Annotated in this window: 204 protein-coding genes, 1 tRNA gene, 2 pseudogenes and 4 riboswitches (1 of these 211 only partly in view); of the genes and pseudogenes, 131 read left to right on the top strand and 76 right to left on the bottom strand. The window is 63.9% G+C overall.

The annotated features are described in order from the left end of the window. Positions 1 to 1,274, top strand: the 3' portion of a protein-coding gene (gshA, locus tag FVF58_RS11680; RefSeq protein WP_149670059.1) for a glutamate--cysteine ligase. 343 nt of this gene lie to the left of the window's left edge; the window shows 1,274 of its 1,617 coding nt (coding positions 344-1,617); its start codon lies off the left edge, out of view; the stop codon is at positions 1,272 to 1,274. Between the two features lie 209 nt (positions 1,275 to 1,483). Beyond that, on the top strand, positions 1,484 to 1,993 hold the full coding sequence (locus FVF58_RS11675) for a hypothetical protein (protein WP_149670058.1): 510 nt from the start codon (positions 1,484 to 1,486) through the stop codon (positions 1,991 to 1,993). A gap of 76 nt (positions 1,994 to 2,069) precedes the next feature. On the opposite strand, the gene FVF58_RS11670 is transcribed toward FVF58_RS11675, so the two are convergent. Together FVF58_RS11670 and FVF58_RS11665 are read right to left on the bottom strand one after the other, a co-directional pair. Then, complete coding sequence (locus FVF58_RS11670; protein WP_149670057.1) at positions 2,070 to 3,632, bottom strand: DHA2 family efflux MFS transporter permease subunit; 1,563 nt, start codon at positions 3,630 to 3,632, stop codon at positions 2,070 to 2,072. Between the two features lie 137 nt (positions 3,633 to 3,769). Further along, complete coding sequence (locus FVF58_RS11665) at positions 3,770 to 4,312, bottom strand: MarR family winged helix-turn-helix transcriptional regulator (protein ID WP_149670056.1); 543 nt, start codon at positions 4,310 to 4,312, stop codon at positions 3,770 to 3,772. Positions 4,313 to 4,556: 244 nt separating this feature from the next. Here FVF58_RS11665 and FVF58_RS11660 point away from each other — a divergent pair, with 244 nt between their 5' ends. After that, complete coding sequence (locus tag FVF58_RS11660) at positions 4,557 to 4,916, top strand: hypothetical protein (protein ID WP_149670055.1); 360 nt, start codon at positions 4,557 to 4,559, stop codon at positions 4,914 to 4,916. A 206-nt stretch (positions 4,917 to 5,122) separates the two neighbouring features. Beyond that, positions 5,123 to 6,697: an efflux transporter outer membrane subunit gene (locus FVF58_RS11655; protein WP_149670054.1), complete on the top strand. Its 1,575-nt coding sequence runs from the start codon at positions 5,123 to 5,125 to the stop codon at positions 6,695 to 6,697. 100 nt (positions 6,698 to 6,797) lie between these two features. On the opposite strand, the gene FVF58_RS11650 is transcribed toward FVF58_RS11655, so the two are convergent. The 8 genes from FVF58_RS11650 to gspG all read right to left on the bottom strand — a co-directional run bounded on the left by FVF58_RS11650 (position 6,798) and on the right by gspG (position 13,014). Next, complete coding sequence (locus FVF58_RS11650) at positions 6,798 to 7,577, bottom strand: type II secretion system protein N (protein ID WP_149670053.1); 780 nt, start codon at positions 7,575 to 7,577, stop codon at positions 6,798 to 6,800. A gap of 22 nt (positions 7,578 to 7,599) precedes the next feature. After that, entirely contained in the window at positions 7,600 to 8,103 is a 504-nt protein-coding gene (locus FVF58_RS11645) for a type II secretion system protein M (protein ID WP_149670052.1), read from the bottom strand. Next, positions 8,100 to 9,512, bottom strand: coding sequence for a type II secretion system protein GspL (gene gspL, locus FVF58_RS11640; protein WP_149670051.1), 1,413 nt, complete (start codon positions 9,510 to 9,512; stop codon positions 8,100 to 8,102). The genes FVF58_RS11645 and gspL overlap by 4 nt, the downstream gene beginning before the upstream one ends. A 28-nt stretch (positions 9,513 to 9,540) precedes the next feature. Next, positions 9,541 to 10,758: a type II secretion system minor pseudopilin GspK gene (gspK, locus tag FVF58_RS11635; protein WP_149670050.1), complete on the bottom strand. Its 1,218-nt coding sequence runs from the start codon at positions 10,756 to 10,758 to the stop codon at positions 9,541 to 9,543. Position 10,759: 1 nt separating this feature from the next. After that, positions 10,760 to 11,437 carry a PulJ/GspJ family protein gene (locus FVF58_RS11630; protein WP_149670049.1) on the bottom strand — a complete coding sequence of 226 codons (678 nt, stop codon included), beginning with the start codon at positions 11,435 to 11,437 and terminating at the stop codon, positions 10,760 to 10,762. Then, the gene (gene gspI, locus FVF58_RS11625; protein WP_149670048.1) at positions 11,415 to 11,843 is read right to left on the bottom strand and encodes a type II secretion system minor pseudopilin GspI; all 429 of its coding nucleotides are present in this window, start codon (positions 11,841 to 11,843) and stop codon (positions 11,415 to 11,417) included. The genes FVF58_RS11630 and gspI overlap by 23 nt, the downstream gene beginning before the upstream one ends. A gap of 1 nt (position 11,844) precedes the next feature. Next, the gene (locus FVF58_RS11620; protein ID WP_149670047.1) at positions 11,845 to 12,402 is read right to left on the bottom strand and encodes a GspH/FimT family pseudopilin; all 558 of its coding nucleotides are present in this window, start codon (positions 12,400 to 12,402) and stop codon (positions 11,845 to 11,847) included. A 147-nt stretch (positions 12,403 to 12,549) separates the two neighbouring features. Continuing rightward, entirely contained in the window at positions 12,550 to 13,014 is a 465-nt protein-coding gene (gene gspG / locus FVF58_RS11615) for a type II secretion system major pseudopilin GspG (RefSeq protein WP_149670046.1), read from the bottom strand. 158 nt (positions 13,015 to 13,172) lie between these two features. Between gspG and FVF58_RS11610 the strand changes: the two genes are divergently transcribed. Further along, complete coding sequence (locus FVF58_RS11610; protein ID WP_149670045.1) at positions 13,173 to 13,586, top strand: general secretion pathway protein GspC; 414 nt, start codon at positions 13,173 to 13,175, stop codon at positions 13,584 to 13,586. 123 nt (positions 13,587 to 13,709) lie between these two features. Here the strand turns inward: FVF58_RS11610 and gspF are convergent, their stop codons facing one another. Genes gspF through gspD form a run of 3 tightly spaced genes read right to left on the bottom strand, consistent with a single transcriptional unit; the run spans position 13,710 to position 18,797 of the window. Then, positions 13,710 to 14,927: a type II secretion system inner membrane protein GspF gene (gspF, locus tag FVF58_RS11605; RefSeq protein WP_149670044.1), complete on the bottom strand. Its 1,218-nt coding sequence runs from the start codon at positions 14,925 to 14,927 to the stop codon at positions 13,710 to 13,712. Between the two features lie 4 nt (positions 14,928 to 14,931). Further along, a complete protein-coding gene (gspE, locus tag FVF58_RS11600) occupies positions 14,932 to 16,449 on the bottom strand; it encodes a type II secretion system ATPase GspE (protein WP_149670043.1) in 1,518 nt (505 codons plus the stop codon). Then, positions 16,446 to 18,797: a type II secretion system secretin GspD gene (gene gspD / locus FVF58_RS11595; RefSeq protein WP_149670042.1), complete on the bottom strand. Its 2,352-nt coding sequence runs from the start codon at positions 18,795 to 18,797 to the stop codon at positions 16,446 to 16,448. Before gspD ends, gspE begins: the two co-directional genes overlap by 4 nt. A gap of 515 nt (positions 18,798 to 19,312) precedes the next feature. On the opposite strand from gspD, the gene FVF58_RS11590 reads away from it, so the two are divergent. Next, positions 19,313 to 19,759, top strand: coding sequence for a lytic transglycosylase domain-containing protein (locus FVF58_RS11590; protein ID WP_149670041.1), 447 nt, complete (start codon positions 19,313 to 19,315; stop codon positions 19,757 to 19,759). Positions 19,760 to 20,112: 353 nt separating this feature from the next. Beyond that, positions 20,113 to 21,438, top strand: a complete 1,326-nt coding sequence (locus FVF58_RS11585) for a GTP-binding protein (RefSeq protein WP_149670040.1) — start codon at positions 20,113 to 20,115, stop codon at positions 21,436 to 21,438. Positions 21,439 to 21,564: 126 nt separating this feature from the next. On the opposite strand, the gene FVF58_RS11580 is transcribed toward FVF58_RS11585, so the two are convergent. Further along, a complete protein-coding gene (locus tag FVF58_RS11580) occupies positions 21,565 to 21,843 on the bottom strand; it encodes an HU family DNA-binding protein (RefSeq protein WP_006050811.1) in 279 nt (92 codons plus the stop codon). Between the two features lie 414 nt (positions 21,844 to 22,257). Between FVF58_RS11580 and mnmC the strand changes: the two genes are divergently transcribed. From mnmC to FVF58_RS11545, 7 genes are all read left to right on the top strand, one after another. Further along, complete coding sequence (mnmC, locus tag FVF58_RS11575; protein ID WP_149670039.1) at positions 22,258 to 24,225, top strand: bifunctional tRNA (5-methylaminomethyl-2-thiouridine)(34)-methyltransferase MnmC2/FAD-dependent 5-carboxymethylaminomethyl-2-thiouridine(34) oxidoreductase MnmC1; 1,968 nt, start codon at positions 22,258 to 22,260, stop codon at positions 24,223 to 24,225. An 843-nt stretch (positions 24,226 to 25,068) separates the two neighbouring features. Continuing rightward, complete coding sequence (locus FVF58_RS11570; RefSeq protein WP_149670038.1) at positions 25,069 to 26,274, top strand: cation:proton antiporter; 1,206 nt, start codon at positions 25,069 to 25,071, stop codon at positions 26,272 to 26,274. Between the two features lie 113 nt (positions 26,275 to 26,387). Then, positions 26,388 to 27,503 (top strand): YbdK family carboxylate-amine ligase, encoded by a 1,116-nt coding sequence (locus tag FVF58_RS11565; protein ID WP_149670037.1) that lies wholly within the window; start codon positions 26,388 to 26,390, stop codon positions 27,501 to 27,503. A 535-nt stretch (positions 27,504 to 28,038) separates the two neighbouring features. After that, the gene (locus FVF58_RS11560) at positions 28,039 to 28,677 is read left to right on the top strand and encodes a MarR family winged helix-turn-helix transcriptional regulator (RefSeq protein ID WP_149670036.1); all 639 of its coding nucleotides are present in this window, start codon (positions 28,039 to 28,041) and stop codon (positions 28,675 to 28,677) included. A 131-nt stretch (positions 28,678 to 28,808) separates the two neighbouring features. Next, entirely contained in the window at positions 28,809 to 29,522 is a 714-nt protein-coding gene (locus FVF58_RS11555) for a glutamine amidotransferase (RefSeq protein WP_149670035.1), read from the top strand. Positions 29,523 to 29,595: 73 nt separating this feature from the next. Then, complete coding sequence (locus FVF58_RS11550; protein ID WP_149670034.1) at positions 29,596 to 30,708, top strand: NADH:flavin oxidoreductase/NADH oxidase; 1,113 nt, start codon at positions 29,596 to 29,598, stop codon at positions 30,706 to 30,708. 220 nt (positions 30,709 to 30,928) lie between these two features. Beyond that, positions 30,929 to 31,432 (top strand): SET domain-containing protein, encoded by a 504-nt coding sequence (locus tag FVF58_RS11545; RefSeq protein ID WP_149670033.1) that lies wholly within the window; start codon positions 30,929 to 30,931, stop codon positions 31,430 to 31,432. A 64-nt stretch (positions 31,433 to 31,496) separates the two neighbouring features. Here FVF58_RS11545 and FVF58_RS11540 read toward each other — a convergent pair whose 3' ends face one another. Next, entirely contained in the window at positions 31,497 to 33,002 is a 1,506-nt protein-coding gene (locus FVF58_RS11540) for a sensor histidine kinase (protein ID WP_149670032.1), read from the bottom strand. Between the two features lie 134 nt (positions 33,003 to 33,136). Beyond that, positions 33,137 to 33,823: a response regulator gene (locus FVF58_RS11535; RefSeq protein WP_013090980.1), complete on the bottom strand. Its 687-nt coding sequence runs from the start codon at positions 33,821 to 33,823 to the stop codon at positions 33,137 to 33,139. A gap of 161 nt (positions 33,824 to 33,984) precedes the next feature. Between FVF58_RS11535 and FVF58_RS11530 the strand changes: the two genes are divergently transcribed. Further along, complete coding sequence (locus FVF58_RS11530) at positions 33,985 to 34,209, top strand: DUF3717 domain-containing protein (protein WP_149670031.1); 225 nt, start codon at positions 33,985 to 33,987, stop codon at positions 34,207 to 34,209. 105 nt (positions 34,210 to 34,314) lie between these two features. Here the strand turns inward: FVF58_RS11530 and FVF58_RS11525 are convergent, their stop codons facing one another. Both FVF58_RS11525 and phhA read right to left on the bottom strand, forming a co-directional pair. After that, positions 34,315 to 34,605, bottom strand: coding sequence for a 4a-hydroxytetrahydrobiopterin dehydratase (locus FVF58_RS11525; protein ID WP_149670030.1), 291 nt, complete (start codon positions 34,603 to 34,605; stop codon positions 34,315 to 34,317). 118 nt (positions 34,606 to 34,723) lie between these two features. Further along, on the bottom strand, positions 34,724 to 35,623 hold the full coding sequence (phhA, locus tag FVF58_RS11520) for a phenylalanine 4-monooxygenase (protein ID WP_223191143.1): 900 nt from the start codon (positions 35,621 to 35,623) through the stop codon (positions 34,724 to 34,726). Between the two features lie 148 nt (positions 35,624 to 35,771). Between phhA and FVF58_RS11515 the strand changes: the two genes are divergently transcribed. Next, on the top strand, positions 35,772 to 36,263 hold the full coding sequence (locus FVF58_RS11515) for an Lrp/AsnC family transcriptional regulator (protein ID WP_149670028.1): 492 nt from the start codon (positions 35,772 to 35,774) through the stop codon (positions 36,261 to 36,263). 75 nt (positions 36,264 to 36,338) lie between these two features. Here FVF58_RS11515 and FVF58_RS11510 read toward each other — a convergent pair whose 3' ends face one another. Together FVF58_RS11510 and FVF58_RS11505 are read right to left on the bottom strand one after the other, a co-directional pair. Beyond that, positions 36,339 to 36,875, bottom strand: a complete 537-nt coding sequence (locus FVF58_RS11510; RefSeq protein ID WP_149670027.1) for a class IV adenylate cyclase — start codon at positions 36,873 to 36,875, stop codon at positions 36,339 to 36,341. Positions 36,876 to 37,220: 345 nt separating this feature from the next. Further along, positions 37,221 to 38,120, bottom strand: a complete 900-nt coding sequence (locus tag FVF58_RS11505; protein ID WP_149670026.1) for a LysR family transcriptional regulator — start codon at positions 38,118 to 38,120, stop codon at positions 37,221 to 37,223. Between the two features lie 142 nt (positions 38,121 to 38,262). Between FVF58_RS11505 and FVF58_RS11500 the strand changes: the two genes are divergently transcribed. The 26 genes from FVF58_RS11500 to FVF58_RS11375 all read left to right on the top strand — a co-directional run bounded on the left by FVF58_RS11500 (position 38,263) and on the right by FVF58_RS11375 (position 69,002). Beyond that, positions 38,263 to 39,801, top strand: coding sequence for a CoA-acylating methylmalonate-semialdehyde dehydrogenase (locus FVF58_RS11500; protein ID WP_149670025.1), 1,539 nt, complete (start codon positions 38,263 to 38,265; stop codon positions 39,799 to 39,801). A 94-nt stretch (positions 39,802 to 39,895) separates the two neighbouring features. Beyond that, positions 39,896 to 41,611 carry a GMC family oxidoreductase gene (locus FVF58_RS11495; protein WP_149670024.1) on the top strand — a complete coding sequence of 572 codons (1,716 nt, stop codon included), beginning with the start codon at positions 39,896 to 39,898 and terminating at the stop codon, positions 41,609 to 41,611. Positions 41,612 to 41,926: 315 nt separating this feature from the next. Beyond that, on the top strand, positions 41,927 to 42,706 hold the full coding sequence (locus FVF58_RS11490; RefSeq protein ID WP_149670023.1) for an ABC transporter ATP-binding protein: 780 nt from the start codon (positions 41,927 to 41,929) through the stop codon (positions 42,704 to 42,706). After that, on the top strand, positions 42,703 to 43,461 hold the full coding sequence (locus tag FVF58_RS11485) for an ABC transporter ATP-binding protein (protein WP_149670022.1): 759 nt from the start codon (positions 42,703 to 42,705) through the stop codon (positions 43,459 to 43,461). Before FVF58_RS11490 ends, FVF58_RS11485 begins: the two co-directional genes overlap by 4 nt. Positions 43,462 to 43,514: 53 nt before the next feature. Continuing rightward, on the top strand, positions 43,515 to 44,729 hold the full coding sequence (locus FVF58_RS11480) for an ABC transporter substrate-binding protein (RefSeq protein WP_149670021.1): 1,215 nt from the start codon (positions 43,515 to 43,517) through the stop codon (positions 44,727 to 44,729). Between the two features lie 204 nt (positions 44,730 to 44,933). Then, positions 44,934 to 45,818 (top strand): branched-chain amino acid ABC transporter permease, encoded by an 885-nt coding sequence (locus FVF58_RS11475; RefSeq protein WP_149670020.1) that lies wholly within the window; start codon positions 44,934 to 44,936, stop codon positions 45,816 to 45,818. Further along, on the top strand, positions 45,818 to 46,789 hold the full coding sequence (locus tag FVF58_RS11470; RefSeq protein ID WP_188130792.1) for a branched-chain amino acid ABC transporter permease: 972 nt from the start codon (positions 45,818 to 45,820) through the stop codon (positions 46,787 to 46,789). The genes FVF58_RS11475 and FVF58_RS11470 overlap by 1 nt, the downstream gene beginning before the upstream one ends. 533 nt (positions 46,790 to 47,322) lie before the next feature. After that, positions 47,323 to 48,489 carry an ABC transporter substrate-binding protein gene (locus tag FVF58_RS11465; protein ID WP_149670018.1) on the top strand — a complete coding sequence of 389 codons (1,167 nt, stop codon included), beginning with the start codon at positions 47,323 to 47,325 and terminating at the stop codon, positions 48,487 to 48,489. A gap of 414 nt (positions 48,490 to 48,903) precedes the next feature. After that, positions 48,904 to 50,064, top strand: a complete 1,161-nt coding sequence (locus FVF58_RS11460; protein WP_149670017.1) for an ABC transporter substrate-binding protein — start codon at positions 48,904 to 48,906, stop codon at positions 50,062 to 50,064. 207 nt (positions 50,065 to 50,271) lie between these two features. Next, positions 50,272 to 51,327, top strand: coding sequence for a branched-chain amino acid ABC transporter permease (locus tag FVF58_RS11455; protein WP_149670016.1), 1,056 nt, complete (start codon positions 50,272 to 50,274; stop codon positions 51,325 to 51,327). A gap of 4 nt (positions 51,328 to 51,331) precedes the next feature. After that, the gene (locus tag FVF58_RS11450) at positions 51,332 to 53,116 is read left to right on the top strand and encodes a branched-chain amino acid ABC transporter ATP-binding protein/permease (protein ID WP_149670015.1); all 1,785 of its coding nucleotides are present in this window, start codon (positions 51,332 to 51,334) and stop codon (positions 53,114 to 53,116) included. Between the two features lie 11 nt (positions 53,117 to 53,127). Beyond that, positions 53,128 to 53,880 (top strand): ABC transporter ATP-binding protein, encoded by a 753-nt coding sequence (locus tag FVF58_RS11445; RefSeq protein ID WP_188130791.1) that lies wholly within the window; start codon positions 53,128 to 53,130, stop codon positions 53,878 to 53,880. Positions 53,881 to 54,055: 175 nt separating this feature from the next. Then, entirely contained in the window at positions 54,056 to 56,014 is a 1,959-nt protein-coding gene (gene mnmG, locus FVF58_RS11440) for a tRNA uridine-5-carboxymethylaminomethyl(34) synthesis enzyme MnmG (protein ID WP_149670013.1), read from the top strand. Then, positions 56,011 to 56,694 carry a 16S rRNA (guanine(527)-N(7))-methyltransferase RsmG gene (gene rsmG, locus FVF58_RS11435; protein WP_149670012.1) on the top strand — a complete coding sequence of 228 codons (684 nt, stop codon included), beginning with the start codon at positions 56,011 to 56,013 and terminating at the stop codon, positions 56,692 to 56,694. Before mnmG ends, rsmG begins: the two co-directional genes overlap by 4 nt. 85 nt (positions 56,695 to 56,779) lie before the next feature. Then, positions 56,780 to 57,571 (top strand): ParA family protein, encoded by a 792-nt coding sequence (locus FVF58_RS11430; protein WP_149670011.1) that lies wholly within the window; start codon positions 56,780 to 56,782, stop codon positions 57,569 to 57,571. Positions 57,572 to 57,589: 18 nt separating this feature from the next. Then, positions 57,590 to 58,477 (top strand): ParB/RepB/Spo0J family partition protein, encoded by an 888-nt coding sequence (locus tag FVF58_RS11425; RefSeq protein WP_149670010.1) that lies wholly within the window; start codon positions 57,590 to 57,592, stop codon positions 58,475 to 58,477. An 879-nt stretch (positions 58,478 to 59,356) separates the two neighbouring features. Further along, complete coding sequence (locus FVF58_RS11420; RefSeq protein WP_149670009.1) at positions 59,357 to 59,899, top strand: ATP synthase subunit I; 543 nt, start codon at positions 59,357 to 59,359, stop codon at positions 59,897 to 59,899. Between the two features lie 164 nt (positions 59,900 to 60,063). Next, on the top strand, positions 60,064 to 60,915 hold the full coding sequence (atpB, locus tag FVF58_RS11415; protein WP_149670008.1) for a F0F1 ATP synthase subunit A: 852 nt from the start codon (positions 60,064 to 60,066) through the stop codon (positions 60,913 to 60,915). A gap of 81 nt (positions 60,916 to 60,996) precedes the next feature. Beyond that, complete coding sequence (atpE, locus tag FVF58_RS11410) at positions 60,997 to 61,266, top strand: F0F1 ATP synthase subunit C (protein ID WP_007180033.1); 270 nt, start codon at positions 60,997 to 60,999, stop codon at positions 61,264 to 61,266. Positions 61,267 to 61,404: 138 nt separating this feature from the next. Continuing rightward, positions 61,405 to 61,875: a F0F1 ATP synthase subunit B gene (locus FVF58_RS11405; protein ID WP_042327177.1), complete on the top strand. Its 471-nt coding sequence runs from the start codon at positions 61,405 to 61,407 to the stop codon at positions 61,873 to 61,875. 2 nt (positions 61,876 to 61,877) lie between these two features. Further along, positions 61,878 to 62,417 (top strand): F0F1 ATP synthase subunit delta, encoded by a 540-nt coding sequence (locus tag FVF58_RS11400; protein WP_149670007.1) that lies wholly within the window; start codon positions 61,878 to 61,880, stop codon positions 62,415 to 62,417. A 58-nt stretch (positions 62,418 to 62,475) separates the two neighbouring features. Further along, the gene (gene atpA / locus FVF58_RS11395; protein WP_149670006.1) at positions 62,476 to 64,017 is read left to right on the top strand and encodes a F0F1 ATP synthase subunit alpha; all 1,542 of its coding nucleotides are present in this window, start codon (positions 62,476 to 62,478) and stop codon (positions 64,015 to 64,017) included. Between the two features lie 91 nt (positions 64,018 to 64,108). Then, entirely contained in the window at positions 64,109 to 64,993 is an 885-nt protein-coding gene (gene atpG / locus FVF58_RS11390; RefSeq protein ID WP_149670005.1) for a F0F1 ATP synthase subunit gamma, read from the top strand. 115 nt (positions 64,994 to 65,108) lie between these two features. Then, the gene (gene atpD / locus FVF58_RS11385) at positions 65,109 to 66,503 is read left to right on the top strand and encodes a F0F1 ATP synthase subunit beta (protein WP_149670004.1); all 1,395 of its coding nucleotides are present in this window, start codon (positions 65,109 to 65,111) and stop codon (positions 66,501 to 66,503) included. Between the two features lie 112 nt (positions 66,504 to 66,615). Continuing rightward, positions 66,616 to 67,041, top strand: a complete 426-nt coding sequence (locus tag FVF58_RS11380; RefSeq protein WP_149670003.1) for a F0F1 ATP synthase subunit epsilon — start codon at positions 66,616 to 66,618, stop codon at positions 67,039 to 67,041. 230 nt (positions 67,042 to 67,271) lie between these two features. Next, on the top strand, positions 67,272 to 69,002 hold the full coding sequence (locus tag FVF58_RS11375) for an AMP-binding protein (protein WP_149670002.1): 1,731 nt from the start codon (positions 67,272 to 67,274) through the stop codon (positions 69,000 to 69,002). A gap of 873 nt (positions 69,003 to 69,875) precedes the next feature. On the opposite strand, the gene FVF58_RS11370 is transcribed toward FVF58_RS11375, so the two are convergent. Beyond that, positions 69,876 to 70,664, bottom strand: coding sequence for a transporter substrate-binding domain-containing protein (locus tag FVF58_RS11370; protein WP_149670001.1), 789 nt, complete (start codon positions 70,662 to 70,664; stop codon positions 69,876 to 69,878). Between the two features lie 221 nt (positions 70,665 to 70,885). On the opposite strand from FVF58_RS11370, the gene hemE reads away from it, so the two are divergent. From hemE to FVF58_RS54140, 4 genes are all read left to right on the top strand, one after another. Further along, the gene (gene hemE / locus FVF58_RS11365; RefSeq protein WP_149670000.1) at positions 70,886 to 71,986 is read left to right on the top strand and encodes a uroporphyrinogen decarboxylase; all 1,101 of its coding nucleotides are present in this window, start codon (positions 70,886 to 70,888) and stop codon (positions 71,984 to 71,986) included. Positions 71,987 to 72,451: 465 nt separating this feature from the next. After that, positions 72,452 to 74,698 carry a primosomal protein N' gene (locus FVF58_RS11360; RefSeq protein ID WP_149669999.1) on the top strand — a complete coding sequence of 749 codons (2,247 nt, stop codon included), beginning with the start codon at positions 72,452 to 72,454 and terminating at the stop codon, positions 74,696 to 74,698. Positions 74,699 to 74,868: 170 nt separating this feature from the next. Beyond that, a complete protein-coding gene (locus FVF58_RS11355) occupies positions 74,869 to 76,290 on the top strand; it encodes a YeiH family protein (protein WP_149669998.1) in 1,422 nt (473 codons plus the stop codon). Between the two features lie 113 nt (positions 76,291 to 76,403). Then, on the top strand, positions 76,404 to 76,535 hold the full coding sequence (locus tag FVF58_RS54140; protein ID WP_281291178.1) for a hypothetical protein: 132 nt from the start codon (positions 76,404 to 76,406) through the stop codon (positions 76,533 to 76,535). Positions 76,536 to 76,655: 120 nt separating this feature from the next. Here the strand turns inward: FVF58_RS54140 and FVF58_RS51370 are convergent, their stop codons facing one another. Next, positions 76,656 to 76,826, bottom strand: a complete 171-nt coding sequence (locus FVF58_RS51370; protein WP_188130790.1) for a hypothetical protein — start codon at positions 76,824 to 76,826, stop codon at positions 76,656 to 76,658. A gap of 311 nt (positions 76,827 to 77,137) precedes the next feature. Between FVF58_RS51370 and putA the strand changes: the two genes are divergently transcribed. Both putA and FVF58_RS11340 read left to right on the top strand, forming a co-directional pair. Then, positions 77,138 to 81,067: a trifunctional transcriptional regulator/proline dehydrogenase/L-glutamate gamma-semialdehyde dehydrogenase gene (gene putA, locus FVF58_RS11345; protein ID WP_149669997.1), complete on the top strand. Its 3,930-nt coding sequence runs from the start codon at positions 77,138 to 77,140 to the stop codon at positions 81,065 to 81,067. 87 nt (positions 81,068 to 81,154) lie between these two features. Continuing rightward, positions 81,155 to 82,303: a branched-chain amino acid ABC transporter substrate-binding protein gene (locus FVF58_RS11340; RefSeq protein ID WP_149669996.1), complete on the top strand. Its 1,149-nt coding sequence runs from the start codon at positions 81,155 to 81,157 to the stop codon at positions 82,301 to 82,303. Positions 82,304 to 82,415: 112 nt separating this feature from the next. Here the strand turns inward: FVF58_RS11340 and FVF58_RS11335 are convergent, their stop codons facing one another. The 8 genes from FVF58_RS11335 to FVF58_RS11300 form a co-directional block, all read right to left on the bottom strand. Further along, positions 82,416 to 84,134 (bottom strand): thiamine pyrophosphate-binding protein, encoded by a 1,719-nt coding sequence (locus FVF58_RS11335; protein ID WP_149669995.1) that lies wholly within the window; start codon positions 84,132 to 84,134, stop codon positions 82,416 to 82,418. 224 nt (positions 84,135 to 84,358) lie between these two features. Then, positions 84,359 to 85,747, bottom strand: coding sequence for an L-serine ammonia-lyase (locus FVF58_RS11330; protein WP_149669994.1), 1,389 nt, complete (start codon positions 85,745 to 85,747; stop codon positions 84,359 to 84,361). A 26-nt stretch (positions 85,748 to 85,773) separates the two neighbouring features. Beyond that, positions 85,774 to 86,904, bottom strand: coding sequence for an alginate lyase family protein (locus FVF58_RS11325; RefSeq protein WP_149669993.1), 1,131 nt, complete (start codon positions 86,902 to 86,904; stop codon positions 85,774 to 85,776). 136 nt (positions 86,905 to 87,040) lie between these two features. After that, a complete protein-coding gene (gene gcvP, locus FVF58_RS11320; RefSeq protein WP_149669992.1) occupies positions 87,041 to 89,977 on the bottom strand; it encodes an aminomethyl-transferring glycine dehydrogenase in 2,937 nt (978 codons plus the stop codon). A gap of 68 nt (positions 89,978 to 90,045) precedes the next feature. Next, positions 90,046 to 90,426: a glycine cleavage system protein GcvH gene (gcvH, locus tag FVF58_RS11315; protein WP_149669991.1), complete on the bottom strand. Its 381-nt coding sequence runs from the start codon at positions 90,424 to 90,426 to the stop codon at positions 90,046 to 90,048. Between the two features lie 59 nt (positions 90,427 to 90,485). Next, positions 90,486 to 91,604: a glycine cleavage system aminomethyltransferase GcvT gene (gene gcvT, locus FVF58_RS11310; protein ID WP_149669990.1), complete on the bottom strand. Its 1,119-nt coding sequence runs from the start codon at positions 91,602 to 91,604 to the stop codon at positions 90,486 to 90,488. Between the two features lie 80 nt (positions 91,605 to 91,684). Further along, positions 91,685 to 91,839, bottom strand: a riboswitch (glycine riboswitch). A gap of 35 nt (positions 91,840 to 91,874) precedes the next feature. Continuing rightward, positions 91,875 to 91,975: riboswitch (glycine riboswitch) on the bottom strand. Positions 91,976 to 92,127: 152 nt separating this feature from the next. After that, the gene (locus FVF58_RS11305) at positions 92,128 to 92,478 is read right to left on the bottom strand and encodes a YdgH/BhsA/McbA family protein (RefSeq protein ID WP_149669989.1); all 351 of its coding nucleotides are present in this window, start codon (positions 92,476 to 92,478) and stop codon (positions 92,128 to 92,130) included. 191 nt (positions 92,479 to 92,669) lie between these two features. Further along, entirely contained in the window at positions 92,670 to 93,719 is a 1,050-nt protein-coding gene (locus FVF58_RS11300) for an oxidoreductase (RefSeq protein WP_149669988.1), read from the bottom strand. A gap of 338 nt (positions 93,720 to 94,057) precedes the next feature. Between FVF58_RS11300 and FVF58_RS11295 the strand changes: the two genes are divergently transcribed. Both FVF58_RS11295 and FVF58_RS11290 read left to right on the top strand, forming a co-directional pair. Then, the gene (locus FVF58_RS11295; protein WP_149670168.1) at positions 94,058 to 96,148 is read left to right on the top strand and encodes a UvrD-helicase domain-containing protein; all 2,091 of its coding nucleotides are present in this window, start codon (positions 94,058 to 94,060) and stop codon (positions 96,146 to 96,148) included. Positions 96,149 to 96,261: 113 nt separating this feature from the next. Then, complete coding sequence (locus tag FVF58_RS11290) at positions 96,262 to 96,849, top strand: hypothetical protein (RefSeq protein WP_149669987.1); 588 nt, start codon at positions 96,262 to 96,264, stop codon at positions 96,847 to 96,849. A 100-nt stretch (positions 96,850 to 96,949) separates the two neighbouring features. Here FVF58_RS11290 and FVF58_RS11285 read toward each other — a convergent pair whose 3' ends face one another. Then, on the bottom strand, positions 96,950 to 97,864 hold the full coding sequence (locus FVF58_RS11285; protein WP_149669986.1) for a c-type cytochrome: 915 nt from the start codon (positions 97,862 to 97,864) through the stop codon (positions 96,950 to 96,952). 274 nt (positions 97,865 to 98,138) lie between these two features. On the opposite strand from FVF58_RS11285, the gene FVF58_RS11280 reads away from it, so the two are divergent. Beyond that, positions 98,139 to 98,214: transfer RNA gene (locus tag FVF58_RS11280), tRNA-Arg, on the top strand. 104 nt (positions 98,215 to 98,318) lie between these two features. Here FVF58_RS11280 and FVF58_RS11275 read toward each other — a convergent pair. The 3 genes from FVF58_RS11275 to FVF58_RS11265 all read right to left on the bottom strand — a co-directional run bounded on the left by FVF58_RS11275 (position 98,319) and on the right by FVF58_RS11265 (position 104,490). Beyond that, positions 98,319 to 101,057, bottom strand: a complete 2,739-nt coding sequence (locus FVF58_RS11275) for an O-linked N-acetylglucosamine transferase family protein (RefSeq protein WP_188130789.1) — start codon at positions 101,055 to 101,057, stop codon at positions 98,319 to 98,321. Positions 101,058 to 101,279: 222 nt separating this feature from the next. Continuing rightward, entirely contained in the window at positions 101,280 to 103,898 is a 2,619-nt protein-coding gene (locus tag FVF58_RS11270) for a beta strand repeat-containing protein (RefSeq protein WP_149669984.1), read from the bottom strand. Positions 103,899 to 104,166: 268 nt separating this feature from the next. Continuing rightward, positions 104,167 to 104,490, bottom strand: coding sequence for a hypothetical protein (locus FVF58_RS11265; RefSeq protein WP_149669983.1), 324 nt, complete (start codon positions 104,488 to 104,490; stop codon positions 104,167 to 104,169). A 275-nt stretch (positions 104,491 to 104,765) separates the two neighbouring features. After that, a riboswitch (yybP-ykoY riboswitch) is annotated at positions 104,766 to 104,937 on the top strand. A 118-nt stretch (positions 104,938 to 105,055) separates the two neighbouring features. On the opposite strand from FVF58_RS11265, the gene FVF58_RS11260 reads away from it, so the two are divergent. The 6 genes from FVF58_RS11260 (at position 105,056) to rpsU (ending at position 111,644) form a co-directional block, all read left to right on the top strand. Continuing rightward, positions 105,056 to 106,066, top strand: a complete 1,011-nt coding sequence (locus FVF58_RS11260) for a sodium:calcium antiporter (protein WP_149669982.1) — start codon at positions 105,056 to 105,058, stop codon at positions 106,064 to 106,066. Positions 106,067 to 106,378: 312 nt separating this feature from the next. Further along, a complete protein-coding gene (locus tag FVF58_RS11255; protein ID WP_149669981.1) occupies positions 106,379 to 107,812 on the top strand; it encodes a flagellin in 1,434 nt (477 codons plus the stop codon). A 143-nt stretch (positions 107,813 to 107,955) separates the two neighbouring features. Further along, positions 107,956 to 109,554, top strand: a complete 1,599-nt coding sequence (gene fliD, locus FVF58_RS11250; protein ID WP_149669980.1) for a flagellar filament capping protein FliD — start codon at positions 107,956 to 107,958, stop codon at positions 109,552 to 109,554. A 20-nt stretch (positions 109,555 to 109,574) separates the two neighbouring features. After that, the gene (gene fliT, locus FVF58_RS11245; RefSeq protein ID WP_149669979.1) at positions 109,575 to 109,874 is read left to right on the top strand and encodes a flagellar protein FliT; all 300 of its coding nucleotides are present in this window, start codon (positions 109,575 to 109,577) and stop codon (positions 109,872 to 109,874) included. Positions 109,875 to 110,128: 254 nt separating this feature from the next. Further along, positions 110,129 to 111,070, top strand: a complete 942-nt coding sequence (locus FVF58_RS11240) for an aldo/keto reductase (RefSeq protein WP_149669978.1) — start codon at positions 110,129 to 110,131, stop codon at positions 111,068 to 111,070. Positions 111,071 to 111,431: 361 nt separating this feature from the next. Next, complete coding sequence (rpsU, locus tag FVF58_RS11235) at positions 111,432 to 111,644, top strand: 30S ribosomal protein S21 (RefSeq protein WP_006050883.1); 213 nt, start codon at positions 111,432 to 111,434, stop codon at positions 111,642 to 111,644. A 230-nt stretch (positions 111,645 to 111,874) separates the two neighbouring features. Here rpsU and FVF58_RS11230 read toward each other — a convergent pair whose 3' ends face one another. Next, positions 111,875 to 112,300 (bottom strand): hypothetical protein, encoded by a 426-nt coding sequence (locus FVF58_RS11230; RefSeq protein WP_149669977.1) that lies wholly within the window; start codon positions 112,298 to 112,300, stop codon positions 111,875 to 111,877. 434 nt (positions 112,301 to 112,734) lie between these two features. Then, the gene (locus tag FVF58_RS11225) at positions 112,735 to 113,331 is read right to left on the bottom strand and encodes a DNA-3-methyladenine glycosylase I (RefSeq protein ID WP_149669976.1); all 597 of its coding nucleotides are present in this window, start codon (positions 113,329 to 113,331) and stop codon (positions 112,735 to 112,737) included. Positions 113,332 to 113,477: 146 nt separating this feature from the next. Here FVF58_RS11225 and FVF58_RS11220 point away from each other — a divergent pair, with 146 nt between their 5' ends. After that, the gene (locus tag FVF58_RS11220) at positions 113,478 to 114,359 is read left to right on the top strand and encodes a glucosamine kinase nucleotide-binding domain-containing protein (protein ID WP_149669975.1); all 882 of its coding nucleotides are present in this window, start codon (positions 113,478 to 113,480) and stop codon (positions 114,357 to 114,359) included. A gap of 101 nt (positions 114,360 to 114,460) precedes the next feature. Then, entirely contained in the window at positions 114,461 to 115,282 is an 822-nt protein-coding gene (locus FVF58_RS11215; RefSeq protein ID WP_149669974.1) for a Cof-type HAD-IIB family hydrolase, read from the top strand. A gap of 171 nt (positions 115,283 to 115,453) precedes the next feature. On the opposite strand, the gene FVF58_RS11210 is transcribed toward FVF58_RS11215, so the two are convergent. From FVF58_RS11210 to aqpZ, 3 genes and pseudogenes are all read right to left on the bottom strand, one after another. Next, positions 115,454 to 115,750: a PXPV repeat protein gene (locus FVF58_RS11210; protein WP_149669973.1), complete on the bottom strand. Its 297-nt coding sequence runs from the start codon at positions 115,748 to 115,750 to the stop codon at positions 115,454 to 115,456. Positions 115,751 to 116,035: 285 nt separating this feature from the next. Next, positions 116,036 to 116,731, bottom strand: a complete 696-nt coding sequence (locus FVF58_RS11205; protein ID WP_149669972.1) for a histidine phosphatase family protein — start codon at positions 116,729 to 116,731, stop codon at positions 116,036 to 116,038. 171 nt (positions 116,732 to 116,902) lie between these two features. Next, positions 116,903 to 117,640, bottom strand: a pseudogene (gene aqpZ, locus FVF58_RS11200) (aquaporin Z); the annotation flags it as partial. Positions 117,641 to 117,932: 292 nt separating this feature from the next. On the opposite strand from aqpZ, the gene FVF58_RS11195 reads away from it, so the two are divergent. Continuing rightward, positions 117,933 to 118,235, top strand: coding sequence for an H-NS histone family protein (locus tag FVF58_RS11195; protein WP_042327140.1), 303 nt, complete (start codon positions 117,933 to 117,935; stop codon positions 118,233 to 118,235). Between the two features lie 293 nt (positions 118,236 to 118,528). On the opposite strand, the gene FVF58_RS11190 is transcribed toward FVF58_RS11195, so the two are convergent. Beyond that, positions 118,529 to 119,593 carry a glycosyltransferase family 4 protein gene (locus tag FVF58_RS11190; protein WP_149669970.1) on the bottom strand — a complete coding sequence of 355 codons (1,065 nt, stop codon included), beginning with the start codon at positions 119,591 to 119,593 and terminating at the stop codon, positions 118,529 to 118,531. A 730-nt stretch (positions 119,594 to 120,323) separates the two neighbouring features. On the opposite strand from FVF58_RS11190, the gene flhD reads away from it, so the two are divergent. The 20 genes from flhD to FVF58_RS11090 all read left to right on the top strand — a co-directional run bounded on the left by flhD (position 120,324) and on the right by FVF58_RS11090 (position 142,734). After that, a complete protein-coding gene (gene flhD, locus FVF58_RS11185) occupies positions 120,324 to 120,644 on the top strand; it encodes a flagellar transcriptional regulator FlhD (RefSeq protein ID WP_006050893.1) in 321 nt (106 codons plus the stop codon). A gap of 51 nt (positions 120,645 to 120,695) precedes the next feature. After that, the gene (gene flhC, locus FVF58_RS11180; RefSeq protein WP_149669969.1) at positions 120,696 to 121,256 is read left to right on the top strand and encodes a flagellar transcriptional regulator FlhC; all 561 of its coding nucleotides are present in this window, start codon (positions 120,696 to 120,698) and stop codon (positions 121,254 to 121,256) included. A 277-nt stretch (positions 121,257 to 121,533) separates the two neighbouring features. Then, positions 121,534 to 122,394 carry a flagellar motor stator protein MotA gene (gene motA, locus FVF58_RS11175; protein ID WP_149669968.1) on the top strand — a complete coding sequence of 287 codons (861 nt, stop codon included), beginning with the start codon at positions 121,534 to 121,536 and terminating at the stop codon, positions 122,392 to 122,394. A 25-nt stretch (positions 122,395 to 122,419) separates the two neighbouring features. Next, a complete protein-coding gene (gene motB, locus FVF58_RS11170; protein WP_149669967.1) occupies positions 122,420 to 123,427 on the top strand; it encodes a flagellar motor protein MotB in 1,008 nt (335 codons plus the stop codon). Positions 123,428 to 123,511: 84 nt separating this feature from the next. Continuing rightward, positions 123,512 to 123,889, top strand: a complete 378-nt coding sequence (locus FVF58_RS11165) for a response regulator (protein WP_149669966.1) — start codon at positions 123,512 to 123,514, stop codon at positions 123,887 to 123,889. A gap of 88 nt (positions 123,890 to 123,977) precedes the next feature. Beyond that, positions 123,978 to 126,296 carry a chemotaxis protein CheA gene (cheA, locus tag FVF58_RS11160; RefSeq protein WP_149669965.1) on the top strand — a complete coding sequence of 773 codons (2,319 nt, stop codon included), beginning with the start codon at positions 123,978 to 123,980 and terminating at the stop codon, positions 126,294 to 126,296. A gap of 78 nt (positions 126,297 to 126,374) precedes the next feature. Then, the gene (locus FVF58_RS11155; protein ID WP_149669964.1) at positions 126,375 to 126,911 is read left to right on the top strand and encodes a chemotaxis protein CheW; all 537 of its coding nucleotides are present in this window, start codon (positions 126,375 to 126,377) and stop codon (positions 126,909 to 126,911) included. A 61-nt stretch (positions 126,912 to 126,972) separates the two neighbouring features. Continuing rightward, positions 126,973 to 128,877 carry a methyl-accepting chemotaxis protein gene (locus tag FVF58_RS11150; RefSeq protein ID WP_149669963.1) on the top strand — a complete coding sequence of 635 codons (1,905 nt, stop codon included), beginning with the start codon at positions 126,973 to 126,975 and terminating at the stop codon, positions 128,875 to 128,877. Positions 128,878 to 129,081: 204 nt separating this feature from the next. After that, positions 129,082 to 130,101 carry a CheR family methyltransferase gene (locus FVF58_RS11145; protein WP_149669962.1) on the top strand — a complete coding sequence of 340 codons (1,020 nt, stop codon included), beginning with the start codon at positions 129,082 to 129,084 and terminating at the stop codon, positions 130,099 to 130,101. Then, positions 130,098 to 130,811 carry a chemoreceptor glutamine deamidase CheD gene (cheD, locus tag FVF58_RS11140; protein WP_149669961.1) on the top strand — a complete coding sequence of 238 codons (714 nt, stop codon included), beginning with the start codon at positions 130,098 to 130,100 and terminating at the stop codon, positions 130,809 to 130,811. Before FVF58_RS11145 ends, cheD begins: the two co-directional genes overlap by 4 nt. A gap of 5 nt (positions 130,812 to 130,816) precedes the next feature. Continuing rightward, the gene (locus tag FVF58_RS11135; protein ID WP_188130788.1) at positions 130,817 to 131,905 is read left to right on the top strand and encodes a protein-glutamate methylesterase/protein-glutamine glutaminase; all 1,089 of its coding nucleotides are present in this window, start codon (positions 130,817 to 130,819) and stop codon (positions 131,903 to 131,905) included. Between the two features lie 61 nt (positions 131,906 to 131,966). Further along, entirely contained in the window at positions 131,967 to 132,362 is a 396-nt protein-coding gene (cheY, locus tag FVF58_RS11130; RefSeq protein WP_074281865.1) for a chemotaxis response regulator CheY, read from the top strand. A gap of 1 nt (position 132,363) precedes the next feature. Beyond that, complete coding sequence (gene cheZ, locus FVF58_RS11125) at positions 132,364 to 133,074, top strand: protein phosphatase CheZ (RefSeq protein ID WP_149669959.1); 711 nt, start codon at positions 132,364 to 132,366, stop codon at positions 133,072 to 133,074. 334 nt (positions 133,075 to 133,408) lie between these two features. Continuing rightward, positions 133,409 to 133,954: a DUF2844 domain-containing protein gene (locus FVF58_RS11120; RefSeq protein WP_149669958.1), complete on the top strand. Its 546-nt coding sequence runs from the start codon at positions 133,409 to 133,411 to the stop codon at positions 133,952 to 133,954. 14 nt (positions 133,955 to 133,968) lie between these two features. Continuing rightward, positions 133,969 to 135,270 (top strand): DUF3443 domain-containing protein, encoded by a 1,302-nt coding sequence (locus tag FVF58_RS11115; RefSeq protein ID WP_149669957.1) that lies wholly within the window; start codon positions 133,969 to 133,971, stop codon positions 135,268 to 135,270. Between the two features lie 186 nt (positions 135,271 to 135,456). Continuing rightward, complete coding sequence (gene flhB / locus FVF58_RS11110) at positions 135,457 to 136,677, top strand: flagellar biosynthesis protein FlhB (protein ID WP_149669956.1); 1,221 nt, start codon at positions 135,457 to 135,459, stop codon at positions 136,675 to 136,677. Beyond that, the gene (gene flhA / locus FVF58_RS11105; protein WP_149669955.1) at positions 136,674 to 138,776 is read left to right on the top strand and encodes a flagellar biosynthesis protein FlhA; all 2,103 of its coding nucleotides are present in this window, start codon (positions 136,674 to 136,676) and stop codon (positions 138,774 to 138,776) included. Before flhB ends, flhA begins: the two co-directional genes overlap by 4 nt. A 364-nt stretch (positions 138,777 to 139,140) precedes the next feature. After that, positions 139,141 to 141,108, top strand: coding sequence for a flagellar biosynthesis GTPase FlhF (gene flhF / locus FVF58_RS11100; RefSeq protein ID WP_149669954.1), 1,968 nt, complete (start codon positions 139,141 to 139,143; stop codon positions 141,106 to 141,108). Continuing rightward, complete coding sequence (locus FVF58_RS11095) at positions 141,101 to 141,970, top strand: MinD/ParA family ATP-binding protein (RefSeq protein ID WP_149669953.1); 870 nt, start codon at positions 141,101 to 141,103, stop codon at positions 141,968 to 141,970. Before flhF ends, FVF58_RS11095 begins: the two co-directional genes overlap by 8 nt. A gap of 29 nt (positions 141,971 to 141,999) precedes the next feature. After that, the gene (locus FVF58_RS11090) at positions 142,000 to 142,734 is read left to right on the top strand and encodes an RNA polymerase sigma factor FliA (protein ID WP_149669952.1); all 735 of its coding nucleotides are present in this window, start codon (positions 142,000 to 142,002) and stop codon (positions 142,732 to 142,734) included. Positions 142,735 to 142,782: 48 nt separating this feature from the next. Here the strand turns inward: FVF58_RS11090 and FVF58_RS11085 are convergent, their stop codons facing one another. The 5 genes from FVF58_RS11085 to flgA form a co-directional block, all read right to left on the bottom strand. Continuing rightward, the gene (locus FVF58_RS11085) at positions 142,783 to 143,190 is read right to left on the bottom strand and encodes a type II toxin-antitoxin system HicB family antitoxin (protein WP_149669951.1); all 408 of its coding nucleotides are present in this window, start codon (positions 143,188 to 143,190) and stop codon (positions 142,783 to 142,785) included. Continuing rightward, positions 143,187 to 143,369: a type II toxin-antitoxin system HicA family toxin gene (locus tag FVF58_RS11080; protein WP_149669950.1), complete on the bottom strand. Its 183-nt coding sequence runs from the start codon at positions 143,367 to 143,369 to the stop codon at positions 143,187 to 143,189. The genes FVF58_RS11085 and FVF58_RS11080 overlap by 4 nt, the downstream gene beginning before the upstream one ends. A 335-nt stretch (positions 143,370 to 143,704) precedes the next feature. Further along, a complete protein-coding gene (locus FVF58_RS11075; protein WP_149669949.1) occupies positions 143,705 to 144,151 on the bottom strand; it encodes a flagella synthesis protein FlgN in 447 nt (148 codons plus the stop codon). Positions 144,152 to 144,245: 94 nt separating this feature from the next. Continuing rightward, complete coding sequence (flgM, locus tag FVF58_RS11070) at positions 144,246 to 144,599, bottom strand: flagellar biosynthesis anti-sigma factor FlgM (RefSeq protein ID WP_149669948.1); 354 nt, start codon at positions 144,597 to 144,599, stop codon at positions 144,246 to 144,248. A gap of 174 nt (positions 144,600 to 144,773) precedes the next feature. Next, positions 144,774 to 146,243, bottom strand: a complete 1,470-nt coding sequence (gene flgA, locus FVF58_RS11065; RefSeq protein ID WP_149669947.1) for a flagellar basal body P-ring formation chaperone FlgA — start codon at positions 146,241 to 146,243, stop codon at positions 144,774 to 144,776. A gap of 217 nt (positions 146,244 to 146,460) precedes the next feature. On the opposite strand from flgA, the gene flgB reads away from it, so the two are divergent. The 12 genes from flgB (at position 146,461) to flgL (ending at position 159,248) form a co-directional block, all read left to right on the top strand. Further along, complete coding sequence (gene flgB, locus FVF58_RS11060; protein ID WP_149669946.1) at positions 146,461 to 146,958, top strand: flagellar basal body rod protein FlgB; 498 nt, start codon at positions 146,461 to 146,463, stop codon at positions 146,956 to 146,958. Between the two features lie 117 nt (positions 146,959 to 147,075). Then, positions 147,076 to 147,501 carry a flagellar basal body rod protein FlgC gene (flgC, locus tag FVF58_RS11055; protein ID WP_149669945.1) on the top strand — a complete coding sequence of 142 codons (426 nt, stop codon included), beginning with the start codon at positions 147,076 to 147,078 and terminating at the stop codon, positions 147,499 to 147,501. A gap of 10 nt (positions 147,502 to 147,511) precedes the next feature. Continuing rightward, positions 147,512 to 148,225 carry a flagellar hook assembly protein FlgD gene (locus FVF58_RS11050; protein ID WP_149669944.1) on the top strand — a complete coding sequence of 238 codons (714 nt, stop codon included), beginning with the start codon at positions 147,512 to 147,514 and terminating at the stop codon, positions 148,223 to 148,225. 43 nt (positions 148,226 to 148,268) lie between these two features. Beyond that, the gene (locus FVF58_RS11045) at positions 148,269 to 149,801 is read left to right on the top strand and encodes a flagellar hook protein FlgE (RefSeq protein ID WP_149669943.1); all 1,533 of its coding nucleotides are present in this window, start codon (positions 148,269 to 148,271) and stop codon (positions 149,799 to 149,801) included. A gap of 17 nt (positions 149,802 to 149,818) precedes the next feature. Continuing rightward, positions 149,819 to 150,577 carry a flagellar basal-body rod protein FlgF gene (gene flgF, locus FVF58_RS11040; protein WP_149669942.1) on the top strand — a complete coding sequence of 253 codons (759 nt, stop codon included), beginning with the start codon at positions 149,819 to 149,821 and terminating at the stop codon, positions 150,575 to 150,577. A gap of 236 nt (positions 150,578 to 150,813) precedes the next feature. Beyond that, positions 150,814 to 151,602 (top strand): flagellar basal-body rod protein FlgG, encoded by a 789-nt coding sequence (gene flgG / locus FVF58_RS11035; protein ID WP_149669941.1) that lies wholly within the window; start codon positions 150,814 to 150,816, stop codon positions 151,600 to 151,602. A 29-nt stretch (positions 151,603 to 151,631) separates the two neighbouring features. Further along, the gene (gene flgH, locus FVF58_RS11030; RefSeq protein WP_149669940.1) at positions 151,632 to 152,330 is read left to right on the top strand and encodes a flagellar basal body L-ring protein FlgH; all 699 of its coding nucleotides are present in this window, start codon (positions 151,632 to 151,634) and stop codon (positions 152,328 to 152,330) included. A gap of 2 nt (positions 152,331 to 152,332) precedes the next feature. Further along, positions 152,333 to 153,553 (top strand): flagellar basal body P-ring protein FlgI, encoded by a 1,221-nt coding sequence (locus tag FVF58_RS11025; RefSeq protein WP_246217025.1) that lies wholly within the window; start codon positions 152,333 to 152,335, stop codon positions 153,551 to 153,553. Positions 153,554 to 153,565: 12 nt separating this feature from the next. Continuing rightward, a complete protein-coding gene (gene flgJ, locus FVF58_RS11020) occupies positions 153,566 to 154,555 on the top strand; it encodes a flagellar assembly peptidoglycan hydrolase FlgJ (protein ID WP_149669939.1) in 990 nt (329 codons plus the stop codon). Positions 154,556 to 154,941: 386 nt separating this feature from the next. Further along, entirely contained in the window at positions 154,942 to 155,715 is a 774-nt protein-coding gene (locus tag FVF58_RS11015; protein ID WP_149669938.1) for a flagellar brake protein, read from the top strand. A gap of 303 nt (positions 155,716 to 156,018) precedes the next feature. Beyond that, positions 156,019 to 158,010, top strand: coding sequence for a flagellar hook-associated protein FlgK (gene flgK / locus FVF58_RS11010; RefSeq protein ID WP_149669937.1), 1,992 nt, complete (start codon positions 156,019 to 156,021; stop codon positions 158,008 to 158,010). Between the two features lie 11 nt (positions 158,011 to 158,021). Next, on the top strand, positions 158,022 to 159,248 hold the full coding sequence (gene flgL / locus FVF58_RS11005; protein ID WP_149669936.1) for a flagellar hook-associated protein FlgL: 1,227 nt from the start codon (positions 158,022 to 158,024) through the stop codon (positions 159,246 to 159,248). Positions 159,249 to 159,393: 145 nt separating this feature from the next. Here flgL and fliR read toward each other — a convergent pair whose 3' ends face one another. From fliR to fliF, 13 genes are all read right to left on the bottom strand, one after another. Next, positions 159,394 to 160,176 (bottom strand): flagellar biosynthetic protein FliR, encoded by a 783-nt coding sequence (gene fliR, locus FVF58_RS11000; protein WP_149669935.1) that lies wholly within the window; start codon positions 160,174 to 160,176, stop codon positions 159,394 to 159,396. Positions 160,177 to 160,204: 28 nt separating this feature from the next. Then, positions 160,205 to 160,474 (bottom strand): flagellar biosynthesis protein FliQ, encoded by a 270-nt coding sequence (gene fliQ, locus FVF58_RS10995; RefSeq protein WP_149669934.1) that lies wholly within the window; start codon positions 160,472 to 160,474, stop codon positions 160,205 to 160,207. 45 nt (positions 160,475 to 160,519) lie between these two features. Beyond that, positions 160,520 to 161,368 carry a flagellar type III secretion system pore protein FliP gene (gene fliP, locus FVF58_RS10990; RefSeq protein WP_188130787.1) on the bottom strand — a complete coding sequence of 283 codons (849 nt, stop codon included), beginning with the start codon at positions 161,366 to 161,368 and terminating at the stop codon, positions 160,520 to 160,522. Then, positions 161,368 to 161,964 carry a flagellar biosynthetic protein FliO gene (gene fliO / locus FVF58_RS10985; RefSeq protein ID WP_149669933.1) on the bottom strand — a complete coding sequence of 199 codons (597 nt, stop codon included), beginning with the start codon at positions 161,962 to 161,964 and terminating at the stop codon, positions 161,368 to 161,370. Before fliO ends, fliP begins: the two co-directional genes overlap by 1 nt. Further along, a complete protein-coding gene (gene fliN, locus FVF58_RS10980; protein WP_149669932.1) occupies positions 161,961 to 162,404 on the bottom strand; it encodes a flagellar motor switch protein FliN in 444 nt (147 codons plus the stop codon). Before fliN ends, fliO begins: the two co-directional genes overlap by 4 nt. Then, entirely contained in the window at positions 162,397 to 163,395 is a 999-nt protein-coding gene (gene fliM / locus FVF58_RS10975) for a flagellar motor switch protein FliM (protein WP_149669931.1), read from the bottom strand. The genes fliN and fliM overlap by 8 nt, the downstream gene beginning before the upstream one ends. Positions 163,396 to 163,448: 53 nt before the next feature. Next, a complete protein-coding gene (fliL, locus tag FVF58_RS10970) occupies positions 163,449 to 163,949 on the bottom strand; it encodes a flagellar basal body-associated protein FliL (RefSeq protein WP_149669930.1) in 501 nt (166 codons plus the stop codon). Positions 163,950 to 164,498: 549 nt separating this feature from the next. Then, positions 164,499 to 166,010 carry a flagellar hook-length control protein FliK gene (locus tag FVF58_RS10960; RefSeq protein ID WP_149669928.1) on the bottom strand — a complete coding sequence of 504 codons (1,512 nt, stop codon included), beginning with the start codon at positions 166,008 to 166,010 and terminating at the stop codon, positions 164,499 to 164,501. A 61-nt stretch (positions 166,011 to 166,071) separates the two neighbouring features. Continuing rightward, on the bottom strand, positions 166,072 to 166,521 hold the full coding sequence (gene fliJ / locus FVF58_RS10955) for a flagellar export protein FliJ (protein ID WP_149669927.1): 450 nt from the start codon (positions 166,519 to 166,521) through the stop codon (positions 166,072 to 166,074). A gap of 11 nt (positions 166,522 to 166,532) precedes the next feature. Next, positions 166,533 to 168,185 (bottom strand): flagellar protein export ATPase FliI, encoded by a 1,653-nt coding sequence (gene fliI / locus FVF58_RS10950; protein WP_149669926.1) that lies wholly within the window; start codon positions 168,183 to 168,185, stop codon positions 166,533 to 166,535. Then, positions 168,179 to 168,865 (bottom strand): flagellar assembly protein FliH, encoded by a 687-nt coding sequence (gene fliH / locus FVF58_RS10945; RefSeq protein WP_188130786.1) that lies wholly within the window; start codon positions 168,863 to 168,865, stop codon positions 168,179 to 168,181. Before fliH ends, fliI begins: the two co-directional genes overlap by 7 nt. Continuing rightward, a complete protein-coding gene (gene fliG, locus FVF58_RS10940; RefSeq protein ID WP_149669924.1) occupies positions 168,852 to 169,847 on the bottom strand; it encodes a flagellar motor switch protein FliG in 996 nt (331 codons plus the stop codon). Before fliG ends, fliH begins: the two co-directional genes overlap by 14 nt. Next, positions 169,837 to 171,624, bottom strand: a complete 1,788-nt coding sequence (fliF, locus tag FVF58_RS10935) for a flagellar basal-body MS-ring/collar protein FliF (protein WP_149669923.1) — start codon at positions 171,622 to 171,624, stop codon at positions 169,837 to 169,839. Before fliF ends, fliG begins: the two co-directional genes overlap by 11 nt. Before the next feature lie 250 nt (positions 171,625 to 171,874). Here fliF and fliE point away from each other — a divergent pair, with 250 nt between their 5' ends. The 5 genes from fliE to FVF58_RS10910 all read left to right on the top strand — a co-directional run bounded on the left by fliE (position 171,875) and on the right by FVF58_RS10910 (position 175,231). Next, on the top strand, positions 171,875 to 172,213 hold the full coding sequence (gene fliE / locus FVF58_RS10930) for a flagellar hook-basal body complex protein FliE (RefSeq protein WP_149669922.1): 339 nt from the start codon (positions 171,875 to 171,877) through the stop codon (positions 172,211 to 172,213). A 324-nt stretch (positions 172,214 to 172,537) separates the two neighbouring features. Then, the gene (gene fliS / locus FVF58_RS10925; RefSeq protein ID WP_149669921.1) at positions 172,538 to 172,972 is read left to right on the top strand and encodes a flagellar export chaperone FliS; all 435 of its coding nucleotides are present in this window, start codon (positions 172,538 to 172,540) and stop codon (positions 172,970 to 172,972) included. Further along, positions 172,969 to 173,295 carry a flagellar protein FliT gene (locus FVF58_RS10920; RefSeq protein ID WP_149669920.1) on the top strand — a complete coding sequence of 109 codons (327 nt, stop codon included), beginning with the start codon at positions 172,969 to 172,971 and terminating at the stop codon, positions 173,293 to 173,295. The genes fliS and FVF58_RS10920 overlap by 4 nt, the downstream gene beginning before the upstream one ends. Positions 173,296 to 173,417: 122 nt before the next feature. Continuing rightward, a complete protein-coding gene (gene fliK / locus FVF58_RS10915; protein WP_149669919.1) occupies positions 173,418 to 174,872 on the top strand; it encodes a flagellar hook-length control protein FliK in 1,455 nt (484 codons plus the stop codon). Next, complete coding sequence (locus FVF58_RS10910) at positions 174,872 to 175,231, top strand: EscU/YscU/HrcU family type III secretion system export apparatus switch protein (protein ID WP_149669918.1); 360 nt, start codon at positions 174,872 to 174,874, stop codon at positions 175,229 to 175,231. The genes fliK and FVF58_RS10910 overlap by 1 nt, the downstream gene beginning before the upstream one ends. 42 nt (positions 175,232 to 175,273) lie before the next feature. Here the strand turns inward: FVF58_RS10910 and FVF58_RS10905 are convergent, their stop codons facing one another. After that, entirely contained in the window at positions 175,274 to 176,692 is a 1,419-nt protein-coding gene (locus FVF58_RS10905; protein WP_149669917.1) for a coniferyl aldehyde dehydrogenase, read from the bottom strand. A gap of 96 nt (positions 176,693 to 176,788) precedes the next feature. Beyond that, positions 176,789 to 178,483 carry an isovaleryl-CoA dehydrogenase gene (locus FVF58_RS10900; protein WP_149669916.1) on the bottom strand — a complete coding sequence of 565 codons (1,695 nt, stop codon included), beginning with the start codon at positions 178,481 to 178,483 and terminating at the stop codon, positions 176,789 to 176,791. A gap of 318 nt (positions 178,484 to 178,801) precedes the next feature. On the opposite strand from FVF58_RS10900, the gene FVF58_RS10895 reads away from it, so the two are divergent. Then, a complete protein-coding gene (locus FVF58_RS10895; protein ID WP_246217024.1) occupies positions 178,802 to 180,475 on the top strand; it encodes a GMC family oxidoreductase in 1,674 nt (557 codons plus the stop codon). A 30-nt stretch (positions 180,476 to 180,505) separates the two neighbouring features. On the opposite strand, the gene FVF58_RS10890 is transcribed toward FVF58_RS10895, so the two are convergent. Further along, complete coding sequence (locus FVF58_RS10890) at positions 180,506 to 181,507, bottom strand: LysR family transcriptional regulator (RefSeq protein ID WP_246217023.1); 1,002 nt, start codon at positions 181,505 to 181,507, stop codon at positions 180,506 to 180,508. A gap of 113 nt (positions 181,508 to 181,620) precedes the next feature. Here FVF58_RS10890 and FVF58_RS10885 point away from each other — a divergent pair, with 113 nt between their 5' ends. The 6 genes and pseudogenes from FVF58_RS10885 (at position 181,621) to metF (ending at position 186,772) form a co-directional block, all read left to right on the top strand. Then, complete coding sequence (locus FVF58_RS10885) at positions 181,621 to 182,079, top strand: CidA/LrgA family protein (protein ID WP_149669915.1); 459 nt, start codon at positions 181,621 to 181,623, stop codon at positions 182,077 to 182,079. Positions 182,080 to 182,120: 41 nt separating this feature from the next. Continuing rightward, on the top strand, positions 182,121 to 182,843 hold the full coding sequence (locus FVF58_RS10880) for an LrgB family protein (protein WP_149669914.1): 723 nt from the start codon (positions 182,121 to 182,123) through the stop codon (positions 182,841 to 182,843). A gap of 147 nt (positions 182,844 to 182,990) precedes the next feature. Beyond that, positions 182,991 to 183,753: pseudogene (locus FVF58_RS10875) on the top strand (glycosyltransferase family 2 protein). Positions 183,754 to 183,846: 93 nt separating this feature from the next. Next, positions 183,847 to 183,983, top strand: a riboswitch (S-adenosyl-L-homocysteine riboswitch). 33 nt (positions 183,984 to 184,016) lie between these two features. Then, positions 184,017 to 185,438 carry an adenosylhomocysteinase gene (ahcY, locus tag FVF58_RS10870; RefSeq protein ID WP_149669913.1) on the top strand — a complete coding sequence of 474 codons (1,422 nt, stop codon included), beginning with the start codon at positions 184,017 to 184,019 and terminating at the stop codon, positions 185,436 to 185,438. Between the two features lie 138 nt (positions 185,439 to 185,576). Beyond that, positions 185,577 to 185,930: a phage holin family protein gene (locus tag FVF58_RS10865; protein ID WP_054040830.1), complete on the top strand. Its 354-nt coding sequence runs from the start codon at positions 185,577 to 185,579 to the stop codon at positions 185,928 to 185,930. 11 nt (positions 185,931 to 185,941) lie between these two features. Further along, positions 185,942 to 186,772 carry a methylenetetrahydrofolate reductase [NAD(P)H] gene (gene metF, locus FVF58_RS10860; protein WP_149669912.1) on the top strand — a complete coding sequence of 277 codons (831 nt, stop codon included), beginning with the start codon at positions 185,942 to 185,944 and terminating at the stop codon, positions 186,770 to 186,772. A 74-nt stretch (positions 186,773 to 186,846) separates the two neighbouring features. Here the strand turns inward: metF and FVF58_RS10855 are convergent, their stop codons facing one another. Beyond that, complete coding sequence (locus tag FVF58_RS10855; RefSeq protein WP_149669911.1) at positions 186,847 to 187,479, bottom strand: class I SAM-dependent methyltransferase; 633 nt, start codon at positions 187,477 to 187,479, stop codon at positions 186,847 to 186,849. Between the two features lie 175 nt (positions 187,480 to 187,654). Here FVF58_RS10855 and FVF58_RS10850 point away from each other — a divergent pair, with 175 nt between their 5' ends. The 7 genes from FVF58_RS10850 (at position 187,655) to FVF58_RS10820 (ending at position 196,366) form a co-directional block, all read left to right on the top strand. Further along, positions 187,655 to 189,298 (top strand): ABC transporter substrate-binding protein, encoded by a 1,644-nt coding sequence (locus FVF58_RS10850; RefSeq protein WP_149669910.1) that lies wholly within the window; start codon positions 187,655 to 187,657, stop codon positions 189,296 to 189,298. Positions 189,299 to 189,494: 196 nt separating this feature from the next. After that, positions 189,495 to 191,123 carry an ABC transporter substrate-binding protein gene (locus FVF58_RS10845; protein ID WP_149669909.1) on the top strand — a complete coding sequence of 543 codons (1,629 nt, stop codon included), beginning with the start codon at positions 189,495 to 189,497 and terminating at the stop codon, positions 191,121 to 191,123. A gap of 138 nt (positions 191,124 to 191,261) precedes the next feature. Next, positions 191,262 to 192,272: an ABC transporter permease subunit gene (locus tag FVF58_RS10840; protein ID WP_149669908.1), complete on the top strand. Its 1,011-nt coding sequence runs from the start codon at positions 191,262 to 191,264 to the stop codon at positions 192,270 to 192,272. A gap of 7 nt (positions 192,273 to 192,279) precedes the next feature. Next, on the top strand, positions 192,280 to 193,197 hold the full coding sequence (locus tag FVF58_RS10835; RefSeq protein ID WP_149669907.1) for an ABC transporter permease subunit: 918 nt from the start codon (positions 192,280 to 192,282) through the stop codon (positions 193,195 to 193,197). Position 193,198: 1 nt separating this feature from the next. Then, the gene (locus FVF58_RS10830) at positions 193,199 to 194,206 is read left to right on the top strand and encodes an ABC transporter ATP-binding protein (RefSeq protein WP_149669906.1); all 1,008 of its coding nucleotides are present in this window, start codon (positions 193,199 to 193,201) and stop codon (positions 194,204 to 194,206) included. After that, positions 194,203 to 195,222, top strand: a complete 1,020-nt coding sequence (locus FVF58_RS10825) for a peptide ABC transporter ATP-binding protein (RefSeq protein ID WP_149669905.1) — start codon at positions 194,203 to 194,205, stop codon at positions 195,220 to 195,222. Before FVF58_RS10830 ends, FVF58_RS10825 begins: the two co-directional genes overlap by 4 nt. Continuing rightward, positions 195,215 to 196,366, top strand: coding sequence for a TraB/GumN family protein (locus FVF58_RS10820; RefSeq protein ID WP_149669904.1), 1,152 nt, complete (start codon positions 195,215 to 195,217; stop codon positions 196,364 to 196,366). Before FVF58_RS10825 ends, FVF58_RS10820 begins: the two co-directional genes overlap by 8 nt. Before the next feature lie 2 nt (positions 196,367 to 196,368). Here FVF58_RS10820 and FVF58_RS10815 read toward each other — a convergent pair whose 3' ends face one another. The 6 genes from FVF58_RS10815 to pxpB form a co-directional block, all read right to left on the bottom strand. Next, a complete protein-coding gene (locus tag FVF58_RS10815) occupies positions 196,369 to 198,171 on the bottom strand; it encodes a tetratricopeptide repeat protein (protein ID WP_149669903.1) in 1,803 nt (600 codons plus the stop codon). A 213-nt stretch (positions 198,172 to 198,384) separates the two neighbouring features. Further along, positions 198,385 to 199,341, bottom strand: coding sequence for a DUF979 domain-containing protein (locus FVF58_RS10810; protein ID WP_149669902.1), 957 nt, complete (start codon positions 199,339 to 199,341; stop codon positions 198,385 to 198,387). Then, positions 199,338 to 200,072, bottom strand: coding sequence for a DUF969 domain-containing protein (locus tag FVF58_RS10805; protein WP_149669901.1), 735 nt, complete (start codon positions 200,070 to 200,072; stop codon positions 199,338 to 199,340). The genes FVF58_RS10810 and FVF58_RS10805 overlap by 4 nt, the downstream gene beginning before the upstream one ends. A 300-nt stretch (positions 200,073 to 200,372) precedes the next feature. Then, a complete protein-coding gene (gene pxpA, locus FVF58_RS10800; protein WP_149669900.1) occupies positions 200,373 to 201,125 on the bottom strand; it encodes a 5-oxoprolinase subunit PxpA in 753 nt (250 codons plus the stop codon). Between the two features lie 20 nt (positions 201,126 to 201,145). Beyond that, the gene (locus FVF58_RS10795; RefSeq protein WP_149669899.1) at positions 201,146 to 202,198 is read right to left on the bottom strand and encodes a 5-oxoprolinase subunit C family protein; all 1,053 of its coding nucleotides are present in this window, start codon (positions 202,196 to 202,198) and stop codon (positions 201,146 to 201,148) included. After that, positions 202,195 to 202,848, bottom strand: coding sequence for a 5-oxoprolinase subunit PxpB (gene pxpB / locus FVF58_RS10790; protein WP_149669898.1), 654 nt, complete (start codon positions 202,846 to 202,848; stop codon positions 202,195 to 202,197). The genes FVF58_RS10795 and pxpB overlap by 4 nt, the downstream gene beginning before the upstream one ends. A 215-nt stretch (positions 202,849 to 203,063) precedes the next feature. Here pxpB and FVF58_RS10785 point away from each other — a divergent pair, with 215 nt between their 5' ends. After that, on the top strand, positions 203,064 to 203,576 hold the full coding sequence (locus FVF58_RS10785; protein ID WP_149669897.1) for a winged helix DNA-binding protein: 513 nt from the start codon (positions 203,064 to 203,066) through the stop codon (positions 203,574 to 203,576). A 70-nt stretch (positions 203,577 to 203,646) separates the two neighbouring features. On the opposite strand, the gene FVF58_RS10780 is transcribed toward FVF58_RS10785, so the two are convergent. Beyond that, positions 203,647 to 204,246, bottom strand: a complete 600-nt coding sequence (locus tag FVF58_RS10780) for a 5-formyltetrahydrofolate cyclo-ligase (RefSeq protein ID WP_149669896.1) — start codon at positions 204,244 to 204,246, stop codon at positions 203,647 to 203,649. Between the two features lie 20 nt (positions 204,247 to 204,266). Here FVF58_RS10780 and FVF58_RS10775 point away from each other — a divergent pair, with 20 nt between their 5' ends. The 4 genes from FVF58_RS10775 (at position 204,267) to FVF58_RS10760 (ending at position 209,183) form a co-directional block, all read left to right on the top strand. Continuing rightward, positions 204,267 to 206,234 (top strand): lytic transglycosylase domain-containing protein, encoded by a 1,968-nt coding sequence (locus FVF58_RS10775; RefSeq protein WP_149669895.1) that lies wholly within the window; start codon positions 204,267 to 204,269, stop codon positions 206,232 to 206,234. An 82-nt stretch (positions 206,235 to 206,316) separates the two neighbouring features. Next, positions 206,317 to 207,270 carry a complex I NDUFA9 subunit family protein gene (locus FVF58_RS10770; protein ID WP_149669894.1) on the top strand — a complete coding sequence of 318 codons (954 nt, stop codon included), beginning with the start codon at positions 206,317 to 206,319 and terminating at the stop codon, positions 207,268 to 207,270. Between the two features lie 30 nt (positions 207,271 to 207,300). Beyond that, positions 207,301 to 207,954, top strand: coding sequence for a glutathione S-transferase family protein (locus tag FVF58_RS10765; protein WP_149669893.1), 654 nt, complete (start codon positions 207,301 to 207,303; stop codon positions 207,952 to 207,954). Further along, entirely contained in the window at positions 207,951 to 209,183 is a 1,233-nt protein-coding gene (locus FVF58_RS10760) for a multifunctional CCA addition/repair protein (RefSeq protein ID WP_149669892.1), read from the top strand. Before FVF58_RS10765 ends, FVF58_RS10760 begins: the two co-directional genes overlap by 4 nt. 72 nt (positions 209,184 to 209,255) lie before the next feature. On the opposite strand, the gene FVF58_RS10755 is transcribed toward FVF58_RS10760, so the two are convergent. Together FVF58_RS10755 and FVF58_RS10750 are read right to left on the bottom strand one after the other, a co-directional pair. Beyond that, positions 209,256 to 209,450, bottom strand: coding sequence for a DUF2905 domain-containing protein (locus tag FVF58_RS10755; RefSeq protein ID WP_149669891.1), 195 nt, complete (start codon positions 209,448 to 209,450; stop codon positions 209,256 to 209,258). A 31-nt stretch (positions 209,451 to 209,481) separates the two neighbouring features. Further along, the gene (locus tag FVF58_RS10750) at positions 209,482 to 210,672 is read right to left on the bottom strand and encodes a class I SAM-dependent methyltransferase (RefSeq protein ID WP_149669890.1); all 1,191 of its coding nucleotides are present in this window, start codon (positions 210,670 to 210,672) and stop codon (positions 209,482 to 209,484) included. Between the two features lie 13 nt (positions 210,673 to 210,685). On the opposite strand from FVF58_RS10750, the gene FVF58_RS10745 reads away from it, so the two are divergent. The 5 genes from FVF58_RS10745 (at position 210,686) to glmS (ending at position 216,378) form a co-directional block, all read left to right on the top strand. Continuing rightward, positions 210,686 to 211,504, top strand: a complete 819-nt coding sequence (locus FVF58_RS10745) for an SDR family oxidoreductase (RefSeq protein WP_149669889.1) — start codon at positions 210,686 to 210,688, stop codon at positions 211,502 to 211,504. 88 nt (positions 211,505 to 211,592) lie between these two features. Next, positions 211,593 to 211,988 carry a dihydroneopterin aldolase gene (locus FVF58_RS10740; protein WP_149669888.1) on the top strand — a complete coding sequence of 132 codons (396 nt, stop codon included), beginning with the start codon at positions 211,593 to 211,595 and terminating at the stop codon, positions 211,986 to 211,988. Between the two features lie 3 nt (positions 211,989 to 211,991). Further along, complete coding sequence (gene ttcA / locus FVF58_RS10735; protein WP_149669887.1) at positions 211,992 to 213,011, top strand: tRNA 2-thiocytidine(32) synthetase TtcA; 1,020 nt, start codon at positions 211,992 to 211,994, stop codon at positions 213,009 to 213,011. A 127-nt stretch (positions 213,012 to 213,138) separates the two neighbouring features. Further along, a complete protein-coding gene (gene glmU / locus FVF58_RS10730; protein WP_149669886.1) occupies positions 213,139 to 214,500 on the top strand; it encodes a bifunctional UDP-N-acetylglucosamine diphosphorylase/glucosamine-1-phosphate N-acetyltransferase GlmU in 1,362 nt (453 codons plus the stop codon). A 60-nt stretch (positions 214,501 to 214,560) separates the two neighbouring features. Then, positions 214,561 to 216,378: a glutamine--fructose-6-phosphate transaminase (isomerizing) gene (glmS, locus tag FVF58_RS10725; protein ID WP_149669885.1), complete on the top strand. Its 1,818-nt coding sequence runs from the start codon at positions 214,561 to 214,563 to the stop codon at positions 216,376 to 216,378. Positions 216,379 to 216,531: 153 nt separating this feature from the next. Here the strand turns inward: glmS and FVF58_RS10720 are convergent, their stop codons facing one another. Together FVF58_RS10720 and FVF58_RS10715 are read right to left on the bottom strand one after the other, a co-directional pair. After that, positions 216,532 to 217,098 (bottom strand): copper-binding protein, encoded by a 567-nt coding sequence (locus FVF58_RS10720; RefSeq protein ID WP_246217022.1) that lies wholly within the window; start codon positions 217,096 to 217,098, stop codon positions 216,532 to 216,534. 116 nt (positions 217,099 to 217,214) lie between these two features. Next, positions 217,215 to 217,475, bottom strand: coding sequence for a DUF6723 family protein (locus FVF58_RS10715; RefSeq protein ID WP_149669884.1), 261 nt, complete (start codon positions 217,473 to 217,475; stop codon positions 217,215 to 217,217). A gap of 306 nt (positions 217,476 to 217,781) precedes the next feature. Here FVF58_RS10715 and FVF58_RS10710 point away from each other — a divergent pair, with 306 nt between their 5' ends. The 6 genes from FVF58_RS10710 to FVF58_RS10685 all read left to right on the top strand — a co-directional run bounded on the left by FVF58_RS10710 (position 217,782) and on the right by FVF58_RS10685 (position 222,953). Continuing rightward, on the top strand, positions 217,782 to 219,008 hold the full coding sequence (locus tag FVF58_RS10710) for an alkaline phosphatase family protein (RefSeq protein WP_149669883.1): 1,227 nt from the start codon (positions 217,782 to 217,784) through the stop codon (positions 219,006 to 219,008). Positions 219,009 to 219,017: 9 nt separating this feature from the next. Beyond that, positions 219,018 to 220,289 carry a cytochrome-c peroxidase gene (locus FVF58_RS10705; protein ID WP_149669882.1) on the top strand — a complete coding sequence of 424 codons (1,272 nt, stop codon included), beginning with the start codon at positions 219,018 to 219,020 and terminating at the stop codon, positions 220,287 to 220,289. Positions 220,290 to 220,403: 114 nt separating this feature from the next. Further along, a complete protein-coding gene (locus FVF58_RS10700; RefSeq protein ID WP_149669881.1) occupies positions 220,404 to 221,042 on the top strand; it encodes a lytic transglycosylase domain-containing protein in 639 nt (212 codons plus the stop codon). 173 nt (positions 221,043 to 221,215) lie between these two features. Beyond that, positions 221,216 to 221,905 carry a DUF2242 domain-containing protein gene (locus tag FVF58_RS10695; RefSeq protein WP_149669880.1) on the top strand — a complete coding sequence of 230 codons (690 nt, stop codon included), beginning with the start codon at positions 221,216 to 221,218 and terminating at the stop codon, positions 221,903 to 221,905. 379 nt (positions 221,906 to 222,284) lie between these two features. Beyond that, on the top strand, positions 222,285 to 222,596 hold the full coding sequence (locus tag FVF58_RS51365) for a hypothetical protein (RefSeq protein WP_188130785.1): 312 nt from the start codon (positions 222,285 to 222,287) through the stop codon (positions 222,594 to 222,596). A gap of 84 nt (positions 222,597 to 222,680) precedes the next feature. Then, positions 222,681 to 222,953, top strand: a complete 273-nt coding sequence (locus FVF58_RS10685; protein WP_149669878.1) for a hypothetical protein — start codon at positions 222,681 to 222,683, stop codon at positions 222,951 to 222,953. 74 nt (positions 222,954 to 223,027) lie between these two features. On the opposite strand, the gene FVF58_RS10680 is transcribed toward FVF58_RS10685, so the two are convergent. Continuing rightward, positions 223,028 to 223,957, bottom strand: coding sequence for a DMT family transporter (locus FVF58_RS10680; RefSeq protein ID WP_149669877.1), 930 nt, complete (start codon positions 223,955 to 223,957; stop codon positions 223,028 to 223,030). Between the two features lie 341 nt (positions 223,958 to 224,298). On the opposite strand from FVF58_RS10680, the gene FVF58_RS10675 reads away from it, so the two are divergent. Both FVF58_RS10675 and FVF58_RS10670 read left to right on the top strand, forming a co-directional pair. Then, positions 224,299 to 225,051, top strand: coding sequence for an IclR family transcriptional regulator domain-containing protein (locus FVF58_RS10675; RefSeq protein ID WP_149669876.1), 753 nt, complete (start codon positions 224,299 to 224,301; stop codon positions 225,049 to 225,051). Positions 225,052 to 225,275: 224 nt separating this feature from the next. Next, positions 225,276 to 225,491 (top strand): hypothetical protein, encoded by a 216-nt coding sequence (locus FVF58_RS10670; RefSeq protein ID WP_149669875.1) that lies wholly within the window; start codon positions 225,276 to 225,278, stop codon positions 225,489 to 225,491. A 159-nt stretch (positions 225,492 to 225,650) separates the two neighbouring features. Here FVF58_RS10670 and FVF58_RS10665 read toward each other — a convergent pair whose 3' ends face one another. Next, on the bottom strand, positions 225,651 to 225,929 hold the full coding sequence (locus FVF58_RS10665) for a hypothetical protein (RefSeq protein ID WP_149669874.1): 279 nt from the start codon (positions 225,927 to 225,929) through the stop codon (positions 225,651 to 225,653). A gap of 76 nt (positions 225,930 to 226,005) precedes the next feature. Continuing rightward, positions 226,006 to 226,761 carry a Mut7-C RNAse domain-containing protein gene (locus tag FVF58_RS10660; protein ID WP_149669873.1) on the bottom strand — a complete coding sequence of 252 codons (756 nt, stop codon included), beginning with the start codon at positions 226,759 to 226,761 and terminating at the stop codon, positions 226,006 to 226,008. Between the two features lie 94 nt (positions 226,762 to 226,855). On the opposite strand from FVF58_RS10660, the gene FVF58_RS10655 reads away from it, so the two are divergent. Together FVF58_RS10655 and FVF58_RS10650 are read left to right on the top strand one after the other, a co-directional pair. Continuing rightward, positions 226,856 to 227,725 carry an NAD(P)-dependent oxidoreductase gene (locus FVF58_RS10655; RefSeq protein ID WP_149669872.1) on the top strand — a complete coding sequence of 290 codons (870 nt, stop codon included), beginning with the start codon at positions 226,856 to 226,858 and terminating at the stop codon, positions 227,723 to 227,725. Positions 227,726 to 227,835: 110 nt separating this feature from the next. Next, entirely contained in the window at positions 227,836 to 228,471 is a 636-nt protein-coding gene (locus FVF58_RS10650; protein WP_149669871.1) for a LysE family translocator, read from the top strand. Positions 228,472 to 228,774 lie beyond the last annotated feature (303 nt).

Here is a 228,774-nt window from a genome sequence, read left to right as displayed (position 1 = left end):
CCGGCCTGCTGCCCGACACCGACGACGGCATTCCGATCGCGCATTACGGCAGTTCGAACATCGGCAAGCTGAAGTACGTGTACCGCATCGGCCTCGCGCTGCGTTACGGCCGCACGATGCAGTGCATCGCGGGCATCCACTACAACTATTCGCTGAACGAAGAAGTGTGGCGGCTCCTGCATGCCGATCAGCAGTCCACCGCGAACGCCGTCGATTTTCAGTCCGACCGCTACCTGGCGCTGATTCGCAATTTCCGCCGCACCAACTGGCTGCTGATGTATCTATTCGGCGCGTCGCCGGCGCTGGATCGCCGTTTTCTCCGCGATCGCAAACACACGCTCGAAACATTCGACGCCGACACGCTGTACCGTCCGTATGCGACCAGCCTGCGCATGAGCGATCTCGGCTATTCGAACACCACCGCGCAAGCCGCGCTGCATGCCGACTACGACACGCTGCCGGGCTACCTCGACGCACTCGCAAAAGCCGTGAGCCAGCCGTATCCGGCCTACGAGCAGATCGGCACGCAACGCGACGGCGAGTGGGTACAGATCAACACCAACGTGCTGCAAATCGAAAACGAGTTTTACTCGACGATTCGTCCGAAGCGCGTCACGCATCCGGGTGAGCGTCCGCTGCATGCGCTCGCCGCGCGCGGCGTGCAATACGTCGAAGTGCGCTGCATGGACATCGATCCGTTCGAGCCGAGCGGCATTTCGCTGGAAACCTCGCGTTTTCTCGATGCATACCTGCTGGTCTGCGCACTCGACGACAGCGCACCGTTGCCGCCTGACGCGTACGCCGAGGCCAATCGGAACTTCGGTCGCGTCACGATGGAAGGTCGCAAGCCCGGCCTCGAACTGACGCGCGACGGCAGCCCGGTTGCGATGATGGATTGGGCCGGCGAACTGATGAGCAAGATCGACGCAGCGGCTGCCGCGCTCGACGCGTTGCGGGGCGGTGATGAACACGCGCGCGCCGTTGCAGTTCAACGCGCGAAGCTCGCGGACGTGTCGCTGACGCCGTCGGCGCGTGTGCTGCAGACCATGCGCGAGAAGCAACAGAGCTTCCTCGCGTTTGGTCTCGAGCAAAGCGAGGCGCACGCCGCGTATTTCCGTTCGCGTCCGCTCGACGCCGCGCAGGCTCAGGCGTTCACCGAACTCGCCACGCAGTCGCTCGCCGAGCAGTCCAAACTCGAACGCGAGGAAGTCGGTTCGTTCGACGCGTTTGTCGCGGCTTATCGCGCGTACACGTTGAATCGCTTCAGCGTCTGAACGGCGAGCGCGCCGATGTGACGAAAGAGCGGCCTTCATGGCCGCTTTTTTCTTGTTCACAGGTAACGTCTACGTCGCGCGCTGTGCCACTGCGAACAGGATCGGCAAATTCTCCGCGCGTTCCGACGATTCTTTGATGCAGATGAAACACCACATCAGCGCCGCGGTCCAAACTGACATGACACGCTCCCTGCAAAGGAGGTATCAACGTGATAAGCAAAGGTCTGTTGGCCGCGCTGTGTTTGGGTTTCGTGGCGGCGGGGTGTTCGACGCAAGGGCAGGTCGATCCGGACGTCATGCAGATCGCGACAAAACCGTTGACGTGTTCGAACAAAGCGGAATGCGATGTCTGGTGGCAACGTGCTCAAACGTGGGTGGCAAGCCATTCCACCTACAAGATCGAAGCCGCGACCGACTCGCTGATTCAGACCGCCGGCCCGGATGGCGGCAAGCGCGCGCTGGCGTATCAGATCACGCGCACCGTGAACCCTGACGGCACGGCAACCATCGGCTTTGCCGCGCATTGCGACGGTGCGCTGGGCTGCAAACCGAATCCTTGGGAAGCGGGCGCCGACTTCAAGCAATACGTGCGCGGCAAGGCGGCGAGCGCAACGCAAAGTGGTGTGAAACCCTCTCAGCCGCCGCCCACGGCAATGCATCCCGATGCTACGCAAGGACAATCCATCCCGGCCACGAATGGCGAAGCAATAACGCAGTAGTACAAAGCTCAGACGCGTGCGGCGATGCAAACGCATTACGCCGGCGCGTCTCTTCTCGAAGCATCGAGATAAGACCTCAATGCCCTAACGAAGGCCCCGCACCCTTGCGCGGCTTGGTGATCCAGACCAGGACCGCAAGCACGAGAAACGCCGCGCAGGAAATGCGGAAGAAGTCGTTGGTGGCCATCATGTAAGCTTGAGCGGTCACCACCTGGTTCAACTGCGCGGTAGCGCCGTCGCCGGAAAGCCCGATGCCCGACAGCGCATTGGTATAGGCATTCGTGTTCGCCGAATACACATTCACCGAATCGGCCAGCATCGCGTGATGGTAGATCGTGTCGTTCTCCCAGAACGTCGTGCTGATCGCCGTGCCGATCGCCCCCGACAAAGTACGGAAGAAGTTGGACAAGCCGGACGCGCTGGCGAGCCGCTCGTCCGGCACGCTGGACAGCGTGATGGTCGTCATCGGCACGAAGAAGCAGGCCACGCCGATCCCTTGCACGAGGCGCGGCCAGATCACGTGATTGAACGGCACGTCGAGCGTAAACGTCGAGTTCCAGAACGACACGAACGCGAACACGATGAACGCGAAACTCGCCACCATGCGCAGGTTCAGCCGGTGCATGTTCTTGCCTATCATCGGGGACAAGAACAGCGCGAGCAGCCCGACCGGCGCGGTGGCCAGGCCGGCGAGTCCGGCGGTGTAGCCCATCACGGTTTGCAGCCACAACGGGAAGATCACCACCGACCCGAAGAAGGCCATGAAGCCGAACGAAATGATCAGCACGCCGAGCGCGAAGTTGCGGTCCTTGAACAGCGAAAGATCGACGACCGGTTCCTTCTCTGTCATCTCCCACACCAGCAGGAACGCGATCGACACCACCGCGATCACCGCCAGCGACACGATGAACGTCGAGTTGAACCAGTCGCGGTCCTTGCCGAGGTCGAGCATCATCTGCAGACACGACACGCCGATCACGAGCAGCGCGAGGCCGACGGCGTCGATACGCTGCCGGGTGGTCTTGGTCTCGCGGCCGCGCAGCAGCAGGAACGCGCACACCGCCGAGAACAGCCCGATCGGCACGTTGATGTAGAAGATCCACGGCCACGTGAAGTTATCGGTGATGTAGCCGCCCATCACGGGCCCGAAAATCGGCGCGCAAATCACGGTCATCGCCCAGAGGCCCAGCGCGAGCCCGCGCTTCTCAATCGGATACGAGCGCATCAGGATGGTCTGCGAGAGCGGCACCATGGGTCCGGATACGAGCCCCTGCACGAGCCGGAACGCGATCAGCGACTCGAAGTTGTGCGCGAAGCCGCACAGCGCCGATGCAAGCGTGAAGAGCAGCACAGACAACGTGAAAAGCCGCACCTCGCCGACGCGTCGCGCAAGCCAGCCCGTCAGCGGCACGGCGATCGCCGAAGCCACCGAATACGACGAGATGACCCAGGTGCCCTGGCTGGTCGCGACGCCGAGACTGCCGGAAATGGTCGGCACCGCGACGTTCGCAATCGAGGTGTCGAGGACTTCCATGAAAGTGCCGAGCGCGAGTCCGACGGTGAGCAAGGCCAGCGCACCGCCTTTGAGCGGAGCGGGCTCGGCAGCGGGCAGGGCAGCGGCGGAAGCCGTGGCGTCCATGTGTTCTTCTCCTCAGCCGGGGAAAGCTTGTCACGGCAGCTTTATCGCGCCGTGCGTGGCGCGTGCTTATATGCCGGAACACCCTCTGCCCAGACAGACATTTTTAGACAATGGCGCTTTTGAATCGCGCCGTTGGATTACTCGTCGCCCAGTTTTTGCGGCGATTCTTCGGATGACTCTTGCGCGGATTCCGCTGGTGGCCCGCATTCGCAGGCCGCACCGGCTCCATCGCCCAAGCCGTTCGCGATGAAGCGGCCGAGCAGTTCAATCAGCGTTGCATGGTCTTCGGCGGAGAAGCCGCGCAGTTGCTCGTTCAGCACCGCCGCACCCAGACCGGGCAATTGCCGCGCGGCTTCGTGGCCTTGCGGCGTCAACTCGAGTTTCACCATCCGGCGATCGGCATCGCTGCGCGTGCGCACCACAAAGCCTTTCTTTTCAAGGCGATCGAGCAGGCGCGTCATCGAGCCGCTGTCGTACGACATCGCGCGCGACAGTTCGAACGGCGTGCTGGCGCGCCGCGACGACAGCATCAGGATCACGCCGATCTGTTGCGCGGTCAGCCCGAGCGGTTTGACCGCGCGGTCCGTCCGCTCGACCAGCACGTTCCGCGCTTTCGTCAGGTAGTAGCCGAGACTCGACATGAGTTGAGTCTCGTCCGCCCGATAGGGACCATCAGTCATTGTGTTTCCAGGACATCGGCAGGCAGACCGCAGTTTAGCTGCCTAAGCAGTGAAGTCAAATCGCGTGATGCGAAGGGCGGAAAAACAACACCGCCGTTGCTAGCCGGCCAAAGTATCTTGAAATTTAATTGCATAGTCAATATTATTTCAGGCAACGAGTTACGCGCGACCCGCGCCACCCGAGACCATGTTCTGACCGATTGCCCGCACGCCGCAACCGCGCCGTGCGACCAAGGATTCCCCGATGCTGTACCTCAAAAACACGCTTGGCGGCCTGAGCCGCTCCTTGACCGATTCCGCGTTGAATAGCTTTCAGGGCCGTCACCGCTGGTGGAAACTGGCTTTGTTCGCCGGGCTGTTCGTGCTGCCTGGTGGATCGGTGGGCGTCGCGATTCTGGCGTGGGTTGAGCATCGGCGGGACAAGGGCAGCAAGGCGGCGGGCGACGAACGGCCTGCCGCGCCCATCCTGATCGACAGCGTCACGTCAGCAGCCATCAGTGCCGCGACTCCCGCAAACGCGTGCCAGGCGCGCGGCGACGCTGCGTGCCGGGCGGCGGCCGGAAAGCTCGCCCGCAAAACCACGTCGACGGAATCACGGGCTTAACGGTTTCCCGCTTCGGCGCACCGGCCCGTAACAGCGCGTAACCATCGCGACACCCTCAGTAACACACCTGCGCGCATCCCCGCATTACCCTTTCAGTTTCCCGCGTCCAAGCGGGCTCATACGCTAACATTCCGGCAGACCAAGATCTCGCCCGGCCGACGCTGACGCCATCAGCCGCGACGTGGCGCCCAGAAGGAATTCATTGCATGCAGTCTGATCGAATCGCGCGCGCGCGGCCGCTTGCGCCGCGCGTCCTGACCATCGCGGTAACGGCGGCCTTCGCCGCGCTGCTGGCCGGTTGCGTCGTAGGCCCTGACTACAAGCGGCCCGCCACCGAGATCCCCACGTCATTCAAGGAAGCCGCCCCCGGCTGGAAAGTCGCCGAACCGGCCGATCAGCACGATCGCGGCGACTGGTGGACCATTTACGAAGACCCGCAGCTCAACGCGCTCGAAGACAAGCTGAACGCCGCCAATCAGACCATCGCCCAGTTCGCCGCCACATACCGGCAGGCGCGCGCGCTGGTCGGCGAAGCGCGTGCGGCGTATTTCCCGACCATCGGCGCATCGGCGGGCGCGACGCGCTCCGGCAACGGCACGGCCTCGGGCGGCAACTCGACTACCGCAACCAGCCGCTCCGGCATCGGCAACAGCTTTAACGTGCAGCTCGATGCAAGCTGGGAGCCCGACCTGTGGGGTTCGGTGACCCGCACGGTCAACGCGCAGAAAGCCGGCCAGCAGGGCGCGGCCGCCGATCTCGCGAACGCGCGGCTATCCGCCCAGGCCACGCTGGCGCAAACCTATTTCGCGCTGCGCGCGCTCGACTCCACCCAGAAGTTGCTCGACGAAACCGTCGAGGCTTATCAGCGCTCTCTGCAACTCACGCAAAACCAGTATGCGGCGGGTGTCGCCGCGCGCTCGGACGTGATTCAGGCGCAAACGCAGTTGCAATCGGCGCAGGCGGCCGCGATCGATAACGGCATTCAGCGCGCCCTGGACGAGCACGCGATCGCGGTGCTGGTCGGCGTGCCGGCCTCCGTCTTTTCGCTCCCACCGATGCCGCTCACCGCCACGCCGCCTGCCGTGCCCGCGCAGATGCCGTCCGCGCTGCTCGAACGGCGTCCGGATATCGCGTCGGCGGAACGCAAGGCTGCCGCGGCGAACGAGCAGATCGGCGTGGCGATCGCCGCGTTCTTCCCGTCGCTGACGCTGTCGGCCACCGGCGGCTTCGAAAATTCGGTGTTCTCGCAACTGCTGACCGCGCCGTCGCGCTTCTGGACGGTCGGCCCGCAACTCGCGGCCACGCTGTTCGACGCTGGTCTGCGCAAGGCGCAGACCGACGCTGCCCGCGCCACCTACGACGCGGATGTCGCCACCTATCGCCTGACAGTGCTGGCCGCGTTCCAGGACGTCGAGGACAACCTCGCGTCACTGCGCATTCTCGAAAAAGAAATCGTCGTGCAGCGGCAAGCGGTCGATTCGGCCCGTCAGGCGCTCGCCATCGTCACGAACGAGTACAAGGCGGGCACGGTCGGTTTCGTCAACGTGCTGACCGCGCAGACCACGGCGTTCATCGCCGAGCAGAAGCTCGAGAGCATCGCGGGACAGCGGATGGTGTCGTCGGTGGGTCTCGTGAAGGCACTCGGCGGCGGCTGGGACGCGTCGCAGATGAATCGCGAAACAGGCGATGTCGCCGCGCCCGCGCCGTTGCCGGCCGCGTCAGCGGTGCCGCCGGTCGCGCAAAGCGGCGCCGCGCCGCAACAGCAGGTTCAGAGCAAGTAAGCGGCACGCCACGGCTCGTTGGCGTGAAGCAAAAGAGGCATGGCCGCGAAATGCGGCCATGCCTCTTTTTTATCGTGTCAACGTATCCGGAACCGCGTCATCAATGCGCGAAGTTCAGCGTCACCGTGCCCGGCCCGCTCGGCCGGCCCAACAGATTCAACAGTCCCGCGAGGTTGTCACTCGCCTCGGGCGTCGCACTCGCGGTGCCATGAAACGACGTTGAAGCGCTCGACATGGTGCCGCTGCCGTTCAGCAGCAGCGGACCCTTGAGCGTCGTCAGATCGAGCGTGGACGACGAGCCCTGCGCCTGGAACGTCACCCGATACGAGCCGAGCGGCTTCACCAGCGAGACCCGCGAACTGACATCGTTCAGCGTCACGGTCAATTGCCCGAACGCCTCCCGGTTGAAGCTGCGCCAGTCCGACCAGGACAATTGCACATTGCCCTGCAGATCGAGCGTATTGAACGGCGCGCCCAGCCCGCTCAGCAGCGAAGCCGGCACCGCGAGCGTGCCTGGCGTGACGGTCGCGCTGCGCGGGGTGGCGTCGACCGTGATCGGATCGGGCATCGCCTCGCTGTGCCGCATGATCATGCGCACGCGGCCGGTGAAGAGCGGCCAGAATCCCGTGCGCCATTCGATCCGCCCGGGCAGCAGCGTCGCCGCGCTCATGTCGGAGCCGGCCGCCAGCATCAGCGTGGCCGAGCCGTGCCAGAGCGAGCCGGCCGGATCGACGAGATTGACGTGACCGCCCGTTTGCCGCGCGAACTGCGGCGTGAGCCAGGCGGCCGGCGCCATCGCGAGCATCACCACCGCGGAGGACAACACCCCGACCACCAGCCAGGGCAGCGCGACGCGCACGCGCCGCATCCAGTAACTCATGCGAAACCCCGTGACGACGCGCTCATTTCACGGTCGATGGCTGCAACGACGCGGTCAGATCCACCTGGCCGTCTTCCTTGAGCGCGGTGACATGTGCTTCGACGATCTGCACCTTGAACTGCTTGCGCGCATCGTCGACCCAGGCCGTCCACGCCGGGAACGACGCGTTCTTCATCTGGATCTGCACCGCATTGCCGATCACCTGCACCTGCGTCGCGGCGAGGCCATGATCGTTGAGCGACGCGGTGAGGGCGTCCTTCAGTGCGCCGCCGGTCGGCGCGACACCTTGCGCGGCCGCCGACAGCGAACGCGCCTCGTTCGCCTGCGCGGTCATCTGCGCAAGCTGCCGTTGCAGGCTGGGCAGCGATTCACGCAGATGCGCGCGGCCCTCCTGCGCCGGCGCCCACAGCACCGACCACGCGACCACCACGGCGAGCACGCCGCCGCCCCACGTCAGCAGGTTTTTTTCGCGCTCGGTGCGCTGGTCCCAGAAGCCGGCCCATGTTTGAGCGAGTTCAGCTTTCATTGTCCGTTCCTGATGGTCCACTTGCCGGTATTGCTGTCGATCGCGCCGTTCAGTCCGTTGCGCGCGAGGCGCTTCGCAAAGTCGGGGTCGATCTTGGTCTCGGGTTTGAATGTCACCTCGAGGCGCCGGTCGTGATAGTCGAGCCCGGCGATGCCGTTGACCGGCACCGGCGCGAGCGAACGCGCGAGGCCGTCGGCAAGCGACAGGAAATCATCCGGCGACAGTTCGCCCGCCGCCACCCGCAACTGCTGCAACTGGCGCGACATCTGGTCGGGCGCATCGAGCACGACCGTCGTTTTGGGGAAGGTGTCGAGCAGCAGGTGGGTCATGTCCTTGTTGATCGCGTCGCGTTGGCGCGCGAGCATCAGCCACTGCACGTTCGCGCCGACAATCGCGATCACCAGCGCGCTGACTGCCAGCAGCACCGGCAGACGCAGACGCCGCATCGTCGCGCGGTCGAGCCGCCAGGGCTGCGACGCGAACTCGAACTGGCACAGGTCGAAGCGGCATTCCAGCGCGCGCCGCGCGAGCTGCTCGAACGGCAGCGGACTCGCGCCGTGGACATGCGCCGCCAGCCGCGCCGGACTCGTCGCGGCGAGGCTCGGCTCGTTGCCCGGCGCTTCGGTCAGCATGTACAGCGACACCGGCGCCGCGCCGGCGAGCGCGCCGAGCGTGCCGTTCACCGCATTGGCCGGCACCGCCAGCCCTTCGCCTTGCACGCCGCGCGCAATCGCCAGTTCGACGCGCGGCACGCCGCTTTCGACTGCGCCTTCCAGCAGCATCGCGGGCGCGGTCTGCACCACCGCGCCGAGCACGACGGCCACCATCGGCACCACGGCGGCGATGTCCGGCGCCACCACGGGCCCAGCGCCCGGCAGCGCAGTCGTGACGCTGGCCGGGCCCGCCGTGGCCGGTTCGCCCGCGTTGACCAGTTCCGCGACTTCGGCGGGCGTATCGCGCGGCGCGGCGGCCTGCGGCAGGCAACGCGTGACCGGCACCGCGCGCAGGCTGCGGTGACCGGCCGTCGTGAACGCTTCGCAGACGAAGCGGAACCAGCCGCGATCGATGATCGCCAGCAACTGCCGACCGCCCGCGAGCGGTTGCGGATCGACCGCGATGTGGCAGGTTTGCGGGTCCTGGATCAGCTGATCCTCGACGATATTGGGCAGCGCCTGACGCAGCTTCGGACCGCGCAGCGGCGGCAGCGTGGTCGGCATCATTAGCAGGTCACGCGCGGCGACCATCAGCACGGTCGTCGACGCTCGCGGCAGCAGTGCGAGCGCGGAGCGGCCGGCGCGCTGGGTGCGGCCCGACTTGTCGAGCAGCACGAACGGCAGCTCCGGCAGTTGCCATTCCTGCGATGGCACCGCCGGATCACGCGGCGGCAGTAGGACGATCAGCGTGCTCAAAGGCCACTCTCTCTGGGAATTGCGTTGTTCATAGTTGGTCTTGTACCCGCACGATACGCGTAGTGTGAGTCATCGCGTCGCGATAGACGAGGGTCGTGCGGTCCACTTCGGCGCGTTCGTGCTGCACGCGGCCGTGGATCAAAAAGTAGCTCGAGTTGACGTCCATCTGGCTCGGATCGATCGAGACTGATTGCACGCCGGCGCCGCGCAACGCGAGCTCCACGTCGCCGACATTGTGGAAAAACACCGTCTTCCGGCTCGCGACGAAACCCTGCGCAGCCGACTGGCTCATGCCCGGCACGACCGCCGCGATCACTTCGGCCGACGCCGTGTTCATGTTCACCGCCGTAACGGTCGGCAGCACGGTGACGAAGGGGCGCAAGCGCGCGACCATCTCCGGCGTGTAGCCCTGAATGTCGAGCAGCGAGTCGACGCTGGTCATTTGCAGCGGCACGCCCGCTCCGTTGTCTTCGTCGTCTGCGAGACCGGGCTTGTCGGTGAAGTTGCTGCCGGTGGCGCCACCCTCGACGGTCGGTGAGGGCGCACTGCTGATGGTGCTGGTGTTGGACGTGACGGTCTGGAAGCGGGTCGCCGATTGCAAGAGGCTTTTGCGCAACTGCACGGCAGTGGTTTTCGCGAGTTGGCTGTTCACGCCGAGCGACACGAGCAGACGCTGATACGCGCCGATCTGTTCGAGGTTCAGTTGCATCACGCCGGGCGTGGGGCTCGACACCAGATTGCGTAGATTGAATTTCGCCTGCGCGTCTTCGATCGACCCGGACAGGTAGGTTGCGCCACCCTGCTCGGCTCTGACCTCGCCGATCTGGCCGAGGAAATCGGACAGGCGAGTCTTCGCAATCGGCACGCCCCACAGTCCGCCTAAGTATGTGATGCCGGCCGACGTATCGCCTTCGGAGCGCAGGATCAGACGCGTCCAGTCCAGCGCGCCGCGTGCGACCCAGTGCGCCTGCGAGAGCAGCCGCTGGTTTTCGATCCGGCGAATCTGGACCTGCTGGCGCCACAGCATGCCCGACACCAGGATCGCCGAGAGCGCGACGACGAGCAGCGCGCTGATGATGGCCGCACCTTCCTGTTGTGCGTGAGACGCCCGGCGTGGCGCCGGTTGGCCGCGCACGCGGAAGCGAGTTGCACAAGGGGCAGGCGTGTTCGCATGCGCACCTATGCGCGCCTCGCCAGCCAGCGAAGAAGATGAAGCCCGTCGCACAGACAACCAGGAGAACCTCATTTCATTCTCCGATCAGAAAAACGCGCGTGACGGGCCGCGCCAGCGAGCGTGCTCCGACGCTCACTTCCAGCCCCGTCACCGAGCGCGGCAGCGGCCCATTGCCGAGCCCCGGCACCTTCAGGTTATTGTTGGCTTCGGTAATCGCGCTCTGCACGTCATTCATCTGCGTGGTCCAGCCGACTCTCGGCACGTAAAGCCGCGCGGAGATCGCACCGACGCCGCCCATCAACGGCACCGCAGACCATCCTTCGCCTTCGCTGCCGCTCAGCGCGCGCCGCAAATCGCCGGCATTGCCGAGTGGCGGCGACGCGTAACGGGTCACGCGTCCATCGGACACCTGGTAACGCACCACCTGCAGACGCGGCGCCGTGCCCGGCAAGGTCATCTGACGCACGATCTGCAACGTGCTGCCCGACACCGAAATCGCCGCCTGCCCCGATTCGTCGTCGGACGCGGCCTGGCGAGCGTCGATCCGCATCTGGTCGAACAATTGCGCAAAGACGCGTTCGTCTTCCATCGCGTTCGTGATGGTCGTGCGGCCGCGGATGATCTGGTCGAGCCCGCGCCACGACAGCACGGCGATCACCGCCATGATCGCGATCGCGACCAGCAGTTCGATCAGCGTGAAGCCGCGCGCGCCCGATCGGCGGCGGCGCTCAGAGCGAGCGGTTGTTTTCATTCGCGACCACCGTGACCATCTGGGCGAGATTGCCGGAACGCCCAGGCATCGTCACCATCACTTCCACACGCCGGAACACCGGATTCGGCGTCGCCGTCACATGCTCGGTGCAGATCAACTGCAAATTGCCTTGCGAACAATCGAAGCTCGTGTCGCCGACGTTCGGCCACGCATGCGTCAGACGCAATTGCGCGAGCGCGTTGTCCGCGCTCCAGCCCGCCAGCAAACGCCGGTGCAAATCGGCTTCGCCGCTCGCGAGACTGCCGACCGCGCGCAACGACGCCGCCAGCGCCACCGCGATGATCGCCAGCGCCACCAGCACTTCGATCATCGTGAAGCCGCGCTGCGCACGCTCGACACTGCCGCGCGCCGTCCTGCTCGAGCTACTGCTACTGCAACCACGCATCTCAGTGCACCTCATAGCGGCCATTGCCGGTGCCGACGATCGTCGCGCGCCCGGCCGCCGAAAACAGCGTGACCTGGACCGGCACGTCGATCGCTTCGGTGCCGAACACGACGCGGCTGGGTTGCGAATCCGAGCCCGGGTAGCTGATCGTCACGCCGGTCACGCCGCCTTCCCACTGACGCGGCCCGAGCAGGTCGTCGCGCAGCGGACGCCAGCCGTCTTCAGTACGCTGGTCGAAACGAAAGCCGCCTTCGAGCGGTTGCCATGCGATGGGCCGCGCGCGCACCTGCGCTTCGTCGCCGGCCGATTCGAACAGTAGCGCGAGACGCTGCGCTTCCTCGTTCAGATCGGTGCGGGGATTGCGCGTCATCGTCAGCGCGGTCAGCGACACCAGCAGGCCCGCGATGACGAGCACCACCATCATTTCGAGCAGCGTGAAACCGACTGCGCGGCGCGGGCCACGCGGCTCACGCGAGCGACGCGCGCCGGCCCACCCCGCGCGCGACGGCGAAGCCGTACACGGAGTGTCCACACGGGACTTGCAAGCGGACATACGCATAGTGCCGGCCACCAACGATCAACTAAAAATCAAACGACGATGCATCGATAAACATGCGCGCTTCATCAGACAGCAGGGCGAACAGCGAAGCGCTCACGCGCATGACGATGAGGTTGCTCAAGTTGCCCACGTGACGCCCAGCGGCGTCTATTGCCACGAGCCGACATCGGAATCATTGCCTTCGCCGCCCGCCTTGCCGTCCGCGCCGTAGCTGAACACGTCGATCTCGCCATGCACACCCGGATTCAGAAACTGGTAGGCATTGCCCCACGGATCGTTCGGCAGACGCTCGAGGTAGCCGCCGTCCTTCCAGTTGTTCGGCACCGGATCGGTCGCCGGCTTTTCGATCAGCGCGCGCAGGCCTTGCTCCTGAGTCGGATAGCGGCCGTTGTCGAGACGGTAGAGCTTGAGCGCCTGCATCACCGTGCCGATGTCCTGCTTGGCGGCGACACGGCGCGCTTCGTCCGGGCGGCTCATGATTTTCGGCACGATCAACGCGGCCAGAATGCCCAGAATCGCAATCACGACCATGATTTCGATCAGCGTGAAACCACGCTGACGACGGCTGCGCGAACCCGCGATGTCAGTACGGCGAGTGATCGACAGTTGCATAAGTTCCTACCTCTTTTCAGATGAATTTTCGACTGGGCGGGATTCGCTGGTCAGCTATCAGGCCGCTATTGAACACGCCCGGCCGGTCATTTTAATGTCATGGTGTTGATGGGTTTCAACACAACTCAATTTTCACAATAGTCCGTACAATGATGCGCATGAACACCATCCAAATTCGCCTTCTGTCGCTCGCACTGTTCGCCGTGTTCTGTGCGACGCTGACTTACTGGGTCATCATGCTCACCACCATGTCCGGTGCGCCGTTGCCCGCCGCCGCCGCGCACGCGCAAGTCTCGACCGACCAGGCGGCGACGCTGTTCGGCGGCCAGCTCACGCGCAATATCAACCAGGACGTGCATCTGTTCGGCATCCTCGCGCTGCATGAAGGCGCCGCGGCGATCGTCAGCGTGGGCGGCGAACCGCCGCATGCGGTGTCGCTCGGCAGCACGCTGATGCAAGGCACCAAACTCTCCGAAGTCCGCGCCCGCTCGATCATCATCGATCGCAACGGAACGCACTCCGAAGTCTTCTTGCCCGCTAACGCGGGCGGTCCCACGATCTACGTCCGCTAAAGTCGACGCGCGCAGCGCGCGCGTTGCTGCTTCAACCGCTTCGAACGCGTTAGCCGTCTTAACCGATTGCGCGGCCGTCGCAGCCGTCACGCACACACCGCGCAATCCGCCCGTTCCCCCGCGTTACTGCACGAGGTTGTTCAACTCGATGATCGGCAGCATCACCGCCAGCACGATCACCAGCACCACGCCCCCCATCGCCAGAATCAGCAGTGGCTCCAGCAGGCTCGTCAGGAACATCGTGCGGCGCTCCAGTTCGCGCGCTTCACCGTCGGCCGCGCGGTCGAGCATGGTCGTCACGTCGCCGGTCGCTTCGCCCGAACGGATCAGGTGCACCAGCACCGGCGGAAACGTCTTCGTATTGCCGAGCGCGCGCGACAGCGACGTGCCTTCGCGCACCCGCACGATCGCGTCGTCGATGTTCTCGCGCATCGCGTTGTTGCTGAGCGTTTCGGCGGCGGCTTGCAGCGCGCGCAGAATCGGCACGCCCGCCGCCGTCAGAATGCCGAGCGTGCTGGCAAAGCGCACGGTGTTGTAGCCGCGCACGAGTTTGCCGAGCAGCGGCGCGGTCAGCAGCCAGCGGTCGAACGCGAGGCGCGGACCGGTTTGCTTCAGCACCGAGCGCACCAGATACACCAGCACGGACACGCCGATCAGCATGGCCCACCACCAGTTCCGCACGAAGCCGGACAGCGCCATCATCATCACGGTGAGGATGGGCAGTTGCTGCTTGGTGCTGGCGAACACGTTCACCACTTGCGGCACCACGTAGCTCAACAGAAACGTGACAATGCCGAACGCGATGAGCGTCACGACGGCCGGGTACGTGAACGCGAGCACGATCTTCTGCTTCAGCGCGTTGCGTTGTTCGATGTAGTCGGCGAGCCGCGACAGCACCAGACCGAGCTTGCCGGTGTGTTCGCCGGCGGCCACCAGCGCGCGGTAGATTTCAGGGAAGTCTTTCGGATGCTGCGTCAGCGCATTGGCGAGCGAGTGGCCGCCGAGCACTTCCGCGCGAATCGACGCCATCAGCTCGCGGATGTAGTCGCGCTCCGACTGTTCGGTGAGCACCGCGAGCGCTTCGTCGAGCGGCAAGCCGGCAATCAGCAGACTGGCCAGCTGACGCGTCAGGATCGCCTGTTCGCGCTGCGACAAACGCCGCCCCAACGACAAGCGCTGATTGCGCTCGCCGCGCGTGCGCGACGCGGCCGGTTCCACGACGAGCGGTGTGAGTCCCTGCGAGCGCAGGTTGGTGCGCGCGCCGCGCGCGCTGTCCGCGTCGAGCACACCCTTTTGGGCCTTACCCGACGCGTCGATCGCTTCGAAACGAAATGCCGGCATGCGCTTATGCTCCGCCCGTCACGCGAATGACTTCTTCAAGCGACGTCAGCCCGGACGCGAGCCAACGGTCCGCATCTTCGCGCAACGTGCGCATGCCTTGCTCGCGGCCGGCCGCGAGAATATCCGCGTCGGCCGCATTGCGGTGGACCTGCGCGCGGATCGTGTCGTCGATCAGCAGCAGTTCGTACACGCCGCGCCGTCCCGCATATCCGGAATGGCCGCAGCGATCGCAGCCGACCGGATGCCAGCGCACGCTGCCGTCTGCTTCGGTGCGCTCTTCGCGGCATACCGTGCACAGCCGCCGCACGAGCCGCTGCGCCAGCACGCCGAGCAACGACGACGCCAGCAGATACGGTTCGACGCCCATGTCGGTCAAACGCGTGACCGCCGAAGCCGCGTCGTTCGTGTGCAGCGTCGCCAGCACGAGGTGGCCGGTCAGCGACGCCTGCACCGCGATCTGCGCGGTTTCGAGGTCGCGGATTTCACCAATCATGATGACGTCCGGATCCTGCCGCAGAATCGAGCGCAACGCGCGTGCGAAGGTCATGCCGATCCGCTCGTTGACCTGTGTCTGGCCGATGCCCGAAAGGTCGTATTCGATCGGGTCTTCGACCGTCATGATGTTGGTGGTGGCCGTTTCGAGCCGCGACATCGCCGCATACAGCGTGGTCGTCTTACCCGAGCCGGTCGGGCCGGTCACCAGCACGATGCCGTGCGGCTTGCCGATCAGCTTATCGAATTTGCCGAGTGTGTCCGGCCCCATGCCGAGCGCTTCGAGGTTCAGGCGCGACGCGTCTTTCTCCAGCAGACGCAGCACCGCGCGTTCACCGTGGCCGGTCGGCAGCGTCGACACGCGTACGTCGACCGGACGGCCGCCGACGCGCAACGTGATGCGGCCGTCCTGCGGCAGACGCTTTTCAGCGATATCGAGCTGCGCCATGATCTTGATCCGCGAGATCAGCGCGCCGTGCAGCGCCTTCTTCGGCCGCACCACGTCGCGCAGCGTGCCGTCGACGCGGAAGCGCACCACCGACGCATTCTCGAACGGTTCGATGTGAATATCCGACGCCTGCTCGCGCGCCGCTTGCGTGAGCAGCGCGTTGATCATGCGGATGATCGGCGCGTCGTCTTCGGATTCGAGCAGATCCTCGACTTCGGGGATGTCCTGCATCAGACGCGACAGGTCGACTTCGCCTTCCACTTCGCCGACCACTTGCGCGGCGCTGCCGTCGTGGCGCGCATACGCCTGGTTGATCGCCTGCGCGAGTTCGTCGGCGGACAGCCGCACGACCGACACCGCGCCGAAGTTACGCGCGACTTCGGCGAGCGCGGCATCGCTGGTGCGCTCGCTGATCCACACTTCGAGGCTGTCCGGGTGCTGATGCGCGACCAGAATCTGGCCGCTGCGGGCAAAACCGTAGGGCACGAGCCGCGCGGCGAGCGGCGAGGGCGCGGCGCGCTCATCGCCGGCGGCGTCGCCGCCCTGAGCGCGATGCGCTGTTTGCGCGGGCGCCTGCGTCACGGACGCGCTCCCGGTGACATCGTGGTCGGCTCCGCGCCGCTCGCCGGATACGGAGCGACGGTGGCCGGCTGCGGCGCCATCTGCGACACGGGCTGCTGGGCCGGTTGAGGCACCGGTTGCGGCACGGCCTGCGGCACCTGTTGCGGCGCCATCTGCTGACGGCGCATCTGGTTCAGATCGAACAGGTTCATTGCGGGCGTACCACCCTGGCTCGGGCCGAGCGGCATCGGCGGCACCACCGGATCGTCCTTGTCCCTCATCACGTTGTTGTCCGAGCGATACGCGCCCTGCACGCCCTGGATGTAGTCGTAGCGGTTCGACGTGACGGCCTGCGCCGTATCGCGGTCGCTGATGATCACCGGGCGCAGGAACACCATCAGGTTGGTCTTGTCGCGCGTCTTCTGTTCGGAGCGGAACAGCTGGCCGAGCCACGGGATGTCGCCCAGCAGCGGCACCTTGCTGTTGCTGACCTGGTAGTTGTCCTGCATCAAGCCGCCCAGCACGATGATCTCGCCGTTGTCGGCGAGCACCGTCGACTGGATCGAGCGCTTGGTGAACTGCGGACCTGCCGGATTGGTCGTCGCGTTGGTCGTGCCGTTCACGATCGCCGAGTCTTCCGTGTAGAGCTGCAGCTTGAGAATCCCGCCGTCGGTGATCTGCGGCTTCACGTGCAGCGTCAGACCCACGTCGACGCGGTCGAAAGTGTTGAACGCCGCGCTCGCGGTGCCGCTCGTCAGGTTCGAATACGAGCCCGTCTGGATCGGCACGTTCGTACCGACGACGATCTTCGCTTCCTCGTTGTCGAGCGTAATCAGGTTAGGCGTGGACAGCACGTTCGCGTCGGCGGTCTGCGACAGCGCCTGCAGCAGCGCGCCGAGCCCCTGCACGCCGAAAATGTTGTGAATCCAGCCGACGTTCAGGCCTTGCTGGAGATTCGAGGCGCCGAGCGCCGTGGCGAGGCCGCCCGTGCTGCCCGCAGCGGCAGCCGCCGCGGTCAAATTGATAATGCTGTTGCCCGTACCGGCCGCCAGGTTGGTACCGGCAAACAAGTTACTGTTCGCGACCTGCCACTGAATGCCGAGATTGCCACTCGTGTTCGAGTTCAACTCGACAATCAGCGCCTCGATATATACCTGCGGGCGCCGCGCGTCGAGCTGGTCGATCACCGCGCGCAGATTGCGGTACACCGGCTCGGCCGCCGTGATGATCAGCGAGTTGGTGGCGGCGTCCGCCTGGATCATGCCGCCGGGCTGGTTGTCGTCGCTCTTTCCCTTGTCGCCGCCGAGCAGATCGCCAGAACCGGCGGCGCCGCTGCTCGAGCCATAGCCACTGCCGCCGCCCATCGGCGACGACATCGAGCTGCTGCTCAGTCCACCCGACGGCAGCGGCGGCGTACCGGACGTGCCCGTCGAGCTGCCGCCCGACTGACTGCCGCCGCTCTGGTTGAACGAATTCGCCTCGCTCGCGCCCGACGAGCCGGTGTCGCCGCCTTTGCCCATCATCCCGCGCAAGGTCTTCGCAAGCTTCGTCGCGTCCGCGTTGCGCAGCGGGACGACGTGCATGTTGCCGGGCATCGTGGTCGGCGTGTCGAGCTGCTTCGCGAGTTCCTTCGCAGCAGCGAGACGGGCTGCGTTGGACGCGCGGATCATCAGCGAGTTGGTGCGCGGGTCGGCGGTGATGAACACCTTCAGCGTCGCGTCAGTGCTGCCGATCGCGCCGGGGTCGAGCATCTTGGTCAGCTGCGTGGCGATGTCGATCGCGTTCGCGTTCTTCAGCGCCACGACGGAGACCGACTGGCCCGCCGCCGTATCCACGCCCGCGATGATCTGCGCGATGCGCCGCACGTTATCGGCGTAGTCGGTGACGACGATCGTATTGTTGGCCGGGTAGGCCGCCACGGTATTGTTCGGCGAGATCAGCGGACGCAGCACCGGCAGCAGGTTATTCGCCGATTCGTTCTTCAGCACGAATACTTGCGTCACCACCTGGTCGCCGCGCGCGACCGGCGCATTGCCGACATAAGTTGGCACACCTTGCAGCTTGGCGTCGGCTTCCGGCACGACCTTCAACACTCCGTGGTCCTGCACCAGCGCGAAACCCTGCATGCGCAAAGCCGATTGCAAGGTCTTCAGCGCCTGGTCCTCGGGCACCGCATTTTCCGACACGAGGTTCAACTGTCCCTTCACACGCGGGTCGACGATGATCGTTTTGCCGGTGGCCGCGCCGATCGCCTTGGCGACCTGGTCGATATCGGCGTTGACGAAGTTGAGTGTCACCTGTGCCTGTGCTGTCTGCGCGGTGATCAACCCAGCCACCAGCAGCGCCGTTGCAACGCGACGCAAAGCCATACAATTTCTTCTCATGGAATGTGATATCGATGCCGACAGCCATTGCTGCCGACGGTCATGCAGTGCGGACACAGGGGCAAGTCGCCGCCCTGTCAGTCTGCGGGCCAGTTTCGCGGGCGTATGCGGCCCCGAATACCAGCCATCCGATGTCCGAAAAAAATGAACAGTAACAGCTTTTCATGTCGGATTTGTCACAAAACAGACGGGTCTATGCGATTTCCTCTATCGTCCGCGCAATTGTTATTCAACTGAAAGCTCAAGTGGTGTCCGAAGCCAGCCGGACCGGCGCTTCGGTTTCTGCCGACTTATGTCGGTTAGCCAACTTGACGCGGGTCGGACTGCCGGTATCATACGAGCCGTTCGAGCCACCGTTTAGGGTTTGCTGAGGCGGGTTTTCCCCGATGTCAGACAAACGCCCGGCCAGCATGCCCTCGCGGCTGTCAACGGCTGAAATCTGGCCGAATGATCGCCTTACCAACCCTTACTCTTGCGTTTTTACGTAGTCGTCTTGACCGATGAATCGAGCCTTCGTTACCGTCGCCGCGGGACTTGCTCTGCTGATAGCAGCAGGGTCTGCACGCGCCGATTGCTTCGACGAGGCGGCCAAGTATCAGAAGGTCAACCCATTGATTCTGCGCGCCATTGCATGGCAGGAATCACACAACCGGCCGGACGCCACGCACAAGAACGCCAACGGTTCGATCGACTACGGCGTGATGCAGATCAACTCGATCCATCTGCCTACGCTCGCCCAGTACGGTATCTCGCAAGGCACGCTGATGGAGCCGTGCAAGAACGTCTATATCGCGGCATGGCATCTGCGCCGCCAGATGAACAAGTACGGCAACACATGGCAGGCGGTGGGAGCTTACCATTCTGAAACGCCGGCCTTGCGCGATAAATATGCGCAGCAGATTGTAGCAGTTTTGCGCAAGTGGAATCTGATGCCGGCCGCGCGCTGAGCGGGGCGCTTTTTTTTGCGGGCTTGAGTTAGGGTGTCTGGCCTGCCGCTTGCAGCTCGTCTATTGTTCCGTTTTGGGTTCACTCATTGGCCGAATTTCTGGCCGCTTTCCACGCGTATTTCAAGATCTGCGGGTTCGCACTCGTAGGCGTTTTAGCGCGCGCATTTGCGTTGCGTTCCGGCTTCGAGGCACGCTGCCCGTAGACCTTCCGATCCGGTCTCGCAAGTGAGCGCCGCCCGTTTTGATGCACAATGCGGCTTCGTGCTGCCGCCTGGCTCGAACGTCACCAGGTCGCGCCGTCATGCGACCCAAGCCCGGCACGCCTTCCAAACCTCTTGCTTTTCCGTACCGCGATGAACCAGCCGCTATTGCCCGTCACCGTGCTCTCCGGTTTTCTGGGCGCCGGCAAGACCACGCTCCTGAACCACATCCTCGCGAATCGCGCCGGTTTGCGCGTGGCAGTGATCGTCAACAACCTGGCCGCCCTCGACATCGATGCGTCTCTCGTGCGCGATGCCGCCGAGCTGTCGCCTGTTGAAGAGCAGGTCGTCGAACTGTCGAACGGCTGCATCTGCTGCACGCTGCGCGATGACCTACTGAGCCAGATCAAACGTCTCGCCGGCGCAAGGCGTTTCGATGCGATTGTCATCGAATCGAGCGGCGTCGCCGAGCCGCTGGCAATTGCCGAGACCTTCACCTTCGTCGACGATGAAGAGACCTCACTGTCCGACGTCGCGCGGCTCGATACGATGGTGACTGTGATCGATGCGTTCAACTTCCTGCGCGACTACGGTTCGGCCGACGCGCTTGCCGAACGCGGCATCGCCGTGAACGACGAAGACGACCGCACCATCGTCGAACTGCTGATCGAGCAGGTTGAGTTCTGCGACGTCCTGGTGGTAAACAAGGCCGACCTCGTCAGCGACGACGAACTCACGCGCCTGCAACGCATCCTCGGGCAGCTCAATCCGCGCGCGGTGCAAGTGGTCAGCCGGCTCGGCGACGTACCGCTCGCGCAAGTGCTGAACACCGGGCGTTTCGATTTCGACGAGGCGTCGAGCGCGCCAGGCTGGCTCGCGGCGCTCAATCATGAGCACGAGCACGGCCATGCGCATCACGGCAAAGCGGACGAATTCGGCATCGGCAATTTCATTTACCGGGCACGCCGGCCGTTTCATCCGGAACGGCTGTGGGCGCTGTTGCACCAGGAGTGGAAGGGCGTGCTGCGCAGCAAGGGCTTCTTCTGGCTCGCCACGCGCAACGATATCGCCGGTTCGCTGTCGCAAGCGGGCGGTGCTTGCCGGCACGGTCCGGCGGGGATGTGGTGGGCTGCCCAGGATCGCAGCGAATGGCCGGATGCCGACGACGAGTTGGCCGCCGAAATCGCCGACGACTGGTACGGCGATCCGGATGATTTGAGCATCGGCGACCGTCGCCAGGAGCTGGTGCTGATCGGCGTCGGTATCGACCCGGCGGTCTGGAAAGCGAAGTTCGACGCGTGCCTATTGAGCGACGACGAATACGCGCAGGGGCCGCAGGCATGGCAGCAGCTCACCGATCCGTTCCCCGCTTGGGACTTCGACGACGATGATCACGACCATCACGACCATCACGGCCATGATCACCACCACCATCACGATCACGACGGTCAAGGCCATGGCGGCCACCGTCACGACTAGCAGCGACAGCGCACCGTCAACCCCTTGACGAAGCCGCGACACTCGTCGCGGCTCATCCATACGCAAAACCCGCAGACGAAAAAAAACCCGCCGTTGGCGGGTGTCAACTGCTTGGCAGTAGTCTGCCTAGCGCTTGTTGACTGCGTCCTTGAACGCCTTGCCTGCCGTGAACTTGACGGTCTTGGCGGCCGGGATCTTGATAGTCTCGCCCGTCTTCGGGTTACGACCCGTGCGCGCCGCGCGCTTGCCCGAACCAAAACTACCGAAGCCGATCAACTGGACCGCATCGCCCTTCGACACAGACTTCTTGATCACTTCAAGCAACGTGTCCAGCGTTTCACCGGTTTGAGCCTTGCTGGCGCCCGTCTGTCCTGCGACGGCGTCGATCAGTTCCTGTTTGTTCATTAAGGTTCCTTTCTGAGTTTAGGTTGATACGAACAGCGCGAACGCGCCGATTATACGTGCGCGGGCCGCGCGGTCGAGTAGCTGCGGCGCCGGACCCCCTCCGGAGCTGTGGCACCGGACAGGCGCCTGTCCATCGGCCGTGCCGCCGCTCGGTTCGCGGCGCTTGCTATGATAGCGCAGCGCAAACCCAATCAGGACAAGGGTTTCGAAGATTTAGACGGTTCTGGGCCGATATCGCGAGGAAATCGCAATTTTGCTGCCCGGCGACCCTCAATCGAGGGCTGAAACCCAGTAGGGACGGGGCTTGGCGTTGGTTTTTGCCAACGTTAGGCGCGTCTTTTTCGCCGTCCGGCGAGCTGCGCGCGCTGGCGGTAACGTTCGACCCGCTCTTTCGAGCGTCCATTTCCGACGCGCATGACCGATCCGCTGATCCCCGCTGTGCTCGCCTTTCGCGACAACGGCACGCCGTTTTCACCGCTTTACGACGACATCTATCACAGCGCCGTCGGCGGTCTTGAACAGGCTCGCTACGTTTTTCTGCGCGGCAATGCGCTGCCCGAACGATGGCGGGACCGCCGCACTTTCACCGTGCTCGAAACCGGCTTCGGCATGGGTATTAACTTTCTGGTGACGTGGGCTGAGTGGCGCGCCGATCCGTCGCGCTGCGAGCGGCTGCATTTCGTTTCGACCGAGAAGCATCCGTTTACCGTCGCCGATTTACGCAGCGTCTATGCAGCCACACTGTCCGATCCGGCGATTGCGGCGCTGGGCGAAACGCTCGCGAGCGCGTGGCCGGTGCTCGTGCCCGGCACGCACCGTCTCGAATTCGAAGATGGGCGCGTCGTTCTCACGCTGGTGCTGGCCGACGCGGTCCACAGCTTGCCGGCCTTGAGACTGCGCGCCGACGCGTTCTATCTCGACGGTTTCGCGCCGGCGAGGAACCCCGAACTGTGGACCCCAGCGATTTTCAAAGCACTCGCGCGGCTGGCGGGCGAGGGCGCCACGTTCGCCACCTACAGCAGCGCCGGCGACATCAAACGCGCGTTGACTCAATGCGGTTTCGAATACCGCAAGGTCGAGGGCTTCGGCTGGAAACGGGCGATGCTGGTCGGCCACTTCGCACCGCGCTGGCGCGTGCGCCGCTATGAGCCGCCCGCGCCGCTCGCGCTCGAAGAACGGCATGCGGTGGTGATCGGCGCCGGGCTCGCCGGCTGCGCGGCGATCGAACGGCTCACCGCGCGCGGTTGGCGCGTCACGTCGCTGGAACGGCATGCGTCGGTCGCGCAGGACGCCTCGGGCAATCCGGCCGGCGTATTCCATCCGATGATTTCGCGCGACGACAGTGTGGCCTCGCGCGTCACGCGCGCGGGTTTTCTCTATGCGCTCAGGCGCTGGGCGGCACTCGAACGGCTCGGTCATCGGCCTTCGCGCGGCGGGCAGGGCTTGCTGCAAATCGCGGCCGATGACGACGAAGCCCGCGCGATCAGCGACGCGATCGCCGCGTTCCGCTATCCGTCTGACTATGTGACGCCCGTCTCGGCGGCCGACGCGCAAACGCTCGCCGGCACGCCGCTCGCGCGTGGCGGCTGGTTCTTTCCACAGGGCGGCTGGATCGACCCGGCTTCGCTGTGCGCCGCCCAGTTTGCCGCGGCGGGCGGCCTGCTCGAGCGCCGCTTCGGCGTGGAAGTCGGGCGGCTCGCACGATCCGGCGATCAGTGGATCGTATTCGACACATCAGGCCAGGTCGTCGCGCGCGCGCCGGTCGTGATTGTCGCGAGTGCTCACGATGCTGCACGCATCGCGGGCTTGCAGCATGCGCCGACTCGCAGCATCCGTGGCCAGTTGACATTGCTGCCGGCGGGCACGGCGCCGGCGCTTGCGTTGCCGGTCATCGGTGACGGTTATGCGGTGCCGCTTGCAAACGGCGTCACGCTAGCTGGCGCCACCTATGAACTCGACGACCCCGACACGTCGCTTCGCGCGGACGGTCATCTGGAAAACATCGAGCGCGTCGCGCAGATGCTGCCGGCGTTTTCAAGCGTAGTCGATACGACGGGCTCGACGGGACTCGCTGGACGCGTCGCGTTCCGCTGCGTCACGAGCGACCGCATGCCGATGATCGGCCAACTCGCCGACGAAGCCCAGGCAGCGCGCGACGCGCAGCGCCTGCGTGGCGCGTGGCCGCTCGACCTGCCGCGCAGCGAGGGCTTGTACAGTGCGTTCGCGTATGGGTCCCGCGGACTGGTGTGGGCCACGCTCGGCGCCGACCTGATTGCGTCGCAAATAGAAGGCGAGCCGTGGCCGCTCGAACGCGATCTGGCGGAAGACATCGATCCTGCGCGTTTCCTGCTGCGCGCATTGCGGCAAGGAACTGTAAGTTAACCGCGGGTGTTAACCGGTATACGGGGCGACGGGGTTATCCACCGAAACTTGTGGATAACCGCGCGGTTAACCGGCGCAAGTCGTGTGGAACCGTTGTGGACGTAAACGGGGTAACTTTGCCGCCGCCGAAAATCGCCAAAAGTTGCCCTCGTATACGCGCCGCTCCCGCACATGCTGTGCATCCGGTTATGCCGTCGGCAAGCCAATGATTCGTTTCGGTAAACAGCAGTTATCCACAGAAACCGAGGCACCTTGTTAACTGTTACTACGTATACATACAGTAAACCTGTAAACAGCAAGGCCGAGGCTGACGCCGTGCTCATCGGCTAGCCCGAACCTTCTTCAAAACCGGCGCAATTCTTTTCCGGCAATGTCCCGAAAAGCACACGTGCAGCGGTCAATCTGCTCGTTCGCCGCGATCGGATCCTGGGATATAAAGGTCGCTTTTTCCTCACGTGCGGAAGATAACGTACGTTTTTACCGTTTTGCCTGCATGATGGTGTCTTTTCGGTCAAGGCTGAAAAAGCTATGGCACAATCGCCGTTCTTTTCCGCGTCGTGCGTCGCCATCGGCAGCGCACGTAGCAACGGAACGGCGCCGGTCAATCAGAATCTGATTCAACGTCGACGGCGTTCTTTCACCGTCCCAGTTGCTACAGCCGCATCCTCGAATGTGCCGGGTTCCACGCGGCTGCGGTGCATTCAGATCATCCGATCACAAAAATCTCGCAACGCAGACCACGCGAAGCGATTGCGACAGTGAGCGTCCGACGCGCCCACTTGCTCGCCGGCGTTTGCGCCGGTTCGTATCGTCTGCGGTTGCTGCAAAGGAGAATCCATCACGATGAATTCGGCGTTTTCATTTTTTCCAGCCTGGCCGCTCTCACCCGACGCCATCTTTTGGGCTGGTCTCGCGTTGCTCGCCGCCGGTCTATGCGGTGAGCTGTGCTATCGCGCATGGCGTTTGCCACGCATTTCCGGGTATGCGGTCATTGGTCTGATTGCTGGCGCGGCCGGCTTCGGCGTGATCGATGCGGATTCCGCGAACGCCGCGCGGCCGTTGCTCGATGTCGCGCTCGGTTTACTGTTATTCGAACTCGGCAGCCGGCTCGATTTGCGCTGGATTCGCCGCAATCCGTGGCTGATCCTGTCGAGCGTGGCCGAAGCCACGCTAACTTTCGCGTTCGTGCTGCCTGTGTTGCTGTTCCTGAACGTGCCGCTGATGGTGGCGACAGTGCTCGCCGCGATTGCGATGGCGACTTCGCCCGCGATGGTGATCCAGCTCAAAACAGAATTGCGCGCGGAAGGGCAGGTGACCCAGCGTCTGCTGACCTTGACCGCGCTGAACAGCATGTATGCGGTGGTGATTGAAAAGCTGGTGTCGAGCTGGTTGCATCAAGAGGTATACGGCAACGTTTTCGCGACCATTCTGCAACCGCTTTATCTGCTGATCGGCTCGCTCGTGCTCGCGTATCTGCTCGCGCGCACCTGCACGTTCTTCTATCGCCGTCTGAACATGCAGGACGAGCATTCGTTTGTCGCGTTGTTCGGCCTCGTGCTGCTGGCGATCGCGGTCGCGCATCTGTTCAAGCTGTCGACCATTCTCGCGTTGCTGGCCGCCGGTATCATCGTGAAAAATCATGAGGCGCGGCCGCAACTGTGGCCGCAGCATTTCGGCACGGCGGGCTGGTTGCTGACCGTGATTCTGTTCGTGCTGACGCTGACTTCGTTCGAGTGGAAACACATTGCGCTCGGCGGAGTCGCGGCGCTGGGTCTGATTGTTGCGCGTCTGGTCGCGAAACTGGTCGGCGTGATGGCGTTTGCCAAGCCGAGCGGCCTGAACTGGAAGCAGGGGATGGCGCTCGGTTTGTCGTTATCGCCGATGTCAGCGCTCGCTTATCTGCTGGTCGACGACACCTACAATCTCTATCCGAATTTCGACCCGCAATTGCGCGCTATCGTGATGTGTTCGATTTTCGTGCTGCAGATTCTCGGGCCGTGGCTCGTCTATCGCAGCCTCGCGCTGGTGGCCGAGCGGCGCGAAGAGTAGGCGGTCAGCGCACGCCGCTCGCTCCAGGTGCGCCACGCTTCATTCAGTTCATCCGACTCAAAAAACGGCCGGGCATGTGACAACTGCCCTGCCGACCTGACTCAGGGGACGTTATGTCACTCGAACCCTTCATCGATTCGAAACCGTTCACGTTCGGGGTCGAACTCGAAATGCAGATCGTGAATACGCACGATTATGATCTGACCAAAGCCGGTACGGATCTGCTGCGTCTCATCAAGGACGAAAAGATTCCCGGCAACATCACGCCGGAAATCACCGAAAGCATGATCGAGTTGTCGACCGACATTTGCACGACACACGAGCAGGCCGTCACCGACTTGCGCAAGATTCGCGACACGCTGGTGTCGGCGGCCGATCACCTGAACGTCGGCTTGTGCGGCGGCGGCACGCACGCATTCCAGCAATGGAGCGAGCGGCAGATCGTCGATACGCCGCGCTTTCAGTATATTTCCGAGCTATACGGCTATCTTGCGAAGCAGTTCACGGTGTTCGGCCAGCACGTACACATCGGTTGCCCGAATCCGGACAGCGCGCTCTATCTGCTGCATTCGATGTCGCGCTTCATTCCGCATTTCATCGCGCTGTCCGCGTCGTCGCCGTTCGTGCAGGGCGTCGACACCGGTTTTCATTCGGCACGACTGAATTCCGTGTTCGCGTTTCCGTTGTCGGGCCGCGCGCCGTTCGTGCTGACGTGGGACAGCTTCGAGGAATACTTCTCGAAGATGGTCCAGACCGGCGTGGTCAACAGCATGAAGGACTTTTACTGGGACATCCGGCCGAAGCCGGGTTTCGGCACGATCGAAGTTCGCGTGATGGACACGCCGTTTTCGGTGGACCGCGCCGCGGCGATTGCGTGCTACATCCAGACGCTGGCCCGGCACCTGTTGCTGGACAAGCCGATCACGCCCAAGGAAGACGACTATCTCGTCTACACGTTCAATCGCTTCGAAGCATGCCGATTCGGTCTGGCCGGCACCTGCATCAATCCGCAAACGGGCGAACGCAAGACGATTTCCGAGGACATCCTCGAAACGCTCCAACTGATCGCGCCGCATGCCGAGGCGCTGGGGTCGGGCAACGCGCTTGCCGAAATCGGGGCGATTGCTCGCGGGCAGATGAACGATGCGACGTGGCTGCGCAGTGTTTTCGCGCAGGAAAAGTCCTTGCACGAAGCTGTACGGCAGCAGTGTCTGCAGTGGCGAGCCTAGTCGTGGACGGCGTTGCATAGGTGAAACCTTGAGGAAACCCGCTTCGAGCGGGTTTTTTTTCGTAATGAAAATTTCCAGGTCGCAGGCCTTCAGGTTTTTCTAAAGTTTACGTATACAAAGGTAGTAGTTAACAAGCATTGCATCAGCCTGTGGACAACTGAATAATTCCCTGCAAAGTCAACATGCTGCGTAAACTACAATCAGACTGGCTAGCGGGGCGCCGGAAGCGGTAAACGAGAATAGGTTCGAGACCGCCCGGCACGGTCTGAATGCTTATCAAGAGTCGCTGCACACGCTGTCCACTTGTTTTACCGTGGTTATCCACAGAGCGCGTTGGATAAGTTAGCTGTACGATTTGCCGCTCTCGCATAGAATGTCGTTTTCACCGGCTTGGGCTTGCAAGGCGGTAAATTTTTGAGATAGTAGAAACGGTTTCGTCCGCGGTTGACGAAGCTACCCCACACAGGCTACGGGCGAGGTCGGCAAGCAGTTCACCGGCATCGCGCGAATGCTGTCAATAAACGAATCGAAGACTATGAGCGAAGGCGTATACGGAGAACAGGCGACGGGACGAGTGACCCACAGCCTATTGCGATTGAGCACGGCGATGCGAAGCCAGGCCTGGGAATGGGCTGAAGGCGCGGGCCTCACGCCGACTCAGGGCGAAATCCTGGTCTTGTTGATGCAGCGTAAGGGCCCAATGCGCCTTGGCGAAATCGCCCGTGAAACGGCCTTGACCGCCGCGACCACCAGCGACGCGGTCAGCACGCTCGAGAGCAAAGGCCTGGTCGAAAAGCGCCGTGCGCTGGACGACGGCCGCGCCCTCGCGGTCCGCCTGACGGCGCGTGGCCGCACGGCTGCGAAGCGCGCGGCGCAATGGCCGGACTTTCTGGCCAAGGCAGTCGGCGCGTTGCGCGACGACGAGCAGGCCGTCTTCTATCGCACGTTGCTCAAGACCGTGCATCAGCTCGAAGCACAAGGCAACATTCCGCCGCACCGCATGTGCCTGAGCTGCACGCACTTCGAGCCGAGCAAGAATCCGAAGAAGACGCCGCATCACTGCGCGTTGCTCGACATGAACATGTCGGACACGGATCTGCGTCTGGATTGCTCGGTGCACGAAACCGCCGACGTCGCCACCCAGAAGAAGACCTGGAAGATCTTCGCCCAGTAAGGCGGCCTCTTTCGGGACAATCCGCTACACTGCCCGGGCCGGCTTCGACGGGCGGCCTGGGCCGCCGCCGGCGAACTGGCCGGCGCCGCGTAGCGGCAAGTCTTTAGTCAACCTGAAGATGGGGCAGGGCGATGAATCGCGAAGTACTGGCCGTTCGTCATGTGCACTTCGAGGATCTGGGCAGTCTTGAGATGGTGCTCGGCGAGCGCGGGTGCCCGGTCCGCTATCTCGATGTGGGCTTTGCCCGTGTCAACGCGCCGAACCCGCTCACCGCGTCGCTGATGGTGGTGCTCGGCGGCCCGATCTGCGCAACCGACGACGCGCTTTACCCAACCCTCGTGCCGCTGCTGTCGCTGATCGAGAAACGCATTGCAGCTGGTTTGCCGACGCTCGGTATCTGCCTGGGCGCGCAATTGATCGCGCGTGTACTCGGCGCGCGGGTCTATCCTTCAGGCCATACGGAAATCGGTTGGACGCCGCTTGCCTTGACCGATGCCGGCCGCGCTTCGCCGCTGCGTCATCTGGACGGCGCGCATACGTCGATGATGCATTGGCACGGTGACACATTCGATTTGCCCGACAACGCGACGCGCCTCGCGTCGACGCCAGCCTGCGAGAACCAGGCGTTCGCCTGGGGCAATCATGTGCTGGGCTTGCAATGTCATCCTGAGATTCGCACCGACCGGTTCGAGCCCTGGCTGATCGGCAATGCGGGCGAGCTTGCCATGCAGGGTATCGACGCGCGCCGGTTGCGCGCCGAGACCGCGCAATTCGGTCCCGCACTCGAAGCCGCCGCACGCCGGATGTTTGGCGAATGGCTCGATCAGGTCGAGGCCCGCTGCTGACCCGGTGGTTCATGCAGTAAACCGCCCGCGGTGCTATGCTCAATCGCTCTCGGGCTTCTACTGGGCGTAATCCATGAGCGCGCTTTTTTCTCCGCTCACGCTGCGTAGCGTGACGCTTCCCAATCGTATCGTCGTGTCCCCGATGTGCCAGTATTCCGCCGAACGTGGCGAGGCGACGGCGTGGCACATGATCCACCTCGGCAGTCTCGCGTTGTCAGGCGCCGGCATGTTGTTCATCGAGGCGACGTCGGTCGAGCCGGATGGCCGCATCACGCCGGGGGATCTCGGTCTGTGGGACGACGTCACCGAAGCCGCGCTCGTGCCGGTGCTGGCCGCGATCCGCAAACATTCTCATATCAACGTGACGATGCAGTTGGCGCACGCAGGGCGCAAGGCGTCGAGCCATGTGCCGTGGGAAGGAGGCCAGCTGATTCCCGTATCGCAAGGCGGCTGGCTGCCGCATGCGCCGTCCGCGTTGCCGCACAAGGCTGGCGAAGAGCCGCCTCTCGCGCTCGATTTGGCCGGACTGAACCGCATTCGCGAAGCGTTCGCAGCATCGGCGCGGCGCGCGGCGCGCCTCGGCATCGACGCATTGGAAGTGCACGCGGCGCATGGTTATCTGCTGCATCAATTCCTCTCGCCAATCGCCAATCAACGCGACGACGACTACGGCGGTTCGCTCGAAAACCGCATGCGCTTTCCGCTCGAGATCTTCGACATCGTGCGCGCCGCATTCCCAGCCGACAAGCCGGTCGGGGTGCGGGTCTCCGCGACCGACTGGGTCGAAGGCGGCTGGTCGCTCGACGACACGATTGCCTTCGCGCACGAATTGGAAAAGCGCGGTTGCGACTGGATCGACGTCTCGTCGGGTGGCGTGTCGCCGTTGCAAAAGATTCCGCTGGAGCCGGGCTACCAGATTCCGTTCGCGAAGGCGGTCAAGCACGCCACGGGTCTCACGACTATCGGCGTCGGCCTGATCACCGACCCGCTGCACGCCGAGCAACTGATCGAAGCGGGCGACGCCGATCTGATCGCACTGGCTCGCGCGTTGCTGTACAACCCGCGTTGGCCGTGGCACGCAGCAGCGCAACTGGGCGCGACGGTCGAAGCGCCGCCGCAGTATTGGCGTTCGCAACCGCGCGAACAGAAAGCGCTGTTTGGCGATATTTCGTTTGGACAACGGTAAAGCCAGCCACGCGCGTTGTGCAACGTGTCTTTTTGACGGTTGAACGAAGCTGTCTTGAACGTGTAGGATGCCGGATGTGGCGCGTGAGCGTCGCAAGTCGACGCGGCGCTCGCAGGGCGCCGCGTTTGCTATCCGCTTCAGAAAACGAGCAGCGCGTCAGACGCGGGCGTCTCAGGCGGCTGCCGGACTTCATCCCCAGTTCTTCACAAGGATTCATTCAATGAGTTCACGCAGGATCGCCGTGCGTCGTTCGGGTGTGCACGGCAAAGGCGTGTTTGCCCTCGAACCGATTGCGGCCGGCGAGCGGCTAATCGAATACAAGGGCGAACGGATCTCTTGGAAAGAAGCATTGCGCCGTCATCCGCACAATCCGGCCGAACCGAATCACACGTTCTATTTTGCACTCGACAGCGGCAAGGTGATCGACGGCAAAGTGGACGGCAACAGCGCGCGCTGGATCAATCATTCTTGCGCGCCGAACTGCGAAGCGGAAGAAATCGACGGTCACGTGTACGTGCACGCGCTGCGCGACATTGCAGAAGGCGAGGAGATCTTTTACGACTACGGCCTCGTGATCGACGCGCGTCAGACCAAGAAGCTCAAGAAGGAATACGAATGCCGCTGCGGCGCGCGCAAGTGCCGTGGCACGATGCTGGCTCCGCCGGAGAGAGAGAAGGGCGCGGGCAAATCCGTCAAGGCGGCAAAGAAGGCGAAGAAGAAATGAACCACGGGCTGCGCGAGCCGCTCACGTCAGTGAACTCGCCGCAGCCCGTTGAGCAGCTAGACAGTCACATGTCCACCGGCGCCGAGTGCGCCGATTTTTTTGCCGGCCGGGATGGTTCGGCAGTCGGCGGGTTGCTCTGAACGTCGATCGGCACGAGCGGAATACGCACGATGAAACGTGCGCCGCCTTCGGGCGCATCTTCGTAATGCACGCTGCCGTGATGCAGGACCATGATGTCGTGGACGATCGCGAGACCGAGACCGGCGCCGGTATCCACACCTGCTTCGCTCTGGCCGTCGCCGCGGAAGAAGCGCTTGAACAGGTCCGTTTGCTGTGCGTGCGGCACGCCGGGCCCATTGTCTTCGACCACGATCTCGGCCATGCGCAGTTCGTCGATCACTGTTTGTGAAACCGTCACCGTGATGCGGCCGCCATCGAGGCGCGAAGGCGGCACATACTTGAGCGCGTTATCCAGCAGATTGGCGAGCACTTCGTGCAGCAGCACCGGATTGCCGCGCGCGATCAACGGATGATCGTTGGATGGATCGTCGAGGCGCTGGAAGCCGAGGTCGACATGGAACGTCAACGCGCGCGGCACCCACTCCGCGCCGGTATCGAACGCGAGCGCAGACATATCCACGTTGACGAAGCGGGCCGCCTGTTCGCTCGGCTCCGCGCGCGCCAGCGACAGCAGTTGATTCGACAGCCGCACAGCGCGGTCGGCCGCAGCGCGCAGTTCCCGCACGGCGGTCAGCGTTTGCTGCGGATCGCGCGCGACGGCCGCCTGCTCCGCGTGCAACTTCACAGCCGTCAGCGGCGTGCGCAACTGATGCGCGGCGTCGGCGATGAACTTGCGCTGCCCGTCAAGCGCGGTTTTCAGGCGATCGAGCAACGCGTTCAGCGCGCCCGTCAGCGGACGGATTTCCACCGGCACATAGGTTTCGTCTACTGGTTCGAGCGAGGTATGGGTCTGCCGGTTAAGCGAATCCGCAAGATCGGTCAGCGGATTGAGCTGCTGATTCACAACACGCCACACGATCACCCAACCCGCGAGCAGCAGCAACAGCAGCGGCATCATGATCGCGATCAGAAACTCGGCGGCAATGCGAAACCGGTGATGCACCGGCTGACCCACTTCGACGACGATCGGATTGCCGGTCGGCTGATCGACGCGCACCTGCGCGACACGCACCGTCACGCCTTCATGCTGCGTTTCGAACACGTACGCGTAGTGCATGCGGCGCACGCTGGTGCCTTGCAACGGCAGGTTGTGGTCGCCGGCGATTTCGGTCTCGCCGTTGCTGATCCGGTAGACGAGCTGTTCGACCGGATCGGAGAACATGGCTTGAGCTAGCGGCGGCACGGTGATCGGCGCGTCCGGGCCGGCAATCTGGATCTGTTTGGAGATGGCCGTGGCGAGGTCGGCGAGCGAGCGGTCGACGACGTGCTGCGTGTACTGCCACGCCAGCCAGTAAGCGATCAGGCCGCTCATCAGAGCGAGCAGCGAAAGGGGTGCAGCGAGGCGCCGCAGCAGCGTGCGGCGCAGACTATTGGCGGCCGGCTGGGGCATGATCGAACGCGCGGGAAAAAGGCAACGGCGCGGGGCGCCGTGAAATGCGCCGGATGCCGGCGAACTGCGCATCGAGTGCGCGGCGCCGGCCCGGCGCCGTCAGGCCGCGACGAAGTCCGCGGCCTTCACGACGATTATGCGGCTTGGCGGATTTCCTGCAACAGGTAACCAAAGCCGCGCACCGTGACGATTTCGACACGGCAGTTCTCGAGCTTTTTCCGCACCCGGTGCACGTAGACTTCGATCGCGGTGTCGCCGAGATCGCCGCCGAAATGCGTCAGGTGGTCTTGCAGTTGCGCCTTGCTGACCACTCGGCCGTGACGCAGCAGCAGCATTTCGAGTACCGCGAATTCACGCGGCGACAGTTCGAGCGGCTTGTCGTCGTTGAAGATGCGGCGATCGACGCCCGACAGACGCACACCGCCGAGCGACACTTCCGGACGCGGCATGTCGCCGTGCGGACCGCTGCGGCGCATCACTGCGCGGATGCGCGCTTCGAGTTCGGCGGGTTCGAACGGCTTCAGCATGTAGTCGTCGGCGCCGGAATTCAGGCCCTGAACGCGGTCGTTCAATTCGTCGCGCGCGGTGAGAATGATCACCGGCGTGTGGCGATTGCTTTGACGGAAGCGCGAGAGCAGCGTCATGCCGTCGATGCCGGGCAGCCCCAGGTCGAGAATCACCAGCTCGTGACGGTTTTGCGTAAGGGCCTGTTCGGCGAAAATGCCGTCGTGGACCATGTCGACGGTGAAGCCGGCTTGTTCGAGACTGCTTTGGATGCCGCGTGCGATGGGGCGGTCATCTTCGATCAGAAGGAGTCGCATGGATTTCGCTCAAGTACAATGGGTTTAGGCGTTTGGGCAAGCGGTTCGCCGGAGCGCCTGCTGCACACACAGCGTGCGGCGTGGCCGTGCCGGACGGCGGGTACGTGCCACGAAGCAGCCACCGAGCCGCCTTGAAGCGCCCTCCGAGCGATCACGAAGTCATGTCCGAAATATCCATTCACGAACTGGAAGCCGCGATCAACTTCTGGCGCGCCCGCTCACCTTCGAGCGGCGACGAACTCGTTCTGTGCAAGGAGGCAAGCGCGCTCTCCAAGCCGTATGCGCTGCTGATTGTACAGCGTCAGCAGACGCTATCACCGGATCGTTTGGACGAGACGGCGAGGCAAGCCTGGGAATCTTACGTGCGCCTTAATAATAGCCTGTAGAACTGAAGGTTTGCGCGAACGATTGCCTGCATTGCCCTTTCATTGAGGGGCGATTGTGCAGCGCACATGAGATAAACGTGCGCGGAACGCAATGGATTTTTTGTATTACGCCGTAATACTGTCGATGAACGAGGCCAGTCTAATGTCGCGCTCGGTTACGCCATCGGCCTCGTGCGTGGACAGCGTAATCTCCACTCTGTTGTAAACGTTGAACCATTCTGGGTGGTGATCCATTTCCTGCGCCTTGATCGCCACGCGCGTCATGAAGCCGAATGCTTCGTTGAAATCGGCGAACTGGAACGCGCGCTGGATCGCGTCGCGGTCCGTTACGGCTTGCCAGCCGTTCAGTTGGGCGACCTGTTTGGCGCGCTCTTCGGAAGTCAGTTTCTGAATCATTGCGTTACCTCGTCGATCGATACAGGCGCGCCAGTGGCGTGCGCCGTCACTATTTTTTCACGGATGACGCGAGCCCGCTGCCGGGGCTGCTGCGCTACTGTGGTCGGCGTTTTCGTCCTCAGACGTCGCCGTCGTTTTGCCAGCCTTCCCGCGAACCGCGCGTGATGACGCAATCGCTGTCGACCACATCGCCAGCCATGAACGCGGGTTCGGCGGCGAGCCGCGTCAGCAGCGGCGCGAAATCGGTCTGCGCGACGCTGAACAGCTGCGCGAAGTCGTCGATCACGAAGTAGGTTTTCTGGAACGTGTCGATGCGGTAACGCGTGCGCATCACGCGTTCAAGGTTGAAGCCGAGCCGGTTCGGCGCCGCGCTTTGCTGGCTGTACAGCGTTTCGCCCTTGCTCGACACGATGCCCGCGCCGTAGATCTTCACGCCGTTCGGACTCGCGTCGTCGCGGATCAGGCCGAACTCGACTGTGTACCAATAAAGTCGCGCGAGCAGCGGCAGCGCGCCAGCGTCGTTGGCTGCGAGCGCGGCGCGGCCGTACGCGTGCATGTAATCGGCGAACACCGGGTTGATCAGCAACGGGACGTGACCGAACAGGTCGTGAAAGCAGTCGGGCTCCTGCAGATAATCGAGCTGGTCCGGGCGGCGCATCCACCACGTGACGGGAAAGCGCCGGTTCGCGAGATGCTCGAAGAACACGTGGTCCGGCACGAGGCCCGGTACTGCAACGATTTGCCAGCCGGTGGCCGGCGTCAGCTTCGCGTTGACTTCATTGAACGAAGGCACGCGGTCGGCCGGCATGCCGATGCTTTCGATACCCGCCAGAAACTCGTCGCAGACGCGACCCTCGAGCAGCGCGGTCTGACGTGCGTAAAGCTGTTGCCAGACCGCGTGATCGACCGCGCCGTATCGTTCGATCGGTTGGTCGATGGTGAAATCGACGCGGGTTTGGAGGCCGGCGTCGAATTGCTCTTTGAGCCGGGCGGTATTGGCGGTGCTGGCGGTGGACATGGGATGCTGCGCTCTGCGGTGCTTGCAAGTGGAATGGATGATGCAAGTGTAGAGCGGCAAGCGCGCGGGAGGGGCGCAATAATGGCGTTGTATGGCAGTCGTATGCAATAATCGTGCATCAGATAGCCATTCAATGCGGACCATCGACATGTTGGAACTCGATCACTTCGATCTCGCGCTGCTGGACGTGCTGCAGCGCTTCGGCCGGGCCACCCATCAGCAACTGGCCGAGCAGGTGCCGCTGTCGCCGTCGCAGATCGGACGGCGCTTGCAGCGGCTGGAACAGGTAGGCGTGGTGGACGGTTATCGTGTCGTGCTGCGCCCGGAAAAGCTCGGGCTCGGCGTCACCGCTTTTACGAGTTTGAAGTTAAAGCACCATGGCGATTCGATCATCGAGCAATTCCAGCAACAGATCGATGTGTTGCCCGAAGTGCTCGAGTGTCATGCGGTGGTGGGCGATGCCGATTACCTGCTGCGCATCGTCGCGCCCGATCTGAACTATCTGTCGACCTTCGTAATGAAGAAGCTGATGCGCGTGCCTGGCGTGGATAGCGTGCGCTCGAACATCGTACTCACCACGTTCAAGCGCAATGGGCCGTTGCCGCTCGGCCACCTCTCGCCGGGGGCGGCCGCCGGCTGAGGCGGCCATGTGGGTCGTGATCGTAATTGCGATCGTGGCTGCGTGAGCGTCGGCGCAGCCGGCGTGGCGGGAAATTTAGGCCACGAGCTTCGGCTCGCTTTCCGGACTGAGCAGATCGACGTAGGCCACCGCGACCAGATCTGATTCCTCAACCCCGAGGCGCTTGAACATCGCGTGGGCTTCGGCGTGGCCGCCTGCTTCGTCGTCGTCTTGAGCGAGCACCACTTCGAGTTCGACAAAGTCGCCCAGACCGTCGACCCGGTCCAGGTGAATCCGCGTGCGCCCGGTCAGATACACATGCCGTTCCTTGCTGACGATGCCGCGCGTGGTCAGCGCCGTGGCGAGCAGGGCATGCATCGCTTCGGGATTGGTCACCGGGCTGCGCGTGTAGTACGACGCCTTCGGGCCGTCGCGGTCGTCGCGCTGGTAGAAGATCAGTTCGGCAGGCGTGCCGTCGTCGAACTGGCGCAGTTTCAGACGGCCGCGCGGCACGTCGTAGAAAAAGTCCTGCTGGCGAAAGATCAACGGTGCGTCCGGCGCGAGCTGCGCCGCGCGCTCGCGCAGTTGCTCGAAATGCTGAGCGCGGGCTTTGATTTCGATGTTGCGTGCCATGTCAGGCTCCTGTCGAAGGATGGAGTGATCGGCAGCGTCCGGTCATGCCGGGGCGAAGCTGCCGGGAAGGACAGAGTCAAAGCGGAACAGAAAGCGATGCGGGGCCGGCTTGTCAGCGCGAATCGCCAATCTAACAAAAACCGCGTGATGGCGTCGTTGCGGGTGCAGGGGTGCGTGCGGGGATTGCGAAAGGGCTCGCTATGGCGGCTAACGAATGCCCGGCTGCAAGCGGTTACCATCAAGATCGCGTCGCGCATGTTTGGCATTAGCGCGGCTCATATCGCAGCGGCGCCCACGCTGCCCGCAGTGCCTGAAACGCTCGCGGGCTTGCGCTCATGTCCGCGTTCAGGTCGCCCATTGCTGTTCGATCAGCTTCAACGCCGCGGCAATGGCCGGTTCGTCCTTGCGTTCTTCAAGCGTGACGAAACTGAGCTGAGTTGGCACCGTGATCCCCTCGACGATGGTCAGCGCGTGTGCATGCGCTTCGGCGATCGCAGTGGCGTCGCGCGCGAGCGTCAGGCCGACGCCCGATTTCACCAGATCGAGCATCGACGGCTCCTGATCCACTTCGGCGACCTTGACCGGTTTCACGCCGGCTTCGTCGAAACAGCGCGACAACAGCCGGTTGTGCGCGGACGCGGGCGGCGTCCAGATCCACGGCAATGCGGCGAGCGAACGCCAGTCGCGCGCACCTTTGACGCGATCTTTCCAGCCAGCCGGCGCCAGCACGCGATACTGGAAGTGGGTGAGGGTGACCGCGTGGAAGATGGCGCCGTCGCGCGTATCGTCATCGGACGGCAGGCCGATGTAATAGCCGACATCCAGCTCGCCCGCGCGAATCTGCGCCAGCACCCAGCCCGACATACCGTGCCGTAAGGCCGTTTCGATGTGTGGCCAGGTCTCGACCAGCTGTTTGAGAAAGCCGCCCAGACGCAGAAACGCCGGGTCGAGAATCGTGCCGATCCGCAAGCGTCCGCGCACCTCGTGACGCAGCGACTGCGCGGCTCGCTGCACATCGGCCGCCGCGCCCAGCGCGCGTTCGGCGTGGGGCAGCAGCGCCTGGCCGTCGCGCGTGAGCGAGAGCCCATGCGAAGTCCGCGTAAACAGCGTCACGCCGAGCGTCTCCTGCAAATGCTTGATTTGCAGGCTGACGGCGGGTTGGGTCAGGTGTAGGTGCACCGCAGCACGCGTGAGGTTGCCCTCCCGCGCGACGGTGACGAAAGCTCGGAGCAGAATCAGGTCCATAGTCTGATATTAGCGCGGCTTATAGCGCAGTTGAGCATTACTCATTGGATTTGTCGCCTCGAAGCGCTTTACGCTGGGCGTTCATCACGCCAGCAGCGAGCCTTGCGCGCCTAGCGGTGGACTTCACAGGAAGAGGACGGACATGAGCGAGACACTTCAGAACGAGAGCCTGCGCAGCGCGACCAGCGCACGTGCGCTAACCCATTTCATCAATGGCAAGATTCTCGATGGCACGAGCGGGCGCTTTGGCGACGTCTTCAATCCGGCGCTCGGCAGCGTGAGCGCACGCGTGCCGCTGGCGAGTGTCGCCGAGGTGGACGCGGCGGTCGCCGCCGCCCGGGCCGCTTTTCCCGCATGGAGCGAAACCGCGCCGCTCAAGCGGGCGCGCGTGCTGTTCAAGTTCAAGGAATTGCTCGACCGTCACCACGACGAACTGGCGGAACTGATCACGCGCGAGCACGGCAAGGTGTTCTCGGACGCGAAGGGCGAGGTGATGCGCGGCATCGAGATCGTCGAGTTCGCGTGCGGCATTCCGAATCTGTTGAAGACCGACTTCACCGATCAGATCGGCGGCGGCATCGACAACTGGAATCTGCGCCAGCCGCTCGGCGTGGTCGCCGGCATTACGCCTTTCAACTTCCCGATGATGGTGCCGTGCTGGATGTTCCCCGTCGCGATCGCGTGCGGCAATACGTTCGTTTTGAAGCCGTCGGAGCGCGATCCGTCTGCGTCGAACCGGCTCGCCGAATTGCTGAAGGAAGCGGGCTTGCCCGACGGCGTGTTCAACGTCGTGCACGGCGACAAGGTGGCGGTCGACGCGCTGCTCGTGCATCCCGAAGTGAGCGCGTTGTCGTTTGTCGGTTCGACGCCGATCGCCGAGTACATCTACACGGAAGGCACGAAGCACGGCAAGCGCGTGCAGGCGCTGGGCGGGGCGAAGAATCATCTGGTGGTGATGCCGGACGCCGATCTCGATCAGGCCGTCGATGCGCTGATCGGCGCCGCATACGGTTCGGCGGGCGAGCGGTGCATGGCGATTTCAGTGGCGGTCGCGGTAGGACATATCGCCGATGAACTGATCGAACGGCTGACACCACGCGTGCAGAGTTTGAAGATCCTCAACGGCATGGAGTCCGCGGCCGAGATGGGCCCGTTGGTCACGGCGACGCATCGCGAGAAAGTGGTCGGGTATATCGACGCCGGTATCGCGGCAGGCGCGAAGCTGGTGGTCGATGGACGCGGTCATCAGGTCGCCGGTCACGAGAAGGGTTTCTTTCTCGGCGGCACACTGTTCGATGACGTGTCGACCGACATGAAGATCTACCGCGAAGAGATTTTTGGACCGGTGTTGTGCGTCGTGCGTGTGCCGGATTTCGCGTCGGCTGTCGAACTCATCAACGCTAACCAGCTCGCCAACGGGGTGTCGTTGTTCACGTCCGACGGCGGCGTTGCGCGGGCTTTTTCGCGACAGATCGAGATCGGCATGGTGGGGATCAACGTGCCGATTCCGGTGCCGATGGCGTGGCACTCGTTCGGCGGATGGAAGAAGTCGTTATTCGGCGACCATCACGCGTATGGCGAGGAAGGTGTGCGGTTCTACACGCGCTACAAGAGCATCATGCAGCGCTGGCCCGACAGCATCGCGAAGGGCGCCGAATTCACGATGCCGGTCGCCAAATAGTCCGGTTCGGTTGCCGCGCAGAAAATAAATAGGCAGAGCGCCGCGGCCGCACGGAACCATGCGGCTCGCGGAAAAAAGCTTAGGAGACTGAAGCATGAGCCAAACCGAAAGCACACCGGTGGCCGAGCGTCGGCTGGAAGGCGAATTCGACTACATCATTGTCGGCGCGGGCACGGCGGGTTGCGTGCTCGCCAACCGGCTGACCGAAGATCCGGACGTCCACGTGCTGCTGCTGGAAGCAGGTGGCAAAGACGATTACCACTGGATTCACGTGCCGGTCGGCTACCTGTATTGCATCGGCAATCCGCGTACGGACTGGCTCTATAAGACGCAGCCTGAAGCGGGGCTCAACGGACGCGCGCTGTCGTATCCACGCGGCCGCGTGTTGGGCGGCAGTTCTTCGATCAACGGCATGATCTATATGCGCGGCCAGCGCGAGGATTACGACGAATGGGCCCGTGTAACCAACGATCCATCGTGGTCATGGAACGCGGTGCTGCCGGTCTTCAAACGCAGCGAAGACCATCACGCCGGCGCGAACGAATCGCACGGCGCGGGTGGCCCGTGGCGCGTCGAAAAACAACGGCTGAAATGGAAGATTCTCGAAGAGTTTTCGAAAGCTGCGCAGCAGAACGGCATCCCCGCTACGGATGACTTCAATCGCGGCGACAACACCGGCGTCGGCTACTTCGACGTCAATCAGAAACGCGGGATTCGCTGGAATGCGTCGAAAGCGTTCTTGCGCCCCGCACTCAAGCGTCCGAATCTGACGGTCATCACCGGCGCGCACACGCAGCGCGTCGTGTTCGAAGGACGCCGCTGCAGCGGTGTCGAATATCGCGGCGACAACGTCGACTATCTCGCCAAAGCCCGCTGCGAAGTCATCCTCAGTTCGGGGGCGGTCAACTCGCCGCAACTGCTCGAATTGTCCGGTATCGGCAACGGCACACGGCTGCAAAATCTGGGTATCGAGGTCGTCGAGGATCTGCGTGGCGTCGGCGAAAATCTGCAAGACCATTTGCAGTTGCGCATGGCTTATAAAGTCGATGGCGTGCGCACGCTCAATACGGCTTCCGCGCATTGGTGGGGCAAGCTGATGATCGGCGTGCAATACGCGCTGTTGCAAAGCGGCCCGATGTCGATGTCGCCGTCGCAACTCGGTGCGTTCGCCAAGTCCGATCCCGACGATCGCTCGCTCACGCGTCCGGACCTCGAATATCACGTGCAACCGCTCTCGCTCGATCGCTTCGGCGAACCGCTGCACCGGTTCAATGCGTTCACGGCGTCGGTGTGTCAGTTGCGTCCTACTTCGCGCGGCAGCATCCACATCGGGTCGGCTGACGCGTCGGCGCCACCGTTGATCGCACCGAACTATCTGTCCACCGATTACGACCGGCACGTCGCCGCCAACGCGTTGCGTCTTACTCGCCGCATCGCCATGGCACCGGCGCTCGCGCGCTATCGGCCGCAAGAGATTCTGCCGGGCATTCAGTATCAATCTGAAGAAGAACTGCAACAGGCCGCGGGCCTCGTCGGCACGACCATCTTTCATCCGGTCGGTACGTGCCGCATGGGCATGACCAACGACCCGGCTGCGGTGGTCGACAATCGGCTACGAGTTATCGGAGTCGACGGGCTGCGCGTGGTTGACGCGTCCGTGATGCCAAACATCACGTCGGGTAACACCAACTCGCCAACGCTGATGATCGCCGAGCGTGCGAGCGACATGATCCGTGAAGATCGCCGTGCGCGCGTGAGCGGCAGCGTCGCTGCGCAGACCAGCGCGGCCCCTTCCATGTCCGCTGTGTGACAGAAAAGCGGAAGGGCACGTAGGCACGAAGGCAGACAGCCAGCCGCGTGAGACACCGTCCATGTTTTACCGAATGGGTGCCTCGCGCGCGTCCATCGAGCCTGGACAGACATGATCCACTAAGTGCAAATCCCAATGAATGCGCTGCATCATTGGGGTGACAATGGCAGCCATGCTGCGTGCCGCGCCATGGATCACCGTCCGGATTGGTGCAGCACGCAAACGAGCGGCCAGGGGTGCCGCCGTCAATAAAGTCGCGCGGAGCTTCGCGCGAAAAGATCGTAATGCTTCGCCTTACTCCGTATGGAAGGGAACATGATTCTCGGCGATACGATTCTCGAAACGCGCGGACTGACCCGTGAGTTCAAAGGCTTCATCGCCGTGAGCGGTGTGAACCTGCGCGTGCGCCGTGGCTCGATCCACGCGCTGATCGGGCCCAATGGGGCAGGCAAGACCACCTGCTTCAATCTGCTCACCAAGTTTCTCGAACCGACTGCGGGTCAGATCGTGTTCAACGGCGTCGACATCACGAACGAACGGCCGGCGCAGATTGCGCGTCGCGGCATCATCCGTTCGTTTCAGATCTCCGCTGTATTTCCGCATCTGACAGCATTGCAGAACGTGCGCATCGGCTTGCAACGTTCGCTCGGCACCGCGTTTCACTTCTGGAAGAGCGAGCGCACGCTGCGCCAACTCGACGACCGCGCAATGGACCTGCTCACCCAGGTCGGATTGACCGATTTCGCGGATGTGCTGACGGTCGAACTTTCATATGGCCGCAAACGCGCGCTTGAAATTGCTACCACGCTCGCGATGGAACCGGAGCTGATGCTGCTCGACGAGCCGACGCAAGGCATGGGCCACGAAGACGTCGACCGCGTGACGGCGCTGATCAAAAAAGTATCGAGCGGTCGCACGATTCTGATGGTCGAGCACAACATGAACGTGATCGCGGGCATCTCCGACACGATCACCGTGCTGCAACGAGGCGAAGTGCTCGCCGAAGGCAGCTACGCCGAAGTGTCGAAGAATCCCCTCGTGATGCAAGCCTACATGGGCAGCGCCGACGCAGCGCTCGCCGGAGCCCACGCATGAATACGATTGTCGAGGGCGAAGGCCTCGAAGTGAGCGGTACGAGCGGCGGCGCACCCGCGCTGGAGATCGCGGGCCTGCAGGCCTGGTACGGGGAATCCCACATTCTGCATGGCGTCGATCTGACCGTGAACCGCGGCGAAGTGGTCACGCTGCTCGGCCGCAACGGCGCGGGGCGTACCACCACGCTGCGCGCGATCATGGGCCTGACGGGGCGGCGCACCGGCTCGATCCGCATCGGCGGACGCGAAACGATCAACCTGCCCACGCATCGCATCGCGCATTGCGGCATCGGTTATTGCCCGGAAGAGCGCGGAATTTTTTCGAGCCTCTCGTGTGAGGAAAATCTGCTGCTGCCGCCGCCCATCGGCGACAAGGCGCACATGATGTCGCTCGAGGAAATCTATTCGATGTTTCCGAATCTGCAAGAGCGCCGCGCGAGTCAAGGCACGCGGCTCTCGGGCGGCGAGCAGCAGATGCTGGCGGTCGCGCGGATTCTGCGCACCGGCGCGAGCTTGCTGCTGCTCGACGAAATCTCGGAAGGACTGGCGCCGGTGATCGTGCAGGCGCTCGCCCGCATGATCATCACGCTGAAGGCCCGCGGCTACACGGTCGTGATGGTCGAACAGAATTTCCGCTTTGCCGCGCCGCTTGCCGACCGCTTCTACGTCATGGAGCACGGCACGATCGTCGAGCACTTCGAGGCGAACGAACTCGAAGCCAAGATGCCGGTCCTGCACGACTTACTGGGCGTCTAAACCCGCGCCCGATTGCCTCTGATAATCACAAGCGAAGAAACCAGGAGACACGAATGAAAAAGAACCCACTCGCGCGGCTTGCCTCACTTTGTTTCGCGGTTGCGGCGGGGGCCGCGATCACGATGGGCAGCGCGCAAGCGGCCGACGATGCGGTGAAGATCGGCTTCATCACCGATCTTTCGGGGCTGTATGCGGATATCGACGGCCCGGGCGGCCTCGAAGCGATCCGCATGGCGATCGCCGATTTCGGCGGCAAGGTCAACGGTAAGCCGGTCACGCTGGTCTACGCGGATCACCAGAACAAGGCGGACATCGCGGCGTCGCGCGCACGCGAATGGTTCGACCGTGACGGCGTCGACATGCTGGTCGGCGGCACGAACTCGGCGACGGGTTTGGCGATGAATACGGTGGCGGGCGAAAAGCACAAGGTCTACATCAGCATCGGCGCAGGCGCGGACACGCTGACCAATGAGCAGTGCACCCCGTACACGATCCACTATGCGTACGACACGACCGCGCTCGCCAAAGGCACCGGTTCGGCGGTGACCAAGCAGGGCGGCAAGACGTGGTACTTCCTGACGGCTGACTATGCGTTCGGCAAGGCGCTCGAAAAGAACACCTCGGACGTGGTGAAAGCGAACGGTGGCCAGGTGCTGGGCGTGGTGCGTCATCCGCTATCCGCGTCCGACTTCTCGTCGTTCCTGCTGCAGGCGCAGTCGTCGAAGGCGCAGATTCTGGGCCTCGCCAACGCCGGCGGCGACACGATCAACTCGATCAAGGCCGCCAAGGAATTCGGCATCAACAAGACGATGAAGATTGCCGCGCTGCTGGTGTTCATCAACGATATCCACAGCCTGGGTCTGGAGACCACGCAAGGCCTCGTGTTGACGGACAGCTGGTACTGGAACAAGGACGCCGACACGCGCAAATGGGCGCAGCGCTATTTCGAAAAGACCAAGAAGATGCCGTCGAGCCTGCAAGCCGCGGACTATTCGGCGACCATGAACTACCTGAAAGCCGTGCAGGCGGTCGGCTCGACCGACGCCGACAAGGTGATGGCGCAGCTGAAGAAGACCAAGATCGACGACTTCTATGCGAAGGGCTACATCCGTCAGGACGGCAGCATGATCCACGACATGTATCTGATGCAGGTGAAGACACCGGCCGAATCCAAAGAGCCGTGGGACTACTACAAGATCACGGCGACGATCCCGGGCGAGCAGGCGTTCACGACCAAGGCGGAAACGCGTTGCGCACTGTGGAAATAAGCGCGGGTTGAGGGTTTCTCGAGGGCGTCTGGCTGTCGATGCGTCGCCGCACAGGTTGGCAATTGTGCGGCGCCGGCCGGCAGGCGGACGGCAAACGTTTTCAGATGCCGCGCGCGAAGGGCGTCGTTGCTGCCTGTCGCGCGCCGGCCGGGTCGTGCGTGAACGATCTCACCTTGGCAATGGCTTCAGGGGTTAAGGGCTTCAATGGATATCTTTGGCGTTCCGCTTCCGGCAATGCTGAGCCAGCTGCTGCTGGGGCTCGTGAACGGCTCGTTCTACGCGATTCTGAGTCTCGGGCTGGCGGTGATCTTCGGCTTGCTCAACGTGATCAACTTCGCGCACGGCGCGTTGTTCATGCTCGGTGCAATGCTCGCGTGGATGGGGCTGTCGTATTTCGGCCTGCCATATTGGGTGATGCTGGTATTGGCGCCGCTGATCGTGGGGCTGTTCGGCATCGCGATCGAACGCTCGATGCTGCGCTGGCTGTACAAGCTCGATCACCTGTATGGGCTGCTGCTGACCTTCGGGCTGACGCTCGTCGTCGAAGGCGTGTTCCGCTCGATCTACGGTTCGTCCGGCCAGCCGTATGACGTGCCGTCGGCGCTGTCCGGCGCGACCAATCTGGGCTTCATGTTCCTGCCGAATTATCGCGCCTGGGTGGTCGTCGCATCGCTGGTGGTGTGCTTCGCGACGTGGTTCGTGATCGAGAAGACGCGCCTCGGCGCTTATCTGCGCGCGGGCACCGAGAATCCGAAACTGGTCGAAGCGTTCGGCGTCAACGTGCCGCTGATGATCACGCTGACCTACGGCTTCGGCGTCGCCCTGGCGGCGTTTGCCGGCGTGCTGGCCGCACCGGTCATTCAGGTCTCGCCGCTGATGGGCCAGCCGATGATCATCACCGTGTTCGCGGTGGTCGTGATCGGCGGGATGGGTTCGATCATGGGCTCGATTCTCACCGGCCTCATGCTCGGCGTAATCGAAGGGCTGACACGCGTGTTTTATCCGGAAGCTTCGGCGACCGTCGTCTTCGTGATCATGGCGCTCGTGTTGCTGGTGCGGCCGGCAGGTCTCTTCGGCAAGGAAAAATGATGCAGAGAAAAGTGCTCTACGGTCTGCTGCTGATCGCGCTCATTGCGGTGCCCGTGCTCGGTATCTATCCGCTCTTCGTGATGAAGGTGCTGTGCTTCGCGCTGTTCGCGGCGGCATTCAATCTGTTGATCGGCTATACCGGCTTGCTGTCGTTCGGTCACGCGATGTTCCTCGCATCGGCCGGCTATGTCACCGGCTATGCGATCCAGACGCTTGGCTTTTCGCCGGAACTCGGCGTGATTGCCGGCACCGCGGTGGCAACCTTGCTGGGGCTGGTCGTCGGGTTCTTCGCGATTCGCCGCCAGGGGATCTACTTCGCGATGGTGACGCTGGCGCTCGCGCAAATGGTCTACTTCGTGTTCCTGCAGGCGCCGTTCACGCACGGTGAGGACGGCCTGCAAGGCGTGCCGCGCGGCAAGCTGTTCGGGTTGCTGGATCTGTCGTCGGATGTGGCGTTGTACTTTGTCGTGCTGGCAGTGATGGTGTTGGCGTTCCTGCTGATCGTGCGGATCGTGCATTCGCCGTTCGGGCAGGTGCTGGTTGCGATCAAGGAAAACGAGCCGCGTGCGGTATCGCTTGGCTACGACACGGATCGCTTCAAACTGCTCGCATTCATTCTGTCGGCGGGACTTGCCGGGCTCGCGGGCTCGCTCAAGGTGCTGGTGCAGGGCTTCGAGACGTTGGGCGACGCGTACTGGACCATGTCCGGTCTGGTGATCCTGATGACGCTCGTCGGCGGCATGGGCACGCTGTTCGGACCTTTGCTGGGCGCTGCGTTGATCGTCGCGCTGGAAGACCGGCTCGGCGATATCGGCGGGGCGCTCGCGGCGACGACAGGCATCGACTGGTTTCGCTCGCTGGGCGAGTCGGTGACGATCGTGACGGGCGTGATCTTCATTGCTTGCGTGCTGGCGTTCCGGCGCGGCATCGTCGGCGAGATCGTCGCGCGGGTGCGGCCGCTGCGGGCTTGACCCCTTGGCGACGCGCAATGATCTGCATAATTGATTCGGCGTCCGATATAATTCGCAGCATTTTGAAGGCGGCTGCTCAAGTGAATGACGGCATCCGGGACGTAGCAACAGCCGCCGGTAAAAGCGTCCAGAACGCGCCCCATTTCGGTGTCGCACTGCACCACTAGGGTAATTGCTAGTTGTAGTCAGGGGGGTGCTCGTTTAATCTTCATGCAGTTCTGATGCACCACGAATTTTGCAGGTGGAGAACGAGGAGACAATGAGGCACTCAGTGCCCAGACGAAAGCGCTGTTGGATTGATATCCAACAGCGCTTTTTATTTGTACTTTCATAAAGCGTCAATCCCTCCTTTCGCTAATTCGGCCGCTTTTTTTTATTCACGGACCGCTCACGATCCGGCTCGGCTCAACCCTGCAAATTGCTTGCGGCGCGGGGCTTTCGTCCGCTAAACTCTTTATTCACCGACCACTGGGTTGGTATTTAAATCCGCGGATTTAAATTCAATTGAATAACGGGGTAGATAGAGGAGCGGGATGAAGTCGGCATTGCGTTGGATTAGCGCGGCACTGGTCGCCACCGGAGTATCCGCAACATGGAGCGGTCATGCATTCGCGGACGTGAAAATCGGCGTCACGGTGTCGGCAACGGGGCCGGCCGCATCGCTTGGCATTCCGGAAAAGAACACGATCGCGCTGCTGCCTAAAGAAGTGGCGGGCCAGAAAATCGACTATATCGTGCTCGACGATGCCACCGACTCGACCCAGGCGGTCAAGAACGTCCGCAAGCTCACTAGCGAAGACCACGTTGACGCGTTGATCGGCTCGACCGTGGTGCCGAACTCGCTCGCTATGATCGACGTCGCCGCCGAAAGCACCACGCCGATGATCTCGATGGCTGCCGCGGCGAGCATCGTCGAGCCGATGGACGCGAAGCGCGCATGGGTCTTCAAGACGCCGCAAAACGACATCCTGATGGCCACCGCGATCGCACAGCACATGGCCAATCATGGCGTGAAGACGGTCGCGTTCATCGGCTTTTCGGACGCATACGGCGAGAGCTGGTTCAAGGAATTCGGCAAGGCCGCCGATCTCGCGAAGATCAAGATCGTCGCGAACGAACGCTTCGCGCGCAACGACGCATCGGTCACGGGCCAGGTGCTGAAGATGATGTCGCAGAACCCGGATGCGGTGCTGATCGCGGGTGCGGGCACGCCGGCCGCGTTGCCGCAGAAAACGCTCAAGGAGCGTGGCTTCAAGGGCAAGTACTATCAGACGCACGGCGTCGCGAATAACGACTTCCTGCGCGTGTGCGGCAAGGATTGCGAAGGCACTTATTTGCCGGCTGGCCCGCTGCTGGTTGCCGATCAACTGCCCGATTCGAATCCGGTGAAGAAGACCGCGCTCGCGTACAAGCATGCGTACGAAACCGCGTACGGCGCGGGCTCGGTGTCGACCTTCGGCGGTCACGCATGGGACGCCGGCTTGCTGTTGCAACGCGCGATTCCGCTCGCGCTGAAGAAGGGCCAGCCGGGCACACCCGCGTTCCGTGACGCGCTGCGTGCAGCATTGGAAAACACTAAAGACATGCCCGCGTCGCACGGCATCTTCAACATGAGCGCGAACGACCATGCTGGCCTCGACCAGCGGGCGCGCGTGATGGTGGAGATCATCGGCGGCAAGTGGAAGCTGTCCGGCGACTGAGCGAAGGCGAAGCGATACGGGACCTCATCGAAAAAGACGCGTGCAGTTGACGCGTCTTTTTTATTGCCCGCATCACGTGAAAAAGTGTGGTTTCGTCGCTTCAGGACAAACCCGCATTTGATTTGCGGTCTATTGACCGTCAATGATGCAAAACGCAATACTACTAACATGTTAGTGGTTTGCTGGCCTGAGTTTGCAGCGGCGAAGTAGGGCCACTCATGCCACTCGTCGTGGGAAATCGCAGCAGTTGCAGAAGTGGTGAGCAGGGGAGTGGCATCCAACAAAACGGCGAAGGTCTTTGCGTCGAGCAGGGAAAACCATGCTTGGCATGCCTGAACCCTTATAACTAGATTCGGACACCCGGCCCGTAAGCCGGATCATAGATACGCGTTTCAAAGCGTTTGGAGACTCGCAATGAAGAACACTAGGCAATGGGTACGCACCGGCATCGCAATGGCGTTGATGTGCGGTGCGGGCGCGGCGTTCGCGCAGGTGAAAATCGGCGTGACGTTGTCGACGACGGGACCCGCTGCATCGCTCGGGATTCCTGAGAAGAACACGATTGCACTGCTGCCGAAAGAGATCGGCGGCAAGACCGTGCAGTACATCGTGCTCGACGACGCATCGGATACCGGCAAGGCAGTGCAAAACACGCGCAAGCTGATCGACGAAGACCACGTCGACGCGATCATCGGTTCAACCGTCACGCCGAATTCGCTCGCGATGCTCGACGCCGCCGCCGAAGGCAAGACGCCGGTGATCTCGCTGGCGGCATCGGCCGCAATCATCTCTCCGATGGACGGCAAGCGCGCATGGGCCTTCAAACCGCCGCAGAACGACAGCCTGATGGCTGACGCGATCGCCGACTACATGGCGCATCACGGCGTGAAAACGGTTGGCTTCATCGGCTTCGCGGATGCGTACGGCGACGGCTGGAACAACGTCTTCACCGCCGCGGCCGCCGCGCACAATCTGAAGATCGTTTCGAGCGAACGCTTTAACCGCACCGACGCCTCGGTGACCGGCCAGGTGCTCAAGACGATGGGCGCGAACCCCGACGCGGTGCTGATCGCGGGCGCGGGCACGCCGTCGGCGCTGCCGGCCAAGACGCTCAAGGAGCGCGGCTACAAGGGCAAGGTCTATCAGACGCATGGCGTCGCGAATAACGACTTCCTGCGTGTGTGCGGCAAGGATTGCGAAGGCGAATTCCTGCCGGCTGGTCCGATCCTTGTCGCGGACCAATTGCCCGAATCGAATCCGGTGAAGAAGTCGTCGGAAGCGTACAAGGCGGCGTATGAGAAGGCGTATGGCGCGGGTTCGGTGGCGACCTTCGGCGGTCACGCGTGGGATGCCGGCCAGATGCTGCAAACCGCGATTCCGGTCGCTCTGAAGACCGCTCAGCCGGGCACCGAGGCATTCCGCGTGGCACTGCGCGGCGCGCTCGAAAGCATCAAGGAACTGCCGGTGTCGCACGGCATCATGAACACCACCGCGACCGACCACAACGGCCTCGACAAGCGCGCACGCGTGATCGTGCAGATCGTCGACGGTAAGTGGAAGCTGCAGAACGACTAAAGATAAAAAGCGATACGCGCCTCTCGCGCAATCCGCGGCGCATGACGCCGCATTGCCATTCTGTTTGATGACAATGGCAACGACCGCCGCGCCGTGTTCCGGCGCGGCGGTCGCCTTTTCAGGCATTGCAGGTCGGTGGACGGCCGCGAATTCCGCCGCCACGACCGTTTCCCGGTTTTCGATTTCGACGCTTCAGGACGAGGAAGTATGGATCTATCAATTGCGGCGATCCTCGCGCAGGACGGCATCACCACCGGCGCGATCTACGCGCTGCTCGCGCTCGCGCTAGTGCTGGTGTTCTCCGTGACGCGGGTGATCTTCATCCCGCAGGGGGAGTTTGTTTCGTACGGCGCGTTGACGCTCGCCGCACTGCAGACACAGAAATTTCCGGCCACCTGCTGGCTGCTGATGGCGATGGGAGCGGCGTGCTTCGTCGTGGAAGGGGCGGGGCTGGTGCGGCATCCTGAACGGCGGCGACACGCGGCGCGTACGCTCGTCATGCTGGTGGGGAAATACCTGCTGTTTCCGATCGCGGTTTACGCGCTCACGCGGGGCGTGTTCCTACAACCGCTGCCGATGGTCGCGCAAATCGCGCTGACGCTTCTGATCGTGATTCCGATGGGACCGTTCGTCTACCGGCTTGCGTATGAGCCGATCGCAGAGGCGACCACGCTGCTGCTCTTGATCGTGGCGGTGGCGGTGCACTTCGCGATGGTCGGGCTGGGGCTCGTTATGTTCGGCGCCGAAGGCTCACGCACGACCGCGTTCTCAGATGCGACGTTCAACCTTGGCAGCCTGTCGATCTCCGGGCAAAGCCTGTGGGTGGTCGGCACCGCGGTCGTGTTGATCGGCGCGCTGTATCTGTACTTCGACCGCTCGATCTCGGGCAAGGCCTTGCGCGCGACCTCGGTGAACCGGCTCGGCGCGCGGCTCGTCGGCATCGGCACAACCCAGGCGGGGCGCCTCGCGTTCACGCTGGCTGCGGGGCTCGGTGCGCTGTGCGGCATCCTCGTCGCACCCCTGACCACCATCTACTACGACTCGGGCTTCCTGATCGGTCTGAAGGGCTTCGTGGGGGCGATTATCGGCGGGCTCGTCAGCTATCCGCTGGCGGCTGCGGGCTCGATCCTGGTCGGGCTGCTGGAGTCGTATTCGTCGTTCTGGGCGAGCGCATACAAAGAAGTGATCGTGTTCACGCTCATCATCCCGGTGCTGCTCTGGCGAAGTCTTGCCAGCCCGCACGCCGAAGAGGAAGAGGAGTGACACGATGAAACGGATCATGCAAAACAAGTTCTTCTGGTTGTTCCTCGTGGTGCTGTTCGCGCTGCCGGTGTTGCCGCAGCCGATCCACGTGCCCGAGTACTGGGTCACGCTGCTCAACTACATCGGCCTGTATTCGATCGTCGCGATCGGCCTCGTGCTGCTGACCGGCATCGGCGGGATGACGAGTTTCGGTCAGGCGGCGTTCGTCGGCATCGGCGCGTACGCGACCGCGTATCTGACGACCAAGTACGGCGTCTCGCCGTGGCTCGCGCTGATCGCGGGTGTCGTCGTGACGGCGTTGATCGCGCTGATGCTGGGCCTCGTGACGATGCGTCTGTCGGGGCACTTTCTGCCACTCGGCACGATCGCGTGGGGGCTCGCGCTGTTCTACCTGTTCGGCAATCTTGAAATGCTCGGCAAGTACGACGGCATCAATGGGATTCCGGTGCTGAATGTTTTCGGCATCAACCTGGAGTCGGGTCGTCATATTTACTACCTGATCTGGCTAGTCGTGCTCGGAGCGGTGATTTCTGTTCAAAATCTGCTTAATAGTCGGCCGGGTCGCGCGATTCGGGCGCTGCGCGGCGGCGGCATGATGGCGGAGGCGATGGGCGTGAATACCGCGTGGATGCGCGTCGTCATCTTTGTCTATGCGGCGGTGCTGGCGTCGATCTCAGGGTTCCTGTACGCCCATCTGCAACGCGCGGTGAATCCGACGCCGTTCGGCCTGAATCACGGCATCGAGTTTCTGTTCATGGCGGTGGTGGGGGGCGTGTCGCATGTCTGGGGCGCGGTGCTCGGTGCGGCGATTCTGACGCTGCTGCAGGACTATCTGCAAACGCTGCTGCCGAAGCTGCTGGGCGAGAACGGCAACTTCGAAGTGATCGTATTCGGGATCTTGATGGTGTTGCTGCTGCAATACGCTCGGCAAGGGGTTTGGCCGTTCGTCGCGCGCTTTTTCCCGCGTGGGCCGCGCGCTCATCTGGCCGATCATGCGGAGCCGTTGCCGCAGCGCAGCAAGCCGCAAGCCGGCGAAGATCTTCTGACCGTGAACAAAGCACGCAAGCAGTTCGGCGGGTTGGTCGCGGTGAACGATGTCAGCTTCGAGGTGAAAGCGGGACAAATCATCGGATTGATCGGACCCAACGGCGCCGGCAAGTCGACCACGTTTAATCTTGTCACCGGTGTATTGCAGGCGACCAGCGGCGAGATCACGTTCCGCGGCGAGCGGATCGATTCGCTGAGTTCACGTGAAATCGTCAAGCGCGGGATCGGCCGGACCTTCCAGCACGTCAAACTGCTGCCGGGGATGACAGTGTTGGAGAACGTGGCGATCGGCGCGCATCTGCGCGGACATGCGGGCGTCTGGCGCAGTGTCGCGCGCCTGAATAGCGCGGAGGAAGCGCGTCTGATGGCAGAAGCGGCTCGACAGATTCGCCGTGTCGGGCTCGAACAGCATATGTACGACGAGGCGGGGAGTCTGGCGTTGGGCCAGCAGCGGATTCTCGAAATCGCTCGGGCGTTGTGCTGTGATCCGACGCTATTGCTGCTCGACGAACCGGCAGCCGGTTTGCGCTACCAGGAAAAGCTGCAACTCGCCGACCTGCTGCGCCGTCTGAAGGCCGAAGGCATGAGCGTGCTGCTGGTCGAACACGACATGGATTTCGTGATGAATCTCACCGACCGTCTGGTGGTCATGGAGTTTGGAACACGGATTGCGGAAGGCTTGCCGCTGGACGTTCAGCAAGATCCGGCGGTGCTCGAAGCGTATCTGGGCGGGGTGGAGTGATGGAGAACACAATGAATGTTGCTGCACCGATTCTCGAAGTGGACAGTTTGTCGGTCCGGTACGGCAAGGTCGAAGCGCTGCACGGCGCGGCGATCAAGGTGCGGGCGGGGCAGATCGTTTCGGTGATCGGGCCGAACGGCGCGGGCAAGTCCACGTTGTTGAACGCGATCATGGGCGCATTGCCGAACACGGGGCACGCGAAGGGTGGGGTGGTCTATCAGGGCGAAGATGTCAGCGCGGTGCCGGTCGAGAAGCGGGTCGCGCGTGGCATGTGCCTGGTGCCCGAAAAGCGCGAGCTGTTTGCGTCGATGACGGTTGAGGACAACCTTGTTCTCGGGGCTTATCGACGCAAGCGCGCCGGGGAGCGCAATTTTCTCGACCAACTCGAACCAGTCTTCACGTTGTTTCCGCGACTGAAGGAGCGTCGCAAACAGGCTGCTGGCACTTTGTCCGGCGGTGAGCGGCAGATGCTCGCGGTAGGGCGTGCGTTGATGGGCAAGCCGGATCTACTGATGCTGGACGAGCCGAGTTTGGGCCTCGCACCGCTGATCGTAAAAGAAATTTTCCACATCATTAGCGCGCTGCGGCAGACCGGGGTGGCGACACTGTTGATCGAGCAGAATGCGCGCGCTGCGTTGCAGATTTCAGATTATGGCTATGTGCTCGAAACTGGGGAACTGGTGCTGGAAGGGCCGGCAACTGATCTGGCGCAGAATCCTCGCGTGATCGAGACGTATCTGGGGCTGGCCAAGAAGGTGGCTTAGGCGCCGACTTTTCGCTGACTGCTGCAGTTCGAAGCGGTGTGTTTCACGTGAAACACACCGCTTTTTTTATGAGTCAGCCAACCGGACGAAATTCGGGCCTAAACCGAACCCGTTATAATTCGCCCATACATTTTCCTCTGAAAGGCTCACGCGACGATCTGGCGTGAGATGCGCGATGCTTTTTCCCACAGAATTTGACGTAATTGTCGTTGGCGGTGGTCATGCCGGCACGGAAGCCGCGCTGGCTTCGGCGCGCATGGGCAATACGACGCTCCTGCTGACTCATAACATCGAAACCCTCGGCCAGATGAGCTGCAATCCGTCGATTGGCGGTATTGGCAAAGGCCATCTGGTCAAGGAAGTCGACGCGCTTGGCGGCGCGATGGCGGCCGCGACAGACGAGGGCGGCATTCAGTTTCGTATCCTCAATTCGTCGAAGGGGCCCGCCGTGCGGGCGACACGCGCTCAGGCCGATCGTCTGTTGTACAAACAGGCGATCCGGCATCGGCTGGAGAATCAGCCGAATTTGTGGCTGTTCCAGCAAGCCGTCGACGATCTGATGGTGGAAGGCGACCGTGTTGTCGGGGCGGTAACGCAAGTAGGAATTCGGTTTAGTGCGCGCGCTGTGGTGCTGACGGCGGGGACATTCCTCGACGGCAAGATTCATGTGGGCTTGAACAACTACACCGGCGGTCGCGCAGGCGATCCGGCGGCGGTTTCGCTGTCCGCCCGCCTGAAAGAATTGAAGCTGCCGCAAGGCCGGCTCAAGACGGGTACGCCGCCGCGTATCGACGGTCGCACGATCGACTTCTCGCAGCTCGAAGAGCAGCCAGGCGATCTCGATCCGGTGCCCGTGTTCTCATTCCTTGGGCGGACCGACCAGCATCCGCGGCAAGTGCCGTGCTGGGTCACGCATACGAACGGGCGCACCCACGACATCATCCGCGGGGGCCTTGATCGGTCGCCGATGTATACCGGCGTGATCGAAGGGGTGGGGCCGCGCTATTGCCCGTCGATCGAGGACAAGATCCACCGTTTTGCGTCGAAGGAATCGCATCAAATCTTCCTGGAACCGGAAGGGCTGACGACTAACGAGTTCTACCCGAATGGCATCTCCACGAGTCTGCCGTTCGATGTACAGCTCGAACTGGTGCGTTCGATGCGCGGTCTGGAACACGCGCACATTCTGCGGCCGGGCTACGCGATCGAATACGACTATTTCGACCCGCGCGGGCTGAAGGCTTCGCTGGAAACCAAGGTGATCAACGGGCTGTTCTTTGCCGGGCAGATCAACGGCACGACGGGCTACGAAGAGGCGGCCGCGCAAGGCCTGCTGGCGGGCATCAATGCAGGCCTGTACGTGCAGGGCAAGGAAGCGTGGTGCCCGCGTCGCGATCAGGCTTATCTTGGTGTGCTGGTCGACGATCTGGTCACACGAGGCGTATCCGAGCCGTATCGGATGTTTACGAGCCGGGCGGAATATCGCCTGAGCCTGCGCGAAGATAATGCCGATATGCGTCTGACCGAGATAGGCCGCGAGCTTGGCGTGGTCGACGATGTCCGTTGGGATGCTTTTAGCCGCAAGCGCGACGCTGTTTCACGTGAAACAGAACGCCTCCGCACAACCTGGGTCAATCCTAAGACGTTACCTGCTGACGAAGCGACGGCTTTGCTCGGCAAGCCGATCGACCACGAATACAGCCTGGCGGATCTGCTTCGTCGCCCGGGCGTCAGCTATGACGGCGTGTGCGGCTTGCGTGCCGGTGCATGTGGTGCGCCTGAAATCCTTGCTGAAGACGACGTGTTGCTCGCGCAGATCAAGGAACAGATCGAGATCGGCATCAAGTATCAGGGTTATATCGACCGGCAGGCCGGTGAGATCGAACGAAATGAGGCCCAAGAAAGCACACGTCTGCCCGAGGGATTGGACTACGCGGAAGTCCGAGGCCTCTCGTTCGAAGCGCGTCAGAAGCTGACGCAATTCCGGCCTGAGACGATTGGTCAGGCATCGCGCATCTCCGGCATTACCCCGGCGGCGATTTCCTTGCTGATGGTTCATCTGAAGCGCGGCTTGGGCCGTCGTTCGACGAAACCCGCCGAACCCGGCACCGATACGACGCCGGTGACGCAATGACGGTGAGCCAGAAGGGAAGCGCTCATCAGACGTTGGCACCCCTGCTGGCGAGCGGTGTCCGTGAACTCGGTCTCGAATTGAGCGACGCCCAGCAGGGCCAGTTGCTCGACTACGTCGCGCTGCTGGCAAAGTGGAACGCCGTCTACAACCTGACTGCAATCCGCGACCCGCGGCAGATGCTAGTCCAGCACATCCTCGATTCGCTTTCGATCGTGCCGCATCTCGCACCCCGTGGACCGTCGTCGGTCCTCGACGTGGGTTCGGGCGGCGGCTTGCCGGGGATCGTACTGGCGATCGTTTTGCCCGACTGGACAGTCACCGTGAACGACATCGTTCATAAGAAGACGGCTTTCCAGGCTCAGGCGAAGGCCGAACTGGGCCTGGCGAATCTGGCGGTTGTGACAGGCCGCGTCGAAACTTTGCGGCCGGGCGCCGAAGTACCGGCAAAGTTCGACGTAATTGTGTCGCGCGCATTCGCAGAACTCGCGGATTTCGTTACACTGGCCCGTCATCTGGTTGCGGAGCAGGGGGCGATCTGGGCGATGAAGGGCGTGCGTCCGGACGGCGAAATCGAACGCTTGCCGGCAGGCGCCCACGTGGAACAGATCATCCGGCTGAACGTGCCGTCGCTCGAGGCCGAGCGTCATTTGATCAAGGTGGTGGTGCGCGCCGACAACTGAGGCCGGCGCGCTAGCCTCGTGCACCACCGCAGCAGTACCAACGATTTTTACTTCATCTAGCAGCAGCAAAAGGGATACTCCAACGATGGCAAAAATCTTCTGCGTTGCGAACCAGAAGGGCGGCGTCGGCAAGACGACGACCACAGTCAATCTGGCCGCGAGCTTGGCAGCGCAGGGACAGCGAGTCCTTCTCATCGACCTGGACCCGCAGGGCAACGCCACGATGGGCAGCGGCATCGACAAGGCCGCATGCGCAAACACCGTCTACGAAGTGCTCGTGGATAGCGTATTGGTAGCCGACGCGCGCATCCGTCCGGAAGCCGTCGGTTATGACGTGTTGCCCGCGAACCGCGAACTCGCGGGCGCCGAGGTGGAACTCGTCAGCGTGCAGAATCGTGAACGTCAACTGAAAGCCGCGCTCGCGGCGGTCGAGAGCGAATACGATTTTGTGCTGATCGACTGCCCACCGGCTTTGTCGCTGCTGACGCTCAATGGGCTGTGCGCCGCCCACGGCGTGGTGATCCCGATGCAGTGCGAGTACTTCGCGCTCGAAGGTTTATCCGACCTGGTCAACACGATCAAGCAGGTGCACGCCAACTTGAACCGGGACCTGAAGGTCATCGGTTTGCTGCGCGTGATGTTCGATCCGCGCATCACGCTGCAACAGCAGGTTTCGGATCAATTGAAAGAGCATTTCGGCGACAAGGTGTTCGACGTGGTAATCCCACGCAACGTACGTCTGGCCGAAGCGCCGAGCTATGGCTTGCCCGGCGTGGTGTTTGATCGGGCATCCCGCGGTGCGCAGGCTTATGTGCAGTTCGGCGCGGAAATGATTGAGCGGGTGCGCGCGTTGAACGACGCGCCCCAGGCATCCTAAGCGGATCGAGGAAGCACGATGAACGCAGTAGCAAGAAAGAAGGGACTGGGACGCGGCCTTGAGGCGTTGCTGGGCGGTACCGCCGACATCACCGAGGCGGTGACGATCGACGGTGCGCCCAACGTGCTGCCGCTCAGCAAGATGCAGGCGGGCAAGTACCAGCCGCGCACACGCATGGACGAAGGCGCGTTGCAGGAACTGGCGGCCAGCATTCGCGCGCAGGGGCTGATGCAGCCGATCCTCGTGCGTCCCGTGTCGGCGGACAAGTACGAGATCATCGCCGGGGAGCGGCGTTTTCGCGCGGCGCGTCTCGCGGGCCTCGACGAAGTGCCGGTACTGGTGAGGGACGTGCCGGACCAGGCCGCCGCCGCTATGGCGCTGATCGAGAATATTCAGCGTGAAGATCTGAATCCGCTGGAAGAAGCGCAGGGCATCCAGCGCTTGCTCGACGAGTTCAGTTTCACGCACGAACAGGCGGCGGAGTCGGTCGGCCGTTCGCGTAGTGCAGTATCGAATCTGCTGCGCCTGCTGAACCTCGCTGCGCCTGTGCAGACGATGCTGCTGGCCGGCGATCTGGACATGGGGCACGCACGCGCGCTATTGGCCGTCGACGCCGCGACGCAGATCACGCTGGCTAACCAGGTCGTGAACAAACGCCTGTCCGTGCGCGAGACTGAAAAGCTGGTGGCGGCCACCACCAAGGCCGCGCCGGCGGTCAAGGCGCGCGCGAATCCGGACGGCGGACGCGACACGCGGCGGCTTGAAGAAGAACTGTCAGATCTGCTTTCGGCGACGGTAAAGATCAAGCTCGGTCGGCGGGGTAGGGGGCAGGTGCTGGTGGACTTTGGTGATCTGGATGCGCTGGAAGGTATTCTCGTTCGGTTGCGAGGCAATGCGACGGTGTAAGCGGCGGATTGCATCGGATAAGTGCTGAATAGGCTTGCGGCCGGGTGGTCGATCGCTCGCAAGCTTTTTGGAGCGATTCGGGCGTGTTCAGCGTTTGCCGAGGTGTCGTACTGCATGCCGAATTGGAAGGTTCAATTTTATTGATCTGCATTCCAAATCAATCTTGATTGGGTTCCTGAGTAAAAGTTGGGTCCTCATAATAAGGAGTCCAGATGTATTGCACATGTTGTGCAAACTTTGCGAAGACGGCAAAGACGTTTGATTTTGCCGCTGAGCTGGGAGTGCCGCGCGCCTGAGCGCGGCAATTGCCGTTACCAGGCGAGGACTTCCCGCCAACACCCGTCCGTCTCATGATGCGGTCGGACCGGGCGTGGTCATGTGGGTCAACAGGGCGAAGCGGGGCAGTCGCCCCGAGGTGCTCCCGAACTTGACCGCCGTCCGCCAAGCTAGTCGCGCGCAGCCGCTGCAAACAACGAGCCTCGGCGCTCCTGAGGTGCCCGTCGTGGCGCACTCCCTCCGTCATAAGAGCGCCGTTTACTCGTCAGCGCCTGACCTGTCCAATCCTGCGCGCAAAATTTGGCATTTGTTGCATTTTTGAGACGTCTGTCACGACATCCCACCGGCCTACCAGTGGCTGTAAACCGCGCCGATTCAAAGCGCGCGTTTTGCCGTCCCCCACCCGCCTTACATTCGGCGTGTTTTCTCCCAACAAACCGCTGTTCCCGCATCGTGGGGGCGCTTTTCACGCCGGTTATTGAACGGCCTAAAGTCTTGAATTGCCTGCAACTATCGCTTACAATCGCCCCGATTTAATTGCACGGCACCCCCGTAAACGCAGCGTAAGCTCGCGAGCTGAACAAAGACTTTCGGAACACTGCAATGGCGGTCAAAACGTCGAATCAAGCGCCGAAAAATGGGCGCGACGGACACCGCGTTGAACGCTCTGTTTCCGACGCGTCCACCGGTCAGCAGGTCGCGCACGAGGCGTGGGACGCCGAGCAAGAAGATAACAATATCGTTCCGCTCACGCGGGCTGAAGCCGAAAAGCTGTTTGGTCCGGGCGTGAGTCGTCCATCGCGCGTTACGCCTTTCAAGGTCGTGGCGGCGCAAATGGTTTTGTCCCTGGGTGCTACGCTGTTGTGGTGGCTGTTTTACAAGCCGCCGGGCGCTGCTGCGCTGTCCGCGTTCCTGGGTGGGGCGATTTGCTGGATTCCGGGTGCGTTGTTCGCGGCGCGCCTTAGAACGTTGAGCGGCGCTGAGACAGTGATGAGCTGGATGATCGGCGAAGCGCTCAAGATGGGGACAACGATCGCGATGTTTGTAGCCATCGCCTTCTGGTATCACGACGTACGCTGGGTTCCGCTGCTCGTGACCTACCTTATTGCGCTCAAGACCTACTGGATCGCCCTCGCGTGGCGTTAAGGTAGCAGTAACACAGTAGCAGCACAAAATTCAGGCTGGCGCGCAGCGCGCCGGCAACAGGTGTGCGGATACGACACGGTCCGCACCCGGCGTGTTCCCGCAATACAGCATTGCTGCGGGTGCGGCCTAAGACGATTTTCGACAATTTGGGTGGCTTTAACGATATGGCAGCTAGCGAAGGCACGCGCGCAACGGATCCGTCCGAGTACATCGCGCACCACTTGCAGAACTTTTCCACCGCGCACCAGACGTCGATTTTCGACATTCACGTGTGGAATCTGGACACCCTCTTCTGGTCGATCGTTTGCGGTCTGGCCACCATTCTCATCCTGCGTCTCGCTGCCCGCAAGGCAACGTCCGGCGTGCCGGGCCGTTTCCAATGCGCGGTCGAAATGCTGGTCGAAATGGTCGAGGATCAATCGAAGTCGATGATCCACGGCTCGCGCACTTTCATCGCGCCGCTGGCCCTGACCGTGTTCGTCTGGGTCGCGCTGATGAACTCGCTCGACTTTATCCCTGTCGACCTGCCGGGCCACGTGATCGGCTGGCTGGGTCTGTCCGAAGCCATCCCGCACCACCGCATCGTGCCGACCGCCGACCTGAACGGCACGCTCGGCATCGCCCTCGGTGTGTTCGCGCTGATGATTTACTACAACTTCAAGATCAAGGGCGCCGGCGGCTTCGTGCATGAACTGCTGTCCGCTCCGTTCGGCGCGCATCCGCTGCTGTGGATCCCGAACCTTGCACTGAACATCATCGAGTTCGTCGCGAAGACGGTCTCGCTCGGCATGCGGCTGTTCGGCAACATGTACGCGGGCGAACTGTTGTTCCTGCTGATTGCCCTGCTCGGCAGCATCTGGAGCTTCGGCGCGGACACGACGGTGCTTGGCTTCATCGGCCACGTGGTCGCCGGCACAGTGTGGTCAATCTTCCACATCCTGATCGTTCTGCTGCAGGCGTTCATTTTCATGATGCTGACGCTGGTGTACATCGGCCAGGCACACGACACGCACTAACCGGTGCCGTCGACAAAGAATCATCGTTTTTCAAATCCCAGTTCCAACCAGTTCTAAAAGACTTTTCACAAAGGAGTGATCATGCAAGCTTTCATCGCCAACATCCAGGGTCTGACCGCCATCGGTATCGGCATCATCATCGGCCTGGGTGCAATCGGCGCCTGTATCGGTATCGGCCTGATGGGCGGCAAGTACATCGAAGCGTGTGCTCGTCAGCCGGAACTGATGAACCCGCTGCAAACCAAGATGTTCCTGCTGGCTGGTCTGATCGATGCGGCGTTCCTGATTGGCGTTGGTGTGGCAATGCTGTTTGCGTTTGCGAACCCGCTGCTGTCGAAGCTGGCAGGCTGAGGTTCCTCGGAAGTTTGCGCCTGAGCTATAACTGGTAAAGGCGCAGGGCGGAACGGGCACTTGGGCGCTGATCGAATACAGAATCGATGAGCGCCTTGCCGTTTCACTTTCCGAACTAGCAACGTTTAAGGAAACACCGTGAATCTCAACGCAACCCTGTTTGCGCAAATGGTCGTGTTCCTGATCCTCGCGTGGTTCACGATGAAGTTCGTGTGGCCGCCGTTGATCAACGCCCTCGACGAGCGCTCGAAGAAGATTGCTGACGGTTTGTCGGCTGCCGAAAAGGGCAAACAAGAACTCGAAGCCGCTCACAAGCGCGTCGACCAGGAACTTGCCCAGGCACGCAACGACGGTCAGCAACGTATCGCCGACGCGGAAAAGCGCGCTGTGGCAGTCGCTGACGAAATCAAGGCTCAGGCACAAGCTGAAGCCGCTCGCATCATCGCGCAAGCGAAGGCCGACGCGGACCAGCAAGTCGTGAAGGCGCGCGAAACGCTGCGCGGCGAAGTCGCTGCACTTGCTGTGAAAGGCGCTGAGCAGATCCTGAAGCGCGAAGTCGATCAGGCAGCCCACGCTGACCTGCTGAATCAACTGAAAGCCGAGCTCTGATCATGGCCGAACTTGCAACCATCGCCCGTCCGTACGCAGAAGCGCTGTTTGGCGTGGCCGAAGCTGGTGACACCGCCGCCTGGTCCACGCTCGTGCAGGAGCTGGCACAGGTTGCGCGTCTGCCCGATGTGCTGTCGATCGCCTCGAGCCCGAAAGTAAGCCGCGCCCAGATCAGCGAACTGCTGCTGTCCGCGGTCAAGTCGCCGCTCAAGGACAACGCGCAAGCGAAGAATCTGGTGCAAATGCTGGTGGACAACCATCGCCTGCAATTGTTGCCGGAAATCGCCGCGCAGTTCGAAGAGTTGAAGAACGCCCGCGAAGGGGCGGCCGATGTGCTGATCGTCAGCGCATTCCCGCTCGAAGGCGCGCAGTTGAACGAACTCGTCGTAAGTCTCGAACGCAAGTTCAAACGCAAGCTGAAGCCGACGGTCGAAGTCGACGCGTCGTTGATCGGCGGCGTACGCGTGACGGTCGGCGACGAAGTGCTCGATACCTCGGTCCGCGCGCGGCTTGCCAGCATGCAGACGGCTCTGACGGCCTGAAGCGCCCACGGCGCTGAAGCGGCTGGCACGCAACAGAATTGACTATCAGGAGCGAATAATGCAACTCAATCCCTCTGAGATCAGCGAGCTGATCAAGAGCCGGATCCAGGGCCTTGAAGCGAGCGCAGACGTTCGCAACCAGGGCACCGTGATCTCCGTGACCGACGGTATCGTGCGTATCCACGGCCTGTCGGAAGTGATGCAGGGCGAAATGCTCGAATTCCCGGGCAACACCTTCGGTCTCGCACTGAACCTCGAGCGCGACTCGGTCGGCGCGGTGATTCTGGGTGAGTACCAACACATTTCGGAAGGCGACATCGTCAAGACGACGGGCCGCATTCTGGAAGTGCCGGTGGGTCCGGAACTGCTCGGCCGCGTGGTCGACGCACTCGGCAACCCGATCGACGGCAAGGGCCCGATCAACGCGAAGAAGGCCGACGCAATCGAAAAGATTGCTCCGGGCGTGATCTGGCGTAAGTCGGTCTCGGAGCCGGTCCAGACCGGCCTGAAGTCGATCGACTCGATGGTACCGATCGGCCGCGGCCAGCGTGAGCTGATCATCGGCGACCGCCAGTGCGGCAAGACCGCAGTTGCGGTGGACGCGATCATCAACCAGAAGGGCAAGAACCTCTTCTGTATCTACGTCGCGATCGGCCAGAAGGCTTCGTCGATCATGAACGTGGTGCGCAAGCTGGAAGAAACCGGCGCGCTGGAATACACGATCGTCGTGGCCGCGTCGGCTTCGGAATCGGCTGCGATGCAGTACCTCGCTCCGTACGCCGGCTGCTCGATGGGCGAATACTTCCGCGACCGCGGTCAGGACGCGCTGATCGTTTATGACGACTTGACCAAGCAGGCTTGGGCATACCGTCAGATCTCGCTGCTGCTGCGCCGCCCGCCGGGCCGCGAAGCTTACCCGGGCGACGTGTTCTACCTGCACTCGCGTCTGCTGGAACGTGCTGCTCGCGTGTCGGAAGAGTACGTCGAGAAGTTCACGAACGGCGAAGTGAAGGGCAAGAGCGGTTCGCTGACGGCGCTGCCGGTCATTGAAACGCAAGCAGGCGACGTGACCGCATTCGTTCCGACGAACGTGATCTCGATTACCGACGGCCAGATCTTCCTGGAAACCGACCTCTTCAACGCAGGTATCCGCCCGGCAATTAACGCTGGCGTGTCGGTGTCGCGCGTTGGTGGTGCGGCTCAGACGAAGGTCGTGAAGAAGCTGTCGGGCGGTATTCGTACCGACTTGGCGCAGTACCGTGAACTGGCTGCATTCTCGCAGTTCGCATCGGATCTCGACGAAGCGACCCGCAAGCAGCTGGAGCGCGGCCGCCGCGTGACGGAACTGCTGAAGCAGCCGCAATATCAGCCGCTGCAAGTGTGGGAACTGGCCATTTCGCTGTTCGCAGCGAACAACGGCTACCTCGACGACCTCGAAGTCTCGCAAGTCCTGCCGTTCGAAAAGGGCCTGCGCGAATACCTGAAGTCGAGCCACGCTGACCTGGTCAAGCGCATCGAAGATACCAAGGAACTCTCGAAGGACGACGAAGGCCTGCTGCACACGGCCCTCAAAGACTTCAAGAAGTCCGGCGCTTATTGATCCGCGAGTGATCCGCAAGGCATAAACGGACCTTGAAGCGGCGCGGGCCGCATGTGAATGCCCCCGCGCCGCTTCGATCAAGGAGCAAGCAATGGCTGGAATGAAGGAAATTCGCGGCAAGATCAAGAGCGTGCAAAACACGCGCAAGATCACGAAAGCGATGGAGATGGTGGCCGCATCGAAGATGCGCCGCGCTCAGGAGCGCATGCGCGCTGCTCGCCCGTATGCCGACAAGGTCCGCGACATCGCTGCGCACATGAGCCGTGCGAACCCCGAGTATCGTCACCCGTTCATGGTGTCGAACGAAGGCGCGAAGGCGGCCGGCATCATCCTCGTCACGACCGACAAGGGTCTGTGCGGCGGTATGAACACCAACGTGCTGCGCGCGTCGACACAGAAGTTCAAGGAACTCGAAGGCCAGGGCAAGTCGATCGAAGCAACTGCGATCGGCACGAAGGGTCTGGGTTTCCTGAACCGTCTGCGCGCCAAGGTGGTGTCGAACGTCGTGCATCTGGGCGATACGCCGCATCTGGAAAAGCTGATCGGCGCGGTGAAGGTGCAGCTCGACCTGTACTCGGAAGGCAAGGTTTCGGCGGTGTACCTGGCGTACACGCGCTTCGTCAACACGATGAAGCAGGAGCCGGTGATCGAGCAACTGCTGCCGCTGTCGGCGGACCAGTTCGAGCGCAAGGAAGAAGACGGCGCGACGCCGAGCACGCAGTGGGACTACATCTACGAGCCGGATGCGCAGGCAGTGGTGGACGAACTGCTGGTGCGTTATGTCGAAGCGCTGGTCTATCAGGCCGTCGCGGAAAACATGGCATCGGAGCAGTCGGCCCGGATGGTCGCGATGAAGGCCGCTTCGGACAACGCGAAGCAGGTCATCAACGAACTGCAGCTCGTGTACAACAAGAGCCGTCAGGCCGCGATCACGAAAGAACTGTCGGAAATCGTCGGTGGGGCAGCGGCAGTCTGACCTTGAAGGTCAGGCAGGCCGCTTCGTGTGCGCCCGTGAGGCGCACCCGTCCAGGCGACCCCACCGAAACTGCGCCTTTGCGCGAGTGAAGAATTGAGTATCTAAAGGAAAAGCGATGAGTACTACTGCTTTGGTAGAAGGCAAGATCGTACAGTGCATCGGCGCGGTGATCGACGTGGAATTCCCGCGTTCGGACATGCCGAAGATTTACGACGCGCTCATTCTCGAAGGTTCGGAACTGACCCTCGAAGTCCAGCAACAGCTGGGCGACGGCGTCGTCCGTACCATCTGTCTGGGTGCATCGGACGGCCTGCGTCGCGGCACGGTCGTGAAGAACACGGGCAACCCGATCAGCGTGCCGGTCGGCAAGCCGACTCTGGGCCGGATCATGGACGTGCTGGGTCGCCCGATCGACGAAGCCGGTCCGATCAACTCGGACGTGGTTCGCGGCATTCACCAGAAGGCTCCGGCGTTCGACGAACTGTCGCCGTCGACCGAGTTGCTCGAAACCGGCATCAAGGTTATCGACCTGATCTGCCCGTTCGCGAAGGGCGGCAAGGTGGGTCTGTTCGGTGGCGCCGGCGTGGGCAAGACCGTGAACATGATGGAATTGATCAACAACATCGCTAAGGAACACGGTGGTTACTCCGTGTTCGCAGGTGTTGGCGAACGTACCCGTGAAGGGAACGACTTCTATCACGAAATGAAGGACTCGAACGTTCTCGACAAGGTCGCGCTGGTGTACGGCCAGATGAACGAGCCGCCGGGCAACCGTCTGCGCGTCGCGCTGACCGGCCTGACGATGGCTGAGCACTTCCGTGACGAAGGTCTCGACGTGCTGTTCTTCGTCGACAACATCTACCGTTTCACGCTGGCCGGTACCGAAGTGTCGGCACTGCTCGGCCGTATGCCGTCGGCAGTGGGCTATCAGCCGACGCTGGCTGAAGAAATGGGTAAGCTGCAAGAGCGTATTACGTCGACCAAGACCGGCTCGATCACGTCGGTTCAGGCCGTGTACGTCCCTGCGGACGACTTGACCGACCCGTCGCCGGCTACGACCTTCGGCCACCTGGACGCAACGGTCGTGTTGTCGCGTGACATCGCTTCGCTGGGTATCTACCCGGCAGTGGACCCGCTCGATTCGACCTCGCGTCAGATCGACCCGCACGTGATCGGCGAAGAGCACTACGCGATCACGCGCGGCGTGCAGCAAACGCTGCAGCGCTACAAGGAATTGCGCGACATTATCGCGATTCTGGGCATGGACGAATTGGCGCCGGAAGACAAGCTCGCCGTCGCGCGCGCTCGTAAGATCCAGCGTTTCCTGTCGCAGCCGTTCCACGTCGCTGAAGTGTTCACGGGCTCGCCGGGCAAGTACGTGCCGCTGAAGGAAACGATCCGTGGCTTCAAGATGATCGTTGAAGGCGAGTGCGACCACCTGCCGGAACAAGCGTTCTACATGGTCGGCACGATCGACGAAGCCTTCGAAAAGGCCAAGAAGATCCAGTAAAGGTCGGGTGTAACGAAGCGGGCGCCGGAGTCCGCGCTTATTGGATGCTCTTGCAGCATCCAAAACGCAAAGCCGGCGCCTCTCACTACGCTCACCTCAGGAGTCGACATTTATGGCAACTATCAAGGTAGACGTCGTCAGCGCGGAAGAGCAGATCTTCTCGGGCCAGGCGAAGTTCGTCGCGCTGCCGGGCGAAGCGGGTGAACTCGGCATTCTGCCGGGCCACACGCCGCTCATCACGCGGATTCGTCCGGGTGCGGTGCGCATCGAAGTTGAAAACGGCGAAGAAGAGTTTGTGTTCGTCGCCGGCGGCATCCTCGAAATCCAGCCGGGCGCTGTGACGGTTCTCGCCGACACCGCGATTCGCGGCAAGGATCTCGACGAAGCCAAGGCCGAAGATGCACGCAAGCGTGCGGAAGAAGCGCTGCAGAACACGGGCTCGAACCTCGAATACGCAACCGCGCAAGCGGAACTGGCGTATGCGACGGCCCAACTCGCGGCGATTCAGCGTCTGCGCAAGCTACGCGGTCAGAACTAGGCAATACGTATCAGAAAAAGAGCAGCCTTCGTGGCTGCTTTTTTTTGATCGCGAGTTGACGTTTACGGAAAGGTCAGCGAGATTACGAGATCGAACGGATTGGTTGCCGGCCACGAGGACCGCGCGATGGGCTGCGGGTAAGACTTGATGCCGTACGGACATACGCCGGTGGCACAATCCATTTCAAATTCATTTCAATAGAGCGAGCTTCCGCTCACGGAGACAACACCATGGCAACGCAAGTGTCAGGCGAAGGTGCACTCATCGAACCCAAGGACGACCTGTCGTACGTGCGCGGGTCGACTGAGATTCCGTTGAGCGAAGCAACAGTCGGCCAGTTTCTGCGCGATACCGCGGAGCGCTTTCCCGATCGCCCGGCCGTGGTGTTTCGCGAGCAGCGCATTCGCTGGACTTGGAAGGAGTTCGCTGACGAAGTCGACGTGTTGGCGTCAGGGCTCCTCACGCTCGGCATCGCGAAGGGAGACCGCGTCGGCATCTGGTCGCCCAACCGGGTCGAGTGGTTGCTGACCCAATTCGCGACCGCGCGCATCGGCGCTGTGCTCGTCAATATCAATCCGGCGTATCGGCTCGCGGAACTCGAATACGCGTTGAACAAGGTTGGCTGCAAGGCAATCATCGCCGCCGAGCGTTTCAAGACGTCGATGTACCTGGAGATGCTGCAGGAGCTCGCGCCGGAACTGGCCACGCAAACGCCAGGCGACCTTCACGCCGCAAGGCTGCCCGATTTGCGCTACGTGATCCGCATGTGTGACACCGAAACGCCTGGCATGATGAGCTTCTCCGAACTGATCGAACGGGGGCGTTCGACGCGCGACGCCGCGCAGCTCGACGCCCTCGGCGCTACGCTGACGTGCCACGAGCCGATCAATATCCAGTTCACCAGCGGCACGACCGGCAACCCGAAAGGCGCGACGCTGACCCACAGCAATGTCGTGAACAACGCGCGTTACATCGCGATGGCGATGCGGCTGAGCGAACAGGACGGCTTGTGCATTCCCGTCCCGCTGTACCACTGTTTCGGGATGGTATTGGCGGTGCTGGCGTGCGTGTCGGTCGGCGCGAATATGGTGTTTCCGGGCGAAGGCTTCGACCCGGCCGCGACCCTTGCCGCGGTTGCCGAAGAAAAGTGCACTGCGTTGCATGGTGTGCCGACGATGTTCATCGCCGAACTCGATCATCCGGAGTTCGCCAGCTACGATTTTTCGCATCTGCGCACCGGCATCATGGCGGGCTCGCCATGCCCAATCGAGACGATGAAGAAGGTCGTCTCGAAGATGCATTTGAGCGAAATCACGATCGCTTACGGCATGACGGAGACCAGCCCCGTGTCGTTCCAGAGTTCCACTACCGACCCGCTCGACAAGCGCACCACGACAGTGGGCCGGATCCAGCCGCATCTGGAGGTGAAGATCGTCGATCCGCTCGGCCAGATCGTGCCGGTGGGTGAAACCGGCGAGCTGTGTACGCGAGGCTACTCGGTGATGCAGGGGTATTGGGGCGATGAGGCGAAGACGCGCGAGAGCATCGTCGACGGCTGGATGCACACCGGCGATCTGGCGACGCTAGATGCCGAGGGTTACTGCAATATCGTCGGCCGGCTGAAGGACATGCTGATTCGAGGCGGCGAAAACATCTATCCGCGCGAGATCGAAGAGTTTCTGTTCCGACACCCGAAGATCCAGAGCGTGCAGGTGTTCGGCGTGCCCGACGCGAAGTACGGCGAGGAGGTCTGTGCGTGGGTCGTGCTGCGCTCGGGCGAGCAGGCGACAGCCGAAGAGATCCAGCAATTCTGCCAGGGGCAGATCGCGCACTACAAGGTGCCGAAGTACATCCGTTTCGTCGATGAATTGCCAATGACGGTGACCGGCAAAGTGCAGAAATTCGTCATGCGCGAGCGGATGATCAGCGAATTGAAACTGAAGGAAGACAGGACGGCGTGATGCCATTGCGGCGCCGCGCTGGCAAAAGGTCGACGACCGGCGCGGCGCAAAGAAAAGACAGGAAAAAGCCAATCCATTTGCTGAACAACTCGCTCACAAAATCCACGAATGTCCATTACGGAGCGATATCGCACCGCGCAAACGTTTAACCAGACGAAAAAAAAGCGGGCCTGGAGCCCGCTAAAAACCACACGCTACGGGGTTAGCGCGAGGAGACCAAAGTTGGAACCGACTTGAACGACGACCCTGCGCCGAACTACGGCCCCAGCAGGGATGCCCCTTCACAGGGCTTCGGCATACGCCGACCGGCAAGTGCATCGTATCCGCTCACACCACGCACCCAGCCACATCCGTGTTGAAACCGTTGAGGGCATTGTGGGCGAATTAATCTAGCCGCGCGGTAACAAAGTGTTTCAGGTTGTAACGCCCGCCAGATAAGGCATGCCGGGATTTATTGCTGAATCAAATCGTACCAAAAGTAATTTTTACCCATGACTGATGCGCAATTTCATACGCATGATTGATGCTAATCGTGACGCATATCGCGGAATAATCCGTTCAGTCTGTTCCGCATGAAATAGTTGCACATGCATCTTTTTTGAGATGAACCGCCCTGTTACACGAGTTTCTGGGACGCTCGAAATCTCCTCTCACGCAATGAGATTGACGTGCTGCGTCGCAGCATTTTTCACTTATTTGACTCGCCAGCAAATGGGGCTGATTCGCCAGCGCCACATTTCGGTGCTTTGTTCGGTTTTTTCTTAAAAGCTGAGGATTCGGTTACATGATCGCGGGGCACGATGAAAAATCTGGCCTGACTAGCCGCCTGCGTCTCCCGATAAACCAACACAGGCGGCCCGGCTTACAGCAACCTTATTTGAGCCATTTATCCGAAATAGCCTGATATTCGCCAGTCGCTCGCGCGAGGTGCAACCATTGGTCGACGTATTGCTGGAACGCAACATCGCCGCGCGGCACCAGCCAGGCCTTCTCGCCGTACTGAAACGGTTTGTCCGGATGCACGGAGCAAAGACCCGGATTCAACTTTTGCTGCAACAGCGTTTCCGACGCGTCGGTCACCATCACATCCGCCTTGCCGGCCAGGATCTGCTTGAAGATCGTCACGTTGTCGGGATAGACGGTCACGTTCGCATGCTGGAAGTACTGCTTGGCGAAACGCTCGTTGGTGCCGCCCGGATTGACGATTACCCGTGTCGCCGGCTGGTCGATCTGGGCGACCGTCTGATATTTGTTGACGTCGTCGCACCGAACGATCGGTGTTTTGCCGTCGATCATATAAGCCTGCGTGAAAAACGCGCGCTTTTGCCGCTCGAGCGTAGGCGATACGCCGCCCACGCCGATATCGCATTTCTCGACGAAGTCGTTCATCAGGTTCGACCACGACGTTTTGACGAACTCCGCTTTCACACCAAGCGACTTGGCGAGCGACTCCGTCATGTCGATATCGATGCCCTCGAACTGGCCGTCGCCTTTATGGAACGAATACGGTTTGTAGTCACCGGTCGTGCAGGCGCGCAGCGTGCCGCGGCTGAGAATTTCATCGAGCCGGGAAGGCGCGGCGGTGGTCTGCGCACCAGCTACGCCTGCGTACATCAAAACGCCGGTGAGCGCGCCGAGGATGGCGAGTGCTGGCTTGTTCATCGAGTCTCCTTATTGTTTGTATGTAATTGCCTGATAAGACGGTGCGATAGTAGCCCGGCAAGGCCGGCTTGAACATCGGCCGTTCAGCCAGGTCAGCGCGCCGCAATCGGCATTGAAATACCGTCCGCAAGCCGTTCGCGCAACGGTTATTGACCGCATCAGGCGCGATGCGGCGAGCCGGCTCCGGGTAAAATGCCCTTTTGCCCTCAGTCGTACGCACCGTGGCCCATAAACTCCTGAACGACACCTTCCTGCGCGCGCTGCTGCGCCAGCCGACCGACTACACACCGATCTGGCTGATGCGGCAGGCTGGCCGCTACTTGCCGGAATACAACGCCACGCGGGGTCGCGCGGGCAGTTTCCTCGGCTTGGCGAAGAGCCCGGCGTTCGCGACGGAAGTCACGCTGCAGCCGCTCGAGCGCTATCCGCTCGACGCCGCAATCCTGTTCTCCGACATCTTGACCGTGCCCGACGCGATGGGCCTGGGGCTCGAATTCGTTACTGGCGAGGGGCCGAAATTCGCGCGCCCGGTGCGCACGGAAGAGGATGTCGCGCGCCTGGCGGTGCCGGACATCGACGCGACGCTGCGTTACGTGACCGACGCGGTGCGCGAAATCCGCACCGCGCTCACGGACGCGCAAGGCCGCCAGCGCGTGCCGCTGATCGGCTTTTCGGGCAGCCCGTGGACGTTGGCGTGCTACATGGTCGAAGGCGGCGGTTCGGCGGATTTCCGCACCGTCAAGTCGATGCTCTACGCGCGTCCAGACCTGATGCACCGCATTCTGGACGTCAATGCCCGGTCGGTCGCGGCCTACCTGAACGCCCAGATCGAAGCCGGCGCGCAAGCGGTAATGATTTTCGACACGTGGGGCGGGGCGCTGGCGGACGGCGTCTATCAACGTTTTTCGCTGCAGTACATCCAACAGGTGGTGAGCCAGCTGAAGCGCGATCACGACGGCGAGAAGGTCCCGGTGATCACCTTCACGAAGGGCGGTGGCCTGTGGCTCGACGAGATCGCCGAGATCGGCGTGGATGCGGTTGGCCTCGACTGGACGGTGAATTTGCGCAAGGCGCGTGAGCGGGTGGGCGGCAAGGTCGCGCTCCAAGGCAATATCGACCCGTCGGTACTGTTTGCGCCGCCGGCTTCGATTCGCATGGAAGCGCGCGCGGTGCTCGACAGCTTCGGCAATCATCCTGGGCACGTCTTCAATCTCGGGCACGGTATTTCGCAGTTCACGCCGCCGGAGAACGTTGCCGAACTGGTCGACGAAGTCCATCGTCATAGCCGCGCGATTCGCAGCGGCGCTCATGCACCGGCATGAAGCCGTAATCGTTACCAGTTTTTGTTGCGACGCAGCGAAGTGGGCTCTCGGCCTAAGGGGAAATTTGCAGTCCATGGGCCGTCAGATGGCGCTCCCACGAATGTCAAGGCTTGACTTATGCACATTCGTCACGCTGCGGCGCGGTAGAGGCTGTAGTCGTGTCCTGACCCTTGCACAGTGCGGGCACATTTGATCTAAGCCTTGTCTGGCAAGGGTTTGGCGGCTTCCGGGGGAAATGTGCGGAAGCCCACAGAAGGCCGCTGCGGCGCGGTTTGCGGCCCATCGGAACAAAGTTCTTAACAAAGTTATCCACAGGCCAGCGGACCGAGTGCAATTCTTCAGCCGAATCCAAAACTTAGCGCCGTTATTGAAGTTTTACTTTAACTTCGAGCGCCGCGTCATCGACTCGATGTTCATCACGGTGCAGCGTCGCCTCGCGCCGGCCCTTCCTCTTTCCTCTGCCGCGTGAGCGAAGTATTTGTCCGTGTCGCGCTGGATCATCCGCTGCCGACGCTGTTCGACTACCGTTACGACGCGCCCGAACCCGCGGCGTCGGGCATGCTCGTCAGCGTACCGTTCGGCAAGCGGCATGTAGTGGGGCTCGTGTGCGAAGTGACCGCTCACAGTGATGTGCCCGCCGAGCGGCTGCGCTCGGCGAGCAGCGTTTGCACGGCCTGCCCGCCGGTATCGAAGGAATGGCTGAAATTGGCCGCCTTCGCCGCGGACTACTACCATCGCGGCCTCGGCGAAGTGGCGCTGCCCGCATTGCCACAAGCGTTGCGCGATGCGTCGCGCTGGTCGCGCCTGTTTGCGCCGGAAGAGCGCTATAGCCTCACGCCCGAGGGCCGGCAGGCGCTGCCTGCCGCCCTGCCCGCCCGCGCCAGCGCGTTGAGAAAGTTGGCGCAGGCATTGGCCGAAACCGACTTCCTGCTGGCTACCGACGCCCGCGCGCTGCACCCCAAGGCGCTTGCAAGCCTGGACGCGTGGCGTGAGCAAGGCTGGGCCGCGCTGGACGTCATCGAAGCCGCCGCGGTGCTTGCCGCCCCACCGTCGCCGGACACGCCCGCGCCCGCGCTGCCGACGCTCACCGACGAGCAGGCGGCCGCCGTCGAAGCGATCCGCGACGCGCACGGCTTCGCGCCGTTCCTGCTGCACGGCGTGACGGGCAGCGGCAAGACCGAGGTGTATCTACGCGCGCTCGCCGAGATCCTGTCCGCAAAGCCCGACGCGCAGGCGCTCGTCCTCGTGCCCGAAATCAATCTGACGCCGCAATTCGAGGCGGCCTTCCGCGCGCGCTTCGCCGCGCTGGACGGCACGTCGATCGTCACGCTGCATAGCGGTCTCGCGGAGGGCGAACGGGCCCGCAACTGGTTCGCCGCGCACACCGGCCGCGCCCGCATCGTGCTCGGCACGCGCCTCGCGGTGCTGGCGTCGCTGCCGAGGCTCGCGATCATTGTCGTCGACGAGGAGCACGATCCGGCCTACAAGCAACAGGAAGGCTTGCGCTATTCCGCGCGCGATCTGGCGATCTACCGCGCGAAGCAACTGGGTTTGCCCGTCGTGCTCGGCTCGGCGACGCCGTCGCTGGAAAGCTGGTGGCAGGCCGACCAGGGGCGCTACAAGCGCCTCACCCTATCGCGCAGGGCGGTCGCCGACGCGGTGTTGCCGAGCGTGAAGCTGATCGATCTGGAAGAGGAGCGCAGGCGCGGGCGGGCGTCGGTGGAAGGTCTGTCGGGACCGCTGATCGCCGCGCTGAAGGCGCGCGTCGAGCGCGGCGAGCAAAGCCTCGTATTCCTGAACCGCCGCGGCTACGCGCCGCAACTTGCCTGCGATGCATGTGGTTGGGTCGCCGGTTGTCCGCGCTGCAGCGCCTACGTCGTGCTACACAAGCCAGAGCGCGCGCTGCGCTGCCATCACTGCGGCTGGGAGTCACGCATTCCACGCTCGTGCCCGGAATGCGGCAACGTCGATATCGCGCCGATGGGGCGAGGCACACAGCGCGTCGAAGAGACGCTCGCGAGCGCGGTGCCCGGCGCCCGCGTGCTGCGTATCGACGCCGACAGCACGCGTCGCAAGGGAAGCGCGCAAGCGCTGTTCTCCGATGTCCACGCGGGCGAGGTCGATATTCTTGTCGGCACGCAGATGATCGCGAAGGGCCACGACTTCCAGCGCGTGTCACTGGTTGGCGTGCTGAATGCCGACACCGCGCTGTTCTCCCACGACTTCCGTGCGAGCGAGCGCCTGTTCGCTCAACTGATGCAAGTGAGCGGCCGGGCCGGCCGCGCGGGTTTGCCCGGCGAGGTGCTGGTGCAAACGCGTTATCCGCGTCACGCGCTGTATCACGCGCTAAGTCGCCACGACTATGTCGGTTTCGCCAATTCCACGCTCGCCGAGCGGCGCGACGCGCACCTGCCGCCGTTCGTCTATCAGGCGCTGCTGCGCGCCGAGGGCCGCACGCTGGAGGCGGCGCTCGCTTTCCTGCAACAGGCCGCGGCGCAGCTGACCAGCATCGCGGCCGCCGAGCGCGTGACCGTCTACGACGCCGTGCCGCTGACCATCGTCAAGGTGATGCACGTGCATCGCGCGCAGTTACTGATCGAAAGCGCATCGCGGGCTGCGTTGCAGGCCACTTTGCGCGCCTGGCAGCCGCTGCTGCGGGGCTTGAAAGGCGTGCTGCGCTGGAATCTCGAAGTCGATCCGCTCGACATCTGACCCCGCTTGCCAGCCCGCGAGCGGCATTACTTCTTTGAGTCATATTGATAGAGCGAATGGTCGTTTCGCTTTGCGATGCCGCTCGCCTATATTCGCCGAATCGGCGCTCATCCAGACAAAAACTCCCCATTTCAGCGCCGATGCACGTCAACTTTCCCGAGGCATTTGCGATGAGCGACACCAACCAGACCTTGCCGAGCGACGCGGCGCCGGCACGGCGCCAAGGCACCCACGGCGGTGGACTCCTGCTGACTGAAGACTGGCTCGCCGTGTGGGTCGGCCTGCTGGTGATCGTGATCGCCTGGGCGCTGTTCGCCTCGGGCAGCAGCATCAGGTGGTTGGCGGTCGCGCCCGCCAAATGGTCGAGCGTGGCGCAGACGGCGCAGGACTTCGGCAGGCATCTGCCGAACTACGTCGCGTTGTTCGTCGTGTTCGCGCTGCTCTTCGGCGCGAGCCTTGCGCTGTTGAAGCAGCGTGTCGGCGCCTTCCTTGCGGCGTTTCTGATCCTCTTCATCGCGTCGGCGCTGATCTTCACGCTGGGCGCATGGGTCAACGCGTCGAAGTACAACCTGGAGCCGCCGCTCGTCGCATTGGCGCTGGGGCTGCTGATTTCCAACGTGTTCACGTTGCCGGAGTGGTTCGCGGCTGGCTTGCGCGTCGAGTTCTATATCAAGGTCGGCATCGTGCTGCTCGGCGCGACGCTGCCGTTCACACTGCTGGTGTGGGCCGGACCGGTGGCGGTCGCGCAGGCGACCATCGTGTCGCTCGTGACGTTCTTCGTGATTTTCTACGCCGCTAAGGCGTTCGGCCTCGACCGACGTTTCGCCGCCGTGCTCGGCGTGGGGGGCGCCGTGTGCGGCGTGTCGGCAGCGATCGCGATCGCCGGCGCGGTGCGGGCCAAACGCGAACAGGCGTCGGTGGCGATCACGCTGGTGGTCCTCTGGGCGATCGTGATGATCTTCGTATTGCCGTTCGCGTCGCGTTCACTCGGCCTGTCGACGGCGGTCGCCGGCGCGTGGATCGGCACCTCCGAATTCGCCGACGCCGCCGGCATCGCGGCAGCGCAAGCCTATGGCGACTTCGCAAAACACGCGGGCGGCGCGATTGCCGGCGCGCCGGAGGCGTCGCTGCAGGCGTTCACGCTGATGAAGGTGGTCGGCCGCGATATCTGGATCGGCATCTGGGCGTTCGTGCTGGCGATCGTCGCGACGACGCGCTGGGAATCGCAGGATAGCGGTGTAAAAGCGAAGGCGAATGCCGCGGAGATCTGGACGCGCTTTCCGAAATTCGTGATCGGTTTCGTCGTCGCGTCCGCGCTGGTGACATGGATCGCCAGCCACTATTCGCTGGCCGATTACCGCAAGATCGTCACGCCCGAGTTCGTCGCGCCGATCACCGTACTGCGCACGTGGGCGTTTACGTTCTGCTTCCTCAGCATCGGCTTGACTACGCGCTTGCGCTCGCTCACGGCCACCGGCCTGAAGCCGTTCCTCGCGTTCACGGCGGGTGTGGCGGTCAATATCGCGATCGGCTACGCGCTGTCCGCGCACGTGTTCGCGGCGTACTGGAACAGTCTGGGGCAGGGATCGTGACTTACATGGCCGGTCGAGCCGCCGACACGGCGGACGCGCACGCCGAAGCTTGCGCACCGCGTTGCGCAAGCTGCCGGTATCGCGCGGAAGACAGACATTCGTTGGAGCAGAGCGTGCCAGGCCTCACGGCTTTCAGCTCCGGATTCGGCGCGAGCGTCGCGGACAGCCGGCTGTGCCGGCTGCATGACCAGCTCGTGTCGCCGGGTGATGTCTGCGCGCGGTTCGAGGTGGTCCTGGCGCGCTGACACGAGCGCTCACCGTGTGCCCCGGCTGCAAGCCGGGACGCACGTTCCTCAGCCCATGCTCAGCGGAGCATGGTGCGCCATCCCAATTCCGAACCCCCGCCGAGCCGCGACGTGCGCCGCTCAGTCGTTCAACGCAGTCCGCGTATCGCCAGCCGATGCACGCGATGCCGCACGTGCGCGTTCCTCTTCGGCCGCGCGCCGATTCGAGGCCCCCGTCGCGCCTCGAATGAACAGCACCGCACAGGCCGCGCACATCACCCAGATGCCGAATATCACCAGCCATTTTTCCATTTCACCGGTCCCTCAGAAACCCCGTATCGTTTTTTGTGCGTGCCGTGAGGCCGCGTGTCACTACGCCTGTTTAACGGCGCGCCGGCTCATTTAATAAGAGTAAATGCAAAAAGAATCACGCCAGGGAAAGTACTGATCGCAACCGCCGCCGCCGCGTGTCGCACCGTCAGCCGGAAACCCCCGCCGCACAGGGCTCCCAGCGGGGTGCAACCATCTTCTCACAATGGTTGCACCTTTTTATTGGGAGGCGTACGATTCGCCCAACTTTTAGTCTTTTATCAGGCATTCGTCTGGTCTCCGAAGAAGGAAACATGGCTAGCACCACCCTTGGCGTCAAGGTCGACGACCTCCTGCGTTCCCGGCTGAAAGATGCCGCCGCCCGTCTCGAACGCACTCCGCACTGGCTGATCAAGCAGGCTATCTTCGCCTATCTGGAGCGCATCGAGCACGGCCAACTGCCACCGGAACTGTCGGGCGCGACAGGCACTGCCGATCTGGCCGACGGCGCGGCGGTCGAGCAGGAGGAAGACGGTGCGTCGCACCCGTTCCTCGAGTTCGCGCAAAACGTGCAACCGCAATCGGTGCTGCGCGCGGCGATCACCGCTGCGTACCGCCGTCCGGAACCCGAATGTGTGCCGTTCCTGCTCGGCCAGGCGCGTTTGCCGGCGACTCTCGCGGACGACGTACAGGCCATGGCCGGCAAGCTGGTCGAGACGCTGCGCTCGAAGAGCAAGGGTGGCGGCGTCGAAGGTCTGATTCACGAATTCTCGCTGTCGAGCCAGGAAGGCGTGGCGCTGATGTGCCTCGCCGAAGCGCTGCTGCGCATCCCGGATCGCGCGACCCGCGATGCGCTGATCCGCGACAAAATCAGCAAGGGCGACTGGAAGTCGCACGTCGGCCAGGCGCCGTCGCTGTTCGTCAATGCCGCTACGTGGGGCTTGATGATCACCGGCAAGCTGGTGACGACCAACAGCGAAACGGGGCTGTCGTCGGCGCTCACGCGTTTGATCGGCAAGGGCGGTGAGCCGCTGATTCGCAAGGGCGTTGATATGGCGATGCGCCTGATGGGCGAGCAGTTCGTCACCGGTGAGAACATTTCCGAGGCGCTCGCCAACAGCCGCAAATACGAAGCGCGCGGCTTCCGCTACTCGTACGACATGCTCGGCGAAGCGGCCACCACCGAAGCCGATGCGCAGCGCTACTACGCGTCGTACGAACAGGCGATCCACGCGATCGGCAAGGCCGCCGGCGGCCGTGGCATCTACGAAGGCCCGGGCATCTCGATCAAGCTCTCGGCTTTGCATGCACGCTACTCGCGCTCGCAGCAGGAGCGCACGATGAGCGAACTGCTGCCGCGCGTGCGCTCCCTCGCGATCCTCGCGCGTCGTTACGACATCGGCCTGAACATCGATGCCGAAGAAGCCGACCGCCTCGAAATCTCGCTCGATCTGCTCGAAGCGCTGTGCTTCGATCCGGAACTGGCCGGCTGGAACGGCATCGGCTTCGTGGTGCAGGCGTATCAGAAGCGCTGCCCGTTCGTGATCGAATACATCATCGATCTGGCGCGCCGCAGCCGTCACCGCATCATGGTGCGCCTCGTGAAGGGTGCGTACTGGGACACCGAAATCAAGCGCGCGCAAGTGGACGGCCTCGAAGGCTATCCGGTCTACACGCGCAAGATCTACACGGACGTGTCGTATCTCGCGTGCGCGAAGAAGCTGCTCGGCGCGCCCGACGCAGTCTATCCGCAGTTCGCCACGCACAACGCGCACACGCTGTCGGCGATCTATCACCTCGCGGGCAACAACTACTATCCCGGCCAGTACGAGTTCCAGTGCTTGCACGGCATGGGCGAGCCGCTGTACGAGGAAGTCACCGGCCGCGACAAGCTGAACCGTCCGTGCCGTGTCTACGCGCCGGTGGGCACGCACGAAACGCTGCTCGCGTACCTCGTGCGCCGTCTGCTGGAAAACGGCGCGAACACATCGTTCGTGAACCGCATCGCCGATGAAAACGTCGCGATCAAGGACCTGATCGCCGACCCGGTCGACGAAGCGTCCAGGATCGTGCCGCTCGGCGCGCCGCACGCGAAGATTCCGCTGCCGCGCAATCTGTATGGCGCCGAGCGTCTCAATTCGATGGGCCTCGATCTGTCGAACGAGCATCGCCTTGCGTCGCTGTCGTCGGCGTTGCTGGCGAGCGCGCATCATCCGTGGCGCGCCGCGCCGATGCTCGAAGACAACGAGATCGCCGTGGGCATTGCGCGCGACGTGCGCAATCCGGCCGATCACCGCGACCTCGTCGGCACGGTCGTCGAGGCGACGCCGGATCACGTGAGCGCCGCGCTCGCGCATGCGGTTGCCGCCGCGCCGATCTGGCAAGCGACGCCGGTCGACGCCCGCGCCGATTGCCTCGCCCGTGCCGCCGATCTGCTCGAAGCGCAGATGCATACGCTGATGGGGTTGGTGGTGCGCGAAGCGGGTAAATCGCTGGCGAACGCGGTCGCTGAAATCCGCGAGGCGATTGATTTCCTGCGCTACTACTCCACGCAGATTCGCGACGAGTTCTCGAACGATACGCATCGTCCGCTCGGACCCGTGGTCTGTATCAGTCCGTGGAATTTCCCGCTGGCGATCTTCATGGGCCAGGTGGCGGCGGCGCTGGCCGCCGGTAACACGGTGCTCGCCAAGCCCGCTGAACAGACGCCGCTGATCGCCGCGCAAGCCGTGCGGATTCTGCGCGAAGCCGGTGTGCCGGCCGGCGCGGTGCAACTGCTGCCGGGCGACGGTGAAACCGTCGGTGCCGCGCTGGTGGCCGACGCGCGCACTCGCGCAGTGATGTTCACCGGCTCCACCGAAGTCGCGCGCCTGATCAACAAGACGCTGTCGAACCGCCTCGATCCGGACGGCAAGCCGATTCCGCTGATCGCCGAAACGGGCGGCCAGAACGCGATGATTGTCGACTCGTCGGCGCTCGCCGAGCAGGTGGTGGCGGACGTGCTGCAATCGTCGTTCGACTCGGCCGGTCAACGTTGTTCGGCGTTGCGCGTTCTTTGTCTACAGGACGATGTCGCGGATCGCACGCTCGAAATGCTGACGGGCGCAATGCGCGAACTGGCGGTCGGCAATCCGGATCGACTGTCGATCGACGTCGGCCCGGTGATCGACCTCGACGCGAAACGCGGCATCGACGCGCACGTCGCGGCGATGCGCGAGAAAGGCCGCAAGGTCGAGCAACTGCCGATGCCCGAAGGCACGGCGCAGGGCACCTTCGTGCCGCCGACGCTGATCGAGCTCGACAGCATCGACGAACTGAAGCGCGAAGTGTTCGGGCCGGTGCTGCACGTGGTGCGTTACCGCCGCAGCCAACTGGACAAGCTGCTCGAACAGATTCGCACGACCGGCTACGGCCTGACGCTCGGCATCCATACGCGGATCGATGAAACGATCGCGCACGTGATCAGCCGCGCGCACGTCGGCAACATCTACGTGAACCGCAACGTGATCGGCGCGGTGGTGGGTGTGCAGCCGTTCGGCGGCGAAGGCCTGTCGGGCACGGGGCCGAAAGCGGGCGGCGCGCTGTATCTGCAGCGACTGCTCGCCACGCGTCCGGCGGGTTTGCCGAAGTCGCTTGCGCAGGCTTTGGTTGCGGATGTACCGCAAAGCGCCGAAAACAGCGACAATCCGTCCGTCGCATTGACTGCGTTGCGCGACTGGCTGATCGCCGAGCGCCAGCCGCAACTGGCGGCACGCTGCGACGGTTATCTGTCGCATGTGCCGGCGGGCGCGACCGCGGTGTTGTCGGGACCCACCGGCGAGCGCAACACCTACACGCTGGGCGCGCGCGGCACGGTGCTGTGTGTCGCGTCGACGGCGAGCGGGGCGCGCGTGCAGTTCGCCGCAACGCTGGCTACGGGAAATCGCGCGCTGTTCGAAGGCGCGGCGGGTGAACAATTGGTTTCGCAGTTGCCCGCATCGCTGAAGTCGTATGCCAGTGTGAAGAAGAGCGCCGACGCGCCGTTCGACGCCGTGCTGTTTGAAGGCGACAGTGACGAACTGCTTGCGCTGGTGAAGGAAGTCGCGAAGCGCCCCGGGCCGATCGTCTCGGTGCAGGGCGTCGCGGCGCGCGCGCTGGAAAGCGGCGAAGAGGATTACGCGCTCGAGCGGCTGTTGACGGAACGCTCGGTCAGCGTGAATACGGCAGCAGCAGGCGGCAACGCGAATTTGATGACGATCGGTTGAGCGAACCTCACACGATCCCCTCAATAAAACGGAAGCGGTACGGCGACCCCGATACCGCTCCATTACACCTGGTACCAAGGAGAAGCTATGCAACACAAGATGAAACAGCTGGCAGGCGCAGCGCTGGTTGCGGCAATGTCGCTGGCGGGGACGGCCAACGCTCAATCGACGGAAGACGTGAAGGTGGGTTTCGCCGGTCCGATGACGGGCGCGCAGGCTCACTACGGCAAGGACTTCCAGAACGGCATCACGCTGGCAGTGGAAGAAATGAACGCGACCAAGCCGGTGATCGGCGGCAAGCCGGTTCGCTTCGTGTTGGATGCGGCCGACGACCAGGCTGACCCGCGCACCGGCACGACCGTCGCGCAAAAGCTGGTGGATGACGGCATCAAGGGCATGCTCGGCCACTTCAATTCGGGCACCACGATCCCGGCTTCGCGCATCTACGCGAACGCGGGCATTCCGCAGATCGCCATGGCGACGGCGCCGGAATACACGCAGCAAGGCTTCAAGACCACCTTCCGCATGATGACGTCCGACACGCAGCAAGGTTCGGTCGCCGGCGCGTTCGCGGTCAAGAACCTCGGCATGAAGAAGATCGCGATCGTCGATGATCGCACGGCTTACGGCCAGGGTTTGGCCGATCAGTTCGAAAAGGCGGCGAAGGCGGCGGGCGCGACGATCGTCGATCGTGAATACACGAACGACAAAGCGGTGGATTTCAAGTCGATCCTGACCAAGCTGAAGTCGGCGAACCCGGACCTGATCTATTACGGCGGCGCGGATTCGCAAGCGGCACCGATGGTCAAGCAGATGAAGCAGCTGGGCGTGAAGGCGCCGCTGATGGGCGGCGAAATGGTTCACACGCCGACGTTCATCAAGCTCGCGGGTGACGCGGCCAACGGCACGGTGGCATCGCTTGCCGGCTTGCCGCTGGAAGAAATGCCGGGCGGCAAGGACTACGTCGCGAAGTACAAGAAGCGTTTCAACGAAGACGTGCAAACGTACTCGCCGTACGCTTATGACGGCGCAATGGCGATGTTCGCTGCAATGAAGACCGCCAACTCGACCGATCCGGCCAAATATCTGCCGGTGCTCGCGAAGACCTCGATGCCGGCGGTGACGTCGTCGGACCTCGCGTACGACAGCCGCGGTGACCTGAAGAACGGCGGCATCACGCTGTACAAGGTGGTCGACGGCAAGTGGACGACGCTGCAAAGCGTGGGCGGAAAGTAAGCGGGTTTTTGCTGCTTGCTCTGCTTTTGATGATGAAAGAAACCCCGCTTCGGCGGGGTTTCTTTATGGGGCAGTTGCTCCGCACTACCGCCACTCGACCAGCCCCGCACTACTACTCCCCGCGCATGTTCCGTCCCTGCTCACGGATCTGCTCCAGCGTCGCGCCCGGCGTACTCGCTTCCTGCGTCATGCGAATCTCGATCACCGCCGCGCGTTGCGCGCTCATCGCCCGTTGCAACGCGGGCAGAAAATCCTCGGTCCGTTCCACGGTCTCGCCATGCGCGCCGAACGACCGCGCGAATGCCGCGAAGTCCGGATTCGTCAGCCCGGTGCCATGCACGCGGTTCGGATAATGCCGCTCCTGATGCATCCGGATCGTGCCGAACTGGCTGTTGTTCACGACGATGAAAAGCACGTGAAGGTCGTACTGCATCGCTGTCGCCAGTTCCTGCGCGGCCATCATGAAGCAGCCGTCGCCGGCGAGCGCGACGACCGCACGCTGCGGATACATCGACTTCGCCGCGATCGCCGCCGGCACGCCATAGCCCATCGCGCCACTTGTCGGCGCGAGCTGCGAGCGATAGTGCCGATACGAGAAGTGCCGATGCAGCCACGTCGCGTAATTGCCCGCGCCGTTCGTGAGGATCGCGTCGTCCGGCAGATGCGCGCGCAATTGCTGGATCACTTCGCCCATTTGCACGTCACCGGGAATCGGGCGCGGCTTGCGCCACTCGAGATACGCGCGGTGCGCGTCCTCGGCCGTGCCTGCCCAGGCCAAAGCGCCAGAAGACGGCTGCAACACAGCCAGCAGCGCAGCCAACTCGGGCATGCCGGAGACGATCGGCAAATCCGCGACATACACGCGTCCCAACTCTTCCGCGCCTTGATGCACGTGCACAAGTGTCTGCTTCGTCTTCGGGATGTCGAGCAGCGTGTAGCCGTTCGTTGTCGCTTCGCCCAGGCGTGGGCCGAGTACGAGCAGCAAGTCGGCGTCGCGGATGCGTTGCGCCAACGCCGGATTGATGCCGAGGCCGACATCGCCCGCGTAGTTCGGATGGTCGTTATCGAGCGTGTCCTGAAAACGGAACGCGAGGCCGACCGGCAATTGCCAGTTCTCGACGAAGCGCCGCAGGTCCGCGCATGCGGCCGGCGTCCAGCCGCTGCCGCCCGCAATCACCATCGGCCGCTGCGCGCCTTCGAGCAACACGCGCAGCTTCTCGATCTGCGCGCCGGACGGCGACGCCGCCACGCGCTGATAGGCCGGAACGCCGGCCACGGCATCGCATGCATCGCTCAACACATCTTCCGGCAGTGACAGCACGACCGGCCCCGGCCGCCCGGAGGTCGCCGTATGAAACGCATGGCTCAGATATTCGGGAATGCGCTTCGGATCGTCGATCTGCGCGACCCACTTCGCCATCTGACCAAACATGCGCCGATAGTCGATTTCCTGGAAAGCCTCGCGGTCGAGATGTTCGCGAGCGCATTGGCCGATCAGCAGGATCATCGGCGTGGAGTCCTGAAACGCGGTATGCACGCCGATCGACGCATGCGTTGCGCCCGGTCCACGCGTGACGAGCGCGACGCCTGGGCGGCCCGTCAGTTTGCCGACCGCTTCCGCCATGTTCGCCGCTGCGGCTTCATGGCGGCAAACAATGGTCTGGATGTGTTCAGTCTCGTCGTGCAGCGAATCCAGCACGGCGAGAAAGCTCTCGCCGGGAACACAGAAAACGCGTTCGACACCGTGCGTGAGCAAAGCATCGACGATGAGACGTGCGCCCGTCGTGCGAGCAACGTTGGAATCTGAAACGGGAGCATTCGGCAGTGACATTGCGAAGAAGCCTCCAGGCAGTGCGTGAGTGCGGTTGGATATTGTCGCATCGACGGAACGCGGGACGTTGGCCGATGAGCGCCTCGACAGCTTACGCCGAGCGCGTGTTCGCTGTCATGGCGCAGCGCAACTGTCTTGCCGCGAAGCGAGAACATGAACAGCGAACGCGCAAACGGAAACGCGAGCCTCGGCTCGCGTTTTCATGCGCAATCAGACAACGTGCCTCAGCACTCGACGATGTTCACCGCCAACCCGCCCCGCGACGTTTCCTTGTACTTGGTCTTCATATCCGCGCCGGTCTCGCGCATGGTCTTGATGACCGAATCGAGCGACACGTAGTGGCTGCCGTCGCCGCGCAACGCCATGCGCGCCGCGTTGACCGCCTTCACCGAGGCCATCGCGTTGCGTTCGATGCACGGAATCTGCACCATCCCGCCGACCGGATCGCAGGTCAGTCCAAGGTTGTGCTCCATGCCGATTTCGGCGGCGTTCTCGACCTGCTTCGGCGTGCCGCCCATTACGGCGGCGAGCGCGCCCGCCGCCATCGAACAGGCCACGCCCACCTCGCCTTGGCAGCCCACTTCCGCGCCGGAAATCGACGCGTTCAGTTTGTACAGAATGCCGATCGCCGCCGCCGTCATCAGGAAGTCGATCACGCCCTGCTGGTTCGAGCCGGGCATGAAGCGCGTGTAGTAATGCAGCACGGCCGGAATGATGCCGGCGGCGCCGTTGGTCGGCGCGGTAACGACGCGGCCGCCTGCGGCGTTCTCTTCGTTGACGGCGATCGCATAGAGATTGATCCAGTCGATCATCGACAACGGATCGCGCAGCGCCAGCTCGGGATTGCCCGACAGCGCGCGATACAACTGCGGCGCGCGGCGCTTCACCTGGAAGGGCCCAGGCAAGTTGCCATCGGCGTCGGGGTTGTTGATGCCGCAGCCACGCGCCACGCACGACTGCATCACGTCCCAGATTTTCAGCAAGCCGGCGCGCGTCTCTTCTTCCGTGTGCCAGACGCGCTCGTTGTCCCACATCAACTGAGCGATGCTCTTGCCGGTCGATTCACACAGCGCGAGCAATTCGTTGCCGGTGCGAAACGAGTGCGGCAGTTGATCGACGGCGCTCAGCACCTTCGTGTTCGGTGCGCCGGCCGTCACGACGAAGCCGCCGCCCACCGACAGATAGGTCGACTCGCGCAACGTTTCACCTTGCGCGTCGAACGCGCGCAGCTTCAGCCCATTCGGGTGCTCGGCGAGCGCCTGCCGGTAAAACGAAATGTGGTCCTTTTGCACGAACGGCACCTCGTGCGTGCCGAGCAGCGCGAGCTTGCGCGATACCCGCACCGCTTCGAGCCGTTGCACGATTGTGTCCGGGTCGACCGTGTCGGGCGCATCGCCCATCAGGCCGAGCATCACGCCGCGATCCGTGCCGTGCCCTTTGCCGGTCGCGCCGAGCGATCCGTACAGATCCACTTTCACCGATGCGGTCGCATCCAGCAGTCCGTCGCGTTCAAGCCCTTGAGCGAACATCAACGCCGCGCGCATCGGCCCAACTGTATGAGAGCTGGACGGACCAATGCCGATTTTGAAGAGATCGAACACGCTGACTGCCATTGACTGCTCCTGCTGATAAGTAGATTTTAGCGCGCCGGCAGCGGTAAACACACGGCGAGCCACGCGGGCGGCGTCGGTGCGAGCTGCAGCGCGATCGGCGTAAAGCGTCCGTCGAGACGCGCCGCCAGGTGAAACAGTTCCGTCGCGTTCTTCGGGTCCCATTGACCCGAATAGCCAGGCAAGCCGGCCTCACGACGCTTTGCATCGAACGGCACGTTCGAATGCACGAATTCCTCATGCGTCTGGCTGCCGGACGCAAACGGCGCGAGCCAGTCGAGCGCGGCGAGCAGCGTGGCGCCGTTCGCACCCTTCTCCTGCAGCCAGTTGCGGTTGTGGCGGCGCGCGGCCAGCGCGGCCATCACGAGCGGCTGCAGATCGTAGGTGACGTAATGCAGCGCGTCGCGTTCGCTGAAGTCGATGGTCGAGCCGTCCGGCGCGATGTTGTCGCCGATATGCTCGACGAACAGACGCTGCGCCGCGTTGATCATCTTGCGGTTATCGAGCGTGAATGCGGCCATCGCGATTAGCTTGATGCGGTGGCTCTGCCAGTTGTTGCGGAAGGTGTCCTTCAGCGGCCTGGGCTGCGCATCGATCTGCGCGATGTAGCCGTTGGCGAGCTTTGTCAGGAACGCCATCGTCGCATTGCGCGTCTTTACGGGCAACGCGCTCGCCGTCATGTCGTACGCGAGGATCAGCCCTTCGAAACGCGTCTCGTCGATCGGATTGAAGCTGGGCTGATAAGTCGTGACCCACGCGTACAGCAAGCGGTCCACGAGCTTCAGATAGCGGTCATCGCTGGTCGCGCGCCACGCGAGCGCGGCGTCGCGCAGCAGATCGAGATCCTTCTCCGCTTCGACGCTCTGATCGTAGATGCCCTCGTGCGGCAACGTACCCTCGGTATGCAGCTTTGCGAGCGCATGCGGCTGCTCGTTCAGATGCGCTTGCACATTGCCGACGAGCGCCTTCACGCCGGGATCGGCGTTGGTGCGCTCGCTTGTTTGCAGCGCGGGCGCCGCACAGAAATTCATCGCGGCCTGCGCTTGCCGCAGCGGCAGCAGCGCAGCCGCACCGACAACCAACAGTGCGCAGGATTGCCGCCACACGCGGACTCGGCTTGCAGCGGCCCGGCTTTGCATCGATCGCACCTTTCGCGCCATGCGAAACTCCTCGTTAGGCTGATTCGGTGTGTGATGTTAGCCGTTTGCGGCCACGAGCGACAGGAGCCCGGGCGGAACAGCGCGCACCGCCCTGCCGCGTGTTGCGGGCAGCCGGCGATGCGCGGCGTGGTCACGCTTACTCGTAGTCGGCGATCGGCACGCAGGAGCAGAACAGATTGCGGTCGCCGTACACGTTGTCCGCACGGCCGACCGGCGGCCAGTACTTCTTCGCGATCAACGTGGGCAGCGGATACGCGGCGGTTTCGCGAGCATAAGCATGCTTCCAGTCGTCGGCGATCACCACCGCCGCGGTGTGCGGCGCATGCTTCAGCGGATTGTCCTCGCGGTCCGAGCGGCCTTCCTCGACCGCGCGGATTTCGCTGCGGATCGCGATCATTGCTTCGATGAAGCGATCGAGTTCTTCTTTCGATTCCGATTCGGTCGGCTCGACCATCAGCGTGCCCGGCACCGGGAAGCTCATCGTCGGCGCGTGGAAACCGTAGTCGGCGAGGCGCTTGGCGACGTCGTCGACGGTGATGCCGCTGGTTTCCTTAAGCGGGCGCAGATCGAGAATGCACTCGTGCGCGACCAGTCCGCCCGGGCCCGAATACAACACCGGATAGTGCGGCGCAAGTTTGTTCGCGACGTAGTTCGCGTTGAGGATCGCGGTTTCGGTCGCGGCGGTCAGGTTCTTCGCACCCATCATCGCGATGTACATCCACGAGATCGGCAGGATCGATGCTGAGCCGTACGGTGCGCCCGACACCGCGCCGATACCGTTCGGCGTGCGCTCATAGCCCGACGAGATCTGGTTCGGCAGGAACTGCGCGAGGTGCGCGCCGACCGCGACCGGGCCGACGCCCGGTCCGCCGCCGCCGTGCGGAATGCAGAAGGTCTTGTGCAGGTTCAGGTGCGAGACGTCGCCGCCGAACTGGCCCGGCGCGCACAGGCCGACCATCGCGTTCATGTTCGCGCCGTCCACATACACCTGGCCGCCGTGCGCGTGCACGATCTCGCAGATTTCGCGCACGTTCGCCTCGAACACGCCGTGCGTGGACGGATATGTGATCATGATCGCCGCGAGTTTGTCGGCGTGCTGGGCGGCCTTCTTCTTCAGGTCTTCGATATCGACGTTGCCTTGCGCGTCGCACGCAACTACCACGACCTGCATGCCGGCCATCTGCGCCGACGCCGGGTTGGTGCCGTGCGCCGAAGCGGGAATCAGGCAGACGTTGCGATGCGCTTCGCCGCGCGACGCGTGATACGCGTGGATGATCAACAGACCCGCGTACTCGCCTTGCGAGCCGGCATTCGGTTGCAGCGACACGGCGGCATAGCCGGTTGCGGCGACCAGCATCTCTTCGAGTTGATCGATCATCTCGCGGTAGCCGACGGTTTGATCGGCCGGCGCGAACGGATGGATCTGGCCGAATTCGGGCCACGTGACGGGCAGCATTTCCGAGGTCGCGTTCAGCTTCATCGTGCACGAGCCGAGCGGGATCATCGAGCGGTCGAGCGCGAGGTCCTTGTCCGACAGGCTGCGCAGATAGCGCAGCATTTCCGTTTCCGAATGATGACGGTTGAACACGTGGTGCGTGAGGTACGCGCTGGTGCGTTCAAGCGCGGCCGGCACCGATGCGGTGTTCGATGCGGCGAGCGTCGCGTCGAGCGCGTCGACTTGCGGCACGTCGCTGGCGAAAGCCGCTTGCGCGAACACGGCGAGCAGATCGGCCAGATCGTGGCGCGTGGTGGTTTCGTCGATCGACAGGCCGACTTGCGTGGCGCTCACGCGGCGCAGGTTGATGCGCTTCGCGGTGGCCGCGTCGAGCAGCGCTTGCGTGCGCACCCCGGTGTCGAACGTGAGCGTGTCGAAGAAGGTTTCATTGACGAGCGTGTAGCCGAGTTGCTTCGCGCCTTCGGCGAGCAGGGCGGCGATCCGGTTCACACGCAGCGCGATGGTCTTCAGACCGTGCGGGCCGTGATACACCGCGTACATGCTGGCCATGATCGCGAGCAGCGCCTGCGCGGTACACACGTTCGAGGTGGCCTTCTCGCGACGGATATGTTGTTCGCGCGTTTGCAGCGCGAGACGCAGCGCGGAGTTGCCTTGCGCGTCGATGGTCACGCCGACCAGACGGCCCGGCATCTGACGCTTGAATTCGTCGCGCACCGCGAGATAAGCGGCATGCGGGCCGCCAAAGCCCACCGGCACGCCGAAGCGCTGCGTATTGCCGACGGCCACGTCCGCGCCCCATTCGCCCGGCGGCGTGAGCACGGTCAGCGCGAGCAGATCGGCGGCGACCACCACGTGGCCGCCCGCTGCGTGGATGGCTTCGGTCAGCGCGCGGTAGTCGCGCACGTCGCCGTTCACGCCCGGGTATTGCAGCAGAACGCCGAATGCGTTCGCATTCGCGGCTTCCGCGGCCGGGCCCACTTTCACTTCGATGCCGACCGGCGTGGCGCGCGTCTTCACCACTTCGATGGTTTGCGGCAGCACGTCGTCGGCGACGAAGAACACGTTCGACTTCGGCTTGCCCACGCGTTGCAGCAGCGTCATCGCTTCGGCGGCGGCGGTGGCCTCGTCGAGCAGCGACGCGTTCGAGATCGCCAGACCCGTCAGGTCGACGATCATCTGCTGGAAGTTCAGCAACGCTTCCAGACGGCCTTGCGAGATTTCCGGCTGATACGGCGTGTACGCGGTGTACCACGCCGGATTTTCGAGCACGTTACGCAGGATCACCGCCGGCGTGTGCGCGTTGTAGTAGCCCTGCCCGATGTACGAGCGGAACACCTGGTTCTTGTCCGCCAGCTCGCGCAGCGCGGCGAGCGCTTCGGCTTCGCTCTTCGGTTGCCCGAAGGGGCCGAGCGGCAGCGTTTCGGTGCGGCGGATCGTCTGCGGAATCACGGCGTCGATCAGCGCGGCGCGCGACGCGAAGCCGAGGGCTTCGAGCATCGCTTGCTGGTCGGCCGAATCCGGGCCGATGTGCCGTTCGGCGAAGGCGTCATGCACTTCGAGCGCGGCGAGCGAGAGAGGAGTGCGGTTCATCAGACGATCCGGGTGTTCGAGCTTCATGGGTGTTCCTGGCGGTGCGGCGCGCGATGCCTCGCGGGGGCCGCACCTGACGTTTAACGAAATGTGAATCAGGCGCCGATCGACTTGGTGTACGCGTCGGCGTCGATCAGGCGGTCCTGCGCTGCATCGGCGGCGGGTTTGATCTTGAAGAGCCAGCTGTCGTACGGCGTGCTGTTGACCGAGTCGGGCGAGTCGGCCACAGCCGTGTTCGCTTCGATGATCTCGCCCGAGACCGGCGCGTAGATATCGGAAGCGGCCTTCACCGATTCGATCACGGCGACGGTGTCGCCTGCGGTGACGGTCTTGCCCAGTTGCTGGACTTCGAAGAAGACGATGTCGCCGAGCGCTTCCTGCGCGTGGTCGGTGATACCGACCGTCAGCGTGCCGTCCGCTTCGGTGCGGACCCATTCGTGCGATTCGGTGTATTTCAGATCGGCCGGGATGCTCATCGGATGCTCCTTGCGGTGTGTTCGTTATTGGCTTAAAAGGGGGACGTGCGCGCGGCTGCTTAAACTGCCAGCACCTTGCCGTTGCGCACGAACGGCAGTTTTACCACGCTTGCGGGCAGGGCCTTGTCACGAATCTGGACGTGAACGGTGTCGCCCGGCAGCACGCCTTTGGGCACGCGCGCGAAAGCGATGGATTCCTGCATGGTCGGGGAAAAAGTGCCGCTGGTGATTTCGCCTTCGCCGTGCGGTGTGAGGATTTTCTGATGCGCGCGCAGCACGCCGGCCGCCTTGCCGTTTTCCTTCAGCAGGATCAGGCCGACGAACGCCGCCTTCGAGCCGTCGGCTTCGAGCCGGCTTTTGCCGACGAAGTCGCGCGGCGAGGTCAGGTCGACGGTCCATGCGAGTCCGGCGTCAAGCGGCGAGACATTGTCGTCCATGTCCTGGCCGTACAGGTTCATGCCGGCTTCGAGGCGCAGCGTGTCGCGTGCACCGAGGCCGGCCGGGCGCACGCCTTGGGCGTGCAGCGCGTTCCACAGGGCCTGAACGTGGGCCGCCGGCACGATGATTTCGAAGCCGTCTTCGCCGGTGTAGCCGGTGCGCGCCACGGTCAATTCGCCGAACGGCGTGTTTTCGACGCGCGCGGCGTTGAACGGCTTGAGCGCTTCGGTGGCGGCGCGCGCGGCGGGCACCGTTTGCCAGACTTTTTCGCGCGCGTTCGGACCTTGCACGGCAACGATCGCGAAGTCACGGCGCGGCGTGATGGTCAGGCCGAAGCCGTCGTCGGTGTTGAGTTGGCCGAACCAGGCGATATCTTTGTCGGCAGTGCCGGCATTGACGACCACGCGGAAGTGGTCTTCGCCGAAGTAATAGACGATCAGATCGTCGATTACGCCGCCGTTCGGGTTCAACAGGCAGGAGTAGAGCGCGCGGCCGGGCGTTTGCAGCTTGCCGACGTTGTTGGCCAGCGCGTATTCGAAGAAGGCGCGCACCCGCTCGCCGGTGAAATCGACCACGCACATGTGCGAAACGTCGAACATGCCGGCGTCGGTGCGCACGGCGCGGTGTTCCTCGATCTGCGAGCCGTAATTGACGGGCATGTCCCAGCCGCCGAAATCGACCATGCGGGCGTTGAGCGCACGGTGAGTGGCGTTGAGCGGGGTGTGTTTGAGTTCGGTCATAGGGCCTCGGGCATCTCGCGAAACAAAAAAGGCCATGCGGCGCTACGCCTCGCGGCCTGATGCCTGCGAGCGTGGTTTTGCATGACCCCTCTGTCCTCGATACCTGAGAGATTGCGCTACCGCGAACGTTGATCTGTCGCGGTGAAACGCGCGCCCCTTCGGTGGGCAGCCTGCCTGAGCCTACGTGATGTTGCCAAAACGCAGACGGCTACTGCCGCTCTCCAGAGTGCGAAAAACCGTGCCTTGACGTGTTGCTTTGGCGCGGATTTTTCGACGCGGTCGGTCCTTTTGCCTGAGAGTTTGCGGGTGTGCCCCTTCGGCGGCGCGGCCTGCGATATTCGGCGGCCAGCGCGCTCTCCCGACGCGTGCGGCGAATGTACGCGACGGCTGGGGGCTTGTCAAATAAAGGCCCGCGACCGGCATGGTGGCTAGCGGGGCGCGGCGCCGGCGTCAAAAAGCGCGGGCCATGCTGCCCGCGCTGCTGTCCGCGCTCGTGTTGCTTCAGTGCTGGAACCGGCAGCGCTTACTCGCCGATCGCGCGAGCCGCGTTGTCCAACTCCTGATTCAGCACGCGCTGTTCGTCGGCGGTAAGGCCGCCGCCGTGTTGCGCGGCCATGTCGTGCGCTTCCTGGCGGATCACGTCCAGCCGATGATGCAGCGCTGCGCCTTGCGGCGGCGGGTAGTCGCCCTGATTCACGCGCTTGTCGATGCGGCGGCCGAGATTATCGATCCGGCCGTCCACCTGATGCAGACGCTGATCCGCGATCTGCTGCGGGCTGGGGCGCGGCGCCGGCGCCGGCTGGGGCGTCACCACGCAGGCGGCGAGAGAACTGAGCAAGGCGCATGCGGCAATGGCGCGAAGGGTACGGGGCATGGACTCTCCGGAAGTCGTTTTCTTTGATGGTGCTACTCGGGTAGCAACGGATGATCGCGGCGGCGCGCTGACCGGGGAGGCGGGCAGAGTTGTAACGTTATGTTCCTTTCGGGGACGTCAGGTTGATGCGCGCGGCGCTCGGCCAATGTGTTTTTAGGTACACAAGCCGTCACGCCGCGCAGCGGAACAGTTCAGCGAATGGACTCGAACGGCAGGCGCACGCCTTCTTCCGAGCTGCGCGCGGCAAGCTCGATGATGGTCATCACGTCGACCGCATCCTGAGGCCGCACAGGGAATGCGACGCCGTTCTGGATGGCGTCCGCCAGCGCGATATAGAACCCGACGTAGTCGCCGTTGCGCGTGGGAACCTCGCGTTCGACTTCCTGATCGCCTTCCAGCACGCGCAGCACGCCGGCCGGATTGCCCGCGCCGAAGCCTTCATCGCCCGGGCGCAGACCGGCCTTCAGCTGGTCCTCCTGGGTGTCGAGGCCGTGCTTCACGTAACTGCCGCGCGTGCCATGGATCGCAAAGCGCGGCGCGACCAGAGCCGTCAATGCGCTCGCGTGCAACACCACCTCGAACTCGGCGTAGCCGAGCTGAATGTGCACATAGTCCGGCGCGCTTGCCTCGTCGCGATGCGTGCGCACCGTCGCCGACACGGTTTGCGGTTTGCCGAACAGCGCCAACGCCTGGTCGATCAGATGCGGCCCAAGGTCGAACAGCAAGCCGCCGCCCCGCGACACCTCTTCGCGCCAGCGCTGCCGTACTTGCGGGCGGAAGCGGTCGAAGTGCGATTCGAATTGCGTGACGCGCCCCAGCTCCACGCGGGCGAGCAGATCGCGCACGGTCAGAAAATCGCCGTCCCAGCGACGGTTGTGAAACGGCACGAACAGCTTGCCCCGCGCGAGCGCGATGTTGGCGAGCGTATGGGCGTCGGCGGCGCTCAGCGTGACCGGCTTGTCGACCACCACGTGCTTGCCGGCTTCGAGCGTGCGGCGCGCGAGGTCGAAGTGCGTGTCGTTGGGGGTCGCGATCACGACACACTCGATGTCGTCGAGCGCCAGAAGCGCGTCGAGGTTGGCCACGATTTTCGCGTGCGGATAGTCGGCCAGCGCGCTCTCGGGCTGACTCGTGGCGATGGCGGCGACATTGGCGCGCCCGCAATGCGCGATCACCGGCGCATGAAAGGTCGCGCCGGCAAAACCGTAGCCCATCAATCCAATTTTCAGCGATGCGGACATGCGTGTCTTCCTGCAAAAAACGGCGCGCCGCTTTGCCACCGCGGCGACGGCGCGCAACACCCGCAATTGTGGCATGTCCCGAAGGCGGACCGTCAGCGTCTTCGTTGCGATCCGTCCGGGGTAGCCGTTGCGGACCTCGGTCGGGGGTATCTATCGAGGTATCCATGTTAACATCGCTCCTCTCGCGCGAATCGCAGCGGAACGGGACGCCTTCGCACCCCTCGGCGCGTCCGTTCCAGCCGACGCCGTCGCGCAGCATGCCCCGAGCCTTCGGCCGGCAGTTTCGCGCCGACGCGCTTTCAACCGCCGCTTTCAACCGCATTACCCATCCACAGACGATGTCCGCAGGCCTGAACCCCGCTCAAAATGAAGCGGTCCGTTATCTCGACGGTCCGTGTCTCGTGCTCGCCGGCGCAGGCAGCGGCAAGACGCGCGTGATCACGCAGAAGATCGCGCACCTGATCGAAGCCAAAGGCTTCGAGCCGCGCCACATCGCCGCTGTCACGTTCACGAACAAGGCCGCGGCGGAAATGCGCGAGCGCGTAGGCAAGCTGCTCGAAGGCAAGACGCTCACCACGCCCGGCAAGGAAGGCCGCAAAGTGCCCGTCAATCAGTTGACGGTCTGCACCTTCCACTCGCTCGGCGTGCAGATTCTGCGGCAGGAGGCGGAACACGTCGGCTTGAAGCCGCAGTTCTCGATCATGGATTCGGACGACTGCTTCGGCATGATCCAGGAGCAGGTCGGCTCGACGGACAAGGGTTTTATCCGCAAGATCCAGTCGATCATCTCGCTGTGGAAAAACGGCCTGATCATGCCCGAAGAGGCGATCGCGATCGCCGCGAACGAGGACGAGCATCAGGCCGCGATCGTCTACCGCAACTACGTGGCGACGCTGCACGCGTATCAGGCGGTCGATTTCGACGACCTGATCCGCCTGCCCGCCGAACTCTTTGCGAAGAACGAGCAGGTGCGCGAGCGCTGGCAGAACAAGCTGCGCTATCTGCTGATCGACGAGTACCAGGACACCAACGCGTGCCAGTACGAACTGGTGAAGCTGCTGGCGGGCAAGCGTGCGGCGTTCACGGCGGTCGGCGACGACGACCAGGCGATTTACGGCTGGCGCGGCGCGACGCTCGAAAATCTCGGGCAGCTCAGCAAGGATTTTCCGAAGCTGCACCTGATCAAGCTGGAACAGAATTACCGCTCGACGGTGCGCATTCTGACCGCCGCGAACAACGTGATCGCGAACAACCCGAAGCTGTTCGAAAAGAAGCTGTGGTCCGAACACGGGATGGGCGACACGATCACCGTCACGCCTTGCAACGACGAAGAACACGAGGCCGAGTCGGTGGTGTTCCGCCTGTCCGCGCACAAGTTCGAGCGGCGCGCGAATTTCCGCGACTACGCGATCCTGTATCGCGGCAACTTCCAGGCGCGCATCTTCGAGCAGGTGCTGCGTCGCGAGCGGATTCCGTACGTGCTGTCCGGCGGCCAGTCGTTCTTCGATAAAGCCGAGATCAAGGACATCTGCGCATACCTGCGTTTGATCGCCAACGCCAACGACGACCCCGCGTTCATCCGCGCGATCACCACGCCGCGCCGCGGCGTCGGCAATACGACGCTCGAAGCGCTCGGCTCGTTCGCGGGCCAGGCGAAGGTGTCGCTGTTCGAGGCGGTGTACATGGGCGGCATCGAAGCGCGTCTGTCGCCGCGCCAGATCGAACCGATGCGCGTGTTCTGCGACTTCATGCAGCGGCTTACCGATCGCGCGGAAAAGGACGCGGCCGGCACGCTGCTCGACGAACTGATGGACGCGATCCACTACGAGGCGTACCTGTACGACGCATTCGACGAACGCCAGGCGCAGGCCAAATGGCAGAACGTGCTGGAGTTCATGGAGTGGCTCAAGCGCAAGGGCACCAAGGCCGAGCCCGAAGGCGGCGCGAACAGCGAAGCGACCGGCTACGACACGGCAGACGGTTTCGGCGACACCGGCAAGAACCTGCTCGGCCTGATCCAGACCGTCGCGCTGATGTCGATGCTCGAAGGCCGCGAGGAAGATCCCGACGCGGTGCGGCTTTCGACCGTGCATGCGTCGAAGGGGCTGGAGTATCCGCACGTGTTTCTGGTGGGCGTCGAGGAGGGCATCATGCCGCATCGCGGCGGCCCCGACGACGAACCGATCGACGACGCGCGCATCGAGGAAGAACGCCGTCTGATGTACGTCGCGATCACGCGTGCGCAGCGCAGTTTGCATCTGAACTGGTGCAAGAAGCGCAAGCGCGCGCGGGAGACGGTGGTGTGCGAGCCGTCGCGCTTCATTCCCGAAATGTTGCTCGACGATGCGCCGCCGCCGACGCCCGAAGAAGCGCCGATGTCGCCGAAAGACCGGCTCGCGAGTTTGAAGGCGTTGTTGCAGAAGCCTTGAGTTCGCAAGACCCCGTGCGTCGCATGTGCTTCGGCGCTTTTTCCGAAGGCTTGAGCTAGAGTGGCGCGGCTCGTCGACGCAATGCCGGCGGGCGTGAATCGGAGAACGCCCGCATGACCCCGCCGCCGCTCGCACGCTATCGCCGCGCGCTCGAAACCTACATCGACGCGAAAGACAACACCCGTCCTCGACGCATCGCCGAAGTCTTCGCGGCGGACGCGGTGCTCACCATTTCGCTTGCGACTTCGGCGATTGCATTTCCGGCCCGCGTCGTGGGCGCCGACGCGATCGCGAAAACGCTCGTCACGGATTTCGGCGCGCAATATACGCGCTGCCGGACTTACTACGTGTGCGATTCGCTCGACGTGCAAGGCGGCGTGATCGACGCGCTGCCCTGGCTGGTGGTGATGCGTGAGACGGCGAGCGGCGCATTGCGGGTCGGCCACGGTGTGTACCAATGGATCTTCGACGACTCGCAGGCCGTCACCGGGTTCGACATCCATATCGCCCGCATGGACGTGGTGCCCGATGCCGACGGCGCATTGCTCGACGCGTTGCAGGAGGGCCTGGACTATCCGTGGCTTGCGCCCGCCACGTTGAACGCGCGTTTCACCGCGCTCGCTCGCAGCGCGCCAGCACTGGCCTTTGCCGATGCGTTCAGCCGTCCGGCGTCGGCGCCGGACAGGCTCCATCGGAGCTGACGCATCAATGCGTCGCGCATGAAAAAATCCCTGCACGCGCTATTGCTATGCAGGGATTTTCGTATCGCGGCCAACGCCGCTAGCGGTGTTGTCGAACGCCTTACTTCACCGCGCTGACCATGTAGTCGACGGCGGCCTTGACGTCGGCGTCCGGTGCAGTCGAGCCGCCCTTCGGCGGCATTGCGCCCTTGCCGTGCAGCGCGTAGTTATAGACCGTGTCCATCGGCTCTTTCAGGCGCGGCGCCCACGCTTCCTTGTCGCCGAATTTCGGCGCGTTCAGCACGCCGGCCGCGTGACAGGCCTGGCAAACCTGCTGATACAACGCCTTGCCGGCTTGCGATGCGTCCGCGCTTTGCGTGCCGCCTGCCGCGGGCGCCGCAGCTTGCGGGACGCTCGCCATGGCCGCCATTGCCGCTGCGGCCTGAGTGGCGGCTGCGTCCGAAGCGCCTGCCGACGGCGCAGCCGCTGCCGCACCTAAGGCCGCTGCTGCACCCGAAGCCGCCGCACCCGCCGCGGGCTGCGCCGGTTCCGGGAAGCTCGCGCCTGAGTTGTTCGCCATGTACACCACCGCACGAGCGATTTCGAAATCGCTGTAGTCGTCCGGGCCGGTGCCGCCGCGCGGCGGCATGGCGCCCTTGCCGGCGAGCGCCGCGTGCAAGAGCGTGTCGAAGCCCTGCGAGATGCGCGGCGCCCAGTCGGCGGTATTGGTGAATTTCGGCGCACCCGCCGCGCCCGACGCGTGACATGCGGAGCACACGGCCTTGTAGACTTCTTCGCCGCTCTTATAGACGCGCGGCGCGTTGGCGTCGCGAATCTCGACCTGGGCTAGCGGCTTGATGCGGGCGACGACTTGGGCTTCGGAGAGAGAGTCCGTGCCGGCGCCGGTGCGTGTCGAATTGTCGACATAGATCGCCAGCAGAATGATGATGACGATCGGCACAGCAAACCCGGCGATGACGGCGACGACGAGCTGCCCTGGGGTTTTGATCGGGGCTCCGTGTGGTGCTTCGCTCATGCTTGTCTCGTCTCCGTGGGTATGTGAGCGGTACAGCGTGACGGCAACTTCTTGTTCTATATCAGCCACGGACGATTATAGACGGAAGATTTCGACGGCGGCGAGGGCGGCGGTGCGGTGTTCAGCAGGCGTTTACCCGGAGCGCGAGGGGCGTCCGGAGGGCGGCAAATCTTGCTATATCGGGCGTCCGGTGGACGTTCGGGCCGAAACCGGGTATTCTTCCGGTCTCGCTTTGGCGTCGCATCCGCTCAGGTTGCCGCGCATTCGTGTTGAAGCGCCCGTAGCTCAATGGATAGAGTACTGCCCTCCGAAGGCAGGGGTTGCTGGTTCGATCCCAGCCGGGCGCGCCACAAAGAGTGATTTTCGATCGAAGGGCTTACGCATTGCGCGATAAGCCCTTTTTTCTTTTTGCAGCGTCGCTCGCTCGACTCGGCATGCGCGACGTACATGCCGGTTATCGACGAACCGCGTAGACCTCCATATTCGCCTTGCGCCGCGCGGATAGCGCGAAATCCGCCATCTCGAAACCGCATTCGTCCAGCAGCGCGAGCAGTCGGGCGCGTGTGAAATGATGGCAGCGCTCGCGTTCCATCCAGTACGGATTGGTCCGTGCGGCGTCCATCGCTTTCCAGGCCGAGCAGAGCAAATCGGCCGTTGCGATGACGAGCACGCCGCCTTGCGGCAGGATTTGCGCGGCCCTTTCCAACGCTTCGCGTGCGCGCGGGATGTATTCGAGCACGTTCATCAGCGAAAGCACGTCCACCACAACCTCAAACTTCAGCTTCGTGAAGTCGTGCTGCATGGCGTCGTAGCCGAGTGCCTGGATGCGGCTCACGGCTTGTTCGCGCAAGTCCAGTCCCACGGCGGCGAAGCCGCAGTCCGCTGCGGTCATGACGAGGCCACCGTCGCCGCAGCCGACATCGACCCAAAGCGCCTTGCCATCGCGTCGCGCAAGGGCGCGATAGCCGCCCAGCAGCGCCACCGACTTCTCCACCACTGGCGCCCAGGCAGCGCGATGCGCGTCCGCGTCAGTAGCGTACTCGAGCGGTTGCGCTGCTTCGGCCAGTCCGGCTTCGGTCGGATAGTGCTGGTTGTGAACGTGTCCGCAAGACGGACAACGCATCCACGCTATCGTAGACGCCTCAGGCTCGCTGAACAGTCCGTGGCGGGTGCTGTTGGCGAAGCCGAGCGTCACGCTCGCGCCCCCGCCCCCGCATAGCGGGCAGCCTTCATAGCGCGCTCGCAGTGCCTTCGGGCCGGCCGCTGTTCCGGCCGGCGCGCTGTGATCCGGTTCCTGCACCGGCCCGCAGTCGGCCACGTCAATGTGCGCGTCGGGGAGTCCGTTGCGGCGCCGCTCCACCATCAACTCGATGCCCCGTTCGAAGTTGCGCGTGAAGCGCAGTGTGTCGAACAGCGGGGCGCTCAGGCGTCCCGCGGCGATCTTCTCGCGCAATTCCATGCGCCATTGAGCGTCCGTGGCGATGCGCTGCGCGATGCGCACCATATCGTCGTGATCGGCACCCACGAGTTCGGGCAGGTCTATTGCATTGAGCAGGCTCTCGCTCACGCGCGACGGGAAATGCACGCCGCGTGCCGTGATGACAGGCACGCCGGCCCAGAGTGCGTCCGAAGTGGTCGTATGCCCGTTGCAGACGAGGGTGTCCAGTACCGCGTCGGCGAGCTGCAGGCGTGCCAGATGATCGTGCGGCGCGGCGAACGGCGCAAACACGAGCCGTTCCGGCTCGATGCCCGCGAGCTGCGCGTGGCGCGTGAGATTGGCGATGGCCGCCTCGCTCTGGCCGAGGAGCCAGAGTACGCTGTCGGGCACCGCGGCCAGCACGCGTAACCAGACCGAGAAGCTCGTGGGGTCGATCTTGTACGACTGATTGAATGCGCCGAACACGACCTTGTCGTCCGGCAGGCCATAGGCGGCTCGCGCGCCGGGTCGGGCAGCGAAGTGCCGCTTGCGGTCGTTGCACTGGTATGTGTGGGGCAGGCGGCAGAACTTCTCGGTGTACCAGCGTGTGCTGCTATCGGGGGTGACGAAGCGGTCCGACACGATGTAGTCGATGTCGGCACTCGCGGCGCTGCCCGGGAAGCCGAGGTACGCCACCTGCAGTGCGGCGGGGCGCAACGCGAGGATGCCGGGACGGCCGCCGCCGGTATAGAGCTTCAGGTCGAACAGGATGTCGAGTTCATCGTCGACGATGCGCGCCGCCGCCTGGCGGTCGCCTAGCGCATGCACGCTCACGTGGTGCTCGATTGCTGAAAGAAAGCGCTGACGGTAATCGGAGACGTCGGTGTTGCTGTAGTCGTAGGCGAAGATTTCGAAGCGTTCGCGATCGTGCGCTTCGAAGAGGCCCGCCATCAAGTGCATGGTCGCGTGATTGCGAAAATCGCAGGACAGATAGCCGACGCGCAGACGCCGGCCGGTCTGTCCGGCTGGCGGCTTGCGGGAGACCGGCTCGCCGGTCGGCACCATGCGCCGCAGATACGCCTGCGTCACGCCGAGATTGCGTTGTTCGTCGGCACACCACGTAAGGTGCGTGAGCGGATATTCGTGCGCGGCGTCGAAGTCGCCGGCGTCATACAAGACGCCGATGCGTTTCTGAAGTGCTTCGATCCATTCCCATTCGCAGGTGAATCGTGCCGGGACAAGCGCGGCGCCGGCAACTGCGGGGTCGTTGGGCGCGAGCTCGACAATTTTCTTGAAGGCGTTTGACGACTCTTCGTAAAGGTCGTTGCTTTGCAGCAGCAGCGCGGCATGCGAGAGAAAGCGCGGATTCCCGCTGACCGCGAGCTGGCGGCGTGCGTACTCGATGCCTTCATGCTGACGATTGGCGTTGAACAGCGTAGTGATGAGCGCGTCGAGCACCTCATCGTTGTCCGGCATCTCGGCAAGCGCATTTTGCAGGCAGTGGAGCGCTTCTTCCGTGCTGCGCTCGGCGGCAAGGAGCACGCCGGCTGCGAGCCAGTTGCGCGCACCGCCGCCGCTCTCGCCCACAGCGCGAAAAGTGGCGATTGCTTCAGTCGGCCGGCCGGTCAGGCGTAGCGCCTCGGCTCGCAGCGCTAGAGCGCCGAGGTGTCCGGGATGCTGGACGAGCAACGCGTCGAGCTCGGGCATCGCCGTGGCGGCGTCCCCGCTGTTCACCTGATGGAGTAGCGCCTCCAGGCGCTCTGCCAGATTTGTCATACGGATCGATTGCATGAAGATTTTGAGCCTGCCGGGCGAGGCAGTTTAGCAAGCTCCGTGCACCGGCAGCGCCCTGCGCTGTGGATCGCAGGGCGCTGCCGGCGCGGCAAAGCGTGGCAATACCACACTCCCGAACGGGATTTGCCAGTGTGAAGAGCATTCCGGGCCTGTCCCGCGCGGCAGTCGTCGCGCGGGACAGGGCCCGGATCGCAGGCTGCCGCGTTACAGATTCAGATAATCGATCTGCGTGGCCGTCAGCTGGCCCATCTGCGTCGACGTCAGCGCATGCACCTGGGTCGTCGTCAGTGCGGCGATCTGCGTAGTCGTCATCACGCCCACTTGGAGCGACGTCACCTGCGAGGTCGTCAGCGACGCGATTTCCTTCGTCGACAGCGCTTGAACCTGCGACGTGCTCAGCGCAGCCAGAACCGTGGTCGTGAGACCCTGGGTCTGTGCGGTGGTCAGCGCGCCGATCTGGGAGGTCGTGAAGTTCGTCACGAGCGCGCCGATCTGCGCGTACTGCATCGCGGCGACCTGGCTCGTCGTGAACGCCTGCACATCGGTCGTGCTGAGCGAACCGAGTTGTGTGGTGGACAGCGAACCGACATCCTTCGTCGTGAACGCCTGCACCTGGGCAGTGCTCAAGCCTGTCATCGTCGTGGTCGTGATGCCCGCGAGCTGCGCGGTGCTAAGCGCGCCGATCTGGTTGCTTGTGAGCGCCGTGCCGAGCGCGCCAACCTGCGAGGTTTTCAGCGCGCTGATCTCCTTGGTCGAGATGGCTTGCATCTGCGCCGTGCTCAGCGTGCCGATGACCGTCGTCGTCAGGCCGGTTGCCTGGGCCGTCGTGAGCGCCCCGATCTGTAGCGTCGAGAAGCTCGCGCCGAGCGTGCTCACCTGCTGGTAGGTCAGCGCCGCCACTTGCCCGGTCGTCAGGGCTGTCACATCGGTGGTCGAGAGCGAGCCGAGCTGGCTGGTCGAGAACGCGGCGATTTCCTTGGTCGTGATCGCCTGCAGCTGCGTGGTCGTCAGCGCCGCCATCGTTGTGGTGCTCACGCCGGCAGCCTGGGCCGTGCTCAGTGCGCCAATCTGGCCGGTCGTGAGCGTCGAGCCGAGCGCGCCGATCTGGGCGGTCGTGAACGCCGAGATTTCCTTGGTCGAGACGGCCTGCATCTGCGCCGTGGTGAGCGAACTGATGACGCTGGCCGAAAGTCCCGACGCCTGAGCGGTCGTGAGCGCGCCGATCTGGCCGGTCGTCAGCTTGGTGGCAAGCGTCGCGATCTGGTTGGTCGTGAGCGATGCGACCTGGGCGGTCGAGAGCGAGCCGACCTGCGCGGTCGAGAGCGAGCCGAGCTGGCTGGTCGAGAACGCGGCGATTTCCTTGGTCGTGATCGCCTGCAGCTGCGTGGTCGTCAGCGCCGCCATCGTTGTGGTGCTCACGCCGGCGGCCTGGGCCGTGCCGAGCGCGCCGATCTGGGCGGTCGTCAGGCTACCGGCCAGCGTTGCGACCTGGTTGGTCGTGAGCGAAGCGACCTGGGCGGTCGTGAGCGCGGCGACCTGCGTGGTCGAGAGCGCGCCGAGCTGGGCGGTCGAGAACGAGCTGATTTCCTTGGTCGCGATCGCCTGCAACTGCGTGGTCGTCAGAGCCGCCATCGTCGTGGTGCTCAGGCCGGCTGCCTGGGCCGTGCTCAGTGCGCCGATCTGGCCGGTCGTGAGCGTCGAGCCGAGCGCGCCAACCTGTGCGGTCTTCAGTGCGCTGATCTCCTTGGTCGAGATGGCCTGCATCTGCGCCGTGGACATCCCGCTGATGATCGAGGTGCTCAGGCCCGCCGCCTGGACGGTCGTGAGCGCGCCGATTTGCGTCGTGGTGAGGCTGTCGGCGAGCGTGGTGACCTGATTGGTCGAGAGCGAAGCGACCTGAGCGGTCGTGAGTGCGGCGACCTGCGTGGTCGAAAGGGCGCCGAGCTGGCTGGTCGAGAACGAGCCGATTTCCTTGGTCGTGATCGCCTGCAGCTGCGGGCTCGTGAGAGCCGCCATCGTCGTGGTGGTCACGCCGGCTGCCAGGGCCGTGCTCAGTGCGCCGATCTGGCCGGTCGTGAGCGTCGAGCCGAGCGCGCCGATCTGTGCGGTCGTGAACGCCGAGATTTCCTTGGTCGCGATGGCCTGCATCTGCGCCGTGCTGAGCGAACCGATGACGCTGGCCGAAAGGCCCGGTGCCTGAGCGGTCGTGAGCGCGCCGATCTGGCCGGTCGTCAGCTTGGCGGCAAGCGTCGTGATCTGGTTGGTCGTGAGCGATGCGACCTGGGCGGTCGAGAGCGAGCCGACCTGCGTGGTCGAGAGCGAGCCGAGCTGGCTGGTCGAGAACGCGGCGATTTCCTTGGTCGTGATCGCCTGCAGCTGCGTGGTCGTCAGAGCCGCCATCGTCGTGGTCGTCACGCCGGCGGCCTGGGCCGTGCTCAGTGTGCCGATCTGGCCGGTCGTGAGTGTCGAACCGAGCGCGCCAACCTGCGCGGTCGTGAATGCCGTGATCTCCTTGGTCGAGATGGCCTGCATCTGCGCCGTGGTCAGCGAACCGATGACGCTGGCCGAAAGGCCCGGCGCCTGAGCGGTCGTGAGCGCGCCGATTTGCGTCGTGGTGAAGCTTGGCGCGAACGCCGAAACTTCGGCGGTCGTCAGCGCCGCGACTTGGACCGTACTCAGGTTGCTGATCTGAGAGGTCGTCAAGGCAGCGATCTGGCCCGTACTGAGCGCCGCGACGTCCTTCGTGGAAAGCGCGTTCAGTTGGGAGCTGTTGAACAGCGCAAGTGCCGCCGTACTGATGGAGACGATGTCGGATGTCGACATGGCCGCGATCTGAGCCGTCTGCAACGCCTGTGCTTGAGCAGTACTTAGAGCGGCGATGTCGGATGTGGACAGCGCCGCTATTTGTTTCGTCGTCAGGGCTGCGACTTGCGCAGTTGACATTATTGTTACGATCGAGGTCATGTGTCGTCTTTTATGGATTTATCGTTCCTGGGGCGGCGACTTCATAACCCCGCACCGCCACCCAAAGCGTTAGCGGCTCAATAACCAGCCGAGCCCAAGCTGGTCAACGGCATTACCTTTGAAATCTTTAGAAATATGTGGAAAGGGAAAATAACTGATACGCAAAGATTCGCGTGGCGTAGGGCGCCGTACGAATTTCACGTAAAAAACGATAAATGGCGGCGCGTATCCCCTCGCTGTGCTGAGGAAGACGTTTTGCCTGGTAGAGGGGGCGCCAGATTCGATTTGGCTGGCATTGGCGCGACGACGGCAATGTCCGGTGCAGATCGAACGCGCCACTCAGGCGGGTCTGCGGTGCAGGAGGCAAGGTTGTGGCATGCCGCGTTGAGCCAGCAACACGGGTGATAACAAAAATTGCAGAGTTCAGGCCCGGGCGGACAATCTCGCTCAACTGTCAGCGCAAGTTGTAGTTGGCAGCTCACAGCCCCGCGTGTAGCGCGTCGTTGTCTTAACCCTTCAGCCGGCAGCGCCGCGTTCGGTGATCCTGCTTTACATGGCCGACTGATTTGGGCAACCACGTCGGCGCAAAAAAGCGAAATAGCAGCTTCATCATGGGCCGGCAATCTCACTTCAAACAAGTAGCTGGATTAACGCATGCAAGACCGCTCCCTTAGGGCGCGATCTCATTGCCATAAGCTTGTTGAAAGCAGCGGCTACCGTTAGAATCCCACGGTCATTGGGGAGTAGCCTTCCTTCATCCATTGAAGGAGAGCGCGTCAACATACTTGACCTGCGGGTCATGGCGCGTTCGACCGAGTCGGTTTGGCGAGACCATTGACGCATTGCCTCGTTCTGGTCGGACGGGCGGCGGTGCGTCATTGGTTCGTTACATACGTCCGACCGCGGAGTTGCCCTGTGAATCACCGTAGCGCCTTGTCAGTCTCCCCGCATGCTTTCGCGTTGGCCCGCCATTCGGCGAGCGGCCGTGCTTTTTGCGCATGCGTCGGGAGTCACGCATGACTGGTCTGCTCTTCGAACTCGCGATCATGCTGGTCGTCATCCTAGTGGCGGCTGAGCTCTTCACCAACGCGCTCGAACATCTCGGCGAACGTCTGAAAATCTCCGAAGGCGTGACAGGCTCGCTGTTCGCGGCGGTCGGCACCGCGCTGCCCGAAACGCTCGTGCCGCTGCTCGCGATTGCGAGTGGCACGACCGATAGCGCGGTCAATCAGGAGATCGGCGTCGGCGCGATTCTCGGCGCGCCGCTGATGCTCTCCACGCTGTCGACATTTCTGATGACGCTCGCCATTCTTCGCGCACGCGGCGTCAAAGGCTGGGTCGCGCCCGAGCGCACCGGTTTCACGCGCGACCTGAACTATTTCCTGTGTGCGTTCGTGCTGGCGGCCGGGGCGATGTACGTGCCGCACACACAGATGATCGTGCGCGCGATGTTCAGCGTCGCGCTGGTGGGCGTGTACGTCACCTACGTGGTGATGACGTTTCGCGCATCGAGCGAACTCGTCGACGCAGGGCACGGCACCGAAGCGCCCGGCAAGATGCTGCTCTCTCGCGTCGGCGTGCCGACCAATCTCGCGACCATCGTGCTGCAACTGGCGCTCGCCGTTGCATTGCTGGTGTGGGGCGCGGAAGGGTTCATCCACGGCGTGCGTGGCGTGTCGCAGGTGCTCGGCGTGTCGCCGCTGCTGCTGTCGCTGCTGATCATTCCGATTGCCACCGAGTTGCCCGAGAAGGTCAACAGCATCCTGTGGATTCGACGCGGCAAGGACACGCTGGCGTTCGGCAACATCACCGGCGCGATGGTGTTTCAAGGCACTTTGCTTCCCGCGATCGGTATTCTGCTGACGCCGTGGACGCCGCGTATCGAAGTGGTGACCGGGATCGTGATCACGCTCGCTGCTGCTGCGTGGCTGCGTGTGAATGTGCGCGAGCGTGGTGTGCCCGTGTGGGCGCTGCTGGTGTGCGGCGTGTTGTACGCCACGTATCTGGCGATCACGCTGACGCGTTGAGTGATCGGCTTCAGGCCTGTCGTCATGCCTGGGCGATCGATTGAGGGCGGTTGACTTTGACCGCCTCACTCCGTTGTTAACGGCACGATATTGGCAAGCTTGAGGGCTGCGCGTGCAGGTCGCCTGATCATTCCGGTTAGCCGGCGATTGAGCCGCGCGAATCGACGAATATGCGTGTTGTCCCCATAAAGTTTTTCCTGGCCGGGCCGATACCCCAAACAAGGCGGGCGGCAAACGAACAGCTGCCACGTTCGCTGATGCCTTGGTCTACATGGCATGTAACGGTCTGATGGCCCCAACAGGAGAATTTCCATGCTCGGAATTAACAGCAACATCAACTCGCTGGTTGCACAGCAGAACCTGACCAGCTCGGGTAGCGCACTGTCGCAAGCAATCACGCGTCTGTCGTCGGGCAAGCGTATCAACAGCGCAGCGGACGATGCAGCAGGTCTGGCGATCTCGAACATCATGCAGACCCAGATCAACGGTCTGACCCAAGGTGTTTCGAACGCGAACGACGGCGTCTCGATGGTGCAAACGGCATCGAGCGGCCTGTCGTCGCTGACGAGCAGCCTGCAGCGTATCCGCCAGCTCGCGACGCAAGCATCGAACGGCAGCATGACCGACACCGATCGCGCAGCGCTGCAACAGGAAGTGACGCAACAGATCCAGGAAGTGAACCGTATCGCGTCGCAAACGACGTACAACGGCATGAACGTGCTGAACGGTTCGCTGGGCAGCGTGTCGTTCCAGGTCGGCGCGAACGTCGGTCAGACGATCAGCCTGAACCTGTCGCAAGGCGTTTCGGCAGCTTCGCTGGGTGGTGGTGCAGTGCAAGCGGGCGACACGGTCGCGTCGCTGGCTGTTTCGCTCGACTCGACGGGCGCAGCGTGGAATGCAACCAGTTCGACGGGCACCGAGGTCACCCAGCTGAATGTCCTCTCGGACGGCAAAGGCGGCTTCTCGTACACGGATCAGAACGGCAATGCACTTTCGTTCGACCCTGTGGCGACGAACCTGCTGACCAATACCAACGGTTCGCTCTCGATCAATGCAGCCGGCGCGCTCAATGCAACGACCGAGATGGGCTCAATCGACGCGGCCAACGCAGCCAACTCGTACACCTCTGGCACGACGCTGGGCACGATTTCTGGCCTCGACATCAGCGCGACAACTGGCGCAGACGCGGCGGCCGCATCGTCCACTGATATCACGTCGATCACCGTGAAGTCGGATGGCAACAAGGGCTATACGTTCTGGGACCAGAGCGGCAACCAGATTACGAGCGGCACCGCGGCCGGCACAGCTATCCTCGGTGCGGCTGGTCTTGGCTATACGGCACCTGTGGGCGCCACGCCCGGAACGATGACCAAAGGCGGTGGTATCACGCAGACGACGCTTCCGTGGACTGCCGCTTCGACCGCAACGACGCAAACCGTCGACCAGATCGACATCAGCTCGGTTGCTGGCGCGAACAAGGCCATCGAGTCGATCGACGACGCACTGAACACGGTCAACAACATCCAGGCAACGCTCGGCGCCGCGCAAAACCGCTTCAGCGCAATCAGCACGACGCAGCAAGCCCAGTCGACCGACCTGTCGTCGGCACAATCGCAAATCCAGGATGCCAACTTCGCAGCGGAAACGGCCAACCTGAGCAAGGCGCAAGTGCTGCAGCAAGCTGGTATCTCCGTGCTGTCGCAAGCGAACTCGCAACCGCAGCAGATCCTGAAGCTCCTCCAGTAACGCGCTTCATGTAGCATGCGTTCCGCGCCCGTGTGCCATACCCGGCGCGCGGAACGCAAACCCGTCGGGAGGCCAGCCTCCCGATTCCCGTTTTACAGACCTGAACCGATTCATCCGGCATCGCCGAAACACGGAGCCTGTCCATGTCCACCGTATCCTCGACCGCAAGTTCGATCGCCAGTACCGTCGCCGCCACGACCGCAGCGAGCACCGCCGCGCTGCAGGCAGCCGCGCAGTCGATTATCAGCGGTTCGACCAATTCGACGATGGACGTGAATTCGCTCGTGACGGCGCTCGTCAACTCCAAGATCGCCGGCCAGGCCGCGACGTTGGCCGCACAGCAGACGCTGGACAACACGCAGATCTCTGCCTACGGCACGCTCTCCGCCGCACTCTCCGCGCTGCAGGCCGGACTGACCTCGCTCTCGAATGGGACAACCGTGAATGATTTCACGGCGACGACCAGCGGCACCAACACCGGCATCACGGCCACGGCGGCTAGCGGTGCGGTGGCCGGCACGTATTCGATCGACGTGGCCCAGGTGGCGACGGCCCAAGTGCTGACGTCGACGGGCTATGACGCGAAGACTGCGCTCGCTACGGGCCCGAGCACGATGACGCTGTCCGTCGGCGGGGCGAGCACGACGATCTCGCTCGACAGTTCCAACAGCACGATCTCCGGCATCGCGGCGGCCATCAACAGCGCGAGCAACAATCCCGGCGTTTCGGCGACCGTCGTCAACGGCTCAGACGGCGCGCACCTCGTGTTGCACGCGACGTCGACCGGCTCCTCGAATGCCATCAGCGTCCAGATCAGCGATTCGACATCGACGGATAAACTGAACAACCTCGCCGTGACGAGCAACAAGGGTACGTCGCTGACGGGTATATCGAGCGCGACCAGCGCGCAGCTCAAGGCCAATCAGTCGACTCTCGACGATGGCTCGGGAACGGCAGTCACCAGCACGTCTAATTGGACCCAGACGACGGCTGCACAGGACGCCTATTTCACGATCGACGGCACCGGCGTCACCAATTCGACCAACACCGTGACGTCCGCGCTTTCCGGCATCACGCTGAACCTTTCGGCCGCTTCCGTCGATACGACGGGTTCATCGCCGCAGACCCTGACGGTCGCCCAGGACACCACCTCGCAGGCCAGTACGATCAACCAGTTCGTCACGCTGTACAACACGCTCGTCACGACGATGGGCACGCTGACAGCGTACAGCTCGACCGCGACGTCGCAGGGCGTGCTGCTTGGCGACTCGACGCTGAACATGGTCCAGAACCAGTTGGCGTCGATCGTGGCGACGGGCGTGAAAAGCGGCAACACGACGACCAGCCTCGCTTCGATCGGCATCTCACTGAATGCGGACGGCTCGCTCTCGGTCGACAGCGACACGCTGAATAGCGCGCTGAAGAACAATCAGTCGACGGTGGCTTCGCTGTTCAACTCCACGAATGGCATCGCGGAGCAGCTGAACACCAACATCACCAACTATCTGTCGACCAGCGGTGTCATCCAGACGCGCACAACCGCGCTCAACACGGACCTGACGAACCTCTCGACGCAACAGACGTCGCTGACGAACTATCAGACGCAGCTCACCAGCATGTACAACGCGCAATTCACCGCGCTCAACACGCTGATGGCGACGATGAACAACAACTCGCAATATCTGACGCAACTCTTCGGCGGCACTAACAGCGCCGGCGCGCTCGCCACCAACAAGGGCTGAGCGGAACAGGGAGGCAAGACATGGAATTCGCGACTTGCATCGATCGCATCTGGCAACTCACCAAGTCTATCGAGCAGGCAACGGCCGTCGGCGAATGGGAACGGGCGGCGGAACTCGCGAGCGAGCGTTCGCCGCTGCTCATGTCGCTCTCCGCGCAACAAGCGGGCGCCGCGCTCGATGTGCTCACGCAGGTTCACGCGATCGACACGCGGATCGCCGCAGAGGCGCAGTTGGCCCAGACCGAGTTGGGCGCCGAATATCGGGCGGCCATGCAGGCGGCCGGCCATGCGAATCAGTATCAACGCGTCGCGCAATTCTGAAGCCGGCGAATCGCGCCGCGTCCTGAACGATCCCAATTCATCGCGTCCTTGTGGACGTACACGTCAATCGCCTCGTGCGAGCCTGGCTTATCCGCAGGCGCTGCGTACGCGGGCGGGCATTGCCCGTGAGCATGCGAAATCTCCTGAATAAGCCTTGAGCCGATACGCCCCGTTGGCGTCGGCAGCATGCGCTGCAGCGAATTCAAAGTCGGCGTATTCTCGGTCGCTCGCTGCTTATTGATCGTGGAGAAATCATGCAAAAACGCAGAATCGGCCGTTCCGAATTACACGTCGCGCCGCTTATGTTCGGCGGCAATGTTTTCGGCTGGACCGCGGATGAAGCCACGTCGTTTTCGATCCTCGATGCGTTCGTCGATGCAGGGCTCGACTTCATCGACACCGCCGACGTCTACTCGGCATGGGTGTCCGGCAACCAGGGCGGCGAGTCGGAAAGCATCATCGGCAAGTGGTTCCGGCAAAGCGGCAAGCGCGACAAGATTGTGCTCGCCACCAAGGTCTCGAAACATCCGCAGCGCAAGGGCTTGTCGGCGGCCAACATCCAGGCGGCGGTCGAAGATTCGTTGCGGCACTTGCAAACCGATTACATCGACGTCTATTTTTCGCACGACGACGACACCGAAACGCCGCTGGCCGAAACGCTCGGCGCTTATCAGAAGCTGATCGAGGCGGGCAAGGTGCGAGTGATCGGCGCTTCGAACCACAGCGGCGCACGCACCGAAGCAGCGCTCGCCGTGTCCCGCCAGCGCGGACTGCCGGAGTATCAGTTGCTGCAGCCGGAGTACAACCTGTACGATCGCGCGGACTATGAGCGCGATATCGAGCCGGTGGCGCTCGCCAATCAGCTTGGCGTGGTGGTGTACTACAGCCTCGCGAGCGGCTTTCTGTCCGGCAAGTACCGCTCGCAGGCGGACCTGGCCGGCAAGGCACGCGGCGGCCGGGTTGAAAAGTATCTGAACGAGCGCGGCTTGCGGATTCTGGGCGCGCTCGATCGTGTCGCCGAACGGCACGGCAGTTCGCCGGCCACCATCGCGCTGGCGTGGCTGATCGCCCGCCCGAGCGTGACGGCCCCGATCGCCAGCGCCACCTCGGTCGAGCAGCTCAAAAGCCTCGCGGCCGCCGTCCATCTGATGCTGACCGGTGACGACATCCGCGAACTGAACGAGGCGAGCGCCTGATCGCACCGGCAGACCTGGCGCGAACGCTAAACCCCTGGTAGGATGGATAGTTTCCTGATATCATCGGGAGTGAATTGAGATCTTTGCCTGTTTCGTCAGTGTTTTTCATTGATGAAAGGTTGGCGAAACGGCAACAGGCGCGGCAATTGCAGCACGTCTGTCCGCGTTCCGCGGTGAGCTCCCCACCTCTCTTTTCCGGCCTCCGTGGCCGCTTTGCCTCTCGTTCCATTCGTGGTTTGGCCGGGGTTTTCCCCGCGTTTGCCTGTTACTGGCCATGAATCGAAACGACCGGAGGGCCGGCGCGTGAGCGGTCTACCGCCACGCAAATTAACCCGTATCAAGTGATTGAGTTAGGAATTACATGACGACGATTCTTCTGAAGGAAAACGAGCCGTTCGAAGTGGCAATTCGCCGCTTTCGTCGCGCAATCGAAAAGAATGGCCTGATCGCTGAACTGCGTGAGCGTCAATCGTACGAAAAGCCGACCACGGCACGTAAGCGTAAGAAGGCTGCTGCTGTGAAGCGCCTGCACAAGCGCCTGCGCAGCCAGATGCTGCCGAAAAAGCTGCACTAAGCACGCTTTTTTACACGCCGAACGGCGGTGTGAGCTTCGAAAGAAGCCGCATCGCCGTTTTGCTTTTGGTGCTCTTTTTTGTTGGGGCGCGCGTTTGGAGAACGCAGCTGCGTAGGTAGATGAAATGCTGGCTGCGCGGTTGCGGCGTGGGGTGTAGCGGCCCCGGCCAAAGCGCGTGAAAGTGCGCGATTTAGCGGCGCCGTCGCGTCATGTAAATCCGTTTGGTCCGGTTAAGCAGCGCTCTTCAACCGCTCGGCGGACAGGCCGAACTGCCGGGCAATCGAGCCCAAGCGCTCACGCCATTCCCACGTGCCGAATACGTCATGGACGTTTTGCAGGCAGCTGAGCAGATCGACGGTGACCGGGTCGTACACATTGATGCGCGCGCGCAGAAGCGCTTTCTTCAGGGCGGATACACCGACATCCATGTAAGAAGGCACCTCGACAGGCGTTTTGGCTATATAGCGCACCGGAATGCCTTCCATTGCAGTCATATAGTCGCGCGGCCTGATGAAGCTGCCGACCGGGCATCCGCCGCAATAGCCTCGATAGGCCCCACCGCCGCGCGGCAGCAATGCGGCGCGCTTCTGCTCGAACAGATGAGCCACGGCCTGATCGAAAATATCCTGATGCGTCAGAAAGCTAAGTGTTTTCATGGTTGGTCTCCCGTGCTAACGCAGCGGTTATTCGTTGTTTGAGCACATGAGCAGTAGTATCCAACGCGTGCCACTGAGCGAAGTCCGGACTAGGGCGGCGAAAAGCCTTCAATTCCCGGTTTTGCGCGTGGCGTCCCGGCGAGGAGAGAGCCAGCGTTCTCCCTGCTCAGTGCCTATAACCCTATAACGACCGGGACGCGCGAGAAGCGTAGAGGGGCTTTGTCGGACGGCGTTATGGAGTGGCCCTCGACATGTGTCGAGCGCCGATTTTGAGCCGCCCGGCCTTGCGCCAACAGGCAAACGAGGCTTGGGGAGCCGCGGTACTCGGGAGTTTCCCTAGGCACCTGTCATTTGTTAGAACCGCGGCACTAAGCGGCAACAGGCATCAGCGGGCGGAAGCCGGAGGCACCCATCCAGAGCAGATCGCGCCCAGCTCAACCGGCCTTGCGACTACGCCCCTTCTTGCCCAGCGCCACGCATCGCGCGCGACACATGCAGTTCGTCTCATGATCGTTGACCATCCCGACCGCTTGCATGAACGCGTAACAGATCGTCGAGCCGACGAACTTGCAGCCGTAGCGTTTCAGCCCTTTGCTCAGTGCATCCGACACGTCCGTCGATGCGGGCGCCTGCTTGTACGAGGCCCAATCGTTCTGGATCGGCGTCTGATCGACGAACGACCACACGAAGTTGGCAAGCGACCCGTGCTCGGCCTGAATCTGCTGCACCGCGCGGGCGTTGCTGATGGCTGCTTCGATCTTGCCGCGGTGGCGCACGATACTTTCGTCGGTCACCAGCTTGTCAACGTGCTTCGGCGTAAAGCGCGCGATCTTGTCGATGTCGAAGTCGGCGAACGCGCGGCGGTAGCCGGCCCGCTTGTTGAGAATTGTCGACCACGACAAACCCGCCTGCGCGCCCTCCAGAACCAGCATCTCGAACAGATGCCGATCGTCGCGCGAGGGCACGCCCCATTCGGAGTCGTGGTACTGTGCGAGCGCTTCGCTCGATACCCAGTTGCATCGCTGTGTCACTGTCGCGCTCCTGCGTGTCCGTTGTCGTGTCGCCCGTCAGCATAGCTGAAGCTGGGCGCGCCGCAAGCTGGCCGTTTGGCCAATTGCCGGATTGAATCTGACCTGCCACGCTACGCGTTATTCATTCACGGAAATCATTCGATTCGATGAACCAAGACTTCTTTCTGATCGGCATTGACGGTGGCGGCAGCGGCACGCGCGTCGTGCTCGGCGACGCGCAGGGCCGCGAACTGGCACAGGCAGCAAGCGGGCCGTCGGGTTTGGGGCTCGGCATCGAGCGGGCGTGGCAGTCGATCGAGGCCGGCTGCGCCGAAGCGTTCGAGCGTGCTGGCGCAAGCCTGGACTGGTCGCGCTGTGTGCTGGGTTGTGGATTGGCGGGCGTCAACAATCGTGACTGGCTCGCCGAGTTTCACGCACGAGCGCCCGGGGTCGCCGGACTTGCCGTGGAAAGCGACGCATATACGACGCTGCTGGGAGCGCACGGCGGCGCGCCCGGCGTGATCGTCGCGCTCGGCACCGGCAGCGTGGCGGCTTCGCTCGCTGACGACGGCGAATGCCGCGTTGCCAGCGGCTACGGCTTTCCATCGGGCGACGAGGCAAGCGGCGCGTGGCTCGGGCTGCGGCTGATTGTGCATGCGCAGCAGGCGCTCGACGGGCGCGCGCCCATCGACGACCTCGCGCGGGCGCTGCTCGCGCACACCGGCGCACAGGACCGCGAGAGTCTCGTCGTCTGGCTCTGCGCGGCCAATCAGACGGCTTACGCGAGCCTCGCGCCAGTCGCGATCGCGCATCGCACGCATCCGTTCGCCGCGCGGCTGCTCGGCGAGGCCGGCGGCGAAGTGGGCAAGATGATCAGTGCGCTGGATTCCTCGGAAAGCTTGCCCGTCGCGTTGTGCGGCGGACTTGGCGCACCGTTGCGCGAGTATGTGCCGCAGCGCTATCAGGCGCGCCTGCGCGAGCCGCTGGCGGACTCGGCGCATGGCGGACTGCAACTCGCGCAGCGCGAAGCCGCGCACCTGGCTGACTGAGTATTGCTGGCTGAGAATGCCGACCTTGCCGGCCGCGATTCTGGGTGCGCGTCCGGCAACGGTAAAATACGCTCTTCGACGCTGCCCTAACCGCTCATACCATGTACAAAGTCATCGCCACCGATCTCGACGGCACGCTGCTCAACGCCGATCATCAGGTGGACCCGTTCACGGTCGCCACTGTGCGCAAACTGGAAAACGACGGGCTGCGGTTCGTGATCGCTACGGGGCGGCATTATTGCGACGTCGCGGGCATTCGTGATCTGCTCGGAATCAGTCCGTATCTGATTACGTCGAACGGCGCGCGCATCCATGCGCCGGACAACACCGTGATTCACGCCGACGACCTGCCGCCGGCCATCGTCCAGCGCCTCGTGCAACCGGAGATCGCCGGCTCGCATGGCCGCGTGATCGTCAACCTGTTCGCCGACCAGGCGTGGCTGATCGACCGCGATGCGCCGGATCTGCTGAAGTTCCATCAGGACTCGGGCTTCACTTACGAAGTGACCGATCTGCCGAATCACGACGGCGTCGACATCGCGAAAGCGCTCTACATCGGCGACCCCGCCGATCTCGCGCCGATCGCCGCGAATCTCGCGCGCGAATTCGGCGATGACCTGTATGTGACCTATTCGCTGCCGGATTGTCTGGAAGTGATGACGTCGAACGTATCGAAGGGACGCGCGTTGCAGATCGTGCTTGAGCGTCTCGGCGTCGATGCATCGCAGTGCGTCGCGTTCGGTGACAACATGAACGATATCGACCTGCTGGAAACGGCCGGCCATCCGTTCATGATGAACAATGCCAATCCTGATCTCATCGCGCGTCTGCCGGACGTGCCGCGCATCGGCAACAACTTCGAAGCGGGCGTCGCGCACCACTTGCGCAAACTGTTCTCGCTCGACGACGAATTGGCGTCCTGAAACGGAATCGGCCCGCATCCATGTTCATGGAATGCGGACCGTTTTGACGCGCTGACTTTTTTTCGCAGCGCTACGTGGTCTACGCCGGCACGAGACGGCAAGTCGTAGTCGACTTACGCCACCAAGGTTGGCGATCTGCCACTGTGGCTCACCGGCTCACGCCGAGATCAATCAACCATGCCATCCGCCGCGGTGGTCGCCCCGATCATCGTGACCCCAGTGACGGTCGTTGTGATTCCAGCCGCGGTCATCCCGATGGTCGCCGCGGTAGTAATCGCCCCGGTCGTAACGATGGTTCCAGCCGCCGTAGTACACCGGCTGCGGCGCCGCATAAACGCGGGCCGGCTGTGCATACACCGGTGCGCCGAGCGACAGGCCGACATTCATTTCCGTATGCGCTTGCGCGACACCGCATGCGCCCGCCGCAAGACCGGCAGCAACCAGCAAGTGAGTGACGATGCGTTTCATGTTGTTCTCCTGTGAAGCGACGTGGGTTTGTCGCACAGGTCCAATGTACGCATTCAATCCTGCGGGTACTGCGACCAGATGTTACGGACTGCAAGCATCGTCGCTGCATTTGAAAGGAGCGCAGCATACGGTTCAATCGGAGCTCGGATTGTGGACAACCCACGCGAAGCCACGCCCAATAAGGTTTTTCGTCTTCTTTGGCGCTAGCAGTGCGCGCTCGGCGCACCGCGCGGCCGGAATCGGGCCGCTGCGTGCGTAATTGCGGCTTACATCTGTATTACCCGATTAATCTGCCGCGCTGCCGGAAGCACTGGAAGCTGCCGCCGATGGTGTGCCTGGCAGCGCAGCGCAAGGACAATCGGTGGCGCGTCCGTCCAGTCCCTGGCGGTCTCGTTTGAAACTGGCGCGCGCCGTGCCGTTTTGCCAGTCGAGCCGCACGATATAGATACTGTCGAAGTCGTCGCTTTGCCAGTTGGGGACATCGGCTGCTTTGCCGCCATGAGCGCTCAGCATCTGGCGCAACAACTTCACGATCAGTTTGTGCTCCCACGCCACGACGATCAGCTTGTTGCGATTGGCCGGGTTCACGAGCGTGGTGCCGAGCTGGTCGATCTGAGCGAAGCCATAGGGCGTTTGCACCGGCATTTGAAACTGGATGGCGGTTGGCTCGATCGTCGCCAGCGGACGGATGTAGTAATAGGGATGACCGCTATCGTCTTTTTGCTGGCCGGGGTCGGGCGCGTAAATCGCATCGGGTTTGCCGAACTTCGCAGCGATCACCGCCGGCAGCGCCAGCGCACGGTTCAGGCCCTGACAGTTGAGTTGTCCGAAGCCCTGCGCGGGCTTCTCGCCATGTCGCACGAAGACCAGCGTTTCGGTGTTGCCGTCGGCCGCATGCGCGGTGGGCAGCGCCGCTGCACCGACGCACAAGCCGGCAAGGGAGAGTGCGACGCCATGCAGGAATCCGCGGAAACGGTTCATCGGTAGCACCTCTGCAAGCTTGGAAGTCGCCCGATTCTAGCAGCGTGCCATGCCTTGCCACTGTCGGACTGCCCCACTGCCGGACTGTCGGCCAAACAGCGTCGTTCGAGCCAGAACAAAAACGGGCGCCGTAGCGCCCGCTTTGACTGGCTGGATAAAAGCACTCGCCGATCAGTCGAGCGCCAGTTCCTGTGAGCTAGCGGTGCCGCTTTCCGCGATTAGCGGATAAAGCACTCCCGCGATCACCGCCCCGATGATCGGCGCGACCCAGAACATCCACAACTGGTCCACGGCTGCGCCGCCGACAAACAGCGCCGGGCCGGTGGAACGCGCCGGATTGACCGACGTGTTGGTGACCGGGATCGAAATGAGGTGGATCAGCGTCAGGCACAGGCCGATCGCTATCGGCGCGAAGCCGGCCGGCGCGCGCCTGTCGGTTGCGCCCAGGATGACGAACAGGAAGAAGCCGGTCATCACCACTTCGCACACGAATGCCGCGGCGAGCGAGTAATGGCCCGGCGAGCGATCGCCGTAGCCGTTGCTGGCGAAACCGCTGGCCACGAGATCGAATTCCGGCTTGCCCGATGCGATTACCGACAACACCAGCGCAGCCAGCACGGCGCCGACCACTTGCGCGGCGATATACGGCACGAGGTCGCGAGCCGGAAAACGGCCGGCGACGGTCAGCCCGACGCTGACGGCCGGATTCAGATGACATCCGGAAATATGGCCGATTGCATAAGCCATGGTCAGAACCGTCAAGCCGAATGCCAGCGACACGCCGACGAATCCAATGCCCAAGCCGTGGACCGGGCCGGCGAAGTTCGCGGCGAGGACCGCACTGCCGCAGCCCCCGAGCACGAGCCAGAAAGTGCCGAACAGCTCAGCGGCAAGGCGCTTTGACAAACTGCATGATTGGTATTCCTAAAAAAGTGCGACGCTTTGAGAGCACTCACGGCTAAGCGTGGGTGTATGCCTTGAGCGCGCAATTCTAGGCAAAGACAGCCAAATTGAGTGTCAAGAATTGTCAATATGGAGTGGGCTTTACTATTATTGCCGGATAAAGCCGTCGTTTTGCAATTCAACAACGTTTAATAATTATCAGAGGATAGATTCCTGAATCGGTATTACTGGCCATTGCGAATTTTTATAATTGCAGTTAGTCTGCCGTCGAATGAGTTCTAGAAAAGGGGAGAACCGAATGTCTCAATACGCAGACCTCAAGGCGCAGATCGCCAAATTGCAGGCACAAGCAGAAGAAGCGCGGCGTACTGAAATAGACAATGTAGTCGCCGACATCCGCCAAAAGATCGCTGAATACGGTCTTACCGCTCAGGACCTCGGCTTTGCAGTTGCCGCCAAGCGTGGCCGGCCGCCCAAAAAGGCGCCGCTGCCGGCGAAATATCAGGACCCGAAATCGGGCAATACGTGGAGCGGTCGGGGAAAGCCGCCCAAGTGGATTGTCGGCAAGAATCGCGAGCGCTTTTTGATTGGCGCGGTCTGAACCGGTTGCCGCTCATGGCGAAAGCCAATTGAAGGTTGACCGAAGCCCCTTTTTTATTTGCCGAACGTCAATCAGGATGGAAGCGCATCCATCCGCTTAATAAAAAAGCCGCCCATCGGGGCGGCTTTTCCGTAGAAGAAGCGGGATAACTCTGATTTCCGCCTGCGCAAACGATTCACAGTCGAATTTACCTGCCATTTACCGCAAGAACCGGAAAGGCGGCAGCTGTGCGCAAGAGCAGTAAGCGGCTAAAGCTGGCAGCGCAAAAAGCCCCGCCGCTTTAAGCCTGCCGCTTAGCCGACCGCAACCTGACGCAACACCGGGCGACGGGTCGCTTCGATCAGGGTCGAATAGCCGTCCACATAATTCTGCGCCATCGTTCTGGAACTGAAGCGGCGCTCGAATTGCGTGCGGATTTCGGTGCGCGACAACTCGTCCAGACGCTGCAGCGCCGCCACCGCGCCCTGCACGTCCTCGACAATGTAGCCCGTCACGCCGTGGTCGATCACTTCCGGCACCGACCCGCGGTTGAACGCAATCACCGGCGTGCCGCACGCCATCGATTCGATCATCACGAGGCCGAACGGCTCCGACCAGTCGATCGGGAAGAGCAACGCCTTCGCGCCGGACAGGAACTCGGGTTTCTGCGCCTCGTTGATCTCGCCGACGAATTCCACGTGCGCCATCGACAGCAGCGGCTCGATCTCGCGCTTGAAATACTCCTGATCGACCTTGTCCACCTTGGCGGCGATCTTCAGCGGCAAACCGCTTTGTGCAGCGATCTTGATAGCTGTATCGACGCGCTTTTCCGGGCAAATACGACCGAGGAACGCCAGGTACTCCGGCTTCTTGTGCGCCTGCGGCGTCAGTAACTGTTCCGGCAGACCGTGATAAATGGTGTTGAGCCAGTTCGCCTGTGGCAGCGGCAAACGCTGCGAATCGGAAATCGACACCACCGGCACGTTGGAAAAAGCGTCGAATACCGGTTGCAGTTCCGGCAGATCGAGACGGCCGTGCAGCGTGGTCACGAACGGCGTGTCCATCGTGGTGAAGAGCGGGAACGGCATGTAATCGAGGTGAAAGTGCAGCACATCGAATTCATGGGCGATCTTGCGCACCTTTTCCATCATCAGCACGTGCGGCGCCAGCGCGTCGCGGATCGTCGGATCGAGGCGCAGCGCGCGCGGCCAGGACGCTTCGAGATTCGCGGACGTGACCGAGTCGCCGCTCGCAAACAGCGTGACATCGTGGCCGAGATCGACCAGAGCTTCGGTCAGATACGACACGACGCGTTCGGTGCCGCCATAAAGTTTCGGCGGGACGGCTTCGTACAGCGGCGCAATTTGTGCGATTCGCATGCGGTTTTCTCCTGTTCACAACGGCTTCGCACAACTGCACTCGAATAGAGCGAGGAGCGAATGCCTGACGGACGGTTGGGCGCGGTAAGCCGCCGCCCGGGGGTGCTCCGAACTTGCATCGGGTATTCCCTTAGCGTCCATTATCGGGATCGGCCGCGCTAATTCGAGTCATTTTTCAAACACTTAAGGTTGTTACAGCGCGAAACACCCCCCGTTACAGGTCATGTGGACGGCCGTCCCGATAGTCGGGACGGCCGGTGCGAGCGGCATAATCAAACGCTGAATAGTGGCTGATAGACGATAGCAATTCGCGTGCCCGAGCCGTTCTGAAGTCTTAAGGGAGTCTTTAACGCAGTCACATTGCATAAGCGTGAAAAGTCTTATAATCTTTTTCAACGCTACAACGGCGCGCATGGTGAGTCACCGGGAACTCACAATCAGTCATTCTCCGCCACACAAGAATATTTAACGCGCATTACGCGTCCCAAGCCGCGCGCCATTTCGGTCGATTCCGTTTTTCCTCGCATTCGCCTTTGTAGGAAAAATTCCTACAACAATGACGGATTAATCCGTCAAACAGGCTGGGTGTCTCTCCGATTTTCGACCGCTTCCCCTTTCGCCACAATGCTTGCAAGACCAGAGACGAGCCGATCCGTGCGGTTTCAGTGCGCGCATTCGAGCAAACGTTTCCGTAACGGCCTGACCAGCCAGATACACCCCGGGGGAATCAATGAGCGCGACAAGCGAAATGCTCAATGAGATCAGAGAAGTCAATCTGTCGTATCTCCTGCTCGCGCAGCGCCTGCTGCGCGAAGACAAGCCGATGGGCATGTTTCGCATGGGGATTTCCGACCAGCTAGCCGATGTGCTCGCCAATCTGTCGTTGGCGCAGACCGTCAAGCTGGCGGCGTCCAATCAGGTGTTGTGCCGTTTCCGTTTCGACGACCATGCCGTGCTGTCCGCGCTCGCCGACAAAGGCAAATCGAGCGCCGTGGCCCAGGCGCATTCCGCGATCCTGATGGCGAGCCAGCCCGTCGAGCAACTCGGCTGATGGCGGCCTCTTTCTCACACAAAGCGATCGGGCGGGGAGATCGGCGAGCGGATGGCCTATAAAAGCGTCGTACTCGAAGTCAGGGAAATCACCCTGGCCATCGAACTGATCGAACTTGGCGCGCGTTTGCAATTGCTGGAAGCGGAAACCAGTCTGTCGCGCGACCGGCTCATCAAGTTGTACAAGGAACTGAAAGGGGTGTCGCCGCCCAAGGGCATGTTGCCGTTTTCGACCGACTGGTTCATGACCTGGCAGCCGAACTTTCACTCATCGCTGTTCTACAACATCTACTGTTTCATGGCCGGACACGGCGGCTGCCTGACGATCCAGTCGATCGTGAAGAGCTACCGGCTCTATCTGGAGCACGTTCAGCTGCACGACGACGAGCCGGTGCTCAGCCTCACGCGCGCGTGGACGCTGGTGCGCTTCTTCGACTCCGGCATGTTGCAGATGACCGCCTGCTGTCGCTGCGGTGGACGTTTTGTCGCACACGCGCACGATCCGCAGCATGCGTTCGTGTGCGGGCTGTGCCAGCCGCCGTCGCGGGCAGGTAAGACAAAGAAATTTGCCGACGCCAAGGCCCGCGAGAGTCTCGCTGCACTGGCGGTCTGAACGCCGCCGCAGCGGGCGGCTCGCAGCGCGGGCCGCTGGCTTTTCCGTCCGGCGGGCGGCGCGGGCCGCCAGGCAGGCTTCCCGGCCATCCGGCTCCAGCGCCGCAGCTATCCTCCCGACTGCTCTCGCCGGGTGAGCCCCGTCCGTCCTCGTTGCGCCGCTGCGCGCCTCTGGTTTACACCAGACCACCGACCCGCTTTTCCACCAAAGTTTTCTGCTCCGTTGCCGTAAACCAGATTAACGACGGTTACCGTCGCTTCTTTGTGAGGGCTCGGCAGTGCTGATTTTCGTGGGAACACTCGTGACGCTTTTGTCCGTTTTCGGCGGTTACGCGCTGGAAGGCGGCCATCTCGGCGCGCTGCTGCAGCCCGTTGAAGTGCTGATGATCGTCGGCGCCGGCCTCGGCGCGTTCATTCTCGGTAACGGAATGAAGACCATCAAGGCGACGCTGCGCGTCATTCCGACCCTGTTCAAGGGCGCGAAGTACAACAAGGACGTCTACATGGAGCTGATGGCGCTCCTCTACGTCCTGCTGGCCAAGGCGCGCAAGGAAGGCACGCTGACGCTGGAAGCCGATATCGACGATCCGTCGAAGAGCCCGATCTTCACCCAGTATCCGAAGATTCTCGCCGACCATCACATCATCGAGTTCCTGACCGACTACCTGCGTCTGATGGTCGGCGGCAACATGAACGCGTTCGAGATCGAAAGCCTCATGGACGAGGAGATCGAGACGCATCACCACGAAGGCGAAGCGCCCGCGCATGCGCTGACCAAGGTCGGCGACGCGATGCCGGCGTTCGGCATCGTGGCGGCGGTGATGGGCGTGGTGCACACCATGGCCTCGGCCGACAAGCCGCCAGCGGTGCTCGGCGAGATGATCGCGCAGGCGCTGGTCGGCACCTTCCTCGGCATTCTGCTTTCGTACGGGCTGATCAGCCCGCTCGCGAGCGTCGCCGAACAGCGCGTGACCGAGTCGACCAAGATGTTCCAGTGCATCAAGGTGACGATTCTGGCGAGCTTGAACGGCTACGCGCCCGCGATTGCCGTCGAGTTCGGCCGCAAGGTGCTCTTCTCGACCGAACGCCCGTCGTTCGCCGAGCTGGAAGAGCACGTGCGCCGCGTCAAGGCAAAGTAATCAGAGCGCGCCCGGAACCGAATCGATGAGCAAGGACAAAGACCGCGCGATCGTCGTCAAGCGCTCCGCGCCGAAGAAGTCCGGCCACCACGGCGGCGCGTGGAAGCTCGCTTACGCGGACTTCATGACCGCGATGATGGCGTTCTTCCTGCTGATGTGGCTGCTGAGTTCGGCGTCCACCGTGCAGTTGAGGGGCATCGCCGATTACTTCAACCAGCCGTTGAAGATCACGCTGTGGGGCGGCGACCGCAGCGCCGAAGACTCGAGCATTTTGAAGGGCGGCGGGCGCGATATCTCGACCGACGCGCAAGGCGTGACGCGCTCCACCGACGGTTCGAGCAGCCGCTCCGAGCGCTCCGTCTCGCACAACAACGAAGACTCGATGAAGCAGTTGCAGGGCGAGTTGGAGCGTCGCGAACAGGTTCGCCTGCACGACCTGCAGGTCAAGCTGATGGCCGCGATCGAAGCGAACCCGGTGCTGCGCCAGTTCAAGCAGCAGATCCGCATCGATTCGACGCTGACCGGCTTGCGCATCGAGATCGTCGACTCGCAGAAGCGGCCGATGTTCGCGACCGCGAAAGACCAGGTGGAGCCGTACATGCGCGACATCCTGCGCGAAATCGGCCACACGCTGAACGACGTGCCGAACCGCATCATCGTGCAGGGGCACACCGACGCCGCGCAATACGCGGGCGGCGAGAAGGGCTACAGCAACTGGGAACTGTCCGCGGACCGCGCCAATGCGTCGCGCCGCGAGCTGATCGCCGGCGGCATGGATGAGGCGAAGGTGATGCGCGTGCTCGGCCTCGCGTCGACGCAGAACCTGAACAAGGCGGACCCGATGGACCCGGAGAACCGCCGCATCAGCATCATCGTGCTGAACAGGAAGTCGGAGGAGGCGTTGAATCACGACGACTCCACCACGACCACCTTGTCGGACGACGCAGCCGGCTCCAAACCGCTGCTGCAAAAACTTGCGCAACCGGTGACGGTTGCACCGAAGGTGCCGACGGCAGCGCCGGCGGCCCAGTAACAGACAGCGATCGCCTAGCCCGATCATGCGCCCCACTGGCGCAGACGGCCGGCGATTTCGAGCGCGAAGCGCAGCGAGGTTTTCATGATCAGGCACATCCTGGCAATCGACGATTCGGCATCGATGCGGCAAATGCTTGCCGCGACGCTGACGGCGGCCGGCTATGAGGTGACGCTCGCGGCGGACGGCAACGAAGGGCTCGAAAACGCGCTCGCGATGTCGTTCGACCTCGTGCTGACCGACCAGTACATGCCGGGCAAAACCGGCCTCGATCTGATCACCGCGCTGCGCGGCAACCCGGCTTATCAGGCCACGCCCATCCTCGTCCTCACGACGGAATCGGGCGAGCCGTTCAAGGCGGCGGCGCGGGCGGCGGGCGCGACCGGCTGGATCGAAAAGCCGCTCGACCCCGACATGCTGACCGAACTGGTGGCGGCACTGGCCGAACCCGATCCCGCGTAAGCGCCACTCATAGACACGTTATAGAAAGCTCTCGACGCGGCGGCACGCTAGCCCACGCCTAGACAGGAACTCTCGCGGTGACCCAGGCATGACACTCGACATCACTCAGTTCTATCAGACGTTTTTCGACGAAGCGGACGAACTGCTCGCACAGATGGAGCAGTTGCTGCTCAATCTGAATATCGCTCAACCGGACCCGGAAGACCTCGCGGCGATTTTCCGCGCGGCGCATTCGATCAAGGGCGGTGCGGCGACCTTCGGCTTTACCGCGCTGACGGAGACGACCCACATTCTCGAATCGCTGCTCGACCGCGCGCGCAATAACGAACTCGTGCTGCGCAAGGACATGATCGACACGTTCCTCGAAACCAAGGACGTGCTGTCCGGCCAGCTCGCCGACTATCGGGCGAGCGCCGAGCCGGACGCGGCGGTGGCGCGTGCGATTTGCGCGAAGCTCGAACAGTTGAATGCGGAGAGTCTTTTCGGCGGCGCGCCCCAGGCGGCGGCGCCGGTTGCAGCACAGGCAGTAGCAGTGGCAGCACAACGCGGTACCCCGCCCGAGCACGTCGTCGAACAGGCGGTGCAGGCAGCAGCGGGTGAATGGACTGACGGCGAACCGGCACAGACCGGGCAAGCCGTGGGGGCAGGCGCGGTCGACGGCATCGCCGAGAACGCCGGCCCTCATCTGAAAATTACGCTACGGGGCGTTGGTGAGAAGGACCAGGAACTGCTGGCCGAAGAGCTCGGCAACCTGGGCAACATTGTCGGGCAGGTCAAGAGCGGCGGCGATCTGATGCTGTGGCTCGCGACCGATGTGACCTCCGACGACATCATCGCCGTGTGCTGTTTCGTGATCGACGAAAGTCAGATCTCGATCGGCCGCGGCAAAGCACCGGCGGACGACACGCAGCAAGGCGAACCTGGAACGCCTGACGCTGCCGCCTCGTCCCCGGCGCAAGCAACACGTGCGGCTCATGCGGAGCACGCGGCATCTCCGGCGCCGGCAGCCGGCATCGCCGCACCTTCCAGCACGGCCCCGCACGGACTGTTCGACGCACCGGCCAGCGCGCCGGCAGCGCCGGCGCCCGCTTCGGTCCAGCAGGCGGCGGCGCACAGCCAGGCGTCGGCAGGGGCGGCGAACACGGCGCCTGCGGCATCCGGCGCGACCGCCGAACACGACCGCAAGGCCGGCCGTCCGGCTGCTGCCGCAGCAGGCGCGGAAGGCAGCTCGATTCGCGTCGGTGTCGAAAAGGTCGATCAGCTAATCAACCTGGTCGGCGAACTGGTGATCACGCAAGCGATGCTCGCGGAAACCACCAGCACCTTCGACCCGGCGCTGCATGACCGGCTCTTCAACGGCATGGCGCAGCTCGAACGCAATGCGCGCGATCTGCAGGAAGCCGTGATGTCGATCCGCATGATGCCGATGGATTACGTGTTCAGCCGCTTCCCGCGTCTGGTGCGCGATCTGGCGGCGAAACTCGGCAAGGAAGTGGAACTCGTCACCTTCGGTCAGGCGACCGAACTCGACAAGAGCCTCATCGAACGGATCATCGATCCGTTGACTCACCTCGTGCGCAACAGTCTCGACCACGGCATCGAAACCGTGGAAGCGCGGCGCGCGGCGGGCAAGGATTCGACCGGCCAGCTGGTGCTGTCGGCGGCACATCACGGCGGCAACATCGTGATCGAAGTCAGCGACGACGGCGCGGGCCTGCGCCGCGACAAGATTCTCGCGAAGGCGGCCAAGCAAGGCATGCAGGTCAGCGAAACGATGTCCGACGAAGAAGTCTGGAACCTGATTTTCCTGCCGGGCTTCTCGACGGCGGAACAGGTCACCGACGTGTCGGGCCGCGGCGTCGGCATGGACGTGGTGAAGCGCAACATCCAGTCGATGGGCGGTCACGTCGAAATCACCTCGCATGCCGGCAAGGGCAGCACCACGCGCATCGTTCTGCCGCTCACGCTGGCGATTCTCGACGGCATGTCGGTGAAGGTCGGCAACGAGATCTTCATTCTGCCGCTGAACTTCGTGATGGAGTCGCTGCAGCCGCAAGCCGACGACATCTACACGGTGGCCAACGGCGAGCGCGTGGTGCGCGTGCGCGGCGAATATTTGCCGCTCGTCGCGTTGCACGAAGTGTTCAACGTTGAGGACGCGAAGCAGGAACCGACGCAAGGCATCGTCACCATCATGCAGACCGAAGGGCGCCGCTTTGCGATGCTGATCGACGAACTGGTGGGGCAGCAGCAGGTGGTCGTGAAGAATCTGGAAACGAACTACCGCAAGGTGCACGGCATTTCCGCCGCCACCATTCTCGGCGACGGCAGTGTCGCGCTGATCGTGGACGTGGCGGCGCTGAACCGCGAAACGCGGAACGCGCACAGCGCGATGAGCCTCGCATGATCACCGTCACGCTCGCACGACGCACAGCATTCGCAACACTCATTCAACTCATTTCATCCCAACCGTTTGGGGGCTAACGTGGCAGAAGTCCAATCCATCAATTCGAGCAGCGCGAACGCGAACGGTACGAGCAGCCGCCGCGACGCGCAGCAGGCGGACGCCGGCGGTCAGGAATTCCTCGTCTTCACACTCGGCGCCGAAGAGTACGGCATCGACATTCTCAAAGTGCAGGAAATCCGCGGCTACGACAACGTGACGCGTATCGCCAATGCGCCCGAGTTCATCAAGGGCGTGATCAATCTGCGCGGCATCATCGTGCCGATCGTCGACATGCGCATCAAGTTCCATCTGGGCCGCGTCGAGTACGACCATCAGACGGTCGTGATCATCCTGAACGTCGCGCATCGCGTGGTCGGGATGGTGGTGGACGGCGTGTCGGACGTGCTGACGCTCGCCACCGATCAGATCATGCCGGCGCCGGAATTCGGCGCGACGCTGACGACCGAGTACCTGACGGGTCTGGGCACCGTCGACGGCCGCATGCTGATTCTGATGGACATCGAAAAGCTGATGACCAGCCGTGAAATGGCGTTGATCGAAACGCTCGGCGGTTGAGAGGAAACAGCGGGAAAACAGCGGTGAATCGCGAACGAGAGACAGGAAAGGGAGCGTCAAGATGCTGAGCAGGTGGTCGATCCGCACGTCGTTGACGATGGTGGGGGTCCTTCTGGTTGCGCTGACCGTAGTGGTCGGCGCGCTTGGGCTAACCGCGCTGAATCGCGCGAGCCAGTCGCTCGACCGCATCGCGCGCGGCGACCTGGTGGCGATTCATGCAATCGACGACGCGGCCTCGTATCTGCTGCGTTCGCGGGTCGCGGTGGACCGCTTCAACACGCTGTCGGCGGCGGGCAACGCCGACGAGGCGAAGAAAGCGATCGACCGCGCGCAGGAACTGCTGGCGCTGGGCAACCAGAGCTGGCAGACCTATCTCGACGCGCCGAAGCCCGGCATCGATCAGGCGCTGCTCGACGATGTGCTCGCCAAACGCACGGCGGTGATGCACGACGGCGTCGAGCCGGAGTTCGCGGCGCTGAACGCGAACGACATGGCCGCCTATCATGCGGTCGCCGATACGAAGATCAGCCCGATGTTCATCGCGTACGACGCGGCGGCGGCCGCGGTCGTCAAGGCGTTGCAGAAGAGCGTGATGGACCAGCAGGCGAACGCACAAGCGAACGCGTCGCTGATGATGACGCTGATCGTCGCGGTGACGGTTCTCGCGTTGCTGCTGGTGGTGGGCATCCGCTTCGCGCTGCGCGGTCTGATCGTGCAGCCGCTGAAAGACGCGACGGCCTGCTTCGAGCGGATCGCGTCGGGCGATCTGTCCGAGAAGATCGAGGTGTACAGCCACAATGAAATCGGCCATTTGTTCGACGGCATCAAGCGGATGCAGGAAAGCCTCGCGACGATGGTGAAGGCGGTTCACAGCAGCGCGGAGTCGATCGACACAGGCGCGCGCGAAATCGCGATGGGCAACACCGATCTGTCGCAACGCACCGAACAGCAGGCCGCGTCGCTGCAGGAAACCGCGTCGAGCATGGAGCAGCTGACCGGCACCGTGCGGCAGAACACCGAGAACGCGCGCCAGGCGAGCCAGCTCGCCGTCAACGCGTCGGACATCGCCACGCGCGGCGGCGATGTGGTGAGCCAGGTCGTCACGACAATGCAGGACATCGCGACCAGTTCGAACAAGGTCGTCGACATCATCGGCGTGATCGAAGGCATTGCGTTTCAGACCAATATTCTCGCGCTGAATGCGGCGGTCGAAGCCGCGCGCGCCGGCGAACAGGGCCGCGGTTTCGCGGTGGTGGCCGGCGAAGTGCGCAGCCTCGCGCAGCGCAGCGCGAGCGCCGCGAAGGAAATCAAGGAATTGATCGGCGACTCCGTCGACAAGGTGCAAAGCGGTTCGACGCTGGTCGGCCGCGCCGGCGCGACGATGGACGAGATCGTGCAGGCGGTGCGCCGCGTGACCGACATCATGGGCGAAATCAGCGCGGCGTCCGAGGAGCAGTCGGGCGGCATCGAACAGGTGAATCGCGCGGTCGTGCAGATGGACGAAGTCACGCAGCAGAATGCCGCGCTGGTCGAACAGGCGGCGGCTGCGGCGGCGTCGCTCGAGGATCAGACGCGTCAGTTGCAGACGGTGGTGGATGGTTGGAAGGTCGCAGGCGCTCAGACGCGCGGCGGCTCGGCAGCGGTGCGACCGCAGGCGGCGGCGCGTGTGAATGGCGGCGCGGGCCGGCAGTCGGCTAAAGCCGGGGCGCATGCGTCGACGGCGAATGGCGCGGCGCATCCGGTGGCAAGCAACGCAAATGCGGCAAACGCGGCGAGCGCGGTGAGCGGAAACAGCGGGGCATCGTCCGCGAACTCCGCGCCGGCTTCAACGAGCCACGATGCAGGCGCGCGCGTCGAACCGGCGCTCAAACCGAAGACGCCTCGCGCCGCAACCCAACCCGCTGCACGCCCGACTCTTGCGAGCCCGGCCGCAGCGAGCGCTGACGCGGATTGGGAAACGTTCTAGAAAGTGGCACAAAGACATGCAGTCATTCGGCATCTCGTCCGTTGATGGACGAATCATCGAAGCACGCCGGTATGGCGTGTCGCGGGCCGACTGGATGTTCGCAGACCTTGCGGGAGGGCGCGACCCCGCGAACACAATTGGTACTGCCCAGGAGTCCGCTTCGGGTGGCAAACGGAATGGCTCGTATCGCAGGCAGGCATTCACATGATGACAACGCGCGCACAGCAACGTCCCGAACGGGCAAGTCCCGAACGGGCAAGTCCTGAACGGGCAAGTCCTGAACGGGCACGTCCTGAACGGGTGGACCCGGGCAGGCCCTCTGACCAGGCACGGGATTTCGAATTCACGTCTGCGGATTTCGCACGCATCCGCGAACTGATTCATCGCAGCGCGGGCATTTCGCTGTCGGACCACAAACGCGACATGGCATACAGCCGCCTCGCGCGCCGCTTGCGCGCGCGCGGCCTCGACACGTTCCGGCAGTATCTCGATCTGCTCGAAGCGGAAAACGATCCGGCCGAGTGGGAAGCGTTCACCAATGCGCTGACTACCAACCTCACCGCGTTCTTCCGCGAAGCGCACCACTTTCCGATTCTCGCCGACTTCGTGCCACGTCGCGCACAGCCGGTTTCCGTGTGGTGCTCGGCGGCATCGACCGGCGAGGAGCCGTATTCGATCGCGATGACGCTGATCGAAGCGCTCGGCGACAGCGGCGCGCGCCAGGCTTCGGTGCTCGCCACCGATATCGACACCCAGGTGCTCGCGAAAGCCGAAGCCGGCGTGTACCAGTTCGACCAGGTGAAGCACCTGTCGCCCGAGCGGCTCAAGCGCTTCTTTCTGAAAGGCACCGGCGCGCATGCGGGCATGGTGAAGGTGCGCCCCGAAGTGCGCGCGTTGGTGCGCTTCGAACAACTGAACCTGACCGACCGCGATTACCAGTTGCGCTCGCAGTTCGACGCGATCTTCTGCCGCAACGTGATGATCTATTTCGACAAGCCGACGCAGGCGCAAGTGCTCGCGCGCTTCGAGCCGCTGATGAAAGCGGGCGGCCTGCTGTTCGCCGGTCACTCGGAAAACTTCACGTACGTGACGCAGGCATTCAAGCTGCGCGGCCAGACCGTCTACGAGTTGACGCGTGACGCGGCCGGCGCGCGCACGCCGTCGCGCGCAATCGGCACGGCGAGCGCAGCGGCGCATCACACGGCGAGCGGGGTGGCAGCATGAGTAGCGCCCTGCCGATCGCTTCCAACCTGTATTACGACAACCACTTCCAGCGCCCCGGCGTGAAGCTGTTGCCCAACGAGTTCTACACCACGCACGAAGACATGGTGCTGGTCACCGTGCTGGGTTCGTGCGTTGCGGCTTGCATCCAGGACCGCACGGCGGGTATCGGTGGAATGAATCACTTCATGCTGCCCGACGACGGCGCGGACGTCGCGCAAGCCGCGTCGGATTCGATGCGCTACGGCGCGTACGCGATGGAAGTGCTGATCAACGAACTGATCAAGGCCGGCGGCCGGCGCGAGCGCTTCGAAGCGAAGGTATTCGGCGGCGGCGCGGTGCTCGCCGGCATGACGACGATGAACATCGGCGACCGCAATTCGGAGTTCGTGCGCCGCTATCTGGCGCTCGAAAAGATCCGCATCGTCGCCGAGGATTTGCAGGGCTCGCATCCGCGCAAGGTCGCCTACATGCCGCGCACCGGCCAGGTGATGGTGAAGAAATTGCGCCTGCAACAGGAAGCGGGCGTGGCCGAGCGCGAGCAGGCGCTCGTGCGGCAGAGCGCCGAGGCGCGCGCCGAGCGGCTCGCGGCGGCGCGCAAGCGCGTCGAACTGTTCGCGGCGCCGGCCGCCGCGCGGCCGAGAATCGAACTGTTCGGCGCGAACCCGCGCGCCCTTAATTCAAACAACGCCAGAACCACAGAGGAGGCGTGAGCGCTGTGCAAAAGATCAAAGTACTGTGCGTCGACGATTCGGCGCTGATCCGCAGCCTGATGACCGAGATCATCAATGGCCAGCCGGACATGAGCGTCGTGGCGACCGCACCCGATCCGCTGGTCGCGCGCGAACTCATCAAGCAGCACAACCCGGATGTGCTGACGCTCGACGTCGAAATGCCGCGCATGGACGGCCTCGACTTCCTCGAGAAGCTGATGCGTCTGCGGCCGATGCCGGTCGTGATGGTGTCGTCGCTGACCGAGCGCGGCAACGAAATCACGCTGCGCGCGCTGGAGCTGGGCGCGGTCGATTTCGTCACCAAGCCGAAGGTCGGCATTCGCGACGGCATGCTCGACTACTCGGAAAAGCTCGCCGACAAGATTCGCGCGGCGGCCCGCGCGCGCGTGCGCCAGGCCGCACCGGCGCAGCATGCGGCGGCGCAGGCCGCGCATGCGCCGGTGGGCGCCGCGCCGCTGTTCAACAATCCGCTGCTCAGTACCGAGAAGCTGATCATCGTCGGCGCGTCGACGGGCGGCACCGAAGCGATCCGCGAAGTGCTGGTGCCGCTGCCACCGGATGCACCCGCGGTGCTGATCGCGCAGCACATGCCGCCGGGGTTTACGAAATCTTTTGCGCAACGCCTCAATGGTTTGTGCCGGATTACCGTTAAAGAAGCAGAGCACGGCGAACGTGTGCTGCCTGGCCACGCGTATATCGCGCCCGGCCACGCGCATCTGCTGCTGGCGCGCAGCGGCGCGAACTACATCGCGCATCTGTCGGACGAGCCGCCGGTCAACCGGCATCGTCCGTCGGTCGACGTGCTGTTCCGCTCGGCCGCGCAGCATGCGGGCAAGAACGCGGTCGGCGTGATCCTGACGGGGATGGGACGCGACGGCGCCGCTGGACTGCTGGAGATGAAAAAAGCAGGGGCCTACACCCTTGCGCAGGACGAGGCGAGCTGCATCGTGTTCGGCATGCCGCGCGAAGCAATTGCGCTCGGCGCGGCGGACGAAATCGCGGCGCTGCCGGAAATGAGCCGACGCGTGATGGCGCGTTTGTCGTCGATGGGCGATCGCGTACAGCGGGTATGATGCGGGCCGGATAGTTTGAGGCGGTCAAGCGCCGCAATATGGAACAAGCAAAGGGAATGACATGGATAAGGGAATGAAGATTCTGGTGGTTGACGACTTTCCGACGATGCGCCGGATTGTCCGCAACCTGCTCAAGGAGCTGGGCTACTCGAACGTCGACGAAGCGGAAGACGGCCAAGCCGGTCTCGCACGTTTGCGCGGAGGCACCTACGACTTCGTGATCTCCGACTGGAACATGCCGAACCTCGACGGTCTGGCAATGCTCAAGGAAATCCGCGCCGACGCCCACCTCACGCATCTGCCGGTGCTGATGGTGACGGCCGAATCGAAGAAGGAAAACATCATCGCGGCGGCGCAGGCCGGCGCGAGCGGTTACGTCGTCAAGCCGTTCACCGCCGCGACGCTCGACGAGAAGCTCAACAAGATTCTCGAGAAGATGGCGAAAGCCGGGAGCTGACGTGACTCTGCCGACCCAAGCGCCTGACGCCGAAGCGGTCAGCGAGAGCCGTGACCACGCGTCCGACCGCATTCTCGCCCGCATCGGACAACTGACGCGCACGCTGCGCGATTCGATGCGCGAGCTCGGGCTCGACAAGCATGTCGAGCGCGCGGCGGAAGCCGTTCCCGATGCTCGCGACCGTCTGAAATACATCGCGGACATGACCGAGCAGGCCGCCGAGCGCGTGCTGTCGGCGATCGATGTCGCCAAGCCGGTCCAGGAGCAGTTGCAGAAGGACGCGGGCGAACTCGACGCGCGCTGGGAGCAGTGGTACGCGGCGCCGATCGAGCGCGAGGAAGTGCGCGCGCTGATGAACGACACGCGCACCTTCCTGCGCGGCGTGCCCGAGGCGACCAGCGCGACCAATGCGCAGCTGATGGAGATCATGCTGGCGCAGGACTTCCAGGATCTGACCGGCCAGGTCATCAAGAAGATCACGGATGTCGTGTACCTGATCGAGCAGCAGTTGCTCGGCGTGCTGGTCGAGAACATCGCGCTCGAACGGCGCGAGCAGTTCGCGGCGAACGCGGCGGCACTGGCAGCCGAAGTGTCGCCGACCGGCAGCCCCGAACATCTGCTGAACGGTCCGCAGATCAATCCGGAAGGCAAGGCGGATGTAATGCAGGACCAGTCGCAGGTCGACGATCTGCTCGCCAGCCTCGGCTTCTGACGCGGCCGGGCGCCTCGTCGCGTAAGCTCGCCGCGCGCAACTGTGTCACACCATCCGCGCGCGGTTTCATCAGACGACCATCCGGACGCCGCGCGCGGCCCGGATGTGTGGCAAGCCACGCCCGCGCGTGCGCTTGCTGTCTCCTGACACGAACCACAGGCATACTACGAACTCGAGCAGCGGCACCCCGCTCCGGCAACGAGCATTCGCCGGCCGGTGGCACGGTGAGGAGGCTCCTTCCCAAGTGCGACCGCAGCAGTGCCGTATCATCTGCGTACACGCAGCCGGTTCGCGCGCCTTGCGAGCCAGGCCATAGTTCGGGAGGAGCATTGTCATGTGGAGTCGTGTACGCCGCGCCGGAATCGTTTCGGCGCTAGCCTTTTTCTGTTCGTTGTCCGCCGTGCAGCCCGCTCACGCGGGCCTGGGCGGCGCCCCGATGACGCCGCCCACGGACGCGTCGGTTTCTTCCCGCGTCGTCCAGCCTGCCGGAAGCGCGGTCAACTCCGCGCAGGGCGTGATGCGCTCGGCATCGAGCGCCACGTCCTCCACGTCGGCTTCCGCGTCCTACACCGTGCGTGAAACCACGCTCGGCAACGGTACCGTGGTCCGCGAATATCTCGCCGCTGACGGCGCCGTGTTCGGCATCGCGTGGCGCGGCCCGCAAATGCCGGATCTGAACGATCTGCTCGGCAGCTATTTCCCGCAATACGTGGCGGGCGTGAAGGCCGCGCGCGCGGCACGCGGCGGCGGCCACGGCCCCGTCAGCGTCGATCAGAGCGGTCTCGTGGCGCGCTCCGGCGGCCATATGGGCGCGTTCAGCGGCCAGGCGTGGCTGCCGTCCGCGCTGCCCGCCGGCGTCAGCGGCTCCGACATCCAGTAATGGCAAGGACGACCATGCGACCCATCCATATTGGTGTGAATCTCAAAGACCGGCTGCGCGCCGCGCTGGCCGTCGCGCTGCTGGCAACCCTCGCCGCGTGCGGTGGCGGCGGAGACAGCGGCAGCTCCAACAACAATTCGAACATCCTGAACGGCGGTTCGCTGCCGCCCAGCCCGACCCAGCAGCCGATTGCCGCGACCGCCGCGAACACCGTGCCGATCACGGTCGGCAGGGGCCTGAGCGGCGTTATCAACATTCCGTCGGTCAGTGTGAGAATTTGCGCGCCCGGTTCGACGTCGATCTGCCAGACCGTCGACAACATCCAGCTCGACACCGGTTCGTTCGGACTGCGGGTGGTCAGCTCCGCGCTTAATGCGCCGCTGCTCAACGTGCTGCCGCCCAGCACCGTGGGTAGTAACAACGCGCAGCTCGCCGAGTGCGCAACCTTCGCCGACGGCTTCACCTGGGGCACGGTGCGCACCGCGACCATCGCGATCGGCGGCGAGACCACGACAACCGCCATCCCGCTGCAGATCATCGGCGACAAGGACGCGAGCACGGTGCCTGCGGGCGGTTGCGGCGGCGGGTCGCCGGAAAACACGGCCGGCGATCTCGGCGCCAACGGCATACTCGGCGTCGGCACCGCGCTGACCGATTGCGGCGCGACCTGCGCAAACCCGGCGACCGCCCAGACCTACAGCAACTACTTTGCGTGTCCGGGCGGAACGTCGTGTACCCGTACCGCGGTGCCGCTCAATCAGCAGGTCGCCAATCCGGCGGCGAACTTCGCGGCCGACAACAACGGCTTGATCGTGCAGATGCAGCCGGTGCCGAACGGGGGCGCAGCGTCGGCCACCGGCACGCTGGTGTTCGGGATCAACACACAGACGAACAATGCGCTCGGCGGGGCGCAGGTCTTCACCACCGACCCCTTTGGCGACCTCAACAACAGCACCTTCAACGGCACGACGGTGCAGGCGTTCCTCGATTCGGGCTCGAACGCCTATTTCTTCACCGATGGCTCGCTCGCACAGTGCGGCAGTAATTTCACCGGCTTCTACTGCCCGTCATCCGCGCAAACCCGCTCGATTACGCTGGTCGGCTTGAACAAGGTGACGACGAACGCGAACATCGGCATTCTCAGTGCGGCCACGCTGTTCGGCAACGTCAGCAACTACGCGTTCAACAACCTTGCCGGACAGATCGGCGGCAACAGCAGCTTCGACCTCGGTCTGCCATTCTTCTATGGCCGTCATGTGTTCTACGGCTTCGACAGAACCTCGACCGGCGGCGCTTCGCCTTTCGTCGCCTTCTGACGCGTCGCACCAGGGTCGACGCCAACGCCGGAGACGCCCGCGCGCAAAACGCGCGGGCGTCTCGCACTCATCCGTCGAAATACCCCCCTTTCTCCGCCTTTATCCGCCGATCGCCGCTTGCGTCGAGCGGGAATAATCGCTCTCACTGGAAAGAGGCGCCGTGCCTCGGCCGACTGGAGAGCTTGTGTGGCAGAGGACAGCGACCTCGAAAAAACCGAATCAGCCACTCCCCGGCGCCTGCAGAAGGCGCGCGAGGAAGGGCAGATCGTGCGCTCGCGGGAACTGTCGACGTTCGCGCTGCTGGCGGCGGGGTTCTACGGCGCGTGGGGGATGTCCGGCAGTATCGGCGAGCATTTGCAGAACATGCTGCGTGCGTCGCTCACGTTCGACCACGCCAGCAGTTTCGAGACCCGCCGGATGCTGATCGGCGCGGGCGCCGCGAGCCGCGAAGGCCTGTACGCGCTGCTGCCGGTACTCGGCTTCACCGGACTCGCCGCGCTGCTCGCGCCGCTGGCGCTGGGCGGCTGGCAACTGTCGGCGAAAGGGTTCGAGGCGAAGTTCAGCCGGCTCAACCCGATTGCAGGTTTCGGCCGGATGTTTTCGATCAACGGGCCGATCCAGCTCGGCATGTCGCTTGCGAAGACGCTGGTGGTGGGGATCATCGGCGGCACGGCGATCTGGAATCGCCGTGAAGAAATTCTTGCGCTCGCCACCCAGCCGCTGAATCTCGCGCTAGCCAATTCCATGCATCTGATCGCCGTGTGCTGCGGGATGACGGTGGCCGGCATGTTCGCGGTGGCGGCGCTGGATGTGCCGTACCAACTGTGGCAGTTTCACAAGAAGCTGCGCATGACGAAGGAAGAAGTGAAGCGCGAGCATCGCGAAAGCGAAGGCGATCCGCACATCAAGGGCAAGATTCGCCAGCAGCAGCGCGCCATTGCGCGTCGCCGGATGATGGCGGAGGTGCCCAAGGCCGACGTGGTGGTGACCAACCCGACGCACTTTGCGGTCGCGCTGCGCTACACCGACGGCGAGATGCGCGCGCCGAAGGTGGTCGCCAAGGGCGTGAACCTGGTGGCCGCGCGGATTCGCGAACTGGCCGCCGAGCACAACGTGCCGCTGCTCGAAGCGCCGCCGCTCGCGCGCGCGCTGTATCACAACGTCGATCTGAACCGCGAGATTCCCGGCCCGCTGTATGGCGCGGTCGCCGAGGTGCTCGCGTGGGTGTATCAGTTGCGACGCTTCAAAACCGAAGGCGGCGTCGTGCCGGTCGCACCGACCGAGCTCGACGTGCCGGCGGAACTCGACAAAGGCGGCGTATCGGATGAAGAAGCCGATCAGGAAGTCGCCGACGTACTCAACCCCGACAACCCCGCTAACGACGACGCTCCAGGAGCCTCCGCATGAACGCTCGCGCCGGTTTCCTCGCCCGACGGCCGGATGCCCTGAGCAGCACCAATTTGCGCGCCCTCGCCGGCCCGGTGCTGATCTGCATGATCCTCGGCATGATGATTCTGCCGTTGCCGCCGTTCCTGCTGGACCTGCTGTTCACCTTCAACATCGCGCTCTCGGTGATGGTGCTGCTCGTCAGCATGTACACGATGAAGCCGCTCGACTTCGCCGCGTTCCCGAGCGTGCTGCTGTTCTCGACGCTGCTGCGCCTGTCGCTGAACGTGGCGTCCACGCGGGTCGTGCTGCTCGAAGGCCATACCGGCCCGGACGCGGCCGGCCAGGTGATCGAGTCGTTCGGCCACTTCCTCGTGGGCGGCAACTTCGCGGTTGGTATCGTCGTCTTCATCATCCTGATGGTGATCAACTTCATGGTGATCACCAAGGGCGCGGGGCGGATCGCGGAAGTGTCCGCGCGCTTCACGCTCGACGCGATGCCGGGCAAGCAGATGGCGATCGACGCCGATCTGAACGCCGGCCTCATCAACGAAGAGCAGGCCAGGAAGCGGCGTGCGGAAGTCTCGCAGGAAGCCGAGTTCTACGGCTCGATGGACGGCGCGAGCAAGTTCGTGCGCGGCGATGCGATCGCCGGTCTGCTGATCATGGTGATCAACATCGTCGGCGGGCTGATCGTCGGGATGGTTCAGCACAATATGGACTTCGCGGCGGCGGGCAAGAACTACACGCTGCTGACGATCGGCGACGGCCTCGTCGCGCAGATTCCGTCGCTGGTGATTTCGACCGCAGCGGGCGTGATCGTGTCGCGCGTCGCGACCAACGAGGACATCGGCACCCAGCTTACCGGCCAGCTGTTCACGAATCCGCGCGTGCTGATGATCACCGGCTGCATTCTCGTGCTGATGGGCCTGATTCCGGGCATGCCGCACTTCGCATTTCTGTTGCTCGGCGGCGGTCTGATCCAGCTCGGCCGCACGATGAAAAAGCGCGCCGAGGAACGCAAGACCAGCACGGCGCTCGTCGATGTCGCGCCGGCCGCGATGACCCCGGCCGAGAACACCGAGGCGAGCTGGGACGACGTAACGATGATCGACGCGCTTGGCCTCGAAGTCGGCTACCGGCTGATTCCGCTCGTCGACAAGAACTCGGACGGCGAACTGCTCAAGCGGATCAAGAGCATCCGCAAGAAGTTCGCGCAGGAAATTGGCTTCCTGCCGCCCGTCATTCATATCCGCGACAACCTCGAATTGCGGCCGAACGGCTATCGCATCGCGCTCAAGGGCGTCGAGGTGGGTACGGGCGAAGCGTATCCGGGGCAATGGCTGGCGATCAATCCTGGCCAGGTCTCGGCCGCGCTGCCGGGCACGCCGACGCAAGACCCGGCGTTCGGGCTGCCGGCCATCTGGATCGACACGAATCTGCGCGAACAGGCGCAGGTGTATGGCTACACGGTGGTCGATTCGAGCACGGTGGTCGCGACGCATCTGAATCACCTCGTGGTGACGCACGCGTCGGAGCTGCTCGGCCGCCGCGAAGTGCAGGCGCTGCTCGAACGGATGCAGAAAGACACGCCGTCGCTGGTCGACGATCTGGTGCCGAAGACGCTGCCGCTCACCACGCTGCAAAAGGTGCTGCAAAACCTGCTGGAAGAAGGCGTGCCGATCCGCGACCTGCGCACGATTCTCGAAGCGCTGTCCGAACACACGCCGAAGATCACCGACGCCCACGATCTCACCGCCGCCGTGCGCCTCGCGCTGGGCCGCGCGATTACGCAGCAGTGGTTCCCCGGCACCGGCGACATGCAGGTGATGGGCCTCGATTCGAATCTGGAGCGGGTGTTGTCGCAGGCGCTCGCGACCGGCCCGAACCCGGGGCTGGAGCCGGGGCTCGCGAACACGCTGCTGAACGAAACGCAGAAGGCGATGATGCGTCAGCAGAACCTCGGCCTCGCGCCGGTGCTGCTGGTGCAGCACGCATTGCGGCCGATGCTCGCGCGCTTCCTGCGCCGCAGCCTGCCGCAGTTGAAGGTGCTCTCGTACGCGGAAGTGCCCGATACGCGCAACGTCAAGGTGGTGAATCTGATCGGCGCGCACGGCTGACGCGCGGCATGGGCAGTTGCGGCGCAGAACTCGCAACGCGCAGCCCGCAACGCGCAACTCGTCATTGCGACGATTACCGGCGCCACTTTGGGCGCCGGTTTTCATTTCGACGCCTTACTTCGCATCGGCTTGCGCGGTCCGGCGCATACGCCCGATGCCGCCGAAAGCGCCGCGCGGCCCCGCTCGGCGCCCCGTTCGAAACCCGCGTGCGCGTCCTATCGGCCGCTTTTCCATCGCGCGAATTGCCTACCTTTAACGGTCTTTATCCATCGATCGTCGCTCGACAGCTTTCGCAATAATTGATCTCAATGGGAAGCGGTGTGTTGCCGGTTCGTCAGTCCGTATACCTCATTGGGGGTCCAGCTTGAACATTCGTAAATTTGTCGGTGCCACCAGTCGCGATGCTCTGCGTCTGGTTCGTGAAGCGCTTGGCCCGGATGCAGTCGTGTTGTCCAATCGCACGATGGACGACGGCAGCGTCGAGATCGTCGCGCTGGCCGACAGCGATCTCGCCGCCATCACGCCCAAGGCTCGCGAGCGCGCAAGCGCGGCACTGGCCGCGCCGACGGGTTCGAATGCTGGACAGCCGCCCCTCGCCGCACCGCGCGCACTGACGGCACTACAGGCGAATCCGTACGCGAGCGGCATGCCCGATGTGTTCTCGTCGGTGTTCGGCGCGAGCCCGGAAGCGGGTGCCGAAACGATGTCCGCGAGCGTGCCTGTCGATGGAGCATCGACCGCGCTCAAAGCCGTGGCGCCGAAAGCGATGCGCGAGGCAACGGCCGCGGCCGCACCGACGACGGCCTTGCCGGGCGCCGCAGCGAACCCCGTGCCGGCCGTCGGCCAGCAAGCTCATCAACCCGTCGTGCAGGCGGTTGCCCAGCCGACCCCCGCAGGCCCGAGCGCGCGTGCAGCGGCGGCGCGTCTGTCCGAAGACATTCGCGCCGATCTGCTCAAAGCCGCCGGCGTGCCCGTCACGCCCGCCGACCAGAAGGCCGAGACCGCCGCGCCGCGCACCATGGCCGAATCGAACCCGTGGCTGATCGACCACGCGCGCCGCATCGCCGCCGAACAGCCGGAAGAGCAAGGCGAATACAGCGCACGCCCCGCCGCAATGACGCCGTCCGTCGCCACCGCCAAGGGACTCGGCGCCGCCGTCGAAGTCGCCAGACCCGCTGCGCAGCCGGCCGCCGCCGCGCCCGTGACCGAGACGCCCGAATGGGCCCGCGAAGCCGCGCAAGTCGCCGCACGCCGCACCGCGCAGAAGAACGCGCCGGCACAGCCCGGCAGCGACGACACCCGCACGCCGGCGTCGGTCGCCGAGGCGATCAAGGCGCGCATGGAGCAGGTCGTCAACGACACCGTGATGAGCGAACTGTCGTCGATGCGCGGGATGATGGAAGAACACTTCGCCGGCTTGCTGTGGGGCGAGCGTCAACGCCGCAACCCGGCGCGCGCCGCGCTCACCAAGCATCTGTTCGCCGCGGGCTTTTCCGCGCAGCTCGTGCAGATGATGATCGACAACCTGCCCGATGACATCGACACGATGGACGGCGGGATGGACTGGGTGCGCTCGGTCCTCGAATCGAACCTGCCGGTGATGGAAGACGAAGACGCGCTGATGGAGCGCGGCGGTGTGTTCGCGCTGATGGGCCCGACGGGCGTCGGCAAGACGACCACCACCGCGAAGCTCGCCGCGCGCTGCGTAATGCGCTTTGGCGCCAGCAAGGTCGCGCTGCTCACCACCGACAGTTACCGGATCGGCGGCCACGAGCAACTGCGCATTTTCGGCAAAATTCTCGGCGTGTCGGTTCACGCGGTGAAAGACGGCGCCGACCTGCAGCTCGCGCTTTCCGAACTGCGCAACAAGCACATCGTGCTGATCGACACGATCGGCATGAGCCAGCGCGACCGCCTCGTGTCCGATCAGATCGCGATGCTGTGCCGTGCCGGTCAGCCGGTGCAGCGCCTGCTGCTGCTCAACGCGACGAGTCACGGCGATACGCTCAACGAAGTCGTGCAGGCCTATCAGCGCGCGCCGGATCAGCAGCCGCTCGCCGGCTGCATCCTCACCAAGCTCGACGAAGCGACCAATCTGGGCGGCGTGCTCGACACGGTGATCCGCTACAAGCTGCCGGTGCACTACGTGTCGACCGGGCAGAAGGTGCCGGAGAACCTGTACGTCGGGACCAGGAAATTTTTGATCAAGAGCGCCTTCTGCATTCCGCGCGACAACTCACCTTTCGTGCCGCACGACGACGACGTCCCGGGCTTGCTGTCGGCACTCTCAGCGCGTTCGACCGCCGAGCTGCACGAGGTTCGCTTTGGATAAGCTCGTTTCGGATCAGGCCGAAGGACTGCGGCGGCTGCTCGCCCGCAGCGGCGCGCGCGTGATCGCCGTGACGGGCGGACCGGACGGCGTGGGATGCACGACCGTGGTGGTCAATCTCGCCGCCGCGCTCGCGCAGCAGGGCAAGGACGTGCTGGTGATCGACGAATGCGTGGGCGACAGATCGGTGAGCGCGATGCTCGGCGGCTTGCGCGGCGCAGGCAATTTCTCGGCCGTGATGCGCGGCGAGATGACGCTCGACGACGCCGCCGCTCGGCATCCGCTGGGTTTTTCGGTGCTGGCCGCGTCGCGCAACAACCGCGAAGGCCACACGGCCCAGCAGTTCAAGGTGCTGCTCGGCGGTTCCGCGGACATCGTGCTGATCGACGCGCAACTCGACGAGCAAGGCCATCTGTCGCCATTCGCGCGGCAAGCGCACGACGTGATGATCGTCACGCGCGTGGCGGCGCAGGCGATCACCGACGCGTATGCGTGCATGAAGCGTCTGCACTACGCACACGCGATCGCGCAGTTTCGCGTGCTGACGAATCACGTGCAAAGCGTGGCCGACGCGCACACGACGTTCGCCAACCTGGCCGGCGTGGCCGGGCGCTACCTGACGGTGGCGCTGGAAGACGCCGGCTGTATTGCCGCCGATGCGCGGATGGCGCGAGCCCTGGAGTTGTCGCGTTGTGTCGTCGATGCGTTCCCGTCGACACCGGCTGCGCGCGACTTGCGGCACCTCGCTGCCGAATTGCAGTACTGGCCGATGCGGCCAGCGATGTCGTCGCAAACGCCACGGATGGCGCCAGCGACAGTTACAGCGGCGCAGCACGCCGACCAACCGTCCGTACAGCACGCCTGAGAGGCGGCATAAGGACAAGGGGAAGCACGATGTATAACGCCCAGGGAAAGATTTCCCAAGCCGAAGTTCTGACGAAGTACGCACCGCTCGTGCGTCGCCTCGGCTTGCAGCTCGTCGCCAAGATGCCGGCGAGCGTCGATCTCGACGATCTTATCCAGGCCGGCATGATCGGTTTGCTGGATGCCGCGGGCCGCTACAAGGAAGATCAGGGCGCGCAGTTCGAGACCTACGCCAGCCAGCGGATTCGCGGCGCGATGCTCGACGAGTTGCGCAGCAACGACTGGTTGCCGCGCAGCTTGCGGCGCACCTCGCGCGAAGTGGAAACGGCCGTGCACAAGGTGGAGCAGAACCTGGGCCGCTCGGCGAGCGAAACCGAGATTGCCGAGCACCTGCAAATGCCGCTCGACGAATATCAGTCGATGCTGCAGGACCTGCACGGCAGCCAGTTGATCTACTACGAAGACTTCGACCGTTCCGCCGACGACGAACCGTTTCTCGACCGCTACTGCGTGGACCATTCCGACCCGCTGTCGGCGCTGCTCGACGACAGCCTGCGCTCGGCGCTGGTGGAGGCGATCGACCGGTTGCCGGAACGCGAGAAGCTGCTGATGTCGCTGTACTACGAGCGCGGCATGAACCTGCGCGAAATCGGCGCGGTGATGGAAGTCAGCGAGTCGCGGGTGTGCCAGTTGCACAGCCAGGCCGTGGCGCGACTGCGCACGCGGCTGCGGGAAATGGCCTGGGCAAACGCCGAGGCGAACTGAAGCGCCGCGCGATGTTCGACACGGCGGTCCGCTATGCGCCCGCCTTCTTCATGCGGCCATTTCATGTTCGGCGGCAAGCGCGAGAAATGCCGAGCGCGACATGCCGTGCGCCTGCGCATACGCGTCGATCTCCTGGACCAGTACCTCGGGCAGCGAGATGTTGATGCGGATCGCCTTCTTCAACGCCGGAATGTTGCGCGTTGTCACGAAACCCCATGTGAACCCCGCGAAGTCTGGATTGAGCCGATGTTCGTCGAGCGAGCGCCGTTCGGGCAGCGGCATGCCTTCGTCGATCAGCGTCTCGAGATGCGCTTCGATGGCCTCTTTGGCGTTCGCATACGCTTCTTCCAGCGTGTTGCCCGCGGAGTGGCAGCCGGGAATGTCGGGCACTACCACGCCGAACGCATGCTGCTGGTCTCCAGGCTCGATAGCGATCGGGAAAATCAGGTTCTTCATTTCAGGCCTGCCTGTTTGAGAATGCTGTTCAGGGTGCCGGGCGGCAGATCCTTTTTCGGATGCGGGATGGTCACGAGACCGGGCTTTACCGCGTGCCGGAAATGATGGTGGCTGCCCGATATCCGGACGAGCCGCCAGCCATCGGTATGGATCAGTTTGGCGACCTCGGCGCTGTTCATGTTGGACTCCTCTAACTATACACACGATTACACAACCTCGCTAGTGGGGCAGAGCTTTGCCTGTGGGCGCGCCGCAACTCACGGTCGCGGCGATCGCACAAAGCTCGATAGGGGGTTGTCATTTCAACGCGGCGCGGCGTTGTGCGCCAGTTAGCCGGATGGCTAACGTTGAGGTCGTTGGAGCGAGGCGGGCGGGAATGAAACGAAGGAGTCGCGGCGGCAGAAATGCGAAAGGCCCGTCAATGACAGGCCTTTCGTTTGATATTTCGTTCGAAGTGGAGCTTCTTGGCTGGCAATCAGCAATCAGCAATCAGCAATCAGCAATCAGTAGTCTTTTACAGCGCGGATTGAGCCGGAATCCGGCCATCAGGCCCATAGAAACCGGCCTTGCGCGGCACGTTCACCTGCAGTGCGGCCAGCGCCCGCTGGTTGTAGTCCATGCGCACGCGGATCAGTTCGCCGTTGTTGGTGTTGGCGCGGCGGGCGCGCTCCGCCGCTTTTTGCAGCAGCGTCCATTGCGCGGCGACCCGCGCATCGGTGCTGGCCGCCAGCTCCATACCCGACCAGCCGGCCGGAAAGCCCAGCTCGGCCAGTTGCGCGTCGCGGGCGGCTTCGAGCCTGGCGAGCACGCCAATCAGCTCGGTTTTCTTCTCGACGATCGCGGGCAACTGCTCCAGCGGCGACAGGGCGGTCAGCGCCTTCGATTCGAGCGTCAGAATCGAGGCGAACGCCTCGACGGTCGAATATTCTTCTATGAGGGTGGCAAGCAGGGCGTCTTTCATCTCAACAACTCGCTAGGCACAGCGGCTCGCGCATGACTCGCGAGCCGGGTTTGTCGAACGCCGCCCGGTACTCCACGGCACTTCGATGTGTCGATCAATGGCCGGTCGACGAGGTTTTGGTCTGCAACAGGTCGCGCGCCGTCTGCAAGACGCCGTCGGCGATCTTGCCCGAATCCATTTGCAGCGTGCCGTCCTTGATCGCCTGCTTGATCGACGCGACGTGTGCCGTGTCGATGTCCGCCGAGCCGGACGCCGCCAGGCTGCGCAAGTGCTGCGACAGTCCCGACAGGCTCACGCTTGCGTCGCCCGAACCGCTGGCGGTGGCCGGCGAGGCCGTGCTTGCGCTCTGCGCGGTGTTGGCCGCCGGGGTGGCGTCGCTTTGCTGCGAGCGGGACAGAGCGTCTTTCAACGTCGGCAGATTCGAATTGGTTGTGGAATCGACTTTCACGATTGGCTTCCTGAACGATTTGATCCTGATAACGGCAACCGTTGATCAAAACTTTAGCGCAATCGCCCCACGTCGGACTGTGCCTTTCAGCGCAATCTGACCCCATCGACACCACGTCTGCCCACGCCGACGCCACGGCCTCTTCCTGCACGAGGGCGAGGCCGGCCACCCGGTTCACAGTTGAATCTCCACCGTCGCGCCATCCTTGACGATGCCCGAGATGATCTGGCCGTTCGCGGTCTTGACCCGCACCTGCTGTCCCGGCGACGCGTTGTTCATCGCGCTGCCTTCGGACGAAATCGAGAACCCGTTACCGGCCGCCACGACCCGCACCGTCTGGCCGATCGCGATCGCCGACGCGCTCTTGAGCATGTCGCGGCGCAGTGGCATGCCGCCCGCGATCCGCGCGAGCGAGACCGAGCCGATCGCCTGCGACGGGTCGGTGACGATCGCCTGCGGCAAGCCGGTCAGGTCGCCGTCGCGCGCGACGAGGTCGGCGGCGGTGAGCACTTCGCCCGGCGCCATCGCACGCGCGGCCAGATAGTAGGTGGCGTGCAACGAGACGCGCGCCTGTAGGTAAATGGTCCACGGCCGCTCGCCCGCGCAGCGCACGCCGACAGTCGTGCGGCCCCACAGGCGCGCGCCGGTCGGCATGAACGGTTCGAGCGCGGTGCAGGCAGTTAGGCCGCGCGGGAAGGCCGCCGCGACCGTGATGTCGATCTTGCCGGGCAAGCCGGCGGATTGCTGTTGCAGGAAGGCGAGGGCAGCGGCGTGAATCGCCTCGGGGTCCTGCTGGCCGGGTAGCGGTGCCGGCTGCGCGATGGCGGCGGCCTGCAGGTTCTTCTGGGCGACCGCCGGCGCCGGCTGGCGCGTCGCCGGCGTCGCGGCGATCACGGGACGGCTTGACAGCGCGGCCGCTGTCGCGACCGGCTTGCCGTTCGCGCCGAATTGCGGCGGCTCGCCGCGCGATGCGAGACTGTCGAAACCGCCGCCTTGCGGCGCGCTGGCGGCGACCGGCTGCACACCGGCAGGGCTCGCCGGCGCGGGCGTCACCACCACCGGCACGACCGCGCGCGAACCCGGCGCGGCATTCGCGCGCACCGCATCCGCGGACGCGGCAACATTGCCCGGAGCGGGAATCGTGATGACGCCGTTGGCGTCAGGTTTAAAGCCGGTGCGGATCATCGCCGGTGCGGCGGCGGGCTCGTTCGCGCCCGCAATCACGATCGCGCCGTTGGCAGCGGCGGCGCGGGCAAACGGGTCGGCGTCGCGTGGCGCGGGCCCGCGTCCGATCGACTGCGCGGTGGCGGCGGCCAGCGTGGCTGCCGATGCCGCGCGCTGCGACGGCGTCTGCATCTGCTGTGCGATATCGGCGAGCGCGCCGGGGTTCTTTTCAGCCGGCCCTGGAATCACGATCGGGCCGCCAGCTTCCTGGGCCTGGCTCGAGCCCGGCAGCAGCACGATGCCGCCCGCGACCCACAGCGCCACGCTCACCACCAGCCGTGTGACAAGACGCGACGTGGCGCGCAGCGCGAGACGCGGAGCCAGCCGCACCGCACGCGCCGGCCGGCCGGCGCGCGAGCCCGCACGATGCACCGGCGCGCGGCTCGCACGCTGCGGCAAATCGGAAGTGGGCTGGTCCATCACGGTTCTCCATGGAATGCATCGGTACGCCTTGCATTCTAGTGAGCGCCCCCATTGCGCAAACGTTGAATAGAAGCCCCCTTTCCCGGTTATTCGTCCGATTGCCGCTTGCGTTCGGCCCATAAGATGCACCTCATGCAAAAAGGCCTTCCCGGTCGATGCAGTCCTCGAGCGAGGCAGTCACGGGAAGCCTCGGGAACCGTCTCGGGAGATCTCTATGCTGGACAAACTCGATTCCGAATTCGCGTTCGGCCGCCAGGCGCTGGATGTGCGCGCCTACCGGCAGGAGCTGCTGTCCTCGAATATCGCCAACGCCGATACGCCCGGCTACAAGGCGCGCGACGTCGACTTCGCGTCGTCGCTGGCCGGCGCGCTGAAGAAGACGGGCGGCAGCACCGCGGGCCAGGCCGCATCGAACAGCTCGACGCTGGCGATGACGCAGCCCGCCGGCGTGACGAGCGGCATGTCGATGACGTCGACCGAGCCGGGCCACATGGCGGGCAAGGCCACGCTCACCGCGACGGGCGGCACGCCCGACGACTACGGCAACCTGGCATACCGGATTCCGACCCAGCCCGCGCTCGACGGCAACACGGTGGATATCGACACCGAGCGGGTCCAGTTCGCCGACAACACGCTGCACTTCGAATCGGGCATGACGGTGTTGTCGAACCAGATCAAAACGATGCTCTCGGCGATCACGTCGGGCTCGTAACAGGACATGCGGCGCACGCGGCAGCAGATCCAACAGCAGACGCGGCAGCACGCACGAACAAATCGCTACGGGACTTAATTGCAGCCGGCTCGCGCCGGCAGGAGAGGTCAGGAAACCATGCCATCCCTGATGAACATTTTTGGTGTTGCAGGCTCCGCGATGTCGGCGCAGTCGCAGCGGCTCAACGTGACGGCGTCGAATCTCGCCAACGCGGACAGTACCACCGGCCCGGACGGCCAGCCGTACAAGGCCAAGCAGGTGGTGTTCGCGGTGAACCCGCTCGGCGGCGCGCGCTCGGCCTCGGGCCAGCAGGTCGGGGGCGTGCAGGTCACCGGCGTGGTCGACGACCCTACGCCGATGAAGACGGCCTACGAGCCCGGCAATCCGGCGGCCAATGCGGACGGCTATGTGACGTTGCCCAACGTCGACCCGGTGCAGGAAATGGTCAACATGATCTCGGCTTCTCGCTCCTATCAGGCCAACGTCGAAACGCTGAACACAGCCAAAACACTGATGCTGAAAACGCTCACGATCGGAACCTGAGGAGAGAGCCTTGACCACCAACACCACGATCGGCAGCAGCGGCACGACCGTTTCGCAAACGCTGCTCGACACGATGAACGGCGCGAGCAGCAGCACGAGCTCGACCAGCTCGACGAGCGGTACGTCCGCCGCCGACCTGCAGAACACCTTCCTGCAACTGCTCGTCGCGCAGTTGAAGAACCAGGACCCGACCAACCCGATGGACAGCTCGCAGATGACCTCGCAGCTCGCGCAGATCAGCACGGTGCAGGGCATCAGCCAGCTGAACACGTCGCTCAGCTCGCTGTCGACGCAGCTCGCCGCGGGCCAGCAGTCACAGGCCGCGCTGCTGATCGGCTCGACCGTGCTCGCGCCGGGCAGTTCGATCTCGGTGGCGAGTGGCAAAGCCGGCTCGTTCGGCGTGCAGTTGACGAGCGCCGTGAGCGACCTGCAGGTCGTCGTGAAGAACTCGGCCGGCACGATCGTCAACACGATCGATCTCGGCAAGCAGTCCGCCGGCACGATTCCGGTGGGCTGGACGCCGACCGACACGGCGGGCAACACGCTGGCCGACGGCACCTACACGATCACCGCAACCGGCACGATCAACGGACAGGCGGCTACGGCCACCACGCTGACCGGCGCGACGGTGGAAAGCGTCGTCACGCAGAGCACCGGCACACCGGGCCTCGTCCTGTCGAACGGTTCGACGGTCGACTTGACCAGCGTCGCCGCGATCCTCTGATTCAGATCAATTCGATTACGACTATCCAGATACGGAGCACGTCATGGGTTACCAACAAGGTTTGAGTGGTTTGTCGGCGTCGTCGAGCGATCTCGACGTGATCGGCAACAACATCGCCAATGCCAACACGGTCGGCTTCAAAAGCGGCACGGCCCAATTCGCCGACATGTACGCCAATTCGGTGGCGACGGCAGTGAGCCAGCAGATCGGCATCGGCACGAAGCTCTCCGAAGTTCAGCAGCAGTTCTCGCAAGGCACGATCACCACGACCGACCAGGCGCTGAACGTTGCGATCAACGGCAACGGCTTCTACCAGATGAACAACAACGGCACGCTGACCTATTCGCGCAACGGCGTGTTCCAGCTCGACAAGAACGGCTACATCACCAACGCACAGGGCCTGCAGCTGATGGGCTATGCGGCGAGCAACGGCGGCATCATTAACAGCGCCCAGACCGTGCCGCTGCAGGTGCCGACCGCGAACATCGCGCCGTCGCCGACCACCACGATCGCCGCCGGCCTGAACCTGAACGCGCAGGACGACCTGATGTTGGGCACGCCGACGGTGACGCCCGGCACGATCACCGGTTCGCAGAGCACGCCCACTGTGTCGATCACCAACGCCGCCTCGGGCACGAACGCCGACGGCTACACGATCACCTTCGACGGCACGGGTGGTTACACGGTCACGGACACCACGCTCAACACCTCCACTACGGGCACCTACACCGCAGGCACGGCGATCCCGCTCGGCAACGGCCAGACCGTGACGTTCGCCACCGGCACGCCGGCGGCGAACGACAGCTACACCATCGCGCCGACGCCGACCGCGTTCAACCAGAACAGCTCGTCGACGTATAACTACTCGACCAGCACGACGGTCTACGACTCGCTCGGCGGCTCGCAGCAGGTCAACATGTACTTCGCGAAGACCGGGGCCGGCACGTGGGACGTCTACGCGGGCGTGTCGACAGGCACGGCGACGCTGGTCGGCCAGGCGAGCTTCAACTCGTCGGGCACGCTGACCGGCACGAGCCAGGCTGTTGTTCCGGCCACGACGCCCCCCACGTTCGTCGCCACCACCACGCCGTACATGTTCAACGTCTCGATCCCGACCACCGACGGTTCGTCGACGCCGCAGAACCTCACGCTGAACATTGCCGGCACCACGCAATACGGCGGCAAGGACGGCGTGAACACCCTGCAGCCCGACGGCTTCGCGGCGGGCACGCTGACCGGCTTCACGGTCGCGAGCGACGGCACGCTGACCGGCAACTACTCGAACGGCCAGACCTCGGCGCTCGGACAGATCGTGCTGGCGAACTTCTCGAACCAGAACGGCCTCGTCGATCTCGGCAACAACGAGTATGGCGCGACTTCGGCGTCGGGCGTCGCGCAGATCTCCACGCCGGGCTCGACCAACCACGGCGTGCTGCAAGGCGGCGCGGTGGAAAACTCGAACGTCGATCTGACGAGCGAACTGGTGAACCTGATCACCGCGCAACGCAACTATCAGGCGAACGCGCAGACGATCAAGACCCAGCAGACCGTCGACCAAACCCTGATCAACCTGTAAGCGACCGGGACCCCACCATGGATCGGCTGATCTACACCGCGATGTCGGGCAGCGCCCAGGCGCTCGAACAGCAGGCGATCGTCGCGAACAACCTCGCGAACGCATCGACCACCGGCTTTCGCGCGCAGCTCGAGACTTACCGTGCCGTGCCGATGTCGTTCGGCGACGGCAGCTCGATCAACGACAACACTACCCGCACCTTCGTGCTGTCGTCGACGCCGGGCGCCGACTACACGCCGGGGCCGATCCAGCAGACGGGCAACCCGCTCGACGTGGCGATCCAGGGTCCGGGCTGGCTGTCGGTGCAGACCGCCGACGGCAACGAGGCTTACACGCGTGCCGGCAATCTGCACGTCGACGAGAACGGCCAGCTGGTGAACGCCACCAATCAGGTGGTGCTCGGCAACGGCGGGCCGGTATCGGTGCCGCCGGGCGCGGAGATCACGATCGGCAAGGACGGCACGGTGTCCGCGTTGACGCCGGGCGATCCGCCGACGGCCGTGGTGACGGTCGATCAGCTGAAGCTGGTAAATCCGGATCCGCAAACCATGACGCGCGGCGACGACGGCTTGTTCCGCACCGCCGACGGCAACCCCGCCGACGCCGATCCGGCCGTCACGCTGGCGCCGGCGTCGCTTGAAGGCAGCAACGTGAATCCGGTCAGCGCGATGGTCTCGATGATCACCAACGCGCGCCAGTTCCAGATGCAGACCAAGCTGCTGGAAAACGCCGATAAGAACGATCAGTCCGCTAACCAGTTGCTCAGTTTTAGCTAACGGGTTGCCACGGCATAGCAACCGTGTTGCATGGGACGGGAGTGAGCGCTGAAGCGCTAACTCCGGTCGACCGCAGTTTGCATGGGACCGGAGTAAGCGCTAAAGCGCCAACTCCGGCCGACCGCAGTTGCATGGGACCGGAGTAAGCGCTAAAGCGCCAACTCCGGCCGACCGCAGTTGCATGGGACCGGAGTAAGCGCTAAAGCGCTAACTCCGGTCGACACAGGAGAAGATAAGTGAATCGCTCGCTCTACATCGCCGCTACCGGCATGAATGCGCAACAGGCGCAAATGGACGTGATCTCGAACAACCTAGCGAACGTCAGCACCAACGGCTTCAAGGGCTCGCGCGCGGTGTTCGAGGACCTGCTGTATCAGACCATCCGCCAGCCGGGTGCGAACTCGACGCAGCAAACCGAACTGCCGTCCGGCATTCAGCTCGGCACCGGTGTGCAACAGGTCGCGACCGAGCGTCTGTACACCCAGGGCAACCTGCAGCAGACCGGCAACTCGAAGGACGTCGCGATCAACGGCGCGGGCTTCTTCCAGGTGCAGATGCCCGACGGCACGACCGCCTACACCCGCGACGGTTCGTTCCAGACCAACGCCCAGGGGCAGCTCGTCACGTCGAGTGGCTATCAGGTGATTCCGGCCATCACGATCCCGACCAACGCGACTTCGCTGACGATCGGCAGCGACGGCGTGGTGTCGATCACCGTTTCCGGCTCCACTAATACGCAGCAGCTCGGCTCGATGCAGGTTGCCACCTTCATCAACCCGGCCGGTCTGGATGCGAAGGGCGAGAACCTGTTCTCGGAGACGGCTTCGTCGGGCGCGCCGAACATCGCGCAGCCCGGGCTGAACGGCGCCGGCACGCTCAACCAGGGCTATGTGGAAGCGTCCAACGTGAACGTGGTGCAGGAACTGGTGAACATGATCCAGACCCAGCGCGCCTACGAAATCAACAGCAAGGCCGTGACCACCTCCGACCAGATGCTGCAGACCCTCAGTCAGATGCAGGTTTGAGGGGCTGGAAACTGAAGAAGGTAATCACGATGTCGTACTTCACTCGCACTCCGGTTCATTCGCGCACCGCTCAGGCGCTCGCGCAGCTCACGCTGCTCGCGGCCCTGGGTGGCTGCGGCCTCGTGCCCAAGCAGCCCATCACGCAACAGCCGATGACGGCGCTGCCGCCGGTGCCGCCGCAAGCGCAGGCGCCGGGCTCGATCTACAACCCGGGCTACGCGGGCCGGCCGCTGTTCGAAGACCAGCGGCCGCGCAATGTCGGCGACATCATCACGATCGTGATTGCCGAAAACATCAACGCGACCAAGTCGTCGGGCGCCAATGCCAATCGCAACGGCAGCACGAATTTCACCGTGCCGACCGCGGGTTTTCTGGGCGGCCTGTTCGCCAAGACCAATCTGAGCGCGAACGGCGCGAACGTGTTTTCCGGCACCGGCGGCGCCAACGCGTCGAATACGTTCAACGGCACGATCACCGTCACGGTGACCGGCGTGCAGGCCAACGGCAACCTGATCGTCAGCGGCGAAAAGCAGATGCTGATCAACCAGGGTAACGAATTCGTGCGCTTCTCCGGCGTGGTGAATCCGAACACGATCTCCAGCCTGAACGCGGTGTATTCCACCCAGGTGGCCGACGCGAAAATCGAGTATTCCGCCAAGGGCTATCTCGACGAGGCCGAGAACATGGGTTGGCTGCAACGCTTCTTCCTCAACGTGTCGCCGTGGTGATCATGCGTACCGTTTCCCCGCGCCGCGCGGCCGGCGCCGTCCTCACCGCTGGTTTTGCTGCTGCATTCGCTACGGCCTCGCGTGCCGGCCGCGCGCTCGCGTTCATCGCGCTCGCCTGCGCGGCGCTGCCGGCCGCCACGCCCGCGCATGCCGAACGGCTGAAAGACCTCGCCCAGATCCAGGGCGTGCGCGACAACCCGCTGATCGGCTACGGCCTCGTGGTCGGCCTCGACGGCACGGGCGACCAGACCACCCAGACGCCGTTCACCACGCAGACGCTCGCCAACATGCTGGCGAACCTCGGCATCTCGATCAATAACCAGGCGGCGGGGTCGAGCAACTCGCAGTCGTCGCTGTCGAACATCCAGTTGAAGAACGTCGCCGCAGTGATGGTGACGGCGGTGCTGCCGCCGTTCGCGCGTCCCGGCGAAGCGATCGACGTGACAGTCTCGTCGCTCGGCAATGCGAAGAGCCTGCGCGGCGGCACGCTACTGCTCACGCCGCTCAAGGGCGCCGACGGTCAGGTGTACGCGCTCGGCCAGGGCAACCTCGCAGTCGGCGGCGCCGGCGCGAGCGCCAACGGCAGCCGGGTGCAGGTCAACACGCTGGCCGCCGGCCGCATCGCAGGCGGCGCGATCGTCGAACGTGCGGTGCCGACCTCGGTGTCTCAAGCTGGCACCATGCAGCTCGACCTGAACGACATGGACTACGACACCACGCAGCGCGTCGTCGCGGCGGTCAACAATGCGTTCGGCAGCGGTACCGCCACGGCGCTCGACGGCCGCACCATCCAGTTGCGCGCCCCGGCGGATCCGCAGCAGCAGGTCTCGTTCATGGCGCAATTGCAGAACCTCGACGTCAGGCCGGCGCAGGCCGCCGCGAAGGTGATCCTGAACGCGCGCACCGGCTCGATCGTGATGAACCAGATGGTCACGCTGCAGAACTGCGCGGTTGCGCACGGCAATCTGTCGGTGGTGATCAATACGCAGCCGGTTGTGAGCCAGCCGGGCGCGTTCTCGAACGGCCAGACCGTGGTCGCGCAGCAGTCGCAGATTCAGATGAAGCAGGACAACGGCGCGCTGAAGCTGGTGAATGCCGGCGCCAACCTCGCCGAAGTGGTGAAGGCGCTCAACGCACTGGGCGCGACGCCGGCGGATCTGATGTCGATCCTGCAGGCCATGAAGGCGGCGGGCGCTTTGCGCGCCGACCTGGAAATCATCTAAGGAAGAAACCAGATGAATTCGGATACGACCAATACCGCAAACGACCTGACCCAGCGGTTCGCGCTCGACGTGCAGGGGTTCGCCAGTCTGAGCGCGCAGGCCAAGGCTTCGCCGCAAGCCGGCATGAAGATGGCCGCGCAGCAGTTCGACGCCGTGTTCACGCAGATGATGTTGAAGAGCATGCGGGACGCGACGCCGCAGGACGGTCCGTTCGATTCGCACGACAGCGCCACCTTCACGTCGATGATGGATCAGCAGATGTCGCAGCAGTTGTCGAAGAAGGGCATCGGCGTGGCCGACGCGATGCTCAAGCAGCTGATGCGCAATCAGGGCATGCAGGTGAGCAACGGCGCGGGTGGCGCGGGCGGCCTCGCCGGCATGGCGAACGCACTGGGCGGCGGCAGCGGCGGCGACGAGGGCCAGACGGCCGCGCTCAACGCGCTCGCGAAGGCCTACGGCAACGCGCAGGCCAACGGCCAGCTGGCGATGGGCAAGGGCTACTCGGCGAATAGCGCGTTGACGCCACCGCTACGCGGCGACGGCAGCTCGCCGAAGGTCGATGCATTCGTCGACAAGCTCGCTGCGCCCGCCCAGGCCGCGAGCGCAGCGACCGGCATTCCGGCGCGCTTCATCATCGGCCAGGCCGCGCTCGAATCGGGTTGGGGCAAGAGCGAGATCAGGAAGGCGGACGGCTCGACCAGCCACAACGTGTTCGGCATCAAGGCCACGAAGGATTGGACTGGCAAGACCGTGTCGACCGTCACGACCGAGTATGTGAACGGCAAGCCGCAGCGCACGGTCGAGAAATTCCGTGCGTACGATTCGTATCAGGAAGCGATGACCGACTACGCGAGCCTGCTCAAGGGCAATCCGCGCTACGCGCAGGTGATCAATTCGTCGCACGACGTGAACGGCTTTGCCAACGGCATGCAGCGCGCGGGTTATGCCACTGACCCGCACTACGCGAGGAAACTGATGTCGATCATGCAGAAGATGGGCTGACCTGCCGTTAACAAAGCAGTGAAGGGACAGCAGTAATCCGGCAGCAGTGCGAGGCAGCCGGACCGGATTCGGCGCAAGCTGATCGACCCGGTTCAAAACCACGCATGCGACGGGGCGAGGTGCATGACAAGACGGAAGAGGCCAGCCGCCCACGGGCGTCTGGTCCACCCGCGACAGGGCAGATCGGGTTTTAACGTTTGCGGCAAATATTTCATTCCGAGCCCCTAAATTTTGCCTGGATGCTGCCGCTAAAGAGTTAGACCCGATACCGGAAAGCGACGTAACGTCCGGTTGAATGCACGTGTCGCGGCTTCGACGAAGGCTTCACGAAAGCCCAGCCAGAGCCCAGGCACGCGCCCGCAAGAACAAAGCATACCGGCAAGCCCATGGATATGAACCAGTCGAACGGCCACACCGACACGCACGGTCAGCCGCACGCCCCGCAAGACGAAAGCGCGCCCGATTTCGGCCGTCGCAATCCGTTGGAGATCGGGGTCCAGTTGCGTAATCTCGTCAACCGCGGCGATTTCCTCACCGTCGAATTCGCGGGCGGACAGCTCGTGACGCGTCTGCTCGACGTCGACGTGCGCGAGCGCACCTTCACTTTCGATTGGGGCGCGCTGGCCGAGCAGAACCAAGGCCTGCTGGCCGCGCCGCGCTGCCAGTTCCACGCCGCGCCGGACGGCGTGCGCGTCGAGTTCGCCACCAGGACGCCGCGCGAGACCCGTTTCGAAGGATTGCCCGCGTTCGAGTCCGACTTCCCCGAGGTGCTGTTTTACGTGCAGCGCCGCGAGTATTTTCGCGTCAACGCGCCGATTCTCGATCCGTACGTGTGCAGCGGCCGGCTGCCCCAAGGCGACCCATTCCGCTTCGAATTGCACGACCTGTCGCTCGGCGGAGTCGGCATGCGCACCACCGACGAACGCGTGGCCGAATTGCCGATGGGCACGCGGCTGATGGATTGCGAGCTGTCGTTCGGCTCGCTCGGCCGGCTCTCGCTCGATCTGCAACTCGTGTCGCACCGCTCGACGTCGCTGCCCAACGGCACGCAGCGCTATCAGCTCGGCTTCCGTTTCATGACGCTGCCGGGCAGCGCTGAAAACACGCTGCAACGGCTGATCACGCAGCTCGAGATGAAGCGCCGGTCGCTGGTGCGTTGACGGGATGCTGGATGGGCGGGGCGCAAGCTGTCGACCGCGCTTCGCTTCGCTTGACGAACGTGGTGATGCCGCCGGCTCAACGGCGGTTCGCCCGCGTGATGGACAGGCCCGCCCGGGCCACCTGATACAGCAAGGCGAGCACAGGACGCGTGCGCAGCGAGCTTGCGCGGCTCGCCTCGCAAACGTTGCAACAAACGTCGCACATGCACGGAATGGCCCTCAATTTTTCTTGCCGCGGGCCGATAAACAGGATGTTCAAGTAACGTGGCGGCATGTCTGCGGTGTCGCCCTTCAGGATGACGCATGTCCAGCAATCTCTTAAACATCGGTCTCAGCGGACTCAATGCAGCCCAGTGGGGTTTGACGACCACCGGTGAGAACATCAGCAACGCGTCGACACCCGGTTATTCGATCGAGACGCCTGTCTATTCGGAAACCGGCGGCAGCTACACGGTCTCGGGCTATCTGCCGATGGGCGTGTCCACGACCACCGTGCAGCGCCAGTACAGCCAGTATCTGTCGACCCAGCTGAACAACGCTCAATCGTCGAGCAGCGCGCTGTCCGCCTACAACACGATGATCACGCAGCTGAACAACCTGGTCGGCAGCCCGACCACGGGGATCGCGAGCGCCATCACCGGTTATTTCACGGGCCTGCAGAACGTGGCCAACGACGCGTCCAGCGTCTCAACGCGCCAGACCGCGATCAGCGACGCGCAGACCCTCGCGAACCAGATCAACGCGGCCGGCGAGCAGTACGACCAGTTGCGCGCGAGCGTCAACACGCAACTGAGCGATGCGGTCACGAACATCAATACCTACACCGCGCAGATCGCGTCGCTGAACACGCAGATCACCGCGGCCAGCGCCCAGGGCCAGACGCCGAACCAGCTGCTCGACCAGCGCGACGAAGCGGTCGCGAACCTGTCGCAACTGGTCGGCGTGTCGGTGGTGCAGAGCAACGGCGGCTACAGCGTGTTCATGGCCAACGGCCAGCCGCTCGTGTCGGCCGGCAACAGCTTCAATCTCGGCACGGCGACCTCGTCTACCGATCCGAGCGAACTGTCGGTCCAGTATCTCGGCCAGGCCGGCGTGAAGCCGACCCCGACGCCACAAACGCTGTCCGACACCAGCGTGTCCGGCGGCACGCTCGGCGGCCTGCTGCAATTCCGTTCGCAGACGCTCGACCCGGCGGAAGCGCAACTCGGCGCCATCGCCACCAGCTTCGCCGCGCAAGTGAACGCGCAGAACGAACTCGGTATCACGCTGAACGGCACCGCGGGCGGCGCGCTGTTCACGGTCGGCTCGCCGACCGTGTACGCGAACGCGCAGAACACGGGCAATGCATCGCTGAGCGCGTCGTTTTCCGACGCAACGCAACCGACCACCGGCGACTACACGCTGTCGTACAACGGCACCGCGTACACGCTGACCGACAATTCGACGGGGAGCATCGTGGGCTCGGCCACGAGCCTCACCAATCCGATCGGCGGCCTGCAATTCTCGGCCACCGGCACGATGAACCCGGGCGACTCGTTTTCGGTCCAGCCGACGCGCGGCGCGCTGAACGGCTTCGCGTTGACCACCACGTCGCCGTCGGCGATCGCGGCCGCGTCGCCGGTGCTGGCTTCGGCCAGCGCATCGAATACCGGCAGCGCGACGATCACGCAGGGCACGGTGGCGGCCGGCTACAGCGCGCCGACCACGGCGTCGACGATTACCTATACCGCCGGCACGGGCCTGACTGGTTTCCCGCTGAATTCGGTGGTGACGGTGGCCGGCACGCCGCCGACCTCGGTCACGATCACCTCGGCGACCACCCCCGTGCCGTACTCGCCCAGCTCGGGCGCGACGCTGACGATCAACAACCCGGCCAATTCGACCAGCGCCGGCAGCATGAACGGCGTGACGGTCACGATCAGCGGCACGCCTTCTGACGGCGACACGTTCTCGATCGGACCGAACACCGGCGCGACCAACGACGGGCGCAATGCGCAACTGCTGTCGAACCTGACCACGGCACAGGTGTTGTCGGGCGGCACGTCGACGTTGACGACCGCGTACGCGACTTACGTGAACCAGATCGGCAACCAGGCGACCCAGGTCCAGACGTCGAGCACCGCGCAAAGCGCGCTCGTCACGCAGATCACGAGCGCGCAGCAGTCCGTTTCCGGCGTCAATCTCAATGAGGAAGCAGCCAACCTGCTTCAGTATCAGCAGCTCTATCAGGCCAACAGCAAGGTCATCCAGACCGCTCAGACCCTGTTCCAGACGTTGCTCGGCATCTTCTCGTAAGGCGTTGAACCATGCGCATATCCAGCTCGCAGTACTTCAGCATGAACGTCGAGACAATGAGCAGTCAGCAGGCTCAGTTGTCGCAGATCTACCAGCAAATTTCGAGTGGCGTCAGCCTCAGCACCGCCGCCGACAACCCGCTCGGCGCGGCCCAGGCCGTGCAATTGAGTTCGACGGCGACGGCGCTATCGCAATACACCAGCAACCAGGGCGCCGCGCTGTCGTCGTTGCAGGCCGAGGATTCGACGCTCAGCGGCGTGCTCAGCACGCTGCAAAGCGTGAATACGCAAGCGCTCAGAGCGAGCGACGGCAGCTTGAACGATGCCGACCGCAGCGCCATTGCGACACAGCTGACGAGCTTGCGCGACCAGTTGCTGACCTATGCCAATGCAACTGACAGCGCGGGCAATTCGCTGTTCTCCGGGTTCCAGAACGCCACCCAGTCGTTCACCACCAACGCAAGCGGCGCCGTCGTCTATTCGGGCGACACCGGCACGCGCACCGTGCAGGTCACCGACAGCAACCAGGTGGCGACGGGCGACAACGGCATCGCCGTGTTCATGAGCGTCGGCGCGGTCAATGCGCAGCCGGTCGCCAGCGGCAGCTCGGGCAACCTGGGAACGGGCGTGATCGGTGCGGTGACGGTCAACGATCCGACCAACGCGGCGAACGCGGATTCGTATCAGATCCAGTTCAGTGGCAGCGGCGCGTCGCTGACCTACCAGATCAACGACACCACCACCGGCGTCGCCGGTACGGCGCAAGCCTATACGGCAGGCGCCAACATCACGATTGCCGGCCAGACCGTAGCGATCACCGGCACGCCGTCCGCCGGAGACACCTTCACGGTCCAGCCGGCCAAACAGGCGGGCACCGACGTGTTTGCCAACCTGAACGCGATGATCTCCGCATTGCAACAGCCAGTGGCGGGTAATGCGGCGGCGGCTGCGACCTTGCAGAACGCGATGAACACCGGCCTCACGCAACTGGCCAACACGATGAGCAACGTGACGGCGGTGCAGGCGTCGGTCGGCGGACGCGAACAGGAAGTGAAGGCGCTGCAAACCGTGACGGAGACCAACTCGCTGCAAGCGCAGAGCAACCTGTCGGACCTGACCTCGACCGACATGGTGACCACGATCAGCAAATACACGATGCAGCAGGCGGCATTGCAGGCTTCGCAGCAGGCCTTCGTGCAAGTGCAGAACATGTCGCTGTTCCAGTACATCAATAACTGATAGATCGACGCGGCACGAACAACAAAAACGACGCAATTGTGAACTGCACCCCAAATCGTTGGACAGCCGTCCAACGATTTGGGGTGTTTTTTTTTGTGACCAAATACAGCGCGGAAGTGTGGAAGTGTGGAAGTGTGGAAGTGCTTTAGCGAAGCCCCGCCGCGACCCGTCCCATCTGGTCGATGCCGCTGTCGAACAGCCGCATGAAGAATGGAATCATGTTCGGCAGCATCAGCTGTACCAGCAGCAGGCCGATCAGCATCGTGAGCGGAAAACCGATCTGGAACACGCCGATCTGCGGCGCCGCGCGATTGAGAATGCCGAGCGCGAGGTTGGCGATCAGCAACGCCACCACCACCGGCAGCGACAGCAGCAAGCCCGCCGAGAAGATCGAACCGCCCCAGTTGGCGAGCGTCTGCCAGCCGTGCGGCGCGAGCAGGTTCGCCGACACCGGCACCGACTGGAACGTCGTCACGAGCGCGGCCAGCATCTGCAGGTGGCCGTCGACGGCGAGAAACACCAGCGTTGCGATCGTCGTCATGTAGCGCGAGATCACCACGCCCGAACCGGTCGCCTGCGAGTCGAAGAAGGTCGCGAAGCCGAGACCCATGCCCAGGCCGATGAAGTAGCCGGTCGCGTCGATCGCCTGGAAGACGATCTGCATCGTCACGCCGAGCGCGATGCCGATCAGGAACTGGTTGACCAGAATCCACACCCCGGCGGCGGAGAACACCGTGACTTGCGGCATCGCGCCGATGGTCGGCGCGACGATGATCGTGGTGAACGCGGTGAGGCCGATCTTCACGCGCGCGGGCATCGACGCGTTGCTGAACACCGGCGCGGTGGCGACCAGCGCGGCGATGCGCGCGAACGGCCAGAGGAACGCAGTCAGCCAGACATTCAGTTGAGCGTAGGTGACCGTGAACATGGCGGCAGACGAAGCGGCGGCGAGCCGCTCAGTTGACCAGCGTCGGAATGCTGGTGAGCGTGTGGCGCAGGTAGTCGAGCATCGTCGTCAGCATCCACGGGCCGGCGATCACGAGCGTGACCGCGATGGCCAGCAGCTTCGGAATGAACGAGAGCGTCGATTCGTTGATCTGCGTGGCCGCCTGGAACAGACTCACCACCAGGCCGATGACCAGCGCGACGAGCAGGAGCGGCGCGGCCAGCACCAGGCCGACGTACATCGCCTGGTGGGCCAGCGTCATGACTGATTCGGGTGTCATGGTGAGAGTGCCGGAAACGTTAGGGGTTAAAGAGCCGAGCGCGGATTAAACGAAACTCTGCGCGAGCGAGCCCAGCAGCAACTGCCAGCCGTCGACCAGCACGAACAGCATCAGCTTGAACGGCAGCGAGATGGTCGCGGGCGACACCATCATCATGCCCATCGACATCAGCACGCTCGCCACCACCATATCGATGATCAGAAACGGGATGAAGATCGTGAAGCCGATCGTGAAGCCGGTCTTCAACTCGCTGGTCACGAACGACGGCACCAGCAGCGACAGCGGCACGTCCTCCGGACCTTGCATCGGCGCGGCGTGCGAGATGCGGGCGAACAGCGCGAGATCGCTTTCGCGGGTCTGGCGCAGCATGAAGGTCTTGAACGGCGCGACGCCGCGCGAGACCGCCTGGTCCATCGTGATGGTGCCGTCGGAGAACGGCTTGTAGCCTTCGTTATAGGCCTTGTCGAGCACCGGCGACATCACGAAGAGCGTGAGAAACAGCGCGAGCCCGACCAGCACCTGATTCGGCGGGGTGGTGGTCGTGCCGAGCGCCTGGCGCAGCAGTGACAACACGATGATGATGCGCGTGAAGCTCGTCATCATCAACACCATCGCGGGCAGGAACGACAGCATCGTGAGCAGCAGCATCGTCTGCACGCTCAGCGAGTAGGTCGTGCCGCCGTTGGGGCCGGGGCTCGTGTTGAACGCGGGCAGGCCTGCGGTCTGCGCGAAGGAGAGCGTGGGCAGCGCGAGCATCAGCGCCGGCAACACGAGCGGCGCGTAGCGGCGCAGCAGGGCGAGTACGGCTTGCGAAGGGGATTGCGAAGCGGCTTCTGAAACGGCCGCGGCGTCAGGCGCCGGCTGAAGGCTGACTTGCAAGGAACTGAACTGCATTACCGATCCCCGCCGCCTTGGGCGTTGAAACGTTTGCCTACCTCGTCTTTCAACGCGTCGCGAAAGCGTTGACCGAAGGTGCCCGGCAACGGCGCGCGAGCGCCTTGATTTTGCGCAGGCGTGCCGGCGAGTGCATCGGGCGCGGCGGAGCCGGCCGGCATGGTATGCAGCAAACGCACGTTGCCGGGCGCCGCGCCGAGCACGAGCCACGTGTCGCCGATCTCGACGACCGCGACGCGCTCCTTGCCGCCGAGCGACGCCCCGCCGATGGTCTTCACGAGGCCGCCGCGATTGCCCGGCTGCAAGCCGAAGCGGCGCGCGAGCCATGCACAGCCGAACACGAGGCCGATCACGACCAGCAAGCCGACGATTGTCTGCAATACCGCGCCGACGCCGAGCGCCGGGACGGCCGCGCCCGCGCCGACACCCGACGCGATGCTCGCGGCGTGGTTGACCGCGTTCATATCGGCGGCTTGCGCGGGGAAGGGCACAGCGAGCGGCGCGCACAGCGCCGCCGTGGCGGCCGCCAGGCGGGCGGCCCGAAGCAGGGCATCGCGCGAAGCGTGGAGCGCGGCGCGACGGGCAATGCGTTTCATCGATTCAACTTCCGGATGCGTTCGGACGGCGTGATGATGTCGGTCAGACGGATGCCGAACTTGTCGTTCACGACCACCACTTCGCCTTGCGCGATCAGGCAGCCGTTCACCAGCACATCCATCGGCTCGCCGGCCATGCCGTCCAGCTCCACCACCGAACCCTGCGCGAGTTGCAGCAGGTTGCGGATCGCGATCTTGGTGCGGCCGAGTTCGACGGTCATCTGGACAGGAATGTCCAGGATCATGTCGATATCGTTGCGCGTCGAGGTCGGCTCGACCTTCGACAGCGGTTGGAACACGCCGGCCGCCGCCGGATTGACTTCGGCGTTGTCGTTCTGCTCGGCCAGCGCACTGGCCCAGTCGGCCATCGCGTCATCTTCCTCGGAGCTTACCGCGCCGGCGGCCAGTTCGGCCTCGGGCTTTGTGTTCAGGTCACTCATATCCACCTTCCTTCATCGTGTCGGCTGCGCTGATCATCTTCTGGACCCGCAACGCGTACTGACCATTGAAAATTCCGTAGCCGCATTCCATCACCGGCACGCCGTCGACTTTCGCCGTGATGTGCTCGGGGATGTTGACCGGCAGAACATCGCCTTTGCGCATGTTCAGGATCTGTTCGAACGTGACCGGCACCTGCGCGAGATCGGCGGTCAATTCCACTTCCGCTGCCTGGACCTGCTGCGACAGCACGCGGACCCAGCGGCGGTCGATGTCCATCGCCTCGCCCTGGATCGGCGACGACAGGATGTCGCGGATCGGCTCGATCATCGAATACGGCATGCAGATGTGCAGCGTGCCGCCGGTCGTGCCGAACTCGATCGAGAACTGCGTGACGATGACGATCTCGTTGGGCGTCGCGACGTTGGCGAACTGCGTGTGCATTTCCGAGCGCACGTATTCGAACTGCAGCGGGCGCACGCTTTTCCACGACGCCGCGTAGTGATCGAAGGTCAGATTGAGCAGCTTCATGATGATGCGCTGCTCGGTCTGCGTGAAGTCGCGCCCTTCGACGCGGGTATGGAAGCGCCCGTCGCCGCCGAACAGGTTGTCGACCACGAAGAACACGAGGTTCGGATCGAACACGAACAGCGACGTGCCGCGCAACGGCTTGACGTGGACCAGATTCAGGTTGGTCGGGATCGGCAGGTTGCGGGTGAATTCGCTGTACTTCTGCACCTTCACCGGACCGACGGAGATTTCCGCCGAACGCCGCATGAAGTTGAAAATGCCGACGCGCAGCAGACGCGCGAAGCGGTCGTTGATGATTTCGAGGCCGGGCATCCGGCCGCGGACGATGCGTTCCTGCGTCGCGATGTTGTACGGGCGTACGCCGGTACGGTCGCTTTGCTCGGCTTCGGTGTCGGATTCGCCGGTGACGCCCTTGAGGAGGGCATCGACCTCCTCCTGGGACATGAACTCTTCGTGGCCCATTCCTTATTCCTCGTGCGTCCCGTGGCGGTTGATGATGGCAGCGCTAGACAACGTCACTGCACGACGAATTCGGTGAACAGCACGTCCTGCACGCGGAGCGGCGCAGCGCCCTTGTCGCTCGGCTGCTCGATCAGCGTCTTGAGTTCGTCGGCGAGCGCGTGCTTGCCTTCGAGCGGCGCGAGTTCTTCCGGATGCTTGTTCGACAGCGCGAGCAGGATGTGGCTGCGCACTTCCGGCATGTGGTCGGTGAGTTCCTGCTGGGTGCGGGTGTCGCCGAGCTTGAGCGTGAGGCCGATGCGCAGGAAGTGCTGCTGGCCGTCGTCCGACTGCAGGTTGACCGTCATCGATTCGAGCGGAAAGAACAGCGGCGCCGCGGGCGGCGGCGGCGCGGCTTCGGCCGAAGCGGCGGCGGGTGCGCGTTTGGACATGAAGAACCACACCCCCGCGCCGGCTGCGCCCGCGGCGATGATCGCGATGAGGGCGATCAGGATGATGCGCTTCAAGGGGCCCGGCGAGGCGGGCGCGACTTGCTGAGGTGCGGTTGTGGTTGCCATGAGGTTTGCTTTGCTTGCCTTTAGTGCTGGTGATGGTGATTGTTGTTGATTTGGCTGTCAGGTGATGGGTCGAAAAGAAGGGGTATTGCGGGCTATCTCTGGTTTTTGGGGTTCTTGGCCCCGGAGGGCTGGCGGGTTTGCGATTCTGGCTTGGTGACGTTCCTGGCTGTTTGCGAGCGGCGTTGGCCTCTCCTTGCTTTCACGTCGGTCTGCTAGCGTTGCCCCTGTGCGGGGCGGCACTCACTTTCTTTGCGGTCGCAAAGAAAGTAAGCAAAGAAAGCGGCTTTACACCGCTAATTCTTAAGCGGGTCCCTTGGCTTGGAGGGGGTAGTGGTGCATCTGGAATCCGTGTTCCCGCACACTCCGCCTCAGTGACAAGGCAGTCATTCTTCCGGCGGCGCTGCGCGCGCCGTCGCGCTGCTTCATGAACCGTCGGCGTGGGCTGGTCGTTCGAAAGGAGAGTGCTCAGGTCAAGCGCAAGCTCTCTGCTTGCAGCGAATGCCGCGCCGCTGGCAAACCGTCAGGCCTGGGTATCGTCCGCGCAATCCGTCATGCGAACGTGTCCACCAAGCCGACCTTCCGCCGCACGGCGACGTTGGCGACCGTGTCGACCGTGTCGGATGCGCCGCCGCCCGCGAACGAGCCGCCGTTGCCGCTGGACTTGCCGCCCGAGCGGCCCGAGTCGGCGCTCTGGTGGCCGCCGCTCTGGCGGGCGAAGCCGTCGCTCACGCTGGCGCTGCCCAGCCCGATGCCGTTCGATTCCATCGCCTCGCGCAGCTTCGGCAACGCAGCTTCGACAGCTTCACGGACCGATTGATGCTGCGAAACGAACAACGCATGTGCATGGTTATCGGCAACCTGCAAGACAACCTGTAGCGGCCCGAGATCCTTCGGATTCAGCGTCAGTTCGGCACTCTGCGTGTGCGCGTTCGACAGGAACACCACCTTCTGGCTCAGCGCGTCCTCCCAGTCGGTCGTGCCGACCTGCGGGGTCAACGCGTTCGCCACGTCCGCCGCGCTCGCATTGCCGGTGCTTTGCACCGCCGCCGTCGTGCTCGCGGCATTCGCTGCGGCTTGCGTGGCGGCCAGTACCGCGTTCGCCACGTCGGCTGCGCTCTTGAAGGACGCCACGTTGTCGGCCTGCCCGCTGCTGGCCGCCGTCGCCGTCAGCGCGTCGAGCGTCGATTTCGCCGCCGCCGGGTCGGTTAGTGTCGTCGGCGCGGCAGTCGATGCCGTCGCTGCGGCCTTGCTTGCGCCCAATCCCTTGCCGTCGCCGAGCAGGCCGCTCGCCGCCGATTTGCCGTCCGCCGCGCCGTTCAGCGCCATCCCTTTGGCCGCCGTGGCGGCGGACGCTGCCGCGCCGCTCGCCAACGTCTGCGCCGGCACCGCGCCCTGGCCGCTCGCGAGCGCGGCGAGCGCCGCCTGCAACGCGTCTTGCAGAGACGTCGGATCGGTGGCCGCGGTTTTCTTCGACGACGCGCTGCCGGTCGTCGCGGTTGCCGCTGTGCCGGCCAACGCGGTCGCGGCATCGGCCAAGGTCGTGGCGGGGTCGGCGGTAGTGGTCGTCGTTGCGCCGTTCGGGTCGTTCTGGGCTTGCGCCTGAGCCTGGGTTTGAGCCTGTGCTTGGGCTAGAGCAGCGGCTGCTGCCGCAGCAGTGCACGGGTCGGTCTGGGCCGCCGCTTTGCCGGACTTCGTCGATGTCGCGGCGGTCTTGCCTGTCGAGGTTTGCTGCGTCTGCCCCGTTGCAGCAGCGGACGCCGCCGTGCTCGTCGAACTGCTGTTGTTCACGCTGCTGCTTGCATCGGCGTTCGCGCTGTTCGACGCGCTCTGGGCCGGCGGCGCGTCATGCACGCTCGCCGAAGCCGAAGCCGAAGCCGAAGCCGAAGCCGAAGCCGCCTTCTGCTGACTCGCGCTCTGCGCGGCTGCGCTGTTTTGCTGGTCGATGCTCTGCTGCAAGGTTTGCGAGAACGGGTTGGCGCTCGCCGCGGCGGCCATCACCGCGCTGGTCGAGGTGCTGCTGGCGGAGCCGAGCAGCGAGCCGATCTGTGAAAGAAGCGACATAAGGAATCCTGTCAATCCGTCAAACGGGGTGGTCGGTCAGACGTGGCGGCGCTCGCGCCGCTCAAGCGCCTTCGGCGCGCATGCGCAGAATTCGCGCGGCATGTTCGTCGGCGTCGCGCTGATCGCGCCGCGCGACGGTTTTCGCTTCGGCCGCTTCGCCGCGCGCCTGCAGCACTTCGTACGAGCCGAGCTTCTGCTTCTGGCGCTGCCAGTCGGGCTTGGCGGCTTCGACGCGCGCATTGGCGGTCACCAGCAGATTGCGCTGCTGGTCGATGGCCGCGTCGAGCGTGTCGATGAACGCCTGGAAGTTGCGCATGTTGCCGGCCGGCATGCCGCTCTGCGCGGTCGCCGTGAAGCGCGAATGGTATTCGTCACGGTATTGCACGAGCGAGTCGAGCTGCGTCTGCACGTCGTTGCGCTCGCGCTGCGCGCGGCCCAGACGTTGCGCGGCGGCGTCGACATCGTCTTTGGCGAGGCCGATAAGCGTCTTGATCGGAAAGTGTTTCGCCATCGTCAGCCTCCTTAGGCAAACAGCGCGTTCAGCATGTCGACACTCGGTTCAAAGTTCGCGCATTCGCGAAAACCTTGCTGCAAAAATGCTTCCATCCGCGGATACAGCGCGATCGCGCGGTCGAGCACCGCGTCGCGTCCGCTCGAATACGCGCCGACGTTGATCAGATCGCGGTTGCGCTGATAGCGCGACAGCATCTGCTTGAACATACGCGTTCTGTTCAAATGGTTGTCGTCGATCAGCGCGGTCATTGCCCGGCTAATCGACGCTTCGATATCGATCGCCGGATAGTGGCCGGCTTCGGCGAGCGAGCGCGACAGCACGATGTGGCCGTCGAGGATCGCCCGCGCGGAGTCGGCGATCGGGTCCTGCTGGTCGTCGCCTTCAGTCAGCACGGTGTAGAACGCGGTGATCGAGCCGCCGCCCGCCGGACCATTGCCGGTCCGTTCGACGAGTGCCGGCAGCTTGGCGAACACCGAAGGCGGATAGCCCTTGGTGGCGGGCGGCTCGCCCACGGCCAGCGCGATCTCGCGCTGCGCCATCGCGTAGCGGGTCAGCGAATCCATCAGCAGCAGCACGTGCTTGCCCTGGTCGCGGAAATATTCGGCGAGCGACGTGGAATACGAGGCCGCCTGCATCCGCAGCAACGGCGATACGTCGGCAGGCGCTGCGATCACCACCGAGCGCGCGAGACCTTCCTCGCCCAGAATCTGTTCGATGAATTCCTTCACTTCGCGGCCGCGTTCGCCGATCAGGCCGATCACGATCACTTCGGCGCTGGTGTAGCGCGCCATCGTGCCGAGCAGCACTGATTTACCGACGCCGGAACCGGCGAACAAGCCCATGCGCTGACCACGGCCGACGGTCAGAAGCGCGTTGATCGCGCGCACGCCGACGTCGAGCACCTTGTGAATCGGCTCGCGATTGAGCGGATTGATGACCGGCGCGGACAGCGGCGCGTCGGCCTGCGCGCCGAGCGGCCCGAGGCCGTCGAGCGGCCGGCCGGACGCGTCGAGCACGCGGCCGAGCAATTCCCAGCCGACCGGCAGACGCTTCGCGCCCGCCAGCGGATCGGCGATCGGCGCGCTTTCCAGCGGAAAGACGCGCGCGCCGGGCAGCAGGCCGATCACTTCGGTGGTCGGCATCAGGAACAGCTTGTCGCCGGAGAAGCCGACGACTTCGGCTTCGGCCATCGGCAGCGAACTGCCGGGTGGCAATTCGATCATCACTTCGGCGCCCACCGACAGGCGCAGGCCAACGGCTTCGAGCACAAGACCGGCGGCACGCGTCAAGCGTCCGCATGCGCGCAGCGGCCTGGCGATCGCGTTGCGCGCGCGCAGCGCGTCGAGCCGGCCGCGCCACGCCTGCACGTGCGGATTGCTGTCGAGCGCGGGGTCATAAGGGGCTTGAGCGATAGCCGGGGAAGCGGCGCTTGAAGCCGCGGAATCGCGGCTCGCGGCGGCGCCCGTCGCCGGATGGGCGTGAGCCGGATCGCGCAGCGCGGCTTCGATGGCGGCAACCGCGGCCGCGGCCGGTGTCACGGCGGGTGTCGCCACGTCCGGCACATCCGCGAGCGCCTCGGGGCCGAACGACGCCAGCGCCAGTTCGCGTTCGAGCGGCGTCAGATCGCTGGCGCGGATGTCTTCGAGCGTCGGCTTCACCACGTGCTCACCTTGCCGAGCGCGGCCGCGACGCGCTCCCAGCGCGTCTCGATGCCGGCGTCCACTTCGCCGCTGCCGGCTTGCGCGCGGCAGCCACCGCGCTCCACCGATGCATCCGTGCGCACGGTCCAGCCGCGCGTTTGCAGTTCTTCCATCAGATAGGCTTCGACGACCGGCAGATCGGCGGGACTCACGATCAACGCCGGCGCGCCGACCAACGCGGGCTCGGCGGCGAGCACCTCGCGCGCGGCGGCGATCAGCGCGGTCGGGTCGTGCTGCACGTGCTGGCGCACCACCTGTTGCGCGATGTCCAGCGCCAGCGCGACCAGCGTTTCGGAGATCGCGCCCTGCACGCCGTCGAGCGCGCTCTTGAAGGTGGCCGCCAGCGCGGCCAGGCGCGCCGCTTCTTCGCGCGCTTCGCTTTGGCCCTGCTCGAAACCCTGCGCATGGCCCTGCTCGTAACCGGCCTGGTAGCCGAGCGCCTGACCGGCCACGTGGCCGGACGCGATGCCCTGCGCGTGCGCGGCGTCGCGCAGGCGTTCGAGTTCGGCTTCGAACGCGCCTTCGTCGACTTCGGGTTCGGGCGGCGGCGGCGGGGGCGCCGGATCGAACGAGGCCATTTCCCAGCGCTGGTAGGCCGAGAGGCGCTCCTTCGCCGTGGCGTTCTGATCAGACATAAGCATCTTCCGCCTTGCCGCCTAGAACGATCTGCCCGCTCTCGGCGAGGTTGCGTACGATCTGCAGGATGCGGCGCTGCTGCGTTTCGACTTCGGACACGCGCACCGGGCCGCGTGCGTCGAGGTCTTCGGCGAGCAGTTCGGCCGCGCGCTGCGACATGTTCGACAGGAACTTCTGGCGCAGCGCGGGCGGCGCACCCTTCAGCGAGATGATCAACGCTTCGGACTCGACTTCCTTCAGCAGCAACTGGATCGCGCGGTCTTCCAGATCGAGCAGGTTCTCGAACACGAACATCTGGTCGATGATCTTCTGCGCGAGTTCCGCGTCGTACTGGCGAACGTTCTCGATCACGCCTTCTTCATGGTTGCTCGACATGAAGTTGAGAATCTCGGCCGCCGTGCGGATGCCGCCCATCGGGCTGCGCTTCAGATTGTCGCTGCCGGACAGCAGGCCGGTCAGCACGTCGTCGAGTTCGCGCAGCGCGGCCGGCTGGATGCCGTCGAGCGTCGCGATGCGCAGCAGGACGTCGTTACGCAGACGGTCAGTGAAGCAGGCGACGATTTCCGACGCCTGATCGCGGTCCAGATGCACGAGGATGGTCGCGATGATCTGCGGATGTTCGTTCTTGATCAGCTCGGCGACCGCCGCGGAATCCATCCACTTCAGGCCTTCGATGCCGCTGGTGTCGCTGCCCTGCAGAATCCGGTCGATGATCGCGCCGGCCTTGTCGTCGCCCAGCGCCTTGGTCAGCACCGAACGGATGTACTCGTTCGAATCCAGCGACATGCCGGTGTGCTGCTCGGCTTCCTTCACGAACTCCTGCAGAACTTCGTCGACCTGCTCGCGGGTCACGTTCTTCAGCGCGGCCATCGCAACGCCGATCTTCTGGACTTCGCGCGGCCCGAGGAACCTGAACACCTGCGCGGCTTCTTCCTCGCCGATCGACATCAGCAGGAGCGCGCTTTTCACTACGCCTTCAGCGCTCATCGGACACCCAATTTTTCACGACGGTTGCAACGATCTTCGGATCCTGGCGCGCGATGTTGCGCGCAAATTCCAGGTTCCGCTCATATTTGTGTTTCGAGTTTTCCAGCGCGAGGGTCTCGCTGTCGGTCTCGATTTCGACCACGGCGCCTTCGCGCTCGGCGGCCGGGATGCCGTCCAGCAGCATCGGCTCGTCCGGCGACGCCAGCGCGGCGAGGGCGGGCTCCGGCGGCGGGAAGGCACGGCGCAGCGCCGGCTTGACCATCACGAAGTAGAGGAACAGGGCGACCGCGCCAATGCCTAGGTAGGTCGCGATCTGCTTGTAGAGCGCCAGCATGTCCGGCGTGCGCCACCACGGCAGGTTCGCGTTCGGATCGATGTCGGTGGTGAACGCGCTGTTGACCACGTTGACCGAGTCGCCGCGCGTCGAGTCGAAGCCCATCGCGTCCTTCACCAGTTGGGTGACCTGCGCGAGCTTGTCGGCGGTGACCGGCACCATGCTCACCTGACCCTTCGCGTCGACCACCTTCATGTAGTTCACCACCACCGCCACCGACAGACGCCGGATGTCGCCCATCGGCCGGTCGATGTGGCGCACGGTCTTGTCGAGTTCGTAGTTGGTGGTCGAATCCTTGCGGTCGCTAACCGGCGTGCTGCTCACGCCGCTCGCGCCGTTGCCCGCCGTGATCGGCGCGGAAGCCGGCTGCGGTGGCTGGTTCGAGAGCGCGCCCGGCACGCCCGAGGCGCCGCTTTGCGACATTTCGGTGGCGCTGCTGCTTTGCTGGCTGCGGATCGCCGCCTGCTGCGGATTGCCGTTCGGGCCGTAGTTTTCCGAGGTCTGTTCGGTGTGCGAGAAGTCGATGTCGGCGCTGACCTGCGAGTGCGCGTTGCCCGAGCCGAACAGCGGCGCGAGGATCGCGTTGATGCGCTGCTGCGTGTTGCGTTCGATCTGCTGGCGGAACTTCAGTTGCGATGCGTCCAGCCCATTGCCGGCGGTCGGTTGGGTCAGCAGATTGCCGTCCTGATCGAGGATCGTCACGCCGTGCACCGGCATTTCCGGCACCGCCGACGACACCATGTGCGTGATCGCGACCACCTGGCCTTCGTCGAGCACGCGGCCCGGATAGAGGTTGACCAGCACGGCCGCCGACGGCGCTTCCTTGTCGCGCACGAACACCGAGGGCTTGGGTATCGCCAGATGCACGCGCGCCGACTTCACCGTCGAAATCGACTCGATCGTGCGCTCCAGTTCCCCTTCCAGCGCGCGCTGATAGTTGACCTGCTCGTCGAACTGGCTGATGCCGAACTTCTGGTTGTCCATCAGCTCGAAGCCGACCGAACCGCTCTTGGGCAAGCCTTGCGACGCGAGGCGCAGGCGCATCTCGTGCACCTGCTCGGACGGCACGAGGATCGCGCCGCCGCTGTCGGACAGTTTGTATGGGATGTTGGCCTGCTGAAGCGCAGCGATGATCGAGCCGCCGTCGCGGTCGGACAGATTGCTATAGAGCACCTTGTAGTCCGGCGAGCGCGACCACAGGAACAGGCCCGCCACGATCGCCACCAGCAGCGCGACCGCGAAGATCAGCGGCGCGCGCGGGTTGCCGCGCATTTGCGCAAGCCCCGACAGCCGCTGGGTGAAGTTGCCGCCCATGCCGCCGAGCCCGCCAAGGTCGGCCGCGCCGCCTGCCTGGCCGCTGCCGGGCGCGACGGCGCCGGGCTGCGCGCCGGTCAGCCCCATGCGGGCGTCGGGGTTGATCAATGAGTTGGCTGACGAATCCATGCGTCGGGTATCTCCGGGATGCCTTTGCGTTCTGCCGCCTGCCGCCGCACCGGGGTCGGCGGGCGTACGGACAGAGACTTTCACCATTGAAATTATCCGCAGCGCGGCTCAAGCCGATTGCTTGAATAGAGCCGGGTTTCCCCCCTACTTTCGGGGCTTTCCCGATGTGCGCGCTTGCTATGCTTTCGCTCAGATCGGTACGGCCGTCGTGTGGCTGCGCCGCACCGGTCGCTCAATAAAGGGAGAGAACATGACCATGCCCGTGAACGCGCTCTCGTCGGCGCTGCAACAGATGCAGTCGATGGCGGCGCAGGCGGCCGGCGGCACCAGCCAGGCGGCGCCCGAAGGGTCCGGTGCGGCGACGGCCGGCGGCTTCGCGTCGGCGCTGAAGGCGTCGCTGGACAAGATCAGCGGCGACCAGAAAACGGCGATCGGCGAATCGCAGGCGTTCGAGCTGGGGTCGTCGAACGTGTCGCTGAACGACGTCATGGTCGACATGCAGAAGGCCAACGTCGGCTTCCAGTTCGGCCTGCAGGTGCGCAACAAGCTGGTCGCCGCCTACAACGAAATCTCGCAGATGGCGGTCTGAGCGGGCGTCGGACGGTGGGCGACGCCGTCCGCTGCCTGCGTTGCGCGAACCCGCACCAGTGAGCGCGGCGCCGCGGTTGCGGCCGTCCGCGCCAGCGCGGTGCGGTGGCCCGGTGCTGCCGGCATGGCTCGCCAGCAAAAACTGACGAGCGCCTGCCGGCGCAGCGCTGGCCCGTGCGCGATGCGCCCCTTAATCCCCCTTACATCGGCCTAAAGCTTTGTCGTTGCCTATCCGATAACCCGGGTATAGGGCAGCTTGGGGCAGCAACGTCCCCCACGGCCCTGCCACGACCAAACCGCAGTCTGTATGAGAGGAGGAGCGCCGATGTTTTCCCCAGGGCACGCTGGAGCCAATGCGTACGCACGCGTCGGTGTCGAGACGAGTGTGATGGGCGCGAGTCCGCATCGTCTGATCGTGTTGCTGTATCAGGGCGCAAGGCAAGCCATCGCGCAGGCTCGGATGCATTTGCAGGCAGGGCACGTGGCCGATCGCGGCATGGCGGTCAGCAAGGCCATTCGCATTATCGAAAGCGGGCTGCAGCAGTCGCTGAACCTGGAAGTGGGCGGCGAGATTGCGGAGCGGTTGAACGCGCTGTACAGCTACATGACGCGTCGGCTGTTCGAAGCCAATATGAAACAGAGCGAGACGATGCTGGTCGAAGTCGACGGCCTGCTGGCGACGCTCGAAGAGGCTTGGATCGGGATTGCCCCGGAGATCGCGCGGATGGCAGCCCAGCCGGCCGCGGAAAGCATGAGATGACATCGAACGCAGAATATTTTGCCCGCTACGAGGCGGTTGCCGCGATTTCCTGCCGCATGCTGATGGCTGCCCGGCGCGCCCTGTGGACCGATCTGGTTCACTTGCAGGAGGAATACCGGCACCTGGTGGAAGCCTTGAAGGACGCCGACTGCGGTGTGAAGCTCGACGAGGCCGAGCGTTTGCGCAAGTACGCGCTGATCCGCCAGATTCTCGCGGACGACGCCGCCATTCGCGATCTGGCGAATCCGGGCATGGCCAATCTGTCAGCGCTGTTCGCCGGACGGCCGACGCGCGTGCTCAAGGAACTGTACGGCGCACGTTGAGTGTGCCGCGACAGGCGACACTCGTGCCGCTTGCGCCAGGTGCGCCGCGTCCGGGTCGCTGCGCGTGACTGGATTGATTTGAGATTTGAGCGCGCTGCCGCCAATGTGACCAAGGAATCGGCATGAACGGAATCGACACGGCCATCGCTTCGCTGCTCGCGAGCCGGGTCGACAGCCTGCTCAACATCGCGCCGGGGAGCGCGGCCACGTCGCAGACCGGCGCGGCGGTCGTCGATACTGCACCGACCACCGCGCCTCCCGCCGCCACGCCCCCACCACCGCCTTCCGCGCAAACCGCGCTGTCCGCCGTCGCGCTGACGCTCAATGCGATCGCCCGCTCGGGCGGCGACGCGACGCCCGCCGTGCTCGGGCAGCGGCCGATCTGGCCGGCTGCGCCGGCGCTCGATATCGAAATCGGCGGCCTGCCGCTGTTCGATACACCGGCTGCTTCCACTGCCGCCAATGCCAGTCCGGCTGCCGCGGGAACTACGGCCACAGCCAATGTGGCGGCCGCCCAGGTGCCGGTCGCGGCGCTCGCGGCCGCGCTCGAACAGACGGTCGGCGACAGCGGTCTCTTCTACGAAGCCCATCTCGCGCAATGGCTGGCTGGCCAGCGCTCGCCGGCGGAGTTGGCCGACGAGGCGCAAAACAGGCTGGTGGCCGCCGCGCAATTGCCGCTCGACTGGGCAAGCGAAGAGGGCGACGCCACTTTGCCGAACGGCGCCGCGCGACAGGGCATGGGAGCATCGCCCCATGGCGCCGCGCAAAACGGCGCGCCAGGTGGCACGCCGGACAGCAGCGCCGCCGCTCGCGCAATGCCGTCGATTCTGACCGCGCAAGCGGCACGCTTCGTGGCCGGCGAAGTGCTGGCCAGTTCATTGTCCGACCTGAACGGCCAGCCCGCGCATGCGGGCCTGCACAGCGCGGCGGCGCAAACCGCCGACGCGGGCTCGTCGCAGAGTGCGCAATCCATGGCGGCGGCGGTGCATCCCGCGACCGTGGCGCTGGTGCGTCAGCAACTGGATCTGCTCGCCACCGGACAGTTTCGCTGGAGCGGCGAAGCATGGCCGGGCGCGCGCCTGGATTGGACCATCGAACAGGACGGCGACGAATGGGACCGCAGCGGCGGCGGCGCCGCGAGCGAAGACGACCAGCCGTGGCGCACCCGTCTGACACTGTCGTTGCCGACGCTCGGCACCGTCGACGCAGAACTGACGTTGACCGGCATGCGCCTCGTGGCGCGCGTGCAGGCAAGTCCGGGCGGCGCGGCGCGGCTCGCGATGCAGGGCGAGAGCTTCCGGCAGCGGCTCGCGGCGGCAGGCATCGAACTGAACGGCTTGACGATCCGCGAGATCGGCGGCGGCGCGCCGGCCACGGTGGCGGCCGCGGCGGGAGCGCAGGCGGCGGCTTCAGCGTATGCGCGTTCGGCTTCGGCGGCGAGCGCGGCGACATCCTCGGCTGCGGCGGCTAACGATGCCGCCCGCGCAAGCACCATCGGCGCCACGGCTGCTCGCCGCGCCGCGCGCGCGAGCCGCGCGTCGGCCGGGCAGCGCGACGACTTCGACTGGGATATCTGATGAGCCGCCAGCATCGCCGCAGCGCGGCCGCACTCGTTTACGACGCGCAGAGCAGCGACCCCGCGCCGCGCGTGGTCGCCAAAGGCTACGGGTTGCTGGCCGAGATGATCGTGCAACGGGCCAAGGAAGCCGGCCTGTATGTCCATGAGGCGCCCGAAATGGTGTCGCTGCTGATGCAGGTGGACCTCGACGCGCGCATTCCGCCGCAGCTTTATCAGGCGGTCGCGGAATTGCTTGCGTGGCTGCATCGGCTGGAAAGCGGCGCCGAGGAAGAGCCGGTGCATGGCGCCGACATCGTCGCCCAGGACGTGACCGATGTGGTCGCTACCGAGGTGGCAGGCGGTCCGCCCGCGCGCTGAGCGTCACCACGCGGCGCAGCGTCCACCGGTTGTCCGATCCCGTCAGAAACGCATCATCAACTTCAGCAACGCGTCGACCCGCTTGCCATACGGCGGAGCGATCCAGCTGCGCGCGTTCAGCCGCGCCTGCGTCAGCACCGGCTTCATCTTCGAGAAAGTCACGAAGCCTTCGTAGCCGTGATAAGCCCCCATCCCGCTCGCGCCGACTCCGCCAAACGGCAGGCTTTCGCACGCCAGATGCATCAGCGTTTCGTTGACCGCCATCCCGCCGGCAATCGTTTCGTGCGTCACGCGTTTGATCGTGTGCGCGTCGTCCGCATATAGATACAGCGCGAGCGGACGAGGCCGCGCGTTGATCCACGCGATCGCGTCGTCGAGCGTGTCGTACGGAACGATCGGCAACAGCGGCCCGAAGATTTCCTCCTGCATCAGCGCGCATTCGTCCGGCGCGTGGGTGACGGCGATCAGCGGAAAGCGGCGACTCGTGGCGTCGGGCACGGCGTCGGTGAGCGCGTGCAGTTGCGCGCCCCCGGCGCGGGCTTCGTCGGCGAGCCGTTCGAGGCGCGCGAAGTGGCGCGCCGAAATGATCGACGTGTAGTCCGGGTTGTGCGCGAAGCCGGGGTACATCTTCGCCATTCGCGTGCGGGCCCGTTCGATGAACGCCTGCTCCTTGCCGCGCGGCACCAGCACGTAGTCCGGCGCAACGCAGGTTTGCCCCGCGTTGAGGGTCTTGCCGGCGACGAGGTTGTCGACCGCGTGGTGAAAGCGCGCGTGCGCGCCGATGAGCGCCGGCGACTTGCCGCCGAGTTCGAGCGTGACCGGCGTCAGATGCCCGGCGGCCGCGCGCATCACTTCGTGGCCGACCTTCGTGGAGCCGGTAAACAGCAAGTGGTCGAACGGCTGCGCACTGAACGCGGCGCCAAAAGCCGCGTCGCCGTTCACCACCGCGATGTGATCGCGCGCGAAGGTCTGGCCGATCAGTTGCTCGAACAGCGCCGACGTGCGCGGCGTCAATTCGGACATCTTGATGATCGCGCGATTGCCGGCCGTCAACGCGCTGACGAGCGGCCCGGCGGCGAGCAGCACCGGATAATTCCACGGCACGATGATGCCGATCACACCGAGCGGCTGCGGCACGACCTTCGCACGCGCCGGCAGAAGCCATTTGTTGGTGCTGCGTCGCTGCGTTTTCATCCAGCGCTTGCCGTGCTTGAGCGCGGCGTCGATCTCTTCCTTCACGAGCAGGAATTCGGCCAGCAGCACTTCCTGTTTCGCGCGATTGCCGAAGTCAGCGTTCATCGCGTCGGCGAGGGCGTCGCGATTGTCGAGCATGAGTTTGCGCAACGTTCGCAGATGCGTGGCGCGCGTGTCCCACGAAGGATACGGCGCGCGCAGGTAAGCATGGCGTTGATCGCGCAGCAGCGCTTCGAGCGCGGCGACCTCTGCCAGATCGTTCTTCATGGATGTCCACTCCCTGATGGATGACGGTGCGCGTTGGGTCGCGCTTATTTGATTCGCGGGTTTTTTTCAGTTGCTGCTTTGGCGCTCTCCCGCACCTCACGCGGGAAACGCACGCTCGATGATCGCCGCATGATCGAACGTGGCCGGCAGCGTGCCGTACACGCGGCCGCTTTCGCCGCAGCCGTCGGCGAGACGGGTGGCGATGAACGCTTCGGCGATCACGGCGGGCGCATGCCTGACGAGCAGCGTGGCCTGCGCAATCAGCACGATCTGCTGCGCGATGCGCCGCGCCGACGCTTCGCGCTGCTCGGCCGGTGCGTTGAGCGTGGCGGCCAGCTTGGCGAGCGCGGCGCTCAACGCCGGATGCGAGTGCGCATCCGCTTGCCACGCGGCGAACAACGCTTGCGCCGCTTCCGGCTCGCGCTCCATCGCGCGCAGCACGTCGAGGCACATCACGTTGCCGGAGCCTTCCCAGATCGAATTGACGGGCGCTTCGCGATAGAACCGCGCCATCGGACCGGTTTCGACGTAGCCGTTGCCGCCCCAGACTTCCATCGCCTCGCCCGTGAATTCCAAGGTGCGCTTGCAGACCCAGTACTTCGCCGCCGGCGTGACGATGCGCCGCCATGCGCGTTCGGCGGAAGAGGTGGCCGAGTTGGACGAAGCGTCGGCGGATTCCTCGAATGCGCGCGCGAGGCGCATGAACAGCACCGTCGCGGCTTCCGACTCCAACGCCAGATCGGCCAGCACGTTGCGCATCAGCGGCTGATCGGCCAACTGCCGCCCGAACGCGCTGCGATGGCGCGCATGATGGATCGCCTGCACCAGCGCCGCGCGCATCAACGCCGCGCTGCCGATCACGCAATCGAGCCGCGTGTAGTTTGCCATTTCGATGATGGTCGGCACGCCTCGCCCTTCCTCGCCGATCATGATGCCGAACGCGTCGAGGAACTCGACTTCGCTGCTCGCATTCGAGCGGTTGCCGAGCTTGTCTTTCAGACGCTGGATCTGCACCGCGTTCTTGCTGCCGTCGGGTGCGAAGCGCGGCACGTAGAAGCACGACAGGCTCGCGTGATCGTCGGTGCGCGCGAGCACGAGGTGCGCATCGCATTGCGGCGCGGAGAAAAACCACTTGTGGCCGACGAGCCGGTATGCGCCGTCGCGGCCGCCGGCGGCGAGCGCATGCGCGTAGGTCTGATTGCTGCGCACGTCGGAGCCGCCTTGCTTCTCGGTCATGCCCATGCCGATCATCGCGGAGCGCTTCTGCGCGAGCGGCACGTCGCGCGGATCGTGTTCGCGGGCGTAGAGCTTGTCGCGCAGCGTATCGAATAGTGCGGGCTCGCGCTGCAGCACGGGAATACTGGCGAAAGTCATCGTCAGCGGACACAGCGACCCGGATTCGATTTGCGCATGCAGAAAATAACCGGCGCAGCGCGCGACCATCGCACCACGCTGCGGATTGGAAAACGGCAGCGCATGCAGACCCTCGCGGCGCAACAGCGAGAGCAGCGAATGCCACGCGGGATGAAACTCCAGCGCGTCGATGCGCTCGCCTCGCGGACTATGCGTGAACAGTTCGGGCGTATGACGGTTGGCGAGTTCGGCGAGCGCGAGCGTGTCGGGTGTGGTGAGCGCCGCGCCGTGGCGCAGCAACGCGTCGCGATGCCAGCCGGCGCCGTCGCGTTCGAGCGCCGCGGACAACGCGGTGTCGCAGGCAAACAGGTTGTAGTCCGCCAGCGGCGGGACCTGGTTGGTCACGTCGTGAGTCTGGCCGAAGTGATGCCGTTCCATTTGCTGTCTCCGTTCACCGCGGGCTCGCCGGTGCTGATCGACGGGATGCTGCGGAATGCTGTTGAATCGCCGCGTGTCGTGCCGCACGCTGGGAGGATGGCGCGCGCCGCGCGCTGTTTGAATGCCGCGCGCGGCCGGCGGGCGGCCCCTCGCGTGCCTTTCATCATAGGGTCGCGATGGCGCTTGCGTTTAGAGGATTCGCCCTGGCACGAAGCCGCTGCAGCCCCGCGACGCTCCCTACAATGCCGGGGAAACACACGTAGACAAGTGTGCACGAGACAGGGTGCGCGAGCAACGCGGCCCACCAGGAGGGAGCGCATGCAATACGACTACATCATCGTCGGTGCGGGCTCGGGCGGCTGCGCGCTGGCGAGCCGTCTCGCGGATAGCTGTCCCGACGCGACGATCGCGCTGATCGAAGCCGGTCCGCACACCGACCGCAATCTGCTCGTGAATATGCCGGTCGGCGTGGCGGCCTTGGTGCCGAACAAGCTCAAGACCAATTACGGCTACTTGACGACGCCGCAGCCGGGGCTCGCCGGCCGGCAAGGCTATCAGCCGCGCGGGCGCGGCTTCGGCGGATCGAGCGCGATCAACGCGATGATCTACACGCGCGGCCATCCGCTCGATTACGACGAGTGGGCGCAGCTCGGTTGCGAAGGGTGGTCGTGGGCCGAGGTGCTGCCGTATTTCCTTCGCGCCGAAGGCAACGAGCGCGGCGCCGATGCGTGGCACGGCGATGCCGGTCCGCTCACCGTGTCCGATCTCCGTTACCAGAATCCGTTTTCGAAGCGCTTCGTGCAGGCGGCGCTGGAAGCCGGGTACAAGCCGAATCGCGATTTCAACGGTGCGGACCAGGAAGGGATCGGCTTCTATCAGGTGACGCAGCGCGATGGACGCCGTTGCAGCGTCGCGCGCGCGTATATCTACGATCGCGTGCGTCCCAATCTGCACACGATCGCCGACGCAACTGTGCTGCGTGTGTGCTTCGACGGCAAGCGCGCGAGCGGTGTCGAGATCGTGCGCGGCGGCCGCACCGAAACGCTCGAAGCGCGCGCCGAGGTTGTGCTCGCGGCGGGCGCGTTCAATTCGCCGCAACTGCTGATGTGCTCGGGCATCGGGCCGGCCGCGCATCTGCAGTCCTTCGGTATCGGTGTGCTCCACGATGCGCCGGAGGTCGGCCAGAACCTGATGGATCACGTCGACTTCACGATCAACAAGCGTGTGTCGTCGAGCGAGACGACCGGGTTTTCGTTGCGCGGAATCGCGCGGATGCTGCCGCAATTCGTCGACTTCATGCTTCATGGGCGCGGCATGCTGTCGAGCAATGTCGCCGAGGCGGGCGGCTTTCTGAAGAGCCGGCCGACGCTCGAGCGCCCCGATCTGCAACTGCATTTCTGCGCGGCGCTCGTCGACGATCACAACCGCCGCATGCACTGGGGCCACGGCTATTCGCTGCATGTGTGCGTGCTGCGGCCGCACAGCCGCGGCGCGGTGATGCTGGCGAGCGCCGATGCTCGCACAGCACCGTTGATCGATCCGCGCTTTTTCAGCGATGCACGCGATCTCGATCTGCTGGTTGACGGTGTGAAGATGGCGCGGCGCATTCTGGATGCGCCGTCGCTTGCGCTGCATGGCGGCGCCGAGTTGTATACGCGTGCGGGACAGCCGGACGCGGAACTGCGCCGGATCATCGGCGAGCATGCGGACACGATCTACCATCCGGTGGCCACGTGCCGGATGGGCGGCGACGGGCGTTCGGTGGTCGACCCGCAATTGCGGGTGCGAGGCGTGACGGGGCTGCGGATCGTCGATGCGTCAGTGATGCCGACGTTGATCGGCGGCAACACCAATTCGCCGACGGTGATGATCGGCGAACGTGCAGCCGAGCTGATCGCGGTTAGCTGGCGCGATGGGCCGATAGCGTTGAACACTGCACCGGCGGATACGGCCAGCGGCGGGGTGGCGGGTCGAACGGCGCCGGCGGTGTAGGGCTGCGGGGAAAAGCCGGCCGCAAGGGCATCATTGGCCGGACGGTGGCGGCGTTGGCGTTGGCGTTGCCGCCGACGCCGTTTGCTCCACCCCAGCCGCCGTGATTCCACTCATCCCAATGCCCGGCCCCAGCATGAAATCGTCGCCGGCCTGGCCGGGCAACGCATCGCGCGCAACCTGGAGCCACGCGCGCGCGGCGTGCGACAGATAACCGTTGCGCCGCCAGCCGATCGCCATTTCCCACAGAATCTCCGGGTCCACGACCGGCAGACAGGTGAACTGCGCCGGGTCGAGCCGCCGGCAATACGGCGCCGGCAGCAGCGCAATGCCGACGCCGGCCAGCACCAGCGCCGCCATGAAATCCCAATGCCCGCTTCGCCCGACGATGGTCGGCGCAAACCCCGCCGCGCGGCACGCGTTCAGCACCACGTCGTTCAGTGCGAGACTCTCGCCGTAGAACACGAACGGTTCATTGGCGAGCTGGGCGAGCGGCACCTCGTGCAAGTGATCCCAACGCGAGCCGGTGCGCGCGACGAGCCATAGCAGTTGGCGCGTGATCGGCAGCACGTCGATATTTTCCGGGTCGACTGGTTGCAACACGCCGCCCAACTCCAGCTCACCGCTGATCAGCGCCGTCTCGATTGCGCGCGAACCCTGCTCGAATAGCTTCAGCTCGATCTTCGGATAGCGTTGGCGGAACGCGGCGATGGCCGGGGTGAACAGCGACCCGCCCATCGGCGGAATGCCGATGGTCAGCTCGCCGCGGCCGAGCGTGTCGAGATCGTTCAGTTCGGCCTGCAATTGCGCGTGCGCGGCCAGCACCTCCTGGCCGCGTTGATAGACGATGCGGCCGGCGTCCGTCAACACCATCTGACGCCCGTCGCGCAGCAATAGCGGCGAGCCGATTTCGTCCTCCAGCGACTTGACCATCTTGCTGATGGTCGGCTGCGTGACGAACATCAGTTCGGCGGCGGCGGTGAAGCTTTGTTGACGAACCACCTCGACGAAATACCGCAGCGCACGTAGTTCCACGATCTCGGGCTCCAGAATTCCAAATCGGAATGATTCGAATGATTGTAAGTCATTATATTTATGCTGCGGTGCAACCTATACTGACTTTCATTCGAAGTCACCCAGGGATTGCCATGACGACGCCAGCTGTCACACGTTTCGCCCACGCCGCCCGCGCACGCGGCGCGCTGCGCTTCGCGCGGATCGCGGTGCAGAGCGCGGCGCTGGCGGCTTTGTGGTTCGTCGCCGATTTCGCCGTGCGCACGCTGCATTTGCCGGTGCCGGGTGGCGTGGTCGGTTTGGTGGTGCTGCTCGCGCTGCTGTTCTGCGGCGGCGTCGCGCCGCGCTGGATCAAGGCCGGGGCTGACTGGCTGCTGTCCGACATGCTGCTGTTCTTCATTCCGGCCGCGGTAGCCGCAGTGCAATACGGCGGCCTGTTCCGCGAGGATGGCTGGCGCCTCGCGCTGGTGGTGGTCGGCGGCACGCTGATGGTGATGGTGGCGGTGGCTTTCGCCGTCGAGCAGGCTGCGCGCCTCGAACGGCGCCTCGCACTGCGCCGCGTGATGGTCGCGCGGCACGCGGCGCGCGCCTGATTTTTCCGCACTGATCGATCATTTCCGCCCGAGGCCCGTCGATGAGCACGCTCTATTCGTCCCTGTTCGCCGACGATGCATCGCGTCTGATCGCAGCCGGCTGTTTCGTGCTGACGGTGGCGCTGTATTTCGCGTCGAAGGCGTTGTACGCGCGCTTCAAATCGCCGTGGCTGACGCCGCTGCTGGCCGTGCCGGCTGTGCTCGCGGCGATCGTCGTGCTCGCGCACATTCCGTACCCCGTCTACTTTCAGGACACGCGCTGGCTGATGTGGTTGCTCGGGCCCGCGACGGTCGCGTTCGCCGTGCCCATCTACGAATACCGCGAATTGCTGAAACGCCACTGGATTTCGCTGACCGTCGGCGTGACGGTGGGGATCGTGGTGGCGGTCGGCGGATCGCTGATGCTTGCGAAGCTGCTGCATCTGTCGCCGGAATTGCAGCGCAGCCTGATGACGCGCTCCGTGTCCACGCCGTTCGCGCTCGCCGTGTCCGACCGGATTCACGCGCCGAAAGATCTCACCGCGCTGTTCGTGATCGCCACCGGGGTCTGCGGGATGCTGTTCGGTGAGCTAGTGCTGGGACTCGTGCCGCTGCGCACGCGGCTCGCCCGAGGCGCGCTGTTCGGCGCGGCGGCGCATGGCGTGGGCACCGCGAAAGCGCGTGAACTCGGCAGCGAAGAGGGCGTGGTCGCCAGTCTGACGATGATGATCGCCGGCGTGGTGATGGTGCTGCTGGCGCCGATGCTGGGGCTGCTGCCGATTTGAGCTTGCGTGCGGCGGGTGCCCGCTAACCTGCCAGGCAGTCGAGCTGCTATCACCCCGCCACGCCGCGTCTCCATTTCGGGATAGCCATTGGCGAAAGGCAGATAACATCGTCGGCCTTTCATCGTTCGGCCGCGCGCGCTTCGCTCCATGACGCCCATTTCGATCCTCATCCCCTGCTACAACGGCGCGGCGACGCTCGCGCGTGCACTGCAAAGCTGCGTGATCCAGCCAGAAGCGGCGCAGATCGTCGTGATCGACGACGCTTCCACCGATGCATCCGCCGACATCGTCGCCCATTACGGCCGCCGTGACCCGCGCGTCGGCCTGCTGCGCATGCCGCACAACGGCGGCGCGGCGCGCGCGCAACTGGGGCGCGCTGCACGCGTCGCAGGAACTGCTCGCCTTCCTCGACGCCGACGACGAATACCTGCCCGGCGCGCTGGCCGCCGCCAGCGCGTATCTCACGCAAAATCCGACGGAAGTGTCGGTGCGGCTCGACGTCGAGTACACGGATTTTCCCGACGAGCTGACCGTTCACACGGACTTCGCCGCGCATGCGGCGGCGCTCAGCAATACGGTGCCGAGCAGCCTGATCATCCGCCGTTCGGTGTACGCGGCACTCGGCGGCTTTCCAATGGATGACGCGTTTCGACGCCTGGGTGGCGAAGACGGCGCGTTCTCGTGGGCGCTGCGCGAGATCTTCGGCAACCGCCGTCTGGACGACGTGAAGCGCGTGCGCATGCATTACCACGCGGGCATCCACGCCGAGCGTTACTTCCGCGTCGCGCTCGGGCTGCAGATACCGAGCCCCGCCGACGTGGCCGACGCGTTTCACTTCTCAAGACAGTTCCTCCACACCGCGCGTGCGCACATCCGGCAATTGCGCGCGGCCAGCGTGATCGACGGCTGAAGCCTGGCGCGGCCGGCCGAAACCCGCCGCGCCGAAAATCCGCACCGCGCCCCCACGCCCCGAAGCCATCCCGATTTGCTACAATCGCCGTTCGTCTTCGAGGAGCGTTGCGACGGGTACCGCGAATCAGCATATTCGCCGGCCGCCCGCCAGGCTCGAAGGCTTCAATCGGAGGGCTCGGATGCGCATCGCGCTGTCCCAACCACCGCATCGAACCGCGCTCACGTCAAATTTCTAGTCAATTTCTTAGAAAGGAGGGCGTGATGAACGCCGCAGTTATCGATTCGCAAGCTTCCAAAGACTACATCGTTGCCGACATGTCGCTCGCCGACTGGGGCCGCAAGGAACTCACGATTGCCGAGACCGAAATGCCCGGCCTCATGCAAACGCGTGACGAGTACAAGGCGCAGCAGCCGCTGAAGGGCGCGCGCGTCGCAGGTTCGCTGCACATGACGATCCAGACCGGCGTGTTGATCGAGACGCTCACCGCGCTCGGCGCCGATGTCCGCTGGGCTTCGTGCAACATCTTCTCGACCCAGGATCACGCGGCCGCGGCGATCGCCAAGGCCGGCACGCCGGTGTTCGCGTTCAAGGGCGAATCGCTCGACGAATACTGGGAGTTCTCGCACCGCATCTTCGAATGGCCGAATGGCGAATTCGCCAACATGATCCTCGACGACGGCGGCGACGCCACGTTGCTGCTGATCCTCGGCTCGAAGGCCGAGAAGGACCGTTCGGTGATCTCGAAGCCGACCAACGAGGAAGAAGTCGCGCTGTACAAGTCGATCGCCAAGCATCTCGACGCGGACCCGACCTGGTACTCCACGCGCCTGTCGCACATTCAAGGCGTGACGGAAGAGACCACGACCGGCGTGCACCGTCTGTATCAGATGGAAAAGGAAGGCCGCCTGCCGTTCCCGGCGATCAACGTCAACGACTCGGTCACCAAGTCGAAGTTCGACAACCTGTATGGCTGCCGTGAGTCGCTGGTCGACGGCATCAAGCGTGCGACCGACGTGATGATCGCGGGCAAGATCGCGGTGGTCGCAGGTTACGGCGACGTGGGCAAGGGCTGCGCGCAATCGCTGCGCGGTCTGGGTGCGACCGTGTGGGTCACCGAAATCGATCCGATCTGCGCGCTGCAGGCGGCGATGGAAGGCTACCGCGTCGTGACGATGGAATATGCCGCCGACAAGGCCGACATCTTCGTGACGGCCACCGGCAACTACCACGTGATCGGCCACGACCACATGAAGGCGATGCGCCACAACGCAATCGTCTGCAACATCGGTCACTTCGATTCGGAAATCGACGTGGCGTCGACCCGCCAGTACCAGTGGGACAACATCAAGCCGCAAGTCGACCACATCATTTTCCCGGACGGCAAGCGCGTGATCCTGCTGGCTGAAGGCCGCCTCGTGAACCTGGGTTGCGCGACCGGCCATCCTTCGTTCGTGATGTCGAACTCGTTCACGAACCAGACGCTCGCGCAGATCGAACTGTTCACGCAAGGCAAGAAGTACGAGAACAAGGTGTACGTGCTGCCGAAGCATCTGGACGAGAAGGTCGCACGCCTGCATCTGGCGCGTATCGGCGCGAACCTGACCGTGCTGTCGGACGAGCAGGCCGGCTACATCGGCGTCGACAAGAACGGCCCGTTCAAGCCGAACCACTACCGCTATTAAGCACGCGGGCGGTTTGAACGCATGACGGTCTGAAAACAGGGCGGCGCGCAATGCGCCGCTTTGTTCGCCATGCCCGCTTTTCTGGCGCATTTTGCCGCGCTTTTCCCGTTACCGGACATCCTGCCAAAGGAGTTCTACATGACCGTGCTGTTGACCTGGCTGATCAATGCGCTTGCGCTGCTGATCATCACCTACCTCGTTCCGTCGATCCATATCCGCAGCTTCGGCACCGCGCTGATCGTCGCGGTGGTGCTCGGATTGATCAACACGATCCTGCGCCCGGTGCTGATCCTGTTGACGCTGCCCGTCACGATCGTCACGCTCGGACTCTTCATTCTGGTGGTCAACGCGCTGTGCTTCTGGCTGTGCGCGTCGCTGCTGAAGGGCTTCGAAGTGTCCGGCTTCTGGTCGGCGTTCTTCGGCTCGATTCTGTACAGCATCGTTTCGTGGCTGCTGTCCGCGCTTATTTTCGGCAACCGCAGTTTAGGTTGACCTACACAATCATGAATCCGATCGAACTTTCATTCGAATTCTTCCCGCCGAAAACGCAGGAAGGCGTCGATAAGCTGCGCGCCACCCGTGCGCAACTCGCGTTGCTCAAACCCAAGTTCGTGTCCGTCACGTTCGGCGCCGGCGGCTCGACGCAACAGGGCACGCTCGATACCGTCGTCGACATGGCGAAGGACGGGCTCGAAGCAGCGCCGCACCTGTCGTGCATCGGCTCGTCGAAAGAGAGCCTGCGCGCGATCCTCAACCAGTACCGCGCGCATGGCATTCGCCACATCGTCGCGCTGCGCGGCGATCTGCCGTCCGGCATGGGCGAAGTCGGCGAACTGCGCTATGCGTCGGAACTGGTGAGCTTCATCCGCGCCGAGTTCGGCGACTGGTTCTGGATCGAGGTGGCCGGCTATCCGGAATACCACCCGCAGTCGCGCTCGCCGCGTCACGATCTGGAAAACTTCGCCAACAAGGTGAAGGCCGGCGCCAATTCGGCGATCACGCAGTACTTCTTCAACGCCGACGCCTATTTCCGTTTCGTCGACGACGCGCGCAAGCTCGGCGTCGAGGTGCCGATCGTGCCGGGCATCATGCCGATCACGAACTTCTCGCAACTGATGCGCTTTTCGGAGATGTGCGGCGCCGAAGTGCCGCGCTGGATCGCACGCCGGCTGGAGAGCTTCGGCGACGACCGCGAGTCGATTCGCGCGTTCGGGCTGGATGTGGTGACGGACTTGTGCCGACGGCTGATCGACGCGAAGGTGCCGGGCGTACATTTCTACACGCTGAATGGCGCTGCGGCGACCAAGGCGATTTGCGAACGGCTGGGCGTTTAATTGCACTAAAGAGCCTGGGCTCAAAGCTCGGCCCGGCCTATGAAAAACCCGCGCGGCTGCAACGGCCGCGCGGCCTAGTCCGACAACTTCCGCACGTAAAGCTGATACAGCGGCGCGGACAGCACTTCCAGCTTGCGGAAGTTCAAATTGACGAACGCATCGATGGCCGGCTTCGGGCATCGCAGCGGGTCCTTCCCCGAGGGCAACTGTTCGGCCCACAAATAGTCATCGAACGCGATGATCCCGCCCGCCTTCAATAGTTTGAAACCGAGCACGGCATCGGCCAGCACATCCGCGGCCTGGTGCGAGCCGTCGACGTAGACGAAATCGAAATAGCCCTTCTTGCCCGCGGCGATCAAACACGCGAGGCATTCGTCCGAGTACCCTTTGTGCACGGTGAGCTGCGCCCGCCCCGGATATTTGCCCGCAGCCAGCGTCACGTTGTGGTGAAAGCGCGACTCGACCGCGCTCATGTCGGTCTGCGCGACGCCGCCCGCCTGATGTTCTATGCCGCCTTCCCACGTGTCGATGCAATGCAGCTCGATCGGATGGCGCGGCGCCAGCGTGTCGATCAGATAGCAGGCGCTCGCGCCTTCATACGAACCGATTTCGACGATCCTGGCCGGAGCGTGGTGCGTCATCATCGGATCCCACACGCCTTTCGCGAGCGCGTCGAACCAGTTGTTGGTGAATTGGTACGAAGTCATCGTGCAAATTAAGGGTCTGCCTAAATCACCCATTATGGGGCGCCGGCTATTCCAAAAAAGATTGCCGCCGACGCCCCGCCTCGCGCCCGATGGCGTGGTAAGTCCCTGTTGAAGCCCATTTTTGCGCTGTCTATGATCGAAACGCAGCTGACCCGGCTGCTGTGCGGAGGACGATATGACAGTAACAACAAGGCTGTTTACGGTTTCCCAGTTCTGCCTGCCCGCGCTCGCCGCTCTTGCGGTCGCCGCGACCGGCATGACGCCGATTGCGGCACAGGCCGCCACGCTGCCCGACAAAACCCTCGTGTTTTGCTCCGAAGGCAGTCCGGCGGGCTTCGATACCGCGCAATACACGACGAGCGTCGAATTCAGTGCCGGCTCGTACACGGTCTACAACCGGTTGATCGAGTTCGCGCACGGCAGCACCGATATCGAACCCGGCCTCGCCGAAAAATGGGAAGTTTCGCCGGACGGCCTGACCTATACGTTCTATCTGCGCCACGGCGTGAAATTCCAGACCACGTCGTTCTTCAAGCCAACGCGCGAATTCAATGCGGATGACGTCGTCTTCACCTACCAGCGGATGCTCGACCCCGAGCAGCCGTTCCGCAAGGCGTACTCGGTGCCGTTCCCGTATTTCAACGACCTCGGCCTCGCCAAAAACATCGCGAAGATCGAAAAGATCGATCCGTACACGGTGCGCTTTACGCTCAAGGAAGTCGATGCGCCGTTCCTGCAGCAGATCGCCATGCCGTTCGCGTCGATCCTATCGGCGGAATATGGCGATCAGTTATTAAAGGCGGGTAAAGCGTCGGATATCAATCAATATCCGGTCGGCACCGGCCCGTTCATTTTCCGCAGCTATACGAAGGACGATACGATCCGCTTCGACGGTAATCCCGATTACTGGAAACCGGGCGTGGTCAAGGTGGGCAAGCTGATCTTCGCGATTACGGTCGATCCGGCCGTGCGTTTGCAAAAGTTGAAGCGCGGCGAATGTCAGGTGATGTCGTACCCGCGTCCCGCCGACGTTCCGACGGTCAAAGCCGACTCGTCGCTCGCGATGCCAAGCCAGGTGGGTTTCAATCTCGGCTATATCGCGTACAACACCACGAAGAAGCCGCTCGACAACGTGCTGGTGCGCCGCGCGCTCGATATGTCGATCAACAAGAAAGCGATCATCGAGTCGGTCTACCAGGGCGCCGGTCAGACCGCGACCAACCCGATGCCGCCGACGCAATGGGGCTACGACAAAAGCCTGAAGGACGCCCCCTACGACACCGAAAAGGCGAAAGCGCTGCTGAAGCAGGCCGGCTATCCCGACGGCTTCGACCTGACGCTGTGGGCGATGCCGGTTCAACGGCCGTATAACCCGAACGCGCGCCTGATGGCGGAAATGCTGCAGGCCGATTGGGCGAAGATCGGCGTCAAGGTGAAGATCGGCACGTACGAGTGGGGCGAGTACATTCGCCGCGCCCATTCGGGCGAGCATGAAGCGATGCTGATCGGCTGGACCGGCGATTACGGCGACCCGGACAACTGGCTCGGCGTCTTGCTGGGCTGCGACGCGGTGAACGGCAGTAATTTTTCCAAATGGTGCTACAAGCCTTACGACGATCTGATCAAAAAAGGCCGCGGCACCACCGATATGACCGCGCGCACCAAGGCCTACACGGAAGCCCAGGAAATCTTCAAGGACCAGGTGCCGTTCACGCCGATCGCCCATTCCACGGTGTATCAGCCGATCAGCAAGGACGTCGCGGGATTCAAGATCGACCCGTTCGGCCCGACGCAATTCATGAACGTCGGCATCAAATAAGCGCAGCGGGCCGCTTTTTTGCTGCCCCAACCCGCTACAGCCGCATCCTCCGGCCCGCGCCGGCGGTGCGGCTGCCCTTATGCCCGAATAGTTTCCGATCGTCAACAGAGGGAATTTCCTCCGCTTGTTGCTGCGAGCCAAGCTCAAGTAATATCGCGCTACGCTGGCGGAAGCCAGTCCTGAACCTGGAGGAAACATGAAGCAAAACAATCTGTTGCGCGCCGCGCGTGTTACGACGCTCGTCGCAGCTGCAGCGGCATCGCTGGTGGGTGCGAACAGCGCGCGCGCCGAGATTCCGAACAAGACCCTCGTCTACTGCTCAGAAGGCAGTCCTGCGGGTTTCGATCCGGCCCAATATACGACGGGTGTCGACTTCACGGCCAACACGTTCACCGTTTACAACCGCCTTGTCGAATTCGAACGCGGCGGCACCAAGGTCGAACCGGGTCTCGCGGAAAAGTGGGATGTCTCGTCGGACGGCAAGACCTATACGTTCCATCTGCGCCACGGCGTCAAATTCCAGACCACGTCGTTCTTCAAGCCGACGCGTGAATTCAACGCCGACGACGTCGTGTTCACGTTCCAGCGCATGCTGGACACCAACCAGCCGTTCCGCAAGGCCTACCCGGTGCAGTTCCCGTACTTCACCGACATGGGTCTGGACAAGCTGATTACCGGCGTCGAAAAGGTCGACCCGTACACGGTCAAGTTCACGCTGAAGGAAGTTAACGCGCCGTTCATCCAGAATCTGGCGATGGAATACGCATCGATCCTGTCGGCCGAATACGCGGACAAGCTGCTGAAGGCCGGCAAGGCGGCCGACATCAACCAGTTCCCGGTCGGCACCGGCCCGTTCATTTTCCGCAGCTATACGAAGGACGCGACGATCCGCTACGACGGCAATCCGGAATACTGGAAGCCGAACGCGGTGAAGATCTCCAAGCTGATCTTCTCGATCACACCGGACGCCGGCGTGCGCGTGCAGAAGATCAAGCGCGACGAATGCCAGGTGATGAGCTATCCGCGTCCGGCCGACATCGCGCCGCTGAAAGCCGAGCCGAACATCGACATGCCGTCGCAACCGGGCTTCAACCTGGGCTACCTCGCGTACAACGTGACGCACAAGCCGGTCGACAAGCTCGAAGTGCGTCAGGCGCTCGACATGGCGATCAACAAGAAGGCGATCATCGAATCGGTGTACCAGGGCGCGGGCCAGCTGGCCACCAATCCGATGCCGCCGACCCAGTGGTCGTTCTACAAGGATCTGAAGGCCGCACCTTACGATCCGGACAAGGCCAAGGCATTGCTCGCGAAGGCCGGCTACGCGAACGGCTTCGACCTCACGCTGTGGGCGATGCCCGTGCAGCGCGCGTACAACCCGAACGCACGCCTGATGGCGGAAATGATCCAGGCCGACTGGGCCAAGATCGGCGTGAAGGCGAAGATTGTCACGTACGAATGGGGTGAGTACATCAAGCGCGCGCACGCGGGCGAGGACGACACGATGCTGATCGGCTGGACCGGCGACAACGGCGATCCAGACAACTGGCTCGGCACGCTGCTCGGCTGCGAAGCGGTGAACGGCAACAACTTCTCGAAGTGGTGCTACAAGCCGTTCGAAGAGTTGATCCAGAAGGGCCGCGCGACGTCCGACGTGGCCGCGCGCACTACGGCATATGTCGAAGCGCAGAAGATCTTCGCGCAGCAACTGCCGTTCTCGCCGATCGCCCACTCGACTGTCTACCAGCCGGTCAGCAAGAAGGTGGTCGACATGCGCATCGAACCGCTCGGCTACGCGCGCTTCGACGGCGTAAGCATCAAGTAATCCGGCAAGCCAGCCGTAAAATTCGCGCAGTACGCTTTTCGCACGGTTAGAAAACTGGTCGAAATGGTCCGGCGACCGGGGTCACAAGCCCTTGTCGCCGGTTGCGTTTTTTCTTCACCAAGACCATAGGGACGAACCATGTTCCGCTTTGTTTTGCGCCGCATCGGCATGGTGATACCGACTTTCATCGGCATCACGATCCTCGCGTTCGCGCTGATTCACCTGATACCGGGCGACCCCATCGAAGTGATGATGGGCGAGCGCGGCGTCGATCCTGCAATGCACGCCGCCGCCATGCACCGGCTCGGGCTCGACGAGCCCTTGCCGATGCAGTACGTCCACTACATTGGACGCGCGCTGCACGGCGATCTCGGCACCTCGATTATCACCAACACCAGCGTGATGGGCGAATTCCTCGCACGCTTTCCCGCCACCGTCGAACTGTCGATCTGCGCGATGATGTTCGCGCTGATCATCGGCCTGCCGGCGGGCGTGTTCGCCGCGCTCAGGCGCGGCACGGTGGTCGATCACGGGGTGATGGGCACGGCCCTGACCGGCTACTCGATGCCGATCTTCTGGTGGGGCTTGATCCTCATCATGGTGTTCTCGGTCAAGCTCGGCTGGACGCCGGTGTCGGGCCGCATCGCGGTCGAATACGACATTCCGCACGTGACCGGCTTCATGCTGATCGACGCGATGATGTCCACCGACGAAGGCGCGTTCAAGTCCGCGCTGAGCCATCTGATCCTGCCGGCCATCGTGCTCGGCACGATTCCGCTCGCGGTCGTCGCGCGGATGACGCGTTCCTCGATGCTCGAAGTGCTGCGTGAGGACTACATCCGCACCGCGCGCGCGAAGGGCTTGTCGCCGGGGCGCGTGATCGTCGTGCACGCGTTGCGCAACGCGCTGATTCCTGTCGTGACGGTGATCGGCTTGCAGGTCGGCACGCTGCTCGCGGGCGCGGTGCTGACCGAGACGCTGTTCTCCTGGCCGGGCATCGGCAAATGGCTGATCGATGCGATCGGCCGGCGCGACTATCCGGTCGTGCAGGGCGGTATCCTGATGATCGCCACGCTGGTGATCGTCGTGAACCTCGTCGTCGATCTGTTGTACGGCGTGCTGAATCCGCGCATTCGCCATACGAGGTAACACCAAAATGGCAGACATTCAAAATACAGTCCCCCAAGCGGTCACGCCTCCCAGCGGCCGCGCCATCGCCGCCCGCGAATTCTGGGCGAATTTCTCGCGTAACCGTGGCGCGGTCGGCGCCGGCATCATCGTGCTCGTGCTGATCTTCGTCGCGATCTTCGCGCCGCTGATCGCGCCGCACAGCCCGATCGAGCAATATCGCGACTCCGTGAAGATTCCGCCCGCATGGCTCGACGGCGGCAACTGGAAGTTCATTCTCGGCACCGACGAAGCGGGCCGCGACATCCTCTCGCGCCTGATGTACGGCGCGCGGCTGTCGTTCTGGATCGGCTTCGTGTCGGTCGTGCTCGCGCTGATTCCGGGCATCGTGCTCGGGCTGATCGCGGCGTTCTTCGAGAAGTGGGCCGACACGCCGATCATGCGCATCATGGACGTGCTGCTCGCGCTGCCGTCGCTGCTGCTCGCGGTCGCGGTGGTTGCGATCATCGGCCCCGGTCTCGTCAACACGATGCTGGCGATCGCGATCGTCGCGCTGCCCGGCTATGTGCGTTTGACGCGCGCGTCGGCACAAGGCGAGTTGCAAAAGGAATACGTGACCGCTTCGCGCGTGGCGGGCGCCGGCACCTTGCGCCTGATGTTCTCGCAAGTGCTGCCGAACTGCACCGCACCGCTGATCGTGCAGGCTACGCTGGGTTTCTCGTCGGCGATTCTCGACGCCGCCGCGCTCGGCTTTCTCGGCCTCGGCGTGCAACCGCCGTCGGCGGAGTGGGGCGCGATGCTGGCCTCGGCGCGCGATTACATCGACAGCGCCTGGTGGATCGTCACCATGCCGGGTTTTTCCATCCTGATCTCGGTGCTCGCGATCAACCTGCTCGGCGACGGGCTGCGCGACGCGCTCGATCCCAAACTGAAACGGATGGCCTGACATGAGCAATAACCTATTGACCATCCGCAATCTGGCGGTGAACTTCGCCGGCTTGCCCGCTGTGGATCGAATCAATCTGGACGTCGCACCGGGCGAAGTCGTCGGCGTGGTCGGCGAATCGGGCTCGGGCAAGAGCGTGACGATGATGGCGCTGATGGGCCTGATCGACGCGCCCGGCAAAGTCACGGCCGACGAGATCACCTTCAACGGCAAGAGCCTGCTGAAAGCGTCGGCGAAAGAGCGCCGCAAGATCATTGGCAAAGACGTCGCAATGGTGTTCCAGGACGCGCTCACCAGTCTGAACCCGAGCTACACGGTCGGCTATCAGATCAAGGAAGTGCTGAAGCTGCACGAGGGCCTGCGCGGCGGCGCGCTCGACAAACGCGCGCTCGAACTGCTCGACCAGGTCGGCATTCCCGACCCCAAAGGCCGCATCGGCTCGTTTCCGCATCAGATGTCGGGCGGCATGAACCAGCGCGTGATGATCGCGATGGCGATTGCCTGCAACCCGAAGCTGCTGATCGCCGACGAGCCGACCACCGCACTCGACGTGACGATCCAGGCGCAGATCATGGAACTGCTGATCAAGCTGCAGAAGGAACGCGGGATGGCGCTCGTGCTGATCTCGCACGATCTCGCGGTGGTGTCCGAGGTCGCGCAGCGCGTCGCGGTCATGTACGCTGGCGAAGTGATCGAGACCAACAAGGTGCCGGACATCTTCGCGGCCCCCCATCATCCGTACACGGAAGCGTTGTTGGCGGCAATTCCCGAACATAACGTGGGCGCAGTGCGGCTCGCCGCATTGCCGGGCATGGTGCCGGGGCGCGACGACCGGCCCAAGGGGTGTCTGTTCGCACCGCGCTGCAAGTACGTGGTCGACGATTGCCTGAAGGCGCGGCCCGCGCTCGCGCCGATGCAAGGCCACGCGGAAGTGGCGCGCGTGCGCTGCATCAAACCCCTGAACCTGAGCGGCGACGCCAACGTTCACACCCACGGAGGCGCACGATGAACGCAGTCCACGAAACGCGGCGCCACCCGCACCATTCGGGCGATCACGTGCTTGTCGCCGATAATCTCGCGCGTTACTACACGGTCAAGCGGGGCATGTTCGCGTCCGGCACCGTGAAGGCGCTCAACGGCGTGTCGTTCTCACTGGAGCGCGGCAAGACGCTGGCGGTGGTCGGCGAATCCGGCTGCGGCAAGTCCACGCTCGCGCGTCAGTTGACCATGATCGAGACGCCCAGCGCGGGCCGTTTGCTGATCGACGGTGAAGACGTGGCCGGTGCCGATCACGCGAAGATCGCGGCGCTGAGGCGGCGCGTGCAGATGGTGTTCCAGAACCCGTTTGCGTCGCTGAATCCGCGCAAGACCGTCGAGCAGACGCTCGGTGAGCCGCTCGCGATCAACACGCAGCTCAATGCCGTCGAGCGCACCGAACGGATCGCGCAGATGATGCGCACCGTCGGCCTGCGTCCCGAGCATGCGAAGCGCTATCCGCATATGTTCTCCGGCGGCCAGCGGCAGCGCGTGGCGATCGCGCGCGCGATGATCCTCGACCCGCAGATCGTGGTCGCCGACGAACCCGTGTCGGCGCTCGACGTGTCGATCCAGGCGCAGATTCTGAATCTGTTCATGGATCTGCAGGAAGAGTTCAGGACGAGCTACGTGTTCATCTCGCACAACCTGTCGGTGGTCGAACATATCGCTGACGATGTGATGGTGATGTATTTTGGCGGCGTGGCGGAGCTTGGCGACAAGAAGCGGATCTTCTCGAAGCCGAGGCATCCGTACACGCGCGCGCTGATGTCGGCGACGCCTTCGATCTTCGAAGCAGATCGAAGCATCAAGATCAAGCTGCAAGGTGAAATGCCGTCGCCATTGCATCCGCCTTCGGGTTGCACGTTTCATCAGCGCTGCCCGTATGCGATCGACCGCTGCCGCAGTGAAGAACCGAAGCTGCGTGAAGTGGATGGCCGTCAGGTATCGTGTCACCGCGCCGAGGAGGTGGGGGACATGGATGCCTGATGTGGCGGCGGCGCGTCGTATTGCGCGCCGCTTGCGTGATGGCGGCCGCGCTGCAGCTTTCGCGCGGCGCTGGAGAGCGCGTGCACTGAACGGTGCCGCGCTGCTCGGCGTATGTTGTGCGCTTTATCTGGGCACAGGACCGCTCGGCGTCGCGCGCGCGGCGGGTGCGGCGGCCAATGCGCCCGCCCAGGCGGGTCGCCCGGTGGTGCCGGTGCCCGGCGTGCCGGCCCCGCCGCGCGCGAACCCGCCGGGCTTCGATCCAGCATCCGCGCCACCCGGCACCACCGCGAGCGGTCCGGTGCGCGCGCAACCGGCGCGCATGCCGTTCTATGTCGCGACACGCGGCACCACCACCATTTACGTGCTGGGCACGCTGCATGTCGGCGATCCCGTCGACTATCCCGCCGGACAGCCGTTCCGCGCGCCGATCCTCGCTGCTCTCGCCGCGTCGCCGACGCTGGCGCTCGAACTTTCCCCCGACGAACTGCTGGTCTCGCAAGACGACGTGTCGAAGTACGGCGTGTGCCGGCGCGACTGTCTGCCCGGTTTGCTGCCCGAGCCGTTGTGGCACAAGCTGGCCATGCGTCTGCGAGGCAACCTCGCCGCCCTCGATGCCATCAAGAAAATGCGGCCGTGGCTGGCGTCGCTGGTGGTCGAAACCTACGATTCGCTGAGCGCCGGTCTACAGACCGAGTACGGCACCGAAGCGCAATTGCAGAACGTATATCTGAAGACGCGCGGCAAGATCGTCGGTCTTGAAACGTTGCCGCAACAGATGCACGCGTTCACGGGGCTCTCGCTCGCGCAGCAGCGCGAAATGCTGGCGCAGGACCTGGTGCAGACAGCCGCGCAGAACGTTGCCGACGTGCGTGCGCTGCATCGCCTGTGGCGGGTCGGCGATGCCGATGCGATCGCCGCGTGGCAGGCCGCGAAGTCCGAAAATCTGGCGCGCGACAAGCGCGTGTCGGATTCGATCGACAACAAGATCGTCTACGAGCGCAACCGGCGCTTCGTGTCGCGGATGCTGCAGATCGCCGCGCCGAACAAGCCGGTGTTCGTCGCGATCGGGGCGTTGCATCTGGGCGGACCGAAAGGCGTGCTGCAGCTTTTGCGGCAGCGCGGGTTCGTGGTCGAGGCGGGGTGAGCTTACTGCGCCCTCAGAGCCTCGGCCACCTGCGCCACCACCGTGCGCCAGTCTCCAGCCGTCGTTTGCCGGAATAGTCTCATCCCCGGATACCACGGCGAGTCGCTGCGTGCTTGCAGCCAGCGCCAATCCGAATTGGCCGGCAGCAGCAGCCACACCGGCTTGCCCAACGCGGCCGCCAGATGCGCGACGCCGGTGTCCACGGCGATCACCAGATCGAGCTGCATGATCAGCGCGGCGGTTTCTTCGAAGCTGGTCAGATGAGCGGTGAAATCGCGCGCACGGAACGCTTGTGGCGCGTCGGCCAGTTGCGCATGCGCCGGGCCTTTCTGCAGCGCGTACCACGCGATGTTCTTCAACTCGCTCAACGGGTTCAGGTCGGTGAGCTTCATTGACCGGTAGCGGTCGTTGCCGAACGTGGGACTGCCGGCCCATACGAGGCCCACTCTGCGCTTCGTTTTGTCGACCGGACTCACCCGTTTGCGCCATGTCTTGAGCTTCGTCTTGTCGGCGAACAGGTACGGCAGTCCGGCCGGAATGCTGGACAGCTCGGTGCCGACACAGGAGGGCACGCTCATCATCGGCACCCAGAAATCATAGTCACGGCCGGGCTTGCCGCTAAACGCGCGATTCACGCCCGGTATGCGTTCGACCAGCGGCGGCAGCGGCTCGCGCACGCACAGGTCGACCGTCGCGCCGCGCTCTTGCAGCACGCGCGCAAAGCGCAGGAACTGGAAGTGGTCGCCGAAACCCTGCTCGCCGACCACCAGCAGACGACGCCCGTCGAGCGGCTCGCCGTGCCATTCGGCGACGCCCGGCACCGCGAGCGCGTCGTAGTCCTGCTTGCGCCAGCGCAGCGCGAACTCGGCCCAGCCCTGCTTGTAATCGCCGCGCTTGAGCAGCAGCCACGCCAGATTCTGATGCGCGTCCGCGTAATGCGGATCGAGCGCGAGCGCCTCGCGATAGAAGCCTTCCTCTTCGTCGAGCCGATCTTGCGCGGCGAGCGACCCGCCCAGGCACACGAGGTGGGTCGGCGTCGGCTTGAGCGCAACCGCGCGCCGGTAATGCGCTTCCGCGCCCGCGTAGTCGCCGAGACGGCCGATCAGGCTGCCCAGATTGACGTGCGCTTCCACGTAATCCGGGCGCAGCGCGAGCGCCCGCTCGAAACTCGCGATAGCCGCGTCGTGCTGGCCTTGCGCGCGCTGCGCATTGCCCGCGTTGAAGTGCGCTTCCGCCGAGTTCGGGTCGAACGCGAGCAGATCGCGGTAGCACGCCAGCGCTTCCTCGAAACGGCCAAGCCGGCTCAGCACCGTGCCCATGTTCAGATGCGCATCGGCCATCGTGGGGTTCGCCGCGAGCGCGAGCCGGTATTGTTCGAGGGCTTCGTTCAGCGAGCCTTGCGCCTGGAGCGCGACGCCGAAGTTGTTGCGCGCGTCGGCGAAATCCGGCTGAAGCTGCAATGCCTGGTCGTAGCAGATCATCGCTTCGTCCAGACGGCCGAGCGCGGCGGCCACGAGGCCACGGTTGCTCCAGCAGGCTGCATCGCGGCGGTCGAGTTTGAGCGCGCGGCTCATCAGAGTCTCGGCGGCGTCGTGCTGGCCGCGTTGATAGTGCAACACGCCGAAGTAATGCAGCGCCCTCGTATGCGTGGGGTCGAGGGTGAGGGCTTGACGATAGAGGGGTTCGGCGGCGTCGAACTGGCCGGCCTCGTGCACGGCGAGCGCGGCGTCGATCAGCGAGTTCACGTGGGCGGCGGCGGGTGGCCGCGCGGCGCGGTTGCCGGCGCGGCGGGATGGATGTTCCATTGACACCTGCTAGGAAGCGCGAGCAGCGCGACTGCGCGAGCCGGCGCGGGTGATGGGGAGACCGTCGGCGATTTTATTGGCCGCCCCTTGCCGCGACGATCGGACGCTTCCTAATTCATACACGCGCGCGATGCGCGATGGATTTGCTGCACCGATGCATCGCGGCAGCAAGCTGCGATGCATCGGACGAGGCCAGCAAGAAAGGCAGGCGCCCTACAGGAACATCAGGAAATTCAACAGGAAGATGTTGATGACCAGCAATGTCAGCGCGGTGGGAATCTGCACTTTGATCACCGCATTCTTATCCGGCAGTTCCAGCAGCGCGGCCGGCACCATGTTGAAGTTCGCGGCCATCGGCGTCATCAACGTGCCGCAGTAGCCGGAGAACATGCCGATCGCGACCATCACCGCCGGGTTGCCGTGAAACACGCCCACCAGGATCGGCACGCCGACGCCGCCCGTCATCACCGGGAACGCGGCGAAGCCGTTGCCCATCACCATCGTGAAGAGCGCCATGCCGATGCAGTACACGGCCACCGCGACGAAGCGGTAGTCCAGGCTGATGTAGGACGTGGTGACGTGCGCGACCGCCTTGCCGACGCCCGCGTCGGAAAACACGAGGCCGAGCATGCCGAGCATCTGAGGCAGCACCGCCGCCCACGACAGCGCATCGACCAGCCGGCGCGCTTCCTTCATCGACTGGCCGACGGTGTCGCGCGTCATCACGCAGGCCACCGCGAGCGCGATCACACAGCCGATACCGAAGCCGATCAGCGTGACGTTGGCCTTCTCGATCAGCGGCATGCCGCCGAATACCAGGTGGCTCGCCGACAGCGTGATGATCACGGTGATGACCGGAATGGTCAGCGCGGGCACGAACAGCTTGTTGCCCAGGCGCGCCGCGCTCGCCTTGCGCGCTTCGAGCGACAGCGTTTTCGGCTTGGCCGCCGTGACGCCGCCAAAGCCCGCCATCAGCGCCATCACGATCACCGCGACGCCGACCACGGCCGGCGGCAGTTTGTCGCCGATCAGGAAGATCAGCGCGTAGAGAATCCAGAAGCCGCCTGTGGTAAAGCGGCGCGGGTGCGCTTTGTCCGTCACGATCATGCCGCCAACGACCAGCAGCACCACGCCTAACAGCCAGAACAGATAGGTGATGGTGAACGTCATGCTTTGTCTCCCGCGGCGGAGCGCACCGGCGACGCGGTGGCGTTGCCGCGCAGTTCGCGGTCGAGCCGGCGGTCGAGCAGATACAGCCGGAAGCCGTGCACGATGAACGCGCAGATCGCGGTCGGAATGCCCCACACCGCCACGTGAATCGGCTCGACGACGATACCCGCTTCCTTCAGGAAGGTCGTCATCAGCACGATCGCGCCGAACGCAACAAAGATGTCCTCGCCGAAGAAGAGGCCCACGTTGTCGGTCGCCGCGGCGAACGCGCGCAATTTGAAACGCACCTCGTCGCTGATCTTGCCGAAGCGGGTTTCGGCCGCGCCTTCGGCCATCGGCGCGATCAGCGGACGCACCATCTGCGGGTGGCCGCCGAGTCCGGTCAGGCCGACCGCGGCGGTGAGTTCGCGCACCAGCAGATAAACGATCAGCAGACGCCCCGCAGTGGCCGCCTTGATGCCGCCGATCCACGCTTGCGCGCGCTCGCGCAGCCCATGCCTTTCGAGCAGGCCGATCACGGCGAGCGGCAGCAGAATGATGAGCGGGATGTTGCGCGTCTTGATGAAGCCGGTGCCGATGTCCGCGAGGATCTTGTCAGGCGGGAACTGCGCGGCCAGACCGGTGACGATCGCGGCGGCGGCCACGATCAGCATCGGATTGAACCGCAATAAAAAGCCGGCGATGATGACCGCTACGCCAATGAGCGGCCATAGACTGACTGTTGTCTGCATCAGGATCTCCAAACAGGGTTTCAACCTCGCCGCGGGTGGCGGCTGACGTGGGCCGGCGCGTGGTGTTCCCTGCGCCGTCTTGTTGCCACGGCTCTTGATGGCCGCGTCGCTTCGCACTGCAACTGCAACTGCAACTGCATTTGTGGCTGCGGCTGCTTTTTTTGCTGAGACTGCGGTGCCGCCGCTGCCGCAATACGTCCAATACGTGCCGCACCTGGCAAACGCCCCGCTGGAAAGCGGGGCGTTTGAGGTGTCGCAAGGGTCGATTCGCGCTGTCTGGCTCGCCGCCGAAGCTCGCGCTCAGACGCGTGCGGCGTTGGCCGCGTGAACTTCGATGCCGGCGGCATCCAGCGCGCCGCGAATGCGCCGCGCGAACGCCAGCGCATGCGGGCCATCGCCGTGCAGGCAGATGGTTTGCGCGTTCAACGACACCCATTGGCCGTCGACGGCTTGCACGCGCTGCTCGCGGATCATCGCGAGCGTGCGCTCCAGCACTTCGTTCTCATCGTCGAGCAGCGCGCCGGGCTCCTTGCGCGGCACCAGCGACCCGTCGGCGCGATAGCCGCGGTCGGCGAACACTTCTTCGATCGCGATCAGGCCCGCGTTGCGTGCCGCCGTCACGAGACCACTGTTGGCGAGCGCGAACACGGCGACCGACGGATCGAAATCGTGCACCGCCGACACGATCGCGTCGGCGATCTGCGCGTCGCGCGCGGCCTGGTTGTACAGCGCGCCGTGCGGCTTGACGTGTGCGATGCGCCCGCCCTCGGCCTGGGCGATCGCCGACAGCGCGCCGAGCTGATACAGCACGCCCGCGTAAATCTCGCCGGCGGGCAGATCCATTTCCTTGCGGCCGAAATTCTCCGGATCGTTGAAGCTCGGATGCGCGCCGATCGACACGCCTTTCTGCACCGCCCAGCGCACGCATTCGCGCATCGCATTCGGGCCGCCCGCGTGCCAGCCGCAGGCGATATTCGCCGAACTGACGAGGTCGAGCAGCGCCTCGTCGGAGCCGCAGCCTTCGCCGAGATCGGCGTTCAAATCAATGTCCATGGTGGTTCCCCAACTGAGTGTCACAGCGCCGCGACCGCCAGCCGGCGTGCGCAGCGTTCTTCATGCATCGCGATCGCGGCGTCGATCTGCCGCAAATACGTGCGCTCTTCCAGCAAAGCCTGGCGTGCCTCGAACGGCGTCGTCGGGATGAAGCGCACGGAGGCGTTCAGCCGCACCTGCGCAAGTTTCCACAGATCGGCCTGGATCACCGCGCCGATCTTCGGATAGCCGCCGGTGGTTTGCGCGTCGCTCATCAGCACGATCGGCTGGCCGTTCGGCGGCACCTGAATCGTGCCGGGCAACACCGCGTGCGAAAGCAGGTCGGTTTTCTGCGTGCGCGTCAGTTCGGCGCCGGCCAGGCGATAACCCATCCGGTTGCTGTTCGGCGTGACGAGCCATTCGTCGGACCAGAACGCTTCGTGCGCCGCGTCGGTGAAGCTGTCATATTCCGGGCCGCGCAGCACGCGGATCGGCACGGCCCACGGCACCCCTGACGGATGACGGCCACGCCGCAGCGGCTCGTGAACCAGCACGAACTTGCACCAGCTGGGCGCCTTCACGCCGAACTCCGGCGCCTCGGGCGTGAAGCCGATGTGGCCGCGCTGCTGCGGCGCGCCGACCGGCAGGCGGTCGCCGTCGCGCAGCGCGCGCCCGCCAAGTCCGCCGAAATGGCCGGCGAGGTCGGTGCTGCGCGAGCCGAGCACCGGCAGCACGTCGATGCCGCCCGCCACGCAGACGTAGCCGCGCATGCCGCGCTTCGCCGCGTTCAGCACCAGTTCCTGGCCGGCCTGCACGGGCAGGCTCCACCACGAATAGACCGGCTTGCCGTCGAGCGTCGCGCCGAATTCCGTACCGGTGATGGCAACCCGCGTCGCGCGCAGAAACCGCAGCACGGTCGGGCCGATGGTAATTTCGAGACCGGCCGCGTCGGGACGGTTGCCGACCAGCCGGTTGCCGACTTCGAGCGACAGACGGTCGAGCGCGCCCCCCATCGCGACACCGAGATGCCGGTGGCCGTGACGGCCGAGGTCCTGAATCGTGGTCAGCAGACCCGCGCGTATCACATCGATCATGCGTGCATCCCCGCGATGGTGAAGCGCACCCGGTCGCCCGGCTGTAGCAGCGTGGGCGGGCGGCGCGCCGGGTCGAAGAGGGGCAGTTCGGTGCGGCCGATCAGTTGCCAGCCGCCGGGCGAAGTGGCCGGATAAATGCCGGTCTGTTCGCCGCCGATGCCAACCGACCCCGCCGGCACTTCGAGCCGGGGCGACGCGCGGCGCGGCGCGTGCAATGCGGCTTCGAGGCCGCCCATGTAGGCGAAGCCCGGCTGGAAGCCGAGGAAGAAGACCACGTACTCGCCATCCGCGTGACGCTGCACGACCTCGCGCGCGGTGAGGCCCGTGTGATCGGCGACCGCTTGCAGATCGGGGCCGAACTCGCCGCCGTACTGCACTGGAATCTGCACTTCACGGCCCGGCGCGCGCGCCTTGCTCGCGGCGTTCCAGGCCGTCAGCAAATGCTCGGCGAGCGCGTCGCGGTCGGCTTCGAGCGGATCGAACGTGAGCGTCAGATTGTTCATGCCCGGCACGACTTCCAGCACGTGCGGCCAGTCGCGCGCGGCCTCGGCGGCCGCCCAGACGCGCTGCTGGCACTCCAGCGAGGCAGGCGGCGGCGCTTCGCAAACAAGCGCGGCATCGCCGAGCGGAAAGATTCTTGGTTGGCTCATTTGGCTGATGGCTTAACGGCCCAGGTCGAGTCGGAGGATTCGGGCACGGCGGATCCCGAGACGCGCTTGCAGCATCGCGCATGCGACATTGCAAGCGTACATTATCAATAAAATATCAACAATTTCCCAATAAGCGTTTTTGCCAGGCTCCCCGGGAGCGGGCGCTCGTCGTACACTCCCGACACCTTCTCATCTGACTCCCGAGACTCTTCGTCATGTCGCGCCATCCCACCAAGATCGTCTCATCGGAACACCTCGTATCCGAGACCAGCGCGGAACTGTCCGAACTCGAATATGCGCTGATCATGGCGGGCAACGCCTTCAACCGGTGGATGGTGCGCTGCATGTCGGCAGCGGGCGACAAGGACATGACCGCAATCGAAGTGTCGCTGCTGCACCACGTCAGCCATCGCGAGCGCCGCAAGAAGCTGGCGGACATCTGCTTCGTGCTGAACATCGAAGACACGCACGTCGCCACCTACGCGTTGAAGAAGCTCGTAGCTAGAGGGTATGTAAAAAGCGAAAAGACCGGCAAGGAAGTGTTCTTCTCGGCGACCGACGCGGGCCGCGAGTTGTGTCTGAAGTATCGCGAGGTGCGCGAGAGCTGTCTGATTTCGACGCTGAAGGAAAGCGGGCTGACCAATCAGCAGATCGGCGAGGCCGCCCAGCTGATGCGCAACGCATCCGGTCTGTACGACACGGCCGCCCGGGCGGCGGCGTCCCTGTAACGCGGGTTATGGCGGTTATGGCGGGCTAAGGCGAAGTTGCAGCGAAGCGACGCCGCGGCTTGCCGCAGGCTCAACTCAATGGCACGGGATAAGTCCCCGCTTCGGTGACGATCAGATCGAGCGGAATGTCATGGGCTTCGCGTTGCAGCGTTTGCGTGCGGCACGCTTCATAAGCGATGCCGACCGTGAGCGGCTTCTTCGAACCCGGCCATGCGGCCAGCGTGCGATCGTAATAGCCGCCGCCATAGCCGAGCCGGTAACCGTCGATGTCGAACCCCACGCAAGGGACGAACAGCAGTTCGGGAAGTACCCTTTGTCCGGTGGTCGGCTCGGCGATCTTGTGATGACCGATTTTCATCGGCGTATCGGGTGTCCATGCATGGAATTCGAGCGGCACGCCACGTTCTTTAACAATCGGCAAACTGGCTTCGCGCCGCGCGCCGGCAGCCAGCCAGACCGAGATCGCGGGGCGCGCGTCGAACTCGCCCGCGAGCGGCCAGTAGAACCCCACGCTACCCACCCCGTAATGCTCCAACGCATCGAGCAGGCGACGCCCGAGCGCGGCATTGTGCTCCGGCGTGGAAGCCGCTTGCAGCCTTGCTTCCAATAGCCTTCGGCGCAGCGCCTTTTTCGCTGCCGGGACAGCGTTGCATGCTATGCTTGGGTCCAATTCGCGCTCCAGAAATAACGATGTCAAAACGCCTTTATCGAGTATATCGCGCGGCCGGACTGGCGCTGGCCGCAGCGGCACTCGTCGCGTGCAGCACGGCCTCCGCCGTCAAACCCATTCCCCTTTCGCAGCTCACGAACGACGACCAGACCTTCGTCCAGTTGCGCGAGGCCGCCCGCAATAACGACGCGGCACGCGCGGCGCAGTTGGCGAGCATGATCCCGAACTATCCGGCGCCTTCGTATCTGGAGTATTTCCAGCTCAAGCCGCAGCTATTCGATTCCACCGGCCATGCGCGCGTCGACGCGCCCGATGCGCCGGTGCTGGCGTTCCTGCAGAAGTACGACGGCCAGGCCATCGCCGACCGTCTGCGCAACGACTACCTCACGGTGCTCGGCACGCGTCACGACTGGCGCAACTTCGATCAGCAATACGCCCGCTTCGTGCTGAACGACGACACCCAGGTGAAGTGCTACGCGCTCGAATCGCGCGCGTCGCGCGGCGAAAACGTCGCGGATGCAGCGCGCGCGCTGCTGGTCGATCCGAAGTGGTATGGCGACGGCTGCGTCGATCTGATCGTCTCGCTGGGCGCGAGCCGCCAGTTCAGCGCCGACGACGTCTGGCAGCAGATCCGTCTGGCGTACGAGCAGAACTACACCAGCACGGGCAGCAAACTGGTCGACGCGCTCGGGGACCCGACGCCCGATCCGGTGCTGTTCGGCCAGGCCGCGAACACGCCGCCGTTGCTGCTCGCGCGCGGTGTCGGTCCGGATGCGCAGTCGCATCAGTTGGCGCTGCTCGCGATCACGCGGATGGCGCGCAACGATCCGGCGATGGCCGCGGCCACCTTCGCTTCGGTCGCGCCGTCGCTGAACTCGCCCGAGCGCGCGATCGGCTGGGGCACGATTGCCTATCAGGCCGCCCTCAAGCAGATGCCCACCGCGGTGGACTGGTACCGGTTGTCGGCGAACGCGCCGTTGTCCAATCCCGCGTATGAATGGCGCACCCGCACGGCGCTGCTCGCCGGCGACTGGAACATGGTGCGCTGGTCGATCGAGCAGATGCCGGAGACGTTGCGCAAGCAGCCGTCGTGGGTGTACTGGCATGCGCGCGCACTGAAACAGGCCGGCGACACGAGCACGGCCAACCAGGAATTCGAATCGATCGCGCCGGGCTACAACTTCTACGGCCAACTGGCCGCCGAAGAACTCGGCCAGAAGATCACGGTGCCGCCGAAAACCACAGTGACCGATGCGGAAGTTCAGCAAGCCGGCAACACGCCGGGCTTCGATCTGGCGCAGCGGTTCTATGCGCTGAATCTGCGGCTCGAAGGCAATCGCGAATGGAACTGGCCGCTGCGCACGATGAGCGACCGCCACCTGCTCGCAGCCGCCGAATACGCGCGCCGTATCGAGCTGTATGACCGCACCGTCAACACGGCGGACCGCACGAAGAGCGAACACGACTTCTCGCTGCGTTATCTGTCGCCGTTCCGCGAGATCGTCGATCGCGATGCGCAGTCGAATGGTCTGGATGTGGAATGGGCGTACGGGCTGATTCGCCAGGAGTCGCGCTTCATCATCAACGCGCGTTCGGAAGTCGGCGCTGGCGGCTTGATGCAATTGATGCCGGGCACCGCGCAACTGGTCGCGAAAAAGATCGGCCTCGGCCCGCTTTCGCGCGAGCAGATGAACGACATCAACACCAACATCCTGCTCGGCACCAACTACCTGTCGATGATCTACAATCAGTTCGACGGGTCCGCCGTGCTGGCCACAGCCGGATATAACGCGGGACCGGGCCGTCCGCGCAACTGGCGGCAGTCGTTGCAGCATCCGGTTGAAGGCGCGATCTTCGCCGAGGCGATTCCGTTCCAGGAAACGCGCGACTACGTCAAGAATGTGCTGTCCAACACGGTCTACTACGCGGCGTTGTTCGAAGGCCGTCCGCAATCGCTGAAGGCGCGTCTGGGTTACATCGCACCGTAAAGCGCCGTGCCGCCGCGGCCTCGCTTCGAGGTTGCGGCGCGCCACGCCAGCCGTTGCCGCGGCTTCCACCAGGGAGTCGAAAATGCGACATAAAGCCATTGCGATCATCGGCGGTTCCGGGTTCATCGGCAGCCACCTCGTCAACGCGCTCGTCGACATGGGCAAAGACGTGCGCATTGCCACAAGGCGGCGCTACAACGCTCGCCATCTCACCATCCTGCCGATCGACGTGATCGAAACCGACGTGTTCGATCCGGTCCAGCTCGCGCGCTTCGTCGAAGGCGCCGATTGCGTGATCAATCTCGTCGCCATCCTGAACAGCAAACGCGGCACGCCCTATGGTCGGGAGTTCGCGCGCACGCACGTCGAATTGCCGACCCGGATCGTCGCGGCATGTGAAGGCAAGGGCGTGCATCGGCTCATTCACATCAGCGCGCTCGGCGCCAATCCGAACGGGCCCAGCATGTACTCGCGCTCGAAGGGCGACGGCGAAAAGGCAGTGCATGCGGCAAACGTCGCGTGGACGATTTTCCGGCCGTCGGTGGTGTTCGGCCCCGAAGATCAATTCCTAAACAAGTTCGCGTTCCTGCAACGGACGTTTCCGGTGCTGCCGCTCGCGATGCCGGATGCGAAATTCCAGCCGGTGTATGTCGACGATGTCGCGAAGGCGATCGTCAACGTGCTCGATCTCGATGCCGCGAGCGGCCAGACCTACGAACTGGGCGGCCCGACGGTCTACACACTCGAAGACCTCGTCACGTATTGCGGCGACGTGATTGGCAAGCATGCGCGCATCATCCGCTTGCCGGAAGCGTTGGCGCGGCTGCAGGCGCTGACCTTCGAAATGGCACCCGGCGAACCGGTGATCTCGCGCGACAATCTGGATTCGATGAAAGTCGACAACGTGTTGAGCGGCCCGCTCGCGCCTGAGCTCGGGATCGAGCCGGTCGCCATCGAAACGATCGCACCGGTCTATCTGACCGGCGCGTCGACGCGTTCGCGCTTCGACACGTTCCGCGCGACCGCCGGCCGCTAAACCTCTATTCCCACTCCGTTGATAACAGGCATGAAACTGCTTATTGGTGACAAGAACTATTCGTCGTGGTCGATGCGGCCGTGGCTGCTGCTAAAGCATTTCGGCATCCCTTTTGAAGAAGTGTTGATCCATCTGGACCAACCGGGCACGACCGCGGCGATCGTCGCTCACGCGCCGCAGGGGCCGGGCAAGGTCCCGTGTCTGATCGACGAAGCGGGGCAGGCCAGCTGGGATTCGCTGGCGATCGCCGAGACGCTGGCCGAGCGCTTCCCGCAGCACGCGCTGTGGCCGCGCGACGCGGCGGCGCGGGCTCACGCTCGCAGCGTCAGCGCGGAGATGCATTCGGGCTTCGGCGAGTTGCGCTCGAACATGTGGATGAACATTCGCGCGTCGTTCCCTGGCAAGAACGCGACGCCGGGCGCGCTGGCCGATATCGCGCGGATCGAGACCATCTGGCGCGACTGCCTCGACGCGCATGGCGGTCCATTCCTGTTCGGCGAGTTCAGCATTGCCGATGCGATGTACGCGCCGGTCGCGATGCGCTTCAACACGTGGCGGCCAACGCTGTCCGCCACCTCGTGGGCCTACGTCGAGCGGCTCACCGCGTTGCCCGCGGTGCAGGCATGGATCAATGCCGCGCGCAGCGACACCTTCGCGATTCCGTATCAAGACGTATGCCCATGAACATCTACGCCGTAGGCGGCGCGATCCGCGACGAACTGTTGGGCGTGCCGGTGCAGGACCGCGATTACGTGGTCGTCGGCGCGACGCCCGAGCAGATGGTGGCGCAGGGCTACCGTCCGGTGGGCAAGGATTTTCCGGTGTTCCTGCATCCTCAGACGCACGAGGAATACGCGCTCGCGCGCACCGAGCGCAAGACAGCGGCGGGCTATCACGGCTTCCAGTTCTTCTACGCGCCGGACGTCAAGCTCGAAGAAGACCTTGCGCGCCGCGATCTGACGATCAACGCGATGGCGCGCGAGGTGCGCCCGGACGGCGAGTTGACCGGCCCGGTCGTCGACCCGTTCAATGGTCAAGCCGATTTACAGGCGCGGCTGTTCCGGCATGTGAGCGATGCGTTTCTCGAAGACCCTGTGCGGATTTTGCGCATCGCGCGCTTCGCCGCGCGCTTTGTCGACTTCACGGTCGCGTCGGAAACGCTGACGCTGATGCGCAAGATGGTCGCCGACGGCGAGGTGGATGCGCTGGTGGCCGAACGCGTGTGGCAGGAAGTGTCGCGCGGCTTGATGGAGAAAAAGCCGTCGCGCATGTTCGAGGTGCTGCGCGAGTGCGGTGCGTTAGCGCGGATTCTGCCGGAGATCGACGCGCTGTTCGGCGTGCCGCAGCGGGCCGACTATCACCCCGAGGTGGACACGGGCGTGCACGTGATGATGGTCGTCGATCACGCCGCGCAGCAGGGCTATGCGTTGCCGGTCCGGTTTGCCGCACTGGCGCACGACCTCGGCAAGGCAACCACGCCCGAGGACGTCTTGCCTCGCCACATCGGCCATGAGGGGCGCAGTGTCGATTTATTGAAGCCGCTCTGCGAGCGGCTGCGTGTGCCGAACGACTGCCGTGACCTGGCGCTGCTGGTGGCGCGCGAGCACGGCAGCATTCATCGCGTGATGGAAATGGGGGCTGCGGCGCTGGTGAGGTTGATCGAGCGTTGCGACGCGATCCGCAAACCGGCGCGTTTCGCCGAAGCGTTGCAGGCGTGCGAGGCCGATGCGCGTGGGCGTCTGGGGTTCGAGATGAGCGACTATCCGCAAGCGGAGCGGCTTAGAGTGGCGCTTGTCGCGGCGCGCGGCGTGGATGCCGGCGCGGTGGCGCAGCGGCTGGCCGATGCGCCTGCCGGCATCAAGGACGCCGTGCATCAGGAGCGCGTTCGCGCAGTGGAAGCGGCGCTGGGGTAGAGCGCTTTTCGTGGGCTTGCCTTTGACGCGGCGCATGCCGCCGTGATCGAAGGCGAACCGACCCGAACGAACTTACAACACCCTCGCCAGCAGCGACAACAGCATCGACAACACCAGCGTCGACATAAAGGGAAACGGGTACTCGCGGCCGAACAGGCGCAAGGTCACGTCGCCGGGCAGGCGGCCGATGCCGAGCTTCCTGAGCCACGGCCAACAGCTCGACAGCACCGCCACCGCAACGAACGTAGTCAACAGCCAGCGAATCATCGCGAGTTCCTGACGCCCAATAAGGCAAAAATCACAACGTATGCGAGCGGTCGCCGCTGGAAAACGCTCGCAGCGTGTCGTCCAGTCCGCGCGAAAAGGCGATCACCTTGAACAGTTCGCCCATCTCCGCCTCGGACAACATTTTCTGCACTGCATTTGCCGCAGGCAGAAACCTCGCCGTGTCGGCCGGATCGATTTCCGACAACACTTCGGTAATCCCCGCATTCAGCAAAAACCGCGCTTGCGACGTGAAGCCCAGCAAGTCGGCGCCCGTCTCGACACCGGCCTCGGCGATTCCGGTGAATTCCACGTGCGCGGTGATGTCCTGCAAGCCCGGATAGAGGAACGGATCGCCGTGCGCGCGATGCCGGTAATGGCACATCAGCGTACCTTGCGCGCGCTGCGCGTGGTAGTACTCGTGACGCGGAAAACCATAGTCGATCAGAAACGCCGCGCCGCGCGTGAGCATCGTGCAAATGGTGCGCGTGAACGCGCCGGCGGCTTCGTGCGTTTCGGTTACGTAGTCGTCGCCGGCAATGTCGAGGTCCGCCAGCAGCGCGAGGTCCGCCGCCGCGGACACCGGCCGGTCGTCGAACGCGAACGCGTCGTCGCGCCACACCACGCCGCGCTCGTGCCAGACACCGCCGTTCGACGCGAACAGACGCACCGGCATCGCATCCAGCACCTCGTTGCCGATCACCACCCCCTCGAATCGCTCCGGCAACGCGTCCAGCCAGCGCACTTTCGCGACCAGCGCGGGCGCCGCGGCCGCGATCGTCTCGCGTTGACGTTCGCGCAATTCGCCGGACAGATCCACGATCGAGTAGCTGTCGAATCCGGCGCCCAGCGCGTCGAGCGCGTTGAGCAAGCCGGCGGCCAGCTTGCCCGTGCCCGCGCCGAACTCCATCACGTCGCGCGTGCCGCTTGCCTGCAAGGCTTCGGCGAGCGGGCGCGCCAGCGTCGCGGCGAACAACGGCGACAGTTCCGGCGCGGTGACGAAGTCGCTGCCGTCGTCGCCGCGCAGACCGAATTTGCGCGCGCCACCGCTGTAATAGCCGAGTCCCTGCGCGTACAGCGCGCGTTCCATGTAGCGGTCGAACGGCAGCCAGCCGCCGGCGCTATCGAGGTCCGCGCGGATTCGCGCGACCAGCGCTTCGGACTGCGCGAGCGGGCCTGGGCCGGGAGCAGGTAAACTATCGGGTTGGTGAGCTTTCGGATTCATCCCCGCATTGTAAATGACCGCCTCTCTGGACACCGCCGCTGCCCGCGCGCCTGACACGCCGCGTGTCGTGCTGATTACCGGCGCCGCCCGCCGCATCGGGCGCGCGCTCGCGCTCGGCTTCGCGGCGCGTGGCTGGGATGTGGCAGTCCACTACGGCGCGTCGCGCGAAGAGGCCGACGAAGTGGTCGCGCAAATCGCCGCGCTGGGCCGCCGCGCGGTCGCGCTGCAGGCGGAATTGGGCGACGAGGCGCAGGTCGAGCGGCTTTTGCCGGCCTGCACGGCGGCGCTGGGCCGGCCGGTGTGCATCGTGAACAACGCGTCGCGCTTCGAGGAAGACACGGCGCGCAATGTCGGCTACGACCTGCTGCTCAAGCTGACCGCGATGAATCTCGGCGCGCCGCTGGTGCTCGCGCGCATGCTGTTCGACGCGACGCCGGAGACCGCGCGCACCGACGAAAGCCAGCGCGGCGTCGTGATCAACGTGCTGGATCAGAAGCTGTACAACATGAATCCGGATTACCTGTCGTACACGCTCTCGAAGGCGGCGCTGCAAACCGCCACGGTCGCACTGGCGCAGGCGCTGGCGCCGAAAGTGCGCGTGGTGGGGCTCGCGCCCGGTCTGACGATGCAATCCGGCGATCAGACCGAGGATGCTTTTGCCGCCGCTCACCGTATTGCGCCTTTGGGCCGTGCGTCGCGGCCCGAGGACATTGTCGCCGCCGCGCTGTATCTCGCGGATGCAGCCGGCGTCACCGGAACGACGCTGGTGGTCGACGGCGGGCAGCATCTCGTGCCGCTGCCGCGCGACGTAATGTTTTTGACGGGTGCCTGAAGCGCGCGCGGCCTGCCTGAACGGGCGGCCGCCGCGCAGTGAAGCGCCCCTTTGCGTGCTCCGCACGCTTTTTTCGACTGGAACGAACATGTTTGCCGCTCTTTCGCACCCCCGGCTCGCCGATTGCCGCCGGCTCTTTCTGCGCAACTACGAAGTGCACATCAATATCGGCGTGCACGATTTCGAAAAGCGCGGCGAACAGCGCGTCGTGATCAACGTCGAACTGTTCGTGCCGCTCGCGCTGTCCACGCCGGTTCAGGACAAGCTGAACGAAGTCGTCGACTACGATTTCATGCGCTCCACCATTTCGCGGCGCGTCGAGCAAGGCCATATCCACTTGCAGGAAACGCTGTGCGACGACCTCGTCAGGACCATGCTCGAGCATCCGCAGGTGCGGGCCGCGCGCGTGTCGACCGAGAAGCCGGACGTGTATCCCGACTGCGACGCAGTGGGCGTCGAAGTCTTCCGAATCAAAGAGGATTGAGCCATGAACGCTCCGGAAATCCTGAACGACAGCTCGGCCGTCCAGACTGCTGACGCCATCGACGCCACGCAGACCGCCGTGCCCGCCGCGAAGGCCAAATCGCCGCTTACGCGCCGCGAGCAGAAGGAAGCGTACGAGAACAACAAGCTGTTCAAGCGTCTCGCGCGCCAGGTCGGTGAGGCGATCGGCGACTTCAACATGATCGAGGAAGGCGACAAGGTGATGGTCTGCCTGTCGGGCGGCAAGGACAGCTACGCGATGCTCGACATCCTGATGCGGCTGCGCGAACGCGCACCGATCAACTTCGACATCGTCGCCGTGAATCTCGACCAGAAGCAGCCGGGCTTCCCCGAGCACGTGCTGCCCGAATACCTGAAGCAGCTCGACATTCCGTTTCACATCGAGAACCAGGACACCTACAGCATCGTCAAGCGGCTGGTGCCGGAAGGCAAAACCACCTGCTCGCTGTGCTCGCGGCTGCGGCGCGGCATTCTGTACCGCGTCGCGGGCGAACTCGGCGCGACCAAGATCGCGCTCGGCCATCATCGCGACGACATTCTGCAAACGCTGCTGCTGAACATGTTCTATGGCGGCAAGCTGAAGGGCATGCCGCCCAAGCTGCAATCGGACGACGGCAAGAACATCGTGATCCGCCCGCTCGCCTACGTGAAGGAAACCGATCTGGAAAAGTACGCGGAGCTGCGCGAATTCCCGATCATTCCGTGCAATCTGTGCGGTAGCCAACCGAACCTGAAACGCGCGGAAATGAAGGCGCTGATCCGCGACTGGGAAAAGCGTTTTCCGGGCCGCATCGAAAACATGTTCAACGCGTTGTCGAACATCGTGCCGTCGCATCTGATGGATCACACGCTGTTTCCGTTCGCGGGCCTGCGCGCGACCGGCGAAGCCGATCCGCAGGGCGATATCGCGTTCGACGAGGAGCCGTGTTCGACCGGCAACGACGACGGCGCAACGCTCGGCGCGGCGAAGCCGATCTCGATCGTCCAGTTCGACGACCTATGACGGAAAGGCCCGGAAGGCGGGCGTTTCCGCGCTATTTCACCGGCGAGAAGCGCCCGCCCGCGCGCCTTTTTCACCATGTGGTGCATGATAGAATCGTCGGCCACAAACTGACGAATTTGCCGACGCCATGAACATCGTGATTTTGGCGGCAGGCACCGGCAAGCGCATGCGGTCCGCGCTTCCCAAGGTGCTCCATCCTCTGGCCGGCCGGCCACTACTTGCTCATGTCATCGACACGGCTCGCGCGCTCAAGCCTGCGCGTCTGGTGGTCGTGATCGGTCATGGCGCCGAAGCCGTGCGCGAGGCGGTTGCCGCGCCGGACATTCAATTCGCCGTGCAGGAGCAACAGCTCGGCACGGGCCACGCGGTGCAGCAGGCACTGCCGCTGCTCGATCCGTCCGCGCCCACGCTGGTGCTGTACGGCGACGTGCCGCTCACGCGCGCGAGCACGCTGCACGCGCTGACCGGGCGTGCCGGGCAGGGCGGCTATGGCGTGCTCACCGTCACGCTCGACGACCCGTCCGGTTACGGGCGCATCGTGCGCGATTCGCACGGCAAGGTGCAGCGCATCGTCGAACAGAAGGACGCGAACGCCGAGCAGTTGCTGATTGCCGAGATCAACACCGGCATCATCGTCGCGCCGACCGAGCGCCTCGCCGACTGGCTCGCCGCATTGAAAAACGACAACGCGCAGGGCGAGTTCTATCTGACCGATGCGGTCGAGATGGCGATCGAAGCCGGGCTCGAAGTCGTCACCACGCAGCCGGACGATGAGTGGGAAACGCTCGGCGTGAACAGCAAGCAGCAGCTTGCCGAACTCGAACGGATCCATCAGCACAACGTCGCCGACGCGTTGCTGGTCGCGGGCGTGACGCTGGCCGATCCGGCGCGCGTCGACGTGCGCGGCACGCTCGAATGCGGCCGCGACGTGTCGATCGACGTGAACTGCGTGTTCGAAGGCTGCGTGACGCTGGCCGACAACGTCACGATCGGGCCGAACTGCGTGATCCGCAACGCGAGCCTGGGCGCCGGTACGCGCGTCGATGCGTTCACGCATATCGAAGGCGCCGAGGTCGGCGCGAACGTCGTGCTCGGACCGTATGCGCGCTTGCGGCCCGGCGCGTCGCTGCAGGACGAGTCGCATGTCGGCAATTTCGTCGAGGTGAAGAACGCGGTGCTGGGCCACGGTTCGAAAGCGAACCACCTCACGTACATCGGCGATGCGGACATCGGCGCGCGTGTGAATATCGGCGCGGGTACCATTACCTGCAACTACGACGGCGCGAACAAATTTCGCACGATCATCGAGGACGACGTGTTCGTCGGTTCCGATACGCAACTGGTTGCGCCGGTCCGGGTGAAGCGCGGCGCGACGATCGCGGCGGGCACCACGGTCTGGAAGGACGTCGAAGCCGACGCACTGGTCTTGAACGACAAGACGCAAACCAGCAAGACGGGCTATGTACGCCCGAGCAAGAAGAAGAGCTGATGGGCACGACGCGCGCGCCCAGCGCGCTCCTTGAAACCCGGCACTGAAAAGGAATAGGCCATGTGTGGCATTGTCGGCGCGGTTGCGCAACGTAATATTGTTTCCGTCCTGATCGAAGGATTGCGGCGCCTGGAGTACCGTGGCTACGATTCATGCGGTGTCGCAGTGCTGGGCGAGAACGGGCCGGTCCGCGCCCGCAGCGTGGCACGCGTCGCCGATCTCGACGCTCAGGTGCACGAGGGTCCTCTCAAAGGCCGCACGGGTATCGCGCATACGCGCTGGGCGACGCACGGCGCGCCGGTGACGGACAACGCCCACCCGATCTTCTCGAAAGACACGGTCGCGTTGGTACACAACGGGATCATCGAGAATTACGAGTCGCTGCGCGAAATGCTGCGCGGCAAGGGCTACAGGTTCGTCTCGCAAACCGACACAGAGGTTATCGCGCACCTGATCCACAGCGTGTATCGCGGCGATCTGTTCACCGCCGTGCGTGAAGCCATCACGCAATTGCACGGCGCGTATGCGATCGCGGTGCTGCACAAGGATCAGCCGAACACGGTGGTCGGCGCACGCCAGGGCTCGCCGCTGGTGGTGGGGCTCGGCGACGGCGAGAACTTCCTCGCGTCGGACGCGCTGGCGCTCGCGGGCAGCACCGAACGCTTCATCTTCCTCGAGGAAGGCGACGTGTGCGAACTGTCGCTCGACGGCGTGCGGATCGCCGATCGCGACGGCAACGATGCGCAACGCGAGGTGCGTCAGGTGGCGGCCTATGGCGGCGCGGTCGAACTCGGCCCGTATCGGCACTTCATGCAGAAGGAAATCTTCGAGCAGCCGCGCGCGATCACCGACACGATCCCGCAAACGGAGTCGTTCGACACGTCGATTTTCGGCGAGGGCGCGGCCGACGCGTTCGCGCAGATCGACAGCTTGCTGATTCTTGCGTGCGGCACGAGCTACTACTCGGGGCTGACCGCGAAGTACTGGCTCGAATCGATCGCGAAGATTCCGACCCAGGTGGAAATTGCCAGCGAGTATCGCTACCGTGAGTCGGTGCCGAATCCGAAGTCGCTGGTGGTGGTGATCTCGCAGTCGGGCGAGACGGCGGATACGCTCGCGGCGCTCAAGCATGCGCAGTCGCTCGGCCACAAGCACACGCTGGCGGTGTGCAACGTCGGCACGAGCGCGATGGTGCGTCAGACGGAGTTGTCGTTCCTGACGCACGCAGGCCGCGAGATCGGCGTGGCATCGACCAAGGCGTTCACCACGCAACTGGTCGCGCTGTTCGTGCTGGCGGCCACGCTTGCGAAGCTGCGCGGGCATCTGAGCGACGAGCAGGAATCGGGCTACCTGAAGCAACTGCGCCATTTGCCCGCTGCGCTCAATAGCGTGCTGGCGCTGGAGCCGCAGATCATCGCTTGGTCGGAAGAGTTTTCGCGCAAGGAACATGCGCTGTTCCTCGGGCGCGGCATGCATTACCCGATCGCGCTCGAAGGCGCGCTGAAGCTCAAGGAGATTTCGTATATTCACGCCGAGGCTTATCCGGCCGGCGAGTTGAAGCACGGGCCGCTCGCGCTCGTGACCGAAGCGATGCCGGTGGTGACGGTCGCGCCGAATGACGCGTTGCTGGAGAAGCTGAAGTCGAATATTCAGGAAGTGCGCGCGCGTGGCGGTCAGTTGTATGTGTTCGCGGATGCGGATACGAAGATCGTCAACGATGAAGGGCTCCATGTGATCCGGATGCCGGAGCACTATGGCTTGTTGTCGCCGATTCTGCACGTGGTGCCGCTGCAATTGCTGGCGTATCACACGGCGTGTGCTCGGGGCACGGATGTGGATAAGCCGCGGAATCTGGCGAAATCTGTGACGGTGGAGTGAAGGGGGCGGCGGTTGGCTTTTTTTGCCTCGTTTGAATAGTTTGCCGACCGCTTTCTCTCTCGCCGCTGCCACAACCACCGCATCCCGACGGCTTTAACGCTGAAAAGAAACACAGCCCGGTCCATCCAGACCGGGCTGTGTTTCTTTGCGGACTCAATCCCTCACCAATTCCACTGCCACAGCCGAAACGAACTCGGCGCGTATGCTGTCGCCGACTTTCAACTCATCGAGCGGAATATCGCTGGCCGCGCGCAGCACCTGCCGATGCCTCGGTCCACGCAACGTGACTAGACGGTTCGTGCGATCGATCTTCGTCACCGTCGCGACCACCCGTACCCTATGCGCTGACGACACAAACCCCGCCGACGCCGGAATCGCCACGGTCGTCTCGACCCGCTCCCGCACACCTTGGGTCGCGAGCTTGTCGATGTGGAGCAGCAGTGCCTGCTGATAAGCCACGTTCAACCTGTCGCCGACCCGCAGCCGGCTCACGTCGGCCACCGCCGGATTCACGTCCACGTCCGCGAGATTGCCGTGCGGACCACGCAGCGTCACGCTATTGGTGGCGGCATTGATCGCGGCTACGCGAACCTGCGCGTGAATCATGTCGGCTTGTTTGAGCGCCGTTTGCGCGGCGTTGCGATAGGCGTCTTCATCCTGCGCGAACCCGGTTTCGCTGAATGTTGCCATCAGCGCCACCATCAGCACGAACTTTGGCACCGCGAGTTTCCACGACCCCGTGGCCAATAAGCTCTTTGCGCGCAGACAGGTCATTCGTCGCTCCCGAAACGATCGTACGAGGCGTAATCGACCAACAACTCTCCGCACGCCCGCGTCTACAACTCCGGACGCGCGAGGTCGCTGGTCACGATGTGCTCGCCGTACACCTGGGCTGCCGCGATCGCTTCCAGCTTGGTCGCGTACGGACCGAGTTCGGGTGCGCCGTCGAAAGGAAACAGCACGCGGCCATCGGTGGTCCGCACCACTTTCAACACGCCGAAAAAACGCCGGTAGCCGGCCAGCTTCGACGTCGCCGACACTTCGAAATCGTCCTCCGACGTGCCGGGCACGCTGGGAATAAAAGCGGTCTTGCTCATACCTGAAAACATCTCTTGTTCAATGGGTCGGCACCTGCGTGAGACGTCAAGGCTACACCCGGTTGTCCCGGAGCGACACTCGCGGGCGGTGCTCATTGTCTCAAATCCGGGCGGCTTCAACCGGCCACGCAACCGTCATCCAAAGGCTGCGCGGCCTGGCAGCCAGGCGGATCGACTCAGCGTCGAGCGTATGCAGCGCACCGATGACGCTTTATTACAGATGTGTTGCGACATTCACACATACGTCATACACGTTCCCTACAGTCTGGCCCGCAAATAAAACATACCCCAAAGGGCAAAAAGAACATGACACAACGCAACGGATTGCGTGTATTTCTCACGGTCGTTTGCGCGACCCTGATCGGACTGATCGTCGCGGCTTGCGGCTCGTCGTCCTCGCTCCAGACGACCGGACAGCAGCAAATCAGGCACGTCTTCATCATCACGCTCGAAAACGAAAACTACGCGACCACGTTCGGCGCGAACAGCAAGGCGCCGTATCTGTCGCAAACGCTCGCGTCGCAAGGTGCGATGGTGCAGCAGTACTACGGCACCGGACACGTGAGTCTCGATAACTACATTTCGATGATCAGCGGTCAGGCGCCCACGCTCGACACCGATAACGACTGCACCACGTACTCCGATTACAAGCTGACCGGCAGGACCGCCGACGGCCAGGCGATCGGTACGGGTTGCGTATACCCCGCGAGCGTCAAGACGCTGCCTGACCAGTTGAAGGCAGCCGGCTACACGTGGAAGGGCTACGAAGGCGACATGGGCAACGACCCGGCACGCGAAGCGGCAACCTGCGGCCACCCGACGCTCAACACGACCGACCTCACGAACACCCAGGAAGCGCCCAGCGCAGCCGTGCCGCTTGGCGACCAGTACGCGACGCGCCACGATCCGTTCGTGTATTTCCACTCGATCATCGATTCGCCGGATTGCGCAAAGAACGTCGTCAATCTCGACAACCTGACCAACGACCTGAAGTCGATCGACACAACAGCGAACTTCAACCTGATCACGCCGAACACCTGCGACGACGGCCACGACGCGCCTTGCGTGAATGGTCAGCCGGGCGGCCTGACAAGCGCCGACGAGTTCCTGAAGAAATGGGTGCCTGTCATCACCGCGTCGGCCGCGTTCCAGAAGGACGGCCTGCTGATCATCAACTTCGACGAAAGCAGCTACGCGACCGTCACTGCGTCGGCCAAGGAGGAAGATCTGATCTTCGCGGGCACCGCCTGCTGTAGCCAGCAGCCGGGCCCGAACCTTGGCGCCTTCCCGCAAACCTCGTCGCTCGCCTACAAGGGCATGACGATCAACCTGACCAAGCAAAGCTTCGGCGGCGACCAGACCGGTGCGGTCATGATCTCGAAGTTCATCAAGCCAGGCACGGTGTCGACGGTGCAGTACAACCACTACTCGATGCTCAAGAGCATCGAAGACATCTTCCAACTGGATCACCTGGGTTATGCAGGGCAGGCCGGTCTGGTCGGCTTCGGCAGCGACATTTTCACGAACCTGTAAAGCGATCCGATGCTGTTTTCTGTAACTCGGTTCACCACGCGCTTCGGCGCGCGGCGCGCGGCGCTCGCTGTTCTGCTCAATGCGGCGCTGCTGTCAGGTGTCCAGGCCGCGGCAGCGGCGCCTGTCGATACGGCGCCGACGACGTATAGCGATGCCGCCGCGCTCGGCAAGCTGATGTTCTTCGACGCGTCGTTGTCGGCCTCGGGCAAGATGTCGTGCGCGAGCTGTCACAGCCCGTCGCACGCGTATGGGCCGCCCAACGGCCTCGCGGCGCAGCTCGGTGGGGCGGACATGCGCTCGCAAGGCACGCGCGCCGTGCCGAGCCTGCGCTACGTGCTCAACCGCACGCCGATCTGGAGTCATCCGCAGGCGGCGAGCCTGTCCGAACGGCTCAGCGAAACGGACAACGCGCCGATGGGCGGCTTCGGCTGGGACGGCCGCTTCAATAAGCTGCACGACCAGGCGAGCTTCCCGCTGTTCAATCCGAACGAGATGGCGAACAAGGATCCCGACGCGGTGCTCGCCAAGCTGCAGCGCACGCCGTACGCGGCGCGCTTCAAGGAAGTGTTCGGCCAGAACATCTTTGCCGACCCCACCAAGGCGTTCACGCAGGCGATGTATGCGATCGAACGCTTCGAGCTGGAAGACCCGAGTTTCCGTCCGTACACCAGCAAGTTCGATTACTATCTCGATGGAAAAGTGCAACTAACGGCACAAGAATTACGAGGCAAAAAGCTGTTCGACAACCCGGCGGGCGGCAATTGCGCGTCGTGTCACATCGACCAGCCGGGGGTCAACGGCGCCCACCCGTTGTTCACCGATTTCAATTTCCAGGCGCTCGGCGTGCCACGTAATGCCGAGTTGCGCGCGAATGCCGATCCGAAGTACTTCGACATGGGTTTGTGCGGGCCGATCCGCACCGATCAGTCGAGCGACAAAACCAACTGCGGACTTTTCAAGTCCGTCTCGCTGCGCAATACCGCGACCCGTCACGTGTTTTTCCATAACGGCCGCTTTCACACGTTGAAGGACGCGTTGCGTTTCTACGTGCAGCGCGACACCAACCCGGCGAAGTGGTATCCGAAGGATGCGCACGGCAAAGTCGACAAGTTCAACGACTTGCCGGTCGCTTTACGCGTGAACGTCGACACGACGGACGAGCCACTCACGCGCAAAGCTGGCGAGCGCCCGGTGTGGTCCGAGCAGGATATCGACGATGTCGCCGCCTTCCTCACCACGCTCAACGACGACTACGTCTTGAACGCGAAGCGTTCAAGGTAAAGCATGCAGAATTCCTGTTGGCCTTGATTTAAAAAGAGAAATTCCGGTCAACAGGAGCGTCTTGACGAGGCGGCGCTATAATGCGTGAACCCTCCCTTTTTTCCGTCTTCCGTTATGAGCCGGTTACTTTGCCTGATCGTGCTTTCGCTCGGCCTGATGCAAACCGCGACGGCCGACGAAAACACCGAACGCATGTCCGCCTATCTGACGCACAAGTTCGGTCTGGCAAAGGAAAAAGCTCAAGCGATTTCCGACGCGGTGCAGTCCGCCGCATCCAAATACTCCCTCCCGCCGGCGCTTCTGCTGGCCATCATTTCGATCGAATCCCGCTTCAAGGAAAAGGCCAAGGGCGCCAACGGCGCAACCGGGCTGATGCAGGTCGTGCCGCAAGCTCATCGCGGGCTGCTGAGGAACGTCAAGGACCTCACCGAGCCCACCGCGAACATCGAAGCGGGTTCGGCCATCCTGTACGGCTACATGCGCTCGGCCAATGGCGACCTGAACGCGGCGCTCAAGAACTACGGTGGATCGCAGGCGTACGCGCAAAAGGTGAACTTGCGCGTCGACGACTTTGCAGCGGTCGTGTCACAGCAAGACGCGGGCGCGCATCCGGATACGCGCGCCGGTACATGCGAGGCTGACCGTTGCGCCGCGCCCGGCTACTGGACCAACTCCTTTACCGTGCCGGTGGGCAATGGTGCAGGGGTGAGCGGCGCGGCGTCGTCGGCGGGCTTGTCCGCGGCGGTGCACTGAACGCGGCGCGGGCTTGCGCGTTTTCCTTCTTTTTGCCGGTGGCGATGTTTTCGCTGCGGTAATCGCTCGTCATATCGCGTAAGGGGTTGGCTGCGTGCTTTCTACGCACACCTGGCCGCCCGCTCTACAATGCATTTCCATTCGCGCTCCCGCAGCGCCCCTTGCGATCGACCATGTTGAACTCGTTTTCCAGAACCACGACCGCAGCCCTGTTCGGGCTGCTGACCCTCGCCGCGTGCAGCAGCACGCCGCAGCCGAAATTCCAGCAGGAATTGTTCGAAACAGGCGCAAGCCCTTACGCACGCAATTTCAATTCGAGCACCACGGATAGCTGCGAAGCCGCGCGCCGCGCATTGTTGAGCCAAGGCTACCTGACGACGATGCTGCGCCCGGACACCGTCGACGGAACCAAGAATTTCCAGCCGACCGGCGATACCCACGTCGTCGTTGAATTTCATGTGGTGTGCACGCCGGGCGAAGAGGCGAGCGATACGAGCATCGTTTACGTCAATGCCGTGCAGAACGGCTTCGCGCTGAAGAAAAGCGATACATCGGCAAGTGTTGGGCTCAGCGTGCTGGGCTCGCTCTCGCTGCCGATCCGCTCGAATAGCGACGCGATGGTCAAGATCTCGAGCGAGACGATTCCGTCGGGCAAGTTCTACGACCGTTTCTTCGGGCTGGTCGATCATTACTTGCAAACCGTTGTGCGTACGCAGCCGGTCGCCAGCAATCGCATCGAAACGCGGCTGTTGCCTGGGCCGGTGGAAGTGACCACGCCGGCGCTCGTGCCCAGCGTACCGGATGCGATCAATCAGGCGGCTGCCGCCGTCCAGCCGGCAAGCGGAGCCGGTGTAGCGCCGTGATGTGTCTTGCGAAGTTGGGTTTACGGCTGATCAAGTGCTGATCAGCCTGTAATCTCAGCGCGGAGCGGCACTTATCCTATGTCTTTTACTTCAGATGTATACATATGTAGTAGTAGTTAACAAGGGTTAACCCGTTCTGTGGATAACTCCCAAATGTTCCATCGCATCAACACCATGCGAAATCCATAACCCTGCGGAACGAATCTGTAGAAAAACTACAAAGCTGGGATAACTTTGAACCGGCGTTCTCCGCGTCCAGTTTTATCAAGATTCCGCACACAGGCTGTGCCCTACGCTATCCCGAAGTTATCCAGAGATAAATGTGGATAACTCGGCGCTCCAAAACAGTTTTCCACAGGCTGTTCGCGGTGACTTCACAATGCGCGAAGCGCTCGCCAGCGCACAGACCGCTCGCCGCCGCACGCGCACATTGAAGCTGGAAGGTACAAAGATTGCGTCTCTCTTTTTGCAAGCGCAACTGTTGCTATTTTGTCAAAACCATTTCAGCAACGCCCGATCCAGGCATAGAGTTAAAGTGTTTTCTGAAGTTATTGGTGCAGTGCGGGGGATGTATGAAACGCAGATCAGCACGACAGCTTGTCCGGCTTCTCTCGGATATCCGGCACGCGACCCATTGCAGCACGTTGCGGGCAGCGGCTACCAATCGGGCGATTGCGCTCGCTTCCGCTGAAAGTGAAGCGGAAGCCGCCGACGGTGACGACGACACCGAGTCCACGCGCGACACGCAGCAGCACAAGCCGTTCCGGAGCGAATCATGAGAGCCGCGAGCGAGCAGTCGCTGCGCTTTCTGGTTGAAAAGTGGCTCGCGCCAGCGCCGTCCGATGCGCTGCACGTCACCGCATTCAGCCGCACCCGACAAGGGGGCCGGCGCTATGTGCGCGTCGAGACTTCGTCCATCGGGACAGGTTCACGGAGCTTGTTCTTCTTTCGCCACGACGACGGTTGCTGGTGCGTGTTTCCGCCAACCGCCGATACCCCCAGTAGTCCGCGTACGCCGAGTTTCTTTGCTTACCCGCGCGCGGCGTAGCGCGCAGAGGCAGCCGAACGACGCGCGGACCATTCGCGCGCACCGGTAGAGAACGGGGACGATGGACTACGGAGTCACGACGCGTGGGACACGCGCTCGCGTCCGCGTCGCCAGCCCGGCATCACCTGACACACGATCAAACCCGCCAGCATCAGCGCGCATCCGAACAGCGAGCGCGCGGTCAGCGTTTCGTCGAGCACCAGCCACCCCGCCAGCGCGGCGAACACGCCTTCCATGCTGAAGATCACCGCCGCATGCGACGGCGCCGCGTATCTTTGCGCGACCACCTGAATCGTATAGGCGACGCCGACCGACAGCGCCCCGCCGTACAAAATCGTCGGTGCCGCGCGCGTCAGCACGGCGAGACTGACGGGTTCGATCACGAGCCCCACGGCGAGGCACGCGACCCCGCACGTCACGAATTGCACGAGAGCCAGCATCAGCGTGTCGTGCCGCAGCGCGAAGCGCCCCACCAGCATCATCTGCACGGAAATCACGAGTGCGCCGGCGAGCTGATACCAGTCGCCGTAGAGCATCGAAAAGTGTTCGTCGACGCTCAGAAAATACATGCCGGCCGCCGCGAGCGATGCGCCGAGCCAGGTCGCCAGTCCCGTGCGATGCCTGAATAGCACGCCGAGTAGCGGCACGATGACCACGTAGAGGGAACTGATGAATCCGGCATTGGCGACTTTCGTGTATTGCAAACCGATCTGCTGCAACGAGATCGATACGGCCAGCACCACGCCGAGCAACGCGCCGGCACCAAGCAGTTCACGTGCTCCGCCGGGTTCACGCTTCGACAGTTCGGCAAGCGCGGCGGGGCGCACGCAGACGATCATCGTCAGCACGACGAGTGCGCCGAGCAGGAAGCGCAGACCGGTGAACAGAAACGGCCCGATCGTGGCGAGACTCAAACGTTGCGCGACGAATGCGGAGCCCCAGATCATCGCGGCAATCAGCATCAGTAGATTGGCGCGCAGGTGTTGGCGGGTATCGGGATTCAAAGGCTTTGAATTTTCTGGTTCGATGGTTCGATGGTTCGCGCGAGGCGCTTCCAGCAGTGCGACGCGACGGTACTGCGTGCTGCACGAGGCGGATCGGATTCGAACGCGCTCGGCCACCGGTTTGGGATCGCAACATGATACGCGGGCAGCCGGTCACCGTCGGCACAACCACGCTGCGAATCGCGGCGCCATGCCATCGCGCTGGATCCGGGCAATCCAACAGACGTTCGTCGCAGATCGGGCGCTTCGCGCGATAATCGCGCAACGGCCATGCGTTCATCACGCACCCGCACCGGCCACGCCCCCAACTCGCCGAGCCCGCCGACTTTCAGACACACGCAATGGACGACAAAGACTGGATCGCCGGCGCCGCGAAGGCGCTGGCGATCATCGAAGCATTCGACGAAGAGCACGCGCGCATGACGCCGACGATGGTCGCCTCCCGCGCTGGCCTGTCGCGCACCGCTGCGCGCCGCTATCTGCTGACGCTGCGCGAACTCGGCTACGTGGATACCGACGGCAAGCTGTTCTGGCTCGCGCCGCGCGTGTTACGGCTCGGCCAGTCATATCTGGAGTCGGCACGCCTGCCGCGTACCGTACAGCCCTTTCTTCAGCGCATCACCGCCACCGTGCAGGAGACCGCGCTGGTTGCGATCCTCGACGAACACGATGTGGTGTACGTGGCGCGCAACGGCGTCAATCGGGCGATGGCGGTCGGCTTCGTGCTCGGCTCGCGCGCGCCGGCGCCGTTGTCGTCGGCGGGGCTGGTGCTCCTTGCGTTCCAAGCGCCGGAAAGCATCGACCAATGGCTCGCGTCCTATCCGATCAAGGTGTTCACGCCGCATACCTATGCGACGGTCGAACGGCTGCGCGAAGTGCTCGGCGAAATCCGCCGCAACGGCTACGTGGTCACCGATCAGCAACTCGAACTGGGCGTGCGCGGTGTCGCGGTGCCGTTGCGCGACCGGCATGGTGCGGTCGTGGCGGCTATCAGCGTTAGCATGCCGATCGGCCAGGAATCGGCGAGCGGCGCGTTACAGCGGGTGTTGCCCACCTTGCAGGAAACCGCCAGCCTGCTGCGCAATCTCGTCTGATGCCGACCTAGGGAATGCCCCTAGTACGGGATGCTTAATGATTGAAAGCACGACGAAAGGGAGCTGTCTCCCGGAAAATACATATCGAGTTTTGCGCATGACAAACCGCCTACGCTAGGTAATACTCTCCCGCGGGGAGCGGGAAGGCGCCTCAAGCCCTGCCTGCTTTACCATGCAGTTTATTCATTCACATTGACTCAGTCGTCAGGTTTGGGGAACAACACATGAAAAAAGTTATTGTCTCGCTCGCAGCCGCATCGATCGCGCTGGTCTCCGTTCAAGCTTTCGCACAGGCATCGGACGCTGCAGCGCCGGCCGCCGCCGCAGCTAGCGCGCCGAAGAAGCACCACGTCAAGCAGCTGAAGACGCACGGCAAGCGCGCTCCGGTTTCGGCAGCAGCTTCGGCCGCTGGCACGAACGACAAGGGCACGCAAAACTAAGCTGACGCCCGATTCGTCGGGCGAGCCGCTCCCCTTCGTCGCCATTCGCCGCGAGTCAGCCAGGGCGGCGTGGGAGCGGAACAAGGCGTTGCCAGCAAAAAGGCCAGAGCATCAGCTCTGGCCTTTTTGCATGGAACGGCGGTTTTTGCGGCGCGCGGATCAGCCGGCGAGGCCACGCTTGATCACTTCGTTCAGCAGTCCGGTCATGCCTTCGGGGTGCGAGGCGGCGCGCGTTTTCAGTTCTTCGACCAGTTCGATATTGAGCTTGCATGCGAAGGCGACGAGGCCTTGCGCCTGATCGAGCTTGCGCTGTTCGCGACGATCGAGCTTCGGGTCGGCGGCCGCGGTTTTGCCGAAGCGATCCGCGGTGGCCAGTTTCATTGCGTTGTTCAGCTTGAGCGCCTTGTTCTTTTCAAGGTCGGTTTTTTTCATCGCCATACGGAAGGCCTCTGCCAGATAAGTAATCCCGCATTGTACGCGTCGCGCCAGCGGCAATCCGAGCGGCGAGCGACGCTCAGCCGGAGCGGTCCGGCGCGGCTGCCACGCTGTCCATCAGCGCGCGCATGCGTTGCCAATGCGTGCCTTCCCAGAACACGCGCCGGCACACGTCGCAGGTGACGAACTGGTGATGACGCTCGAGCACGCCATCCGGCGCGCGGGTGCCGACTTCCTCCTTGTCGATTCGCCGCAGCGGCGCATTGCACATCAGACACAGACGGAACGGCTGCGCGCTGCCCGCCAGATCGAGCCGTTCGAACACTTCGCGCAATTGCTCGCGCGGCCGCAGCGTACGGACGTAGCAACCGTGCGTGATGCTGCGGCGTTTCAACAGTTCGCGATCGCGTGTCAGCACGATGCGCTGCTGTGCTGCGGCGAGCGCTTCGATATCGGCGTCGGGGAAGTGGTTGTCGTAAAGCGTGTCGAAGCCGGCGAGCCGCAGCAGCGGCGCAAGTCCGCCAAGATGCGCATCGGCGATGAAACGCACCACACGCAGCGGCCGTTCGCGCACGCGCAACAGCGGCTGAATGTCGAGCGCTTCGAACTTGGGATAGACGGCGACGCGATCGCCGTCCGCCAACGGGTGATTGAAACCGACCGACTCGCCGTTCACCAGAATCAGCTCGACCTCGGTATGCGGCACGCCCAGCGCCTCGATCATGTGCTTGGCGGTGGCATCGGCCGCGCAGGCGTAACTGAACGCTCGCCGGCGCAGCGGCCGGGCGAGAAAATCGTTCAGCTCCTCGTAGAAACGGAATGTCGCGGTGACCATCGCACCAGTATCGCACCGTGTTTTGTTGCGCGCTGTCCTGCACATGTCGCATGGGTGTGCTTTACTGCCAGTTCTTTAGAAGACGGAGCGACAGATGGACATCGGTTTTATCGGTCTCGGCGAGATGGGCGCCGCGATGGTTGCAAACATTTTGAAAGCCGGGCATCAGGTGCGGGTGTGGAACCGCTCGCCGGAACGGGCGCAGCCGCTCGCCGAACTCGGCGCGCGGGTCGTCGGCACGCCGGCCGAAGCGTTTGCGGGCGACGCAGTGTTCTCGATGCTGGCCGACGATAGCGCACTGCGCGAAGTCATCACCGCGTCGCTGCTGGAGCATGCCCCGCGCGGACTGATCCACGTGAACATGGCGACGATCTCTGTGGCACTGGCCGAAGAACTGGCGACGGCGCACGCGTCGCGCGGCATCCATTACGTCGCCGCGCCTGTGATGGGGCGCCCCGATGTGGCGGCCGCGGGCAAGCTGACGATCGTGGCGGGCGGGCCGGCCGAGTCGATCGACCGGGTTCAGCCGATTTTCGACGTGATCGGCCAGAAGACCTGGCGCATCGGCTCGCTGCCGCAGCAGGCAAACGTGATGAAGCTCGCTGCGAATTTCATGCTGGGCGCCGCCGTCGAGACGCTCGGCGAAGCGGCTTCGCTGGTCACGGGACATGGTCTCGCGATGCAGGATTTTCTTGATGTCATCACGAGCGGGCTGTTCCCGGGGCCGGTCTATTCGGGCTACGGCAAGATGATCGCGGAGCAGCGTTTCGAGCCGGCGCTGTTCAAGGCGCGTCTCGGTCTGAAGGATCTGCGCCTCGCGCTGGCCGCAGCCGACGCGGTGACGACCCCGATGCCGATCGCCAGCGTCGTGCGCGACAGTTTGATCGAAGCGGTGGCGCACGGCGACGGCGAGAAGGATTTCGCAGTGTTGGGGCAGGTGGCTGCACGGCGGGCTGGGCGGTAAGGGATGCGGGAGGGGGCAGGGTCGAGTTTGGAGTCGGCCGCAGCACCCGGCCGCGAACCCAAAAGGCCGGGCATAATAGCCGCCCGAACCCAACCCGTTTCGATCCCACAATGACTCTGCATACCTGGTGGCTGTTCGTTGCCACTGTCTTCGTCGTGTCCGCGATTCCCGGTCCGAACATGCTGCTCGTGATGACCCACGGCGCCCAGCACGGCTTGCGCCGTTCCAGCGCGACGATGGCAGGCTGCCTGTCGGCGCTGGTGCTGATGCTGGCGGTGTCGGCGGCGGGTCTCGGCGTGTTTCTCGCGGCGTGGCCGGCCATGTTCGACGCGCTGCGCATGATCGGCGCCGCTTACCTCGTCTACCTGGGTATCAAGGCATGGCGCGCCCCGCCTGAAGAATCCGGCGCCGACACCATTGACGATCTCGCCACCAGGCCCGCGCGTTCGCGCTTCGCGCTGTTTCGCAACGGCTTTCTGGTGGCGGGCAGCAACCCCAAGGCGATCCTGTTCGCGGCCGCGTTGCTGCCCCAATTCATCAATCCCGCGCAGCCCAAGCTGCCGCAGTTCGGCGTGCTGGTCGCCACCTTCGCGGTGATCGAGGTGAGCTGGTATCTGGTGTACGCAGGTTTTGGCACGCGCATCGGTGCCCGGTTGAAGAGCCGCAATGTGGCGCGGATGTTCAATCGTCTGACGGGCGGCGTGTTCGTCGGTTTCGGCGCGATGATGGCGCTGGTGCGCCATTAGGCGAGCAGCCGGCGAAGGGCCGAAATAAGGGGCCAATGGAGGAGACGGCGCCACTGTTGCTTGTAAGCAACAGTGAGGGTCAACCCTAATTTGTATGTTGCGACGCACCAAACTATTTGCTATAGTTCGTCTTGTCTCCTCCATGTCTCCTCTGATATGGATTCAGCCCGCCCACATAGGCGGGCTTTTTTTTGGTGCGCCGAGCATGCACAACAGCTTGGGGGTGCGAGTCCCCTGTCCAACCTGATGGTGGTGAAGGACTAGCGAAACGCAAGGGCGTCGTCGTGAGGCGGGGTCTGAAGG

This window comes from Paraburkholderia panacisoli (assembly GCF_008369935.1).
Lineage (GTDB): Bacteria > Pseudomonadota > Gammaproteobacteria > Burkholderiales > Burkholderiaceae > Paraburkholderia > Paraburkholderia panacisoli.
The sequence above is the reverse complement of the archived record's forward strand: the minus strand, read 5'-3'. Positions and strand labels throughout refer to the sequence as shown.

Excerpts from the sequence above, each read along its gene's own strand:
- FVF58_RS11580 (WP_006050811.1), bottom strand. The coding sequence starts at position 21,843 with ATGAACAAACAGGAACTGATCGACGCCGTCGCAGGACAGACGGGCGCC.
- fliG (WP_149669924.1), bottom strand. The coding sequence starts at position 169,847 with ATGAGCGCTGAAGGCGTAGTGAAAAGCGCGCTCCTGCTGATGTCGATC.
- FVF58_RS11355 (WP_149669998.1), top strand. The coding sequence starts at position 74,869 with ATGAGCGACACCAACCAGACCTTGCCGAGCGACGCGGCGCCGGCACGG.
- FVF58_RS10850 (WP_149669910.1), top strand. The coding sequence starts at position 187,655 with ATGACAGTAACAACAAGGCTGTTTACGGTTTCCCAGTTCTGCCTGCCC.
- FVF58_RS10845 (WP_149669909.1), top strand. The coding sequence starts at position 189,495 with ATGAAGCAAAACAATCTGTTGCGCGCCGCGCGTGTTACGACGCTCGTC.
- FVF58_RS11490 (WP_149670023.1), top strand. The coding sequence starts at position 41,927 with ATGATTCTCGGCGATACGATTCTCGAAACGCGCGGACTGACCCGTGAG.
- FVF58_RS11570 (WP_149670038.1), top strand. The coding sequence starts at position 25,069 with ATGAATTCGGCGTTTTCATTTTTTCCAGCCTGGCCGCTCTCACCCGAC.
- FVF58_RS10770 (WP_149669894.1), top strand. The coding sequence starts at position 206,317 with ATGCGACATAAAGCCATTGCGATCATCGGCGGTTCCGGGTTCATCGGC.
- FVF58_RS11650 (WP_149670053.1), bottom strand. The coding sequence starts at position 7,577 with ATGAGTTACTGGATGCGGCGCGTGCGCGTCGCGCTGCCCTGGCTGGTG.
- flhD (WP_006050893.1), top strand. The coding sequence starts at position 120,324 with ATGAGCGCGACAAGCGAAATGCTCAATGAGATCAGAGAAGTCAATCTG.
- flgA (WP_149669947.1), bottom strand. The coding sequence starts at position 146,243 with ATGGACCAGCCCACTTCCGATTTGCCGCAGCGTGCGAGCCGCGCGCCG.
- FVF58_RS11655 (WP_149670054.1), top strand. The coding sequence starts at position 5,123 with ATGCAGTCTGATCGAATCGCGCGCGCGCGGCCGCTTGCGCCGCGCGTC.
- FVF58_RS11330 (WP_149669994.1), bottom strand. The coding sequence starts at position 85,747 with ATGGCAGTCAGCGTGTTCGATCTCTTCAAAATCGGCATTGGTCCGTCC.
- FVF58_RS10760 (WP_149669892.1), top strand. The coding sequence starts at position 207,951 with ATGAACATCTACGCCGTAGGCGGCGCGATCCGCGACGAACTGTTGGGC.
- gcvP (WP_149669992.1), bottom strand. The coding sequence starts at position 89,977 with ATGAAGCTCGAACACCCGGATCGTCTGATGAACCGCACTCCTCTCTCG.
- mnmG (WP_149670013.1), top strand. The coding sequence starts at position 54,056 with ATGCTTTTTCCCACAGAATTTGACGTAATTGTCGTTGGCGGTGGTCAT.
- gspG (WP_149670046.1), bottom strand. The coding sequence starts at position 13,014 with ATGCAACTGTCGATCACTCGCCGTACTGACATCGCGGGTTCGCGCAGC.
- fliT (WP_149669979.1), top strand. The coding sequence starts at position 109,575 with ATGGAATTCGCGACTTGCATCGATCGCATCTGGCAACTCACCAAGTCT.
- FVF58_RS11285 (WP_149669986.1), bottom strand. The coding sequence starts at position 97,864 with ATGAGCGAAGCACCACACGGAGCCCCGATCAAAACCCCAGGGCAGCTC.
- FVF58_RS11165 (WP_149669966.1), top strand. The coding sequence starts at position 123,512 with ATGATCAGGCACATCCTGGCAATCGACGATTCGGCATCGATGCGGCAA.
- FVF58_RS11190 (WP_149669970.1), bottom strand. The coding sequence starts at position 119,593 with ATGCGAATCGCACAAATTGCGCCGCTGTACGAAGCCGTCCCGCCGAAA.
- FVF58_RS11220 (WP_149669975.1), top strand. The coding sequence starts at position 113,478 with ATGAACCAAGACTTCTTTCTGATCGGCATTGACGGTGGCGGCAGCGGC.
- fliM (WP_149669931.1), bottom strand. The coding sequence starts at position 163,395 with ATGGGCCACGAAGAGTTCATGTCCCAGGAGGAGGTCGATGCCCTCCTC.
- FVF58_RS11630 (WP_149670049.1), bottom strand. The coding sequence starts at position 11,437 with ATGAAAACAACCGCTCGCTCTGAGCGCCGCCGCCGATCGGGCGCGCGC.
- FVF58_RS10840 (WP_149669908.1), top strand. The coding sequence starts at position 191,262 with ATGTTCCGCTTTGTTTTGCGCCGCATCGGCATGGTGATACCGACTTTC.
- FVF58_RS11150 (WP_149669963.1), top strand. The coding sequence starts at position 126,973 with ATGCTGAGCAGGTGGTCGATCCGCACGTCGTTGACGATGGTGGGGGTC.
- mnmC (WP_149670039.1), top strand. The coding sequence starts at position 22,258 with ATGACCGATCCGCTGATCCCCGCTGTGCTCGCCTTTCGCGACAACGGC.
- FVF58_RS11590 (WP_149670041.1), top strand. The coding sequence starts at position 19,313 with ATGAATCGAGCCTTCGTTACCGTCGCCGCGGGACTTGCTCTGCTGATA.
- FVF58_RS11210 (WP_149669973.1), bottom strand. The coding sequence starts at position 115,750 with ATGAAACGCATCGTCACTCACTTGCTGGTTGCTGCCGGTCTTGCGGCG.
- FVF58_RS11525 (WP_149670030.1), bottom strand. The coding sequence starts at position 34,605 with ATGATTCAGAAACTGACTTCCGAAGAGCGCGCCAAACAGGTCGCCCAA.
- FVF58_RS11045 (WP_149669943.1), top strand. The coding sequence starts at position 148,269 with ATGGGTTACCAACAAGGTTTGAGTGGTTTGTCGGCGTCGTCGAGCGAT.
- FVF58_RS11610 (WP_149670045.1), top strand. The coding sequence starts at position 13,173 with ATGAACACCATCCAAATTCGCCTTCTGTCGCTCGCACTGTTCGCCGTG.
- FVF58_RS10700 (WP_149669881.1), top strand. The coding sequence starts at position 220,404 with ATGAGCCGGTTACTTTGCCTGATCGTGCTTTCGCTCGGCCTGATGCAA.
- FVF58_RS11290 (WP_149669987.1), top strand. The coding sequence starts at position 96,262 with ATGACCCCGCCGCCGCTCGCACGCTATCGCCGCGCGCTCGAAACCTAC.
- FVF58_RS10670 (WP_149669875.1), top strand. The coding sequence starts at position 225,276 with ATGAAAAAAGTTATTGTCTCGCTCGCAGCCGCATCGATCGCGCTGGTC.
- FVF58_RS11455 (WP_149670016.1), top strand. The coding sequence starts at position 50,272 with ATGGATCTATCAATTGCGGCGATCCTCGCGCAGGACGGCATCACCACC.
- rsmG (WP_149670012.1), top strand. The coding sequence starts at position 56,011 with ATGACGGTGAGCCAGAAGGGAAGCGCTCATCAGACGTTGGCACCCCTG.
- atpA (WP_149670006.1), top strand. The coding sequence starts at position 62,476 with ATGCAACTCAATCCCTCTGAGATCAGCGAGCTGATCAAGAGCCGGATC.
- gspI (WP_149670048.1), bottom strand. The coding sequence starts at position 11,843 with ATGCGTGGTTGCAGTAGCAGTAGCTCGAGCAGGACGGCGCGCGGCAGT.
- FVF58_RS11445 (WP_188130791.1), top strand. The coding sequence starts at position 53,128 with ATGAATGTTGCTGCACCGATTCTCGAAGTGGACAGTTTGTCGGTCCGG.
- FVF58_RS10855 (WP_149669911.1), bottom strand. The coding sequence starts at position 187,479 with ATGACTTCGTACCAATTCACCAACAACTGGTTCGACGCGCTCGCGAAA.
- FVF58_RS11275 (WP_188130789.1), bottom strand. The coding sequence starts at position 101,057 with ATGACAAATCTGGCAGAGCGCCTGGAGGCGCTACTCCATCAGGTGAAC.
- flhA (WP_149669955.1), top strand. The coding sequence starts at position 136,674 with ATGAACGCTCGCGCCGGTTTCCTCGCCCGACGGCCGGATGCCCTGAGC.
- FVF58_RS11295 (WP_149670168.1), top strand. The coding sequence starts at position 94,058 with ATGTCCGCAGGCCTGAACCCCGCTCAAAATGAAGCGGTCCGTTATCTC.
- FVF58_RS11545 (WP_149670033.1), top strand. The coding sequence starts at position 30,929 with ATGAGTTCACGCAGGATCGCCGTGCGTCGTTCGGGTGTGCACGGCAAA.
- FVF58_RS11090 (WP_149669952.1), top strand. The coding sequence starts at position 142,000 with ATGTATAACGCCCAGGGAAAGATTTCCCAAGCCGAAGTTCTGACGAAG.
- FVF58_RS11145 (WP_149669962.1), top strand. The coding sequence starts at position 129,082 with ATGATGACAACGCGCGCACAGCAACGTCCCGAACGGGCAAGTCCCGAA.
- FVF58_RS51370 (WP_188130790.1), bottom strand. The coding sequence starts at position 76,826 with ATGGAAAAATGGCTGGTGATATTCGGCATCTGGGTGATGTGCGCGGCC.
- gspD (WP_149670042.1), bottom strand. The coding sequence starts at position 18,797 with ATGGCTTTGCGTCGCGTTGCAACGGCGCTGCTGGTGGCTGGGTTGATC.
- FVF58_RS11230 (WP_149669977.1), bottom strand. The coding sequence starts at position 112,300 with ATGAAAACACTTAGCTTTCTGACGCATCAGGATATTTTCGATCAGGCC.
- FVF58_RS11305 (WP_149669989.1), bottom strand. The coding sequence starts at position 92,478 with ATGCCCCGTACCCTTCGCGCCATTGCCGCATGCGCCTTGCTCAGTTCT.
- FVF58_RS11510 (WP_149670027.1), bottom strand. The coding sequence starts at position 36,875 with ATGGCACGCAACATCGAAATCAAAGCCCGCGCTCAGCATTTCGAGCAA.
- FVF58_RS11460 (WP_149670017.1), top strand. The coding sequence starts at position 48,904 with ATGAAGAACACTAGGCAATGGGTACGCACCGGCATCGCAATGGCGTTG.
- FVF58_RS10865 (WP_054040830.1), top strand. The coding sequence starts at position 185,577 with ATGACCGTGCTGTTGACCTGGCTGATCAATGCGCTTGCGCTGCTGATC.
- FVF58_RS11325 (WP_149669993.1), bottom strand. The coding sequence starts at position 86,904 with ATGGCGCGAAAGGTGCGATCGATGCAAAGCCGGGCCGCTGCAAGCCGA.
- fliL (WP_149669930.1), bottom strand. The coding sequence starts at position 163,949 with ATGGCAACCACAACCGCACCTCAGCAAGTCGCGCCCGCCTCGCCGGGC.
- FVF58_RS11450 (WP_149670015.1), top strand. The coding sequence starts at position 51,332 with ATGAAACGGATCATGCAAAACAAGTTCTTCTGGTTGTTCCTCGTGGTG.
- atpB (WP_149670008.1), top strand. The coding sequence starts at position 60,064 with ATGGCAGCTAGCGAAGGCACGCGCGCAACGGATCCGTCCGAGTACATC.
- FVF58_RS11515 (WP_149670028.1), top strand. The coding sequence starts at position 35,772 with ATGTTGGAACTCGATCACTTCGATCTCGCGCTGCTGGACGTGCTGCAG.
- FVF58_RS11255 (WP_149669981.1), top strand. The coding sequence starts at position 106,379 with ATGCTCGGAATTAACAGCAACATCAACTCGCTGGTTGCACAGCAGAAC.
- FVF58_RS10835 (WP_149669907.1), top strand. The coding sequence starts at position 192,280 with ATGGCAGACATTCAAAATACAGTCCCCCAAGCGGTCACGCCTCCCAGC.
- FVF58_RS10740 (WP_149669888.1), top strand. The coding sequence starts at position 211,593 with ATGTTTGCCGCTCTTTCGCACCCCCGGCTCGCCGATTGCCGCCGGCTC.
- pxpB (WP_149669898.1), bottom strand. The coding sequence starts at position 202,848 with ATGAGCCAACCAAGAATCTTTCCGCTCGGCGATGCCGCGCTTGTTTGC.
- FVF58_RS10750 (WP_149669890.1), bottom strand. The coding sequence starts at position 210,672 with ATGAATCCGAAAGCTCACCAACCCGATAGTTTACCTGCTCCCGGCCCA.
- fliP (WP_188130787.1), bottom strand. The coding sequence starts at position 161,368 with ATGCAGTTCAGTTCCTTGCAAGTCAGCCTTCAGCCGGCGCCTGACGCC.
- FVF58_RS11215 (WP_149669974.1), top strand. The coding sequence starts at position 114,461 with ATGTACAAAGTCATCGCCACCGATCTCGACGGCACGCTGCTCAACGCC.
- FVF58_RS11660 (WP_149670055.1), top strand. The coding sequence starts at position 4,557 with ATGCTGTACCTCAAAAACACGCTTGGCGGCCTGAGCCGCTCCTTGACC.
- FVF58_RS11585 (WP_149670040.1), top strand. The coding sequence starts at position 20,113 with ATGAACCAGCCGCTATTGCCCGTCACCGTGCTCTCCGGTTTTCTGGGC.
- FVF58_RS10745 (WP_149669889.1), top strand. The coding sequence starts at position 210,686 with ATGACCGCCTCTCTGGACACCGCCGCTGCCCGCGCGCCTGACACGCCG.
- FVF58_RS11195 (WP_042327140.1), top strand. The coding sequence starts at position 117,933 with ATGTCTCAATACGCAGACCTCAAGGCGCAGATCGCCAAATTGCAGGCA.
- FVF58_RS11120 (WP_149669958.1), top strand. The coding sequence starts at position 133,409 with ATGTGGAGTCGTGTACGCCGCGCCGGAATCGTTTCGGCGCTAGCCTTT.
- FVF58_RS11075 (WP_149669949.1), bottom strand. The coding sequence starts at position 144,151 with ATGAAAGACGCCCTGCTTGCCACCCTCATAGAAGAATATTCGACCGTC.
- flgH (WP_149669940.1), top strand. The coding sequence starts at position 151,632 with ATGTCGTACTTCACTCGCACTCCGGTTCATTCGCGCACCGCTCAGGCG.
- FVF58_RS10920 (WP_149669920.1), top strand. The coding sequence starts at position 172,969 with ATGACATCGAACGCAGAATATTTTGCCCGCTACGAGGCGGTTGCCGCG.
- FVF58_RS10805 (WP_149669901.1), bottom strand. The coding sequence starts at position 200,072 with ATGCAGACAACAGTCAGTCTATGGCCGCTCATTGGCGTAGCGGTCATC.
- FVF58_RS11470 (WP_188130792.1), top strand. The coding sequence starts at position 45,818 with ATGCAGAGAAAAGTGCTCTACGGTCTGCTGCTGATCGCGCTCATTGCG.
- FVF58_RS10830 (WP_149669906.1), top strand. The coding sequence starts at position 193,199 with ATGAGCAATAACCTATTGACCATCCGCAATCTGGCGGTGAACTTCGCC.
- FVF58_RS10895 (WP_246217024.1), top strand. The coding sequence starts at position 178,802 with ATGCAATACGACTACATCATCGTCGGTGCGGGCTCGGGCGGCTGCGCG.
- FVF58_RS10655 (WP_149669872.1), top strand. The coding sequence starts at position 226,856 with ATGGACATCGGTTTTATCGGTCTCGGCGAGATGGGCGCCGCGATGGTT.
- FVF58_RS11670 (WP_149670057.1), bottom strand. The coding sequence starts at position 3,632 with ATGGACGCCACGGCTTCCGCCGCTGCCCTGCCCGCTGCCGAGCCCGCT.
- FVF58_RS11420 (WP_149670009.1), top strand. The coding sequence starts at position 59,357 with ATGGCGGTCAAAACGTCGAATCAAGCGCCGAAAAATGGGCGCGACGGA.
- FVF58_RS10905 (WP_149669917.1), bottom strand. The coding sequence starts at position 176,692 with ATGAAGAACGATCTGGCAGAGGTCGCCGCGCTCGAAGCGCTGCTGCGC.
- flgF (WP_149669942.1), top strand. The coding sequence starts at position 149,819 with ATGGATCGGCTGATCTACACCGCGATGTCGGGCAGCGCCCAGGCGCTC.
- FVF58_RS11085 (WP_149669951.1), bottom strand. The coding sequence starts at position 143,190 with ATGAAGAACCTGATTTTCCCGATCGCTATCGAGCCTGGAGACCAGCAG.
- FVF58_RS11555 (WP_149670035.1), top strand. The coding sequence starts at position 28,809 with ATGAATCGCGAAGTACTGGCCGTTCGTCATGTGCACTTCGAGGATCTG.
- ahcY (WP_149669913.1), top strand. The coding sequence starts at position 184,017 with ATGAACGCCGCAGTTATCGATTCGCAAGCTTCCAAAGACTACATCGTT.
- FVF58_RS11475 (WP_149670020.1), top strand. The coding sequence starts at position 44,934 with ATGGATATCTTTGGCGTTCCGCTTCCGGCAATGCTGAGCCAGCTGCTG.
- FVF58_RS11540 (WP_149670032.1), bottom strand. The coding sequence starts at position 33,002 with ATGCCCCAGCCGGCCGCCAATAGTCTGCGCCGCACGCTGCTGCGGCGC.
- FVF58_RS11400 (WP_149670007.1), top strand. The coding sequence starts at position 61,878 with ATGGCCGAACTTGCAACCATCGCCCGTCCGTACGCAGAAGCGCTGTTT.
- fliK (WP_149669919.1), top strand. The coding sequence starts at position 173,418 with ATGAACGGAATCGACACGGCCATCGCTTCGCTGCTCGCGAGCCGGGTC.
- FVF58_RS11425 (WP_149670010.1), top strand. The coding sequence starts at position 57,590 with ATGAACGCAGTAGCAAGAAAGAAGGGACTGGGACGCGGCCTTGAGGCG.
- ttcA (WP_149669887.1), top strand. The coding sequence starts at position 211,992 with ATGAACGCTCCGGAAATCCTGAACGACAGCTCGGCCGTCCAGACTGCT.
- FVF58_RS10825 (WP_149669905.1), top strand. The coding sequence starts at position 194,203 with ATGAACGCAGTCCACGAAACGCGGCGCCACCCGCACCATTCGGGCGAT.
- FVF58_RS10880 (WP_149669914.1), top strand. The coding sequence starts at position 182,121 with ATGAGCACGCTCTATTCGTCCCTGTTCGCCGACGATGCATCGCGTCTG.
- FVF58_RS11270 (WP_149669984.1), bottom strand. The coding sequence starts at position 103,898 with ATGTCGACATCCGACATCGTCTCCATCAGTACGGCGGCACTTGCGCTG.
- FVF58_RS10660 (WP_149669873.1), bottom strand. The coding sequence starts at position 226,761 with ATGGTCACCGCGACATTCCGTTTCTACGAGGAGCTGAACGATTTTCTC.
- FVF58_RS11380 (WP_149670003.1), top strand. The coding sequence starts at position 66,616 with ATGGCAACTATCAAGGTAGACGTCGTCAGCGCGGAAGAGCAGATCTTC.
- atpG (WP_149670005.1), top strand. The coding sequence starts at position 64,109 with ATGGCTGGAATGAAGGAAATTCGCGGCAAGATCAAGAGCGTGCAAAAC.
- flgC (WP_149669945.1), top strand. The coding sequence starts at position 147,076 with ATGCCATCCCTGATGAACATTTTTGGTGTTGCAGGCTCCGCGATGTCG.
- FVF58_RS10785 (WP_149669897.1), top strand. The coding sequence starts at position 203,064 with ATGTCGCGCCATCCCACCAAGATCGTCTCATCGGAACACCTCGTATCC.
- FVF58_RS10810 (WP_149669902.1), bottom strand. The coding sequence starts at position 199,341 with ATGACGTTCACCATCACCTATCTGTTCTGGCTGTTAGGCGTGGTGCTG.
- fliN (WP_149669932.1), bottom strand. The coding sequence starts at position 162,404 with ATGAGTGACCTGAACACAAAGCCCGAGGCCGAACTGGCCGCCGGCGCG.
- FVF58_RS10755 (WP_149669891.1), bottom strand. The coding sequence starts at position 209,450 with ATGATTCGCTGGCTGTTGACTACGTTCGTTGCGGTGGCGGTGCTGTCG.
- glmU (WP_149669886.1), top strand. The coding sequence starts at position 213,139 with ATGAACATCGTGATTTTGGCGGCAGGCACCGGCAAGCGCATGCGGTCC.
- fliO (WP_149669933.1), bottom strand. The coding sequence starts at position 161,964 with ATGAAACGCATTGCCCGTCGCGCCGCGCTCCACGCTTCGCGCGATGCC.
- flgB (WP_149669946.1), top strand. The coding sequence starts at position 146,461 with ATGCTGGACAAACTCGATTCCGAATTCGCGTTCGGCCGCCAGGCGCTG.
- motB (WP_149669967.1), top strand. The coding sequence starts at position 122,420 with ATGAGCAAGGACAAAGACCGCGCGATCGTCGTCAAGCGCTCCGCGCCG.
- FVF58_RS11260 (WP_149669982.1), top strand. The coding sequence starts at position 105,056 with ATGACTGGTCTGCTCTTCGAACTCGCGATCATGCTGGTCGTCATCCTA.
- FVF58_RS11240 (WP_149669978.1), top strand. The coding sequence starts at position 110,129 with ATGCAAAAACGCAGAATCGGCCGTTCCGAATTACACGTCGCGCCGCTT.
- FVF58_RS11505 (WP_149670026.1), bottom strand. The coding sequence starts at position 38,120 with ATGGACCTGATTCTGCTCCGAGCTTTCGTCACCGTCGCGCGGGAGGGC.
- FVF58_RS11465 (WP_149670018.1), top strand. The coding sequence starts at position 47,323 with ATGAAGTCGGCATTGCGTTGGATTAGCGCGGCACTGGTCGCCACCGGA.
- FVF58_RS10715 (WP_149669884.1), bottom strand. The coding sequence starts at position 217,475 with ATGAGCAAGACCGCTTTTATTCCCAGCGTGCCCGGCACGTCGGAGGAC.
- fliS (WP_149669921.1), top strand. The coding sequence starts at position 172,538 with ATGTTTTCCCCAGGGCACGCTGGAGCCAATGCGTACGCACGCGTCGGT.
- FVF58_RS10900 (WP_149669916.1), bottom strand. The coding sequence starts at position 178,483 with ATGGAACGGCATCACTTCGGCCAGACTCACGACGTGACCAACCAGGTC.
- FVF58_RS11620 (WP_149670047.1), bottom strand. The coding sequence starts at position 12,402 with ATGCGTATGTCCGCTTGCAAGTCCCGTGTGGACACTCCGTGTACGGCT.
- FVF58_RS51365 (WP_188130785.1), top strand. The coding sequence starts at position 222,285 with ATGCGCGAAGCGCTCGCCAGCGCACAGACCGCTCGCCGCCGCACGCGC.
- FVF58_RS11560 (WP_149670036.1), top strand. The coding sequence starts at position 28,039 with ATGAGCGAAGGCGTATACGGAGAACAGGCGACGGGACGAGTGACCCAC.
- FVF58_RS11485 (WP_149670022.1), top strand. The coding sequence starts at position 42,703 with ATGAATACGATTGTCGAGGGCGAAGGCCTCGAAGTGAGCGGTACGAGC.
- gspK (WP_149670050.1), bottom strand. The coding sequence starts at position 10,758 with ATGAGGTTCTCCTGGTTGTCTGTGCGACGGGCTTCATCTTCTTCGCTG.
- FVF58_RS10960 (WP_149669928.1), bottom strand. The coding sequence starts at position 166,010 with ATGTCGCTTCTTTCACAGATCGGCTCGCTGCTCGGCTCCGCCAGCAGC.
- flgL (WP_149669936.1), top strand. The coding sequence starts at position 158,022 with ATGCGCATATCCAGCTCGCAGTACTTCAGCATGAACGTCGAGACAATG.
- FVF58_RS11430 (WP_149670011.1), top strand. The coding sequence starts at position 56,780 with ATGGCAAAAATCTTCTGCGTTGCGAACCAGAAGGGCGGCGTCGGCAAG.
- flgJ (WP_149669939.1), top strand. The coding sequence starts at position 153,566 with ATGAATTCGGATACGACCAATACCGCAAACGACCTGACCCAGCGGTTC.
- FVF58_RS11370 (WP_149670001.1), bottom strand. The coding sequence starts at position 70,664 with ATGAACAAGCCAGCACTCGCCATCCTCGGCGCGCTCACCGGCGTTTTG.
- FVF58_RS11480 (WP_149670021.1), top strand. The coding sequence starts at position 43,515 with ATGAAAAAGAACCCACTCGCGCGGCTTGCCTCACTTTGTTTCGCGGTT.
- fliR (WP_149669935.1), bottom strand. The coding sequence starts at position 160,176 with ATGTTCACGGTCACCTACGCTCAACTGAATGTCTGGCTGACTGCGTTC.
- FVF58_RS10775 (WP_149669895.1), top strand. The coding sequence starts at position 204,267 with ATGTCAAAACGCCTTTATCGAGTATATCGCGCGGCCGGACTGGCGCTG.
- flgK (WP_149669937.1), top strand. The coding sequence starts at position 156,019 with ATGTCCAGCAATCTCTTAAACATCGGTCTCAGCGGACTCAATGCAGCC.
- gcvT (WP_149669990.1), bottom strand. The coding sequence starts at position 91,604 with ATGACCGAACTCAAACACACCCCGCTCAACGCCACTCACCGTGCGCTC.
- FVF58_RS11080 (WP_149669950.1), bottom strand. The coding sequence starts at position 143,369 with ATGAACAGCGCCGAGGTCGCCAAACTGATCCATACCGATGGCTGGCGG.
- fliH (WP_188130786.1), bottom strand. The coding sequence starts at position 168,865 with ATGCTTATGTCTGATCAGAACGCCACGGCGAAGGAGCGCCTCTCGGCC.
- FVF58_RS11495 (WP_149670024.1), top strand. The coding sequence starts at position 39,896 with ATGAGCCAAACCGAAAGCACACCGGTGGCCGAGCGTCGGCTGGAAGGC.
- pxpA (WP_149669900.1), bottom strand. The coding sequence starts at position 201,125 with ATGGACATTGATTTGAACGCCGATCTCGGCGAAGGCTGCGGCTCCGAC.
- rpsU (WP_006050883.1), top strand. The coding sequence starts at position 111,432 with ATGACGACGATTCTTCTGAAGGAAAACGAGCCGTTCGAAGTGGCAATT.
- FVF58_RS10820 (WP_149669904.1), top strand. The coding sequence starts at position 195,215 with ATGCCTGATGTGGCGGCGGCGCGTCGTATTGCGCGCCGCTTGCGTGAT.
- FVF58_RS10710 (WP_149669883.1), top strand. The coding sequence starts at position 217,782 with ATGACACAACGCAACGGATTGCGTGTATTTCTCACGGTCGTTTGCGCG.
- FVF58_RS11340 (WP_149669996.1), top strand. The coding sequence starts at position 81,155 with ATGCAACACAAGATGAAACAGCTGGCAGGCGCAGCGCTGGTTGCGGCA.
- FVF58_RS11300 (WP_149669988.1), bottom strand. The coding sequence starts at position 93,719 with ATGTCCGCATCGCTGAAAATTGGATTGATGGGCTACGGTTTTGCCGGC.
- FVF58_RS10815 (WP_149669903.1), bottom strand. The coding sequence starts at position 198,171 with ATGGAACATCCATCCCGCCGCGCCGGCAACCGCGCCGCGCGGCCACCC.
- FVF58_RS11205 (WP_149669972.1), bottom strand. The coding sequence starts at position 116,731 with ATGAACCGTTTCCGCGGATTCCTGCATGGCGTCGCACTCTCCCTTGCC.
- cheA (WP_149669965.1), top strand. The coding sequence starts at position 123,978 with ATGACACTCGACATCACTCAGTTCTATCAGACGTTTTTCGACGAAGCG.
- FVF58_RS11645 (WP_149670052.1), bottom strand. The coding sequence starts at position 8,103 with ATGAAAGCTGAACTCGCTCAAACATGGGCCGGCTTCTGGGACCAGCGC.
- flhC (WP_149669969.1), top strand. The coding sequence starts at position 120,696 with ATGGCCTATAAAAGCGTCGTACTCGAAGTCAGGGAAATCACCCTGGCC.
- fliJ (WP_149669927.1), bottom strand. The coding sequence starts at position 166,521 with ATGGCGAAACACTTTCCGATCAAGACGCTTATCGGCCTCGCCAAAGAC.
- FVF58_RS10685 (WP_149669878.1), top strand. The coding sequence starts at position 222,681 with ATGAGAGCCGCGAGCGAGCAGTCGCTGCGCTTTCTGGTTGAAAAGTGG.
- FVF58_RS11375 (WP_149670002.1), top strand. The coding sequence starts at position 67,272 with ATGGCAACGCAAGTGTCAGGCGAAGGTGCACTCATCGAACCCAAGGAC.
- FVF58_RS10910 (WP_149669918.1), top strand. The coding sequence starts at position 174,872 with ATGAGCCGCCAGCATCGCCGCAGCGCGGCCGCACTCGTTTACGACGCG.
- fliF (WP_149669923.1), bottom strand. The coding sequence starts at position 171,624 with ATGGATTCGTCAGCCAACTCATTGATCAACCCCGACGCCCGCATGGGG.
- FVF58_RS11015 (WP_149669938.1), top strand. The coding sequence starts at position 154,942 with ATGGATATGAACCAGTCGAACGGCCACACCGACACGCACGGTCAGCCG.
- FVF58_RS11115 (WP_149669957.1), top strand. The coding sequence starts at position 133,969 with ATGCGACCCATCCATATTGGTGTGAATCTCAAAGACCGGCTGCGCGCC.
- FVF58_RS10650 (WP_149669871.1), top strand. The coding sequence starts at position 227,836 with ATGACTCTGCATACCTGGTGGCTGTTCGTTGCCACTGTCTTCGTCGTG.
- FVF58_RS10675 (WP_149669876.1), top strand. The coding sequence starts at position 224,299 with ATGGACGACAAAGACTGGATCGCCGGCGCCGCGAAGGCGCTGGCGATC.
- putA (WP_149669997.1), top strand. The coding sequence starts at position 77,138 with ATGGCTAGCACCACCCTTGGCGTCAAGGTCGACGACCTCCTGCGTTCC.
- FVF58_RS11530 (WP_149670031.1), top strand. The coding sequence starts at position 33,985 with ATGTCCGAAATATCCATTCACGAACTGGAAGCCGCGATCAACTTCTGG.
- FVF58_RS10765 (WP_149669893.1), top strand. The coding sequence starts at position 207,301 with ATGAAACTGCTTATTGGTGACAAGAACTATTCGTCGTGGTCGATGCGG.
- fliD (WP_149669980.1), top strand. The coding sequence starts at position 107,956 with ATGTCCACCGTATCCTCGACCGCAAGTTCGATCGCCAGTACCGTCGCC.
- FVF58_RS11565 (WP_149670037.1), top strand. The coding sequence starts at position 26,388 with ATGTCACTCGAACCCTTCATCGATTCGAAACCGTTCACGTTCGGGGTC.
- fliE (WP_149669922.1), top strand. The coding sequence starts at position 171,875 with ATGACCATGCCCGTGAACGCGCTCTCGTCGGCGCTGCAACAGATGCAG.
- glmS (WP_149669885.1), top strand. The coding sequence starts at position 214,561 with ATGTGTGGCATTGTCGGCGCGGTTGCGCAACGTAATATTGTTTCCGTC.
- FVF58_RS11500 (WP_149670025.1), top strand. The coding sequence starts at position 38,263 with ATGAGCGAGACACTTCAGAACGAGAGCCTGCGCAGCGCGACCAGCGCA.
- gspF (WP_149670044.1), bottom strand. The coding sequence starts at position 14,927 with ATGCCGGCATTTCGTTTCGAAGCGATCGACGCGTCGGGTAAGGCCCAA.
- FVF58_RS10795 (WP_149669899.1), bottom strand. The coding sequence starts at position 202,198 with ATGATCGATGTGATACGCGCGGGTCTGCTGACCACGATTCAGGACCTC.
- metF (WP_149669912.1), top strand. The coding sequence starts at position 185,942 with ATGAATCCGATCGAACTTTCATTCGAATTCTTCCCGCCGAAAACGCAG.
- fliQ (WP_149669934.1), bottom strand. The coding sequence starts at position 160,474 with ATGACACCCGAATCAGTCATGACGCTGGCCCACCAGGCGATGTACGTC.
- FVF58_RS11335 (WP_149669995.1), bottom strand. The coding sequence starts at position 84,134 with ATGTCACTGCCGAATGCTCCCGTTTCAGATTCCAACGTTGCTCGCACG.
- FVF58_RS11025 (WP_246217025.1), top strand. The coding sequence starts at position 152,333 with ATGCGTACCGTTTCCCCGCGCCGCGCGGCCGGCGCCGTCCTCACCGCT.
- FVF58_RS10695 (WP_149669880.1), top strand. The coding sequence starts at position 221,216 with ATGTTGAACTCGTTTTCCAGAACCACGACCGCAGCCCTGTTCGGGCTG.
- atpE (WP_007180033.1), top strand. The coding sequence starts at position 60,997 with ATGCAAGCTTTCATCGCCAACATCCAGGGTCTGACCGCCATCGGTATC.
- atpD (WP_149670004.1), top strand. The coding sequence starts at position 65,109 with ATGAGTACTACTGCTTTGGTAGAAGGCAAGATCGTACAGTGCATCGGC.
- gcvH (WP_149669991.1), bottom strand. The coding sequence starts at position 90,426 with ATGAGCATCCCGGCCGATCTGAAATACACCGAATCGCACGAATGGGTC.
- FVF58_RS10665 (WP_149669874.1), bottom strand. The coding sequence starts at position 225,929 with ATGGCGATGAAAAAAACCGACCTTGAAAAGAACAAGGCGCTCAAGCTG.
- phhA (WP_223191143.1), bottom strand. The coding sequence starts at position 35,623 with ATGTCCACCGCCAGCACCGCCAATACCGCCCGGCTCAAAGAGCAATTC.
- FVF58_RS11535 (WP_013090980.1), bottom strand. The coding sequence starts at position 33,823 with ATGCGACTCCTTCTGATCGAAGATGACCGCCCCATCGCACGCGGCATC.
- cheD (WP_149669961.1), top strand. The coding sequence starts at position 130,098 with ATGAGTAGCGCCCTGCCGATCGCTTCCAACCTGTATTACGACAACCAC.
- FVF58_RS10885 (WP_149669915.1), top strand. The coding sequence starts at position 181,621 with ATGACGACGCCAGCTGTCACACGTTTCGCCCACGCCGCCCGCGCACGC.
- FVF58_RS11550 (WP_149670034.1), top strand. The coding sequence starts at position 29,596 with ATGAGCGCGCTTTTTTCTCCGCTCACGCTGCGTAGCGTGACGCTTCCC.
- cheY (WP_074281865.1), top strand. The coding sequence starts at position 131,967 with ATGGATAAGGGAATGAAGATTCTGGTGGTTGACGACTTTCCGACGATG.
- FVF58_RS10705 (WP_149669882.1), top strand. The coding sequence starts at position 219,018 with ATGCTGTTTTCTGTAACTCGGTTCACCACGCGCTTCGGCGCGCGGCGC.
- FVF58_RS11665 (WP_149670056.1), bottom strand. The coding sequence starts at position 4,312 with ATGACTGATGGTCCCTATCGGGCGGACGAGACTCAACTCATGTCGAGT.